The organism is Streptomyces sp. NBC_01217 (genome assembly GCF_035994185.1).
GTDB lineage: Bacteria > Actinomycetota > Actinomycetes > Streptomycetales > Streptomycetaceae > Streptomyces.
Genome location: NZ_CP108538.1, coordinates 4,525,158 through 4,752,088, shown reverse-complemented (window position 1 = coordinate 4,752,088; position 226,931 = coordinate 4,525,158). Strand labels below are relative to the sequence as shown.

Annotated in this window: 223 protein-coding genes, 5 tRNA genes and 7 pseudogenes (2 of these 235 cut by a window edge); 153 read left to right on the top strand and 82 right to left on the bottom strand. The window is 68.4% G+C overall.

Annotated elements, in window-relative coordinates; translation table 11 throughout:
- From OG507_RS21105 to OG507_RS20850, 52 genes are all read left to right on the top strand, one after another.
- On the top strand, positions 1-204 hold the end of the coding sequence (locus OG507_RS21105; RefSeq protein ID WP_327368761.1) for an ERF family protein. 876 nt of this gene lie to the left of the window's left edge; 204 of the gene's 1,080 nt are visible here — the last part of the coding sequence; its start codon lies off the left edge, out of view; the stop codon is at positions 202-204.
- Positions 201-827: a hypothetical protein gene (locus tag OG507_RS21100; RefSeq protein WP_327368760.1), complete on the top strand. Its 627-nt coding sequence runs from the start codon at positions 201-203 to the stop codon at positions 825-827. Before OG507_RS21105 ends, OG507_RS21100 begins: the two co-directional genes overlap by 4 nt.
- A 47-nt stretch (positions 828-874) precedes the next feature.
- Complete coding sequence (locus OG507_RS21095; RefSeq protein ID WP_327368759.1) at positions 875-1,252, top strand: hypothetical protein; 378 nt, start codon at positions 875-877, stop codon at positions 1,250-1,252.
- Positions 1,249-1,704, top strand: coding sequence for a hypothetical protein (locus tag OG507_RS21090; protein WP_327368758.1), 456 nt, complete (start codon positions 1,249-1,251; stop codon positions 1,702-1,704). The genes OG507_RS21095 and OG507_RS21090 overlap by 4 nt, the downstream gene beginning before the upstream one ends.
- The gene (locus tag OG507_RS21085; protein ID WP_327368757.1) at positions 1,701-1,922 is read left to right on the top strand and encodes an aromatic ring-opening dioxygenase LigA; all 222 of its coding nucleotides are present in this window, start codon (positions 1,701-1,703) and stop codon (positions 1,920-1,922) included. The genes OG507_RS21090 and OG507_RS21085 overlap by 4 nt, the downstream gene beginning before the upstream one ends.
- Complete coding sequence (locus OG507_RS21080) at positions 1,919-2,197, top strand: hypothetical protein (RefSeq protein ID WP_327368756.1); 279 nt, start codon at positions 1,919-1,921, stop codon at positions 2,195-2,197. The genes OG507_RS21085 and OG507_RS21080 overlap by 4 nt, the downstream gene beginning before the upstream one ends.
- 81 nt (positions 2,198-2,278) lie before the next feature.
- Positions 2,279-3,208: a mucin-2 gene (locus OG507_RS21075; RefSeq protein WP_327368755.1), complete on the top strand. Its 930-nt coding sequence runs from the start codon at positions 2,279-2,281 to the stop codon at positions 3,206-3,208.
- Positions 3,205-3,888 carry a zinc finger domain-containing protein gene (locus OG507_RS21070; protein WP_327368754.1) on the top strand — a complete coding sequence of 228 codons (684 nt, stop codon included), beginning with the start codon at positions 3,205-3,207 and terminating at the stop codon, positions 3,886-3,888. Before OG507_RS21075 ends, OG507_RS21070 begins: the two co-directional genes overlap by 4 nt.
- Positions 3,885-4,361, top strand: a complete 477-nt coding sequence (locus tag OG507_RS21065) for a hypothetical protein (RefSeq protein WP_327368753.1) — start codon at positions 3,885-3,887, stop codon at positions 4,359-4,361. Before OG507_RS21070 ends, OG507_RS21065 begins: the two co-directional genes overlap by 4 nt.
- A 286-nt stretch (positions 4,362-4,647) precedes the next feature.
- The gene (locus OG507_RS21060) at positions 4,648-5,112 is read left to right on the top strand and encodes an HNH endonuclease signature motif containing protein (RefSeq protein ID WP_327368752.1); all 465 of its coding nucleotides are present in this window, start codon (positions 4,648-4,650) and stop codon (positions 5,110-5,112) included.
- The gene (locus OG507_RS21055) at positions 5,112-5,624 is read left to right on the top strand and encodes a single-stranded DNA-binding protein (RefSeq protein ID WP_327368751.1); all 513 of its coding nucleotides are present in this window, start codon (positions 5,112-5,114) and stop codon (positions 5,622-5,624) included. Before OG507_RS21060 ends, OG507_RS21055 begins: the two co-directional genes overlap by 1 nt.
- 98 nt (positions 5,625-5,722) lie before the next feature.
- Positions 5,723-6,817 (top strand): hypothetical protein, encoded by a 1,095-nt coding sequence (locus OG507_RS21050; protein ID WP_327368750.1) that lies wholly within the window; start codon positions 5,723-5,725, stop codon positions 6,815-6,817.
- Between the two features lie 265 nt (positions 6,818-7,082).
- The gene (locus OG507_RS21045; protein ID WP_327368749.1) at positions 7,083-7,235 is read left to right on the top strand and encodes a hypothetical protein; all 153 of its coding nucleotides are present in this window, start codon (positions 7,083-7,085) and stop codon (positions 7,233-7,235) included.
- Complete coding sequence (locus OG507_RS21040; protein ID WP_327368748.1) at positions 7,232-7,381, top strand: hypothetical protein; 150 nt, start codon at positions 7,232-7,234, stop codon at positions 7,379-7,381. The genes OG507_RS21045 and OG507_RS21040 overlap by 4 nt, the downstream gene beginning before the upstream one ends.
- A gap of 66 nt (positions 7,382-7,447) precedes the next feature.
- Positions 7,448-7,696 (top strand): hypothetical protein, encoded by a 249-nt coding sequence (locus tag OG507_RS21035; RefSeq protein ID WP_327368747.1) that lies wholly within the window; start codon positions 7,448-7,450, stop codon positions 7,694-7,696.
- Complete coding sequence (locus OG507_RS21030; RefSeq protein WP_327368746.1) at positions 7,693-8,262, top strand: hypothetical protein; 570 nt, start codon at positions 7,693-7,695, stop codon at positions 8,260-8,262. Before OG507_RS21035 ends, OG507_RS21030 begins: the two co-directional genes overlap by 4 nt.
- Positions 8,259-9,356: a hypothetical protein gene (locus OG507_RS21025; protein WP_327368745.1), complete on the top strand. Its 1,098-nt coding sequence runs from the start codon at positions 8,259-8,261 to the stop codon at positions 9,354-9,356. The genes OG507_RS21030 and OG507_RS21025 overlap by 4 nt, the downstream gene beginning before the upstream one ends.
- 182 nt (positions 9,357-9,538) lie before the next feature.
- The gene (locus tag OG507_RS21020; protein ID WP_327368744.1) at positions 9,539-10,375 is read left to right on the top strand and encodes a hypothetical protein; all 837 of its coding nucleotides are present in this window, start codon (positions 9,539-9,541) and stop codon (positions 10,373-10,375) included.
- Positions 10,372-10,794, top strand: coding sequence for a DUF6221 family protein (locus OG507_RS21015; RefSeq protein WP_327368743.1), 423 nt, complete (start codon positions 10,372-10,374; stop codon positions 10,792-10,794). The genes OG507_RS21020 and OG507_RS21015 overlap by 4 nt, the downstream gene beginning before the upstream one ends.
- A gap of 143 nt (positions 10,795-10,937) precedes the next feature.
- Positions 10,938-11,411: a hypothetical protein gene (locus tag OG507_RS21010; RefSeq protein WP_327368742.1), complete on the top strand. Its 474-nt coding sequence runs from the start codon at positions 10,938-10,940 to the stop codon at positions 11,409-11,411.
- A 64-nt stretch (positions 11,412-11,475) separates the two neighbouring features.
- A complete protein-coding gene (locus tag OG507_RS21005; protein WP_327368741.1) occupies positions 11,476-11,997 on the top strand; it encodes a hypothetical protein in 522 nt (173 codons plus the stop codon).
- A 76-nt stretch (positions 11,998-12,073) separates the two neighbouring features.
- Complete coding sequence (locus OG507_RS21000; protein ID WP_327368740.1) at positions 12,074-12,334, top strand: hypothetical protein; 261 nt, start codon at positions 12,074-12,076, stop codon at positions 12,332-12,334.
- 162 nt (positions 12,335-12,496) lie between these two features.
- On the top strand, positions 12,497-12,760 hold the full coding sequence (locus OG507_RS20995) for a hypothetical protein (RefSeq protein WP_327368739.1): 264 nt from the start codon (positions 12,497-12,499) through the stop codon (positions 12,758-12,760).
- A gap of 144 nt (positions 12,761-12,904) precedes the next feature.
- Positions 12,905-13,096, top strand: a complete 192-nt coding sequence (locus OG507_RS20990) for a hypothetical protein (RefSeq protein ID WP_327368738.1) — start codon at positions 12,905-12,907, stop codon at positions 13,094-13,096.
- Between the two features lie 40 nt (positions 13,097-13,136).
- Positions 13,137-13,679 (top strand): helix-turn-helix domain-containing protein, encoded by a 543-nt coding sequence (locus OG507_RS20985; protein WP_327368737.1) that lies wholly within the window; start codon positions 13,137-13,139, stop codon positions 13,677-13,679.
- The gene (locus OG507_RS20980) at positions 13,669-14,919 is read left to right on the top strand and encodes a PBSX family phage terminase large subunit (RefSeq protein ID WP_327368736.1); all 1,251 of its coding nucleotides are present in this window, start codon (positions 13,669-13,671) and stop codon (positions 14,917-14,919) included. The genes OG507_RS20985 and OG507_RS20980 overlap by 11 nt, the downstream gene beginning before the upstream one ends.
- Entirely contained in the window at positions 14,916-15,113 is a 198-nt protein-coding gene (locus OG507_RS20975) for a hypothetical protein (RefSeq protein WP_327368735.1), read from the top strand. Before OG507_RS20980 ends, OG507_RS20975 begins: the two co-directional genes overlap by 4 nt.
- Positions 15,097-16,593, top strand: coding sequence for a phage capsid protein (locus tag OG507_RS20970; protein WP_327368734.1), 1,497 nt, complete (start codon positions 15,097-15,099; stop codon positions 16,591-16,593). The genes OG507_RS20975 and OG507_RS20970 overlap by 17 nt, the downstream gene beginning before the upstream one ends.
- Positions 16,594-16,610: 17 nt before the next feature.
- On the top strand, positions 16,611-18,824 hold the full coding sequence (locus OG507_RS20965) for a phage minor capsid protein (RefSeq protein ID WP_327368733.1): 2,214 nt from the start codon (positions 16,611-16,613) through the stop codon (positions 18,822-18,824).
- 5 nt (positions 18,825-18,829) lie between these two features.
- A complete protein-coding gene (locus OG507_RS20960) occupies positions 18,830-19,000 on the top strand; it encodes an Rmf/CrpP fold protein (protein WP_327368732.1) in 171 nt (56 codons plus the stop codon).
- A gap of 102 nt (positions 19,001-19,102) precedes the next feature.
- Complete coding sequence (locus OG507_RS20955) at positions 19,103-19,822, top strand: hypothetical protein (protein WP_327368731.1); 720 nt, start codon at positions 19,103-19,105, stop codon at positions 19,820-19,822.
- Between the two features lie 13 nt (positions 19,823-19,835).
- Positions 19,836-20,021, top strand: coding sequence for a hypothetical protein (locus OG507_RS20950; RefSeq protein WP_327368730.1), 186 nt, complete (start codon positions 19,836-19,838; stop codon positions 20,019-20,021).
- A gap of 3 nt (positions 20,022-20,024) precedes the next feature.
- On the top strand, positions 20,025-21,035 hold the full coding sequence (locus tag OG507_RS20945) for a major capsid protein (RefSeq protein ID WP_327368729.1): 1,011 nt from the start codon (positions 20,025-20,027) through the stop codon (positions 21,033-21,035).
- The gene (locus OG507_RS20940; RefSeq protein ID WP_327368728.1) at positions 21,035-21,316 is read left to right on the top strand and encodes a hypothetical protein; all 282 of its coding nucleotides are present in this window, start codon (positions 21,035-21,037) and stop codon (positions 21,314-21,316) included. The genes OG507_RS20945 and OG507_RS20940 overlap by 1 nt, the downstream gene beginning before the upstream one ends.
- Positions 21,317-21,320: 4 nt before the next feature.
- Positions 21,321-21,710: a hypothetical protein gene (locus tag OG507_RS20935; protein WP_327368727.1), complete on the top strand. Its 390-nt coding sequence runs from the start codon at positions 21,321-21,323 to the stop codon at positions 21,708-21,710.
- The gene (locus OG507_RS20930) at positions 21,707-22,021 is read left to right on the top strand and encodes a hypothetical protein (RefSeq protein WP_327368726.1); all 315 of its coding nucleotides are present in this window, start codon (positions 21,707-21,709) and stop codon (positions 22,019-22,021) included. The genes OG507_RS20935 and OG507_RS20930 overlap by 4 nt, the downstream gene beginning before the upstream one ends.
- Entirely contained in the window at positions 22,018-22,368 is a 351-nt protein-coding gene (locus OG507_RS20925) for a minor capsid protein (RefSeq protein ID WP_327368725.1), read from the top strand. The genes OG507_RS20930 and OG507_RS20925 overlap by 4 nt, the downstream gene beginning before the upstream one ends.
- Positions 22,361-22,786 (top strand): minor capsid protein, encoded by a 426-nt coding sequence (locus OG507_RS20920; protein ID WP_327368724.1) that lies wholly within the window; start codon positions 22,361-22,363, stop codon positions 22,784-22,786. Before OG507_RS20925 ends, OG507_RS20920 begins: the two co-directional genes overlap by 8 nt.
- An 11-nt stretch (positions 22,787-22,797) precedes the next feature.
- A complete protein-coding gene (locus OG507_RS20915; protein ID WP_327368723.1) occupies positions 22,798-23,253 on the top strand; it encodes a phage tail tube protein in 456 nt (151 codons plus the stop codon).
- A complete protein-coding gene (locus OG507_RS20910) occupies positions 23,250-23,744 on the top strand; it encodes a hypothetical protein (RefSeq protein WP_327368722.1) in 495 nt (164 codons plus the stop codon). Before OG507_RS20915 ends, OG507_RS20910 begins: the two co-directional genes overlap by 4 nt.
- 238 nt (positions 23,745-23,982) lie before the next feature.
- Positions 23,983-26,205 carry a phage tail protein gene (locus OG507_RS20905; protein ID WP_327368721.1) on the top strand — a complete coding sequence of 741 codons (2,223 nt, stop codon included), beginning with the start codon at positions 23,983-23,985 and terminating at the stop codon, positions 26,203-26,205.
- Between the two features lie 2 nt (positions 26,206-26,207).
- Positions 26,208-27,110, top strand: a complete 903-nt coding sequence (locus tag OG507_RS20900) for a phage distal tail protein (RefSeq protein ID WP_327368720.1) — start codon at positions 26,208-26,210, stop codon at positions 27,108-27,110.
- 11 nt (positions 27,111-27,121) lie between these two features.
- Positions 27,122-28,174, top strand: coding sequence for a hypothetical protein (locus tag OG507_RS20895; RefSeq protein WP_327368719.1), 1,053 nt, complete (start codon positions 27,122-27,124; stop codon positions 28,172-28,174).
- Positions 28,174-29,268: a hypothetical protein gene (locus OG507_RS20890; RefSeq protein ID WP_327372042.1), complete on the top strand. Its 1,095-nt coding sequence runs from the start codon at positions 28,174-28,176 to the stop codon at positions 29,266-29,268. Before OG507_RS20895 ends, OG507_RS20890 begins: the two co-directional genes overlap by 1 nt.
- Positions 29,268-29,996: a hypothetical protein gene (locus OG507_RS20885; RefSeq protein ID WP_327368718.1), complete on the top strand. Its 729-nt coding sequence runs from the start codon at positions 29,268-29,270 to the stop codon at positions 29,994-29,996. The genes OG507_RS20890 and OG507_RS20885 overlap by 1 nt, the downstream gene beginning before the upstream one ends.
- The gene (locus OG507_RS20880) at positions 29,996-31,222 is read left to right on the top strand and encodes a hypothetical protein (protein ID WP_327368717.1); all 1,227 of its coding nucleotides are present in this window, start codon (positions 29,996-29,998) and stop codon (positions 31,220-31,222) included. Before OG507_RS20885 ends, OG507_RS20880 begins: the two co-directional genes overlap by 1 nt.
- Positions 31,223-31,297: 75 nt before the next feature.
- Positions 31,298-32,362, top strand: a complete 1,065-nt coding sequence (locus OG507_RS20875) for a peptidoglycan-binding protein (protein ID WP_327368716.1) — start codon at positions 31,298-31,300, stop codon at positions 32,360-32,362.
- 75 nt (positions 32,363-32,437) lie between these two features.
- The gene (locus OG507_RS20870) at positions 32,438-32,692 is read left to right on the top strand and encodes a hypothetical protein (RefSeq protein WP_327368715.1); all 255 of its coding nucleotides are present in this window, start codon (positions 32,438-32,440) and stop codon (positions 32,690-32,692) included.
- A complete protein-coding gene (locus OG507_RS20865; RefSeq protein WP_442811001.1) occupies positions 32,689-33,000 on the top strand; it encodes a hypothetical protein in 312 nt (103 codons plus the stop codon). Before OG507_RS20870 ends, OG507_RS20865 begins: the two co-directional genes overlap by 4 nt.
- 159 nt (positions 33,001-33,159) lie before the next feature.
- Positions 33,160-34,344, top strand: coding sequence for a helix-turn-helix domain-containing protein (locus tag OG507_RS20860; RefSeq protein WP_327368714.1), 1,185 nt, complete (start codon positions 33,160-33,162; stop codon positions 34,342-34,344).
- Positions 34,345-34,444: 100 nt separating this feature from the next.
- On the top strand, positions 34,445-34,594 hold the full coding sequence (locus tag OG507_RS20855) for a hypothetical protein (protein ID WP_327368713.1): 150 nt from the start codon (positions 34,445-34,447) through the stop codon (positions 34,592-34,594).
- Between the two features lie 530 nt (positions 34,595-35,124).
- A complete protein-coding gene (locus OG507_RS20850) occupies positions 35,125-35,322 on the top strand; it encodes a hypothetical protein (RefSeq protein ID WP_327368712.1) in 198 nt (65 codons plus the stop codon).
- Positions 35,323-35,375: 53 nt separating this feature from the next.
- Here OG507_RS20850 and OG507_RS20845 read toward each other — a convergent pair whose 3' ends face one another.
- The 9 genes and pseudogenes from OG507_RS20845 to OG507_RS20805 form a co-directional block, all read right to left on the bottom strand.
- Positions 35,376-35,528: a helix-turn-helix transcriptional regulator gene (locus OG507_RS20845; RefSeq protein WP_327368711.1), complete on the bottom strand. Its 153-nt coding sequence runs from the start codon at positions 35,526-35,528 to the stop codon at positions 35,376-35,378.
- Between the two features lie 171 nt (positions 35,529-35,699).
- Positions 35,700-35,927 (bottom strand): annotated as a pseudogene (locus tag OG507_RS20840) (fatty acid--CoA ligase); the annotation flags it as partial.
- A 171-nt stretch (positions 35,928-36,098) separates the two neighbouring features.
- The gene (locus OG507_RS20835) at positions 36,099-36,722 is read right to left on the bottom strand and encodes a SigE family RNA polymerase sigma factor (RefSeq protein WP_327368710.1); all 624 of its coding nucleotides are present in this window, start codon (positions 36,720-36,722) and stop codon (positions 36,099-36,101) included.
- A 182-nt stretch (positions 36,723-36,904) separates the two neighbouring features.
- Complete coding sequence (locus tag OG507_RS20830) at positions 36,905-38,071, bottom strand: lipid-transfer protein (RefSeq protein ID WP_327368709.1); 1,167 nt, start codon at positions 38,069-38,071, stop codon at positions 36,905-36,907.
- On the bottom strand, positions 38,068-38,463 hold the full coding sequence (locus tag OG507_RS20825; protein ID WP_327368708.1) for a MaoC family dehydratase: 396 nt from the start codon (positions 38,461-38,463) through the stop codon (positions 38,068-38,070). The genes OG507_RS20830 and OG507_RS20825 overlap by 4 nt, the downstream gene beginning before the upstream one ends.
- Positions 38,460-39,605: an acyl-CoA dehydrogenase family protein gene (locus OG507_RS20820; protein WP_327368707.1), complete on the bottom strand. Its 1,146-nt coding sequence runs from the start codon at positions 39,603-39,605 to the stop codon at positions 38,460-38,462. Before OG507_RS20820 ends, OG507_RS20825 begins: the two co-directional genes overlap by 4 nt.
- 1 nt (position 39,606) lies before the next feature.
- Positions 39,607-40,548 carry a bifunctional MaoC family dehydratase N-terminal/OB-fold nucleic acid binding domain-containing protein gene (locus OG507_RS20815; RefSeq protein ID WP_327368706.1) on the bottom strand — a complete coding sequence of 314 codons (942 nt, stop codon included), beginning with the start codon at positions 40,546-40,548 and terminating at the stop codon, positions 39,607-39,609.
- The gene (locus OG507_RS20810; protein ID WP_327368705.1) at positions 40,545-41,720 is read right to left on the bottom strand and encodes an acyl-CoA dehydrogenase family protein; all 1,176 of its coding nucleotides are present in this window, start codon (positions 41,718-41,720) and stop codon (positions 40,545-40,547) included. The genes OG507_RS20815 and OG507_RS20810 overlap by 4 nt, the downstream gene beginning before the upstream one ends.
- 211 nt (positions 41,721-41,931) lie before the next feature.
- Entirely contained in the window at positions 41,932-42,243 is a 312-nt protein-coding gene (locus OG507_RS20805; RefSeq protein ID WP_327368704.1) for a hypothetical protein, read from the bottom strand.
- Positions 42,244-42,572: 329 nt separating this feature from the next.
- On the opposite strand from OG507_RS20805, the gene OG507_RS20800 reads away from it, so the two are divergent.
- Positions 42,573-43,460, top strand: a complete 888-nt coding sequence (locus tag OG507_RS20800; RefSeq protein WP_327368703.1) for a bifunctional DNA primase/polymerase — start codon at positions 42,573-42,575, stop codon at positions 43,458-43,460.
- Positions 43,461-43,626: 166 nt separating this feature from the next.
- On the opposite strand, the gene OG507_RS20795 is transcribed toward OG507_RS20800, so the two are convergent.
- Positions 43,627-44,070 carry a hypothetical protein gene (locus OG507_RS20795; RefSeq protein WP_327368702.1) on the bottom strand — a complete coding sequence of 148 codons (444 nt, stop codon included), beginning with the start codon at positions 44,068-44,070 and terminating at the stop codon, positions 43,627-43,629.
- A 74-nt stretch (positions 44,071-44,144) separates the two neighbouring features.
- On the opposite strand from OG507_RS20795, the pseudogene OG507_RS20790 reads away from it, so the two are divergent.
- A pseudogene (locus OG507_RS20790) lies at positions 44,145-44,540 on the top strand (NUDIX hydrolase); the annotation flags it as partial.
- On the opposite strand, the pseudogene OG507_RS20785 reads toward OG507_RS20790, so the two are convergent.
- Positions 44,518-44,935: pseudogene (locus tag OG507_RS20785) on the bottom strand (hypothetical protein); the annotation flags it as partial. The pseudogenes OG507_RS20790 and OG507_RS20785 overlap by 23 nt on opposite strands.
- Positions 44,936-45,106: 171 nt before the next feature.
- Between OG507_RS20785 and OG507_RS40405 the strand changes: the two are divergent.
- Positions 45,107-45,205 (top strand): annotated as a pseudogene (locus OG507_RS40405) (Imm32 family immunity protein); the annotation flags it as partial.
- A 103-nt stretch (positions 45,206-45,308) separates the two neighbouring features.
- On the opposite strand, the gene OG507_RS20780 reads toward OG507_RS40405, so the two are convergent.
- The 3 genes from OG507_RS20780 to OG507_RS20770 all read right to left on the bottom strand — a co-directional run bounded on the left by OG507_RS20780 (position 45,309) and on the right by OG507_RS20770 (position 46,363).
- Positions 45,309-45,383: transfer RNA gene (locus tag OG507_RS20780), tRNA-Trp, on the bottom strand.
- A gap of 159 nt (positions 45,384-45,542) precedes the next feature.
- Positions 45,543-45,629, bottom strand: a tRNA-Ser gene (locus tag OG507_RS20775).
- A 185-nt stretch (positions 45,630-45,814) separates the two neighbouring features.
- Positions 45,815-46,363: a hypothetical protein gene (locus OG507_RS20770; RefSeq protein WP_327368701.1), complete on the bottom strand. Its 549-nt coding sequence runs from the start codon at positions 46,361-46,363 to the stop codon at positions 45,815-45,817.
- 983 nt (positions 46,364-47,346) lie between these two features.
- On the opposite strand from OG507_RS20770, the gene OG507_RS20765 reads away from it, so the two are divergent.
- Positions 47,347-47,667: a hypothetical protein gene (locus OG507_RS20765; RefSeq protein WP_327368700.1), complete on the top strand. Its 321-nt coding sequence runs from the start codon at positions 47,347-47,349 to the stop codon at positions 47,665-47,667.
- 108 nt (positions 47,668-47,775) lie between these two features.
- Here OG507_RS20765 and OG507_RS20760 read toward each other — a convergent pair whose 3' ends face one another.
- A complete protein-coding gene (locus OG507_RS20760; protein ID WP_327368699.1) occupies positions 47,776-48,228 on the bottom strand; it encodes a DoxX family protein in 453 nt (150 codons plus the stop codon).
- A 173-nt stretch (positions 48,229-48,401) separates the two neighbouring features.
- Between OG507_RS20760 and OG507_RS20755 the strand changes: the two genes are divergently transcribed.
- Together OG507_RS20755 and OG507_RS20750 are read left to right on the top strand one after the other, a co-directional pair.
- Complete coding sequence (locus OG507_RS20755; protein WP_327368698.1) at positions 48,402-49,640, top strand: amidohydrolase family protein; 1,239 nt, start codon at positions 48,402-48,404, stop codon at positions 49,638-49,640.
- An 84-nt stretch (positions 49,641-49,724) separates the two neighbouring features.
- Entirely contained in the window at positions 49,725-50,648 is a 924-nt protein-coding gene (locus tag OG507_RS20750; RefSeq protein ID WP_327368697.1) for an FkbM family methyltransferase, read from the top strand.
- A 401-nt stretch (positions 50,649-51,049) separates the two neighbouring features.
- On the opposite strand, the gene OG507_RS20745 is transcribed toward OG507_RS20750, so the two are convergent.
- From OG507_RS20745 to OG507_RS20730, 4 genes are all read right to left on the bottom strand, one after another.
- Positions 51,050-51,424, bottom strand: a complete 375-nt coding sequence (locus OG507_RS20745) for a hypothetical protein (protein ID WP_327368696.1) — start codon at positions 51,422-51,424, stop codon at positions 51,050-51,052.
- Entirely contained in the window at positions 51,421-52,161 is a 741-nt protein-coding gene (locus OG507_RS20740; RefSeq protein WP_327368695.1) for a GntR family transcriptional regulator, read from the bottom strand. Before OG507_RS20740 ends, OG507_RS20745 begins: the two co-directional genes overlap by 4 nt.
- A 196-nt stretch (positions 52,162-52,357) precedes the next feature.
- Entirely contained in the window at positions 52,358-52,648 is a 291-nt protein-coding gene (locus OG507_RS20735; RefSeq protein ID WP_327368694.1) for a hypothetical protein, read from the bottom strand.
- Between the two features lie 13 nt (positions 52,649-52,661).
- Entirely contained in the window at positions 52,662-52,958 is a 297-nt protein-coding gene (locus tag OG507_RS20730; protein WP_327368693.1) for a hypothetical protein, read from the bottom strand.
- 77 nt (positions 52,959-53,035) lie between these two features.
- Between OG507_RS20730 and OG507_RS20725 the strand changes: the two genes are divergently transcribed.
- Positions 53,036-53,791 carry a GntR family transcriptional regulator gene (locus OG507_RS20725; RefSeq protein ID WP_327368692.1) on the top strand — a complete coding sequence of 252 codons (756 nt, stop codon included), beginning with the start codon at positions 53,036-53,038 and terminating at the stop codon, positions 53,789-53,791.
- Here the strand turns inward: OG507_RS20725 and OG507_RS20720 are convergent.
- A complete protein-coding gene (locus OG507_RS20720) occupies positions 53,767-54,531 on the bottom strand; it encodes a glycosyltransferase family 2 protein (protein ID WP_327368691.1) in 765 nt (254 codons plus the stop codon). The two genes, OG507_RS20725 and OG507_RS20720, sit on opposite strands and share 25 nt — an antisense overlap.
- Before the next feature lie 5 nt (positions 54,532-54,536).
- Entirely contained in the window at positions 54,537-55,325 is a 789-nt protein-coding gene (locus OG507_RS20715) for a GntR family transcriptional regulator (protein WP_327368690.1), read from the bottom strand.
- Positions 55,326-55,498: 173 nt separating this feature from the next.
- On the opposite strand from OG507_RS20715, the gene OG507_RS20710 reads away from it, so the two are divergent.
- The 13 genes from OG507_RS20710 to OG507_RS20650 all read left to right on the top strand — a co-directional run bounded on the left by OG507_RS20710 (position 55,499) and on the right by OG507_RS20650 (position 66,585).
- Positions 55,499-55,873 (top strand): hypothetical protein, encoded by a 375-nt coding sequence (locus OG507_RS20710; protein ID WP_327368689.1) that lies wholly within the window; start codon positions 55,499-55,501, stop codon positions 55,871-55,873.
- An 89-nt stretch (positions 55,874-55,962) separates the two neighbouring features.
- Positions 55,963-56,277 carry a hypothetical protein gene (locus OG507_RS20705; protein WP_327368688.1) on the top strand — a complete coding sequence of 105 codons (315 nt, stop codon included), beginning with the start codon at positions 55,963-55,965 and terminating at the stop codon, positions 56,275-56,277.
- Positions 56,274-57,233: a DUF2637 domain-containing protein gene (locus OG507_RS20700; protein WP_327368687.1), complete on the top strand. Its 960-nt coding sequence runs from the start codon at positions 56,274-56,276 to the stop codon at positions 57,231-57,233. Before OG507_RS20705 ends, OG507_RS20700 begins: the two co-directional genes overlap by 4 nt.
- 112 nt (positions 57,234-57,345) lie before the next feature.
- Positions 57,346-59,529: a cell division protein FtsK gene (locus OG507_RS20695; protein WP_327368686.1), complete on the top strand. Its 2,184-nt coding sequence runs from the start codon at positions 57,346-57,348 to the stop codon at positions 59,527-59,529.
- 161 nt (positions 59,530-59,690) lie between these two features.
- Positions 59,691-59,924 (top strand): hypothetical protein, encoded by a 234-nt coding sequence (locus OG507_RS20690; protein WP_327368685.1) that lies wholly within the window; start codon positions 59,691-59,693, stop codon positions 59,922-59,924.
- A 20-nt stretch (positions 59,925-59,944) separates the two neighbouring features.
- Entirely contained in the window at positions 59,945-60,139 is a 195-nt protein-coding gene (locus OG507_RS20685) for a hypothetical protein (protein ID WP_327368684.1), read from the top strand.
- Positions 60,140-60,155: 16 nt separating this feature from the next.
- Positions 60,156-60,401: a hypothetical protein gene (locus OG507_RS20680; RefSeq protein ID WP_327368683.1), complete on the top strand. Its 246-nt coding sequence runs from the start codon at positions 60,156-60,158 to the stop codon at positions 60,399-60,401.
- Between the two features lie 103 nt (positions 60,402-60,504).
- The gene (locus tag OG507_RS20675; RefSeq protein WP_327368682.1) at positions 60,505-60,891 is read left to right on the top strand and encodes a hypothetical protein; all 387 of its coding nucleotides are present in this window, start codon (positions 60,505-60,507) and stop codon (positions 60,889-60,891) included.
- 190 nt (positions 60,892-61,081) lie between these two features.
- Positions 61,082-63,043 (top strand): DUF3987 domain-containing protein, encoded by a 1,962-nt coding sequence (locus OG507_RS20670; RefSeq protein ID WP_327368681.1) that lies wholly within the window; start codon positions 61,082-61,084, stop codon positions 63,041-63,043.
- 94 nt (positions 63,044-63,137) lie between these two features.
- Positions 63,138-63,287, top strand: coding sequence for a hypothetical protein (locus tag OG507_RS20665; RefSeq protein WP_327368680.1), 150 nt, complete (start codon positions 63,138-63,140; stop codon positions 63,285-63,287).
- 5 nt (positions 63,288-63,292) lie between these two features.
- The gene (locus OG507_RS20660) at positions 63,293-63,484 is read left to right on the top strand and encodes a helix-turn-helix transcriptional regulator (protein WP_327368679.1); all 192 of its coding nucleotides are present in this window, start codon (positions 63,293-63,295) and stop codon (positions 63,482-63,484) included.
- Entirely contained in the window at positions 63,478-64,884 is a 1,407-nt protein-coding gene (locus OG507_RS20655; RefSeq protein ID WP_327368678.1) for a tyrosine-type recombinase/integrase, read from the top strand. Before OG507_RS20660 ends, OG507_RS20655 begins: the two co-directional genes overlap by 7 nt.
- Positions 64,885-65,193: 309 nt before the next feature.
- The gene (locus OG507_RS20650) at positions 65,194-66,585 is read left to right on the top strand and encodes an IS1380 family transposase (protein WP_327366649.1); all 1,392 of its coding nucleotides are present in this window, start codon (positions 65,194-65,196) and stop codon (positions 66,583-66,585) included.
- Between the two features lie 197 nt (positions 66,586-66,782).
- On the opposite strand, the gene OG507_RS20645 is transcribed toward OG507_RS20650, so the two are convergent.
- The 4 genes and pseudogenes from OG507_RS20645 to OG507_RS20630 all read right to left on the bottom strand — a co-directional run bounded on the left by OG507_RS20645 (position 66,783) and on the right by OG507_RS20630 (position 70,442).
- Positions 66,783-67,367, bottom strand: coding sequence for a hypothetical protein (locus tag OG507_RS20645; RefSeq protein WP_327368677.1), 585 nt, complete (start codon positions 67,365-67,367; stop codon positions 66,783-66,785).
- Between the two features lie 1,083 nt (positions 67,368-68,450).
- Complete coding sequence (locus OG507_RS20640; RefSeq protein ID WP_327368676.1) at positions 68,451-69,167, bottom strand: hypothetical protein; 717 nt, start codon at positions 69,165-69,167, stop codon at positions 68,451-68,453.
- A gap of 760 nt (positions 69,168-69,927) precedes the next feature.
- A pseudogene (locus tag OG507_RS20635) lies at positions 69,928-70,065 on the bottom strand (ATP-binding protein); the annotation flags it as partial.
- Positions 70,017-70,442 (bottom strand): VOC family protein, encoded by a 426-nt coding sequence (locus OG507_RS20630; RefSeq protein ID WP_327368675.1) that lies wholly within the window; start codon positions 70,440-70,442, stop codon positions 70,017-70,019. The pseudogene OG507_RS20635 and the gene OG507_RS20630, both read right to left, overlap by 49 nt.
- A gap of 293 nt (positions 70,443-70,735) precedes the next feature.
- Between OG507_RS20630 and OG507_RS20625 the strand changes: the two are divergent.
- Positions 70,736-71,151: pseudogene (locus OG507_RS20625) on the top strand (protein kinase); the annotation flags it as partial.
- 114 nt (positions 71,152-71,265) lie between these two features.
- Here OG507_RS20625 and OG507_RS20620 read toward each other — a convergent pair.
- Complete coding sequence (locus OG507_RS20620; protein ID WP_442811107.1) at positions 71,266-72,396, bottom strand: winged helix DNA-binding domain-containing protein; 1,131 nt, start codon at positions 72,394-72,396, stop codon at positions 71,266-71,268.
- 403 nt (positions 72,397-72,799) lie between these two features.
- Between OG507_RS20620 and OG507_RS20615 the strand changes: the two genes are divergently transcribed.
- Positions 72,800-73,471 carry a DUF6313 family protein gene (locus OG507_RS20615; RefSeq protein WP_327368673.1) on the top strand — a complete coding sequence of 224 codons (672 nt, stop codon included), beginning with the start codon at positions 72,800-72,802 and terminating at the stop codon, positions 73,469-73,471.
- Positions 73,472-73,960: 489 nt separating this feature from the next.
- Here OG507_RS20615 and OG507_RS20610 read toward each other — a convergent pair whose 3' ends face one another.
- Positions 73,961-75,433, bottom strand: a complete 1,473-nt coding sequence (locus OG507_RS20610) for a S1C family serine protease (protein ID WP_327368672.1) — start codon at positions 75,431-75,433, stop codon at positions 73,961-73,963.
- Between the two features lie 274 nt (positions 75,434-75,707).
- Here OG507_RS20610 and OG507_RS20605 point away from each other — a divergent pair, with 274 nt between their 5' ends.
- From OG507_RS20605 to OG507_RS20595, 3 genes are all read left to right on the top strand, one after another.
- Positions 75,708-76,541 carry a glycerophosphodiester phosphodiesterase gene (locus tag OG507_RS20605; RefSeq protein ID WP_327368671.1) on the top strand — a complete coding sequence of 278 codons (834 nt, stop codon included), beginning with the start codon at positions 75,708-75,710 and terminating at the stop codon, positions 76,539-76,541.
- Between the two features lie 53 nt (positions 76,542-76,594).
- Positions 76,595-77,227, top strand: a complete 633-nt coding sequence (locus OG507_RS20600) for an ATP-binding protein (protein WP_327368670.1) — start codon at positions 76,595-76,597, stop codon at positions 77,225-77,227.
- Between the two features lie 181 nt (positions 77,228-77,408).
- A complete protein-coding gene (locus OG507_RS20595; protein ID WP_327368669.1) occupies positions 77,409-78,374 on the top strand; it encodes a DUF5926 family protein in 966 nt (321 codons plus the stop codon).
- 651 nt (positions 78,375-79,025) lie between these two features.
- On the opposite strand, the gene OG507_RS20590 is transcribed toward OG507_RS20595, so the two are convergent.
- A complete protein-coding gene (locus OG507_RS20590; RefSeq protein WP_327368668.1) occupies positions 79,026-79,748 on the bottom strand; it encodes a bifunctional DNA primase/polymerase in 723 nt (240 codons plus the stop codon).
- A gap of 664 nt (positions 79,749-80,412) precedes the next feature.
- Between OG507_RS20590 and OG507_RS20585 the strand changes: the two genes are divergently transcribed.
- On the top strand, positions 80,413-81,741 hold the full coding sequence (locus OG507_RS20585; protein ID WP_442811000.1) for a PP2C family protein-serine/threonine phosphatase: 1,329 nt from the start codon (positions 80,413-80,415) through the stop codon (positions 81,739-81,741).
- Positions 81,742-81,889: 148 nt separating this feature from the next.
- Positions 81,890-83,359, top strand: a complete 1,470-nt coding sequence (locus OG507_RS20580; RefSeq protein ID WP_327368666.1) for an aminopeptidase P family protein — start codon at positions 81,890-81,892, stop codon at positions 83,357-83,359.
- 46 nt (positions 83,360-83,405) lie between these two features.
- On the opposite strand, the gene OG507_RS20575 is transcribed toward OG507_RS20580, so the two are convergent.
- Positions 83,406-83,933: an ATP-binding protein gene (locus OG507_RS20575; protein ID WP_327368665.1), complete on the bottom strand. Its 528-nt coding sequence runs from the start codon at positions 83,931-83,933 to the stop codon at positions 83,406-83,408.
- A 259-nt stretch (positions 83,934-84,192) separates the two neighbouring features.
- Here OG507_RS20575 and OG507_RS20570 point away from each other — a divergent pair, with 259 nt between their 5' ends.
- The 9 genes from OG507_RS20570 to OG507_RS20530 all read left to right on the top strand — a co-directional run bounded on the left by OG507_RS20570 (position 84,193) and on the right by OG507_RS20530 (position 94,174).
- Positions 84,193-84,996, top strand: a complete 804-nt coding sequence (locus tag OG507_RS20570; RefSeq protein ID WP_327368664.1) for a hypothetical protein — start codon at positions 84,193-84,195, stop codon at positions 84,994-84,996.
- A gap of 152 nt (positions 84,997-85,148) precedes the next feature.
- Complete coding sequence (locus tag OG507_RS20565; protein WP_327368663.1) at positions 85,149-85,886, top strand: YcnI family copper-binding membrane protein; 738 nt, start codon at positions 85,149-85,151, stop codon at positions 85,884-85,886.
- Between the two features lie 62 nt (positions 85,887-85,948).
- Positions 85,949-86,602 (top strand): SCO family protein, encoded by a 654-nt coding sequence (locus OG507_RS20560; RefSeq protein ID WP_327368662.1) that lies wholly within the window; start codon positions 85,949-85,951, stop codon positions 86,600-86,602.
- The gene (locus tag OG507_RS20555) at positions 86,599-87,048 is read left to right on the top strand and encodes a copper chaperone PCu(A)C (RefSeq protein WP_327368661.1); all 450 of its coding nucleotides are present in this window, start codon (positions 86,599-86,601) and stop codon (positions 87,046-87,048) included. Before OG507_RS20560 ends, OG507_RS20555 begins: the two co-directional genes overlap by 4 nt.
- Positions 87,049-87,062: 14 nt before the next feature.
- The gene (locus OG507_RS20550; protein WP_327368660.1) at positions 87,063-89,036 is read left to right on the top strand and encodes a copper resistance CopC/CopD family protein; all 1,974 of its coding nucleotides are present in this window, start codon (positions 87,063-87,065) and stop codon (positions 89,034-89,036) included.
- A gap of 62 nt (positions 89,037-89,098) precedes the next feature.
- Positions 89,099-90,430, top strand: a complete 1,332-nt coding sequence (gene efeB, locus OG507_RS20545; RefSeq protein ID WP_327368659.1) for an iron uptake transporter deferrochelatase/peroxidase subunit — start codon at positions 89,099-89,101, stop codon at positions 90,428-90,430.
- Between the two features lie 27 nt (positions 90,431-90,457).
- Positions 90,458-91,393, top strand: coding sequence for a prephenate dehydratase (pheA, locus tag OG507_RS20540; protein WP_327368658.1), 936 nt, complete (start codon positions 90,458-90,460; stop codon positions 91,391-91,393).
- Positions 91,394-92,084: 691 nt separating this feature from the next.
- Entirely contained in the window at positions 92,085-93,374 is a 1,290-nt protein-coding gene (serS, locus tag OG507_RS20535) for a serine--tRNA ligase (protein WP_327368657.1), read from the top strand.
- Positions 93,371-94,174, top strand: a complete 804-nt coding sequence (locus tag OG507_RS20530; RefSeq protein ID WP_327368656.1) for an HAD family hydrolase — start codon at positions 93,371-93,373, stop codon at positions 94,172-94,174. The genes serS and OG507_RS20530 overlap by 4 nt, the downstream gene beginning before the upstream one ends.
- An 85-nt stretch (positions 94,175-94,259) precedes the next feature.
- Here the strand turns inward: OG507_RS20530 and OG507_RS20525 are convergent.
- The 6 genes from OG507_RS20525 to OG507_RS20500 form a co-directional block, all read right to left on the bottom strand.
- Positions 94,260-94,347, bottom strand: a tRNA-Ser gene (locus OG507_RS20525).
- Positions 94,348-94,656: 309 nt separating this feature from the next.
- Positions 94,657-95,352, bottom strand: coding sequence for a hypothetical protein (locus OG507_RS20520; protein WP_327372040.1), 696 nt, complete (start codon positions 95,350-95,352; stop codon positions 94,657-94,659).
- A 341-nt stretch (positions 95,353-95,693) separates the two neighbouring features.
- A complete protein-coding gene (locus OG507_RS20515) occupies positions 95,694-96,413 on the bottom strand; it encodes an ABC transporter permease (protein ID WP_327368655.1) in 720 nt (239 codons plus the stop codon).
- A gap of 30 nt (positions 96,414-96,443) precedes the next feature.
- Positions 96,444-97,355 carry an ABC transporter ATP-binding protein gene (locus tag OG507_RS20510; protein ID WP_327368654.1) on the bottom strand — a complete coding sequence of 304 codons (912 nt, stop codon included), beginning with the start codon at positions 97,353-97,355 and terminating at the stop codon, positions 96,444-96,446.
- Entirely contained in the window at positions 97,352-98,260 is a 909-nt protein-coding gene (locus OG507_RS20505) for an ABC transporter permease (protein WP_327368653.1), read from the bottom strand. Before OG507_RS20505 ends, OG507_RS20510 begins: the two co-directional genes overlap by 4 nt.
- Positions 98,260-99,324 (bottom strand): ABC transporter ATP-binding protein, encoded by a 1,065-nt coding sequence (locus OG507_RS20500; RefSeq protein ID WP_327372039.1) that lies wholly within the window; start codon positions 99,322-99,324, stop codon positions 98,260-98,262. Before OG507_RS20500 ends, OG507_RS20505 begins: the two co-directional genes overlap by 1 nt.
- Positions 99,325-99,534: 210 nt before the next feature.
- On the opposite strand from OG507_RS20500, the gene OG507_RS20495 reads away from it, so the two are divergent.
- From OG507_RS20495 to OG507_RS20470, 6 genes are all read left to right on the top strand, one after another.
- Positions 99,535-100,386, top strand: a complete 852-nt coding sequence (locus OG507_RS20495) for a M24 family metallopeptidase (protein ID WP_327368652.1) — start codon at positions 99,535-99,537, stop codon at positions 100,384-100,386.
- Positions 100,387-100,391: 5 nt separating this feature from the next.
- Positions 100,392-102,164, top strand: a complete 1,773-nt coding sequence (locus OG507_RS20490) for an SDR family oxidoreductase (protein ID WP_327372038.1) — start codon at positions 100,392-100,394, stop codon at positions 102,162-102,164.
- Positions 102,165-102,187: 23 nt separating this feature from the next.
- Positions 102,188-103,138 carry a MerR family transcriptional regulator gene (locus OG507_RS20485; RefSeq protein WP_327372037.1) on the top strand — a complete coding sequence of 317 codons (951 nt, stop codon included), beginning with the start codon at positions 102,188-102,190 and terminating at the stop codon, positions 103,136-103,138.
- A gap of 165 nt (positions 103,139-103,303) precedes the next feature.
- Positions 103,304-103,846 (top strand): RNA 2'-phosphotransferase, encoded by a 543-nt coding sequence (locus OG507_RS20480; protein ID WP_327368651.1) that lies wholly within the window; start codon positions 103,304-103,306, stop codon positions 103,844-103,846.
- Positions 103,847-103,892: 46 nt separating this feature from the next.
- Positions 103,893-104,792, top strand: coding sequence for an LLM class flavin-dependent oxidoreductase (locus OG507_RS20475; RefSeq protein ID WP_327368650.1), 900 nt, complete (start codon positions 103,893-103,895; stop codon positions 104,790-104,792).
- Between the two features lie 205 nt (positions 104,793-104,997).
- Entirely contained in the window at positions 104,998-105,864 is an 867-nt protein-coding gene (locus OG507_RS20470; RefSeq protein ID WP_327368649.1) for an HAD hydrolase family protein, read from the top strand.
- Positions 105,865-105,958: 94 nt separating this feature from the next.
- On the opposite strand, the gene OG507_RS20465 is transcribed toward OG507_RS20470, so the two are convergent.
- The 5 genes from OG507_RS20465 to hisC all read right to left on the bottom strand — a co-directional run bounded on the left by OG507_RS20465 (position 105,959) and on the right by hisC (position 115,332).
- A complete protein-coding gene (locus tag OG507_RS20465) occupies positions 105,959-107,665 on the bottom strand; it encodes a GAF domain-containing sensor histidine kinase (RefSeq protein ID WP_327368648.1) in 1,707 nt (568 codons plus the stop codon).
- An 87-nt stretch (positions 107,666-107,752) separates the two neighbouring features.
- On the bottom strand, positions 107,753-111,271 hold the full coding sequence (cydD, locus tag OG507_RS20460; RefSeq protein WP_327368647.1) for a thiol reductant ABC exporter subunit CydD: 3,519 nt from the start codon (positions 111,269-111,271) through the stop codon (positions 107,753-107,755).
- 79 nt (positions 111,272-111,350) lie between these two features.
- Entirely contained in the window at positions 111,351-112,352 is a 1,002-nt protein-coding gene (cydB, locus tag OG507_RS20455; RefSeq protein ID WP_327368646.1) for a cytochrome d ubiquinol oxidase subunit II, read from the bottom strand.
- Positions 112,353-112,370: 18 nt separating this feature from the next.
- Entirely contained in the window at positions 112,371-113,882 is a 1,512-nt protein-coding gene (locus OG507_RS20450) for a cytochrome ubiquinol oxidase subunit I (protein WP_327368645.1), read from the bottom strand.
- 370 nt (positions 113,883-114,252) lie between these two features.
- Entirely contained in the window at positions 114,253-115,332 is a 1,080-nt protein-coding gene (gene hisC / locus OG507_RS20445) for a histidinol-phosphate transaminase (RefSeq protein ID WP_327368644.1), read from the bottom strand.
- 370 nt (positions 115,333-115,702) lie between these two features.
- On the opposite strand from hisC, the gene OG507_RS20440 reads away from it, so the two are divergent.
- From OG507_RS20440 to OG507_RS20430, 3 genes are all read left to right on the top strand, one after another.
- Positions 115,703-116,815, top strand: coding sequence for a LacI family DNA-binding transcriptional regulator (locus tag OG507_RS20440; protein ID WP_327368643.1), 1,113 nt, complete (start codon positions 115,703-115,705; stop codon positions 116,813-116,815).
- 173 nt (positions 116,816-116,988) lie between these two features.
- Positions 116,989-118,047 carry a metallophosphoesterase gene (locus OG507_RS20435; protein ID WP_327368642.1) on the top strand — a complete coding sequence of 353 codons (1,059 nt, stop codon included), beginning with the start codon at positions 116,989-116,991 and terminating at the stop codon, positions 118,045-118,047.
- Positions 118,048-118,229: 182 nt separating this feature from the next.
- Positions 118,230-119,054 (top strand): hypothetical protein, encoded by an 825-nt coding sequence (locus OG507_RS20430; protein ID WP_327368641.1) that lies wholly within the window; start codon positions 118,230-118,232, stop codon positions 119,052-119,054.
- Between the two features lie 233 nt (positions 119,055-119,287).
- On the opposite strand, the gene thiC is transcribed toward OG507_RS20430, so the two are convergent.
- Positions 119,288-121,063, bottom strand: coding sequence for a phosphomethylpyrimidine synthase ThiC (thiC, locus tag OG507_RS20425; RefSeq protein WP_327368640.1), 1,776 nt, complete (start codon positions 121,061-121,063; stop codon positions 119,288-119,290).
- 196 nt (positions 121,064-121,259) lie between these two features.
- On the opposite strand from thiC, the gene OG507_RS20420 reads away from it, so the two are divergent.
- Positions 121,260-122,582: a YibE/F family protein gene (locus OG507_RS20420; RefSeq protein WP_327368639.1), complete on the top strand. Its 1,323-nt coding sequence runs from the start codon at positions 121,260-121,262 to the stop codon at positions 122,580-122,582.
- Positions 122,583-122,662: 80 nt separating this feature from the next.
- Here the strand turns inward: OG507_RS20420 and OG507_RS20415 are convergent, their stop codons facing one another.
- The 4 genes from OG507_RS20415 to OG507_RS20400 form a co-directional block, all read right to left on the bottom strand.
- The gene (locus OG507_RS20415; protein ID WP_093895105.1) at positions 122,663-123,100 is read right to left on the bottom strand and encodes an SsgA family sporulation/cell division regulator; all 438 of its coding nucleotides are present in this window, start codon (positions 123,098-123,100) and stop codon (positions 122,663-122,665) included.
- Between the two features lie 101 nt (positions 123,101-123,201).
- Complete coding sequence (locus OG507_RS20410; protein ID WP_327368638.1) at positions 123,202-123,972, bottom strand: IclR family transcriptional regulator; 771 nt, start codon at positions 123,970-123,972, stop codon at positions 123,202-123,204.
- A 243-nt stretch (positions 123,973-124,215) separates the two neighbouring features.
- On the bottom strand, positions 124,216-124,425 hold the full coding sequence (locus OG507_RS20405; protein WP_327368637.1) for a DUF5326 family protein: 210 nt from the start codon (positions 124,423-124,425) through the stop codon (positions 124,216-124,218).
- A 178-nt stretch (positions 124,426-124,603) separates the two neighbouring features.
- A complete protein-coding gene (locus OG507_RS20400; protein WP_327368636.1) occupies positions 124,604-124,921 on the bottom strand; it encodes a cupin domain-containing protein in 318 nt (105 codons plus the stop codon).
- A gap of 68 nt (positions 124,922-124,989) precedes the next feature.
- Here OG507_RS20400 and OG507_RS20395 point away from each other — a divergent pair, with 68 nt between their 5' ends.
- The 4 genes from OG507_RS20395 to OG507_RS20380 all read left to right on the top strand — a co-directional run bounded on the left by OG507_RS20395 (position 124,990) and on the right by OG507_RS20380 (position 128,202).
- Positions 124,990-125,367, top strand: coding sequence for a phage holin family protein (locus OG507_RS20395; protein ID WP_327368635.1), 378 nt, complete (start codon positions 124,990-124,992; stop codon positions 125,365-125,367).
- A 67-nt stretch (positions 125,368-125,434) separates the two neighbouring features.
- Positions 125,435-126,565, top strand: coding sequence for a cystathionine gamma-lyase (locus OG507_RS20390; RefSeq protein WP_327368634.1), 1,131 nt, complete (start codon positions 125,435-125,437; stop codon positions 126,563-126,565).
- A gap of 197 nt (positions 126,566-126,762) precedes the next feature.
- Positions 126,763-127,659, top strand: coding sequence for a LysR family transcriptional regulator (locus OG507_RS20385; RefSeq protein WP_327368633.1), 897 nt, complete (start codon positions 126,763-126,765; stop codon positions 127,657-127,659).
- 63 nt (positions 127,660-127,722) lie between these two features.
- Positions 127,723-128,202, top strand: a complete 480-nt coding sequence (locus OG507_RS20380; RefSeq protein ID WP_327368632.1) for an NUDIX hydrolase — start codon at positions 127,723-127,725, stop codon at positions 128,200-128,202.
- A gap of 83 nt (positions 128,203-128,285) precedes the next feature.
- Here the strand turns inward: OG507_RS20380 and OG507_RS20375 are convergent.
- Positions 128,286-129,425 (bottom strand): annotated as a pseudogene (locus tag OG507_RS20375) (globin domain-containing protein); the annotation flags it as partial.
- Positions 129,426-129,808: 383 nt separating this feature from the next.
- Between OG507_RS20375 and OG507_RS20370 the strand changes: the two are divergent.
- Positions 129,809-130,336 (top strand): DUF2269 domain-containing protein, encoded by a 528-nt coding sequence (locus tag OG507_RS20370; protein WP_327368631.1) that lies wholly within the window; start codon positions 129,809-129,811, stop codon positions 130,334-130,336.
- Between the two features lie 5 nt (positions 130,337-130,341).
- On the top strand, positions 130,342-131,229 hold the full coding sequence (locus OG507_RS20365; protein ID WP_327368630.1) for a GNAT family N-acetyltransferase: 888 nt from the start codon (positions 130,342-130,344) through the stop codon (positions 131,227-131,229).
- Between the two features lie 46 nt (positions 131,230-131,275).
- Here the strand turns inward: OG507_RS20365 and OG507_RS20360 are convergent, their stop codons facing one another.
- On the bottom strand, positions 131,276-131,707 hold the full coding sequence (locus tag OG507_RS20360) for a GlcG/HbpS family heme-binding protein (RefSeq protein ID WP_327368629.1): 432 nt from the start codon (positions 131,705-131,707) through the stop codon (positions 131,276-131,278).
- 96 nt (positions 131,708-131,803) lie between these two features.
- The gene (locus OG507_RS20355) at positions 131,804-133,015 is read right to left on the bottom strand and encodes an MFS transporter (protein ID WP_327368628.1); all 1,212 of its coding nucleotides are present in this window, start codon (positions 133,013-133,015) and stop codon (positions 131,804-131,806) included.
- Positions 133,016-133,156: 141 nt separating this feature from the next.
- Here OG507_RS20355 and OG507_RS20350 point away from each other — a divergent pair, with 141 nt between their 5' ends.
- The 3 genes from OG507_RS20350 to OG507_RS20340 all read left to right on the top strand — a co-directional run bounded on the left by OG507_RS20350 (position 133,157) and on the right by OG507_RS20340 (position 135,352).
- Entirely contained in the window at positions 133,157-133,624 is a 468-nt protein-coding gene (locus tag OG507_RS20350) for a MarR family winged helix-turn-helix transcriptional regulator (RefSeq protein ID WP_327368627.1), read from the top strand.
- Between the two features lie 83 nt (positions 133,625-133,707).
- Positions 133,708-134,160: a GNAT family N-acetyltransferase gene (locus OG507_RS20345; protein ID WP_327368626.1), complete on the top strand. Its 453-nt coding sequence runs from the start codon at positions 133,708-133,710 to the stop codon at positions 134,158-134,160.
- A gap of 28 nt (positions 134,161-134,188) precedes the next feature.
- Positions 134,189-135,352 (top strand): winged helix DNA-binding domain-containing protein, encoded by a 1,164-nt coding sequence (locus OG507_RS20340; RefSeq protein ID WP_327368625.1) that lies wholly within the window; start codon positions 134,189-134,191, stop codon positions 135,350-135,352.
- A gap of 38 nt (positions 135,353-135,390) precedes the next feature.
- Here OG507_RS20340 and OG507_RS20335 read toward each other — a convergent pair whose 3' ends face one another.
- Positions 135,391-136,773, bottom strand: coding sequence for a serine hydrolase domain-containing protein (locus OG507_RS20335; protein ID WP_327368624.1), 1,383 nt, complete (start codon positions 136,771-136,773; stop codon positions 135,391-135,393).
- Positions 136,774-136,946: 173 nt separating this feature from the next.
- Positions 136,947-137,705 (bottom strand): SDR family NAD(P)-dependent oxidoreductase, encoded by a 759-nt coding sequence (locus OG507_RS20330; RefSeq protein WP_327368623.1) that lies wholly within the window; start codon positions 137,703-137,705, stop codon positions 136,947-136,949.
- Positions 137,706-137,902: 197 nt separating this feature from the next.
- Between OG507_RS20330 and OG507_RS20325 the strand changes: the two genes are divergently transcribed.
- Positions 137,903-138,802: an AraC family transcriptional regulator gene (locus OG507_RS20325; RefSeq protein WP_327368622.1), complete on the top strand. Its 900-nt coding sequence runs from the start codon at positions 137,903-137,905 to the stop codon at positions 138,800-138,802.
- A gap of 149 nt (positions 138,803-138,951) precedes the next feature.
- Here the strand turns inward: OG507_RS20325 and OG507_RS20320 are convergent, their stop codons facing one another.
- Entirely contained in the window at positions 138,952-139,548 is a 597-nt protein-coding gene (locus tag OG507_RS20320) for an MBL fold metallo-hydrolase (protein ID WP_327368621.1), read from the bottom strand.
- A 261-nt stretch (positions 139,549-139,809) separates the two neighbouring features.
- On the opposite strand from OG507_RS20320, the gene OG507_RS20315 reads away from it, so the two are divergent.
- On the top strand, positions 139,810-140,601 hold the full coding sequence (locus OG507_RS20315; RefSeq protein ID WP_327368620.1) for a DUF6193 family natural product biosynthesis protein: 792 nt from the start codon (positions 139,810-139,812) through the stop codon (positions 140,599-140,601).
- Between the two features lie 8 nt (positions 140,602-140,609).
- Here the strand turns inward: OG507_RS20315 and OG507_RS20310 are convergent, their stop codons facing one another.
- From OG507_RS20310 to dnaB, 5 genes are all read right to left on the bottom strand, one after another.
- Positions 140,610-142,985 (bottom strand): TniQ family protein, encoded by a 2,376-nt coding sequence (locus OG507_RS20310; RefSeq protein ID WP_327368619.1) that lies wholly within the window; start codon positions 142,983-142,985, stop codon positions 140,610-140,612.
- The gene (locus tag OG507_RS20305) at positions 142,982-144,100 is read right to left on the bottom strand and encodes an AAA family ATPase (protein ID WP_327368618.1); all 1,119 of its coding nucleotides are present in this window, start codon (positions 144,098-144,100) and stop codon (positions 142,982-142,984) included. The genes OG507_RS20310 and OG507_RS20305 overlap by 4 nt, the downstream gene beginning before the upstream one ends.
- Complete coding sequence (locus tag OG507_RS20300; protein ID WP_327368617.1) at positions 144,097-146,226, bottom strand: helix-turn-helix domain-containing protein; 2,130 nt, start codon at positions 146,224-146,226, stop codon at positions 144,097-144,099. The genes OG507_RS20305 and OG507_RS20300 overlap by 4 nt, the downstream gene beginning before the upstream one ends.
- On the bottom strand, positions 146,223-146,945 hold the full coding sequence (locus OG507_RS20295; RefSeq protein ID WP_327368616.1) for a TnsA-like heteromeric transposase endonuclease subunit: 723 nt from the start codon (positions 146,943-146,945) through the stop codon (positions 146,223-146,225). The genes OG507_RS20300 and OG507_RS20295 overlap by 4 nt, the downstream gene beginning before the upstream one ends.
- A gap of 197 nt (positions 146,946-147,142) precedes the next feature.
- Entirely contained in the window at positions 147,143-148,621 is a 1,479-nt protein-coding gene (gene dnaB / locus OG507_RS20290) for a replicative DNA helicase (RefSeq protein WP_327368615.1), read from the bottom strand.
- Between the two features lie 458 nt (positions 148,622-149,079).
- Between dnaB and OG507_RS20285 the strand changes: the two genes are divergently transcribed.
- Positions 149,080-150,417 (top strand): MATE family efflux transporter, encoded by a 1,338-nt coding sequence (locus OG507_RS20285; RefSeq protein WP_327368614.1) that lies wholly within the window; start codon positions 149,080-149,082, stop codon positions 150,415-150,417.
- Positions 150,418-150,527: 110 nt separating this feature from the next.
- Here OG507_RS20285 and rplI read toward each other — a convergent pair whose 3' ends face one another.
- The 4 genes from rplI to rpsF form a co-directional block, all read right to left on the bottom strand.
- Entirely contained in the window at positions 150,528-150,974 is a 447-nt protein-coding gene (gene rplI, locus OG507_RS20280) for a 50S ribosomal protein L9 (RefSeq protein WP_327368613.1), read from the bottom strand.
- An 18-nt stretch (positions 150,975-150,992) separates the two neighbouring features.
- A complete protein-coding gene (rpsR, locus tag OG507_RS20275; RefSeq protein WP_003967857.1) occupies positions 150,993-151,229 on the bottom strand; it encodes a 30S ribosomal protein S18 in 237 nt (78 codons plus the stop codon).
- A 43-nt stretch (positions 151,230-151,272) separates the two neighbouring features.
- Entirely contained in the window at positions 151,273-151,884 is a 612-nt protein-coding gene (locus OG507_RS20270; protein ID WP_327368612.1) for a single-stranded DNA-binding protein, read from the bottom strand.
- 74 nt (positions 151,885-151,958) lie between these two features.
- On the bottom strand, positions 151,959-152,249 hold the full coding sequence (rpsF, locus tag OG507_RS20265; protein ID WP_327368611.1) for a 30S ribosomal protein S6: 291 nt from the start codon (positions 152,247-152,249) through the stop codon (positions 151,959-151,961).
- 278 nt (positions 152,250-152,527) lie between these two features.
- On the opposite strand from rpsF, the gene OG507_RS20260 reads away from it, so the two are divergent.
- From OG507_RS20260 to OG507_RS20250, 3 genes are all read left to right on the top strand, one after another.
- Complete coding sequence (locus OG507_RS20260; RefSeq protein WP_327368610.1) at positions 152,528-152,842, top strand: hypothetical protein; 315 nt, start codon at positions 152,528-152,530, stop codon at positions 152,840-152,842.
- 229 nt (positions 152,843-153,071) lie between these two features.
- Positions 153,072-154,190 (top strand): lipid II:glycine glycyltransferase FemX, encoded by a 1,119-nt coding sequence (locus tag OG507_RS20255; RefSeq protein ID WP_327368609.1) that lies wholly within the window; start codon positions 153,072-153,074, stop codon positions 154,188-154,190.
- A 105-nt stretch (positions 154,191-154,295) separates the two neighbouring features.
- On the top strand, positions 154,296-155,327 hold the full coding sequence (locus OG507_RS20250) for an alanine racemase (RefSeq protein WP_327368608.1): 1,032 nt from the start codon (positions 154,296-154,298) through the stop codon (positions 155,325-155,327).
- Positions 155,328-155,369: 42 nt separating this feature from the next.
- On the opposite strand, the gene OG507_RS20245 is transcribed toward OG507_RS20250, so the two are convergent.
- Both OG507_RS20245 and OG507_RS20240 read right to left on the bottom strand, forming a co-directional pair.
- Positions 155,370-156,863 (bottom strand): glycosyltransferase family 87 protein, encoded by a 1,494-nt coding sequence (locus OG507_RS20245; protein WP_327368607.1) that lies wholly within the window; start codon positions 156,861-156,863, stop codon positions 155,370-155,372.
- 152 nt (positions 156,864-157,015) lie between these two features.
- Positions 157,016-159,724, bottom strand: a complete 2,709-nt coding sequence (locus OG507_RS20240) for a transglycosylase domain-containing protein (protein ID WP_327368606.1) — start codon at positions 159,722-159,724, stop codon at positions 157,016-157,018.
- 389 nt (positions 159,725-160,113) lie between these two features.
- Between OG507_RS20240 and OG507_RS20235 the strand changes: the two genes are divergently transcribed.
- From OG507_RS20235 to OG507_RS20225, 3 genes are all read left to right on the top strand, one after another.
- The gene (locus OG507_RS20235; protein WP_327368605.1) at positions 160,114-160,821 is read left to right on the top strand and encodes a PadR family transcriptional regulator; all 708 of its coding nucleotides are present in this window, start codon (positions 160,114-160,116) and stop codon (positions 160,819-160,821) included.
- A 62-nt stretch (positions 160,822-160,883) separates the two neighbouring features.
- Positions 160,884-161,966 (top strand): inositol-3-phosphate synthase, encoded by a 1,083-nt coding sequence (locus OG507_RS20230; RefSeq protein ID WP_327368604.1) that lies wholly within the window; start codon positions 160,884-160,886, stop codon positions 161,964-161,966.
- Between the two features lie 124 nt (positions 161,967-162,090).
- Positions 162,091-163,359 (top strand): MFS transporter, encoded by a 1,269-nt coding sequence (locus OG507_RS20225; RefSeq protein WP_327368603.1) that lies wholly within the window; start codon positions 162,091-162,093, stop codon positions 163,357-163,359.
- A gap of 148 nt (positions 163,360-163,507) precedes the next feature.
- Here OG507_RS20225 and OG507_RS20220 read toward each other — a convergent pair whose 3' ends face one another.
- Complete coding sequence (locus tag OG507_RS20220; protein WP_327368602.1) at positions 163,508-164,950, bottom strand: CCA tRNA nucleotidyltransferase; 1,443 nt, start codon at positions 164,948-164,950, stop codon at positions 163,508-163,510.
- 183 nt (positions 164,951-165,133) lie between these two features.
- Between OG507_RS20220 and OG507_RS20215 the strand changes: the two genes are divergently transcribed.
- The 7 genes from OG507_RS20215 to trxA all read left to right on the top strand — a co-directional run bounded on the left by OG507_RS20215 (position 165,134) and on the right by trxA (position 174,731).
- Positions 165,134-167,422, top strand: a complete 2,289-nt coding sequence (locus tag OG507_RS20215; protein ID WP_327368601.1) for a DUF6049 family protein — start codon at positions 165,134-165,136, stop codon at positions 167,420-167,422.
- Between the two features lie 49 nt (positions 167,423-167,471).
- A complete protein-coding gene (murJ, locus tag OG507_RS20210; RefSeq protein WP_327368600.1) occupies positions 167,472-169,631 on the top strand; it encodes a murein biosynthesis integral membrane protein MurJ in 2,160 nt (719 codons plus the stop codon).
- Positions 169,632-169,771: 140 nt separating this feature from the next.
- Entirely contained in the window at positions 169,772-171,487 is a 1,716-nt protein-coding gene (locus OG507_RS20205; protein WP_327368599.1) for a serine/threonine protein kinase, read from the top strand.
- A 107-nt stretch (positions 171,488-171,594) separates the two neighbouring features.
- Positions 171,595-172,299, top strand: a complete 705-nt coding sequence (gene sigM, locus OG507_RS20200) for an RNA polymerase sigma factor SigM (RefSeq protein ID WP_327368598.1) — start codon at positions 171,595-171,597, stop codon at positions 172,297-172,299.
- The gene (locus tag OG507_RS20195; protein WP_327368597.1) at positions 172,296-173,258 is read left to right on the top strand and encodes a hypothetical protein; all 963 of its coding nucleotides are present in this window, start codon (positions 172,296-172,298) and stop codon (positions 173,256-173,258) included. The genes sigM and OG507_RS20195 overlap by 4 nt, the downstream gene beginning before the upstream one ends.
- A 133-nt stretch (positions 173,259-173,391) precedes the next feature.
- Entirely contained in the window at positions 173,392-174,354 is a 963-nt protein-coding gene (gene trxB / locus OG507_RS20190; protein WP_327368596.1) for a thioredoxin-disulfide reductase, read from the top strand.
- A 44-nt stretch (positions 174,355-174,398) separates the two neighbouring features.
- Entirely contained in the window at positions 174,399-174,731 is a 333-nt protein-coding gene (trxA, locus tag OG507_RS20185) for a thioredoxin (protein WP_327368595.1), read from the top strand.
- Positions 174,732-174,811: 80 nt separating this feature from the next.
- Here the strand turns inward: trxA and OG507_RS20180 are convergent, their stop codons facing one another.
- The 9 genes from OG507_RS20180 to rpmH form a co-directional block, all read right to left on the bottom strand.
- Complete coding sequence (locus tag OG507_RS20180) at positions 174,812-175,429, bottom strand: GNAT family N-acetyltransferase (RefSeq protein ID WP_327368594.1); 618 nt, start codon at positions 175,427-175,429, stop codon at positions 174,812-174,814.
- Between the two features lie 301 nt (positions 175,430-175,730).
- Positions 175,731-176,831 (bottom strand): ParB/RepB/Spo0J family partition protein, encoded by a 1,101-nt coding sequence (locus tag OG507_RS20175; protein WP_327368593.1) that lies wholly within the window; start codon positions 176,829-176,831, stop codon positions 175,731-175,733.
- Entirely contained in the window at positions 176,828-177,904 is a 1,077-nt protein-coding gene (locus OG507_RS20170) for a ParA family protein (protein ID WP_327372036.1), read from the bottom strand. The genes OG507_RS20175 and OG507_RS20170 overlap by 4 nt, the downstream gene beginning before the upstream one ends.
- A gap of 291 nt (positions 177,905-178,195) precedes the next feature.
- Positions 178,196-178,912 carry a 16S rRNA (guanine(527)-N(7))-methyltransferase RsmG gene (gene rsmG / locus OG507_RS20165; protein ID WP_327368592.1) on the bottom strand — a complete coding sequence of 239 codons (717 nt, stop codon included), beginning with the start codon at positions 178,910-178,912 and terminating at the stop codon, positions 178,196-178,198.
- A 109-nt stretch (positions 178,913-179,021) separates the two neighbouring features.
- On the bottom strand, positions 179,022-179,531 hold the full coding sequence (locus OG507_RS20160; RefSeq protein ID WP_327368591.1) for a Jag family protein: 510 nt from the start codon (positions 179,529-179,531) through the stop codon (positions 179,022-179,024).
- Positions 179,532-179,545: 14 nt separating this feature from the next.
- Positions 179,546-180,814, bottom strand: coding sequence for a membrane protein insertase YidC (gene yidC, locus OG507_RS20155; RefSeq protein WP_327368590.1), 1,269 nt, complete (start codon positions 180,812-180,814; stop codon positions 179,546-179,548).
- 3 nt (positions 180,815-180,817) lie between these two features.
- Complete coding sequence (gene yidD, locus OG507_RS20150; RefSeq protein ID WP_327368589.1) at positions 180,818-181,177, bottom strand: membrane protein insertion efficiency factor YidD; 360 nt, start codon at positions 181,175-181,177, stop codon at positions 180,818-180,820.
- Positions 181,174-181,545 (bottom strand): ribonuclease P protein component, encoded by a 372-nt coding sequence (gene rnpA, locus OG507_RS20145; RefSeq protein WP_327368588.1) that lies wholly within the window; start codon positions 181,543-181,545, stop codon positions 181,174-181,176. The genes yidD and rnpA overlap by 4 nt, the downstream gene beginning before the upstream one ends.
- Before the next feature lie 18 nt (positions 181,546-181,563).
- Complete coding sequence (rpmH, locus tag OG507_RS20140; RefSeq protein ID WP_030930485.1) at positions 181,564-181,701, bottom strand: 50S ribosomal protein L34; 138 nt, start codon at positions 181,699-181,701, stop codon at positions 181,564-181,566.
- Positions 181,702-182,082: 381 nt separating this feature from the next.
- Here rpmH and dnaA point away from each other — a divergent pair, with 381 nt between their 5' ends.
- From dnaA to OG507_RS20095, 9 genes are all read left to right on the top strand, one after another.
- Complete coding sequence (gene dnaA / locus OG507_RS20135; RefSeq protein ID WP_327368587.1) at positions 182,083-183,888, top strand: chromosomal replication initiator protein DnaA; 1,806 nt, start codon at positions 182,083-182,085, stop codon at positions 183,886-183,888.
- Positions 183,889-184,894: 1,006 nt separating this feature from the next.
- Complete coding sequence (gene dnaN / locus OG507_RS20130) at positions 184,895-186,025, top strand: DNA polymerase III subunit beta (RefSeq protein WP_114245512.1); 1,131 nt, start codon at positions 184,895-184,897, stop codon at positions 186,023-186,025.
- A gap of 146 nt (positions 186,026-186,171) precedes the next feature.
- Entirely contained in the window at positions 186,172-187,050 is an 879-nt protein-coding gene (gene gnd / locus OG507_RS20125) for a phosphogluconate dehydrogenase (NAD(+)-dependent, decarboxylating) (protein WP_327368586.1), read from the top strand.
- 85 nt (positions 187,051-187,135) lie between these two features.
- On the top strand, positions 187,136-188,266 hold the full coding sequence (recF, locus tag OG507_RS20120) for a DNA replication/repair protein RecF (RefSeq protein ID WP_327368585.1): 1,131 nt from the start codon (positions 187,136-187,138) through the stop codon (positions 188,264-188,266).
- 56 nt (positions 188,267-188,322) lie between these two features.
- Positions 188,323-188,862: a DUF721 domain-containing protein gene (locus OG507_RS20115; protein ID WP_327372035.1), complete on the top strand. Its 540-nt coding sequence runs from the start codon at positions 188,323-188,325 to the stop codon at positions 188,860-188,862.
- A 401-nt stretch (positions 188,863-189,263) separates the two neighbouring features.
- On the top strand, positions 189,264-191,369 hold the full coding sequence (gene gyrB, locus OG507_RS20110) for a DNA topoisomerase (ATP-hydrolyzing) subunit B (RefSeq protein WP_327368584.1): 2,106 nt from the start codon (positions 189,264-189,266) through the stop codon (positions 191,367-191,369).
- 46 nt (positions 191,370-191,415) lie between these two features.
- A complete protein-coding gene (gene gyrA, locus OG507_RS20105) occupies positions 191,416-194,040 on the top strand; it encodes a DNA gyrase subunit A (protein ID WP_327368583.1) in 2,625 nt (874 codons plus the stop codon).
- Between the two features lie 93 nt (positions 194,041-194,133).
- A complete protein-coding gene (locus OG507_RS20100) occupies positions 194,134-194,718 on the top strand; it encodes a DUF3566 domain-containing protein (protein WP_327368582.1) in 585 nt (194 codons plus the stop codon).
- A gap of 70 nt (positions 194,719-194,788) precedes the next feature.
- A tRNA-Ile gene (locus OG507_RS20095) sits at positions 194,789-194,862 on the top strand.
- Positions 194,863-195,116: 254 nt separating this feature from the next.
- On the opposite strand, the gene OG507_RS20090 is transcribed toward OG507_RS20095, so the two are convergent.
- Positions 195,117-195,488 carry a DUF6344 domain-containing protein gene (locus OG507_RS20090; RefSeq protein ID WP_327368581.1) on the bottom strand — a complete coding sequence of 124 codons (372 nt, stop codon included), beginning with the start codon at positions 195,486-195,488 and terminating at the stop codon, positions 195,117-195,119.
- A 296-nt stretch (positions 195,489-195,784) separates the two neighbouring features.
- On the opposite strand from OG507_RS20090, the gene OG507_RS20085 reads away from it, so the two are divergent.
- The 3 genes from OG507_RS20085 to OG507_RS20075 all read left to right on the top strand — a co-directional run bounded on the left by OG507_RS20085 (position 195,785) and on the right by OG507_RS20075 (position 199,383).
- Positions 195,785-195,919 (top strand): DLW-39 family protein, encoded by a 135-nt coding sequence (locus tag OG507_RS20085; protein ID WP_003958712.1) that lies wholly within the window; start codon positions 195,785-195,787, stop codon positions 195,917-195,919.
- Positions 195,920-196,150: 231 nt separating this feature from the next.
- Positions 196,151-198,010 (top strand): vWA domain-containing protein, encoded by a 1,860-nt coding sequence (locus tag OG507_RS20080; protein WP_327372034.1) that lies wholly within the window; start codon positions 196,151-196,153, stop codon positions 198,008-198,010.
- Positions 198,010-199,383, top strand: a complete 1,374-nt coding sequence (locus tag OG507_RS20075) for a hypothetical protein (RefSeq protein WP_327368580.1) — start codon at positions 198,010-198,012, stop codon at positions 199,381-199,383. Before OG507_RS20080 ends, OG507_RS20075 begins: the two co-directional genes overlap by 1 nt.
- Before the next feature lie 45 nt (positions 199,384-199,428).
- Here OG507_RS20075 and OG507_RS20070 read toward each other — a convergent pair whose 3' ends face one another.
- Together OG507_RS20070 and OG507_RS20065 are read right to left on the bottom strand one after the other, a co-directional pair.
- Positions 199,429-200,763, bottom strand: coding sequence for a serine/threonine protein kinase (locus OG507_RS20070; protein WP_327368579.1), 1,335 nt, complete (start codon positions 200,761-200,763; stop codon positions 199,429-199,431).
- A gap of 82 nt (positions 200,764-200,845) precedes the next feature.
- Positions 200,846-201,394: a helix-turn-helix domain-containing protein gene (locus OG507_RS20065; protein ID WP_327368578.1), complete on the bottom strand. Its 549-nt coding sequence runs from the start codon at positions 201,392-201,394 to the stop codon at positions 200,846-200,848.
- 169 nt (positions 201,395-201,563) lie between these two features.
- On the opposite strand from OG507_RS20065, the gene OG507_RS20060 reads away from it, so the two are divergent.
- Positions 201,564-201,636: transfer RNA gene (locus tag OG507_RS20060), tRNA-Ala, on the top strand.
- A gap of 105 nt (positions 201,637-201,741) precedes the next feature.
- Positions 201,742-203,607 (top strand): tyrosine-type recombinase/integrase, encoded by a 1,866-nt coding sequence (locus OG507_RS20055; protein WP_327368577.1) that lies wholly within the window; start codon positions 201,742-201,744, stop codon positions 203,605-203,607.
- Positions 203,608-203,727: 120 nt separating this feature from the next.
- Here OG507_RS20055 and OG507_RS20050 read toward each other — a convergent pair whose 3' ends face one another.
- The 3 genes from OG507_RS20050 to OG507_RS20040 all read right to left on the bottom strand — a co-directional run bounded on the left by OG507_RS20050 (position 203,728) and on the right by OG507_RS20040 (position 205,093).
- A complete protein-coding gene (locus tag OG507_RS20050) occupies positions 203,728-204,048 on the bottom strand; it encodes a hypothetical protein (RefSeq protein ID WP_327368576.1) in 321 nt (106 codons plus the stop codon).
- 39 nt (positions 204,049-204,087) lie between these two features.
- Positions 204,088-204,588, bottom strand: coding sequence for a hypothetical protein (locus tag OG507_RS20045; protein ID WP_327368575.1), 501 nt, complete (start codon positions 204,586-204,588; stop codon positions 204,088-204,090).
- Positions 204,589-204,712: 124 nt separating this feature from the next.
- On the bottom strand, positions 204,713-205,093 hold the full coding sequence (locus tag OG507_RS20040; protein ID WP_327368574.1) for a hypothetical protein: 381 nt from the start codon (positions 205,091-205,093) through the stop codon (positions 204,713-204,715).
- Positions 205,094-205,703: 610 nt separating this feature from the next.
- Here OG507_RS20040 and OG507_RS20035 point away from each other — a divergent pair.
- The 5 genes from OG507_RS20035 (at position 205,704) to OG507_RS20015 (ending at position 210,690) form a co-directional block, all read left to right on the top strand.
- The gene (locus tag OG507_RS20035) at positions 205,704-206,444 is read left to right on the top strand and encodes a DUF2786 domain-containing protein (protein WP_327368573.1); all 741 of its coding nucleotides are present in this window, start codon (positions 205,704-205,706) and stop codon (positions 206,442-206,444) included.
- Between the two features lie 68 nt (positions 206,445-206,512).
- On the top strand, positions 206,513-206,983 hold the full coding sequence (locus OG507_RS20030; RefSeq protein WP_327368572.1) for a DUF6197 family protein: 471 nt from the start codon (positions 206,513-206,515) through the stop codon (positions 206,981-206,983).
- Positions 206,984-207,076: 93 nt separating this feature from the next.
- Entirely contained in the window at positions 207,077-208,852 is a 1,776-nt protein-coding gene (locus OG507_RS20025) for a ParB N-terminal domain-containing protein (protein ID WP_327368571.1), read from the top strand.
- Positions 208,853-208,917: 65 nt separating this feature from the next.
- A complete protein-coding gene (locus tag OG507_RS20020; RefSeq protein WP_327368570.1) occupies positions 208,918-209,340 on the top strand; it encodes a hypothetical protein in 423 nt (140 codons plus the stop codon).
- A 132-nt stretch (positions 209,341-209,472) separates the two neighbouring features.
- Positions 209,473-210,690 carry a hypothetical protein gene (locus tag OG507_RS20015; RefSeq protein WP_327368569.1) on the top strand — a complete coding sequence of 406 codons (1,218 nt, stop codon included), beginning with the start codon at positions 209,473-209,475 and terminating at the stop codon, positions 210,688-210,690.
- 354 nt (positions 210,691-211,044) lie between these two features.
- Here OG507_RS20015 and OG507_RS20010 read toward each other — a convergent pair whose 3' ends face one another.
- Positions 211,045-211,602 (bottom strand): hypothetical protein, encoded by a 558-nt coding sequence (locus OG507_RS20010; protein ID WP_327368568.1) that lies wholly within the window; start codon positions 211,600-211,602, stop codon positions 211,045-211,047.
- 980 nt (positions 211,603-212,582) lie between these two features.
- Here OG507_RS20010 and OG507_RS20005 point away from each other — a divergent pair.
- The 5 genes from OG507_RS20005 (at position 212,583) to OG507_RS19985 (ending at position 218,687) form a co-directional block, all read left to right on the top strand.
- Positions 212,583-213,473 (top strand): hypothetical protein, encoded by an 891-nt coding sequence (locus tag OG507_RS20005; protein WP_327368567.1) that lies wholly within the window; start codon positions 212,583-212,585, stop codon positions 213,471-213,473.
- A 119-nt stretch (positions 213,474-213,592) separates the two neighbouring features.
- The gene (locus OG507_RS20000) at positions 213,593-214,015 is read left to right on the top strand and encodes a DUF6409 family protein (protein WP_327368566.1); all 423 of its coding nucleotides are present in this window, start codon (positions 213,593-213,595) and stop codon (positions 214,013-214,015) included.
- A 471-nt stretch (positions 214,016-214,486) separates the two neighbouring features.
- Entirely contained in the window at positions 214,487-215,677 is a 1,191-nt protein-coding gene (locus OG507_RS19995) for a tyrosine-type recombinase/integrase (protein WP_327368565.1), read from the top strand.
- A 2-nt stretch (positions 215,678-215,679) separates the two neighbouring features.
- Positions 215,680-218,151, top strand: a complete 2,472-nt coding sequence (locus tag OG507_RS19990) for a tyrosine-type recombinase/integrase (protein ID WP_327368564.1) — start codon at positions 215,680-215,682, stop codon at positions 218,149-218,151.
- On the top strand, positions 218,148-218,687 hold the full coding sequence (locus OG507_RS19985) for a DUF6262 family protein (RefSeq protein WP_327368563.1): 540 nt from the start codon (positions 218,148-218,150) through the stop codon (positions 218,685-218,687). Before OG507_RS19990 ends, OG507_RS19985 begins: the two co-directional genes overlap by 4 nt.
- Positions 218,688-218,725: 38 nt before the next feature.
- On the opposite strand, the gene OG507_RS19980 is transcribed toward OG507_RS19985, so the two are convergent.
- Complete coding sequence (locus OG507_RS19980) at positions 218,726-219,688, bottom strand: CehA/McbA family metallohydrolase (RefSeq protein ID WP_327372033.1); 963 nt, start codon at positions 219,686-219,688, stop codon at positions 218,726-218,728.
- Positions 219,689-220,218: 530 nt separating this feature from the next.
- Between OG507_RS19980 and OG507_RS19975 the strand changes: the two genes are divergently transcribed.
- From OG507_RS19975 to OG507_RS19960, 4 genes are all read left to right on the top strand, one after another.
- Positions 220,219-221,526 (top strand): DUF3560 domain-containing protein, encoded by a 1,308-nt coding sequence (locus tag OG507_RS19975; protein WP_327368562.1) that lies wholly within the window; start codon positions 220,219-220,221, stop codon positions 221,524-221,526.
- Positions 221,523-222,152: a hypothetical protein gene (locus OG507_RS19970; protein ID WP_327368561.1), complete on the top strand. Its 630-nt coding sequence runs from the start codon at positions 221,523-221,525 to the stop codon at positions 222,150-222,152. The genes OG507_RS19975 and OG507_RS19970 overlap by 4 nt, the downstream gene beginning before the upstream one ends.
- Before the next feature lie 80 nt (positions 222,153-222,232).
- Positions 222,233-222,658 carry a DUF6197 family protein gene (locus OG507_RS19965; RefSeq protein WP_327368560.1) on the top strand — a complete coding sequence of 142 codons (426 nt, stop codon included), beginning with the start codon at positions 222,233-222,235 and terminating at the stop codon, positions 222,656-222,658.
- A 44-nt stretch (positions 222,659-222,702) separates the two neighbouring features.
- Complete coding sequence (locus OG507_RS19960) at positions 222,703-223,104, top strand: DUF6181 family protein (RefSeq protein ID WP_327368559.1); 402 nt, start codon at positions 222,703-222,705, stop codon at positions 223,102-223,104.
- A gap of 412 nt (positions 223,105-223,516) precedes the next feature.
- Here the strand turns inward: OG507_RS19960 and OG507_RS19955 are convergent, their stop codons facing one another.
- Both OG507_RS19955 and OG507_RS19950 read right to left on the bottom strand, forming a co-directional pair.
- On the bottom strand, positions 223,517-224,011 hold the full coding sequence (locus OG507_RS19955; protein WP_327368558.1) for a cupin domain-containing protein: 495 nt from the start codon (positions 224,009-224,011) through the stop codon (positions 223,517-223,519).
- 77 nt (positions 224,012-224,088) lie between these two features.
- Positions 224,089-224,493: a RidA family protein gene (locus OG507_RS19950; RefSeq protein WP_327368557.1), complete on the bottom strand. Its 405-nt coding sequence runs from the start codon at positions 224,491-224,493 to the stop codon at positions 224,089-224,091.
- Between the two features lie 605 nt (positions 224,494-225,098).
- Between OG507_RS19950 and OG507_RS19945 the strand changes: the two genes are divergently transcribed.
- Positions 225,099-226,430 carry an IS110 family transposase gene (locus OG507_RS19945; protein WP_327368556.1) on the top strand — a complete coding sequence of 444 codons (1,332 nt, stop codon included), beginning with the start codon at positions 225,099-225,101 and terminating at the stop codon, positions 226,428-226,430.
- A gap of 94 nt (positions 226,431-226,524) precedes the next feature.
- Positions 226,525-226,931 carry the 5' portion of a DUF6349 family protein gene (locus OG507_RS19940; RefSeq protein ID WP_327368555.1) on the top strand. It continues 109 nt past the right edge of the window, so 407 of the gene's 516 nt are visible here — the first part of the coding sequence; it begins with the start codon at positions 226,525-226,527; the stop codon falls past the right edge of the window.

Sequence of the window (226,931 nt, the reverse complement as noted above, 5' to 3'; positions counted from 1 at the left end):
GTCGTCGTCGAGGACCAGGAGCACGCCGCCGCCCTCGGCGAGATGTACGACGCCGCCAAGTCGGCCGGCCTCACCCGCGAGGAGGCCGACGCCGTCATGGTCACCCACCACAAGACGGCACCGCAGGCCGCGACCATCGCCGCCCTGCGCGCCCTACGTGACGACCTGCTCGACGCCGCCCGCCAGAACGGGGCGACCGCATGAGCGAGCCGACCGTCGCCGAGCAGATTGAGCAGGCCGCCAACCGGGCCGACGCCGACCTGACCGCCGCCAACCGGGCCGCCGTCCGTGAGGCAGTGACCCGCGAGGCCGTCCTCGCCGCGCTGTCCAAGGAGATCGGCGAGGCCCTCGCCGCCGCGAAGACGGACGTTCAGTACCTGCTCGACCAGCAGTACGAGGCGACCGGCACGACGAAGGTCGACGCGACGTTGCCGGACGGCACCAAGGTCGGATCCATCAGCCGGACCAGTGGCGAGACGGCCGCGCAGATCATCGACGCCGCAGCGTTTCGGGCATGGGTCGCCGAGGCGTACCCGGCCGAGACCACGGTCGAAATAGTCAAGTCCGTGCGACCGGCGTTCAGTTCGCTGATGCTCGCCGCGATGACCGCGGCCGGTGTGACGCAGTGGGCCGACCCGGAGACGGGCGAGGTGCACGACGTGCCCGGAGTCGAGATCCGGCCCAGCCGCGCCCGCTCGCACCGCATGACGTTCTCTCGCACGTCGAAGTCGTCGCCCGTCGACGGCCGCGAGTTGGTCGCCCAGGCGTGGCGCCGCGGGGACCTCGCCCCGATCGTGCTGCCCGCCCTCGCCCCCGCCGAGCAGTAACACCCCCGGCCCGCCCCACCACTGGGGCGGGCCCCGGAAGGACCACCATGCTTACTCTGCTGACCGCCGACCAGCGGGCCGCCCTCGTCGCCCAGCTCGGCGCCACCGCCCCCGCCCCCGCACTGGCTGTCTCCGACACGGTCGCCGCCGCGGCCGGTGTGAACCGCAGCGGATACAGCGGCGCCGCCATTGGCCGCCTGCTCGCCGCCGACATCCTCGCCTTGGCCGCGCGCCTGGTCGAGGTTGAGCAGCTGCTCGACACCACCCGCCGCACCCTCGCCCACGTCGCCAGCAGCGACTACCACCTCACCATTCCGGATCTGCTGTGGGAGCTGAAGAAGGCCGGAGCTGGCATCACCGCCGCCGAGCTGGACGCAGCCGAGGACCTGATCGAGGCCGAGGCCCGAACGGGGGCCTTGCGATGAAGCGCGTCATCCCGCCCGCCACCCTCGCTCTGGCCCGGGGCCTGATCACCGGCCGTCAGCACACCGACCGCGCCATAGCCCGCATCACCGGCGTGCACTTCACCACCGTCGCCCGGTACCGTCGCCTGCTCAACCTTCCCCGCATTCCCCAGCCGGACAAGACCGCGGGGACTGTCGAGGAGCAGTGGCGCCGCCGTGTGCGCCCTGCCGCCGACGGCCACATGGAGTGGACCGGCGCCTACAACTCCGCGGACGTCCCGACGTTCAGCTATCACGGCACTCCGACCAGCGCGCGCGTTATCGCGTTCCGCATCCGTACCGGCCGCACCCCAGTCGGCTACGTCAAGGCCGTCTGCGACCACCCCGGATGCGTTGCTCCCCGGTGCGTCGAGGACAAGCCCGGCCGCGACCGCCTCGCTCAGTTGCTCGCCGCCGTCGGTGGCCCCCGATGACCGCCGCCGCCCGCCTCGACCGGGCCCGCCGCCACCTCAACACCCCTCCGGCCGAACCGATCGCCGGACAGCTCGCGGTCGACACCCCGCCGGTCGTCTGCAAGCACGGAAACCCGCAGTGCAGTGCCGTCCCGACCCGCCCGTACCCGTGCGGGCCCCGGTGCGACGAGCACCAGCCGAGCCGTACCCGCCCCTACTACACCCGGGAGCAACCGTGAGGGCGTTCTACCGCAGCTACAGCAGCCGATCCGGCCGCCGCGCCGCCCAGGTCCGCCGCCTCCACATCATGCGCGAGGACGGCAAGTTCCCCGGCCGGTCTGGCGAGTGCAACGCCGCCGGATGGGCCCACCGCGATAGCGATCCCGTGATCCTCGACCCGATGCCCGTCGTGCCGCCGCCCGGTCTGGAGTGGTGCCCCGCATGCATCGGCCGCGCAGCCGAACGCGTCGGGCTGCTCAGCCAGTTCGCCGCCGCCATCACCGCCCCGCAGTAGCCCCGAACGGCCCCGGGGCGAGGAAGAGCTGCCGCGCCCCTCGCCCCGGGCGTGCCACACCCCCGACAGGAGCAACACCCCGTGCCATGGTTCAAGGTCGACGACACCGCCCACGCCCACCCCAAGTTGCTGAAAGCCGGAAACCCTGCCGTCGGGCTGTGGATGCGGGCAGGCGCCTACGCCGCCCAGCACCTCACAGAGGGCACCATTCCCGGTGTCGTCGCCCAGCTGTACGGCACCGCCCCGCAGGCACGAAAGCTGATCGCGGCCGGACTGTGGCACGAACACGGCCACACGTGCCCGCGTCCCAAGTGCAAGCAGCCCGCCCCGGGCGACTACTACATGCACGACTTCCTGATCTACAACCCGACAAAAGCAGCTGTCACCGCAGACCGCGAGAAGGCCGCCGGACGCCAGAAGAAGGCCCGCGAGAAGGCCGCCGAGACCCGAAACCAGACGCGTAATGCCGACGATTCGTCGCGCGAAACGAACTCTTTCGCGAGTGAACGATCGGCTGAAAATCCTGAAAGCGCCGCGAACGGGATCGCGTTTCCGAATCTCTTTGCAGGTCAGGAGGGGTTGTCACACCGTGACGGTATGGACCCGTCACGGTCCCCCCGACCCGACCCGTCCCCTACTACTTCCTTCGGAAGTAGTAACCCCCCTGCCCCCCAAGGGGGGAAGGGGGCAGCGGCCGCGTTGGTCGAGGCGTGGTGGGGAACGTACGGCCGTGGTACGGCCCAGAACCGGACCACGATTCGCCGTGCCGTCGAGGACGCCCTCGCCAACGGCCTGGACGCGCAGTTGCTCGCAGCCGCGATGGACCGCCTCGGTCAGACATCGAAACCGGTCACGGGCGGGACGTTGCAGTTCGCCTTGTCGGACATCCGCCGTACGACGGCCGGTGCGGACGTGATCCCGCTCGACCCGAACGCCCCTCGCCGCCTCGGCCGCGCCGCCCAGGCCGCCGCGCTCATGGCCGACATCCTCACTCAGGAGAACGCCCAGTGATCCGTCACGAAGTCGCCGCGCTGCTCGCCTACGTCGACAGCCTCGACCCCACCCGGGCCCCCCTCGACCGGCCCGCCGCCGAGGAGCGGCTGAACCAGTGGTGCGCCGTTCTCGCCCAGGTTGCCGCCACCGCACCGCACCCCGAAGGACGTCACTGGGACGCCTCGCAGGCTGCATTCCGTCACATCACTACGTCGCCCTACCCGATCAAGCCGTCGGACGTGTCCCGGCCGTGGGCCGACTTCCGCCGCGACGTCCTCAGCCGCCATTCCGACCCCGTACCGAACGTCGACCCCGACGACGAGACCGCCTACCGCACCGCCATCGCCGCCCAACGCCGCGCCATCGAGACCGGGCAAGCCATGGCCACCCCCCGCGCCCTGATGCCCGCAGGCAGCCGCGAAGAGCGCGACCAGGCCGCCGCCAAGCGGCTCAAGCAGTTCGGCAGCTACGTCCCCCGCAGCGTGGTTGACGCGCTTGCCTCGCAGCGCCCCGGCATGACCGAACGCCGCCGCCTTGCCGTAGCCGGACAAGCCGACCCGTTCAACGTCGCCTGCCCGTGGGGAGCCTGCCGCGCCTCGATCGGCCAAAAGTGCCAGACGGCCGGCCGCCCCCGCCACGACTTCCACGACGCCCGACTCACCGCAGCCGCAACCGCCCGACAGGAGCAGCCCGCATGAACCGCAACCTGAAGCACCCCGGGAAGACGTACCGGCGCAAGGCCAACACCGGCGACCGCACCCGCAACAGCCGCGCATGGCGCATCACCGCATCGTGGGACGCCCGCCCCGACCGGCCCGCCGTCCGCACCACCACCGACCGCAAAGCCCGCGACCGCATGGCCGTTGAGTTCGCTGCCCAAGGCGGTTACGTCATCGTCGAGGAGGCCCGCGGATTCGAATGGCGCACCATCCGCGAAGTGGACGGCTCCGCACTGGTGGCCGCCGCCGACCACGCCGCCGCCGAACGCGACCGTGCCGAAGCCACCGCACGCGCCAAACGCCACAACGCCGACTACGCCGTACAAGCCGCCCGCAACGCACTCGCCGCCCACCTTGACGGCACCGCCGACCGCGACCGCCTTGCCGCGCTCATGCGCCAGACGCCCACCCCGCGCGATCAGCGCGCCCGGCACACGGCCGGCGGACGATGATCCCCGACGCCGTTGCCGCAGTCATCGCAGCCAGCATCCGCGACCACCCCACCAGCACCCCAGAGGCAGTCGCCAGAGCCGCCGTAGCAGCCCTACACCGGGAGGGATGGCACATCGTCGCCCCCGACGTCGCCCTACGCGCCGCATAGCGCCTCGGCAGGGGGGGGCACCACAACTGACCACCGCACCCCCCTTCGTGGTATGTTCCGACCGCGATCGATCACAACCGACCTCGAACGCACCACAACGAACCGTGAGCCTCGCTCAGACCAGAAAGGACCCGCCCATGGCCCGGCCACGCCCCACAGCCGCATGGCGCTACTGGTCCCGAGTCGCGTTCGACGGACCGCTGTCTCTCGTCCGGGGCGTTTATGGCCACTGCCATGAATGGGACGCCGCCCTGAACGAAAAGGGCTACGGCACCTTTCACCTCGGCCGGACAGTCAAGGCCCACCGCTACGCCTACACACTCGCGTTCGGCCCGATCCCGACCGGACTCGACATTGACCACCGGTGCCGCAACCGCGCCTGCGTCCGGCCGAGCCACCTGCGGGCCGTCACCCACCGCGTGAACCTCCTCGCCTCGACCAACCACGTTGCACTGCGCGCTGCGCAGACCGCGTGCCACCGCGGCCACCCGTTCGACGCTGCGAACACCTACGTAGCCCCCAACGGCACCCGTAAATGCCGGACTTGCCGCCGCAACCGCGCCACCCCGCAGACCGCTACCACTGAAAGGCAGGCCGCCTGATGGCAGGCGAAACCCTGATCACCGTTATCGGCAACCTGGTCGACGACCCGGAACTCAAGTTCACCCCGTCCGGCCACGCCGTCGCCAAGTTCCGCGTCGCCTCCACCCCCCGCACATTCGACAAGCAGACCAACGAATGGCGCGACGGAGACGGCCTGTTCCTCACCGTCACCGCATGGCGCAGCCTCGCGCAGAACGTCGCCGAGAGCCTCGCCCGCGGCAACCGCGTCATCGTCCGTGGCTCCCTCAAACAGCGCTCATACGAGGACCGCGAAGGCGTCAAGCGCACCGTCTACGAGATCGAGGCCGAGGAGATCGGCCCGTCGCTGAAGACCGCGACTGCCGCCGTCACCAAGACCAACGGCAACCAGGGCCCGGCCCGCCAGCAGCAGCCCAGCAGCGGCGGATACGGCGCACAGCAGCCCAACAACGACCCGTGGGCCAACGGCCAGCAGCAGCCCGGCGGATGGGGCCAGCAGAACCAGCAGCGCAGCGACGAACCCCCGTTCTGACCCGCACACGTCCGACGTCCGGTCGCCGCCCGCACCGCGCGCGCGAGCACACCGCGCCACACCACCTCGCTCGACTCCACACGAGACAGGAACACCCCATGAACCACCGCGCCACCCTCGCCGACCTCGACGCCATGGCGTACGTCATCATCCGACCCACCCCGGCCGCCGACGACACCGACGATTTCGGCACGTACGCCGTTCAGGCCGCCGCGCACGGGATGGGCAAGCGTGCCGCCGCGTACGCGCTCAGGCAGGTTGCCGACCGGTTCGACGCCGACGCCGCGCGCGATGGAGACCAGCCGCTCGGCGCCGCCGCCATCGCCGAGGCCGACGCCCGCAACGCGCAGCTGTCCGCCGTCGACCGCCCGGCCGGCCTTGACGCGCTGCTCGGCCACGTCGCCGCCAACCTCCCCGCCGAGAAGAAGCCCGCGCCGCTTACCCCGGCCGAGCTCGCCCAGGGCCAGGCCGACGCCGACGCGCTCGCCGCCGAGTTCCCCGACACCACCGAGCAGCTGCTTGCCGAACTTGCCGACGACATCCCCCACCGTCGCGCCCACGCCATCGCCGCCGACTACCTCGCCCGACACCGCACCGTCGTGCTCGCCGAGCAGCGCCAGGGCGACGCCGCGATCTGCGCCGAGGCGATGCTCACCGCCGCAGGCATCGTCGAGCTGGTCGCCACACAGATGCGCGAGTGCGACGGCACGTGGCCCGAGGAGTGGAGCAGCCGCGACGTACGCGACGCCGTACAGTCGGCCGCCGCAGCCGTCCGCGACCACGCCGCCACACTCATGGCCGCCGCGCCCACAGCACCCGCCGAAGAGCAGCCCGCCGCACCCGCCGTCGGCGCCCGCTACACCAAGCGGCTCAACCCCAGCCAGATCGTCACCGTCACCCGCGTATGGGAAGCCGAGGACGGACACACCGCCGTTGCGTACGAGTGGCGCGACGACAGGCCCGGCCAGTGCGGCAGCGCATGCCCCCTCGACGTGTTCCACCGCGAGTACCGGCCCGCCGCCGAGGAGCCGCCCGCGCCCGCGCTGCGCCTCCCGCAGATCGCCGCACCGTGCCCGCTCTGCCTCGCCCCCGCCAGGCAGCTCTGTACCAGCCACAGCGGCACCCGCCAACGCCTCGACAACACCCACCAGGCTCGTACCAAGGCGTACCGCGAGAGCGAGGCCGGCCGATGATCCACGGCCACTGGTTCCGCGCCAACGACGCCAACAGCCCGTGCCTGTACTCCGCGTGCTGCCGACCCCAGGCCGAGCACGTTGAGTCGTGTGGCGAATGGATGGACCCCCGCCACTGGCACCGGCCCACGCTGCGCCACCTCGCACGCTGCGCCCGATGCGGCCGGCCGTTTGCCCACTCGACCCACCACGGCAGCCGCGAGAACCGCCGTCTCTGGCACTCCGACAACCTCGCCGCCCGCCTCGCCCAGAAGGTTCGCCGCCGATGAATACCGCCTCGCCACGCCGCTACGGCCGCACCAACGCCGCCCGCCAGGAGGCCGACCGCCTCGCACACCAGGGCCACCACGTCCACTACGCCGCCGACGGAGAAGTCCGATGCCACACCGGCCACTGCACCCCGGAGGCGCAGCGATGACGTACCGCGCCCGCCTCGCCGCCCGCAGAGACCGCCGGATCCTCGCCAGCCTCCCGCCCGTCCCCATCCGGGCCACAGAGGACGAGATGCGCGACCCCGAGTGGTGCCACTCGCACGGCTGCCACAGCTCCCAGTGCCAGCACTGACCACCTGACCCACCCCGGGGCGCCGCGCCACCATGCGGCCGGCGCCCCACCCCATCGGGAGCCCACATGGCCCGCAACATCGGCGCCGACCGCAACGGCGACGTCTACCGCGCCGTCATCGTCATCACCCGCGGCGGCGACACGTGGACCAAGCACGAAGGCCCATACGACAAGCCCGGAGCAGCACGCGCCCGCGTCACGTTCTGGGTCAACTACTACGCCGAGCGCGACCCGGACACGTTCGAGCCGACCGGCCGCAGCCTCGCCGCTGGCCACATTGAGAAGGCCACGACCACGTGGGAGCGCGTCTCATGACCCGCCGCAACCGGCCGAACGCCGACCGACGCGCGAAGGCCGCAGGCGCCCGCCGCGCCACCGTCCTGAACCTCCTTGCCCGCCTCGACCGCGGCGAACTCACCCGCGACGAACGCACACTCCTCCGCGACGCGATCACCGCCGATCACGCCGCCCTCGACACCGCCCGCCAGGCACAGCGCGAGCACGGCACCGCCATGCGCCGCCAGGCCCGCCAACTCGACGCTGCCCACGACGCGATCCGCGAGGCCGAGCAGCTGGCCGCGGACTACGCCGAGCAGCTCCGCGCGTACCGGGCCGTCGAGGAGCAGCGCCAGGCCGAGCACCGGCAGACCCTTGCTCGGCTGCTCAGCATCCGGTCATACAGCAACGTTCGGGCGCTCGCCGACTCCACGCCGCAGCACACCGGCAGGAACGCCGAAGACTGCCGAGCCTGCCGCGGCACGAACCCGCCCTACCCGTTCATCTGCCCCGGAGAGTCCGGCACCCGTACCGCCCGCATCCGGGCGTTCCTCGACGAGCAGACCGCCCACCTGACCACCACGCCCCCGGAGCCGCAGCCATGACCACCCCGACCGACACCGCCCGCCTCGCCCTCGACGACATGGCCGCAGGCCTCGACCGGCTGCGTACCGCGCTCGCCGACGCCTACGGCCGCGCCGGGCATTCCCTCATCGCCGCCGGGCAGAGTGTCGCCACCGCCGAGCGCCGCGCCGACACCGCAGAGACGGAACTCCGTATCCTCCGTGCCGGTATCCGCTCACTCGGAGGCGACCCCACCACGATTCAGAACCTGTGGGCGCAGCTCCGCATGCACAATCGGCAGTGGCGAGACGCCAAGCAGGATGCCGAGCGTTTCAAGGCCGACTACCTTGCCGCGTGCAAGACCATCGCCGACATGCATGAAGCAGCAACCGGCCGCACCGGCATGGGCCCGGTCCGGGGTGTCGTCGAGGACGTCGCCGACATGCGCCACCGCGCCGATGAGGCCGAGAAGCGCGCCCACGACACCGAACAGGCACTGCACGCACTTCGGGGGGTCACCGACACCGCGCGCGCCGAGAAGGCCGAAGCCGAACGGGACGAGTTGCACGCAGCCCTAGGACTGGCCCGCGGACAGCTCAACAGCGCCGCACTGAGCGCCATTCACGGCAGGGGCGCCAACATCCGTGAACTCACGACCCGCGCCGAGCAGGCCGAGGCCGCCCGCGACCACGAGGCCGCCGCCCGCGAGCAGGCGCAGCAGGACGCCAAGGACGCCAAGGAGCGCGCCCGCGTGGTCATGGTCGCCGCGCACAGCTTGCGCCTACAGACCCCCGACCGGGCACAGCACACTCTCGGCCGCATCCGTGCCGCGCACGACATGTGCGCCGTGTGGATTGAGCTTGGCCTGTACTACGGCATGAAGCCCGAGGAAGCCAGCATGGAGGCCCGTGCACGGCGAACCGCGACCGAGCGAATTGCCGAGCGCCACGCCCAGCGCGCCGAGGCCGACGTGAAGGAGGTCGCCGAGCGCCTGGCCGCCGCCGAGGAGCGCGCCGAAACCGCGTCCGTGCTCGGCGCCCGGTACATGGGCGACGCCGAGCGCTACCAGGCCGCGTGGCAGAGCGCTCGCCGCCGCGCCGCCCTCGCCACCATCCACACCACCGCAGAGCAGTAATGAGCGGCGGCTTAGCCCCTGTTCGCCAGCGCACGTGAAGCCGCCCATTCGGGCACCAGACGTGCCCCAAGAGTTGGCCGCCTGGCTGCTCACGCAACTGCCCTTGCGTACTACCCAATTCGATCAAGGTAGGGCGACGCTCGATGAGTAACAGCACCGCACCAAATTGGAGAACCTGCACCGTGCAAGACCCCAATGCCGCCCAGGCCGCCGCCGACCTCCGCGCCATCCGCGAGCAGTGGGGCGACCTACTCGCCGCGATCGAGCAGCGCCCCGCCGCCGTGTGGCCGCCGCTCGACTCCCGGGCGCTCGGAGCCGAGCCCGAACCGGCCGACGACGGCCCGAGCATCGGCCGCCTGCCGCTCGTACTCCGCGAGCACCCCGCCCCCGCCAACCTCGACGCCCTCGACGCCGCCATGGCCATCGAAGAAGCCCTGTTCGAGGCGTGCGACGCCATCGCCGAACGCGTTCAACGCCCCGTCCGCCGCCACCTCGTTGGCCGCCGCACCGCAGACGCCACGCACGTACGGTGGGCCGAAGACCAGGCCGACCGCGACGACTCCGCCCGCTGGACCCTCCCCACCCACCGCGACGCCGGACCGGCCGACGCGAGCAGCCCCGGCAGCCGCGCCCACGGGCTGCATTGGGCCGCCATGTGGCTGGAAGGCCGCGCCCTCGACGAGGCGCACGGCGACCTGTTCACCTCCACGCCCGCGCGCGTCGTCGAGAGCCTGGCGGAAGTTGCCCGCCGTGCCCGACGCATCCTCGAACGCGCGCTCGGCAGGGATGGGCGCCCCACCGCCCTTGACCGGCCGTGCCCGTACTGCCGGGGGCCGCTCACCGCGCACACCCGAAGCGGGAATCCGGCCGCGGCTACGGTGGTCTGCTCGACCGGTTCGGCGTGCACCGCGCCCGTGCTGCTCGACCGTGGCCGGCGCGTGTGGCAGGGGGCCGAGTTGGTGACCCTGTACGTGGCGATGGAGGCCGCGCAGCAGCGTGCGGAAGACTCGACCGCATGACCGACACCATGGCGTCATTCGCCCGCGCCCGCCTCGACGAAGAGGAAGCCGACGCCCGCGCAGCGATGTGGGACGAGCAGTCAGGCGTGTGGACAGCCCGCCCGCCTCAGGCCAGCTACGAGCGGTACATCATCGCGGACTACCTCGACGATGGCGTGGTGGTCGTGACTCCCGAGAACGCCGACCCCGACGGCGTCGCCGCGCACATCGCACGCCAGGATCCCGCCCGCACTCTCCGCCGGATTGCCAGGCAGCGCCGAGCCGTCGAAGGGCACACCGAGTGTGGCAGCGGGGGCGGCTACTGCGACGAGGGCGGGCACGGGTGGGAAGGCGTCCCTGGGGGCGGCTGTGCCGACCTGTACGACATCGTGGCGGTGTGGGACGACCACCCCGACTACCGCCAGGCGTGGACGCTGTAGCGGCCCGCAGCGTGAACGGGCCGAGGGGCGTTGGGAGTTGACCGGCGCCCCTTTCCGCGAACCGCTTGCGCAACCCAGTACCGCCCCGTACGGTACTGAGTACCGCAGGGCTCCACACCCTGCCAACCACGGGAGTACACCCCATGCACACCTACTCGATACGCGCCGCCATCACCAAGACCACAGGCCACTACCGCCGCCCCGGCACCATGACGACGTACTGCACCGGCGCCCCGACCGATCTGCACGCAAACACCAGCAAGATGCGGCGCATGTGCACCCGGTGCGTCAAGGCCGAGGCCCGCGACCGCGCCCACGCCGAGGCAGTCGCCGCCCAGCACGCCACCCCGCTCACTGAGTGGGAACGCGACCTCCTCGCATCGGACACCGTCCGGGACGCCATCGCGGCCGAGACCATCGCCACCCTGTCCACCCCAACCCGGCCCACCGCCGCCGACCGCGCCGCCGCCGCCGAGGAGTCCCGCTACGCCGCCGAGCTGATCACAGAGGCCGAGGCCACCGAGGGCACATGGCGCGGCCAGTGGATCGGCGCCCGCGACACCGGCCCCACCTTGTTCGCGCTCCCCACCGCCGACCAGGGCGCCCTGTTCGCCTGACCACCACCGGCCCGGCCGCACCCCCCGCGGCCGGGCCCTCGACCACCACCAGGAGCAGCCCGACATGAGCACCAACGACGAGCAGACCGCCGCCGACCAGACCGGCAGGTCATACAGCTCGGTAGAGATCAGCCGGAAGGTGAAGGAGCACGCCAAGGGCCGTCACCTTCGGGAGCTCCGCGAGTTCGGCGCCCAAACACTTCGCGAGGCCGCGTTGAAGGTCCTCGACGACTTGGAGAGCGCGCAGGCCGCCACCCGGAGCGCCGTCACGTCGTCCGTGCTCGCCGCCCTTGCCCTCGACTACGACAGCACCCCCGAACAGAACCGAGCCGAGCTCGGCGCCCACGTCGCCGACGCCATCCCCCTTGCGGAGGCCGGCACAATCCGCCGCGCCGCCGAGGCGATCAAGCTTGCTACCCCTGGCATCATCTGCCGCGCCACCGCCGACGGCATGGAGCCCAACGCCATTGCCCGCGAGCTCGGCGCCACCAGCTCATACGTTCGCCGCATCCTGCGCGAGAACCCCGCCATGCTCGCCGAGGCAGTCAAGGCCCGCGCCGAGCAGACCAACGACCGCACTGTCTGACCCACCACACACCACGGGCCCGCCCACGACTCCACATCGCGAACGGGCCCTCACCACCACGGGAGTACACCCCGCCATGGCTACCAAGAAGCCTACCCGCCGCCGCCGCAGCCCCGTTTCCGTCCCGCGCACCGACAGCTTCGACGCCGCCCTTGCCACGGTCATGCGTACCGGCATGACCAAGGCCGACGCCGTACGCCTCGCCGTCGAGTTCCTCGCCCACGGGTGGCAGTCCGCATGGGACGCCGGAGCGGTACCGGACGGGAAGATCCCCGATCGCATGCTGATGCGCGTACAGGAGCAGGACACCCCGCAGGCTGCCAACCAGCGGGAATGACACCCGCATGACCCACAGCGCCCCGCCGCATGACCCGGCGGGGCGCACGTATGACCGGACGTCATGCCCGCCGTGCGCGGGAGCAGCGCCGGCCGCCGTGCAACCATTCCGCACACCGGATCGTCACAGGATGCACACCCCAACAACACGAGGAGCGGCACCATGGCGCAGATCAAGACCCGGCGGAAGATGGGGTTCATCCTGCTGGGATTCCACTGGACCATGCTCATCTGCACGGTGGGGTTGTGGACGCCGGTCTACCTGTCTGCGCGTCGGCGTCGGGTGACTGTAACGACCGTGCCGGACGGATACGCGGGGCCGGTGCCCGGACAGCAGGTGTATGCGTCGCAGCCGCAGGCGCCGCAGCAGTGGCAGCAGCCCACGCCCGGACAGCAGCCCACGACGTGGGGACAGCCCCGCCAGTAGACCCGTTGCCCACCGTGACCATTCCGTGATCTAATCAGGGCGACCCCGGCGTGCCCGAAAACGGCCGCCCACTGAAACGCCCCGGCTGCTCACCGCGCCGGGGCGTTTCGCATGCCCGGACCCGATCGCCGAGGAGCGCCGCCAGTGTTCAAGTACCGCCCGACCACCCCCGCCATCGGCCAGGCCGCCTACGAGGCGTACGCCGAGGCCGTCGGCAACACGAGCGTCAACGGTGACGACCTCCCCGCGTGGGACGCGCTCACCGTGCCCGTCCGCAACGCATGGCAGCTCGCCGCCGAAGCCGTCCGGCACAAGGTGGAGCTGTCCACCACCTGACCCACCACGAACCACCGCGGCGAGGAGGTGACGCGTCCCCATGGGCCGACCCATCACTGACACAGACCGGCGAGCGGTACGCCGCCACCACGCCGCGGGCATGTCCCGCAACGACATCGCCAGGAAGATCAAGCGCTCACCAAGCACCGTCTCAAAGCTCGCCGCCGACATGGGGCTCACCTTCGACCGCGCCGCCGAGGTAGCCACCGCCACCGCCGTACGCAAGGCCGACCTTGACTCACGGCGTACCGAGATGGCACACCGGTTGCAAGACGTCGCCGAACGCGAGCTCGGCAAGATGACCGAGCCGCAGCTCTACTTCGAGTGGGGCGGCAAGGACCACACCTACGCCGAGCGCGTCCAGCCCGAGCCGACACCGGCCGACCGCCGCACCATGATGGCGACAGCCGGGGCCGCGCTCGACCGCTCGCTCAAGCTGCTCCCCCAGAAGACCGACCCGGGCGAGCAGGGGCGCAGCGTCGTTGGCGAACTCATGGCCGGACTGGCACGGGACTACGTGGCACGCCACGGCGGACTACCGGCCGCCGAGGAGGACCCGGAGCCCACCGACAATGGGCAGTAGTCTCGCGCTCTCCCCGAAGCAGATCGACAGCATCATTGAGGCCCGCGCTTTCCAGAACATTTGGGAAGGCAGTGTCCGAAGCGGCAAGACGATCGCGTCCCTGCTCCGGTGGCTGGACTTCGTGGCCGATCGGCCCGAGGGCGGCGAGCTGGTCATGGTCGGCCGCACCCGCGATTCGCTCGCCCGCAACGTGTTCGGCCCCCTCACCGACCCGAGCATCTTCGGGCCGCTCGCCCGCGACATCACGTACACCAACGGCGCCCCCACCGCGCACGTGCTCGGCCGCGTGGTGCACACCCTCGGAGCCAACGACGCCCAGGCCGAACCCAAGGTGCGCGGCCTCACCTGCGCGGGCGCGTACGTCGATGAGCTGACCACCCTCCCCCGAACCTTCTACGACCAGCTCAACGCGCGCTGCTCCATCGAGGGCAGCAAGATTTTCGGGACGACCAACCCCGACAATCCGAACCACTGGGCCCGCAAGGAATACCTGCTCCGCCCCCGCGAAACCCGGCTGAAGTCCTGGCACTTCGTCATGGACGACAATCCGGGGCTGTCCGACGCGTACAAGGCCCGCACGAAGGCGTCGTACCGGGGCCTGTTCTACAAACGCAACGTGCTCGGCCTGTGGGTCATGGCCGAAGGAGCCATCTACGAGGCGTACGACGAAGCACAGCACGTCGTCGACGAGCTGCCCGAGATGCGCCGCTACTGGATCGGCATGGACTACGGCACCGTCAACGCAACGTCCGTGATCCTGCTCGGTCTCGGTGTCGATGACGTCCTGTACGCCGTTGCCGAGTGGCGCCACGATTCCCGCAAGGCCATGCGGCAGATGACCGACGCGCAGTACTCCGCCGCCATCCGCGAATGGGTGGCCGAGCAGGGGGTGACGCCCGAGTGGACGTTCATAGACCCCAGCGCGGCCAGCTTCATTACGCAGCTGTGGACCGATGGCTACCCGGGGATCGCCCGCGCCACCAACGACGTGTCCGACGGCATCCGCTCCGTGGCGTCCGCACTTGCCGCCGGCCGACTCCGTATCCACCGCTCATGCACCGGGCTGCTCGACGAAATGCCCGGCTACGTGTGGGACGACAAGGCCGCCGAGAAGGGCGAGGACCGGCCCGTGAAGCTGAACGACCACAGCGTGGACGCTTTGCGCTACGCCGTGCACTCGTCCGCCCATGAGTGGCGCCACCTACTCACCACACCCACCGCCGAGGAGGCCGCAGCATGACCGGACGCGTCCCGCTTCCCGGATTCCCCGCATGGACCGGCGCTCACGCCATCCTCGGAACACCGACCAGCCACCCGGACACGAACACGCTGCACGTCGTCGTATCCGTCCGCATCACGCGCCGCGCCCGATGGTGGGCACGGTGGCGTTACCTGACCGGCCGGGAGGTGTTCACCGATGGCACTCCCGAGTAACGGAAGTCCGTGGCCGCCGCCGCGCATGGCCGCCCCGTACCGCGAGATCCACCGCGACGACATGTGGTACGCCGGAGACCCCGACCGCCTCGCCCGCGCGCATGACCGGTTGGAGAACACACCGCGCCGCGCCGACCGCGACGGCCGCCGCACCCGTTGGGGACGCCAGGCCGCCGACTACCCCCGCAAGCGGGAGCAGCGGCTACACGTTCCGCTCCCAGGCGACATCGCCACCACGGCCGCGGATCTGCTGTTCGCGGACATGCCGACGATCACCGTCGACGACACGCCCACACAGGACCGTCTCGCCGAGCTGCTCGACGCCGCGCACATGCATCAGATGCTGTTGGGCGCGGCAGAGCAGGCGTCGGCTCTGTCCGGGATCTATCTCCGGCTGACATGGGACCGAGACGTCGTCGAGGACCGGCCGATCCCGACCACGGTGCAGCCCGACGCCGCCATTCCCGAGTACCGGTTCGGCATGCTGCGGGCCGTTACCTTCTGGCGTGACCTCGACGGCAGCGACGCACAAACCACCTACCGGCACCTTGAACGCCACGAGCCGGGCCGTATCGTGCACGCCCTGTACGAGGGCACCCCCGACAACATCGGCCGCGCCGTGCCGCTCACCGAGCACCCGGAAACCGCCGACCTGGCCGGATCACTCGGCCCCGACGGAGTGAGCATCGAGACCGACATTCCGATGCTCACCGCCGCGTACGTGCCGAACATGACGCCGAACCGGCTGCACCGCGGCTCACCCATGGGCCGTAGTGACTACGCCGCGCCGATTCACCAGCTGTTCGCCGCCCTCGACGACACGTGGACGTCATGGATGCGAGACATTCGCCTCGCACGGGCGCGCCTGATCGTCCCGTCTGGCTATCTGACCAGTCTTGGACCCGGGCAGGGCGCAGCGTTCGATGACGACCGCGAGGTGTACAGCGGCCTGAACATGCCGCCGACCGAGGGCCAGGGCATCACGCTCTCTCAGTTCGCCATCAGGGTCGAGGATCACCAGCGGACCACCGAGGCAATCACCCGCAAGGCTGTTGAGAGCGCGGGCTACTCCGCGCAGAGCTTCGGCCTTGAGGGCGGGGGCGAGGCGATCACCGCAACAGAGGTCGAGGACCGCGCCGGCCGCTCGACCGTGACCACGAAGAAGAAGGCCGGTTACTGGCGGTCCGACCTGGCCGACTTCCTGCATGCCCTTCTGCTGCTCGACGTCGCCCAGTTCGGCACCCGGATCACACCGGATCGGCCGACTGTTGAATTCAACCTCGACGCGTCCGAGTCGGAGCAGTCCAAGGCCACCACGCTGGAACTGCTCGCCCGCGCAGGTGCGGTGAGCACGGGCACGAAGGTCAAGGCGCTGCACCCGGATTGGGACGACACCGCGGTTGCGGCGGAGGTCGCCGCGATCCTCGCCGAGACCGGCGAACCGGCCGCACCGGACCCCGTAGGCAGCTTCCCGATGTGAGTAGGAGGTAAGCGGCTGTGGCCATCCACCCGGGCATGGTCGAGCCGCTCGCCGAGGGCACCCGCGACCTGTACACCGCCGCTGAGACTCACCTGTTGGGCATCATCGCCCGGCAGCTGGCCGACGGCCTCGACGCCCCGCAGTGGGCCGAGCGCAAGTTGGCCGCCGTGCAGCAGCTGCGCCGCGCATCACAGGCGGTTGTCGACGAGCTCGGCAAGGCCGTCACACTCGAAGTGCACGACGTCATCGCGGAGGCGTACAACGTCGGCCATGCTGCGGCCGTTGCCGAGCTCGGAGCGCTGTCTCCGGAGCAGGCCCGCGCCGTTGCCGAGGCAGCCCCGAACGCCACCGACATCGACCGCCTCGCCGAGGACACCGTGTCCACGGTCGTCGGCCGTCACCGCTCGATTGTCCGTACGATCACCGACCGCTTCCGATCCGTCGTCAGCAGCGTGACCGCCCTGGTCACGTTCGGCCGGACCCGCCGCCAGGCCACGCAAGAGGCCATGCAGCAGTGGGCCGACGAGGGCATCACCCGGTTCGTCGACAAGTCCGGCCGCCGTTGGAAACTTGCCAGCTACGCCGAGATGGCGGTCCGTACCTCGACCGGGCGCGCCGCCGTCGAAGGCCACATGCGCTCGCTCGCAGCCGGAGGCCGGGACCTGGTCGTCGTGTCCGACGCGCCCCGGGAATGCCCGCTGTGCCGCCCGTGGGAGCGTCAGGTGTTGTCCATCGCAGGCCCGTCCGGCCGTCGCGTGATCGAGGTCGATCACGCGATACGTGACGGCGAAATGGTCCGGGTGGACGTCGCCGGATCCCTCGACGAAGCCCGCCTCGCCGGATTGCAGCACCCCAACTGCCGCCACAGCGTGTCCGCGTACACCCCGGGCGTCACCGTCTACAACGACGCGAAGCCCGACCCGGACGGGTACGAGGCAGGGCAGCGACAGCGCGCCATCGAACGGCACATCCGCCACTACAAGAACCGGTCGGCCGCCGCGATCGACCCGGCAAAGAAGCGCGCCGCGAACGTCAAGGTCCGCCAGTGGCAGAAAGCCATGCGGGACCACCTCGCGGCGCACCCGGACCTACAGCGCATCCCGAAGCGTGAGCAGCCCGGAGCCTCGAACCTTCCCACCGGCGGCCCCGCAGCCCCGGACGAGGCGGTACAGGCCGCCCGCGTACGGTCCGGCGACGCAACCACCGTCCGCGAGATGACCGACCCGGAGTTGATCGCGGTCGTTCGGTTCGGAGAGCTCACTCCGCAGGACCGGGCCCGGATCATGGGCGAGGTCGACCGCCGCGAGCTGCTCGCGCTGCTCGACCGCGTACGCCCCGGTGGGCGCCTCGCCGACGATCTGCACCAGTTCTCAGACGACGAGCTCGGCCGCGCATTTGCTGCGCTCGACGATGACACAGATCGGCTACGGATCATGGCGGAGATGGACCGGCGCGACGTCGCCACCACCCTCCCCGGCGTAGCCGCGGACTTGATCGGGTTGTCGGATGCGCAGCTGGCGCACCGCGCCAAGGGTGCGAACGCCGCCGAGCTGGCCCGGTTGCAGGCCGAGGCGAACCGCCGCGACATGCTCACGAGGAACTTCCCCGGCGGCGAGCTCCGGCTCGACCTCGACCAGCTCGGAGACAACGAGTTGGCGTGGTGCATGCAGTACGCCCGCACGGACGAGGTGCTGCGCATCGCCGCCGAGCTCGACCGCCGCGAGCCCGTCACGCTGCCGCCGCCGGCCGACACCGGCGACGCGGTTGCCGATCTGCTCGCCAACCGGGACGCGCTCGCAGAGGCGATGGACCCGGCACCGGATTCCGAGCAGTGGGGGCAGTACGCGGACGACGACCAGGCCCAGCCGGACACCGCGCCGGCCGACACGGGACCGGCCGAGGAGGCCGAGGAGGAAGCGCCGCGCCTCACCCGCAGGCAGGCCCGCGACCTCTACGACGAGTACGTCTACACGCAGTACCTGAAAGCGGAGGAGGATTGCCGCGGGTATCTGCTCAACAAGGCGTATGAGACACAGGCCGTATCCCCCGAAAGCCTGTTCCGAGGGCCCGCACGGATTGCGTATGCGCGCGCGTCCGACGAGCTGAAAGAGTGGTGGGCGACTCACGGCAGGCTCACGCAGGCCGAGTTCATCACGCAGGCGACCGGCCAGACCCAGCGTTGGGCCACCGGCGCCGTGATCAACAACGCTGAGCAGCAGAACAAGAGGTGACACTCGTGGGCACACGCGAGGACATTGCGCGAGCAGTCCAGGACGGGGCCGAGGCCGGCAGGACCGGCCAGCCCCCGACCGCATGCCCGCACCCGCGCACCTTGCTGCTCCGTACCGCGTGGATCCGCGGCTACGCGCCCGCCCGCCGGGAGCGTGAGCAGGACCGCGCCGAGTAGCCACACCGCAGATCAGCACCCCCAGGGCCCGCCAGGAGCGGGCCCTTTTGCATGCCCACGGCCCGCCAGGCGCGGGCCCGACCAGCCCCAGGAGGGCGCCCCATGGACACCCGCTACCGTCACCCGCTCGCCACTCACGCCGCCGGAACGGTCCTCGGACACCGGCGCGACGGCCGCCCCATCTACGCCATCGCAGGTGGCGACGGAACCGGCGAGGGTGGGGCCCCGGCGGCGCCTGCCGCACCGACAGCACCCGCACCGGCCGTTCCCGCAGCGCCCCCGGCACCGGCCGCGCCCGCCCCGGGGGCGCCCCCGCAGGGCGAACCGCAGGACGTCGCCGGACTCCCCCAGTGGGCACAGGACCACATCAAGTCACTGCGCACCGAGGCCGCCGACTACCGCACCCGCGCCCAGGCGCAGCCGCATGCACCGGCCGCACCGCAGCAGCCCCCGACCGCGCCCGCCGCCGACGGCGACGTGTCCCTGCTCCCGCAGTGGGCACAGCGCATCGTCACCGACTCCCAGGCCACGGCTCGGCAGGCCGCCGTACAGGCCGCCGTCTACACCACCGCCGCAACCGCAGGCGCTGACCCGGCCGCACTGCTCGACAGCACGTCGGCCATGGCCGCGCTCGCCGCCGTTGACCCCGCCGACCCAGCCGCCGTCACGGCCGCGATCACGGCCGCCGTCCAGGCGAACCCGCGGCTCGCCGCCAAGACGACCGGACCCGCCCGGGGCGGCACCGACTTCGGCGGCACCCCGCCGCCCGAACAGCGCCCCGCCAACCTCCAGGACGCCATTGCCGCGCGACTCGGCGGCTGACCCAAGGAGCCCCATGGAAGTAAGCGCCCGCTACGAGGTGCGCGCGAACGACGGTCAGAAATACGGCCCGTCGTTCACCGACCTTCAGGCAGCACTCGACTACTGCCGCCAGACCAATTCCACGGCCAACGAGATCAACCACAACACGGTCATTCCGTGCTTCACCCCCGTGCCCATCGGCGCAGGACAGGAGAACTAAGTCATGCCCCAGATAACTCTCGCCGAGGCGAAGAACAACGCACAGGACGATCTCGACCTCATGGTCATCGACGAGTTCCGCAAGGGCTCGGCCATCCTCGACAGCCTGACGTTCGACCAGGCCGTCAACCCCTCCGGCGGGGGCGCGACCCTCACGTACGGATACCGGCGGCTGATCACCCAGCCGACCGCCGCGTTTCGTGCGATCAACAGCGAGTACGCGCCGAGCAGCGTCACCACGCAGCGGTACACCGTGGACCTCGCCGTCCTCGGTGGCAGCTTCGAGGTCGACCGCGTCGTATCGAGGATCGGCGCCGCAGCGTCCGGGGCCGTCGCCCTGAACATGTCGCAGAAGATCAAGGCCACCAACACTCAGTTCCAGGACACCGTCATCAACGGCGACGTCGCGACCGACGCGAACAGCTTCGACGGCCTCGACAAGGCGCTTGCCGGGTCCGACACGGAGTTCCGTGTCGACGAGGTCACCGAATGGTCGGATTTCGACACCGACCCGGCCGCCGCACACAAGGCGCTCGATGCGATCGACGAGTTCCTGTCCCTGCTCGACGGCACTCCGTCGATCATCCTCGGCAACGCGAAGGCGCTTGCCCGGGTGCGCGCCGCCGCCCGACGCGCGGGCATGTACACCCGCAACCCGGTCGATGGGCTGCTCGGCCCCAACGGCCGGCCGATCGAGCGCGAGCAGTACGGCGACATCGTTTTCGCCGACCCGGGCGCCAAGTCCGGCTCGAACAACCCGATCATCCCGATCGAGACCCGCACCGTGGCCACCGTGTCCACGACCGGCCTGACGGACCTCTACGCCTACCGCGCCGCCCTGGACGGCTTCCACGGTGTCGCCACCGCCGGTGGGCAGATCGTCAGCAGCTACCTGCCCGACTTCACGTCGGCCGGCGCCGTCAAGAAGGGCGAGGTCGAAATGGGACCGGTCGGCGTCGCGCTCAAGGCCACCAAGGCTGCGGCCGTCTTCCGCAATATCAAGGTGACCGCCTGATGGCCGTCATCACCGCGCCGGTAGGCGACTTCACCGGGCCCGGGGTGGGTGGCCTGGTCTTCCAGGGTGGCCGCGCCGAGACGGACAATCCGTCTGTCATCGCGTACGCGCACCGCCACGGCTACGAGGTCAAGAACGACGAGCCCGAGGCTCCGCACAGTCCGCCGTCTGCCCCTGACAGACCGGAGCAGACACCCACATCGGAACCCGCCCCCGAGCCCGCCCCGCAGCCCACGGCTACGGGGCGTTCCGCTGCCCGGGGCAAGACCAGCAAGGGATGAGCCAATGGCCCGCGTCTACGCCAACCCCGAGCAATACACGGCGTGGACCGGGCAACCGGCCCCCGCCGGTGTGGAACGGCTGCTCGCCCGCGCGTCGCAGGACATCGACACTGCTCTGTTGACCGCCGTCTACGACACCGACAGCACCGGCACGCCCACGGACCCCGACATCGTGGCCACGCTCGCAGACGCGACGTGCGCGCAGGTCGAGTACCAGCAGGCGACCGGCGATGACGGGACCGGGGCGGCCGGTCAGTGGGACTCCGTCAGCATCGGCCCGGTGTCCATGTCCGGGCGCCGGGCGCGCCCGCAGGCTGCGGGTGATCTCGACCTCGCCCCGCGTGCGGGCCGGGTGCTCGCCGCGGCCGGACTGCTTCCGGGGGTGATCTGGTGAACGTCCCCGGATGGCTGCTCCGCCACCGCGTAATCATCGAGCCGTACGCGGGTGACAGCGCGTACGGGCCGACGTACGGGCCGCCCGTCGAGGTGGCCGCCATGGTCGCCGAGAAGATCCGCTCTCTCCGGAGCAGCGGAGACACGACCGTCAGCAGCACGGCACAGATCATCGCAGCGCCGGACATCAACTGCCCGCCCGAGTCCCGCATCACCCTGCCAGGCGGACGAATCACACGCGCACTCATCGTGTCCCGCCACACCGCGCCGGGACTGCCCGTGCCGCAGTCCACGGAGGTGATCTGCGAATGACGCAGCGCACCCGCCTGAACTACCAGGGCCGCCGCCTGTGGACGAGCCGGGGCCGCCGCCTCGCATCGGACGGCCTACGCAACGCCCTCGAACACATCCTCGCCGAGTCCCGCCGCATCGTGCCCCTGGAGGAATCCACCCTCGAAAGATCGGGCCGCGTGCATGTGGACGGCCTCGAAGGGGCGATCACGTACGACACCGTGTACGCGGTCGTGCAACACGAGAACCTCGACTACAAGCACGCCCCCGGGCGCGAGGCGAAATACCTTGAAAAGCCCATGACGACCGAGCGGCAAACAGCGCTCGCGCTCATGGCCGTGCCGCTGCGGCGGTGGCTGCGTGGCTGACCTCCTCGACGGCATCGCCCGCCTGCTCGCCGACAACGGGCACGGCACCTACGACCCCACCGGCGCGACCGGCGACATGTTCACCGAGAAGATGCCGCCCACCCCTGACGCCGCGGTCGCCCTGGCCCTGTACGACACCGGCGAGGCACCCGACGCCCTGAACGCGTACGACACGGTGCGCCTCCAGGTCCGCGTACGAGGCGGCCCAGATCCGCGCGTCTCCCGCAGGCACGCCCAGGACATCTACAGCGAACTGCACGGCCTGGCCGGGGTGGAACTCCCCGACGGAACGTGGCTCATCCTCGCCGCCGCACGCGGCACCGTCGCGCCTATGGGCCGCGACGCCAACGGCCGACACGAACACGTCGTGAACTTCGGCCTTGACGTGTCGGCCCCCACCAAACACCGCACAGAGTAGGAGGCCCGCCCATGGGACGGCCCATTGACGCACGTGGCTGGATGTTCGAGGTCGAGACCGCGACCGCCGACACGTTCGTACGGATCGGGAATTTGAAGAGCTGGTCCGAGAATCCGGGCGAGAACGAGGAGACCGCGGACACCACGGACAACGACTCCGAGGGGTACTACGAGCAGGACATCATGCAGCGTGGCGCCACGATCGAGGTATCGGGGCAGTACACCGCGACGTCGGGCACCCGCGACCCCGGACAGGACTACATCGACACGGTGTGGGCGTACCGGTTCGGCGAGGAGTCGCGCGGCCGGATGCGCTACCGCCACAAGTCGCAGGACGAGTGGACCGTTTGGGAATGCACAGTGACGCCGGGGGAGCGCGGCGGCGAGACCAACGCCAAGACCTCGTGGGCCGCCACGTTCACCCGGTGCGGTGCCCCGTCTGTCGCTGAGGTGGTGGCCGCCCCGTGATCGACTACGACGACGACGCGGCCGAGGCCGAGCAGCTCGACGACGTCGCAGATTTCGACGCGTTCTTTGCCGAGCAGGCCGAGCCGGAACGCAAGGGGCTGCCGCTTCGCATGTACGGGCGCACCTACCACCTGCCCCCGTCCCTCCCGCTCCTGTTCACGCTCCAGTTGGACCGGCTCAAGTCGTCGGCGCGGCCGGAGGACATCCGCAACCTGCTCGCCTCCCTGTTCGGCCCGGATGCCGTGGAGCACTGGACGGATGCCCGCATGTCGGATCGGCGTCTCGGCATCGTGCTGAAGTGGGCGACCGCGAACGTAGCCAAGCCTGGCTCTCTGACGATGGAGCGTGCGGCCGAGCTGTACGACGAGCAGGAAGCTGCGAAGGAAGCCGCGAAGGCCACGGCGGGAAAAGCGCGACCGGCGAAGGTCCGCACGAAGGCCACGCCGAAGAAGAAGTCCGCACCGAGGCCGAGCAGTTCTGGCACGCGGTAGTCACTCACTGGCGGTCGGTCGAATCCGACCTCGCCTCTACGTATCAACTGACGGCCGAGCAGGTTTCGGCGCTGACGACGCGCCGTTTCCTGACGCTCCTTTCCGGCCTTCCTGCTGAGGCCCGCTTTCCGTCCGTGTGGCGAAACACGCCCCGCATCGTAGATGACCCTGACGAAATTGCACGCCTCACGGGGCGGTAATTCGCGCGCGTAAAACAACTGAATAGGGGGGCTGTTCCGTGGCGCTCAATATCGGCGAATTGGTCGGCTTTATCGACCTGAACGATGACGGGGCGCAGCGCGGAATTAACCGGACAGGGGCGGCGCTCGCCGGTCTCCAGCGGGACGCGGACGGCCGCCTACGGGATATGCAAGGCCGGTTCGCCGTAGCCGGTGCGGCTATGGGCGGGGCGCTCGGCGACGGTATCGGCGGGGGTGCTGAGCGCGCAGAGCGCAGCCTGGGCGGTGTCGGTTCGCTGCTCGGTGCGGCGAAAATCTCGACGATCGCTCTGGCGGGGGCGTCGGTTGTGGCCGGTGGCGCGCTGGCTGCGGTACCGCTTGCGGTGGCCGGTCTCGGCGCGAAGGTGCTCGCCGAGAACGAGCAGGTAAAGAGCGCTTTCTCGGACATGGCCGAGCATGTCAAGGGCCAGGTGCAGGAGCTTGCCGAGCCCCTGGTCAAACCGTTCGTGGCCGCCGCCGGACAGATCTCGGGCATTTTCGACGATGTGGCCCCGCAGCTGGGCAAGCTGTTCGAGGGCGTGGCGCCCATGATCGAGCCGCTGGTGGGCGGCCTGGGCGACCTGGTCAAGAACCTGCTTCCGGGCCTGGTCAACGCCGTGCAGGCGGCCCAGCCGGTTGTCGAATCGCTCGGCGGGTTCCTGGGTGCGGTCGGCGACGGCTTGGCCGGATTTTTTGATGGGGTCAGCGCCGGGGCCGGGGGCGCAGCCGCTGCCTTCGGCGGGCTCGGTGACGCCGTAGCGACGATCCTGCCCGCGGTCGGTGGCCTGATCGGCACCCTCGCGGAGGCGGGCGGTCCCGTGCTTGCCGCGCTCGCGAAGGCGATCGCTCCGGTGGTGGCGCAGCTGGCCGATGCGCTCGGGCCGGCCCTTGCGTCGCTGGGGCCGCCGCTCGCGCGGCTGGCTACCGCGCTGGGTGATGGGCTGTCGCCGATCGTCGATGCGCTCGGCCCCGTGCTCGCTGCCGTAGCGGACGCGTTCGGGGTCCTGATTGACGCCGTTTCACCGATTTTGCCTGTTCTCGGCAAGCTGATCGCGTCCGTGCTGCCTGCGATTACGCCACTGCTGACCACGCTGGGCGACATCATCGCGCAGGCGTCGCCCGTCGTGATGCTGCTGGTCGACGCGCTGGCCGGTGCGCTGCGGCCGATCCTCGACCAACTACCTGGGCTTATTGCCCCGTTTGCGGCAGTTCTTGGCGATCTCGCCGCAACTGTCCTGCCGATTCTCGCCGATCTGATCGTCGCCCTGTCACCCGCACTCGCCACCATCGGCGAGTCGTTCGGACAGATCATGGTGGCGCTTGCGCCGCTGCTGCCCGCGATCGGCGAGCTGCTGATTGACGCCCTGAACGCGCTCATGCCGATCATTGAGCCGCTCATTGCTGGGATCGCATTTCTCGCTGACCTGTTCGCTACAGGTCTTGCAGCGGTCATTTCTGGTGTGGTCGTGCCCGTTCTGGAAATCATCATTGCGCTGCTTCAGGGCGATTTCAGTGGTGCGTGGGATATCGCGAAGGCTGCGGTGTCCAAGGCCGGAGAGATGATCGGCGACATCTCCGAGCAGGTCGGCAAGTGGGTCGGCGAGGGCATATCTGCCGCCGTCGACTGGATCAAGGGACTTCCTGGACGCGCATACGACGCGCTTGCGCCGCTTGCCGGGCGTCTCCGTGACCGTGCCGTACAGGCGATGCGCGATTTCCGCGACAGCATAGCCACCAAGGCGGCAGACGCTATCGCGTGGGTCCGTGGGCTGCCCGGCCGTATCGGTTCCGCGATCGGTGATCTCGGCTCGCTGCTGTACGACAAGGGGCAGGACGTCGTACGCGGCCTGTGGAACGGCATCAAGGGCATGGGGTCCTGGCTGGCCAGTCAGCTGGCCGGTTTCGCGAAAAGCATCGTGCCCGGCCCGATTGCAAAAGCCCTGGGAATCGCTTCCCCATCCAAGCTCATGGCCGACAAGATCGGCCGGTGGATTCCGGCGGGCATCGTCGAGGGCATCAAGAGCGGGGCGGGCGCCCTGGACCGCACGATGCGGGGTCTGGTCACACCGCCCGCGGTGCCGTCGCTGATGCCCGGAATGGCTGGTGCGGGTGCAGCCGGCGGGTTCGGCACGGTGAGCGGTGGAGGACCACTGGTCTCAGTCGAGCACTGGCATGCCGCAGAAAACGGCAGCCCTGACGACAACGCGCGGGCCCTCGAATGGCTCTCCAAGGGGCGGGGGTAACCATGGCTGCTGGTGACCTGCTGACAGCCGTAGGGCAGATCCAGTACGGCAACCTGCTGATCGGCCGTGGGACGCCGTACTCGTACAAGAGGCTGTCCGGGTGGGCCGAGCTGCCCGCCCTCGACTCGGGCACGGTTCTCCGGTCCGGTGCGCACGGGGCCTACCCCGGGCTGCTCCTCGCGCAGTCGCGCACCATCGGCCTGGACGGGCTGATGGTGCGCGCTCCGCGGGCGAGTATCGGCGCGGCGGTCGACGTCCTCGAAGCGGGCTTGGTGCCGGTGGTGGATGAACTGCCGCTCGCTTTCTGGGCTGATGAGCGGGGGCCGCGTCTGGTGTGGGCCCGGTGCCTTCGGTACATGCTGCCGATGGAAAAGGGGTACCGGGTCGGCACTATTCTCGGCGGCGCGGTGCAGTGGGAGGCCACGGATGCGCGCCGGTACGGGCTCACGGAGCGCACCGTAACGGCGTCCCTGCCGATGCCGGAACCTGGTCTGAACTGGGGAACGGACCCCGGTCCGGAGTCCCTTGACTGGCCGCTCAGCTTCGGTGCGGTCGGCTCGGCCGGCGGCATGTCCGCCACGAACGCGGGCAACGCCGAAACACACCCTGTCGTCGAGTTCCGGGGCCCGGTGCTGCGGCCGTCGCTCACCAACCTGCAAACCGGTGACGTCCTCGAATACGACCTGCCGTTGGCGGCTGGTGACGTGCTGGTCGTCGATACGCGGGCGGGCACGGTGACGCTCAACGGCACCGCGTCACGCCTCTACACGGTCACGGCGCGGTCTGTGCCGGAGCAGACATTCACGCTCGCCCCCGGCACCACCGATCTTTTGTTCCGGGCTGCTCCGGAATCATCCGACCCGGCCGCGTCCGCTCTGGTGCGGTACCGGCCCGCCTACTGGTAAGGACCCCGATCATGACTGTGCGCTCTGCGTGGCTGCTGCCCGGTGGTGCCGAGCCGGGGCAGACCCGCGAAGACACGCGGCTCGCCCCGCTGGGGACGATGGTGCCGTCCGGTGAACTCACCTCCCGGCCCGGGGTGATCCCGGGCGGTGCCCCGTTCGCCGCGTCCGGTGCAGGCGCCATGTCGCTACAGGTAGGTATCGGGCGCGCGCTGGTGCAGGGCACCACAGCACAGGGCGCCTACCCGGTGGCCGTGGACGCTCCGGAAACCGTTGCGTTTGATGACGGGGATGCGCTGCTCGACCGCATCGACACCGTGGTGATCCGCGTCCTTGATCAGCTTTTCGACGTGAGCGGCGAGAACGTCGCCCTGGTCGAGGTGGTGAAGGGCGAGCCGCTCGCCACTCCGGCGGCCCCCACCCTGGACCCGGCGTGCGAGCCTCTGTGGGACGTGACCGTGCCTGCCGGCACGTCTGCGGGCGTGGGCGGTATCGACTGGGGCACGGCGCTCAGTGACCGGCGCCGGTACACCGTCGCGGCGGGCGGCATCATCCCGCGCGCCTCCTCGTCTCTCGCGGGCGCCTATGACGGGCAGTACGCCGACTTCAACGGCACGCTGTACCGGTGGTCGGCAGCGGCCGACGATTGGCAGCAGTACCCGGCCACTCCGCTGCGGCCCCTGATGACACGCCAGGCCGCGGCCCCGCCGTACACGCCGGTACAGACGTACGTCGACTTCACGGCCGCGGCCTGGCCGCGGATCACGTTCACGGTTCCGCCGTCCGGCGCGGTGTTCATCACCGTCGGCGGTCTGGTGTCGAACCGGGCCACGGATGTGTCTACGGCCTGGCTGACGTGGCGTGCGACTGGCGGCCTGACTGAGGCACACGGTGCAGGAAACGGCCTGTCGGCGCAGTCGTCGCGTGTGATCGCGTCCCGCCGGGTGTACCGGCCCGGACTGACGCCCGGCGCTTCCGTGACCCTGATCCCGGGGTGGAACGTGTCATCGGTCGGACAGGATACGAACCTCGCCAACGGTGAGTTGTCGGTGGAGTTCGTCCAGTGATCGCACCCCCGTACCGCATCCTGCTGTGCGACCTGCGGTCGGACACGCTGCTTGACGCACTGCCCATACAGGGTGTGTCCATCGACGACTACATCGGCAAAACCGGGCGTCTCACCGGAACGGTGCCGATCCCGAATGCGGAACTCGCCGCCCGTGCACGGCGCGCGCTCATCCCCGGACGTACCGGGGTGTGGGTCGAGCGCGGGCGCGAGATCTGGTGGGGCGGCATCCTGTGGACGCTCAACCTCGCCAGTGACGACCGGGGGTTCCTCGGAGCGCAGGTTCAGTGCGGCGGCTGGGAGTCCTACCTCTACCGGAGGCTGCTCTTCGACACCCTGACCGCCACCCAGGTCGACCAGCTCGACATTGTGCGCGAGCTGATCGACTACGCGCAGGAAACCCCGGGCGGAAACCTGGGCATCACCTACGACAGCACGGTGTCGGGTGTGCTCCGCGACCGTACGTTCCTGCGGTACGACCAGCCAAGCGTTGGCGAACTCCTCGATCAACTGTCCTCGCTGGAGCGCGGTTTCGAGTGGCGCATCGGCTCGTACCGTGACGGGGACGGCCGGCGGGTCAAACGGCTGCACCTGGGGCATCCGGTCATCCGGGGCGGGGCAACAGATATTGTCCTGGACCATCCGGGGCCGATCCTGTCCTACGCGCTACCGACCGACGCCACGCTGAAGGCGAATGCCTGGCAGTCGCGCGGTGCGAGCATCAACACCAACCAGGCCGCCGACAGCTTCCCGCTGATGTCGCCCGTGCTGGTCGACGACGACGACATTGCCGCCGGATGGCCACGCCTCGACGGAACATCGGACTACACCACCGTCGAGCAACAGGCCACGCTTGACGCACATGCCCGCGCGGACTGGAACGCGGCCCGTACTCCCGTGACCATCCCCGAAATCACGGTCCTGCTTGCCGACACGATCACTCCCGCTCTGCTCGGGTCCACGGTGCGGCTCCGTATCCGCGACCTGTGGCACCCCAACGGCCTGGATGTCCGGTACCGCGTCGTCGGCATGACGATCACCCCGCCGGAGCGTGGCCGCCCCGAAACCGCCCGCCTGTACCTGGAGGTCCCGTAGTGCCGTACGTTCCGCAAGACCTGCTCGACCGTGTAGCCAGCCTGGAACGCGAGGTGCGGCAGCTGCGAGGCCGCGCGCAGATGCGCCCCGCCCTCAACCAGGTGCTGGCCGGCGACGTGGTGATCGGCGAGGGCGGGCAGCTGATCGCCAAGACCCCCGGCGGACAGCGCACGTTCGTCGTCGGGCAGACCCCGCAGGGCGACTGGGGGGTTGGTCTCGCCCGCGAGAGCGGAGCCGCAGCGCTCACGGTCGGCGACGACGTGAACTCCGCAGACGCACAGATGATCCGCATGTGGTCGCGCGGTGGCGAGATCATCGTCATGGATGACGCGTACGCCGACGGATACCTCGGCCGCCCCTACGTGCCCATCCCCATGGCTCCGGGCGTGAACATCGCCTCGGATACGGATACCCCGCTCTACTCCGGCCACATGGTCGTGCAGCACAAGGTCCTGTCGGTGAACGGACAGATCGTCGGCCCGGCAGGCACCGCCATACGGGTGTGGCTCACTCTCGACGGCACCGAGCTGGCCGCATGGACGCTGAGCAGCTCGGCGACCGTTACCGAGATCAATCAGCGTATTCCGCTGTCCGCGACCGACCACCCGCACTCATCCACCGCTGTGGCCGTCATATGGGCCCAGCGCACCGCGGGCACGGGCACGGGCACGGTGCGGGTCCGCGGCCTGTGGGGGATGAACACCATCACAGAATCGGAGGCAACCTGATGCTGCCTGACGGCATCCCGACGGTGACTGTGACGGGGCGCTTCCTGACGCCGGAGGGCGAGGCGCTGTCCGGGAGAATCGTCTTCCGGGCACCGGCGCTGATCACGCTCGCGGATCATGATGTGATCTTGGGCGGCCCGGTGACCGCGGACCTTGACGCGACCGGCGCTTTCTCCGTGACGCTGCTGGCGACCGACGCCCCGGGCATGAATCCGGCCGACTGGTCGTATTCCGTGGCTGAGCAGTTGGTCGGCGTCGCGGTGAACCGCGTGTATCAGATCCTGTTGCCGTCGGACGTGCCCGCGGTCGATCTCGCGGACCTGGCCCCGACGGACCCGACGACCCCCACCTACGTCGCGGTGCGCGGCGACTCCGCGTACGAAGTGGCCGTGGAGAACGGGTTCGTGGGCACGAAGGCTGAGTGGCTGGCGTCACTGGTCGGCGAGCAGGGTGCAACCGGCGCCGTAGGCGCTACGGGCGCTACCGGTGCGACCGGGGCGCCGGGCGCCAAGGGGGACACCGGGGCAACCGGGGCGGCCGGGGCACCGGGTACCCCGGGGGTGGTGCAGTCCGTCAACGGCCAGTCTGCTGCCGCCGTCATCCTCGACGCCGCCGACGTGGGGGCCGTCGCCACCGTCAGTGACAAGGCCCCGGACGTAAACGGCAACGTCGCCCTGGTCGCCGCCGATGTCGGCGCTGCCACCGCCGACCACACGCACACCGCCGCCCAGGTCGGGGCCGTCGCCACTGGTACGGCCGTCCTGCTCACCGGCACCCAAACCGTTGCTGGCAACAAGACATTCAGCGGCAACGTCACGGTTTCCGGAGTCGGACAGGTCCGCGCCGCCGTCAAGAGCTCGGGCACCGCGCGCACCGACACTGCGACCGCCGCCGCCGACCCGGATCTTGCACTGTCCGTCGCCGCAAATGCGACGTACATCGTCGAGTGCGTCGCCGTCTGGACGCAGGGCGGGGGCGGCTTCCGCGCCGACTGGTCGGCCCCGTCCGGGGCCACGATGGTGTGGACCGACAACGACGGAGCCGGAGCGGCGGCGCTCGGCACCGACCTGACGTTCAGTGTCACGACCGGCACGACGTTCCAGGGTGCGTTGGTCGTCGGCGCGACGGCTGGAACCCTCACATTCCGATGGGCGCAGAACACTGCCAACGCCGCTGCAACGAGTCTGCTCGGCGGTTGCTATTTGCGCCTCGAACGCGTCGCCTGACCCCACCCCACCCCACCCCTTCCCGTACGCCCGCGCACTCCGCGCCGGGCGTTTTTTCATGTCTGGAGACAGCCCGTGTCCGTTTCGATCATCAGTCGCGCCGCATGGGGCGCGAAGCCGTGGGACAACGACCCCCAGAGCAGCGGCCCCGCCACGGTCGCGCTCAGCTCCCGTACGGAGTTCTTCGTTCACTACGACGGCGCGTCCCACATCACGCGCACCGGCTATGCCATCCCGCGCGCCATCGAGGCCGAGCACCTCGCGCAGGGGTGGGCGGGCATCGGGTACAACTTCGTCGTCTCGCAGGCGGGCGAGATCTTCGAGGGCCGTGGCTGGACCCGCCAGGGCGCGCACTGCCCCGGGCACAACGTGTCTGGCATCGGCGTACAGATCGCCATCGGCGGCGACCAGGAGCCGACTACGGCCGCGCTCGCCGCGTGCCGCGCCCTGTACGACGAGGCGTGCGCCAAGACCGGCCGGCCCCTCGCCAAGAAGGGTCACCGCGACGGCATCGCGACGCAGTGCCCCGGTACCAAGCTCTACGCGTGGGTACAGGCCGGCATGCCCGCCAAGGGGTACACGCCCCCGACCGGCGACACCGCTCCGTCCGGCGGAACGTCCGGCGTGGCCCGCTACCAGGTGACCATCAACGGACTCACCTACGGCTACGGCGCCCAGGGAGCGCACGTCACGGCCGTTGGCGAGGCCCTGGTCGCGAAGGGGTTCGGCAGCTACTACCAGGTTGGCCCCGGGCCGACCTGGTCGGACGCTGACACCGAGGCGTACGCGGCCTATCAGCGCTCCCTCGGATACTCCGGCGCCGACGCCGACGGCGTGCCCGGAGAAAGCTCCCTGCGGTCCCTGCTCGGCACTCTGCCCGGCAAGACGACCACCACGGCGAAGACGCCGTTCCCCGGAGCCGACAAGTTCGGCGCCGGCAAGTCCAACGCGTACGTGACCAAGCTCGGCGAGCGCCTGGTCGCCCGCGGCTACGGCCGGTTCTACAAGGTAGGCCCCGGCCCGAAGTGGTCCGACGCCGACCGCAACGCGACCCGCGCGTTCCAGCAGGCGCAGGGGTGGAGCGGCAGCGACGCCGACGGATACCCCGGCCCGCAGACGTGGGCCCGTCTGTTCGCCTGATCACCCATCGCCCCGGCCCGCCCGCGCGCACCGCGCCGGGCGGGCCCTCGCACCCCCGGAAGGAACAACCGGCCCATGAGCCCGAAGAACGTCCGCGCCATCCGTACCGCGCTCCAGACCCTTGCCGCGGTCGTCGCGGTCCTGCCCGCCCTCGCCGCGATCGTCGCCGACTCCGAAGCCCTCGCCGTCGCCGCCCCGTGGCTGGTCGCCGCTGCCGCCTCAGCCGCCGCCGTGGCCGGTATCGCCGCCCGCGTCATGGCACACCCCGCCGTCGAGCAGCTGCTCGACCGGTTCGGCCTCGGCCTGGTCGAAACCGAGGACCGCGAGTGACCGAGCCGACCGATACGGCCGCCGTAGCAATCGCGCTCGCCGAGCTGCGCGGCACCATGGCCGAAGGATTCGCCACCGTCAACGGATCCCTGGCTCTGCTCGCGCAGCGCGGAGACCAGACCGACCGGCGGCTTGTCGACGTGGAAACGCGCCTCGACACCCTCGAACGTGGCGAGACGGAGCGGCAGAAGCACGCCACCGCTGCGCTCGCCGAGCTTCAGCGGGCCAGGTGGCCGCTGCCGTCCCTCGCCGCACTGGTCGGCGTGGTCGGCCTCGCCCTGACCCTCTGGCAGCTCTCCCAGAAGTAACCACGCCCCCTGTCCCGGCTACGGCCGGGCAGGGGGCGGCTTTCGTGCGTCAGGGATGCGCGAAGACCCCATCAGCACGGGGGCGATGGGGTCTTCGGAGGTACCAGCGGCGTCGGCGGCGGGTACCGTTCTGGTGTCGAGTCAGAACTGGGAGCAAGTATGCACTCTCTTCCGCATGACCACACCGGCGCGCGCATCAAGCGGCTGCGCCTCGAACGCCACCTCACCCAAAGGGCCCTGTCCGACCTGTCGCAGGTGCCGTACAGCACCCTCACGAAGACCGAGCAGGGCGTCATCCCGGCGTCCCCACACGTCATCGCAAGTCTCGCCCGCGCCATGCGTGTTGAGGTCGCCACCGTCACCGGCCAGCCGTACGTCACTGAACTGCGCGCCGATGAGCTGGACGTGCTGATCCAGCCCATCAGGGAATCGCTGGACGTCTACGACCTCGGCGCCGATCCGGACATTACTCCCCGCCCGCACCGGATGTTGCACGACGACTCCGAAGCGCTACTCGCTGCGGTCCGGAAAGGTGAGATCAAGCGGACCGCCGGGCAGCTGCCCGGGCTGATCATCGAAGCCACCACCGCGGCACACGTCGCCGCCACGTCCGAGGGGTGGCTGCTCCTCGCCGACTACTACCGGACTGCCTACGACGTGGCATCGAAGCTGGGCTTTCCGGACCTGGCGACGATCGCCCTGTCCCGCATGGAGTGGGCCGCCGAACGCGGCTCGGGTGCGGTGGTAGGCGCCATCTATCGATACATGCGGTCACTTACCTACCTCCGGGCCGGTCAGTACCGGACGGGCCAGCGGCTCATTCGTACGGGGCTCGATGCCCTCGGCCAGGCCGAGTCAGGGCGCACCCGGGACGTAGTCACTGGGCAGCTGCATTTGGGAGCCGCAGTGATGGCGGCCCGGGCGCAGTCCGGTGACACAGCCGTTGGTCATTTGGCCGAGGCTGAGCGAATCGCGGTCGCCACAGGCGAGGCCGCCAAGGTCTACTGGCTGGCCTTCGGCCCGACCAATGTCGGCGTACACCGGGTGTCGGTGCATGCTGAGTTGGCCGAGTACGACACCGCTGCCCGGCTGGGCCGGGAACTTGCCGTGCCGCAGCAGTGGCCGGCCTCGCGACGGTCGCACCACTATGCCGAGGTGGCCCGAGCGCAGATGTGGTCCGGGGACCTCGACGACGCGTTCGCGAATCTCCTGCGGGCACGGAAGGCGGCGCCGCAGCAGGCGCGGTATCACCAGACTGTTCGCGAGACGTACGACGGACTTGAGGCAGCGAAGCGCCAGCTGCCGGACACTTTCTTGTCCTACGGCTCCTGGCTGGGAGTCTGACCGACAGTAACCCTTTGGCCCCGGCTATCACCATGTCGTGATAGTCGGGGCCTTGCTGTGCCCACACCATGTCTTCACCAGCCACTGACCTGGAGCCGACATGGCAATGACGATCAAGGTGTACGAGGTGGACCGCTACGGCCGGACGCGGGTCATTCGCCCAGAGGCCGAGGTCACCCCTCTCAAGACCGTGGAGCCCCGCACCTCGTTCCCGGCCTGCGAGTGCGACCAGTGCAAGGCCAAGCAGTGACCGCCCAGACGAAACCGGCCGCCGCGCCGGATGCCGCGTACCGCACCTTGATCGGCCACACCTACAGCTGCGCCACCTGCCGCGCCGGGGCATCATGCCCGACCGCCGTACGTCTCGGCCGTGCGTGGCGGGCAGTCCGCCGATGACCCGCTGTCCGAAAGGCCCGCACGACTTCCCGGTCGAGGACGACAGCGGGGCGTACTGCGAGGAGCACGGGGTCACCCTGATCTGGCGGTCGGACTCCAATCAAGGAGAGGTGCCACCCGTGACGGCGCCGAATGAGAAGGGCCAGAAGTGAACTGCCCGAACTGCGGCGCCTTTGCGTATGAAGACAATCTCGGTCGCTGGTTCTGCTCGCAGTCCTGCGGGTGGAACAGCGGCTACACGTACACGATGGGAGAACACGATGGGTTGTCCACGATGTGGAGCGGGTACTCAGCAGACCCCTACCGGCGGGTGGCTGTGCGGGAACTGCGGCTGGCAGTCCGGACACGCGCCTGACCCGGCGCCGTCGGGGGTAGCCTCCGAGCATGACTCGGCATCCCGAACCAGTGCCTAGGGCCGCCACAGCAGCGGGCGGCGAGATCACCCGCACGAACTGCCGACGCTGCGGCACCGAGGTACACGGCATTGATGGGCGCTACGCGTGCGCAGGCTGCGGCTGGGTGAACCACTGGTCCGAAGGCCACACGGTGCTGCCCACGGACCACGACGACAACCGCGAGTAGCCCCGCCCTGAAGACCGCCCCGGTCCGCCGTCCCCCCGTCGGCTGGCCGGGGCTTACTCGCGTACAAGGTCGGCGAGCGGCACACCGATCGCGTCGGCGATGCGGAGCAGGTTGTCGAGGAGCGGACTCACGGCGCCGTACTCAATCTCCTGGTACACCGGTCGGGCGGGATGACGCGTGGCACGAGTCCCACGCTGAACGTTCATGATCCTTTTGTATGCAGGTTCTATCCTGCATTGCTCGATCTTGGCCGCCGTGATTCGCTGACGGAGTGATGACGTCCGGTTGCGAGCCGTAAGCGTCGACGCATGAAGCCCCACAGCTTTCACCTGTGGGGCTTTGCGCGTTTCGGCAGGTCAGGGCGTGGATGTTTTGAAAGCACTGTTCCACATGAGGGTGCTCACCCGCTGGTCACCGTCGACACCGAGCTCGTCGCGCAGTGCGTTCGCGAGCTGCGTGGCCCGTCGGCCTATCTCGGCGAAGCTGCGACGCTGCGGCTCCAGCTCGCCTGTCCAGGTCGTGACCTGGGACTTCCCGTGGATCGTCATCCCGTGTTCGAGGATGCGGGTGACAGTCAGCGGTACGTCCTGCATGGTGCTGAGCACGGCGTCCTCCCGGTGGGCGCTACGCGGCAGTAAGGTTCCGCTGATTCTGCGCACATACCAGGTGGTATGTCACTAGTCCCGGGAGTACGAATCGGTGTCGTCCGGCAAAATCAGACCGGCCGGCGCACTGCCGCCCCCCTCTCCCTCTCCCTCTCCCTCTCCCCCGGAGGGTCACCGCACCGGAGCCAGCTCCGGGTCCTCCCTGAGCTTGCCGAGCGCACGCGACACCGCGCTCTTCACCGTGCCGACGGAGACCCCGAGCACCTCGGCCGTCTGGGCCTCGCTCAGGTCCTCGTAGTACCGCAGGACCACCATCGCCCGCTGCCGGTCGGGAAGCTTCAGCACGGCACGCCACATCGCGTCGCGCAGCGTCTGATGCTCGGCCGGGTCACAGACCGGCGCTGTCTCCTGCTCGGGCAGCTCGTCGCAAGCGAACTCGTCGACCTTGCGCTTGCGCCACTGCGAGGTACGTGTGTTCAGCAGTGCCCGGCGGACATAGCCGTCGAGCGCCCGGTGGTCCTCGATCCGTTCCCAGGCGACGTATGTCTTGGTGAGCGCGGTCTGCAGCAGGTCCTCGGCATCGCTGGGGTTCGCGGTGAGCGAGCGCGCGGCGCGCAGCAGTACGGGCCCCCGCGCCCGTACGAACGAGGAGAACGACGGATACGGAGCGTGCGGAGCCCGCGGGGCGTACGGCGTGCGCGCGGCGTGCGAGGCGCGCGCGGCGTACGAGCCGTGCGGGACGTGTCCGGTAATGGCAGCTCCCCCGGAGGTGCCCGTGCAGACTGGCGTGGTCATGGCTCCACGCTAGGAGCGGGCGCCGTTGCGGGGATCGGCCCCAGGTCCCGAAACCGCGTCCGCCTCAGGGTGTAGGGGTGGGGCCGGCTCCACCTCCTGTAGGTGGAGCCGTCGTCATCATGGCTCAGGGTCGCCCCCGGCGCCCCCAGCTCGGCCGTTCCTGTACTCGGCCGCCCGCGCACTCAGTCGTCCGTGCCCAGGATCAGTCCCGACGTGGGTACGCCTGCGCCCGCCGTGACCAGGGCTCTGGCCGCGCCCGGCAGTTGGTTGACCGACGAGCCCCGGATCTGCCGGACGGCCTCCGCGATGCCATTCATCCCGTGCAGATACGCCTCCCCCAGCTGGCCGCCGTGCGTGTTCAGCGGCAGCGCGTCGGCCGCGACGAAGTCGGCGGCCTCGCCCGGTGCGCAGAAGCCGAACTCCTCCAGCTGCATCAGGACGAACGGGGTGAAGTGGTCATAGAGGATGCCCACATCGATGTCGCAGGGGGAGAGGCCGGAGCTGCGCCAGAGCTGCCGGGCGACCACTCCCGTCTCCGGCAGCCCGGTCAGACCGTCGCGGTAGAAGCTGGTCATCTGCTCCTGCGCCCGCCCGGCTCCCTGAGCGGCGGCGACGATCACCGCAGGCGGCCGCGGCAGGACCCGGGCCCGCTCCACGCCGGTGACGACGATCGCCTGCCCGCCGTCGGTCTCCTGACAGCAGTCGAGCAGCCGCAGGGGTTCGACGATCCACCGCGATGCGGCATGGTCGGCCAGGGTGATCGGCTTCCCGTAGAAGTACGCCGCGGGGTTACGGGCGGCATGGCGCCGGTCGGTGACCGCGACATGGCCGAAGGCGTCCGGCGTCAGCCCGTAGGTGTGCAGATAGCGCTGGGCGGCCATGGCGACCCAGGAGGCCGGTGTGAGCAGTCCGAAGGGAAGGTTCCAGCCGAGCGCCGTGCCCTCCGCGGTGGGCTCGCGCTGCTGCACGCCGGAGCCGAATCTGCGCCCGGAGCGCTCGTTGAACGCGCGGTAGCAGACCACGACGTCGGCCACCCCGCTCGCCACTGCCAGGGCCGCCTGCTGGACGGTGGCGCAGGCCGCCCCGCCCCCGTAATGGATGCGGGAGAAGAAGGACAGCTCCCCGATGCCGGCCGCCTGGGCGACGGTGATCTCGGGGCTGGTGTCCATGGTGAAGGTGACCAGGCCGTCGACATCGGCGGGGGTCAGCCCGGCGTCGTCGAGAGCGGCCCGCACCGCCTCGACGGCCAGCCTGAGTTCGCTGCGCCCGGAGTCCTTGGAGAACTCGGTCGCCCCGATGCCCACGACCGCTGCCCTGCCGCCGAGCGAGTCGGCCCTGCGCACGCTCATGCCGACCCCTCCGCAAGGCTGACGGTCACCGTGCCGGTGACATGCCTGCCGAGACCGTTGGCGCCGACGACCGACACCTCGGCCGTCCCGTCGTCCCCGAGGGCGGTGACCGTGCCGGTCAGGATCATCGTGTCCCCCGGGTAGTTGGGAGCGCCCAGCCTGATCGCGATCTTGCGGAGCACGGCCGACGGGCCGAGGCGGTCGGTGATGTACCTGCCGACCAGGCCGTTGGTCGTCAGGATGTTCATGAAGATGTCCGGGGAGCCCTTCTCCCGGGCCAGCTCCGCGTCATGGTGCACGTCCTGGTAGTCGCGGGAGGCGATGGCGCCCGCCACGATCAGGGTGCGGGTCACCGCGATCTCCAGCGGCGCCAGCTCCTCACCGACCTTCACTCCGCTACCTCCCCTTTAACCAGCAACCGGCCGAGCTCCTGCAGTACTTCGCTGCCACAACCCAGATGGGCGTCGAGCTGACGGCCCCAGAGGAAGTGGCGGTGTACAGGGTGGTCGAGGTCCGCGCCCGTTCCGCCGTGCAGATGCTGTCCGGTGTGCACCACCCGCTTTCCGGCCTCCGACGCCCACCAGGCGGCGGTCAGCGCCTGGGGCCCGTACGGCAGCCCCGTGTCGTACCGCCAGGCCGCCTCGTACGCGGTGACGCGTATCGCCTCGGTGTCCATATGGGCATCGGCGGCGCGCAGCAGCACCGCCTGCTTGGTGGAGAGCGGGCGCCCGAACTGCTCCCGGGCGTTCGTGTGGGCGACAGCGCGGGCCAGCGAACCGGCGCACACCCCGGCCTGCAACCCGGCGAACGCGGTCCGGCTCACGGCCAGCAGCGCCTCGTACGCCCCGGCGCCCCCGAGCCGCTCCGCGGGCGCCCGGTCCAGGACGAGCCGCGCCGCCGACCACGGCGCCGTGGTCTCCACCGGCTCCGTCGCCACACCCGTATCGGCGGTCCGTACGATCCACAGCCCCGGGCCCGAGTCCGGGCCCGCCTCCGAGGCCGAGCCCGCGTCCCTGTCCGAGCCCGCGTCCCCGTCCGAGCCCGCGTCCCTGTCCGAGCCCACGTCCCCGTCCGAAGCCGCCACGACGACAAGATCCGCGTCCCGCAGCCACGGTACGTACGGCACGCTTCCGCTCAGCCGCGCCTCCAGCCGCCCCCCGCCGTCCGCCCGTACTCCACCGCGCGCCGGGAACGCCCCGGTGGCTACGGCCGTACCGTCCCGCAACGGGGGCAGCAGCCGTTCCCGCTGTTCGTCCGTGCCGTGCCCGGCGACGGCGAGGAGCCCGTACACACAGCTCGCCGCGAACGGCACCTGCGCCGTCGTCCGGCCCTGCTCCTCCAGCAGGAGCACCAGGCCCAGCAGCCCGATCTCCTCGACGGCCGCGGGCAGTCCGGCTGTGCACAGCTCCTTCCACAGCTCGGCGTCCGTCCCCGTGCCGGCCTCGACCAGGCGCTCGTGCGTCGACAGGTCCCCGAAGATCCGCGCCGCGAGACCACGCGCCGCCGTCTGCTCCTCGGTGGGTGCGAAGTCCATGTCAGTCCTCGCCTCCCCGGAAGACCGGAAGCTCCAACTCCGCGTCCGTGCGGAGGAATTCCAGCCGCACCGGCATTCCCGTACGCACCTTGTCGTACGGCACGCCGACCACATTGCTGACCATCCGCACCCCTTCGGCCAGCTCTATCAGCGCCACCGCGTACGGTCCGCCCGCCTCGGAGGTGCCGAAGGCGGGGAAGGGCGGGTGATGCATCACGACGTGGCTGAATACAGTGCCCTCGCCGCTCGCCTCGACCGTGTCCCACTCCTGGCAGCCGCACGCGTTGCACCCCGGCAGCCAGGGGAAGCGCTGAGTGCCGCATCCGCCGCACCGCTGGATGAGCAGCCTGTGCCCGGCCACGCCCTGCCAGAACCCGGCGTTGTCACGGTTGATCACGGGCCTGGGGCGCAGGCCCCGGCCGGTGCGGGGCAATGCGCGCCTCACCGCCGCCGGTGTGTACTTGAGGATGCGGAACCGGTGCGTCCCAGCGGGCTCGCCCTGGGCGCGGACATCCGTCCGCGTCGTCACGAAGTAGCCCGTCCCCAGCTTGGTCGTCTTCCGCTCCGAGACCGACTCGATCACCGCGTCGAACGTGATCCGGTCGCCGGGCCGCAGCGGCCGCAGATACTCCTGCTCGCAGTCGGTCGCGACCACCGAGGTGTACCCCGCGCCGTCGAGCAGGCCGAACAGCCCCTCGTACGCCGGGGAGCGGTCGGCGTGACCCGAGAGGCCGCCCATCGTCCAGGCCTGCAGCATGGCCGGCGGGGCGATCACCTCCGGTCCCGTGTAGGCGGGACCGGTGTCCCCCATCGCCTCGCACCAGTGCCTGATCATCGGCTCGTTGACCGGGTCCTTGCCGACGCCCGCGGTCGCGGCGGCGCGCCCCTCGAACTCCTTGAGCCGCACGTACAACTCGTCGCGCTCCTCCTGCGCGCCCGTCATCGCTCGCCCTTCTTCATGCCGAGCCGCATCGTCGCGACGATCTCCCGCTGCACCTCGCTCACTCCGCCCCCGAAGGTGTTGATCTGCGCCGCCCTGTTCATCCGCTCCAGCTCCCCGCCCCCGAAGGAGCCGGGCGAACCGCCCCGCACCGTGCCCGCGTCCCCCACGACTTCCTGGCAGATCCGGTACACCTCGACGGCGCTCTCGGTCCCGACGAACTTCACGCCGCTCGCCTCGCCCGGGGACAGCGAACCCGCGCCGACGTCCCCCACCAGCCGCCAGTTGAGCAGGCGCGTCGCCGCGAGCCGGACGTACGCCTCGGCCAGCCGGGTCCGCACCCATGGCTCGTCGACCGGCCGCCTGCCCGTCACCGGGTCGGGGGTGCGGGCGAAGGCGAGCGCCGACTCGTAGAAGTCCTCGGCCTGCATGCCGATCGCGGCGAGGGCCACCCGTTCATGGTTCAGCTGGTTGGTGATCAGCCCCCAGCCACCGTTCTCGGCACCGACCAGATGGGTGACCGGCACCCGTATCGCGTCGTAGTACGTGGACGTCGTGGTCAGTCCGCCCACGGTCTCGATCGGCGTCCAGGCGAAGCCCGGGGCGTCCGTCGGGACCAGGATGATCGAGATGCCCCGGTGCTTGGGCGCGTCCGGGTCCGTGCGGCAGGCGAGCCAGATCCAGTCGGCGCTCTGCGCGTTGCTGGTGAAGATCTTCTGCCCGTCGATCACCCAGGAGTCGCCGTCCCGCACGGCCCTGGTGCGCAGCGCGGCGAGGTCCGTACCGGCCTCCGGCTCGCTGTAGCCGATGGCGAAGACGAGGTCGCCGCTGAGGATTCCGGGCAGGAAGTACGCCTTCTGCTCCTCGGTCCCGTATTTCATCAGCGTCGGTCCGACGGTGTTGAGGGTGACCATCGAGACGGGCGCCCCGGCCCGGTAGGCCTCGTCGAAGAAGACGAACTGCTCGTCGGGGCCGCGGCCCCGACCGCCGTACTCGACGGGCCAGCCGAGTCCGAGCATCCCGTCCGCGCCGATGCGGCGCAGCAGTCGGCGCTGTTCGGCCGGGTCCTCGGCACCGGGCCGGGTCCTGGCGTCCCTCGCGGGCATCACCTGGCGGAAGTACGTGCGGAGTTCGGCGCGCAGCTGTCGCTGGCGCTCGGTCTGGGCGAGGTGCACGGCGGCTGCCTCCCGGACACGGGGTGCGGATCAGGATGGATTTCTGACTGTCCGTCAGATTCATGGTCGCTGTCAAGGTCGACGACACCCCCGTGATCCACCGCCGGGCAACGCGGAGCGGCCTGTGCAAGGAAACCGAAGTGCCCTTGCACAGGCCGCTGTTCACCCAGCCGTGACCCGACCCCCCGACCGGCCCATGACCGGCCACGGCTCACCAGAGATTGGTGAAGTTCACCGCGACGTTCTCGTTGTGCTGGTAGATCGGGGTGAACGCCGATCCGTTCACCTGCGCGGAGTTGCTCTGGTTCGACGCTCCGGCGCCGACGGCCTGCTGCAGAGACGTGGACGAATTACCGGAGTTGTTGCCACCGACGCCGCTGCCGACGATCGTCGCGACGGCCGCGTTCGATCCGTCGTTCGCGAACGAGCCGTTGTCGGCCTGCGCCACACCACCGAAGAGCGCGGCGGCAAGGGGCAGGGACGCAACAGCGGCGAGGGCACGAGCGGTACGGATGCTTGCCATGTCAATTCCTCCAGGAACCGAAAGTACGGCTTGTTCCAGGGCAGTTGGCCGACCGCCCCGGTGTTGGTCACGACGTCGCGAGACCAAAGCTGCCCACCGAATCCCCGGCGAACCACCCATGTGATCCGATTCCCCCGCAAGCATGAGGAACGCCCGATAAACCCTCCCGCGCCCTCAAAGCCCCAGCCCACACCCCCACCGCACCCTCTCCGGGCCGACCCGATCCCGTACCCCCCAAGAGAAGAAGCGTTCCGGCACCGCCGCGCCGGCGCACCACCCCCTCCCCCTCCCCTCTTCCCTTCTTCGAACACGTGTACGAAAATAGACTCATGGCCATCATCGACCGGCAGACCGCCACCCTGGCCCTGGCCCACGCGCTCTCCGCCGCCGAGCGCGGGCTCCCCGTCATCCCGCTCTCCGCCCGCAAGCTCCCCGCCCTGCCCTCCCCGCACCGGAACGAGGACCGGCCGGTCACCTGCCGGGGCGCCTGCGGACTTCCCGGACACGGCGTCCACGACGCCACCACCGATCCCGCCGCCGTACGCGCCCTCTTCGCCGCAGCCCCCTGGGCCACCGGCTACGGCATCGCCTGCGGCCGGCCCCCGCACCACCTCATCGGAATCGACCTGGACATCGACACCACCGGTCGCAACGACTCCGCCGTCTCCCTCCAGCAGCTGGCCCTGCACCACCTGTTCACCATCCCGCCGACCGTCACGGTCCTCACGCCCAGCGGCGGCCGCCACATCTGGCTCACCGGCCCGCCCGGCATACCCGTACCGAACTCCGCGAGCCGCCTCGCCCCCGGAATCGACGTCCGCGGCACCGGCGGCTACCTGGTGGGCCCCGGCTCGGTCACCGCCCACGGCACCTACCGGCTCGCCCCCGGCACCGCCGACCTCCCACCGGCCCCCTGCCCCCGCGCACTCCTTGGCCTGCTCACGCCCCCCGCACGCCCTCACCACCCCGCGGCCCGGCTCGACCAGGGCCGCGGACTGGTCAAATTCGTCCTCGCGGCACGCGAGGGCCAGCGCAACACACGACTCTTCTGGGCAGCCTGCCGCGCCTACGAACACGGCTTCGGCGACGCCCTGGCAGACGCCCTCACCCAGGCCGCCATCCACACCGGCCTCACCGAACACGAGGCCCGCGCCACCATCGCCTCGGCCGCCCGCCTCAGCAGGGGCTGCGCGGACGGGCCTGGGACGACCCGATAGCCCGGGACGGCCCCGCGCACCGCACGAACCCACGGTCGCGTCGCCGCCACGACGGTTTTCAAGAGGGTGCTGCGGGAAGCCTGCCGTACGTGCCTGACCTGCTCGTTCCCCGTCCTCCGGGCCCCTCGCCGCCTCCGGCGGTCCACACCTGGTCCACCGGGGCGGCTCAGTCGCCGGAGAAACCCCAGAAGTAGATCTCCTGCGGCTCCCCCTGGTCGCCATGGAGCACGGCGCACCGCCCATACCAACGCCAATGGTCGAACTCCTCGAACCTGGGCACGTGATCCCGGGTGGGCTTCCGCGTGCCCAGGACACGCAGCGCCTCCTCCTCGGTCACCTGCTTCACCGTGCCATAATCCGGCTCCTCATCGGGCCCGATGATCTTGAAGATGTCGAGGATCGAGTGCGTCCCGTCGTGCTGGACGAGCTCGTGCTCCCACAACTCCTCCTCGGTCCCGGGCCACGGCAGCCGTTCTTCCTCCGGCCTCCAATCGCCGCCCGGGCCCCAGTAGTAGTCCCGCTCCGCGAAGACCTTCCGTCGCAGCGCGTCGAACGCTCCGACGAGATCCTCCTGATACGGCACCGAGTAGTCCCACCCCGACGCGCCCATATGTCGGCCCCTCCCCACACAGCTCTTCCAGAACGGCCGGACGCTAACAGCGGCCACTGACAACCGCCTGGACCGTGATCAACGAGCGGCGCGAGGTTCTGATGATGTGGCGGCACCGCTTCATCACGGACACGTGGGCGTGGGAGCTGCCCATGGGCCTGGTCGAAGAGGACGAGACCCCGGCCGACGCTGCTGCGCGTGAGGTTCTGGAGGAGACCGGCTGGCACCCCGGCCCCGTCAAGCTGCTGATCTACGCCGAGCCCGCCAACGGCATCACCGACTCCCAACACCACGTCTTCCGGGCCGACGGCGCGACGTACGAAGGACCGCCGACCGAGAAGAACGAGTCGGACCGGATCGAGTGGATCCCGCTGGCCGACGTGCGGGGCATGATCGACCGCCGCGAAATCGTCAGCAGCGGCTCCCTCGTCGGACTGCTCTACGTGCTCATGGACGAGGCGATCCGCTGATCTGGCGGGGCAGCACTTCCCGGAGCCGGGACACCAACGCCACCGCGGCCGACTCCCGGCGGAAGCGCTCCAGCTGCTCGTAGAACTCCCGGAGGTGGCCGGCGACTCGTCGCGAGCTGACGGCCGCCGCCGGGGCAAGCGCGTCCATGGCCGTGTGGCACGCCCCGTCGAGACTGATCCGGCCCGAAGTAGGTGTGGCCTTCCGTGATCGCGCCGTGGGTGGCGCTGTGGTTCCCGAGGGCGACATGGGCGAAGGCTTCTCACATGGCGAGCATGGCCAGTACGAGAGTCGTTGTCCCCACAGCAGTTGGGGCCTGGTCCTGGGCTGCTGTGACGAGTGCGAGGGCATCCCCGGGCTTGTCCTGGTAAGTGGCCTGGAGGCTCATGTAAGCGACGGATGTGAGCTGAGGTGAGTGGTGGGTTGAGATGGGTGGTGAAGGCTCGCCGCAGCGTGACCGCATGGATGAACCCCGGATCAAGGTGTGCGGCTCAGCAACGGAGATCACCGTCGCGGCCAATGCCGCAGGGTTGCGGAACCTGGCTGAGCGACTCATGGGCTCGCAGATCCCGATCTCGGGGACGGGTACCACGAGCATCTTGAGGGCGGCATCAATCTCGAAGAGGGCTCGGTCAGCCTGATCCTGGCCCGAGACGAAGCGCTATAAGGCCCACGCCGCCCCAGTGCCACAGGCGTACCCAACACAACCAAGCCGTGCCGGAGCGCCCGGTACCGCACGGCAGACACGCCAAATACGACGGACGGGAAGGCAGATCCGGCCGGATTCGAACCGGCGTCCTCGCGATTTTGGAGACCGCGCGCGACGACCACTGCGCTACGGCTCCGCCCCGTCCGCCATCCTACGGACTCCCACTGCTGCCAACGTGCCCGTGCCCCTGCCGTGCCCGATCTGACAGGAACTGACGGGGAACCACGGTGGTTGACGAACAGCCCGCAAGGGAACGGCCCCCGACCGATTCGCCTGGTCAGGGGCCGTTCACCTGCGGTGGGTGTGGGATTTGAACCCACGGTGACATCGCTGCCACGACGGTTTTCAAGACCGTTCCCTTAGGCCGCTCGGGCAACCCACCCTCGCCCCGCCCACCTGCGGCGGAGCGCCTACAGCGTACCGGCTCATCGTTTCGGCCGTGGAACCTTGGCCAGAGGATGGCCACGGTCCCCTCTGTCGGCCACAGCTGACCCGCGAAGGCCGATCCCGTCGAAACAGATCCGCACCTCGGTGCAGTCTCTCACTCCGGCCACTCAGGCCGGCTTCTCATGCGCCTGCGCTGTCGTTATCGCGGCTCTGAGGCGGAAGCAGGAGATCACGCTCGGGATGCTTCTCGCCCTTCACGCTGCCCTGCACCCCCAGATCCACACGAGCCTGCTCATGGAACTCGTTGATCTCACGGAAGACGACTCGGTTCCGCTCCCGCCAGTCGTCCAACGTTCCTTCGGCCGTCCCCTTGGCCTGCCAGTCGACCTGCGCACCGGCCGAGGCCAGCTGGTGAGCGGCCTCCACGACATCGTCACCGCCAAGCAGCATCACGCGCTCGAAGGCCCGGCCTCGCTCACGTCCGGCCTGCCCCAGTTCGAGAAGAAGCTCAGCCTCGGTCTTCGTACTGGTCCGGAGGTCGTTCTTGACCTCGTAGAGCTCCACTGCGAGGAAGATGCAGGCCCGCACGGTGTCAACGTAGTTCTCGTACGCGCTGAGCTTGGAGCCGTCCCACCTGGTCAGAAGCGCCTGCCGATTCCGGTTCCGTTCCATCGCGTAGTTCGTCAGGTGCGTCGTGAGCGCACCCAACAGCACAGCCGCGATGGTCACGAGCTGCTCGCCGGTCCCCAACTTGTCCCCCAGACACCGATGCACTCCTAAAGATGACTGGGTGATCTTACGAGTGCCGACGGCCGTGAGGTACAGGAATCGTTGAAGAGAAGTCACCGCTGCTGGTGTGACCAAGCAAGACGACGGCCCACTGGTTGGCCTTACCGAGCCACGGTCGAGGCCGCGAGGGAGGCGGCATCCAGCCAGCTCGGAATCGTGCGCCGACTCACCCCAGACAGAGCTGCAAGTCTGGTCGGCCCGGATCCAGTGGCATGGGCGCCCTTCATCAAGCACCGAACATCTTCGTCAGCATGGCTAAGTCTGTTTTGCAGCAGGTGGCGTCGTACTCCAGCCAGGGCCAGTGCCTCTTCCGGGGCAAATTCCGGAGCGGGGTGAGCTTCCTCCCAGAAGTAAACCCTCTCGGCTAGCTCAACCCATTTGTAGGGTTCCGGCATCGGAATCTTGGCATCTTGTTTTGCCAAGGCGCTCGCTCTCAACAGGTCCTCGGGCGGGGTCGGTTCCGCTCGAAGCGTCTGCGCCACAGTCAGATCCCACCAAGCCAGGTGAACGCATCCGGGGTTGAGGACAGCTTGATCTCCTCCCCTGATGCTCTTCTGACAGTGCGCACATACCCTTCCCATCTGAGTAATCTCCTGCGGCAGTAGACCATCGAGCCGCTGCTGAAACTGGCAAAGCATCGGGATGGCCCACGTCAGGGAGTACGCCGCGTGGGTGCCTTGATATCCACAGGCGTCGTCATTGTCGTGAGGCGTAACGCGCAATACAGGTCCCCCCGACTCGACCGTCTGTAGAACGCCAGAGTCTCGGGTGGTTTGTACCTCGTACTCGCAGCGCCGTAGTGCACGGATAAGACCCTGAACCGGCGCGGCATTCGGAGACTCTTCGACCAATACGCCCGCAGACCACGTCACCACAGAGGTGCGCCCTTTCTCCTTGGCGACGAGAAGGACTTCCCGCCTCATGTGGAATCGGTTTACCAGGGCAACGCAAGCCAGAACAACGACGGGCAAATCACCGCCACCCCACTGGGTGAACAAGTGATCCAGCCGGACCAGGAACAACCAGAGACATTGACCCGGTTAATCGGCAACGCCGAGATCGACCCACTCGGATCTTCAGTCTCAGATCTCCCCCAAGCCGAACCCGCGCCTACAGCCACAGTCGGACATGACCAGCAACTGGGGCCGCGACGGAACGATCACCAGGCCACCAACCACGCTGCGATCGAAGCATCCAAGGCGGACGCAGCCGGGGCGGTGACCAAGGACGCGGGGTGGATGTAGAAACGCACCGCGTCCCGCTCGGCGCTGTCTCGACGCACGCCAGCTCCGGGCGAATCGGTATCCACGGAGACTGGCGCCCACTCACCCACTGCCTATTCCGAATCGCCCCTACTGCAGGAATAGCCCAAAGGTGTCGTCAAGCGCCCAGCTTCGCCATGACGCGCCGAACAGGCCGACGGCCGAGATCAGGGCCATCATCAGGTTCTGCCCCTGCTCTGCCCAGTCGTGGATCATCAACACGAGGTAGATCAGGCTGAGAACCAGGCTGGCGGTCAAGGCAATCGGCGTGAGGAAGCCAACGACGAGTCCGAGTCCGAGCGCCAGTTCCGCGTAGGCGACGATGTACGCCATCAGGCGCGGGCGAGGCTTCACGACCAGATCGAAGCCCCTCCGCACGAACGGCCACCGATGCTTGTCGGCTATTCCTGACGCCCACCTGATACCGCCGCCCGCGAACCAGTCCTTCTTGTCCTTGTGGCGCCAGCTCTCCAGCCACCACAGGCCGAGGCCGATGCGGAGTATCGCGAACCACTCCGCCTCAGTGAGCCAGATCGTTTGCATGCTGCGCCCCTCAGGCTTAACTGACGACTCGTCAGTTCATCGCACCTTGCCTGATCCTGCAAGAGGGCAAGACGTCACTTCCTCCTTGTCGTCGACGAGGCGAGCCCATAGTCTCAATCTGATGGGGCGTCAGATTCAAGCCGGTCGAACCGGCGAACAGCTGGGGGTACAACATGATCAGCAACGAGAGCAGTACCAGCGATCTCCCCAAGGTCATCAGCGTGGACGATCACGTGATCGAGCCCGCGCATCTCTTCGAGACCTGGCTTCCGAGGAGGCACCGCGACAAGGGCCCGAAGCCGTTCACAGCAGGGATCGGCGAGCTTGAGTACGTGGGTGGGAAGTACCGGTTCACGACGGATCCAGCTGGTCAGCTGACCGACTGGTGGGAGTACGAGGGCCTGATCTTCCCGTACAAGCGCATCATCGCCGCCGTTGGCTTCTCGCGGGACGAGATGACCCTCGACGGCATCACGCGGGAGCAGATGCGGCGTGGCTGCTGGGACCCGAAGGCGCGCCTGGCTGACATGGACCTCAACCACGTTGAGGCATCGCTCTGCTTCCCCACCTTCCCGCGCTTCTGCGGGCAGACCTTCTCCGAGGCGAAGGACAAGGAGGTCGGACTCGCATGCGTCCGGGCTTACAACGACTGGATGGTTGAGGAGTGGTGCGGGGACAGCGGTGGCCGGCTGATTCCGTTGTGCTTGATTCCGCTTTGGGATGTTGAGCTCGCGGTCACCGAGATCCGGCGCAATGCCGCCCGTGGCGTGCGTGCCGTGACCTTCAGCGAGATCCCTACATACCTCGGGCTGCCCTCGATCCACACCGGCTACTGGGATCCCTTCTTCGCCGCGTGCGAGGAGACCGGCACGGTCGTGAACATGCATATCGGCTCGTCGTCACAGATGCCGGCAGCCTCCCCCGATGCGCCGCCCGCGGTACAGGCCTCCCTGAGCTTCAACAACGCCATGGCGTCCATGATGGATTTCCTGTTCAGCGGCGTGCTGGTGAAGTTTCCGCGGCTCAAGCTCGCATACAGCGAGGGGCAGATGGGGTGGATTCCGTACGCCCTGGAGCGCGCCGACGACGTCTGGGAGGAACACCGGGCCTGGGGCGGCGTGAAGGATCTGATTCCTGAGCCGCCGTCCACGTACTACTACCGGCAGATGTTCTGCTGCTTCTTCCGTGACAAGCACGGCATCGATTCGATCGAGACCGTGGGGGTGAACAACGCCACCTTCGAGACCGACTACCCACATGTCGACTCCACGTGGCCGCACACGAAGGAGGTCGCGGCTGATCACGTTGGGGGCCTTCCTGAAGACGTCGCCTACAAGCTGCTGCGCGGAAATGCCATCCGCATGCTGGACCTGCCGTTCGACCAGGACCGCCGGACTCCAGCCGCGTCCTGACGCCTTGCGCTGGCCGTAGTGGACCATGGGAGTATCCGGCCCCCGACGCTACGGTTCCCGGGCGCACTGCGGAGAGACGAGTGGATGACGAATCCCCTGGTAGAGGCACTGATCACCTTGGGGCGCGGGTACGTGCGCCGCGCCCCTGGTTCGGTCGGTAAGGCCCCGATCGCTGCCCGCTGCCTGAATCCGCTTCTCCGGGACAACCCCCGCCGACGCGTGGTCGACACCGTCTACGGACCGAAATTCGCCGTCGATACACAGGACCTCATCCAGCGCTACATCTACATGTTCGGTGTCTGGGAGCCGAACATGTCTCGCTGGCTCCGACGGAGGCTCCGCCACGGCGACACGTTCGTGGATGTCGGAGCCAACGTCGGCTACTACAGCGTGCTCGCCTCTCAGCTGGTTGGGGACAGGGGCCGCGTGGTGGCAATCGAGGCGTCCCCAGAGTTCCACCGTCGGCTCCTACAGCAAGCTCGGCTGAACGACTGCCGGAACATCCGCGCAGTGAATCTGGCGGTCGACGACCGGCGAACCATGCTGACCTTCATTCTTGCCAGCTCGGCCAATATGGGCGCGAACAGCATCGTTCCGTACGAGGGTCCGGCAGAGTCGACGTTCGAGATCGAGGCCGTTCCGCTGCCCGAGGCGCTCGATCCGGTGGAGATCGCTCGGGCCCGCGTGATCAAGATCGATGTGGAGGGCTCAGAGGGCGGTGTCGTCCGTGGACTGGAACCGATGCTCGACAGTCTCCGGCCGGATGCCGAGATCACCGTTGAGGTAACTCCTGCTCGCATGGCCCAGCTGGGCGATTCCGCTGACGACTTGCTGGCGACCATGCGCAAACACGGTTTTCATGTGTATCGGCTTGCCAATGACTACTCGCCAGGGAGCTACCCAACGGCGTTGGGTGAAGAGGCCGCAGTACCGGTTCGCTGGCGGGGGCCGGTTGTCGAAGAGAGCGACCTGATCTTCTCGCGGGTGGATGCCGAGACTCTTCCCTGACATGGCGCGGCCCGGCTCTCAGCTGAGAGCCGGGCCGCGAGCAGCGTCGGGGGAGGCGCTGCTGTCCCAGAGCGGTTGCCGTCGTGAGGCAGTGCATCGGCGTACGTCGCCTCACTCCTTCCGCGTGCGGGACCCTTTTCCGCTCCGGCCTCGACCTGTCCAAGGGTGCGTGGAACCGGAGCGGAGCCTATGGGGCTGTCACCAGCGGATGGGTTGCCATCTGCCGCCCGCGCATACAGGGCACGGGACTCGAAAATTGAAGTGACAGGTTGGGCATCCCGAGAAGCCGCAGCAGTCCGGACACCAGATCTCGCGGTGCCCCGTACAGCAACCGCAGTAGGTCGCGGGCCGCTCGGACCGCCGTCGACCGCGTTTCCTCACTATGCGCTCAACCGCCGTGGTCATCCGAATGCCCCGGCGGGAAGTCGCGGACCTTCGTCCCGTCCGTTCTCGTCGGCCGGAAGCTGCTTGTCCGAACCGGGCAAGCGGGCGCCTCGGCTTTCTGCGACGCGCAGCACGTCGGACAACGCCACCGCCGCTCGCGCCAGAGCGATCCGGAGCTCACGATTGTCCGCGTGCCGGTTGGTCAGGGTGTCCTGTGCCGCTTCGAGAACATCCGTAGCCGTGGTCAGCTGTGCCGCTTCCATCTCGTCGGCGATCCTCGACATCACACCGCCCCGGCCGTCAGGGCTCAAGTAGCACGGGTCACCTCCGGCCGTGGTCCACGGAAGCAGGCGCATCTGCGACGGGTTGGCTTCGTTCAGGTTGTCGGTCATCCCGCTGACTCCAGTTCCTCGATCGGTGCGTGGGTGGTGAAGACGGCTTCTGTCCGGTGGCCAGGGAGGACCAGGAGGGCTGCCTCCACCACCCGGCCCGAGGCGTCCATAGACACTCGCTCGACGGCCAGCACGGGCGTCCCAGCGCCGAGCCGAAGGGTTTTCGCTTCGCTGGGGGTCGGCAGACGAGCCGTAAGACGGTCGACAGTCGACGTCGCTTCGATGCCGGTCTCGGCGAGCCGGCCCCGGATGTCATCGCCCAAGGGCGACCGGCTCGCGTCCGGTGTGCTGGCGCGCGCGACGCTGCGTGGTACGTAGATGTGCACCAGGCTGTGCGGGGACGCTCCCTGGCTGCTGAGGTACACGTACTCGATGAGGACGGTGTTCTTCGGAACCTGCAGGAGGGCCGACAGTTCGTCCCCGGCCTGCACCTCACTGACGCTGACACTTACGTGCAGAGCAGTGTTGAACGCCGCTCGCCGGTCCCGCGCGAAGCAATCGTTGGAGTACGTGATCCGCTCGAACGGACGGCGGACGAAGTTGCCCCGGCCGTGCTGTTTCTCAATCAGTCCTTCGTCCTGGAGAACCCCGAGGGCGACCCTGACGGTGGGCACGCTGGCTGTGTACCGGCGGGCGAGAACTGTCTCCGCGGGCAGCTGGTCCCCAGCTCGGAGCAAGCCAGTCTCGATGCCCTGCCGGAGATCGTCCGCGATGTCCTGATAGCGATTGGCTGTCACTGCTGCGAATCACCGCCACTCTGGATGCTGGATCGGTGGCACTGGCAGGCGCACGCCTCGTAGATCACCGGGAGTGCGCTCGGCCCGGTTGCGGTCTCCATCTCGTCGCACTGGCTGTGCGTACCGATGCGGCAAGGAATGGAGTGGTACGGCGTCAGTTTTCTGGGGTGTATCGGCTGCTGCCGTCCCGTAGGCATCAGGCGGCCTTTGTGATGTCGATGTGCGGGCACACCAGCAGCGTGCGGGGCTGCGGTTCACTCCACCGACGGGCACGTTCCTCGACGGTCAGCATGTACGGCCGGACGAGTGTGGAGTGTTCCTCGCGGGTGGAATCTGAGCGCTGTGCAGGCTGCTGGGGCTTGGGAACGGGCAATGCCTTCGGCTTCATCGGCGGCGGGCTTGCCGACAAACTGCGGCCCTGCCGTCCAGAAGCAGGCACGAGTCGCCCTCTCGCCCATGCGGCAGTGCGGCGGATATGGTCGAACACGCTGATCAGCTCCCTATAGCTGATGGCCGTGCCCCCGGACGACGTCGGTCGTCGCGGGGGTGTTCTTACGTACAGCGACCCGTAATGTGCGGCCGCTCTCGCTGCTGTCGAGCCCGAAGGAATCGGCCTTCTGCAGCAGCAACAGGAGCTCGTGCCAGGACTCGGCGGAGACCGAGTTCGGCAGCTCTGTCTCTATGGCGATGTGGTCCTCGCGGTCCTGCAGGCGCGGAGCGAACCCAGCTGCGGCGAGACATGTTGCGATGTCATCGGCACGAGCTTCGGGTGAGAGAGCAAGGCGCCTTGCCGCCATTGATCACTCCGAGTCATGTTAGATAGCTAGGAACGAGCTAGCTATCTAGATTAGACGTAGTGGGCTAGATTTTCTATATGCCTGAGCAGCCGCCCTATCTCCAGATCGCTGACGTGCTGAGACAGCGCATCGCGGATCAGGAATGGACACCGGGCGACCGGCTACCCTCCCGCGCTCAGCTAGGGGAGGAATGCGGTGTGGGTGAGGCCGTAATCCGGCGCGCCCAGGAGGTGCTCATCTCGCAGGGCGTCTTGGAAGGCCGCGCCGGATCGGGGACCTACGTCGCTGAGCCGCGGGAACGGCTGCGTATGGTCCGCTCGCTGTACAGCGGTGAGCCTGAAGGCTCACCGCTGCGCGTCGACGTGGCCGCACTCGGCAAGGGGGGCACCTGGGAGAGTCGGAGTGACGCAATGGTGCCGGCTCCACCGGACATCGCGGCACGTCTCGGCGTCCCAGAGGGGGACTACTGCGTGCGCACTGCCTACGAGTACTTGTCCGACGGCAAGCCGACGCATGTGTCGACAAGTTGGGAGCCGTACAGCATCACAACCGGCACGCTCGTGGTGCTGCCGGAGGGTGGGCCGTATGCAGGGACGGGCGTCGTGCGTCGCATGGCCGAGATCGGAATTACGGTCAGCCGTGCGGTAGAGAGGCCGGAGCCGGGACAAGCAAACGCCGAGGAGGCGGTCCTCCTCGGCGTTCAGCGGGGCGCGCTCGTCACGCGTATTGAGCGGACTTATTACAGCAGCGATGGGAAGCCGGTCGAGACGGCGGACATCGTCGTACCTGCCGCATACTGCGAGATCGTCTACGAAGTGCCCGTGGTCGGGTAACCCCACCCCAAGTAGCCCAGCTCCCGAGCCCTGGCTTCGATAATCGCCATGCGCGCATCGCGTTCGCCGGCATCGGTGTGCGCAGCCTGGCTGGTGGCCTGTCCAGGCCACTTCCGGTACAACAGCCCGACCTCCGGCGAGAACCATCCGCGGCTGGTGGCATTCAGCGCGAGCAACAGGCCGGTGTCTTCCGAGGCGGGAAGAGCCATCCAGCCGCCCAGCGCCAGGAGCAGGCCACGGCGGACGAACAGGGTCGCCGGGTGGACCTGGGCGCGGAACCCGTTCGCCTTCCAAAATTCGAGTACAGCTCCTCGCTCGATGGCGCCGGCCTCGGGATCCCCGTCGAACCCGACCGTCGTGCCGTCGGGCAGCAGGTCGAGGACGCGCGAGGTGGCCCAGCCGATGCTGGAGTCACCTTCGAGCGCGGCCAGGTCGCGGGCAAGCGCACCAGCAGGCAGCTGATCGTCGGCATCAAGGATCTTGATGTACTCGCCGTCCGCGCGCGCGAGAGCCATGGTGCGGGCAACACCAGGACCGCCAGGACGCCCTTGCCGGAAGGTGATGCGCTCGTCGTCGGGGACATGGGGGGCGACCTCGTCGGTCCGGCCGTCTTCCTGAATGAGCCAGTGCCATTCCCACCCGTCCGGCAGCCCCTGGTTGCACAAAGACTTGTAGGCGTCTGCCAAGAACGGGGCGGACGGGGGGTGGACAGCCGTGACGATGATGATGCGCCGACGCACGGCACTCACCACCTTTCCAGGGGAGTAGTGAAGAGCATTTCCGTGCGGTCACCAGGCAGCGTGACGTCAGACATCTCCACGGCGCGGTCGTCGGTGTCGAACGACGTTTTCCGGAGAACCAGGACCGATGTCCCCGGCGGCAGCTCCAGCTCTTCCGCTTCCTCCGGCGTGGGTGGCCGAGCGGTTACGTGTTCCTCTATGCGGCTGAGCTCGATTCCCACGGTGAAGAGCTGGTTCTGCGTGCCGCCCGGCCATGGCTCGTTGGTCTCGTCCAGGAGATCGGGGTTCCCCTCGATCAGGCCTCGGACGATGTAGGAGGTCACCAGACTGAATGGGGCGCTCTCAACGGCGTATCGCGTTCGGTACGTGCGTTCCAGAAGAGGTGTCCCCTCCTGGACATCGAAGATCCCGGACAGGCGCTCGTCCGACTCGATGTAGCGGTAGGACGCATGAAAGACGAGGTCGTCTATCTCCAGACCGGTGTCATGCTCTGTCGCGCCTGTCCTCAGCCGCACAGGCTCCGGCTCGCGCGCGCGGTCCTTCTCCCACTGGTGACGGAGGTTGGTCCGCAGCACGGTCGTTCGAGACTGACGGACGAAGTTGCCGCGGCCGTGCTGCTTCTCGATCAGGCCCTCGTCCCGCAGAAGACGAAGCGCGTCGCGAATGGTCGGGACGCTCCGCTTGTACTTCTCAGCGAGCTTCGACTCGGCGGGCAGGCGGTCACCAGGCCTCAGTTCACCTGCGCGGATGGATTGCCTGAGCTCGTCCGCGATCCGCTCGTATGCGACTGCCATGTGGTGCTCACCGTCCTGTCGTTCTGACGCGCTCAGCCTACGACTCATAAAGAGGTCTTGACGAGTCAGGGAGAGGCACGTCATAGTCATGGCAACTCATAAAGAGGAGTTGAAGAGAAGACCTCTTTATGAGTTGATCGAGATGGGCCTGCCTAGTCCCGAAGGGGGATCCGATGAAGCTTGCGCTTGGTGACGTCGTCCGAGATCGCGGCGATATGGCACTCGGTACGGTCGTCGGTGTCACGAGTCAGACCGGCGTCAGCCTGGTCGCGTTCTACGTCTCCAGCGGCTCGGTGCGCCTTGGCGAGCCGGACGAGCTGGATGTCGTGGCCCGGTACGTCAAGCCACCGACAAAGGCACGTCGCGTACTGACTCGCATCTCCGCCGGACTTGCGCTGGCCGCCGCCTTTCTCGGCGGATGCTCCGCCCAGGAGGCGGGCGCCGACTGGTCTCTCACGCTACTGACCAGCCTCGGCAGCTACATGGCCGTCGCGATCGCTTACCACTGGGGCAGCCGCCTTGCCGACCCCCGACGCTTCCGCGTCTGAGTACTTCCTCAGTCAGTGGCGGTGACCGACGGGTCAAAGATGCTCACCGCCCTGACTCTCCCATCCCATCCAGGACGCAGGAGAGATCGTTGCGTACATATATCGGCGGCCAAGAGGCCGTAAACGTCATCGAGTTCGAAGAGCTGGCCTACGGGTTCGACGCGGCGCTTCCCGACGACTTCCGTGAGCTGTTCCTCCTCGGCACCCCCAGCGAATCCGCCGACGAACGCGCGGCTCGCCTGGCGGTCGCCGGCGAAGTGCTCGCGGAACTGCAGGAAGCGGCCAAGACCGATGCGATCGCCGGTGAGAACGCACGCTACGCCGAGGCGTTGACCAGCGTCGTTCCGCTCAGAAACAAGCTCCGCACCATGCGAGCGGTGGCCCGGATGAGGACGGCCGCATGACTCTCGCATCCTCCGCAGTTGCGGTACCACCGCCGTTGAGCAAGACGGAGAAGGTGCTGTTGGGCGTCGTGATTCCTGCCGGTGGCGGGGTGGGCGGACTGGGGTTCGCGGCCTCGTTCAACTCGGTTTCCGAGGCGGCCAGTCGGTGGGGATTCACCTACCCGTGGATGCTGCCGACCGGAATCGACCTTGCCATCCCCGTCTTCACTGCGGCCAACCTGCTCTTGATCCGTCTCGACATGCCGCTCGCGTGGGTGCGGTTCGTGCCATGGGGGCTGACGCTGGTCACCTGCGGGCTGAACGTCGCAGCCGGGCACTCGGTCTCATCGAGGGTCGCCCATGGGGCCATGCCCCTGCTGTGGGTGGTGTTGAGCGAGATCGCGGCACACATTTACGCCGTCCGCATCGGTGCCGTTACCGGCGCGAGGATGGAACGGATCCGTCGCTCCCGTTGGCTGATCGCTCCTCGCACGACGCTGTTGCTCTGGCGCCGAATGGTTCTGTGGGAGACCACCGACTATCGCGAAGCGCTGGCGCTGGAGAAACAACGGCTGCTGGTCCGCGCCGAGCTGTTCGAGACCTACGGTCGCGCATGGCGAAGGAACGCTCCGCGGCGAGACCTCGTACTCCTCAAGTTGGGTGAGCTCACCCCCGACGGTGCCGTCCCGACCGACGACGAAAAGGAGCCTCCCGCCGATGGTGGGTCGGGCTCCGGATCGGCACCCTCGTCACGCCGCAAGAACAGGTCGGCGAAGAACGGTCGGCGCATGACGTGGGACGAGGCGATCGTCAAGGCCCGCGAACAGACGGCGGGCTGGTCGTACGAACAGCTGGACGCGGAGCCCATTCGCAAAGCCGTCGGCTGCAGCCAGGACCGTTCGCGGCAGCTACGGGACGTGCTCAGGTCCGAGCGGGTGAAGGCGGCAGAGAAGGAACGCACCGAAGCCGCCGTGTGACGAGCACCCGACGTCACCTCTCTGATCCACCACTTTCGAGCTGAGGCCCGGCCGCTGCTTTGGCGGGTAGGGCCGGGTCTCAGCTCCCCTCCCGTTCCGGAAGGAAGATTCAGTGAAACACGAGGAAGACGACGATCACGAGCGCGATCTCTTTGCGCACCTGGAAAAGGAGATGGGCGCCGACTCCGAAAACCCTGGAGGGTCGGTCCTCGACTTCGACAAGCATCGGTCGGGCGGCAGCCGACCGTCCGAGTCGGCCGACCCTGACGAGGTAACCGAGGTCGACCGTCCCGGCGGACCGTCGGGCCCCGGCCTGATGGATCGGGTACGGGGCGCCAAGCGTCGTCCGATCGTCCCGGCGTGGGCGAAGTCAGGGCGCGAGTTCAAGGCTGCGGGCAAGGGAGTTGCGGCGTACGCATGGCACGTCGCGGCCTACCACGCGGTGCGCACGCCCTGGTACACGCTGCGGCTCACTCTGCAGGTACCGCGCGGCGCCGTGCGGTTCGTAGGCGACTCGCTGCGGTGGGTTGTAGACGCGGAGGGCGAGCCGCTCCGCCAGGACGCCGCGAGCCGTGAGGACGTCGACGACTATCTGAAGCTGAGCCGTCAGCGAGACCGGCGGGTGCGCTGGCGCACGGTGGTTGCCGTCGCCGCCTCGATCGTGGGTTCCACCACTGCCTTCGCGATGTACGTTCTCGCCCCGACGTGGCTGCTGGCGATCTCGGCCTCGGCAGTGTCGATGGCCCTCGGCCGGCTCGGCCAGCCCGCCGACGACCCGGTCATCCACAGGGCTGTGGAGATCCCGAAGGCTACGAAACTCACCAGCGACATCGTGCTTCGCGCTCTCGGATCCCTGGGGATTCCCGCGATCAACCAAGCCCAGTCCAAGGGCGGGGACGGGTTCAACTTCACCGCGCCGATCACCCGCGACGGACCCGGATGGCTCGCCGAGGGCGACCTTCCGTACGGCGTGACCGTGACGGATGTAGTCGACCGTCGGGACAAGCTCGCGTCGGGTCTCCGCCGTCCGCTGGGCTGTGTGTGGCCCGAGGCCGTGGCCGACCAGCACACGGGTCGACTCCGGCTGTGGGTCGGCGACCAGGACATGTCCCAGACCCAACAGGAACTCTGGCCCCTGGCGAAGTCGGGGAACGTCGACCTCTTCAAGCCAGTCCACTGGGGCACCGACCAGCGCGGGCGGTGGGTCGGCGTAACCCTGATGTTCATCGCGGGCATCATTGGCGCCATCCCGAGGATGGGCAAGACCTTCTTGCTTCGGCTGCTCCTGCTGATTGCCGCGCTGGACGTGCGGGCCGAGCTTCACACGTACGACTTGAAGGGCACCGGCGACCTCGACACCGTCGGTGACCGCGTCGCCTACCGGCACCGCGCCGGCGAGGAGGACGCGGACATCGAGTACGCCATCGCAGACATGCGCGAGCTGCAGGGTGAGCTGCGCAGGCGTGCGAAGGTGATCCGCTCGTTGCCCCGGGACGTCTGCCCGGAATCGAAGGTCACGACCGAACTGGCTTCGAAGCGCTCGCTCGGGCTGCACCCGATCGTGGTCGGTGTGGATGAGTGCCAGGTCTGGTTCGAACACCCGAAGTACGGTGCCGAGTTCAAGGAGATCTGCACCGACCTCGTCAAGCGCGGACCGGCCACGGGGATTGTGCTGCTGATGGCCACGCAGCGGCCGGACAAGGACAGCATCCCGACGTCGATCAGCGCCAATGCTTCCGCACGCTGGTGCTTGAAGGTCATGGGCCAGGTCGAGAACGACATGGTGCTCGGGACCGGCGCCTACAAGCGCGGCGTCCGGGCCAGCATGTTCGCCTGGGGGGACAAGGGCATCTGCTACTTCCTCGGCGAAGGCGCGGATGCACGCATCGTCCGCTCCGCCTTCATCGACGCCGTGGCATCCGACCGGATCGCACTCCGGGCCCGTGCTCTGCGCGAGCGAGCAGGCACCCTCGGCGGACACGCTCTCGGCGAGCAGCCAGAGACGGACGTGGCAGCTACGTACGACCTCCTCGCCGATCTCATGGCCTGCGTCTCGGCCGAGAAACCGAAGGTCTGGAACGAGGCGGTGATTGCCCGCCTCGCCGAGCTTCGGCCGGAGGTCTACGGCGCCTGGACGGCGGAACAACTCACCGTGGCCGTAAAGCCGTTCGGCATCCGCACCCTGCAGGTGTGGGGCAGCACCGAGGACGGCAAGGGCGCCAACCGGCGTGGAATCAAGCGCGCCGATGTCCTCAAGGCGATCGCGGAACGTGACGGAAGGGCTGAGGTCGCGTAGCCGACCTGTCGCTAGACCTAGCGGCCACGCCCGCTAGGTCTAGCACCCCCTCTAGCGACAAAGACCGCCTCTGAGCTGGGAACTAGCTCCTAGCCCACCTTCCCGTAAGTCCGCTGATCGCCGCCCTGAGAGGGATTCTCATGCCTGCCTGGATCAACGCTATGCCAGGTCTAATCTTCGTCGCTCTCTGTTATGCCGCTCTGTGCGCCGCGAGCCCCTTCGGAACCTGCCGCAAGTGCAAGGGATGGGGCGCGAAGGTGCGGGTGAGCCGCTTCACCCGGCAGCTCAAGCGCGGACGGGAATGCCGCCGCTGCCGTGGCTACGGACGGCGCATACGCCGCGGCCGCCACCTCTACAACCTCGTCGCACGACTCCACCACGACGGCACCCGCTGACCACTCGGAAAGGCACTGCCATGGACTTCGCGATCTCTGCCCTCGGACTCTTCGGCGTCCTGCTCGCGCTGTATCTGCGCTTCAAGGCTGTCGGCATCGGCGCCGCCGTGATTGCCCTCCTCTTCGGCTTCTACCTCGCCAGGAGCGGTGCGGCCGGCTCCGTCGACCAGATCATGTCCGCCTTCAAGAACGCCGTTCAGAACATCCTCAACTGACCGGGAGGAATCCGGAATGACCAAGCCGAGCGCATCCACCCCACCACACATCTCGCTGATGGCCGCAGGCGAGCTCCGGGACGCCCTCACCGCCATCGAAGAGGGCAAAGGCCCCGCGGCCGTCGCCGCTCTGATGGCGATTGACCCGGTCTCCTGGCAGGCGATCGAGCACCGTCTCGCGGCCGTCATCGGCACCGACCTTCGCGCACTGCTCCTTGGTGCTGCCACCCGGACCAGGCCCGCGCCGCATCCCCTCGGCTGACGGCCCTCTGTGCAGCCCCAGCTCATCGAAGAGGTGGGGCCGCGCAGAGGGCCGGACAGCCAGTCCGGCCCGCACGACCAACAACACTTGAGGAGAACGAGTGATGTCCGAAACGAACGGCCACAGCACTGAACCGCAGGCAACCGATCCGACCGTCGCGTACGCGACAGCCCCCGGCATCATCGCCGAAATCGGTTGGATCGCCCGGCGGGCATCCACACGCGAGTTCGGCTCGGCCATGGACCGCGAGTTCTGGATCAGGAAGGCCGCGCTCCTGGACCGCATTGCCCTGCAGGAAGTGGACACGTACGCCCCGGAGGTCGCCACCTCCGCCGTGCAGACCGCTGAGCAGGCCGCGCTCCGTCTGGTCGAGCGCGACTCCGCAAACGGCCTGCTGAGTCTTCGAGGCGCCGATTTGGCCTCGGGTCCGGATCACCGCGAGTACGTCCGCGAGGCGTACCACGCATGGAGCCTCACGCAGGCCATCTGATTTCGCCCGGGGCAGCGGTCGACGGGTCAAAGACGCCCGCTGCCCCGGTTCCTCCCATCCCATCCACGGACACAGGAGGTGCCATCAGGATGCACCACTTCCCCTCGCTTCGCGCAGTCGCCCGTACGGCCGTGCGAGGTTGCCACAGTCTCCCGGCGCTCGTCGTCGCGTTTCGCCGAAAGGCCGCGCTGTGACCGACTCCGCCGAGACCGCACCACCGAACGACCTGGAAGCAGAACAGGCTGCACTTGGGGCCATGTTCTTGTCGCGCGACGCGATCGCTGAAGTGGCCGCGATTCTGGCCCCGGACGACTACTACCGTCCCGCGCACGCCACGATCCACGCCACCGTCACCGCCATGCACGCGGCCGATCTGCCCGTAGACCCGATCACCGTCGCTGCCCGGCTGCGGGATGTTGGACAGCTTCAGCGGGTCGGCGGGGCCACCTATCTGCACGCGCTCGTTCAGGCGACGCCCAGCGCAGCCAACAGCTCGTACTACGCGGAGATCGTGGCCGACGTCGCCAATCAGCGGCGCCTCATCGAGACCGGCACCCGCCTGATCGCGCACAGTCGGCAGGGCACAACGGATGTAGAACAGCTCGCAGCCCAGGCATCTGCAGAGCTCGCCACAATCCGTAGCGCCGACCAATGGCCGGCCCCGATCCCTCTCGGCACGCATGCATCGCTTCCGCTTTTCCCCGTCTCGGCGTTGACGCCGTGGATCGCTGAACACGTGGCCGCGGTCGCCGAGTTCACTCAGACACCTCCGGACCTGGCCGCCACCATGGCGCTCGCGGCGGTTTCGACTGCGGCCGGCGGACGCGTCAACGTGGAAATCCGCCCCGGGTGGCGTGAACAGTCCAACCTCTACCTGGTCTGCGCCATGCCTCCCGCGTCTCGAAAGTCCGATGTCTTCGCAGCGATGACCGAGCCGATCTACGAGGTCGAGCGTCAGCTGCAGGACGAATCGCGGGCCTGCATCGTCGAGGCGGAAACCGCCAGAGAGGCGGCTCTCGCGGAGGCCGAAGGCCTCATGGCGAAGGCCCGGAAGCCGGGCAGCGACATCGACCGCAGTTCGCTGGTCGCTGAGGCGTCCGCCGCCAAATTGCTCGCCGAAGAGATCTTCGTGCCGCCTAGGCCGCGGTTGACGGTCTCCGGTGACATCACCCCCGAGCCGCTCGCCCAGCAGCTCGCAATCCACAGGTGCCTCGCCGCACTTTCCCCTGAGGGCGACCTCTTCGACATCATCGCCGGGCGCTACAGCGCACGGCCCGCGCTGGGTGTCTTCCTGCAGGCTCACAAGGGCGAGCGCCTGCAGACCGACCGGATCACCCGGGAACAGCCGAGCGTGGACAAGCCCGCCCTCACTATCGGCATCACTCCGCAACCCGCGGTTCTGCAGGACCTGGCCAGCGCTCCCGGCGCCCGCGACCGCGGGCTCCTCGCGCGCTTCCTCTACGCCCTGCCCGCCTCGAATCTCGGCTACCGCAAGATCCGCACCACCCCCGTGCCCGAGCCGATCACCCAGCGCTACCAAGACGGTCTCGCCCGGCTCCTGCGCACTCTCTACGCCCTGCCCGATCCCGTCACTGTCCGGCTCACCGCGCAGGCGGACCGCGCGGTCGAGGGTCTGCAGGACAAGCTCGAAACGTCGCTCCGTCCCGAGCAGCCGCTCTCCCACCTCTTGGACTGGGCAGGCAAGTTGGTCGGTCACACCGCCCGGGTCGCCCTGCTTCTCCACCTTGCAGACCGCGTCAGCAGCGACGACTGGGGCCAGCCCGTGGACGAGGCGACCATCGCCCGCGCGACGGAGATCACCGACTACTACACGGCTCACGCCCTGGCGGTCTTCGACCTGATCGCCTCCGACCCGGCCACCGACGCCGCGCAGACGATCCTCGGCTGGCTCCGTCGCCCAAAGGCGGATGGCACGTGGCGCACCGCAGTCAAACGACGCGATGCCGTCGCAGCCTCCCGCCGCTTCCGTACGGTCGCGCAGGTCGAACCCGCCCTCGCTCTGCTGGAAGCCCACGGCTACCTCCGAGCCGAGGAACGCATCAGGAGCGGCCGCGTTGGTCAACCCGCAACGACGACGTACCGCGTCCACCCCTCCCTCCAGACTCCGGAGGACAGCGCCGATGCCCGCTAGCCGTCAGCAGCGTCAGCAGAATGCGCTGGCCTGCGGAAACACTCCCGGACACGACGTCAGCAGGCGTCAGCGCTGTCAGCGGAATCGCCGACCGGTGCTGACACTGCTGACCTCCGCTGACGCCCGTCAGCACAGCAAAGCCGCAGGTAGAGAGGATCTGCTGACGCTGCTGACGATCTCCGCACCGGCCGTCGCCATCACGCCCAGCAACACGCGACGCATCCGCAACGCCGAGGGGGACTGATCTCAATGCGCCGAGAACCGCATATGAAGCTCGCCGAGATCCTCAACGAACTCGGCATGTCCCGCGCCGCCTTCTACCGAATGCGCACCCGCGGCCTGGCCCCGAAGTGCATCAAGCTCCCCAACGGCCAACTCCGTTTCCGTCGGGCCGACTTCGACAAGTGGCTGAACGAACACGAGGAGGCGACTGCATGCTGACCTTCGATGTACGTATCTGGGGCGTCCGGCAGCGCCCGAGCAAGAGTGCTCCGTTCCAACTCCGTTGGAAGGTCGGGGGCGAGGTACACCAACAGCCGTTCGTGACCTCTAAGCTCGCAGACGGCCGACGGTCCGAACTCATCACCGCCCAGCGCAACGGCGAGCAGTTCGACACCGAAACAGGGGTCCCGGCATCGGAGCTTCGCGAGCTCAACTCCCCCACCTGGTTCGACCACTCATGCGCCTACGCGCTCATGAAGTGGCCGAAGGCATCCGCCAAACACAGGTCCGGAATCGCGGAGGCGCTGGCGAACATGATGCCCGTGCTAGTGACCACCCGGAAGGGAATGCCTAACCAGGACGTCCTACGCCTGGCCCTCCGTACCTGGGCCTTCCAGATGACCAAGAACGAAGCCGGTCAGTGGGCGCTGCGCAAAGACGTACTGGATCCGCCCGAGGAGTCGGCCCAGGCGCTGGACTGGGTGGCGAAGCACTCGCTCAAGGTCAAAGACCTGGCCCAGTCCGACAACCTCCGTCCCGCCCTCGAAGCGCTGTCACTCAAGCTCAACGGCAAGCCAGCTGCCAACAACACGGTGAGCCGTAAGCGAACCGTCCTAAGCAACGCACTGCGCTTCGCAGTGGAACGCGACCTGCTCACCAACAACCCGCTCACAAAGATCGACTGGGACCCGCCCCAGACGGATGACGAAGTCGACTTCCGGTACGTCCCCGGACCGAAGCTCGCCCGTGAGCTCTTGGACGCCATAGCCGCACAGGGGCCACGAGGCAGTCACCTGCACGCTTTCTTCGGGTGCCTGTACTACGCCGCCATGCGACCGTCGGAAGGCGCGGATCTGCGGCAGCAAGACTGCCGCCTTCCCGCCACGGGATGGGGCGAGCTCATCCTCGCAGGAAGCCGCCCGGAGGTCGGCTCGGGGTGGACGGACGACGGGAAGTCGTACGAGCAACGCGGCTTGAAGCGTCGGGCTCGGCGAGCAACCCGGTCTCTACCGATTCCGCCGGCTCTCGTACGCCTGCTGAGCGAGCACATCCGAACGCACGGATCGGCCCCCGACGGACGGCTCTTCACCGCCGTTCGAGGAGGGCGGATTCGATCCACGGAATACACGGAGATGTGGCAGGAGGCGAGACGAAGGGCACTCGACGAAGCAGACTTGCGAACCCAGATCGCCGAAGTGCCGTACTCCCTCCGACATGCCGGTGTCTCGCTCTGGATCAAGGTGGGCGTTGACCCTGTGGAGGTCGCTAGGCGAGCCGGCCACAGCCCTGCGGTCCTATGGCGCTTCTACGCGAAGGTCCTGCGCGGGCATCAGCAACAAGCCAACGAGCTGATCAGCGCTGCTCTAGAGGCGCACATCGAAGACCCGTCTACCTCCTGATCAGAACCCATCGCGGTTTCAAAACGACTTCTTGCTCGCCTCATCTCTAAAAGACAGGAACACAGCGCCCCTGGGCAACTCCGACAGCCGTAGTCGAGTCCCAGGGGCGCTGCGGTTTCGACCAACGCGAAGACAAGCAGTAGGCCACGCAGAGTCCATATCTTTCCCCACACTCCAGCCCTCCCTCAGCCCGGATCCACCGGCTGACCTCTGTGGACAACTTCTCCGGGAACGAGGAAGAGCCTTGTGACCTGCGATGATGGGAGTTCTTGAGGCTTCCAGCACGCACGATGACAAGGCTCTTCCGAGATGCAATCTTCCCATGCCGCCGTCCATGTCTCCGCACTCTTCGACGAGCCGAATCTGATCGCGGATGCGGGGCTGCTTCCGCTGATCGCGCTCGCCGAACGGGTCGGCCTGCCCGGTCTGGCCGCCCAGGTCCGCATCGAGGCGGCCGACAACAGCGGCGGCGCCCATCCGGCGGCCAAGGTGATGTCGCTGCTGGGCGCGATGTGCTCGGGGGCCGACTCCATCGATGATGCCGACCGGCTGCGGCACGGCGCAATGGACCGGGCCTTCGCCGGGATACGCGCCCCGTCCACGCTGGGCACCTTCCTGCGCTCCTTCACCCACGGCCACAACCGGCAACTCCACCGTGTGCACCGGGAATTCCTGGCCCGCCTCGCGACCCGTACCCCGCTGCTGCCCGGCGCCGGGCAGCTGATGTTCATCGACATCGACCCCACCCACCGCCGGGTCTACGGACGGGCCAAGCAAGGCGCCGAGCACGGGCGCCTGAAGGGGCAGCGCACCCTGCACCCGATCATGGCCACCCTGTCCACCCCGCTCGCCCGGCCGGTGATCGGTGCGGTCCGCCTGCGCCGCGGCAAGGCCGCCGACGTCCGCGGCGCGAAAAGCTTCGTCGCCCAGGCCCTGGCCATCGCGAAGGACGCGGGCGGAACCGGAATCCGGATGGTGCGGGCGGACAGCAAGTTCTACACCGCCGATGTGGCCGCCGCCTGCCACAGGTCCGGTGCCCACTTCTCCCTCACCACGGGCATGAACCCCTCCATCGCCGCCGCGATCGGCCGCATCACCGAGGACGCCTGGATCCCGATCCGCTACCCCGAGGCGTTCGTGGATCCCGACACCGGCGAGATGGTCTCCGACGCCGAGGTCGCCGAGACCGAGTACACCGCGTTCACCGGACGCAAGAAGGCCGAGCAGGTCACCGCCCGTCTGATCGTGCGACGGGTGCGACGCCTGAACCCGCAAGCAGCCACCGGGCAGGGCGAGTTGTTCGACTCCTGGCGCTACCATCCCATCTTCACCAACAGCCCCTTCGGCATGCTTCAGGCCGAACTGCACCACCGGCAACACGCTGTCGTGGAACAGGCGATCGCGGACGGGAAGTCCTCCGCGCTCGCCCACCTGCCCTCGGGAAACTTCCAGGCGAACGCCGCCTGGCTGATCCTGTGGGCCATGTCGCACAACCTGCTGCGGGCCGCCGGCGCCCTGGCCTCGGCCTTCCACGCCAAGGCCACCACCGCCACACTCCGCGCCCACCTGATCCACGTCCCCGCCCGACTCGCCCGCACCGCGAGGACCAAGCTGACCGCCCACCTGCCCGCCAACTGGCCCTGGCAGGCCGCCTACCAGGACTTGTTCGAGGCCGTCCATCACCCACCGTCGACACCCTGACGGCCTCCATCGACACCGCACCCTGACGGCCGCACCGGCCACCGGCACCACCGCCCCAGCCCCGACTCGCAAAACACCTCGGACAGGCCGCGACCCGAGCGCGGCGGGCGCCGCCCGCCCTCGAACCCAAGCCCCACACCACCATCAGCCCTCGGCGAGAAATCGGACCTCGGAAACATCAGCCGGTGGATCCGGGCTCAGTGCGAGCGTGTCACCGAGCCAGAGGCGAACCATTGCACGAGCGTCGCAGCAAGGTGTACACCAGCTCGCGCCGCCTCCAGACTCTCCGGAACAGTAGGAGTCTGCTTGCCGTGTCTGGAGGTCTGTCCGTCCCATAGCGCGCACATCATCGATTCCACTGGTTTGATCGGATCTGCAGTAGAAGGAGTCGAAAGCACGGTGTGAAACTTCGGCCGCGAGGGGCCCTTGAGCTCCCCGATCATGGTGCCGAGAGTTGCTCGGGCGTGGTTCGGCTGGATGACGGCATGAGCAGCGCACTCAACCGCCTTGATCGCCTCGCTATAGGCCCGTACCGGATCAGGGTGAAGCCCGTACGCCGCGTGCCATCCAGTTGCCAAATGCTCCGCTGCCGATCCGGCTGCTGCGTCGGCGACGGTTTGCTTGACGGCCTCGCGTGCGGCGGGCGTAATCCTTAGTTCGAGGCCGTTGGTCTCCGCGTTGACGCAGTATGACGAGCCCGCTTCGCTGAGGAGCCGGTCCAGCTGGCTATCAGGATCCCCGTCTCCAGTGAAATCAGCCCCCAACCACAGCAGACCATCCACGATGTCGAGCAGATCTGTGCCCGAAGATTGACGGAAGAATTGACCCGCCGAGTGCCGAGCGGGGAGAGCGAGACGAAGTCGTAGGCACAGCGTCGAGCCGACGGCGCCGCCATTCCGCTCCGCTCGCTGCGACGCCCACCGCTGCAAGGGATCCAGCAGGTGGTTGGGCACTCCTGAGTACGGAGCGGCATCCAGCTCCGGGCCACCGAGCCGGACAGAGAGGCGCTGCCAAGGAGCGGTTGTCATAGCCCAGAAGGCTACCGCCACATACTCAAGTGCGTTCGAAATAACGGCTGTTCTCCGTACACGCAGATGGCCCCGGAGCGTGGCGAGGCGTGGCGAGGCGTGGCGAGGGGCAGTCATCTGGCCATGCCTTCGGCGGCTGCCCCTGCTGGGGCAGCGGCACCTTCGGACGGCGAGCGCGAGCGCTGACGGCACACCTGATCAGTGAGTAGAGTTTGGCCATTCAGCGAAGAGCATGTGAAGGGTGGGGATGTGCGAGCAGACGTGCGAGCGTTCATCGAGCAGGGGTTGCGGCACGAGGAGACCTTGCTGGATTTCATCGAAACACGCGAGAAGCAACCTGCGCCGATGAGTACGGGACGGGTGTGGCACGCCCTTACGACTCATCGGTGGATCCACATAGTTGAACCAATGATGAAGAACATCACATCCCTTATGCTTAGCAATGTCCGTACTCATACTGGCCTGACGAGTTCGCGCATAGGTGAGGTCGGTTGCTCCAAGCGCCACATGTTCACAGTGCCGAAGCTGTTCGCCCATGGTGTGGCGGACGTTGCTGCCGAGGTATCGCCGGGCTTTCAGTTTGAACCGGAGACGGCTATCTGCCACGCCGTCGATATCGTGCCGGATCACTCAACATTGCAGGGGCGCTTGGCATTCCTCGCAGCTAGGACCGGTGCCCGTGGCGAGTACATCTGTGGTGGATGTGGGTGTTGGATCGGGTACGTCAACCCGACTACACCTCAGCTGCCGTCACGGACTTGCCCTGGATGCCTTCGCATTTTCACAACCTGACGCTTCATCGGAGAACAGTCCGCCGCCCCTTGCGACCAGGAGCGGTCAGGCAGGAGAGGGTACCGTCCTCAGCAGGCAAAGACATTCCTGCCCGAACTCGGTGAGGATCCACCTCGGCTCGCCGCCACCAAACCCTCCGATGGAGGCATCTCTCGCCATGCCCTCACGTGTCAAACGTGCGACCGATGCGTCCACAGCCGCCGCGAACCCAGAACGCACGCTAAGAATGTCTGATCTGGTCCAGCCGGGAAGCCGTTGGTCTTCAATCCTGCTGCTCTGAGGGACCGGCGGCCCCGCGCTTAGGACCTCCATGAGCTGCACTTCCCACGTCTCAATTCCCGCGAGTCCCCGAATCCGCAGCATTTCGGCGTCAACCAACGTCTCGTCTCTTACTCCACGCCCCAGGCTGCGCCCGAGGGCGATGATCTTCTGCTCCAACGGCGTTTGGGTCGCTGCCTGAATAGTTTGAGCCGTAAGAGTCATCTTCCGGTGGTCGCTATCGATACTCAACATGAATCCGCTGGCCGTCAGGCCCGCCTCGTTCGCAGCGAACGCGAGAGCAGTCCGAGCCCGCTCTTCATATTGGATCTTGAGCTTCTCGACGAAGCCCTCAAGAACGGGGTCAGTGAAGTCCTTGGCCATCGCCAGCAAGAGGCCCGCTTCAGGATGGCCTATCCCAACAGCCCCAGCTACGAGGGTGGTTGTGGCATGGACGGCCATCTCAGCAGAGAACTTTGGTGTCTTACCCTCGTCGCTACTCATGTGCGTGAGCATAGATCCGGGCAGCTTGGCGCGAGGCTCGGATAGCGAAGCGGGATTCAAAACTTGGCCGCAGGTTGGCCACACAAGCTGGCTCGCACTGAGATCCAGTGGGACACGCTGAGACAGCCAGGCGTGTGAGAGGGGCTGCCGAATACTTCGGCAGCCCCTCTCACATGCAGCTTTCTCAGCTGCCAAGACTGTGTGATCTTGCCCGGAAAATCGAGCCGGAAGCGATCGAGGTTTTCAAGACCGTTCCCTTAGGCCGCTCGGGCAACCCACCTACGCCCCGGCCCACCTGGGACGGAGCGGGTACAGCGTACCGGCTCCAGGCGTTTCGCAGCGGCCGTGGTCCACACAGGGTCCACTGGCCCTGTTCCGCGCCCCATGCCCGCTGCGCCGATCATCAGCACCCGGACCGCGGCCCCAGGGCTGTGCCGGCATTGTCGGCATCCCCAGAGAGAAAGGCCCGCTGGGCCCTGTGCCCGCGCCCTCCCGTGACCCGTGGAGTAAGAGCGCAGAGAGGACCCTGCGACTTTCTCATCCGTAGGATCGGGCAGGACGCCGAGTGAGATGCTGACGCCCTCTAACTTCGGTCGTCCAGGTTAGCCATCATGCACGTCTGTGTGCCGTCGTTGCCGTCAGGGCTGTCAAACCCGGTTGAAAAGTGGACCACCCTGGCGTGATGGACGGCTGCGAGCGGAGCGAAGGCGCGTAGCGTCGAACGGAGCTCGTGGCCGTAGGTGATTAGGGTGGCGGTCGCGAACAGCGTGCGCTGCCCGGCGAGGCAGGCGCGGATCCCGAGCGCGACAGCGAGGTGGGTCTTGCCGGTGCCCGGTGGTCCGGGCAGGATCACGTTCTCGCCGGCGTGCGGGAAGTCGAGCTGTCCGAGGTGCTCGACGGATCCATCCACATGACCTGCCAGCCGTGGCCGTCGAGGTCGAAGAAGCTGCGTGAGTACATGAAGCCGTGGTCCTCGGGACCGTCCGCCTCGGAGCCGCCCGCGGCGAGCGCAGCCTCAGCAACCGTGTCAACCTCATCGCGGGCTGACACGCTGAAGCAGTAGAGCGCCAGCGTGTGCGTGGCGGGATCGGCCATCGGCAGCTTCGCGAACTGCGCGAACGTGTCGTGGCTGAGCAGCATGACGGAGGCTTGCTCGCCGACCAGCATGCAGGCGGCGGTCTCGTCGGTGAACATCGGGTTGTAGCTGAACCCGAGCCGCGCGAAGAACGCCTTGCTGCGCTCGATGTCCGCCACGGGGATGTTCACGAACAGCATGCGACCGGCGTGTGCGGAAGTGGTCATGGTGAGTCTCCAGTCCGAGGTTCGATGGTGTACGCCGGGGTAGACCAGCCCAGCCTGCGGAACTCATCGGTTGATTTCGGAACTCGCATCGAGCGACAGGCCGAAGCCGGGGGGAACAACTGTCAATGCCTGCCGCCTCGGCTGCTCCGGTCTCAGACAGCGAACCCCGTGGGGCCCTCGTGCGAGTTACGACTTTCTCCCATTGATTCGAGGCGGCTCGCTCCGGCACAACCCCTGAACTGCCGATCGTGGTGCTCGACGCGCTCATGCCCACGGCCCTGCACCTGGTCATCAACCGTCGGAGCTCCACGGTCTGGGAGGTGGAGAGCCATCGGGTCACTACGCCGTGAAGCCCGGCTATCCGATCGAGGCCACGGCCGACTGGCCTGCCCAGCCCTGAACTGCGCCCGCGCCCGCGCCCGCGCGCGCGGCTGCCGTTCTGCTTCGCCTCGGCGCCGAGGAGATCACCTACGGCGAGTGGGGGCACGGAACCTGGAACCTCCAGCCGCGGCATGAAGGGCCGGACCTGTACAGGCTGTGGCAGCCCTGCTGTGCGCGAGACTCGTCCATCGCACCGCACACCACCGTGGCGTCGAGCTGCGTCGAGGCGCCGGCCGAACTCCAGGCGAAGGGCTGGGCACATGGTGATGCGCAGCCCGCCCACTTCATCATCGCCACAGAATGGCCACGGCCTTGGCTGCCGACCGTGGCTGAGCCGTGAAGCTCGACCCCCGTTGTCCTGTAAACAGCGACCCTTGAGCGTGTGTCGTCGAAGTCCGAGCGATTCAGTCTCTGGTTACAGCATCCGTACCTCGGCCTCGGGAAGTTTTGCCCACCAGTGGTGGTAACGGCTGTAGACCGCCGCCTCGCGGTCGCCGAGTAGGGCCGTCAGGGATCGGGCTTCTGCGGCGAGGCCGTCCCAAGTGGCGGGTGGCAGGGGGTGGAAGGCCGTGGCCTCGATGCCGCCGTCCGCCGGGCGCCACACACCGGCTACATGACCGTCCACCAGCAGGGTGGGCAGTACGTCGCCGTTGCGCCGGATCACCAGGGGGCGGTAGGCCGGGGGTATCACCCGGCTGCGGTCCGCGTAGGCCAGCAGAATGCTGTCCCACATGGCCATGAGCCGGGGAGGGGCCGGGGTTTCGGCAGGCGGCCGGGAGGCGCCCGGGAGGTCGAACAGCGTGCCGCCGTCCGGCCCCCGGAGCTGCTCGACGGCGCCGTCCAGGGCGCGGAGCGCCGCGCGGACGGGTGCCCGCTGCACCATGGCGAACTGCGCGACGTCCGCGACCGATGCGGGCCCGAACCCCGCCAGATAGCGCAGGATCAGGGCCCGAAGCGCCTGGGGCTCCACCGCCCGGTCCGCGGGAACGGGCCCGTACCCGGCCGCGACGAAGGACGGCCGGAGGCCGAATGACCACGGCGCATCCGTAGGGGCATGGTGCAACGGCGCGTACGCCTTCAGCCCCCACCACGCCGCGTCCTTCTTCTCGGCGCTGAGCCGCTCCTCGGCCCACGCCTGCATCTCTGCCGAGGTCCTCGGCCGACGGGCAAAGGCCAGCAGCTCCGGCACCAGCTCGTCCGCATCCGCGGGGGTCAGCCCGGCGGACGCGAAGCGGGAGCCGAGCCGGGAGGCGTACAGCGTGGGCTGCATCGCCGCGCGGAAGACCGGGTAGTCCTCGGCGTGCACGGCGTGCAGGGTGATCCGCATCAGGGTCGCCTTGACCACCGATCGACCGGTGAAGGCGGCATCGAGCTCGGCCGGAGCGAAACCGGTGAGCCGGTTCCACAGGGCGAGGTACGGCGAGGCCGGGTGCTGCGCCTGGAGCGCGACCACGCGCCGCACCCCGTCGAGGACGGTCAGTGGCTCACGTTCCAGCAGCAGTTGGCGGCTGAGGGTCGCCCGGTTGAGTTCGCGCGCGCTGATCATCACAGCCCGGGATTCTGCCCTGCCCCACACCGTTCAGCGCTTCTTTCTCCGGGTTCGGTGACACGGATCCGCGTCCGTCGACGGACGCCGAGCAGGGCCTGGCCTGGCCTGGCCTGGCCTGGCCTGGCAGGAGCTTGTCCACATTGCCCGCACCCCCGACCCGACGGTCCCCGGCGTCCATGCTCCGCACGCGCGTCTGCCTCTCCTTCTGCCCGCCCTCGGCGACGGGTCACCGGCCGGCCAGCCAGCCGCAGCCCGGCGGGCCGTGGCGCCTCTGCACAGAGTTGCCGCAGGAACCACATCGACCGGCCCGAGATCATTTCCGTATTGCGCTGTGTGCCCGCCGCCCGGCATGAATAGATTCGTGGCGAGAGTAGCGTCGAAGTGGGAGGGACTCTCCTAGTTGAGCATCAGCCATCTGCCCATACCGTATGACCTGACCCCACCGCCGCCACAGCCACTCGGCGTCCGGCTGCGGCGCCTGTTCCGCTCGCGCAAGGCACTCTCCGGCGTTACGCAGTGGTTCATCGACTGGGGGATTCCCCTGGCGATCCTCTTGGGTGTTCTCTATTTCTACGCCGCACGCAGTAAGAGCTACAGCGACGTCTACAAGACGTTCACGCTTATCGACCCCCCGAACCACGTCCTCCTGTGGATCGCCTCGCTCATTGGCTGGCTGCTCGTCCCCGCGATCATCGGTGGTATCGCCGGACATGTCATCGCCACCCGTATTCAGAGCGTGAAACAACTCTCGACGAGTGGCCTCTTCCGAAGGCGCAGGCTGGGGGAGATACTTCGGCCACCATCCCAAATCGCCTACCTGGGTGCGTACTTCAACAAGGCACCCGAAGCCCACACCTTCCTTGACAACTTCGTCCGCCGCGCCCACAGAAATCACTGGCTACTCGCTCAGGATCACTGGGAAGTCCTGGTTCGCGACACCATGTGCACTGCCGAGTACGCCGAGTTGGGGAGAAACGAGTGCCTACGTCAGGCGCAGGACATGAACAACATCCATCTGCGCGTAGCCGCGACAGCGGGACAGTGCGTCGTCTGCGCAGCACGTCGGAGCTGAAACCACCCCGACCTCACCGATACGACGCTGGAGGGTCAGCCCATGCGCACACGCAGCGCAGTTGAAATCGCTCGGGCCTCGCTGGCCCTGGCCTTCCCACAAGCGACGGAAGAGGGACTGGACCGAGCCGCGCAACTCGTCGTCCGGTGGGGATCCGAGGGCGTGGGCGAGAAGCTCGACGAGTCGCTGACTGAACTCCTTATCCAGGACCTCCAGGCAATCACTCAGAGCCCCGAACCGATTCGACGCGTTGATGAAGGACGTGCGAGACCTGCCTCGCCGGAACTTCGCGTGTGGAGGACGACAGCCGAGACCCAAGGGCGTCGTCCGGGCCCGCCGACTCCCCCGCCCGGTCCATCCGGCGCCGCGTGACATTCCGGCACGGCGTGTGACGCACGAGTGGGGCTGCGGAAGCAATCCGCAGCCCCACTCATCCGCCCCGCGTCCTCGGCCCTCGGACCGGGGGTGGCGCGAGGATGGCCTGGCCGGTCAGCTGTCGCCCTTGCGCTCGCCCAGGGTCAGTTCGGCCGTCGCCGTCTTGCCGTCGCGCTTGTACGTCAGGGTCACCCGGTCGCCGGGCTTGTGGGTCCAGATCTCGCCGATCAGGGTCGGGCCGCTGTCGACCACGGTGTCGTTGAACTTCGTGATGACATCGCCCGCCTTGAGGCCGGCCCGGTCCGCGGGGCCGTCCTTCGCCACGGCTGTCGTGCCGCCCGCGCCCTGGTCGGAGATGGCCGCGCCGCCGGTGCGCTCGTCCATCGTGACCGTGGCGCCGATCACCGGGTACACCGGCTGACCGGTCTTGATCAGCTGCTGGGCGACGTTCGTCGCCTGGTTGATCGGGATGGCGAAGCCGAGGCCGATGGAGCCCGCCTGGGTCTGGCCGATGCTGCTGCCGGTCGACTGGATGGCCGAGTTGATGCCGATGACCGCGCCGCGCGCATCGAGCAGCGGGCCGCCGGAGTTGCCCGGGTTGATCGAGGCGTCGGTCTGCAGGGCGCTCATGTACGAGTTGCTGCCGCCGGAACCGTCGCCGGAGGCGACCGGGCGGTTCTTGGCGCTGATGATGCCCGTCGTCACCGTGTTGGACAGGCCGAACGGCGCGCCGATCGCGATCGTCGAATCGCCGACCGCGACCTGGTCGGAGTTGCCGAGGGCCAGCGGGGCGAGCCCCGCCGGCGGGTTCTTCAGCTTCAGCACGGCGACGTCGTAGCCCTGCGCCCGGCCGACCACCTCGGCGTCGTACTTCTTGCCGTTGGAGAACGTCGCCGTGAGCTGGCCGCTGTCCGCCGCGGAGGCCACCACGTGGTTGTTCGTGAGGATGTGGCCTTCCTTGTCGTACACGAAGCCGGTGCCCGTACCGCCCTCGCCGTCACCACCCTGCGCGTCGATGGTGACCACGCTCGGCAGCGCCTTCGCCGCCACGCCCGCGACCGTGCCGGGATCGCGCTTGAGGTCCTGCGGGCTGACCGACGCCGAGACCGTGGTCGAGCCGTCGCTGCGGTCGGCCGCCCAGTAGCCGAGCGCACCGCCGATGCCGCCCGCGATCAGCGCAGCCGCCGCCACCGCGGCCACCAGACCGCCCATGCCCCGCTTGCGCGGGCCTTCGGGGGGGTGGAGCTGCGCCGGGGCGCCCCAGACCGGACCGGCGCCGCCGCCGTCCGCGCCGTGGTGCGCGTACGCGGGGACGGCGGGAGGGGGCGGGGGCCAGTTGACGTCGGCGGCCGACTGAAGGCCCGGGGGAGGAGTGCCCGGGACGGAAGCCATGGGGGTGGTCGCGGTGACCGGTTCGCCCGTCGGGGGGAACGGCTGCTGTGCTGTGGCCGGTTCCGGCGCCTGCGCGGGGGCCGGCGTGCTCCCCGGTGACCCCTGAGGAGCGTCGGCCGGCACGGGAGGTGCGGACGGAACGGACGGAACGGCCTCGGCCGCAGTGCCCTCGTTGCCCTCGTTCTCTGTGCTCACAGCTCTTTACTCCTCGGTTCCACATCAATTTCGGCAAGAGATCCGCTGTGTACGTGTCCCTGGACAGCTTTTCCCAAGACACGTCAGGCCACTGTAAGCAGGACCTGTGCATCTGCACACCAATCTTTACATCCGGCAAAACGGGCCCCCGGCGCAAGGCGCGCACAACCACGGCACAAGTAGGGCGCAAGTACCGCGCAAGCGCGGCGCAAGGTGCGGTCACCCGCGGCTCAAGCGGTACGCGGCGGCGGCCTCTCGGTGACACCATGACGCAGTGACCCATGCACGACAGCAATCCACGCACCATTCCATCCAGGTCATCGCCCACCGGGGCTCGTCCGACGACGCCCCCGAGCACACCCTGGCCGCCTACCGGAAGGCGATCGAGGACGGCGCCGACGCCCTGGAGTGCGATGTACGGCTCACCGCCGACGGCCACCTCGTCTGCGTACACGACCGCCGGGTGAACCGCACCTCCAACGGCCGCGGCGCCGTCTCCGCGCTGGAGCTCGCCGAGCTCGCCGCCCTCGACTTCGGCTCATGGAAGGACCGCGAGGAGTCGGAGTCCCCGGACTGGGATCCGGCGCCGGGAGAACTCACCTCCGTACTCACTCTTGAACGGCTGCTCGAACTGGTCGCCGAGACACGGGCCGCCGGGCGCCCGCTCCAGCTGGCCATCGAGACCAAGCACCCCACCCGCTGGGCGGGCCAGGTGGAGGAGCGGCTGCTGCATCTGCTGAAGCGCTTCGAGCTCGACATCCCGCCGGCCGTCGGCCCCTCACCGGTACGGATCATGAGCTTCTCGGCGCGCTCCCTACACCGCATCCAGGCCGCGTCCCCCACGCTGCCCACCGTCTATCTGATGCAGTTCGTCTCACCGCGCCTGCGTGACGGGCGGCTGCCGGCCGGGGCGCGGATCGCCGGTCCGGGGATGCGGATCGTACGCAGTCACCCCGGTTACATCGAGCGACTGCACCGCGCCGGCCACCGCGCACACGTCTGGACGGTCAACGAGCCCGAGGACGTCGAGCTCTGCATCGAACTGGGCGTCGAGGCAATCATCACGAACCGCCCGAAGCAGGTTCTGTCACAACTGGGACGCTCTTAACATCAGTTACACGGAGTACACCGGCGCATTCGAACCGTATTCAATCGTTACGAGTGCGTCACTGGCAGGCGATTGGCCGGTTTCCGGTCCAGTCCGGGAGGGCATCCACTCCGTGGCGTGGGGCAAAGGAGGTCTCGGGGGTGGCGTTGGTGGTGGCACAGGAAGTGCCCACGTCGTCGAGCATGGCCGTACCCCATGGCCCTGCGGGCGTGGGTCAGGCGCGGCACCGGATGCGCGAGCAACTGCGCAGCTACGGGGTGCCGGATTCGGTCGTCGACGATGCTGTATTGATCCTTTCCGAACTGCTCAGCAATGCCTGTCGGCACGGCAGGCCGCTGGGGCGGCACACAGATGTGGGTGATGGCGACATCCGCGCCGCATGGCGCGTGGACAGAACGGGCGGACTGACCGTCGAAGTGACGGACGGAGGCGGTCCGACCCGACCGATTCCGGCCACACCGTCGGTGACTGCGCGCGGCGGCCGCGGGCTCAACATCATCAGCGCGCTCGCCGAGGAGTGGGGCGTACGCGACAGCTCGTCCGGCGAGGTCACCGTCTGGGTCCTCGTCAGCGAGGGGCACAGGCGGGTACCCGGAGCTCCGGGCGCATCAGGCATGCCGGGCGCATCAAGCGTGCCGGGACTCGACGGGCTGGACTTCGCGGATGCCTTCGACGACGTGGGCTGACCTTCCCGCACGGATACGCCCGGCCACGGTGGCGGCTGCGGTGCGAGCGCCCGTACCGGTACGCGTACAGGCACACATACCGGCGGACAGGCGAGCGCGCGGGCGGATGTGTCCCGGACGCGACACGGGCGGCTAGGCTCGCGGCCCAGACCGCACTGTCACAATCGGGAGAAAGCCCACCATGGCCAAGAAGCGCCCTCAGACCAAGGCCGGGAAGCAGCAGCTCAAGGACGGCGAGATCCCGGTGGTCGGGGCTCGCGAGCCCTGCCCGTGCGGTTCGGGCCGCCGCTACAAGGCGTGTCACGGCCGCGCCGCCGTCCAGGCGGTGACCGAGCTCGTCCAGCGCCCCTTCGAGGGCCTGGCCGGCGAGTGCGACTGGGTCGCCCTGCGCGAGCTGGTGCCCGCGGCCACGGTCGAGCTGACGCTGAAGGGCGGGCTGCCCGAGGGCGTGCCCTCCGTGACGCTCGCGACCGTCCTGCCGATGGCCTGGCCGGCGCTCCGCCGCGACGACGGTTCGGTGCTGCTCGCCCTGCAGAACGACACCCCGTCCGGTGACCTCAGCCGTGACCTCGCGGACACCCTGGAGCGGGCGCTGGCCGCCGAGCCCGGTTCGCCCGTGGCGGCCCGGCGCGCACCGGCCGACGGTCCGCGGCTGCAGGATGTGCTCGACCCCGACGCGACGTTCGAGCCCGTGGTCCACTCCGGCTTCGAGTTCTGGGTGCCGGACGCGGAGAACGCCACGCCCGAGGTGTCGGCTTCTCTGGAGCGCGCGAACGAGGCGGCGATCTCGACGACGCTGCTCTCCGGTGTGGACGCCGCGTACTGGTGCGAGACCCCGGAGAAGAACCATCTGCGCTGGGTCATGCCGTACCCCGAGGAGCAGCTTCTCGACGCGCTCGCCCGGCTGCACGCCGCCGGCACCTCCTCGCTGGGCGAGGGGACGCGGCTGGTCGGCTCCTTCCGGGCGCACGGGCTGGTGGTCCCGGTCTGGGATCTGCCGAGCGCGATGGGGGCAGCGGAGTGCGAGAAGCCCGCGGCCGAGCTCGCGGAGCGGCTGACGGCGGCGCTCGCCTCGGACGCGCCCCTCACCGCCGAGGAGCGGCGGGCCCGTGGCGGGCTCACCAACCGCCAGGTGACCCTCAGCTGACAGTGACGACTGCCGGGTCCGTTCGGTGATGCGCATCACAACTCGCCGTACTCACAGGTAAATCACTGTCCGAATAAGCGAGATCGAATTTGCGAACGGCAGATCTCTTGTTACCGTTCTAGAAGCCCGGTCGCTGGTGCATCCCCCGTCGCCAGCGATCGGGCATCCTCATTTCCGGGTACAGCGCACAGCGCGCAACGCGGCGCACGAGCCCGCGCACGCCCCCTCGCCGGTACGGACGCGGCCCACGGACACGCCCGCCGACCCGGCCCACGGAGCCCCGCCTCTTGACGACGGCTCGTCAATCCACGGCGGCGCCACTCCACCTGACGCACCGCAGACCCTGCCGGAGCGGTCGGTCCCGCGCAGCAGTTGGATGCCGGAAAGAATCCTTCAGAAAGCCCTCGGCCGACTCTCCGCCGACTCGCTTTGCTGCAGCGGACTTTGCAAGGCCCGGCATGGGGCCAGGACCGGCAGCTGAACCGGAGGTGTGGTGGGAAACAGCTGTCGGCTTCGCCCGAATTCCTGACGGTCCGCCGGGGATATCAACGGAATTTGAACACCCCGGCGCCGCCCCGCCCTTTTACTCCGGGAACTCGGGTCGGCTCACGCCCGAATGAGTGAGCCGAGCCGACCATGGATTCGCAGCTGTCAGTAGGCGAGCCGACTGCCGCCGTCCGGTGCGCCGTTGCTCGCCTCGACCAGGGCGTCGAGCACCGTCCCCACATCCGGCAGCCACGGCGCGGCGGCTGCGGGAACGACAGCTCTGCCGTTCGAGCCCAGCAGGGTGCCGGGTGCGGGAGCCCGTTCCCAGCGCACCTGCCCCGCCCCCACCTCGGACGGCGGAAGGACGAGATAGCCGCCCTCGCCGTGGAAGCGCAGCGAACTGGGCACCCAGTCCTTGGCGTGCAACAGCTCACCGAGCCGTTCGAGGGTGTACGGGGCGACGAGCAGCGACCACCGGGTCGGCGTCGCCACCACGGGGCCGAGTCGCGTGCCCATCCGGTCCAGCTCGGCCAGCGCCCGGGCACCGGCCATGACCGGCAGGCTCAGCGCGCACGGGGCGCGGCCGCCGGTGGCGAGCACGATCGGGGCGGTGGGCCGGTTGGTCCACCACCAGCGCACCATGCGCTCGTCGGTGGTCGCCGCGAGGAGACCGGGGTCGAAGGGGTGTGCACCGGGTACGGCGCACTCGGGATCGGGACAGGCACAGCCACGGCCACCGTCACCGCGACCACCGGCCGCCTCCAGTCCCACTCCGGGGAGCACGGGCCACTGCCATGCGGCGGCACAGGTCAGGGCCCCGTCCAGCTGGACGGGCCTCACCCTGCGCCGGAGCCGGAGCCTGCGTCGCCTTCCGAGGATCTCGCGCATGAGCGCTCGTTCCTTTCCGTTGAACGCCGAGGGTCCACATCACACCACGCGCGCATCACGCCGCGCGTTCATCACTTCACTGTGCGTACATGCTCTTCAAACCTGCGGTACGGGTGGGTCGTCGGTACCGAGCATGCGCTGAGCCGGGTCGAGCAGGAGCGAGACGGGTCCGGACACAAGCATGGCGAGGAGCAGCGCACGTATCGCGCCTGCCGCCCCAAGGTGCAAACCCCGCCACTCGGGGGTGGGGGCGTGGCCGTCACAGGAAAGGACGTCCGGGCCCGCTGCCGGGTTCCGGGGCGGTCAGAACTGCCCCTGGTCATCATCGATTACGTACCCAGCATGCCCGAAATGACGCTCCCTCTGGGACTTCACCCCGAGAACACCCCCTGTCGAGCACACCCAGTCGACCGCAAATAGCTGCCACAGGGTGCATTTTTTGGCCAACTTGACAGTCGCTCGGACACCACAAATCCCGTGGGGACAATGCTGGACATGGCCTTACTTGTGCGTGTACATGTGGATGCTACGTGTACATGTGGATGCACTGATAGCGGCGCAGAATGACATGGGGGTTTGCGATGCTATTCGTCGAAACGCACCGGCGGGAAAGCCGACTGCCATGAGCGCCCCGCACCTGCCGAAAGTGGCTGGAATCGATCCCATGGTTCCTGTTTCAACGCACACTGCCGGTTCTCTGTCCGAGGCACCGGCCGCCCCCGGGTCGTTCATCCAGGACCGGCTGGCCGCCTGGGTCTCCGACCTCACCACGCTGCACGAACTCACCGAGCGACTGGCCAGAACCAGCACGCTCGACGACGCGCTGCACGAACTGCTGGACGCCGGAGCCGCCCTGGTCGGCGCCCGCCGCGGCATGATCGTCTTCGAACCGTCCGACCGCCGCGGCCCCGAAAGCACCATCGGCCTCGGCCTCGCCCACGCCGAACTCGGACACCTTGAGACGGTGCCGCGCAGCGCCACCTCCTACGGCCGGATCCTGGAAGGACTACCGGGCGCCGAAGGCGCGCAGACCACCCCCGACCTGCTCGGCGACACCAGCCTGGACCCCCGCCGCCGCGAGGTCGCCGCCCGCCTCGGATACGCCGCCAGCTACGCCCTGCCGCTCACCGCCGAGGCGACCGGCAGGCTCGGTGCGGCCGTCTGGCTGTACGACGAACCCGCCGAACCGGTGGAACGCCGACGCCATCTCGTCGGCCTCTACGCGGCACACGCCGGCGAGCATCTGGCCAGGCTGCTGGAGCTGGAACGGGCCAGGGCCGACGTCGCCACCGTCACGGAGGAACTGCTGCCCACCCGGCTGCCCCGGGCCAACGGCGTACAGCTGGCCGCACGCCATCGCACGGCACCGCAGGGCGGCGGCGACTGGTACGACGCGCTCGCTCTTCCGGAAGGCGCGCTCGGTCTCGCCGTGGGCTCGGTGAACGGCTCAGGACCGACCGCCCTGGCCGCCATGGGCCGGCTGCGTGCCGGACTGCGCGCGTACGCGGTGATGGAGGGCGAGGATCCGGTCGCCGTCCTCTCCGACCTGGAACTGCTGCTGCGACTGACCGAGCCCGCCCGTTCCGCGACCGCCCTGTTCGCCTACTGCGAGCCCGCCCCCCGCAAGATCCTGCTGGCCGGAGCCGGACACACCCCGCCGCTCGTGATCGGCGACCGGCGCACCGAGTTCGTCGAGACCTCGCTCTCCGCACCCCTGGGCATGCTCGCCTGCTGGGAGGCGCCCAGCGTGGAGATCACCCCCGCGCCCGGCGAAACCGTGCTCCTCTACACCGACGGGCTGCTGCGCCGCACCGGCGACTCGATGGACCGGGCTTTCGCACGGCTCCACTCGGCCGCGGCATGCGTACCGAAGGCGCTGCGCGGCGACGCCGGGTCCGTGGCCGACCATGTGCTGCGCACCGTCCTGCCGGACGGCCTCGACCAGGGCAACGGCACGGAGGACGTGGTCATTCTGGCCGCGCGCTTCGACTGAGCCTTCCGGTGAGCTGCCCGGCCCCGCCCCGGCCACGCGGTGCGTCCCGCCACGGCCAGGCCGTGTAACAGGCCTTCCGGCCCTGTGCCCCCTTCCGTACGCCCGTACGATGGACGGGGTCCAGTGTCGTATCAAGGAGAGACAAATCGTGGCTGAGGAGCTCACCCCGGAGAACCCGGAGACCGAAGAAGCAGAGGCAGAGCCGGTCAAGCAGCGGAAGAACAGCCTGTACCCGGGCGTCTCCGATGAACTCGCCGCGAACATGAAGTCCGGCTGGGCCGATACGGAACTGCACGGCCTCGAACCGATCGCCCAGGCCGAACACACCGCCGCCCGCCGCGCCGCGCTCTCCGCGCGTTTCCCCGGTGAGCGCCTCGTCATCCCCGCGGGCAACCTGAAGACCCGCTCCAATGACACCGAGTACGCCTTCCGCGCCTCGACCGAGTACGCGTACCTCACCGGCGACCAGACCCAGGACGGCGTCCTCGTACTGGAGCCGACCGAGGACGGGCACGAGGCGACCATTCACCTGCTGCCGCGCTCCGACCGCGAGAACGGCGAGTTCTGGCTCGACGGCCAGGGCGAGCTGTGGGTCGGCCGCCGCCACTCCCTCGCCGAGGCCGAGCAGCTGCTGGGCATCCCGGCGAAGGACGTGCGCAAGCTCCCGGCCGCGCTGGCCGAGGCCACCGGCCCGGTCCGCAACGTCCGCGGCCACGACGGCGGCATCGAGGTCGCGCTGACCGACAAGGTCACCGGGGAGCGCGACGAGGAACTGCGCGTCTACCTCTCCGAGGCCCGCCTGGTCAAGGACGCCTTCGAGATCGCCGAACTGCAGAAGGCCTGCGACGCCACCGCACGCGGCTTCGAGGACGTCGTCAAGGTCCTCGACAAGGCCGAGGCGACGAGCGAGCGCTACATCGAGGGCACCTTCTTCCTGCGCGCCCGCATCGAGGGCAACGACATCGGCTACGGCTCCATCTGCGCGGCCGGCCCGCACGCCACCACCCTGCACTGGGTGCGCAACGACGGCCCGGTGCGTTCCGGCGAGCTGCTCCTGCTCGACGCCGGTGTCGAGACCAATGACCTCTACACCGCTGACGTGACGCGCACCCTGCCGATCAACGGCACGTTCACGCCGCTGCAGCGGAAGATCTACGACGCCGTGTACGAGGCGCAGGAGGCGGGCATCGCGGCCGTCAAGCCCGGTGCCGACTACCGTGCCTTCCACGACGCCGCGCAGCGCGTGCTCGCCGAGAAGCTCGTCGAGTGGGGTCTGCTGGGCGACCTGGCCGTGGACAAGGTCCTGGAGCTGGGCCTCCAGCGCCGCTGGACGCTGCACGGCACCGGCCACATGTTCGGCATGGACGTCCACGACTGCGCCGCCGCGCGCACCGAGACGTACGTCGACGGGACGCTGGAGCCCGGCGTCTGCCTCACGGTCGAGCCCGGTCTGTACTTCCAGACCGACGACCTGACCGTCCCCGAGGAGTACCGGGGCATCGGCGTCCGGATCGAGGACGACATCCTCGTCACCGAGGACGGCAACCGGAACCTCTCCGACAAGCTGCCGCGCCGGGCCGACGAGGTCGAGGCGTGGATGGCACAGCTCAAGGGCTGATCCACGAAAGACCGTAAGGACCGGAAGGTCCGCAAGGGCGCCCCGCTCAGGACACCATGAGCAGGGCGCCCTTGCGCCATTTCAGGACCTTGTCGAAGCTCACCACCGCACCACGGCCGGGACGGTTGCCGAAGTGGACATGATCGGCGAGCTGCTCGATCAGACAGAGACCCCGGCCGTCCTCCGCGCCGAGCGGCGGGTGCTGCTGGGGGTCGTGCTGCTGTGCGGACGCGTGCGGCGCGCGCCGGGCGGGGAATCCGGGCCCCGAATCGGCCACTTCGATACGGCACTTCTCGCCGTCCAGATAAGCGGTCACCCGGTACCGCCCGCAGGCCGTCCCGGGCCGCTCGTCCCACGCGTCCCACGGATCTCGGCCGGCGCTCTGTTCTCCCTCGGCACGGTGGTCACCGCCGTGCTCAACTGCGTTGGCACAGGCCTCGGTGAGCGCGACCGAGAGGTCGAAGGAGATCTCCGGATCCACGCCCGCGGTCTCCATCGCGCCCAGCAGGAAACGACGGGCGAGCGGAACGCTCGCAGCCTCGCGCCGCAAATGGAGTGACCACCACATGCTCATGCTCCAGCCTCCTGGCTGCGGCTCGACATACCGATACGTATTGCCGCGCGGGACCCCTCGTAAGCACAGTCCGGATGTGAGACCGCTCATTCGGCGGATACCAGCACTCCGTACACCCGTGTATGCCAGACCGGCCGATGTCCCCGACCCGTGTCCAAAACCGGCCACAGCGGCCCCGGCCCGCATCCAATCGGACGGAAGGTGACCTTCCGGACCTGCCGTACGGAGGCCCGGGAGGCGGTGCGATGATGGCCCCGCCATGTCTATGCCTGTCGCACGCGCCGGAGCCGGTCTACGGCTCCTGAGGGCCGCGGTGTTCACCGCGGTCTGTGTCGCGTTGTCCGCGGCAGGTCACTCCCTGGCCTCCTGCGCGGCCGTCCCCTGGTGGACCCTGCTCGCCGGATTCCTGGGGGTCTTCGCGGTGGCGGCACCGCTCGCCGGACGCGAGCGTTCACTGCCGTCCATCACCGCCGCACTGGCCGGCGGACAGGTCGCCCTGCACACCCTCTTCGGCGTGGGCACGCACACCTCCTCACCGGAGACGGTGACGGGCGACGACCCACTGATCCGGTTCGCGGCGAGCCTCGTGTGCGGCATGGGGCCCGCGCAGTTGAACGCCGCCGAAGCACACCGCATCGTGACCGCCGCGGGCATCGACCCGGCATCCGTGGCGGCGGGCGGCCACCAGCACATGGCCACCGCATCCGGCCCGGACCCGGCCTCTCTCGCCTCTCTGCTGCCCAGCCTGCCCATGCTGCTCGGCCACCTGCTGGCCGCCGTGGCCACCGGCTGGCTGCTGCGGCGCGGCGAGATCGCCCTGTTCCGCCTCGCCCGGCTGTCCGCGCACGGCGCCCAGCAGATCGCGGCCGGGGCCCGGCTGCGCGCGCTGCGCGCCGCGCTCGCGCTCGTCGACGCCCTGCGCGCGGGGCTTCCCGGGGGGCCGACGACCGGGCCGCGTGTCCCCCGTACCGCAGTCGACGCACCGGCACCCGCCACCGGGGACCCGTTGCAGCACATGGTGATCAGGCGCGGGCCGCCACCCGTATACGCACTCGCAGCCTGACGCGACACCCTCCGCTCGACGCACGCACCACTCGGTGCCGGGCGATCCGGCGTACGTACGCACGCCGCGCGTGGGGAAGAGGTGTCGCGATGCCGCCGCGCACCCGCGCGCCGGGCCACCTTTCCTCGTGCTTCTGTGGAGTGATCCCTGTCATGAACGTTTCCCGCATCGCCCTTGCCGGCGGCATCGCCGCGTCCACCGTGCTGATCCTCGCCGGTACCGCCTCCGCGCACGTCAGCGTGCAGCCGCAGGGCGAGGCCGCCAAGGGCGGTTACGCCACCGTCAACTTCAAGGTCCCCAACGAGCGCGACGACGCCTCGACGACCAAGGTCGAGGTCAACTTCCCCACCGACCACCCGCTGGCCTCCGTCATGCCGCAGGCCGTGCCCGGCTGGGACATCGTGGTCACCAAGAGCAAGCTGGCCAAGCCGCTGGAGATGCACGGCAAGACGATCAACGAGGCCGTCTCCAAGGTCACCTGGACCGCGGACGGCAGCAAGATCGAGCCCGGTCGCTTCCAGCAGTTCCCGCTCTCCATCGGCCAGCTCCCCGAGGACGCCGACCAGTTGGTGTTCAAGGCCATCCAGACGTACGACAACAAGGAGGTCGTCCGCTGGATCGAGGAACAGAAGGAAGGTGCCGCCGAGCCCGAGAGCCCGGCACCGGTCCTCAAGCTGACCGCGGCGACCACCGGTGAGCACGGCGCGGCCGCCGACGACAAGAGCGGCCACGACACCACCGCCAAGGAGGCCGACGAGCAGACGACGGCCGCCGCGGCGGACGAGTCCTCCAGCGACACCACGGCCCGCGTCCTCGGCATCGTCGGCATCGTCATCGGCATTGCGGGCGTGGCCTTCGGCGTCCTCGCGGGCCGCCGTCGCACCGCCTGACCGACAGCCCCATCGGTCACATCGACCCACCAGTAAACCGACCCACCAGGAATCAGTGCTCCATGGTTAAGAAGACTGTGCTGGCCGCGGCGTTCGTCGCCGCGGCCGCACTCACCCTGTCCGCCTGCGGCAGCAGCGACGACGGCGCCAAGAAGCCCGTCGCCGATGTGTCGGTCCAGACCAAGACCAAGGCCGCGACCGTACTGGACCAGCCGTTCACCAAGCCCGACCTCGTCCTCACCGACACCCACGGCAAGAAGTACGACCTCCGTGAGCAGACCAAGGGCAAGCCGACGCTGATCTACTTCGGCTACACCAACTGCCCCGACGTCTGCCCGCTCATCATGAGCAACATCGCCATCGCCAAGAAGTCGCTCCCCGAGGCCGACCGGGAAAAGCTCCAGGTCGTCTTCGTCACCACCGACCCCGAGCGGGACACTCCGGCCTCACTGGGCAGCTGGCTCAAGGCCCAGGACGCCTCCTTCATCGGCCTCACCGGCGACTTCCCGACCATCCAGGCGGGCGCACGCCAGATCGGCATCGGCATAGACGCCCCGAAGAAGGAGAAGGACGGCACCGTCGTCTCGATGCACGGCTCCCAGGTCATCGCGTTCTCCCCGAAGACCGACAAGGGCTACCTCGTCTACAGCGAGGACACCTCGCCCGACGACTACGAGAAGGACCTCCCCAAGATCCTCCAGGGGGAGACTCCGTGAACCGCCGCACCGTCCTCGCCGGCGTCGTCGCCCTCACCACCGGGCTGACGCTGGCGGGGTGCTCGTCCTCGGACAGCGGGCCCGAGCTGAAGGTGACCGGCGCGTTCATGCCGCAGCCCGTCAGCGACATGGCCGCCGGATTCCTCGTCGTCAAGAACAGCGGCGGCACATCCGACCGGCTCACCTCGGTCACCAGCCCCCTCTCGGACGACGTCACGATCCACGAGACGAAGAACCAGACGATGCGCATGGTGACGTCCTTCGAAGTACCCGCGGGCGGCGAGCTGGATCTGGAACGCGGGGGCAACCACATCATGTTCATGAAGCTCAAGCAGCAGCCCAAGCAGGGCGAGAACGTGTCCGTGGAACTGCACTTCGAGAAGGCCGACCCGATAAAGGTCGACCTTCCCGTGAAGGAGACCACCCACAACCCGAAGAAGCAGTGAGGGACTGACTCACCATGACAGCCACCGCCCCGCACTTCGGACCGTCCCCGTCCACTCCCGCACCACGCCGGCCACTCGCCGCGGCCGCACTCCTCGCCGCCCTCATCGGCATGGTGTTCGGCCTGCTGCTGGGCGGCGCGGGAACCGCGTCCGCGCATGCCGCACTCACCGGGAGCGATCCGCAGGACGGGGCGGTGGTCAACACCGCACCCAAGGAGATCACGCTCACCTTCTCCGAACAGGTCGCCATGGGCGACGGCTCCATCAGGGTCCTGGACCCCAGCGGCAAACGCGCCGACACCGCCGCCGCACCACGCGATCTGCAGAGCGGCTCCACCGTGAAGTACGGCGTCTCCCTACACACCGGACTGCCCGACGGTACGTACACCGTCGCCTGGCAGGCCGTCTCCGCGGACAGCCACCCCGTCTCGGGCGCCTTCACCTTCTCCATCGGAGCCCCCTCCAAGACCACCGTCGCCCTCCCGGCGGACGAGGCCGGCGGCGGCCTCGTCGGCACCCTCTACGGCATCGCGCGCTACGCCGCGTACGCCGGCTTCGTCCTGCTCGCCGGCGGCGCCGCCTTCGTACTGGCCTGCTGGCAGCGCGGGGCGGGCGCACAACCACTGCAACGCCTGGTCGTACGCAGCTGGATGACCCTCACCGCGGCCACCCTGGCCATGCTGCTCCTGCGCAACCCGTACACCGGCTCCGGAAAGCTCGCGGACGCCTTCGACCTCGACGGCCTGAAAGCCGTGCTCGACACCAAGCCTGGGGCGGCGCTCGTGTCCCGGCTGCTGCTGCTCGGCGCATCCGCGCTCTTCATCGCGGTCCTGTTCGGGGCGTACGCGAAGCGCGAGGACGAACGCGAGAAGAAGGACCTCACCTTCGGACTGGCCATCGGCGGCACGGTGATCGCCGCCGGGATCGCCGGGACCTGGGCACTCGCCGAACACGCCTCGACCGGAATCCAGCCGGGCATCGCCATGCCGGTCGACGTGCTCCACCTGCTGGCCGTCGCCGCCTGGCTGGGCGGGCTGACAGCACTGCTGGTCGCGCTGTACCGAACGCCGGACATCGGAGCCACCGCCGTACGACGCTTCTCCCGTATCGCGTTCGGCAGCGTGCTCGTCCTCACCGCCACCGGGATCTACCAGTCCTGGCGCCAGGTCGGCACCTGGTCCGCGCTCACCGGCACCGGGTACGGGCAACTGCTGCTCGTGAAGGTGGGACTCGTCGCCGTGCTCGTCGGCATCGCCTCCATCTCACGCCGCTGGACCGCACAGCTGGCCACGGGCGGAGTCGGCACGACGGGGGCGGGAGCAGGGGCCGAAGCCGAAGAGGCCGAAGAGGCCGAGGTCAGGACTGCGGTTGAGACCGAGGCCGACGGCGCCACACAGGCATCCGTGTCCGAGGACCCCGCGCGGGCCGCCCAGCTCGCCCGGCAGAGGGCCGCCGTCGCCACCGCCGAGAAGAAGCGCATCCGCGACGCCGACCCCGACCGGTCCGGACTCCGCCGTTCGGTACTGGCGGAAGTCGGGGTCGCCGTGGCACTGCTGGCCGTGACGACCGTCCTCACCTCGACCGAGCCCGGCCGGACCGAAGAAGCCGCGCGCACCTCGACGGCGACAGCAGCCCCCGCACCCGCGGGCCCGGTCAATCTGACGCTGCCCTTCGACACGGGCGGCAAGAACGGCGAGGGAACCGTGCGGATGGACATCGACCCCGCCCGTACCGGCGCCAACGAACTCCACATCTGGATCGACGACATCGACGGCAAGGCCATGGACGTCCCCGAGCTGAAGCTCGCCTTCACCCTCGAATCCAAGGACATCGGCCCGCTCCCCGTCGTCCCTGTCCGGCTCACCGAGGGCCACTGGACCGCGAGCGGCGTCCAGATCCCGATGGCGGGCAACTGGAAGGTCGCGGTGACCGTACGCACGTCGGACATCGATCAGACGACCATCGACAAGAACGTGAAGATCGGCTGAGCAGGATCGTGAGCGGAAACAGCAACGTGACCGGAAACAGCAGCGCGAAGCGAAGCAGCGACATGAGCCGCAGCATCAGCGCCAATCGAAGCGGCGGCAGGAAGACCTCCGAAGGCAGCGGGGACGACAGAGCCCCCGTCAACGGCGCCCTCTCCCGGCGGCGGCTGCTCGGCACCGCGGGCGCGGCCGGTGCGACCGGGCTGGTGCTCGGCGCGGCGGGCGGCGCGACCGGCTATGCCACGACCCGGCCCGACGAGCCGACCGCGCTGACCGCGGTCGGCTCCACCCAGGTGATGTTTCACGGGAAACATCAACCGGGGATCACCACTCCGCTTCAGGCCCGCGGCCACCTCGTCGCCTTCGATCTGGCACCCGGCGCGGGACGCAGGGAAGCGGCCGCACTGCTGCGCCGATGGTCGGCCGTGGCCCGGCGCCTGATGGCCGGCGAGCCCGCCGACAGCGGCGCGGCGGACGGCACGTCCCATGACACCGGGATCGCGCTGGATGCCGGACCGTCCTCGCTGACCCTCACCTTCGGCTTCGGCCGCACCTTCTTCGAACGCACCGGCCTGGTCGATCACCGGCCACCGGGACTCGACCCGCTGCCGCCGTTCTCCTCCGACCACATCGACGCCAAGCGCTCCAACGGTGACCTCTGGGTACAGATCGGCGCCGACGACGCACTCGTCGCCTTCCACGCGCTGCGCGCCGTACAGAAGGAGGCCGCCACGGCGGCCAGGGTCCGCTGGCAGATGAACGGCTTCAACCGCAGCCCCGGCGCCACCGCGCAGCCGATGACCGCCCGCAATCTGATGGGCCAGGTCGACGGCACCAACAACCCGAAGCCCGCCGAGAGCGACTTCGACCGGCGCATCTTCGTACCCGCCGCAACGGATGCGCGGTACGACTGGCTGGCCGGCGGTTCGTACGCGGTCGTACGGCGGATCCGAATGCTGCTCGACGACTGGGAGAAGCTCTCCGTGGAACGGCAAGAGCAGGTCATAGGGCGCCGCAAGAAGGACGGCGCCCCGCTGAGCGGCGGCACCGAGACCACCGAGATGGACCTCGACAAGGCTGGCCCCGACGGCAAACTCCTGATCCCGGACAACGCCCACTCCAGGATCTCCTCCCCGGACAAGAACGGCGGCGCTGCCATGCTGCGGCGCCCCTTCTCGTACCACGACGGCATCTCGGCGGACGGCGCCCCGGACGCCGGGCTGCTGTTCATCTGCTGGCAGGCGGATCCGCTGCGGGGCTTCGTGCCGGTGCAGCGCAAGCTGGACCGGGGCGATGCCCTCTCGTCGTTCATCCGGCACGAGGCCAGCGGCCTGTTCGCGGTGCCGGGCGGTGCGGCGGACGGTGAGTACGTGGGTCAGCGGCTACTGGAGTCCTGAGAGACCGGAGCGCATTAGGGTGACGGTATGTCCGCCACGCGCTACGCCTATCTCGGCCCCGAAGGCACCTTCACCGAGGTCGCCCTCCGTACGCTCCCGGAAGCCGCCACCCGCGAACTCGTCCCGATGGTCTCCGTACCGGTGGCCCTGGACGCGGTGCGCAGCGGGGAGGCCGCGGCAGCGCTCGTACCGATCGAGAACTCCGTCGAGGGTGGCATCACCGCGACGCTCGATGAGCTGACCACCGGCGAACCGCTGATGATCTACCGCGAGGTGCTGCTCTCCATCACCTTCGCGCTGCTGGTGCGGCCCGGCACCAAGCTGTCCGACGTCAAGTCGGTCACCGCTCACCCCGCCGCACAGCCGCAGGTGCGCAACTGGCTGGCCGCGAATCTCCCGCACGCCGTGTGGGAGTCGGCGGCCTCCAACGCCGACGGTGCCCGGCTGGTGCAGGAGGGACGGTACGACGCCGCCTTCGCCGGTGAGTTCGCGGCGGCGACGTACGGCCTCGAACCGCTGGTGACCGAGATCCATGACGCGGTGAACGCACAGACCCGTTTCGTGCTGGTGGGCCGCCCGGCCCGGCCGGCGGCGCCGACGGGCGCGGACAAGACGTCGGTGGTCATCTGGCTGGGCGAGGACCACCCCGGTGCGCTGCTCGAACTGCTCCAGGAATTCGCGGTGCGCGGGGTGAACCTGATGCTGATCCAGTCGCGGCCGACCGGTGCGGGCATCGGGAACTACTGCTTCGCGGTGGACGCCGAGGGGCACATCTCGGACCGGCGGGTCGGCGAGGCGCTGATGGGACTGAAGCGGATCTCCCCGAAGGTGCGGTTCCTCGGGTCGTACCCGCGGGCCGGAGTGGCACCGCAGGATGTACGACCGCTGCGGGTGGGCACGTCGGACGCGGAGTTCACGGAGGCATCCGACTGGCTGGCCCGGAATCTGGACGGCCGGGGCTGACGGTCCCCGGGGCGGGACCGACAACGGTACGAGGCCGGCAACGGTACGGGGCTGACAGTCCCCGGGCGGGGCAGCTGGCATCGAAACCCGGTGCCTCCTTGGGCGATATGCCGGGTTTCAGTACGCCTGAACCGTTGGTACTATCTACCACTTTTCATCATCCACAGAGTTATCCACAGAGGCCGCTCTCGACCTGGGGACAAGTCGACACCTCAACACGACATGGTCGACATATCGCTCCAGTCGGCCCAGATACATCCACAGGTCGGCAGGTCACCCTGGTTGCCCCGTGTCACCCCAATTCTATTGATCAACTCTTTAGGGGGGCTAATTCCCACCCGAACGAGCGTCTGAAGCGGGTTTGAACGGAGAATCCATGAGCCCTTACGCGAGTTTCGGAATGATCTCTTCCGGCATCCACAGATCTTCCTCACAGCCTGTGGATAACTCCACGAGGTACCCGCGCCTGTGGACAAGTGATCGCCAACTCCCCTTCCAGGCAAGGCCGATGCGTCAAGATCATAGATACCTTCTGCCCCATTTAGGGGAGTAGGGACTTTTTATTGACAGCAGAGATCAGCTTCAGCTCCATAACGCTCCCCAGCATTACCAATTCAGGCAATTCGGACAAAGTGACACGCTTGGCGATATCGGTTCGAGCTGGAGAAGCGCACACCGGTAGCCTGGAGAGGTGATTGACCTTCGCCTGCTCCGTGAGGACCCCGACCGTGTTCGCGCCTCCCAGCGCGCCCGTGGAGAGGACGTCGCGCTCGTCGACGCCCTTCTCTCCGCCGACGAGCGGCGCAGGTCGTCCGGCGTCCGCTTCGACGAACTCCGCTCCGAGCAGAAATCGCTCGGCAAACTCATCCCCAAGGCCTCGCCGGAGGAGCGCGCCGAGCTCCTCAAGAGGGCCGAGCAGCTGAAGGCCGACGTCAGGGCGGCCGACGCGGCACAGGACGAGGCCGACGCCGAGGCCAAGAGCCTGCTGCTCCAGCTCGGCAACATCGTCCACGCGGACGTACCGGTCGGGGGCGAGGAGGACTTCGTCGTCCTGGAGACGCACGGCACGATCCGTGACTTCGGGGCCGAGGGCTTCGAGCCCAAGGATCACCTGGAGCTCGGCGAGAAGCTCGGCGCCATCGACATGGAGCGCGGCGCCAAGGTCTCCGGTTCGCGCTTCTACTACCTGACGGGCATCGGCGCGCTGCTGGAGCTCGCCCTCGTCAACGCGGCGATCGCGCAGGCCACCGAGGCCGGTTTCGTACCGATGCTGACGCCGGCGCTGGTCCGCCCGCGCGCCATGGAGGGCACCGGCTTCCTCGGCCAGGCCGCGGAGAACGTGTATCACCTGGAGAAGGACGACTACTACCTGGTCGGCACCTCCGAGGTCCCGCTCGCCGCGTACCACATGGACGAGATCATCGAGGCCGACAAGCTGCCGCTGCGGTACGCGGGCTTCTCACCGTGCTTCCGCCGCGAGGCCGGTACGTACGGCAAGGACACCCGGGGCATCTTCCGCGTCCACCAGTTCGACAAGGTCGAGATGTTCTCGTACGTCGACCCGGCGGACGCCGAGGCCGAGCACCGCAGGCTTCTGGACTGGGAGAAGCAGTGGCTCACCGCTCTTGAGCTGCCCTTCCAGGTGATCGATGTCGCCACCGGCGATCTGGGGGCCTCGGCCTCCCGGAAGTTCGACTGCGAGGCGTGGATCCCGACGCAGGGCAAGTACCGCGAGCTGACCTCCGCGTCGAACTGCGACGGTTTCCAGGCGCGCCGTCTGTCCGTGCGGATGCGCGACACCCGCGACGGCAAGAAGGTCCTCCAGCCGCTGGCCACACTGAACGGCACGCTGTGCGCCGTACCGCGCACGATCGTGGCGATCCTGGAGAACCACCAGCTGGCCGACGGCTCCGTACGGGTGCCCGAGGTGCTCCGGCCGTACCTGGGCGGGCGCGAGGTTCTGGAGCCGGTCGCCAAGTGACCTTCCCGTACAAGCTCGTCGCGACCGATCTGGACGGCACGCTGCTGCGTGACGACGACACGGTCTCCGAGCGCACCCGTGAGGCGCTGGCCGCGGTCACCGCGGCCGGTGCCGCGCACATCATCGTCACCGGCCGTGCGGTCCCGTGGACCCGGCACATCCTGGACGACCTGGGTTACGAGGGGCTCGCGGTCTGCGGCCAGGGTGCGCAGGTCTACCACGCGGGCGAGCGCAAGCTGTTGACCTCGCTGACGCTGGACCGGCAGCTCGCCGGTCTCGCGCTGTCCAAGGTCGAGGCCGAGGTCGGCCCGCTGGCGCTGGCCGCGAGCCGTGACGGGCTCGACGGCGAAGTGCTGGTCGGCCCCGGCTACCGCGTGCAGGAAGGGCCGCTTCCGGCTGTCTTCGCCCAGGACCCGGCGGAGTTGTGGTCGGCTCCCCTGAACAAGGTGTACATCCAGCATCCCGAGCTCGACGACGACGCGCTCGCGAAGGCCGCGCGTGCGGCCGTGGGCAATCTGGTGGACGTGGTCATGGCCGGTCCCGGTGTGGTGGAGATCCTGCCGTTGGGGCTGAGCAAGGCGACCGGGCTCTCGCTGGCCGCGCGCCGGCTGGGTGTGAGGGCCGCGGACACGCTGGCCTTCGGCGACATGCCGAACGACATCCCGATGTTCGCCTGGGCGCAGCGGGGTGTGGCGATGGCCAATGCGCACGCGGATCTGAGGGCCGTGGCCCAGGAGATCACCGCGTCCAACGAGGACGACGGCATCGCTGTGGTGCTGGAGCGGCTGCTCCAGTCGTAGGAGCGCTGCTACGGGAACGGGTACCGGTACCCGTACGTACGGGTGCTGGTACCCGTATAGGTTTCGGTACGCGGTGCTGCCTCTGCGGAGGATGCGCGGATCGAACGCGCGCGGGGTCTACGGCCCCGACGACGGCTTAGCAAGCCGCTGCCTTACCACTCGGCCAATCCTCCGGGAGGGCGGCCGCGCGATGCGCAGACAGGGCCGCCCCGGGCGTTGCGCTCCGATCGGCGCGGCGGAGTCGTCGAAGACTACTCCGGTGCCGGCTCGGGCCCGCCCTGCTGGGAACTCGACGGACTCGGACTCTCGGTCATCGTCGCGCTCCTCTCCCGGCCAGTGGTGTGCGTGTCGGCGTGCGGCTGTTGTTGTCCCGTGGTGCTGCACCGGCTTCGCCGTGTGCAGCACCAACTACTGTGCCCGGAAGGGCCTTTCGGTGCCACCCATTTTCGGGCAACACCGAAAGGCCGTGTACAGCCTTCGGATCAGCGCTGCTTGTTGCGGCGGCTCAGATCCTTCAGGTGGCGGGCGAGGTCATCCATCCTGCCGTCGATACGGACGACGTCCTCCGACAGATGGCCCAGGCGCACGCTCATGGCGCCGACGACCTGATGTGTGACCTCCAGCCTCCGGTCGAGGCTGTCGAGCCGGTGCGACATCCGGTTGAGGACGGGCCCGAGCTCCTGAAGCGCACTGCCCACTCCTGCGAGGCAGCTCTCGACCCGGGTGACGCGGTGTTCGAGCGAGGTGTACCCCGCGCGCAGGTCCTGCTCGGCGTCGAGCAGATGCGTACGGACGCATCGGGCGATGTCGCTGTCGCGAAGAAGCATCGCGACGTTGAGCACGGTCCTGCGGGTGAAGAGCCTGAGCTGGGTAGCTGCCTGTGGATAACTTTCCGGCACCTCGCCCACCCATAGCGACATCATGTCGCTATGGAAGGATCGCAGCTCAGCGCCGCGCAGCACGCGCATTCCGTTCTCGACGAGCTCGTTCTGATGGCGGTCGGTAAGCCTCCTGACTGCGGTTGTGGATACTTCGAAGTAGCGAGCCACATCCTCTGTGCGAAGGTGAATTCCGTCCGGGAGCATGACAAGGCTCTTGACCTTGTCGAGGACGTCGACGCGCCCCATCTGCTCGACGCGCAGCGCGCGCGATTCGAGCAGGGCGACTTCCGTGGGCATGGGCATGCCTCCGATCGTGAAACGCAAGACGCGAAACCGACGATGGACAGCCCTGTCCCGGGCTTGAGGGGCGGAGGACGCTCACGGTTGCCACTCACTCAATGACCGATCCGATGGGTACTGCTCCACCGGCATCGGCAATCCCTGTTTCACGAAAGCTACGACGCCACGGATTCCAGTTGCCTCCACGCACCCTGCACAACGAACCGATAACCGTACAGTTACGCGTACTACTGTCCGAAATGCGTCAACCCTCGCCCAGGAGGCGAGGGTTGACGAGAATCGGAGTGATCAGGAACGGGGAACGGCAGAGGTGTCCAGCGGAAGACCGCCGGTCACTATCACTCCTCGCCGGCCAGCTTCAGCGTGCGCAGCTTCTGCCCCGCGTACCAGGTCGCTGCCACGGTGACCGCCGCCAGCAGGACCGTCGCGGCGGGCAGGCCTACATCGGACGTGATCGTGCCCGCTCCGCCGACCTTCTCGGCGACTGCGAGGGACCACTGCTGCACGCTGAGCGTGCGCGCACCCGGCACCAGGTTGCCGAACAGCGCCTCCCACACCAGCGCGTAGACGAGGCCGAAGACGACCGCGTGCCGGCTGACCGTACCCAGCAGCAGGAACAGCGCGCTGTACGCGATCGAGGCGACCAGTGCCGCGATGGTGTACGCCACCGCGATCTGCTGGCCGTTGCCGTTGAGGATCAGCCCCGCGACCAGCGTCGGCAGCGCGGAGAAGACCATCGTGACGGCAATGGCCACGATCAGCTTGGTGAAAATGATCGTCGATCGCTTCACCGGCTTGGCCAGCAGATAGACGATCGATCCGTCATCGATCTCGGGACCGATGGCTCCGGTTCCGGCGATCACGCCGATCAGCGGCACCATCGTGGCGATGGCGAAGCCGCCCAGCACGTCCGAGGCGACCTGGTCGTCCGCTCCGGCGAACGCCCGTACCGCCACGGCGATGGCCACCAGCAGCGCCGGCAGGACGAAGAGGATGGCGGCCCGGCGCCGACCGAGCAGGGCCCGGTAGGTGAGCCGGGCGACTGTGGGGTCGTACATGACGCTTCACAGCTCCTTTCAGGCCACTACTCAGGCCGCTACGAGATAGGAAAAGACCGATTCGAGGGACTCGTCGGACGGCGAAACGGTCAGAAGACGAATTCCGTGTTCACGTGCGACCTTCGGCAGCAGCTCGGTGAAGCGTCCGAAGTCGACCGCCTGGATACGCAGGGCCTGTTCGCCCAGGTCCACCTCGATGCCGGCGGTCGACGGATCGGCGATGAGCGCTGCGGCGAGGGCCCGGTCGTCGCTGGAGCGTACGAGATAGCGGTGCGGCCGGTCCGTCATCAGCCGGCGGATCTTACGGAAGTCACCGGACGCCGCATGCCGTCCTGCAACGATCACCTCGATGTGCGAGGCGAGCTGTTCCACCTCTTCGAGGATGTGGGACGAGAAGAGCACGGTACGGCCCTGCGCCCCCATCTGCCGCAGCAGCGCCATCAGCTGCATCCGCTGGCGCGGGTCCATCCCGTTGAACGGCTCGTCGAGCAGCAGCACCGACGGTTCGTGGACCAGGGCGGACGCCATCTTCACGCGCTGGCGCATGCCCTTGCTGTACGTCGAGATCTTGCGGTCCTGCGCGTACTCCATCTCGACCGTGGCCAGCGCCTTCTGCGCCGCCGCATCGCCGAGTCCCTGCAGTTCCGCGTTGGCGACAACGAATTCCCGGCCGGTCAGGAAGTCGTACATCCCTTCCCGTTCCGGCACGATCCCGATCTTCTTGTACACCGCTTCATTGCGCCAGATCGCCTGGCCGTCGAGCGTGACCGTGCCCGTCGACGGGGCGAGGAATCCGGCCATCATGTTGATCAGCGTGGACTTTCCCGCGCCGTTGGGGCCGAGCAGCCCGGTGACGCCCGGGCCCACCGTCATGCTCACGTCGTTGACGGCGACCACATTGCCGAACCAGCGCGAGGTGTGGTCGATCTCGATGGTGGTCACAGCCCGACCCTCCGGTAGCGGCGCATCAGTACGGCGTACGAGCCGGCGACGAGCGCGAGAACAACGATCAGATAGACCACGCCGACCCCCGCCCCGGGGCCTTCCCCTCCGGGGAAGGCCGAGTCGGCCCCGAGGAACGCGGTCTGTACTCCGCCGATCAGCGTGATGGGGGAGAAGAGCCCCAGCCACTCGACGGCCCCTGTCGAACCCGTCTGCCAGGCAATGGCCTGCACCGTGGAGACCGCTCCGAAGGAGATGGTCAGCACGGCGATCACCGCGGCGACGCCGAAACCGCGGCGCGGCGTCAGCGCGGCCATCACCAGGCCCAGTCCGGCGAAGAGCACGGAGAGCAGCGCCACCGACACCATCCCCTGTCCGAACCACTTGGTCTGGTCGGCGAAGTCGAACTTCGCCAGCAGCGCGCCCGCGTAGAGGATGACGAGCGGCGCCCCGGTGAGGATGAAGAGCGCGGACGCCATGGCCGCGAACTTCGCGACGACATAGTCGACCCGCTCGATCGGCCGCGAGAAGTACAGCGGCACGCTCTTGAAGCGCAGATCGCGGGAGACCGACTGCGGTGCCTGCGCTGCGAGGAAGAGGCCGATGACGGCCTGCAGATAGATCGCGAAGGCCGTGTACTTGATCGGTAGGGCCGTTGCCGTCGGGTTGGCGACGGCGACCGCGACGATGATCGCCGAGACCATGCACATCACGCCGAACAGCAGCATCGGCAGCACCTTGGACTTCGCGGAACGCCCCAGTCCGAAGGAGCCGCGCAGGGACTGCGAGTAGAGCGAGCGCCGCGCGTAACTGCGGCCCAGCCGCGCACCGTCGTAGGAGCGGTACCCGATGTTGTGGATCCGGGAGGTCTCGCTCCCGCTCACGGCCCCGGTTTCGGTGCTCATCACGACCGCTCCTGACTCTGCTGCTGTACGGCCCCGGCGGCCGCGGGCACGGTCTGCGCCACGGCTGCGGACTGCGGTGCGTCTTCCGTACGGAAGACCTCGGAGATGTGGTGGCGCCGCTGTTCCATCCGTACGAGGCCGAGCCCGAGCCCGGCGACGCTGTCGCGCACGACGTCGTACGTCTCCTCGCCGGTCGCCTCGACCAGCAGGATGTGGCCCGCCCCGGGCAGCCCCTGCCCGTCGAGACCGTCGTGGCCCAGGAGCTTGACGCCGGCCCGGCCGAGGACCTGGCGCAGCGCGTCGGTGCCGTCCGGGTGGGTGTCGCTGTCGGTGACCTCGACCGCGAGGGTCGTGGTGGTCTGTGTGAAGTCGCTGGTGGAGCTGGAGCGCAGGAGTGTGCCGCCGTCGACGACGACGACGTGGTCGCAGGTGCGCTCCAGTTCGCCCAGGAGGTGCGAGGTGACCAGGACCGAAATGCCGAAGTCCGTGTACACCCGGCGGATCAGTCCGAGCATCTCGTCGCGCCCGACCGGGTCGAGGCCGTTGGTCGGCTCGTCGAGCAGGACCAGTTGCGGGTCGTGGACGAGTGCCTGGGCCAGTTTCACGCGCTGCTTCATGCCGGTCGAGTAGCCGCCGATGGGGCGGTAACGCTCCTCGTACAGACCGACGTGGCGCAGCGTGTCGGCGGTGCGCTCACGCGCTGCCGTCGGCGGCAGTCCGGACATCCGCGCCATGTGGACGACGAACTCGGTGGCCGAGACGTCCGGCGGCAGGCAGTCGTGCTCTGGCATGTAGCCGACCCGTTCCCGGATGGCGGCGCCGTCGGTGGCGACGTCGAGCCCGAGCACCGCGGCCCGGCCTTCGGTGGCGGGGGACAGACCCAGCAGAATCTTGATCAATGTGGACTTGCCGGCTCCGTTGGAACCCACCAGCCCGGTCACACCGGGGCCGATGTCCAAGGAGAGCCGGTCAAGCGCGGTCACCCGGGGGAACCGCTTGCTCAGGCTTTCGGTCGCGATCACAGTCACGTCTTCGAAAGTAGTGGTGCGGACCACACCGGTCATCAGCCCAGGCGGCTGGATCCGCATCAGACTCCAGACGTACGGGCCCGTAGGGGGCCAGCACAAGGGAGGACCCCGGAGGCCGGGGGCATCGGCCTCGCCGAGTTGTCCACAGGTCTCCACGCACCTCTTGACGCAGTCGGCAGACATTGTCACATTCATCAGTGTCACGTTACGGGCACGTACCGCACACGGCAGGGAACGGACGGTGGCATGACCTCGGCAGTGAAGGACGAACACGCCCCGGAGCTGCGGGGGTTCAGAGAAGTGCAACGTCTCGCGTACGACTGCGCGGAGGCGGTCGCCGCCCGGCTGACGCCGGGGGTGACCGAGCGCGAGGCCGCCCGCATGCAGCGCGACTGGCTGCGCGAGCGCGGTGTGCGCGACTGGTTCCACCTTCCCTTCGCCTGGTTCGGGGACCGCACGGCGTTCGCCGGTTTCAAGGTGCCCGTGCAGTTCTTCCCGACCGACCGGAGGCTGGAGCCGGGGATGGCGTTCATCCTCGACATGGCCCCGGTCCACAAGGGCTTCACGGCGGACATCGGCTATTCCGGCTGTCTCGGGCTCAGCCCGCTGCACGACAGGCTCCTGGCCGATCTGGAGGTCCACCGCGAGCTGATCCTGCGCGAGGTGCGGGAGCGGCGTTCGCTGCGCGAGATCTACGAGGACGTCGAGCGCCTGATGATCAAGCAGGGGTACGCCAACAGGCATCGCGCGTACCCCTTCGGCGTCATAGCCCACAAGGTCGACCGCGTTGCAGAGCGCCGCCGGTCCCCGCATGTGTTCGGCTTCGGCACCCAGTCGCTCAAGGGGCTGCTGAGCGACGCGCTGCACGGACACCGGGACGGCTGGTCGCCGCTGTGGAGCCCCTACCGCTTCTCCGATCATCCGCCGCAGCCCGGACTGTGGGCGGTCGAACCCCACCTCGGATTCCGGGGTACGGGCGCCAAGTTCGAGGAGATCCTGGTGGTCACCGACTCCAATGACCCCGAACAGAGCGCCTTCTGGCTGGACGACGATCTGCCGCATGTGCGGCGCTGGGCCGAGGAGAAGGTGGCGGCATGAGTCTGCTGAATCTGCCGGGCGCGCGCGAGCGCCGGGTGCGTACGGGCGGAATCGAGCTGTGTGTCGTCGAGTTGGGCGACAAGGAGCAGCCGACGGTCGTCCTCGTGCACGGCTACCCGGACAGCAAGGAAGTCTGGACGGATGTGGCGAGGCAGCTGGCCGATCAGTGGCACGTCGTGCTGTACGACGTGCGCGGACACGGCCGGTCCACAGCACCGGCACCGCTGCGCGGCGGCTTCACCCTGGAGAAGCTCACCGATGACTTCCTGGCCGTCGCCGATGCGGTGAGTCCGGACCGGGCGGTGCATCTGGTGGGACACGACTGGGGGTCGGTCCAGTCCTGGGAGTTCGTCACAGTCAAGCGGACCGAGGGCCGGATCGCCTCGTTCACCTCGATGTCCGGGCCCTCTCTGGACCATTTCGGGCACTGGATCAAGCAGCGGATGACCCGGCCCACCCCGCGCCGGATCGGTCAGCTGCTCGGCCAGGGCGCCAAGTCCTGGTACATCTACATGCTGCATACGCCGGTCCTGCCCGAGCTGGCCTGGCGCGGTCCGCTCGGCAAGCAGTGGCCGCGGATTCTCCAGCGGATGGAAAAAGTGCCCGCGGGCGACTATCCGACGCCCTCCCTGCCCGAGGACGCGGCGCACGGCGCCTGGCTCTACCGGGACAACGTCCGGGCCCGGCTGAGCAGGCCGCGGACCGACGCCTTTGCACATGTACCGGTCCAGCTGATCACGCCGACCGGCGACATCTTCCTTTCGGAGCGGCTGTACGACCAACTGGAGCTGTGGGCTCCGCAGTTGGTGCGGCGTTCACTCCCGGGCAAGCACTGGGTGCCGCGTACCAGACCGGACCAGCTCGCCTCCTGGATCGGCGAGTTCGTCGCAGCCAACGAGGCGGCCCAGGAGGACGGCCGGCCGGTGCAGGACACGGCGCCGACCGGGGCGTACGCGGACCGGTTCGGCGGCCGGCTGGTCCTGGTGACGGGCGCGGCAGGCGGCATCGGGCGGGCCACCGCCTTCGCCTTCGCCGAGGCGGGCGCCCGCGTGGTGGCCGTGGACCGGGACGCGGAGGGGGCGGCCAGGACTGCGGAGATGGCCCGGCTGATCGGCTCCCCGGCGGCCTGGGGCGAAGCGGTCGACGTCAGCGACGAGCAGGCGATGGAGAAGCTCGCCGAGAAGGTCGCCACCGAGTACGGCATCGTCGACGTCCTGGTCAACAACGCCGGGATCGGTCTGTCCGGCTCCTTCCTGGAGACCACGAGCGAGGACTGGAAGAACGTCCTCGACGTCAATCTGTGGGGCGTCATCCACGGCTGCCGGATCTTCGGTAGGCAGATGGCCGAACGGGGCCAGGGCGGCCATATCGTCAACACGGCTTCCGCCGCCGCCTATCAGCCCTCCCGGGCGCTGCCCGCGTACAGCACCTCCAAGGCGGCCGTGCTGATGCTCAGCGAGTGCCTGCGGGCCGAGTTCGCCGACCGGTCGATCGGAGTCAGCGCGATCTGTCCCGGCATCGTCAACACGAACATCACCGCGACGACGCACTTCGCGGGTGCCGACGCCGCGGAGGAGAAACGCCTGCAGAAGCGGACCAGCCGGCTCTACGGGCTGCGCAACTATCCGCCGGAGAAGGTTGCCGACGCGATTCTCAAGGCGGTGGTGCGCAACCAGGCCGTCGTACCGGTGACACCGGAGGCCCGTGGTGCCCGGCTCCTGTCCCGGTTCAGTCCCGGTGCGCTGCGCGGGATCGCCCGGCTGAAGCCGCCGCTGTGAGCGGCCCCGGGCAGCCGTCGTCGGTGGCCGGCCGGTCCGCCGCCGAGTACCGGATCGAGGATCTGGCGCATGCGAGCGGCGCCACGGTCCGTACGATCCGCGCCTACCAGGACCGCGGCCTGCTGCCCACTCCGGAACGGCGCGGCCGGGCCAATGTGTACCGGGACACCCACCTCGCCCGGCTCGGGCAGATCGCCGATCTCCTGGATCGCGGCTACACCCTGGCCAGCATCAAGGAGCTCCTGGAGGCCTGGGACACGGGCCGTGGCCTGGGCGGGGTGCTCGGGCTCGTCGCCGAGGTCCACGGCCCCTGGACGGACGAGCAGGCGGACAGGATCACCCGGGCCGAGCTGAACGCCAGGTTCGGCGGCAGCCCCGACGACGAGGCGGTCACCGAGGCGGTGGACCTCGGCGTACTCGAACGCATCCCGGGCCGGGACGACGAGTTCCTGGTGCCGAGCCCCCAGGAGCTCGCCGTGGCGGTCGAGTTGTACGCGGCCGGCGTACCGCTCAGTGCGATCTCGGGCCACCTTCGGGAACTTCGGGGTCAGGTCGAGCAGATAGCCTCACGCTTCCTGGAGTTCACGACCGAGCACGTCTTCGCGCGCTATCTCGGCCATCGCCCGCCGGCGGACTCGGACGCGGCGGAAGCGGCCGCCATGGTGCGCAGGCTGCGCCCGCTCGCCCAGCAGACGGTGGACGCCGAACTGGCCCGTGCGATGCGGACGTTCGCCACACTGCATCTGCGGCACCACCTCGACGCGGACACCCCGTTCACCCCGGAGGCCGAGATGCCCGCGACGCGCCAGGTGGATCTGCCTCGGGAGACAATTCGCTCCGTACAGCGGCTGGTTGGCCCCGCGAACGTGTCCGCCTTCGTCACGGCAGCAGCTGAACGCGAGGTGCAGTCAAGGACATTGGATGCACTTGCCTCATCAGGCGATAATGTCACGCATATTGAACAAAACGGTTGATTCCCCGGTCACTTATCCACAGAATCGCCAACTAGCCTGTGGATAAGTCAACTTGGCTGTGGATCAAACCTGTGGACGAAGATTGCCGCAGCGAATAAAATTGCTGTAGTGAATCGAGGTGATATCCGGATGCGCGTGAACGACCCCCGCGGGCACTCTGGCGGGATGGACGAAAGACGCACCGTCAAGGTGTCCAAATATCTCTCGAAGCACCTGCGGCACCAGCCGGAGCGGATCGGCATCACGCTCGACGCCAACGGCTGGGTGACGATCGACGAACTGCTGCGTGCCACGGCCCGCAACAACTTCCCCATCACCCGGGCCGAGCTCGATCATGTCGTCGCCGTCAACGACAAGCGGCGCTTCGCGGTCCAGGACGGCCGCATACGTGCGAGCCAGGGCCACACCGTCCCGGTCGATCTCGCTCTCCCGCCGGCCGAGCCACCCTCGTACCTCTACCACGGCACGGTGGGCGGCTCCCTGGACGCGATCCGGAGCGAGGGCCTACGCCCCATGAACCGCACGCACGTCCACCTCTCGCCCGACCGCGAGACGGCGACCAGAGTCGGCGCCCGGCGCGGGCGCCCCGTCGTCCTGTCGGTGGACGCGGCCGCGATGCACCGCGCGGGCCACACCTTCCACGTGAGCGCCAACGGGGTCTGGCTCGCTGCCGCCGTACCGCCGGAATTCCTGCGCCTGCCTGACTGACCGCGCAACCGGGCCCGTCGGTTTTCGGACCCGTATGGTCGTAGTCATGCGTCTGAGCACTGTGATTCTGCCGATCCACCGCTGGAGCGAGGGCCGGAAGGTCTGGCAGCGCGCCGAGGAACTGGGGTTCCACGCCGCCTACACCTACGACCACCTGGCCTGGCGTACCTTCCGCGACGGACCGTGGTTCGGCGCGGTACCGACCCTCACCGCCGCTGCCGCCGTCACCCGGCGAGTGCGCCTTGGCACCCTCGTCACCTCCCCCAACTTCCGGCACCCCGTCACACTCGCCAAGGACCTCATCACGCTGGACGACGTCTCGGGCGGACGCGTCACCCTCGGCATCGGCGCGGGCGGCAACGGTTTCGATGCCACCACACTGCGCCGGAGCGACGAGGAGCCGTGGACGTCGCGCGAACGCGCCGACCACTTCGACGAGTTCGTACCGCTGCTCGACCAGCTGCTGCGCGAGCCCTCGGTGACGCACGAAGGCCGGTTCTACGCGGCGAACGAGGCCCGGAACATCCCCGGCTGTGTGCAACGGCCCCGGCTGCCGTTCGCAGTGGCCGCCACCGGGCCGCGCGGAATGAAGCTCGCCGCGCGGTACGGACAGGCCTGGGTCACCACGGGCGACCCGAAGCTGTACGAAGCGGGCACCCCGGAGCAGTCCGTGGAGGCCATCCGCGGGCAGCTCTCCAGGCTGGACGCGGCCTGCGGGTCCATCGGCCGGGATGCCGCCGAGCTGGACAAGATCCTTCTCACCGGCTTCACACCGGACCGCCCTCTGCAGTCCTTCGACGCCTTCGTGGATTTCGCGGGCACGCACTTCGCGCTGGGCATCACGGAGATCGTCATTCACACCCCGATCCCGGACTCCGACTTCGCGGCGGACGAGAAGGTTTTCGAACGAATCGCCACCGAGGGTCTGGCCCAGCTCGGCCACTGACGGCCCCGGGGCCATCACCGACCGGGCCGGCACGACGGGCGACCGCCCGGCATCGCCTCCGACCGGCCCGGCAGCCGATCAGTCCGCGCGGCCGTCCGGGATCCAATGGCATATGCCTCAGGCATGTTCCCCTAGTCAGGGGCGCGCGCTCTCAAACGTGCGCCCCTCTGCACGCCCGTGCACCTCCGTACGCGAGAATGGGCCTGTGACCTCAGCTATCGACCCGCCTCCGCCTGCCGCTCTCCGGCTGATCGCCACCGACCTCGACGGCACCCTGTTGCGCGATGACAAGACCGTCTCGGACCGTACGGTCGCCGCACTCGCCGCCGCCGAGAAGGCCGGTCTCGAGGTCTTCTTCGTCACCGGCCGCCCGGCCCGCTGGATGGATGTCGTCAGCGACCACGTCCACGGCCACGGACTGGCCATCTGCGCGAACGGCGCCGCGGTCGCGGATCTGCACGCGGACGGCAAGCTGGTCAAGGTCCACCCGCTGGAGCGCGACATCGCCCTTGATGTCGTGCGCACACTGCGCGCCGCCGCTCCCGGTACCTCCTTCGCCGTCGAGCTGGCCACCGGCATCCACTACGAACCGGTCTACCCGCCCTTTCATCTGGACCCGGGAGCCACCGTCGCCATCGCGGAGAAGCTGCTCCACGAGGAGACGCCGGGCACCGGCGCCCCCGTCCTGAAGCTCCTCGCCCACCACGCCGAGCTGACCCCGGACGACTTCCTCGACCTGGCCGGCACGGCAGCCGGCGACCTGGCCTCCTTCACCAGGTCCAGCCCCACCGCCCTGCTGGAGGTCAGCGGTCCCGGCGTCTCCAAGGCCAGCACCCTGGCGCTCTGCTGCGCCGAGCGCGGCATCTCGCCCGCCGAGGTCGTCGCCTTCGGCGACATGCCCAACGACGTGGAGATGTTGCGCTGGGCGGGCACCTCGTACGCGATGGGCAACGCTCACCCGGCCGCACTCGCGGCCGCCTCCGGCCGGACCGCCAGCAACGACGACGACGGAGTCGCGGTCGTCATCGAGCGGATCCTCGCCGAACGCCGAACTCCCGGATCGGCACTCTGAGACCCGAGCCCGGCGGCGCCCCCAGCGGCCGGGCGACCGGGATCAGGACCGGGACCGGACAACCAGGCCCCTGAGCCGCTCGACCGCCCAGCCCTCAGATCGGCGCCTCCCACACCACCGTCGTGCCGCCCCCGTCCTCCCGGATGCCGGGCCCGAACCAGCTCGCACCACCGAGGGATTCCGCCCGGCGCGCCAGGTTCCGCAGCCCGCTGCGCCGGCCGCCCTCCGGGATGCCCACCCCGTCGTCGGCGACCGACAGCCGCACCGCGTCCCTCCCGTCGGGCAGCGTGACGGTCGCGTCGACGACCACCTCGATCAGCGAGGCGTCGGCATGCCGGAAGGCGTTGGACAGCGCCTCCCGCAGCGCCGCGATCAGGTTCTTGCCGGTCAGCTCGCCGACCAGCGAGTCGACCGGGCCGAGGAAGCGGTGCGAGGGCTTGAAGCCCAGCGGGACCGCCGCCATGTTGATCTCGCGCACAACGCGGGTGCGCAGCCCCGACGGCGCCTCGGCCGGCTCCTGCTGCAGCGCGAAGATCGCGGTACGGATCTCCTGGATGGTCACGTCCAGCTCGTCGACCGCCCGGCCCACACCGGTCTGCACCTCGGGCACGACCGACCGGCGCTGGGCGCTCTCCAGCATCATTCCGGTGGCGAACAGCCGCTGGATGACCAGGTCGTGCAGATCGCGGGCGATCCGGTCACGGTCCTCGTACACCGCGAGCCGTTCCCGGTCCCGCTGTGCCTCGGCCATCATCAGCGCGAGTGCGGCCTGCGAGGCGAACTGGGTGGCGAGGGTCCGTTCCGTCTCCGTGAACGGTCTCCCGCCCCGGGAGCGCGGGGTGGCGAGCGCGCCCAGCACCCGTCCGCCGCTGTGCAGGGGCAGCAGCATGCTGGGGCCGAACCGGTGGGCCAACGTGGTGATCATGCGGGGATCGGTGGCCGCGTCGTCCACGAAGACCGGCTCGCCGCCCAGCAGCTTCGCCACCACCGGGCTCTCCGGCCCGATGAGCACCCCCAGCTGGGCGGAGGGCTCGTCCGTGGAGATGGCGACGATCTCCAGGCCGCCCTCCTCGGCCGGCAGCAGCACGATCCCGGCGGCGGACGCGGCGAGACGGCGGGCCTGTTCGGCGACGACGGCCAGCGCGTCATCGGCGTCCCCGCCGGACAGCAGAGCGGTGGTCACGGCCACCGAACCGTCGATCCACCGCTCGCGCTGGCGTGCCGCCTCGTACAGCCGGGCGTTGCCGATGGCGATCCCGGCCTCGGTGGCGAGCACCCGCACCATGTGCAGGTCGTAGTCGTTGAAGTCGCCCCCGCCGTCCTTCTCGGCCAGATAGAGATTTCCGAAGATCTCTCCCTGTACGCGGATCGGAACGCCGAGGAAGGTCCGCATCGGGGGGTGGCCGGGCGGGAATCCGGCGAACCTCGGATCGGCCGTCAGATCGGCGAGTTTCACCGGTACCGGGTCGTGGATCAGTGCACCGAGCAGCCCTCGGTGTCCGTCGGGGCGGCGGCCGATCTCGTGCGCCACCTCGTCCGGCACCCCGTATGTGACGAAGTCGGAGAGCCCCGCACCTTCCTCGTCGACGACGCCGATGGCGGCGTAGCGGGAGTGGGCGAGTTCGGCCGCCGTCTCGCAGATCCGGTCGAGAGTGGAGTGCAGTTCGAGGCCCGTGCCGACGGATCGCATGGCTTCCAGCAGCTGCGGTACTCGGGCGGTGAGTTCGCTGGACAGGCCCTGCAGGCTGCGGGTCGCCCGGGTCGCGGCTTCGAGTCGGTCCTTCGGATCCTGCTCTGACATACACCGAGCCTAGTTAGTCCCCATTGGTGAGGAAAGTCGGCTATTGTGCCGCCCGGCTCATGCCCGGCGTCTGTTGTGCCGCCCGGCTCATGCCCGTACGCCCACGGCTTCCTCGGGCAGCTGTACGGTCTCCCGCTCGCGCTCCAGCATTCGGCGCAGTGGCCCCTCCTCGGCGGCGAGATCGGCGTACGTTCCGCGCTGCACGATTCGGCCGCTGTCGAGCACCACCACCTCGTCGACGGCTTCGACCCCCTGGAGACGGTGGGTGATCAGCACCGTCGTACGCCCCCGGGTGGCGGCCAGCAGGTCTGCGGTCAGCGCGTCCGCGGTCGCCAGGTCGAGATGTTCCGCGGGCTCGTCCAGCACGAGCACGGGAAAGTCGGCGAGGAGCGCCCGGGCCAGGGCGAGGCGCTGGCGCTGGCCGCCGGAGAGGCGGGCGCCGTGTTCGCCGACAAGGGTGTCGAGCCCGTCGGGCAGCGCCTCGGCCCAGTCGAGCAGCCTTGCCCGGTCGAGAGCGGTCCGCAGTTCGCCGTCCGTGGCACCGGTACGGGCCAGTCGCAGGTTCTCGCGGATGGAGCTGTCGAAGACATGGGCGTCCTGGGCGCACAGCCCGACGAACTGCCGGACCGTGTCCCCCTCCAGTGCGCAGGCATCGACGCCGCCGATCCGGTACGACCCCGAGCGTGCGTCCAGGAAGCGGACCAGGACCTGGGCGAGGGTCGTCTTCCCTGAGCCGGACGGTCCGACGACGGCGATGCGCCGGCCGGCCGTCAGCGTCAGGTCGACGGAGTCCAGGGCGTCCCGTCCCGCTCCCGCGTACCGGGCCGACAGCTCCCGTACCTCCAGCGGGAACGGCGATCCAGGTGTCTCGGTCGGACTGCCGGGTTCACGCACGGGCAGCGGAGCGTCCAGCACCTCGTACACCCGCTCCGCGCTCCGCTTGACCCGCTGCCGGTACTGCACGGCGAGCGGCAGACCGGTCACGGCCTCGAACGCGGCCAGCGGCGTGAGCACCACCACCGCGAGCTCGACGCCCGCGAGCCGGCCGTCGTGCACCGCGGGGAGGGCGACGAGTGCGGTGGCGACGACGGTGAGGCCGCCTATCAGGGCGATGAGACCGCCGCCGAGTGCGGTGGCGGTCGCCGCGCGGGCGGCGATGCGGGTCAGGACGCCGTCGGCCTCCCGGGTCCGCTCCGAGTGCGCGGGCAGGGCGCCCGCGACGGTCAGTTCGGCGGTCCCGCCGAGCAGGTCCGTGATCCGGGTGGCCAGATCGGCGCGTGCGGGGGCCAGTTGGCGTTCCGCGTGACGGGAGCAGGCACCGCTGACCAGTGGCACTCCCACTCCGGCCAGCAGCAGTCCGGCAGCCAGCACGAGGCCTGCCGCAGGCAGCAGCCAGCCGATGAATCCGGCGGTCACCGCTCCCACGACGACCGCGGTCCCTGCGGGCAGCAGCCAGCGCAGCCAGTAGTCCTGCAGGGCGTCCACATCGGCGACGAGCCGGGAGAGCAGATCCCCGCGCCGGGTTCGGCGCAGACCGGCGGGCGCGATGCGTTCCAGTCCTCGGTAGACCGCGACGCGCAGCTCGGCGAGCATCTTGAGCACCGCGTCGTGCGACACCAGGCGCTCGGCGTAGCGGAAGACGGCCCGTCCGAGCCCGAAGGCGCGGGTCGCGGTCACGGCGACCATCAGATAGAGCACCGGGGGCTGTTCGGAGGCGCGGGAGATCAGCCAGCCGGATACGGCCATGAGCCCGACGGTCGAGCCCAGGGCGAGGCTTCCCAGCAGCAGTGCGAGTGCCAGCTGCCCGCGCTGTGCTCCTGCCGCCTCCCTGACCCGCGCGAGGATCCGGCCGGAGCGGGCCGCGGTGTCCCGCAGCACCCCGGACTCCGGCACCGCGTCGCTCTCGTCCTCGGGTGCGCTCGTCGCCCGCGGCGCCGCGGCGGGCGCCGCGGGCTTCTCCGGCCGAGGTGTCGCGCCCGGTTCCAGGGTCACCACGCGGTCGGCCACCGAGAGCAGCGCCGGGCGGTGCACGACCAGGAGCACGGTCCGCCCCGCTGCCAGCCTGCGTACCGCCTCGACGATTCCCGCTTCCGTTTCGCCGTCCAGGTTCGCGGTCGGCTCGTCGAGCAGCAGCAGCGGCCGGTCGGCGAGGAAGGCCCGTGCGAGTGCGAGGCGCTGGCGCTGACCGGCGGAGACGCCCGCACCGTCCTCGCCGAGGAGCGTCTGCGCGCCGTCCGGCAGTTCCGCCACGAAGTCGCATGCCCCCGCGTCCCGCAGCGCCGCCGTCACCGCCCCGTCGTCGGCGTCCGGCCGGGCCAGCCGTACGTTCTCCGCGATCGTGCCCGCGAAGAGGTGCGGGCGCTGCGGCACCCAGGCGATCCGCTCCCGCCAGCGCTCGGGCGCCAGCGTCGCCAGGTCCGCGCCGCCGACCCGCACGCGCCCGTCGTCGGGGGCCGTGAATCCCAGCACCACATCGAGCAGGGTGGACTTGCCGACACCGCTCGGACCGACGAGGGCGACGGTCTCCCCCTCGTCCACCACCAGCGAGGCACCGTCCAGCGAGGGTTCGCTGCGGCCCTCGTGCCGTACGGTCACCCCCTCCAGCTCCAGCCGCAGCGACTTGGGGATGTCCGCCGTGCCGCCCGTCCGTGGCTCGGTCTCCAGGACCGAGAAGATCTCCTCCGCTGCCGAGAGACCCTCGGCGGCGGCGTGGTACTGCGCTCCGACCTGGCGGATCGGCAGATAGGCCTCGGGCGCCAGGATCAGCACCACCAGGCCGGTGTAGAGGTCGAGTTCACCGTGCACGAGCCGCATGCCGATGGTGACGGCGACGAGGGCCACCGACAGGGTCGCCAGCAGCTCCAGGGCGAAGGACGACAGGAACGCGATCCGCAGGGTCCGCAGCGTTGCCCGCCGGTACTGCGAGGTGATGGTGCGGATGGACTCGGCCTGCGCCTTGGCCCGGCCGAAGACCTTCAGCGTCGGCAGTCCGGCGACCACGTCGAGGAAGTGCCCGGAGAGCCGGGACAGCAGCCGCCACTGGCGGTCCATCCGTGACTGGGTGGCCCAGCCGATCAGGATCATGAAGAGCGGGATGAGCGGCAGCGTGACCACGATGATCGCTGCCGAGACCCAGTCCTCGGTGACGATCCGCGCCAGGACCGCCACCGGGACGACCACCGCGAGTCCGAGCTGCGGCAGATAGCGCGCGAAGTAGTCGTCGAGCGCGTCGACACCGCGGGTGGCGAGCGCCACCAGCGAACCGGTGCGCTGGCCGCTCAGCCAGCCCGGCCCGAGCGCGGCGGCCCGTTCCAGCAGCCGGCCGCGCAGTTCGGACTTCACCGCCGCGCTGGCCCGGTAGGCGGCCAGTTCGGTCAGCCAGGACACCAGCGCCCGGCCGAGCGCGACCGCCGCGAGCAGGAGCAGTGGGGTCCGCAGTCCGGCGGCGGCCAGTCCGTCCTCGAACCCGCCCACCACCACTTCGGCGATGAGCATGGCCTGGGCGATGACCAGCGCCGCCCCGACAACTCCGAGTGCCACCACGGCCACCAGGAAGAGGCGGGTGGCGCGGGCGTGGCGGAGCAGGCGCGGGTCGATCGGTTTCACGTGAAACAGCCCCCAGTGAGCTCGGTCGGTGGGCCGGGGCCTGTCCTGCCTTGCTCCGCCGGGCAGGCCCCAGGCGTGTTCAGTGCGCTTCGGCGATGTGCTGCGTACCGATGCGCTTGCGGAACACCCAGTACGTCCAGCCCTGGTAGAGCAGGACAACGGGAGTGGCGATCCCCGCGCACCAGGTCATGATCTTCAGCGTGTACGGGGTGGACGAGGCGTTGGTGACCGTGAGGCTCCAGGCGTCGTTCAGCGAGGACGGCATGACGTTCGGGAAGAGCGTCAGGAAGAGCATCGCGACCGCGGCCACGATGGTCACTCCGGAGAACGCGAACGACCAGCCCTCCCGTCCCGCCGCTATCGCGACGATCGCAGCGACCAGCGCCACCACGGCGATGACCATCGCCAGCAGGCTCCAGCCGTCGCCCTTGTCGATCTGGGTCCAGAGCAGGAAGCCGAGGGCGAGCACCGCGGTGACCAGCCCCAGCTTCAGCGCCAGCTTGCGCGACCGCTCCCGGATGTCCCCGACGGTCTTGAGTCCCGCGAACACGGCGCCGTGGAAGGTGAAGAGGGTGAGCGTGACCAGTCCGCCGAGGATGGCGTACGGGTTGAGCAGATCCCAGAAGGTGCCCGCGTACTCCATGTCGGCGTTGATCTTCACGCCGCGCACGATGTTCCCGAAGGCCACGCCCCAGAGCAGGGCGGGGATCAGCGAGGTCCAGAAGATCGCGTGCTCCCAGTTGGTCTGCCACTTCTCCTCGGGCCGCTTCGACCGGTACTCGAAGGCGACGCCCCGCACGATCAGGCAGACCAGGATGATCAGCAGCGGCAGGTAGAAGCCGGAGAACAGGGTGGCGTACCACTCGGGGAAGGCGGCGAAGGTCGCACCGCCCGCAGTGAGCAGCCACACCTCGTTGCCGTCCCAGACGGGCCCGATCGTATTGATCAGAACCCGGCGCTCCTTGCGGTCGCGGGCCAGCAGCTTGGTGAGGACACCGATCCCGAAGTCGAATCCCTCCAGGAAGAAGTAGCCGGTCCAGAGGACGGCGATGAGTACGAACCAGACGTCGTGGAGTTCCATCTCTCAGCTCCTCTGCTCTCAGTAGGAGAAGGCCATCGGCCGGTCGGCGTCGTCGTGGTCGTCGCCGCCGATCTTGGTGGGCGGGTTGAGGTCGGCCTCCGTGAGCTCCGGCGGTCCGGCCTTGATGTACTTCACGAGCAGCTTGACCTCGATCACCGCGAGCGTGGCGTAGAGCAGGGTGAAGCCGATCATCGAGGTGAGCACCTCGCCCTGGGAGACGCCGGGGGAGACCGCGTTGCGGGTCTGGAGCACGCCGTAGACGACCCAGGGCTGACGGCCCATCTCGGTGAAGATCCAGCCCCAGGAGTTGGCGATCAGCGGGAAGAGCAGGGTCCAGAGCGCGACGATCCAGTAGCACTTGGCGAGCTTGGGACTGAGGGCCTTGTTCTTGAAGAGGACCAGATGAGGCACCTCGTCCTCACCGGTCCGCATACCCGGCGGCAGCATGAACTTCCGTCGTGTCAGCCACAGTCCGAGGATGCCGAGGCCGAAGGACGCCATCCCGAAGCCGATCATCCAGCGGAAGCTCCAGAAGGCGACCGGGATGTTGGGCCGGTAGTCGCCGGGGCCGAACTTCTCCTGCTCGGCCTTGTTGATGTCGTTGATGCCGGGGACGTACGAGGTGAAGTCGTCGTCCGCGAGGAAGGACAGTATCCCGGGGATGGAGATCTCCACGGTGTTGTGGCCCTTGGCCACATCACCGACCGCGAAGATCGAGAACGGTGCCGAGTCCTGCCCCTCCCAGAGCGCCTCGGCGGCGGCCATCTTCATCGGCTGCTGCTTGAACATGACCTTGCCGAGCTGGTCACCGCTGATGGCGGTGAGGAGTCCGGCGATGACCACGGTGACCAGTCCGAGCCGCAGCGAGGTCCGCATCACCGGGATGTGCTTCTTGCGCGCCAGATGGAAGGCAGCGATGCCGACCATGAACGCGCCTCCGACCAGGAAGGCAGCGGTGATGGTGTGGAAGAACTGCGCGAGCGCGGTGTTCTGGGTGAGCACGTGCCAGAAGTCGGTGAGTTCGGCCCGGCCGCGCTCCTTGTTGATCCGGTAGCCGACCGGGTGCTGCATCCAGGAGTTGGCCGCCAGGATGAAGTAGGCGGACAGGACCGTCCCGATGGAGACCATCCAGATGCAGGCGAGGTGGATCTTCTTCGGCAGCTTGTCCCAGCCGAAGATCCACAGCCCGATGAACGTGGACTCGAAGAAGAAGGCGATGAGCGCCTCGAACGCGAGCGGGGCACCGAAGATGTCGCCGACGAACCGCGAGTAGTCAGACCAGTTCATTCCGAACTGGAACTCCTGGACGATGCCGGTGACGACGCCCATGGCGATGTTGATGAGGAAGAGCTTGCCCCAGAACTTCGTCGCTCTGAGGTACTTCTCGTTGTTCGTCCGCACCCAGGCGGTCTGCAGGCCGGCGGTGAGCGCGGCGAGAGAGATCGTCAGTGGGACGAAGAGGAAGTGGTAGACGGTGGTGATACCGAACTGCCATCGCGCCAGGGTTTCCGGCGCCAGAGCCAGCTCCACGTCGTCATCTCCTTACGTCGCCGTAGTCACACCGGCAGTTTGCCCTTTAAATCCGACTAATCATGGGATGAAACAGGACACGCTTGTGAACGCGTTCACATTCACAAGCAATTATGGCGCACAGACTTTCGGGACGTTCAGGCGGGGTACCCCTCTTGGGATGTTCCGATCAATCCCCCCGAAGCAGACACCCCGGAGTGCTGCGCTCCGGGCGCCTGCCGGGCCTGGAACACGAAGGCCCCGTACCTCGGTCGAACGAGGTACGGGGCCCAGACACGTTTGGCGTCCGCGAGCGGCCGACGCGCTCCACAGCTCCTTGCGGTACTACTCCGTGCGCTCCACAGTTCCCTGCGGTGCTACTCCGCGCGCTCTACAGCGCCCTGCTGTACGACTCCGTCACCTTCAGGAACAGGTCGTTCGCCTCGTCCTCCCCGATCGAGACCCGTACCCCCTCGCCCACGAACGGCCTGACCACCACACCGGCCCGCTCGCACGCCGCGGCGAAGTCGGCGGTACGGTCCCCGAGCCGCAGCCAGACGAAGTTCGCCTGGGACTCCGGCACGGTCCACCCCTGGTCCGCCAGCGCCCGCTGCACCCGGTCGCGCTCGCACACCAAGGAACCGACCCGCCCCAGGAGTTCGTCCTCGGCACGCAGCGAGGCGACCGCCGCGTCCTGCGCGAGCTGGCTGACCCCGAAGGGCACCGCCGTCTTGCGCAGCGCGGCCGCCACCGGCTCGTGGGCCACGGCGAAACCGACCCGCAGCCCCGCCAGTCCGTACGCCTTGGAGAACGTCCGCAGCACCGCCACATTGGGCCGGTCCCGGTAGATCTCGATGCCGTCCGGCACCTCGGCGTCACGGATGAACTCGCGGTACGCCTCGTCCAGCACCACCAGGACATCACCCGGCACCCGGTCCAGGAACCGCTCAAGCTCGGCCCGGCGCACCACCGTGCCGGTCGGGTTGTTCGGGTTGCACACGAAGATCATCCGGGTGCGGTCCGTGATCGCGTCCGCCATCGCGTCGAGGTCGTGCACGTCACCGTCGGTCAGCGGAACCTTCACCGAGGTCGCACCGCTGACCTGCGTGATGATCGGATACGCCTCGAAGGAGCGCCAGGCGTAGATGACCTCGTCGCCCGGGCCGGAGGTGGCCTGGAGCAGCTGCTGGGCCACACCGACCGAGCCGGTTCCGGTGGCGAGGTGCGAAACGGGAACACCGAAACGGTCGGCCAGCTCGTTCATCAGACCGGTGCAGGCCATGTCCGGGTAGCGATTGAAGTTCGCGGCCGCGGCCAGAGCGGACTCCATCACCCCGGGCAGCGGCGGATACGGATTCTCGTTGGAGGACAGCTTGAACGCGACCGGTCCACCGGCGGCCGCCGGCCTGCCCGGTACATAGGCGGGGACGCCGTCCAGCTCGGCGCGCAGCTTGGGGCTCGTCTCGCTCACCGCAGGTCCTCCTCGACCGTCTGTACACATCAATACTGCTCACCTTATGAGGATTGCGCGCCGCTGCGAATGGCCGCGGCATCCAATCGTCCGGTGCGACCGCGAATGGGGGGAGCGCTTTCCCCGCCAGCGCGCGCCGGTAGCTCACTCCGTGGCGCGCGTCCCTCGAAGAGGTGAGATGAGACCTCTTCGAGACATCGACCATTTAGCAGGCCCATCGGGTTCGGCACATGACACACTGCGGCCGATTTCGCCAACGCCATTGATTTGCAAGGTATTTGACGCTTGATGATCATGCAGAAACGTGCCTGTCGACGAGTGAATGTGCGACCGGTCCGACCTCCCCTGCGAGCCCTACTATCGGCTCGCCATGACAGCAGCAGGGAAGCACCAGGTGAGCCGGACGGAGACACCCCGGCGCGGCGGCCGGCAAGGACGAGCGGGAATCCGGGATGTGGCCGCCGCCGCCGGGGTCTCCATCACGACCGTCTCCGACGCGCTCAACGGCAAGGGCAGGCTCCCGGACGCCACCCGCCGCCATGTCCGCGAGGTCGCAGAGCGCCTGGGCTACCGCCCTTCCGCCGCGGCCCGAACCCTCCGTACCGGCAAGTCCGGCCTCATCGGCCTGACCGTGACGACCTACGGGGACGAACCCTTCACCTTCACCGAATTCGCCTACTTCGCCGAGATGGCCAGAGCGGCCACCTCCGCCGCGCTCGCCCGCGGCTACGCCCTCGTCATCCTGCCCGCCACCTCACGCCATGACGTCTGGTCGAACGTCGCTCTCGACGGCACGGTCGTGATCGACCCCTCCGACCAGGACCCGGTCGTCACGGAGCTCGTACGCCAGGGGCTGCCCGTCGTCTCGGACGGCAGGCCGGCCGGAACGCTGCCCGTCACCGCCTGGGTCGACAACGACCACCGGGCCGCCGTACTCGATCTCCTCGACCACCTGGCCGCCGCCGGGGCCCGCCGCATCGGCCTGCTCACCGGCACCACCACCGACACGTACACCCGTCTGTCCACCTCCGCGTACCTCCACTGGTGCGAGCGCGTGGGTCAGGACCCGGTGTACGAGTCCTATCCCGCCCACGACCCGTGCGCGGGTGCGGTCGCCGCCGACCGGCTGCTGGCCCGCCCGGACCGGCCGGACGCCGTCTACGGACTCTTCGACCCCAATGGCACCGATCTGCTGGCGGCCGCCCGCCGGTACGGCCTGCGCGTCCCCGAGGACCTGCTGCTCGTCTGCTGCAGCGAGTCCACCGTGTACGCGACGACCGAGCCCCCCATCACCACGCTCTCGCTCAAGCCGCGCAGAATCGGCACGGCGGTCGTCCAGCTCCTGATCGACGCCATCGAAGGCGTCGACCACGACGGACCGGTGGAGCAGGTCATACCGACAGAGCTCATCGTCCGGACGTCCTCGCAACGCCGTCCGCCCCGCACCACGGTCAGCGCGCCGCGCTCCCCCGCCGGGGACTGATCAGGCCATTTCGGACCAAACGGCCGGTGAACCTGATGTGCGCCCGGATTCACCACCCCTGGTGCGTCACACAGCACGATCCGCATTCCTATGATGGGCGCACGACACCGCGGACCGCCCCGACCAGCAGGGCCCGTCAGGTGTACGGCGGCGCGACGGTGGTGGAGGGGTCGATGACACAGGGGGCCGGTCAGGAACCCGTGGTGCGGACTGCGACGTTGCGCGACTTCCGCGTACCTCCTTACGCGCAGACCCCGGTGCCGCCCTCACCGTCGCACCCGGGCAACGCCGTTCCGGGGGACGAGCTGCCGGAGGGGTACACACCCACCGCGCGCGACCTTCCCGTGATCAACCGCGGCGACACCGTCCAGGTGCGGGCCGTCCCCGACCCGCGGCCCGTCCCCGAGCCGGGACTCGGACCGCTGTACGTCGTCGGTGACGTCCACGGCTATCTGGACGAACTTCACGCCGCCCTCGCCGAACAGGGCCTCATCGACGCCGAGGGCAACTGGTCCGCGGGCAACGCCCGGCTCTGGTTCCTCGGCGACTTCACCGACCGGGGACCCGACGGCATCGGCGTCATCGACCTCGTGATGCGCCTCTCCGCCGAGGCCGCGGCCGCGGGCGGCTACTGCAAGGCACTGATGGGCAATCACGAACTGCTGCTCATCGGCGCCAAGCGGTTCGGCGACACCCCGGTCAACTCCGGCGCGGGCACCGCCACCTTCCAGGCCGCCTGGCTGCTCAACGGCGGTCAGAAGAACGACATGGAACGGCTCCAGGACGTCCACCTCCAGTGGATGTCCCGACTCGACGCGATCGTCGAGGAGGACGGGCATCTGCTGATGCACTCCGACACGACGGCGTACCTCGACTACGGCGCCACCATCGAGGACGTCAACGACACCGTGCACGCCATTCTCACGCGTAACGACGCCGATGAGTGCTGGGACGTCTTCCGCAAGCTGACCAAGCGGTTCGCCTTCCGTGACGAGGCGGGGCCGCAGGCCGTTCGGGAGCTGATGTCGGCCTACGGCGGGCAGCGCGTCGTCCATGGTCACAGCCCCATTCCGTACCTGCTCGGCGAGGTCGGCTCGGAGGACGGAGAGGACGGTTCCGGCCCCGTGGTCGAAGGCCCGCACGTGTACGCGGACGGGCTCGCCATCGCCATGGACGGCGGAGTGACCATGGCCGGAAAGCTACTGGTCGTCCAACTGCCCCTGCATGACTGACGTTCTTCTGGGCAGACGCATCCACGACCTGACCACGCCGAACGCTGGGCCTATTTCCGGAAACCCCCTGTCACCCCGTGCCGTGGGCGCTCTACCATCGGCGTATCAGTAGCAGGCTCTCCTCCGTTTCCGCCCAACTGCCCGGAACGAGCGGGTATTCAGGCCCTACGGAGCATCGGGGGATGCACATGAACAGCGCTCCGCACCTGCTGGCCGAGGACCGCCCCGAGTACGAGCGGATCCTCGACGACGCACTGCGTCACGCCCATGAACGGCCGGATCTGGCCGCGGTCGGCGAGCGGCTGAACGCCGTGCAGCTGCGCACGATGGCGCTGGACGCCACGGCGCTGATCACCGCGACGGCCTCCACCGAGTACGAGCACTATGTGAAGGCCCGCCAGGAGCTGCGCAGACCGGCCGAGGGTACGGACCAGGACGCGGGCCCCGGGTCCGCCACCGGGGACACCAACCAGTCGGGCGCCGGCATAGGAGCCGTCGTCACGGTCCTGGCGCCCGTGCTCGCCGGCACCGCCGCGATCATATTCCTGCTGACCGGCTATCTGCTGAGGCTGCTCGATCCGACGCCGTCCTTCGCCGCCACCATGGTCACCGCGGGCTGGTTCTTCGCGGCCGTCATGGCCGCCGCCATCCTGGCCGCCGCCGTCGGACTGCTCGTCACCGCACTGCGCAACGGGGCGACTGCGCAGCCCGCCGAGGACGCCGGGGAGGAGCTCCCGGAGGATGTGGCGCGCGCCAGAGAGGCATGGCGCCACGCACTGCTGGAGCGCGGCATCCTGCCGTTCCTGCGCGACGCCCTCGCCGACCCCGACGCCGGACCCGCCTCACGCACCCCGCACCGCTCGGCGAACCGCATCCCGAAGATCGGCTACAGCCGGCCGGACTTCACCAGCCCGGACGACGGCCCGGCAGCGGGCCCCCGCCCCACCTTCACCAGCCCCGACTTCACCAGCCCCGACTTCGGCGGCCCCGAACACGAACTGGACTGACCGCCTCGGTCTGGCCGCCTTCCTTGTCCGTAAGGCCCAGAGGGCACTTGCATGCGCAGTGACCCGGTGGCCATGCCCTCGCCTCCTACGTCGACGAGGGCATGGCCTTCATCGTGGTCCGCGCGGAACAGTTCGTGACCTTCACCATGCCCGACGTGGGCGGCACAGCGCTCCTGAACACGGACGACCGGCGACTCCCCCGGGCAGCCGCCGGTCGATCTCGTTCTTGCGGGTCAGTCCGCGATCGGCAGATAGACCCGGTTGCCGGCCGCCGCGAACTCCTTGGACTTCTCCGCCATGCCCGCCTCGATCTCCGACTGCGAACCGCCGTGCTCGCGGCGGATGTCCTGGGAGATCTTCATCGAGCAGAACTTCGGGCCGCACATCGAGCAGAAGTGCGCCGTCTTCGCCGGCTCGGCCGGGAGGGTCTCGTCGTGGAACTCCCGTGCCGTGACCGGGTCGAGGGCCAGGTTGAACTGGTCCTCCCAGCGGAATTCGAACCGGGCGTCGGAGAGCGCGTCGTCCCAGTCCTGCGCGCCCGGGTGTCCCTTGGCCAGATCCGCCGCGTGGGCGGCGATCTTGTACGTGATGACGCCGGTCTTCACATCGTCCCGGTTGGGCAGGCCGAGGTGCTCCTTGGGTGTGACGTAGCAGAGCATCGCCGTGCCCCACCAGGCGATCATCGCCGCGCCGATGCCCGAGGTGATGTGGTCGTACGCCGGGGCGACATCGGTGGTCAGCGGGCCGAGCGTGTAGAACGGCGCCTCCTCGCAGATCTCCTGCTGGAGGTCGATGTTCTCCTTGATCTTGTGCATCGGGACATGGCCCGGGCCCTCGATCATGGTCTGGACACCGAACCGCTTCGCGATCGTGTTCAGTTCACCGAGCGTGCGCAGTTCGGCGAACTGGGCCTCGTCGTTGGCATCGGCGATCGAGCCGGGGCGCAGCCCGTCGCCCAGCGAGTACGTCACGTCGTACGCGGCGAGGATCTCGCAGAGCTCCTCGAAGTGCTCGTACAGGAACGACTCCTTGTGGTGCGCGAGGCACCACGCCGCCATGATCGAGCCGCCGCGGGAGACGATGCCGGTCTTGCGGCGGGCGGTCAGCGGGACGTACGGCAGGCGCACGCCGGCGTGGACCGTCATGTAGTCGACGCCCTGCTCGGCCTGCTCGACGACGGTGTCCTTGTAGATCTCCCAGGTCAGCTCCTCGGCGCGGCCATCGACCTTTTCGAGGGCCTGGTAGAGGGGGACGGTGCCGATCGGCACGGGGGAGTTGCGCAGTACCCACTCACGGGTGGTGTGAATGTTGCGGCCGGTGGAAAGGTCCATGACCGTGTCGGCGCCCCAGCGCGTCGCCCATGTCATCTTCTCCACCTCCTCCTCGATGGAGGACGTCACCGCGGAGTTGCCGATGTTGGCATTGACCTTCACCAGGAACCGCTTGCCGATGATCATCGGCTCGATCTCCGGGTGGTTGACGTTGGCCGGCAGCACGGCGCGGCCCGCGGCGATCTCCTCGCGCACCACCTCGGGTTCGACGCTCTCCCGGATCGCCACGTACTCCATCTCCGGGGTGATCTCGCCCCGGCGGGCGTACGCGAGCTGGGTCACCGGCTGTCCGTCCCGGCTGCGGCGGGGCAGCCGCGGACGGCCGGGGAAGACGGCGTCGAGGTTGCGCAGTCCACCGCGCGGCGAGGTGTGCTTGAGCCCGTCGTCCTCGGGGCGGGCGGGGCGGCCCGGGTACTCCTCGGTGTCGCCGCGCGCGATGATCCAGTTCTCCCGCAGCGGTGCGAGTCCGCGACGGACGTCGGTCTCGGTGGTGGGATCGGTGTACGGCCCCGACGTGTCGTACAGCGTCACGTCCTTGCCGTTGGTGAGGTGCACCTGACGGACCGGCACCCGGAGGTCCGGGCGTGAGCCCTGGACGTATCCCTTGTGCCAGCCGATGGACTTCCCGGCCTCGTCGCTCTGGTTCGAGGCAGGCGTGCGTGCGTCCGATGTGGTCATGAGACCTACTCCCTACGCCGGCATTACCCGGTAACAGGTTCGGCGGTCGGCGCAGCCTGTCCCGTACGGCTGTACGGATATCAGCGCCCTCTCAGCCCGGTGCTCCGAGCTCCCGCGTGTGCAAAGGTTCCTCCACGCTAGCGCCCTGTCCCGCGTAATGAACAGAGGGCCCTTCTCTTCTTGCGATGATCGGCCGGTGACGTCCCCCCATATCGACCCCGAACCGCAGGGCCATCAGCACGGGCACTCGCACAGCCATGGCCCCGCCGCGCCCGTCTCCAAGCATCTGCGCAAGGTCATCGCGGCCGTTCTGATCCCGTTCACCACCGCGGTCGTTGTCGGCCTTTTGGTGCTCTGGCCGGGCGGCGCGCCCCCGCACGAGCGAACCGGTGTCGGTTTCGACCGGCAGACCCAGCAGGGCAAGGTGGTGAACATCGACAAGGTGGACTGCAAGGACGTGAACGCCGCACAGATGCCCACCAGCGGCGAGACCACTCCGCCCTCGGACAGCGGGCCCGGGCTGTGCGAGAAGGCCACGGTAGAGGTGACGACCGGTCACGACAAGGGCCGGACCTTCGTCGAGATCGTCCAGCCCGACGCACCCCGTCAGCTGCGCGAGGGGCAGGGCGTGGTCGTGGCGTACGCCCCCGACGCGCCCCACGATCTGCAGTACTCGGTGACGGATGTGAACCGGAAGTTCCCGATGGCGCTGCTGGCCGCGATCTTCGCCCTGGTGGTGGTCGCGGTGGGCAGGATGCGCGGGGTGATGGCGCTGGTCGCGCTCGCCGTGTCGTTCGCGGTGCTGACCCTGTTCATCCTCCCGGCCATCCTCCAGGGCTCGAATCCGCTGCTCGTCGCGGTGGTGGGGGCCAGTGCCATCATGCTGATCGCGCTCTACATGTGTCACGGCCTGACCGCCCGCACCTCGGTCGCGGTGATCGGCACGCTGATCTCACTGCTGCTGATCGGGCTGCTCGGTTCGCTCTTCATCGGCTGGGCGAGCCTGACCGGCAACACCGACGACAGCACCGGCCTCATCCACGGCCTGTACCCGCACATCGACATGAGCGGTCTGCTGCTGGCCGGTGTCATCATCGGTTCGCTCGGGGTACTCGACGATGTGACAGTGACCCAGACATCGGCGGTCTGGGAGCTGCACCAGGCGAACCCGACGATGGGTGCCCGGGGGCTCTACCGGGCAGGGATCAGGATCGGGCGCGACCACATCGCCTCGGTCGTCAATACGCTGGTGCTCGCCTATGCGGGCGCCGCACTGCCGCTGCTGCTGCTGTTCTCGATCGCCCAGAGCAGCGTGGGGACGGTGGCCAACAGCGAGCTGGTGGCGGAGGAGATCGTACGAACGCTGGTCGGCTCGATCGGACTGGTCGCCTCGGTGCCGGTGACGACGGTGCTCGCTGCGCTGGTCGTCTCCGCGGACCGCACGGGGGACGGCGCGGAAGCCGGAGCTTCGGCACCTGTACGGACCGGGAAGGGCCGTCGTCGTAGGACAAAACCCTGAACGCCTCCGTACGGAGAGCGATTCACCCATTCAGCAGGTGTGCTGTTCGAACCGCGGGCCGGTCGGCGGCGCCGTGCTCCTCAGCCAGCGTTCTGCTCCTCGGCAAGGATCCGGCCCAGGGCCTCTTCCAGATTGCCCTCGAAGTCACCCAGCGTGCACTCCTGCCCGAGCGGCACGAGCTTGTCCGTCCGGTCCAGAAAGGCCACGAGTGGCGCTGTGCCGGCCCGGAAGAGAGCGCGGTCCGTACCCACCTGAAGACGGATGTGTACGTCGGACAGCCCCTCGGGCTCCGTGGGCCCGATGTGCACATCGCCGTCGCCACTGGGGCTGTTGAGGCCGTCGAGCAGCAGCTCACGGCCGAATGCCCAGGTGACGGGGGCGTCGCCGGGCAGATGGAAGGTCATGCGGATCGCATACGGATCGCACACTTCGTACCGGAGCTCCACCGGGATCCGGAAAGAGAGCTCCTCGGAGACGAGGAAGCTCATCATGACCTCAGCTTGAACCGACTCGCGCATCGTTCAACCCCGCAGTAGATGAATCTGGCCAGGAATGATCCCCCATGGCCCTATTGACGCCATCGTGGTGCACGCGATAGCAGATCACAAGGAGTGATTTTTCAGATACTGATAGAGAACACGAACGAACGCAAGAGGTTGGCCACTTCGCCACGTAGCTGTTCGACTGCGGGGAGCAACCGTTCTTCTTGTTCCAGGGGTACCGAAATCGCCATCGCGGCGGCAGTGAATCCGGCGGTGATCGGGATGGCTGCGCAGACCGTCCCCAGGGCGTACTCCTGTCGTTCGATGACAGGTTCCATTCGCTCCAGCGATCGCAATCGTTCAAGGAACGTCGGACGGTCCCTCACCGAGTAGCGGGTCAGCGGCCGGACGGGGTGCCGGTCCAGATGGTCCTCGCGGGCCTTCTCGTCGAGCTGGCTCAGCAGACACTGCCCGATCGCATGGGCGTGCCCGGTCTCCCGGAAGGACGCCCACTCGTCCACCGCAGGTGTGGCGGGATTCTCGGCGACCGCGATGAGTTCGATCTCGCCCTCGCGGTAGACGGCGCAGTAGACCGGTGCTCCGATGGTGTCGCGCCAGCGCCCCAGCGACTCGGTCATTCTGCTGTGCCCAATCTGCGGCGATCCCTCGCCGACCAGGCGCTCGGCGGCGGCCCCGAAGAGGAACACGCCGTTCTCCCGCCGCAGATAACCCTCATGGGTCAGGGTGCGCAGCAGATGGTAGGCCGTGGGAAGGGGCAGTCCCGCCTCCCTGGCCAGCTGTTTCGCGGGCGCCCCGTCCCGATGGGCGCCCACGGCTTCCAGCAGCCTCAGCGCTCGCTGGACCGAACCGATCAGCGTCGGGACAGCAGTGCTCGATGCCGTGGTCAACGGTCACCCCCAGGCATGGTGACGGGCGATCAGCCCATCTGTGGGGGCCACCCCCACAGACCGCCGCATGACTGGGGTCCGGAGGCCGAGCGCCGTACAAACCACTGGTCAGGGTGGCGACGGACAGTTGATTCCCAGGTGGTGGCAGCGGACTGCCACCATATCGGCCGCATCCGCAAGGGGCGTGGTTTCGTCTTGCGCTTAGCTCAGCTGGGCTAACGCCCCGCCCGGCTTCCGATCGTCCTACCAGTCGCCGCGCGAGGAGGAGGACATGAACTTCCGTACGACGAAGACGAGTCCACCGACCAGGATCACGAAGACCAGAACCTTGAAGAGCAGACCGATCACGAACCCGATCACGCTGGCGATCAGACCGCCGAACACGACGATCGCGATGACCGGCACCGCGATCCACTTCACCCACCAGGGCATCCCCGCGAATATCTCCCGCACGGCCATCGTCCTTGCCTCGTCTCTGTGAGTTCCTGTTCCGGAGCTTCGATACTTCGATGCTAGAGGCGCGGAGGGGGCCGGCGGGGAGCCCGCAGCCCTTGAAGTCCCCTGATCGACCCCCTAGGGATCCCTGAGAGCGGATCGCCGTCCGTTGCTGGAGCCGCCCAGCTGGAGCCGCTCAGCTCTCCGGCGGGGAGAAGACCACCATGACCCGCAGGTCCTCGGTGATGTGGTGGAACTTATGGGCCACACCGGCGGGTACGTACACCACGCTTCCCCTGCCCACCTGCGTGGTTTCCATGCCGACGGTGATCGAGGCGCGGCCGCTGACGATGAAGTAGACCTCGTCCTGGTTGTGCGGCAGCTGCGGGTCGAGTTCGCCGGCGTCCAGTGCGTACAGGCCGACGGACATGTTCCGTTCCTTCAGGAACTGCAGATACGCGCCGTCGTTGGCGGCCCGTTCCGCCTCCAGTTCGTCCAGCCTGAATGCCTTCATGGCCTGTCCGCCCCTTGCCTCTGTCCTGCCGGTGTCCGCCACCGATCATGTCTGCCACGATCAGACACATGAAGAATTTCGTAGTCAAGACGATCGCCAACGCGGGTGCCCTGGCCGTGGCCATCTGGCTGCTCCAGGACATCACGCTGAGTGGTGGCAGCACCGGTCGCAAGGTACTCACGCTGATCGTGGTCGCCCTGCTCTTCGGCCTGATCAACTTTGTGGTCAAGCCGATAGTGCAGTTGCTCACCCTGCCGCTCTTCATCCTCACGCTGGGGCTGATCACCCTGGTGGTCAACGCGCTCATGCTGCTGCTGACCTCCTGGCTGGCCGGTCAGTTCGACCTGAGCTTCCACGTCGACGGCTTCTGGACCGCGGTGCTCGGCGGTCTGATCATCTCGATCGTGTCGTGGGCGCTGAATGTGGTGCTGCCCGACGAGGACTGACCCGACACCTACTGAAACAGTGCAGGCAGGACCGGTGGCACACCGGGGAGAGAAGTGAGGAAGCGGTATGAGCACCATGGGTGACGGAACCCGGGCGGTACGGGCCGGGCTGCCCGAACCGGAGCAGTTCGAGCCCACCCTGCCCGGGCCGGTCTTCGCAGCGCACTTCCATCTCTCCGGTGAACCGGCCGGTCCGTACACCTACGGCCGGGACACCAATCCGACATGGACGCATCTGGAACGCGCCATCGGCGAGCTGGAGGCGCCGGGGGAGCCGGTCGAGACCACCGTCTTCGCCTCCGGAATGGCGGCGATCTCGGCCGTGCTGCTGTCCCAGGCGCGTACCGGCGATGTGATCGTGCTGCCCGACGACGGCTATCAGGCGCTGCCGCTGGTGCGTGAGCAGCTGGAGGCGTACGGCGTCGAGGTGCGGACCGCGCCGACCGGCGGCGATGCCCAGTTGGCGGTCCTCGACGGCGCCAAGCTGCTGTGGATCGAGAGCCCGTCCAATCCTGGGCTCGATGTCTGCGACGTGCGCCGACTCGTCGGGGCCGCACACGCGGCAGGCACGCTGGTGGCCGTCGACAACACCCTCGCCACACCGCTCGGCCAGCGCCCGCTGGAACTGGGGGCCGACTTCTCGGTGGCCAGCGACACCAAGGGCCTGACCGGACACGGAGACATTCTGCTCGGCCATGTGACCTGCCGCGATCCCGAACTGGCCGCGGGGGTACGGCGCTGGCGCAAGGTCGTCGGTGCGATTCCGGGGCCGATGGAGGCCTGGCTCGCGCACCGTTCGCTGGCCACGCTGGAGCTGCGGATCGACCGCCAGTGCGCCACCGCCCTGACCCTGGCCGAGGCACTGGGCAAGCGCCAGGAGGTGACCGGGCTGCGATACCCCGGCCTGCCCACCGACCCTTCGTATCCGAACGCCGTGCGCCAGATGCGGCGCTTCGGCTCCGTGGTGTCGTTCGTACTGCCCGACCGCGAGCGGGCCGAGCGCTTCCTGACCGAACTGCGGCTGGTCGACGACGCGACGAGCTTCGGCGGCGTGCGCTCCACCGCCGAGCGGCGGGCACGCTGGGGCGGTGACGCCGTACCCGAGGGCTTCATTCGCTTCTCGGTCGGCGCCGAGAACCCGGACGACCTGGTGGCCGACGTGGAGCGGGCACTGGACGCGGCGATGAGCGAGAGCTGAGCCGCAGACCGCCGGTACGGACGGCCCGAGCCTCCCCCCTCATGGCTCGGACCGTCCCGGTTCCCCATATGAAGAACCGCCTGAACAAGGCTAATTGACTCTCAGTCAGTGTCCAATCACAGTAGCGACAGCGACCTATCGACATATTTATAGTTGTACGGGTCCCAAGCGTCGCGAGGGTGGGAGGGGGCGGGAACATGGACCTGGCCCTGCTGCGCACATTCGTCACGGTGCACCGGGCCGGTTCCTTCACCAGGGCCGCCGCCCTGCTCGGCCTCTCCCAGCCCGCGGTCACCTCGCAGATCCGCACCCTGGAGCGGCAACTGGGCCGCCCGCTCTTCCTGCGCAGGGCCCGCGGCGTGACCCCGACAACGATCGGCGACGAGCTCGCGCACCGGGCGGCGCCCCATCTGGACGCACTGATCGAGATCGCCGAGACCGAGCTCGACGAGGAGTCTGGCGTACGGACGCTGCACCTGGCCGGGCCGCCCGAGTTCACGTCGATACGCGCCCTGCCGGCGCTCACCCCTCTCATCGCCCAGGGCCTGGCTCTGCGCAGCTCGTTCTTCACCGGCGCCGATGAGACACTGGAGGGGCTGGCCGCCGGTCACCAAGATCTGGCCATTGCGACGGCCCGACCGCGCGGTGGACTGCTCACCGCGACTCCGCTCTGCGACGAGGAGCACGTACTGATCGCCGCGCCGCGCTGGGCCGGGCGCCTCGGGCCCGGGACCTTGCGGCACAAAGGACCCGCGGTGCTGGACCAGATGCCGGTCGTGGAGGTGCACGAGAGCCTGCCGCTCGTCTCCCGCTACTGGGCCGCCGTCTTCGACAGCCGGCCCGCCGCTGCGGGGGCCGTCATCGCGCCGGATCTCCGGGCGGTCCTGGAGTGCACGGCGGCGGGCGCCGGACTCACCGTACTGCCGCGTTATCTGTGCGAGGGAGCGCTGGAGCGGGGCGAGGTGGTGGCGCTCCTTGACCCTCCCGTGCCTCCGCTGCGCACCTACTTCCTGGCAGTACGGACCGGCACGCTCGCGCTGCCGCACATCGCGCGAGCGCACGAGTGGCTGCTGCGCGCCGCCGCCGACTGGTGAGCGCTGGGCGGTCCGGCGCGGGTCCGGTGTTTCAGAACCGGTTCCGTGGGCCACTCTCTTGCCATGACCGAACGTCCTGTGGTCAAGCGCACCGCACGCGCCATCCTCCTCGACGGCAACGACCTCGTCCTCATCAAGCGCACCAAGCCCGGGGTGGATCCGTACTGGCTCACCCCCGGTGGCGGGGTCGAGCCCGAGGACGCAACCGTCGTCGACGCCCTGCACCGCGAGGTGGACGAGGAACTCGGCGCCAAGATCACCGATGTGGTTCCCTGTTTCGTCGACACCGTGGAGCACATCGAGGGCGGTGGAGTGAAGGGCGTCAAAGTCCAGCACTTCTTCGTCTGCCGTCTTGAGTCGATGGACCTGTCCCGTCGCCACGGCCCCGAGATCGAGGACCCCTGCGGGGAGTACGACGTCGTACGGGTGCCGTTCAGCCGGATGGGGATCGCCGCCGTTCATCTCGTACCGCTGTCGCTGCGGCACTACCTGGACGGCAATATCGAGGGCGTACGGGCGATGCACGCGCCCGATCTGGGCTGACCGGCTGCCGCTGTTTCTTTCCTGCCCGCTCTTCCGGCCGGTGCGCGGCGGGGGCCGCCGCTGCCCGGTTCGGGCGCCGGCGGTCAGGCGGGGGCGATGCCCGCCAGTTCCTCGACGGAGTCGTGCCGGATGCGCTCGGCCGGCATGCCGATGCCCCTGAGCACGTCCACGCTGCTGCGGATCATGCCGGGCGGGCCCGAGAGATAGGCGTCGTACTCGTGCCATGGGCCGCACCGGCGCACGGCCTCGGGCAACGGTCCCTTCAGACCGCCCGACCCCGTCCCCGGGCCGGTGGAGACCACCGGCCGCACCGCGAGCCAGGGATAGGTCTTCTGGAGCCGCATCATCGTGTCGATGTCGTACAGATCTCGGTCGCTGTGTGCCCCGTAGAAGACCTCCACGGGACGCCGGTCGCCGTGCTCCGCCACGTCCTCGACGAGCGCCTTGATGGGCGCGATGCCCGTGCCGCCGCCCAGGCAGAGCAGACCGTTGTGGGTGGAGTGGTCGACCGTCATCGAGCCCGCGGGCGGGCCGAGGCGCAGGATGTCGCCGGGCCGGGCCCGGTGCACCAGGGCATTGGAGACCCAGCCGGCCGGTACCGCCTTGATGTGGAAGGTGAGCAGACCGTCGGGACGGGGCGCCGAGGCGAAGGAATAGTGCCGCCAGATGCGGGGCCACCACGGCGTCTCCATCGTCACGTACTGGCCTGCGAGGAAGGGATAGGCCTGGTCGGGGCGGACCGTGAGGACCGCTATGTCGCGGGTCCTGAGGTCGTGGGAGACCACCTCGGCATGCCACCAGGCCGGAGCCCGCTGCTCGTCCTCGGCGGCCGCATCGATCATGATCTGCGAGATCGCGGTGTAGGCACGGACCCACGCCGCTTCGGTCTCCGCGTCCCAGGTGGTGATCGCATATCGGCTCAGCGCCCCGAGGAGCGCCTCGCCGACCGCGGGATAGTGCGCGGAGAGCGTGCCGTACTTGCGGTGTCCCCGGCCCAGTTCTCCGAGGTGGTCGGACAGCGCCCCGGGGTCGTCCAGCCGGTCGGCCGCGGTGAGGATCGCGCGGAGAAGGCGGTCGCGCTGATGATCCATCGCGACCGGAAACAACGCGCGCAGATCAGGGTGCCGGATGAAGAGCAGGGCGTAGAAGTACGAGGTCGCCTGATCCGCGACGGGCGAGATCTCGGCCAGGGTGCGGTGGATCAGGGTCGCGTCGGGAGATCCGCCCGTTCCGTCTTCGGTCCACCCGGTGGCCGGAGCATCCATGCTGTGCCTCGCCTAGAACGTCTTCTGGTCGCCTTGCGCACTCACACGGCCCGCGGGCCGTGTCCCAGCATGCCTCGCCGCGAATGCAGACCGGATAAATAGCCGGAAGTCCGGGTATCCGAACAGGTTTTACCGATACGCTCCCTTGTCCCATGGCCGAGCCGTGAATCCATGGCAGCCGCCCATATCCGCATCGGTGGGGCGGTGTACGCGCCGGCTCTCCTTCAACTAGCGATACGAGAAGGCCGCAGAGGAACGGCGGCCGTACGCCCGGGCGAGTACGCGCGGTTACTCCCGCTGTCAGACGCCCGACCGCCTGCGTTCCGGGCACCGTGTTTCACGTGAAACCACTCAAACGCTCCGCTCGCCGCAGCCTCCTCGTCGCACATGTCTCGGTATCCGTGAGCTGGCTGGGGCTGACCATCGGACTGCTGACGCTCGGAGTCACGGCCTTCCTCACCGGTGACCCCGCCACCGCACACGCCGCCACCCGCGCCATGAAGATCTTCGGAGACTGGCTGATCGTCCCGGTCGCTCTGTTCTCCCTGCTCAGCGGGCTCGTTCTGGCTCTCGGTACACCTTGGGGACTGGCCCGGCACCGGTGGGTCTGGACGAAGTTCTGGCTCACCCTGATCACCGCGGCACTGTCGATCTTCTCGTTGCGCCCCGGCATCAACGAGGCGGCAATGCGCGGCTCCGTCGATATCGACCTGGTGGTCGCTCCGTCGGTGGCGACGGCAACGTATCTGTTCATCACCGCGATATCGGTGCTGAAGCCCTGGGGGCTGACCCGGCGCGGCCAACGGCTGCGCACCCTGGCCGGAGCCGGTAAAAGAGTGGACGAGCGATCACCGCGTCGGACAGCCTGACCCTCATGCCCACCCCATTGCCCCGTCCGCTCGCCGAATTGCCCATCCGGCGTCTCGTCCTGGGTGACCTGGTCGCCTGTGCCGATCTCTGCGAAGACCGCGGATGGCCACGCGATGAGCACAGGTGGGGTCTGCTCCTCGCCGCAGGAACCGGCTACGGCATCGACGATCCCGGGGGCAAGGGACTGATGGCCGCCTGTGTGGTGACCTCCTACGGCCCGCGACTGGCTGCCATCGGCATGCTGCTCGTCGCCGAGCGCTATGCGCGCCAGGGGGTCGCACGTCGCCTGATGCGCCATTCAATCGACGGGGCCGGAGACACGCCCCTCAGTCTGTATGCGACAGCTGCGGGGCAGCCGCTCTACGAACAGCTCGGTTTCGCGGCCGTGGGCCGTGCCCAGCGGGTCACCGGATTCTTCCGGCCGACCGGCGACGGGGCGTCCGCCGCGGTGGTCCGTCCGGCTACAACTGTCCGTCCGGCCACGGCGGAGGACCTGCAGGCCTTGGTCCGGCTGGACTCGGATGTCTTCGGCACCGACCGGACGCATGTGCTCGCCCGGCTGCCCGCGTACGCCGACCACATACGGGTCGCGGAGGACGGCGGAAAGCTCGTCGGATACGCGGCGACCTGGCCGAGCGCCCGCACACATGTGGTCGGCCCGCTGATCGCGCCCGACACCGCCACGGCGCAGGCGCTCGTCGCCTCGCTCGCGGAGGCGACGGATCTTCCCCTGCGCGCGGACATCGATGCGCGCCATGAGGAGCTGCTCAGTTGGCTCAAGGAGTGCGGTCTGCAGGCCGGCTCGGTGACCACTGTGATGACGTACGGGACCCCGGACCTGCCGGGCGACTGGACCCGTCGCTACGCTCCATTGACCGTAGCGACGGGCTGACTCGCGCGGCCTCGAACCGACATCGGCCCTGGCCCGGTCATGAGCGTCAGGCGAGAGCCTTCACAGCGGTCGTCGCGAAGCCGTGGTCCTGGTCGGGGGCGCCTCCGCCGACGCCGATGGCGCCGATGAGCCGGCCGTCGCGGTGGACCGGGACACCACCGGCGATGAAGAGCAGCGGTCGGTCGAGGGCGGTCGGCAGCGTGTGGAAGAGCCCGCCCGGCTGGACCGCGTCGACGAGGTCGGCGGTGGGGGCGTTGAGCTGAAGGGCTGTGTACGCCTTGCGGGTGCTGGTCTCGCCGGCGATGAGGACGGCCCGGTCGTCCCGCCGGAAGGCCAGCAGGTGCCCGCCCGCGTCGAGGATCGTGACGGCAACGGCGACACCGGCGGCTTCAGCGGCACTGCGGGCCGACTCGATGAGCGCCTCGGCGTCCTGGGTGGTCAGCGGGGCGACGGCAACGGTGCTGGTGCTGGTGCTCATGGAAATGACTCCTTGGTTCGATGTTGTGCTGTGTGAGAGGGAATGGGGATGGTGTGTGAGGCGACGGTGCGTCAGGGGGGGTGGTGTGTCAGAGGGTCAGCGCTGGGCCGCAGGGGTCGCGGCCGGTTCGGGGCTGTGCTGGGCGACAAGTCGGCCCCCGGTGACCGTGCGACGTTCCAGAACGCCGGAGACCACCGCGAGGACCAGGGCGGAGGCGGCCAGAACGGCGCCGACCCAGTTGGGCGCGGTGTAGCCAAGCCCGGCCGCGATGACGAGGCCACCGAGCCATGCCGACAGCGCGTTGCCGAGGTTGAAGGCACCGATGTTGACGGCGGAGGCGAGGGTCGGAGCACCGGATGCCTGGTCGAGCACCCGCTTCTGCAGCGGCGGCACGGTGGCGAAGCCCAGTGCCCCGATCAGCACGATGGTGACGGCTGCCGCGATCTTGTTGTGGGCGGTCAGCGTGAACAGGGACAGGACCACGGCGAGAGCGCCCAGCGACACGTACAGCATCGGCATCAGATGGCGGTCGGCGAACTTGCCGCCGAGCAGGTTGCCGCCCACCATGCCCAGTCCGAAGAGGACCAGTAGCCAGGTGACGGAGGACGCGGAGTATCCGGCGATCTCGGTCATCATCGGGGTGATGTAGGTGATCGCGGCGAAGACTCCGCCGAAGCCGAGCACGGTCATCGCCATGGCGAGCAGGACCTGCACATTGCGGAACGCCGCCAGCTCGTGGCGGAGCCGTACTCCCTCGGGCCGGGGCTGCTCGGGGACGAGCCTGGCCACGCCGAGAAGGCCGATGACACCGAGCGCGGCGACGACGAAGAACGTGGTCCGCCAGCCGACGCTCTGTCCGATGTAAGTGCCCAGCGGTACGCCGACGACATTGGCGACGGTGAGGCCCGTGAACATCATGGCGATCGCTCCGGCCTTCTTCTGCGGGGCGACCAGATCGGCCGCGACGACCGATCCGATGCCGAAGAAGGCACCGTGGGCGAGTGAGGCGATCACCCGTCCGGCGAGCATCACGCCGAAGACCGGGGCGACGGCGGAGACGACGTTGCCCACGACGAACAGCCCCATCAGCAGCATCAGCATGCGCTTGCGGGTGACCCGGGTGCCGAGGACCGTCATCAGCGGAGCGCCGAGGACGACGCCGAGGGCGTATCCCGTGACAAGGAATCCTGCGGTCGGGATCGACACCTGGAAGTCCGCGGCAACCTCGGGGAGCAGCCCCATGATCACGAACTCGGTGGTTCCGATACCGAAAGCCCCAATGGCGAGGGCGAGGAGCGCGAGCGGCATGGGTTTCACCTTCCCTGAAGATTGCGTCTGCGCCTTACGAGCGTCCACAATAATTGCAGACGCCGATTAATTGCAAGCGCGGGCTATTGCAATAGTCGCCTATCCTGGACGCAAGCAGCTCCGACACGGAGGAGAGACCCGATGACAGCGACAGACCCCGCACTGACCGCCCTCTCCCAGAGCTGGTGCGCGCTCTCCCTGCTCCACGGGAAGATCGAGGCCCGTATCGAGCGGGCGCTGCAGACCGGGCACGGGCTCAGCGTGCGGGAGTACTCCCTGCTCGATGTCCTGAGCCGGCAGCACAACGGCCCCGGCGGCCATCTCCAGATGAAGCAGGTCGCGGACGCCGTCGTGCTCAGCCAGAGCGCCACCACCCGCCTGGTCACCCGCCTTGAGGACCGCGGACTGCTGACCCGGTATCTCTGCGACACCGATCGCCGCGGCATCTACACCGATGTCACCGATGCCGGCCTCGCCCTGCTCTCCGAGGCCCGGCCGACCAATGACACCGCCCTGCGCGCCGCACTCGACGAAGCCGCCAGGAATCCCGAGCTGGCCCCGCTCGTCAGGGCGGTCGAAGCGCTGAAGGCCCCCGTACCGGTCGCATGAGCAGCCAGGCAGCCGCTGCGAGCGCCCCGGGGCGGGCCGGGGATTCCCCGCACCGTGCGCCCGATCTGCGTAGTCTGCCGGCCATGAGCGATCTGGAGATACGCCCCGCGGCCCTCACCGACATTCCCGCGATCGTGGCCATGCTCGCCGACGATCCGCTGGGTGCACAGCGTGAGTCGCCGGACGACCTCACCCCGTACGGCACCGCATTCCGGCGGCTGACAAAAGACCCGAACCAGCACCTGGTCGTCGCCGTGCGTGCGGGCCGCGTCGTCGGAACCCTGCAGCTGACGGTCGTCCCCGGGCTCTCCCGACGCGGCTCGACCCGCTCGGTCATCGAGGGCGTCCGCGTCCATGCCGAGGAGCGCGGAAGCGGTCTCGGCACGCGGCTGATCGAATGGGCCGTGGATGAATCCCGGCGCCATGACTGCCAGTTGATCCAGTTGACGTCCGATGCAACCCGGACCGATGCCCATCGCTTCTACGAGCGGCTCGGTTTCACCGCCAGCCATGTGGGCTTCAAGCTCACGCTCTGATCGCCGTCCGGAATCCGAGAGGTTGTCTGTGCACCGCATCAGTGACGAACAACGCAGGATCAGACTCGGTCGGCGACATCTGCTGGCCCCGTCCGCACGGACCGTGTCCCCCGTGACCGTGGCCGACGCGGTCGTCGCTCTGCACGCCTCCGACGCCGCCACCGTCTTCCTCTCCGCGTGCGCCCGGATGTCCGAGGCAAGCGTCGCCGCAGTGGAACGGGCGCTCTACGAAGATGTCTCGCTGGTCCGGCAGCTCTCCATGCGCAACACCCTCTTCGTCGTATCGCAGGAACTCGCCCCGTACGTTGACGCATCGAACGCCCGGGCCGTGGCCGCCAAGGAACGCCGCACCTTCCTCAAGCACCTGGCGAACGACGGCAGTGGACTGGACGAGCACTGGCTCGCCGACACCGAACAGCAGACCCTTGCCGCCCTGACGGCCCACGGTCCCGTCACCGGCAGCGAACTCTCCGCCGCCGTGGCTGCCCTGCGCGCCAAGATCACGGTCTTCCCCGGCAAGAAGTACGAGGGAGTGCAGGGCGTCGCCTCCCGTGTCATCCGGATCCTGGCAGCCGAGGGCCGCATCCGCAGGGACCGGCCACGCGGTTCCTGGACCTCCAGCCAGTTCCGCTGGACCTCGACCGCGCCCTGGCCGTCCGAGGAACCCGCGCAGGCGCAGGCGCAACTGGCACGACGCTGGCTCCGCTCCTACGGTCCGGCGACCGAGGCCGATCTCAAGTGGTGGACGGGCTGGGGGCTGGGTCAGGTCCGCAAGGCACTGGCAGCGGTCGGAGCCCAGGAGGTCCTGCTCGACAACGGCGCCACGGGCTGGGTCCTGCCGGAGGACCTGGGACCGGATGCGGCCCCGGAACCCTGGGCCGCGCTGCTTCCGTCACTCGACCCCAGCGCGATGGGCTGGGCCGATCGCGGATTCCACCTTCCCGACGGCCATCGGGAGGCGCTCTTCGACCGGTCCGGCAACATCGGCCCGACCGTGTGGTGGAACGGCGAGATCGTGGGCGGCTGGGCACAGCGCGCCGATGGTGAGCCGGTCTGGCGGCTGCTCTCCGACGTCGGCCGGGATGCCACCGCCGCGATCGAGACGGAAGTATCCCGGCTGTCGCAATGGGTGGGCCGGGCTCGCATCACTCCACGCTTCCGTACCCCGCTGGAACGGGAGTTGACGACCTGAGCCGGCCGCCCCCTCCCGTTTCACGTGAAACGTGGGGCTCAGGCTTCCAGGCCCCGCCAGCCGCCCTCGTCCACGCCGCCGGGAACAGCCGCCGCGGGGTCGTACGGCTCCCGTGTGAAGACGAACGACCCCAGGTCGAGATGGTTCACGCTGCCGTCGCCGTTCCGGACGATCCGCAGCGTCTCCCCCGCGTAATAGCCGTTGAGACCGATCCAGGTACCGTCGGGCTGTGCGGCGAACCGGGCGCCGCGTCCGTAGCCTCGTAGAGGCCCAAGCTGCAGCCCGCCGTCCGAGGTCAGCCGCAGGGCGTTGGCATGTGTGCCCCAGTACCAGGGCCCGGTCAGCGCGAGCAGCTCCGCGTCGGCCTCGGGCAGCGGGCGCCAGGGCTCCGGGATGCGGGGCTCGGCCTCGGCGACAATCTTCACGAGGTCGGCGGCAACGCTGCCGGCCAGCACCCCCGACGTGGTGTTGGTGAACACGACGGCCGCCACATCGTCCTCGACGCTGAGCCACAGGGCGGCCAGGAAGCCGGGCAGCGAGCCCGTGTGCCCGAAGAGCGTGCGGCCGTCCCTCCGTACGAGCTGAAGACCCAGGCCGTAATGGGATTCCCAGTCACCGGACTCGGCCGGCGCGGACGGTTCACGCATCTGCTCCACGGAGGCGGCGCCGAGCACCCGGTCGTCCCCCTCTGCGAGAAAGACCGCGAAGCGGAGGAGATCGCCGGTCGTGGACCAGAGCTGGCCGGCCGGGGCCATCAGCCCGAGATCCTCGACCGGTTCGGGCAGCATGACATCGGCCCAGGGGTGCACGGCCCAGCCACCCGCGTGCGGTGCCAGCGGCTGGGGGCTCGTACGGTGCATGCCCAGCGGTTCCAGGATCTCGCGCTGGAGCACCTCCGCCCAGCTCGCCCCGCGCACCTTCTCGATCAGGGCGCCCAGCAGTGTGTAGCCGGGGTTCGAGTAGTGGTGCCGACGGCCCGGGATGTGCATCCGCGTCTGCCCGCCGAGTACATCGGCCAGCTCGGGCCGCAGGGTGCCCGGGGTCCTCTCCCACCAGGGTGCGGGTGACTCGGCTCCCAGTCCCGCACTGTGGCCCAGGAGTTGGTGAACCGTGACTCCGCCGACGCCCGTGCCGGGCAGATGCTTCTCCAGCGGGTCCTCCAGGTCCAGGAGTCCCTCGTCGCGCAGCCGAAGGACCAGCACCGCCGTGAATGTCTTGGTGATCGAGCCGATCCTGAACTGGGTGTCGGCGTCGGGGGCATGGCCGTCCACGCAGCTGCGGGAGCCACTCCAGACGGTCTGCCCCTGCCGCTGTACCGCGGCGACGAGCGAGGGTGTCCGGCCCTCCGACTGCGCGACGGCGATGCGGTGCAGCAGAGCGCGCTGCGTACCGGGGAGCAACTGTTCAGATGGGGAGGTCATGCTCAACAACTACCCGCAAAGCCCGGGGTGTGGCGAACCCATTTCGGCGACTCCTGGAGTGTCCGGGAGGCCACGAGTTCGCACAACTGGGCATACGGGCCGGCTACCTCGCCGTGCTTGGACTCCGCCTGGAGGCCGCGCGACCGCCGCCGGAGATGCCACTGTTCCTGTAGCTACAGGTTGTAGCCACCGGCGGCCTCGATGTCCTGCGCGGTGATCCAGCCGCCCTCCTCCGAGAGCAGGAAGGCGATCACCTTGCCGATGTCCTCGGCCTCGCCGACCCGGCCCAGCGCGGTCTTCGCGGCGATCGGCGCGATGACCTCGGGGTACTTCGCGAAGGCGTCGTCGGCGAGGCGGGTGCGCGTGGGGCCCGGAGCGACGGAGTTCACGCGGATGCCTCGTACGCTGAGTTCCTTGGCGAGATAGCGGGTGAGCACGACGAGGCCGCCCTTCATCGAGGCGTAGGCCGAGTAGCCGGGTTCCAAGCCCGAGGACAGAGCCGAGTTGCTGGTGACGTTGACGATGGCGCCGCCGTCCTGCAGCAGCGGCAGCATGGTCTGGGTGAGGAAGTACGGCCCCTTCAGGATGACCCGCACGAACGTGTCGAACAGCTCCTCGGTGGTGTCCTCGAACATCGACATCCGGCCGAACCCGGCATTGTTCACGAGGTACGTGACGGAGTCCGCCTGCCAGGTGTCGGCAAGAGCGCGGCACACAGACTCCCTGAAGGCGGGAAAGGTCTCGCTGCGGCCGATGTCCAGAGGCAGCGCGACGGCGGCGCCGCCGAGTTTTTCGATCTCCGCGACGGTCTCGTGGGCTCCCTCGGGGTTCTTGTTGTAGGTCAGGATGACGCCGGAACCGCGCTTGGCGATCTGGACGGCTGCGCCCCGGCCGATGCCGGAGCTGGCGCCTGTGACGATGGCTGTGGTCATGGGTCTTGTTCCTTCCATGCGGTGCGGCCGCACCGTGTCCGGTCGGTCCGGACTGCCGAATGCTCTCGCCGCTTTCCTCAATCGAAGCAGCACCACCCCAGGAATCCATAGACAAATCCTGGCACTCTCTTGCCTCATCCTGCTTGTTATGCCAGGAACGGGTATCCGCCACGACGCGTGGATGATTCAATCGATACATGCTCCTGGACGAGTTGCGCACCCTCATCACCCGGCATGCTCACGACGGCGGGACCGCCGCTCTGGACGGAGTGCTCGTCTCCCTCGTGACGGAGCCGGCCCCTCCGGCAACGTCCACCACAGGCACTGTGCTGGCTCTCATCGCGCAGGGTGCCAAGAGTCTCGCGCTCGGCGACCGTATCTACGAGTACCGCGCTGGGCAGTACCTCGTGGCATCCGTCGACCTGCCCGTCACCGGCCAGTTCACCGAGGCCAGCCCGGCTGAGCCCGCGCTCGGCTTCGGACTCGTCCTCCGGCCGTCGGTCATCGCGGAACTGCTGCTGGATCCGGCGGCCGGCGACTTCCGGCGCGTCGGCCGCGGCGTCGCGGCGCCGTCGGGAATCGCCGTCAGCGACGCCTCCGACGAGCTCATCGACGCCGCGGTACGGATGCTGCGCCTGCTCGACCGACCGCGCGACCTGCCGGTGCTTGCCCCGATGGTCGAACGGGAGATCCTCTGGCTGCTCATGACGGGGGAACAGGACGCCACCGTCCGCCAGCTCGGCCTCGCCGACAGCAGCCTGAGCTGCGTGGGCCATGCCGTCCGCTGGATCCGCGACCATTACGCCGACACGATTCGGGTCGACGACCTCGCCCAGACCGCACGGATGAGCCCATCGGCCTTCCACCGCAGCTTCCGGGCGGTCACCGCGATGAGCCCGATCCAGTTCCAGAAGCAGATCCGCCTGCAGGAGGCACGCCTGCTGCTCATCGCCGATCCGGGCGACGTCGCGGGCACTGCCTACGCGGTCGGCTATGAGAGCCCCTCGCAGTTCAGCCGCGAATACCGCCGCCAATTCGGCACGCCACCCGGCAAGGACGCCGCACGTCTGCGCGAAACGGCACTCGCGACCGGATAGCGATCGGGGGCCGGGGGTCCGTCGAGTCCTCGCAGGACCACTGCTCGTGGTCCAGCAGGGTCCAGGGCCCATAGCTGCGGGCCGGCCGGGCACTCCCGCCGGATAGGACAGAGCCCTGGCTGTGTCAATTTGCGAGTCTGGACATCACTTCAGACGGATTCGCCGGGCATCAGATACCGGTAACCGCTGTCGGTCTCCTCGGCGAGCCAGCCGTTGACGCTGCTGAGGCCGCGACCGTTGATCTGCGCGTCGTGGATCGGGAACGCCCGCTGCGGTTTGATCGCCTTCACGAAGTCGATCGCCTCCGCCGTCTTCATCCACGATCCTTGGGCCGGAACCAGGAGCGTCTCGATCGGCTGCTCGGGGACGTGCAGCGAGTCACCAGGGTGGTAGATCGCCTCGTCGATGATGTAGCCGAGGTTCGCACAATCCGGTTCGCCGGCGTAGATGAACGCGTGACGCCCGCCGACCGGCTGTACGCGGAAGCCGGCAGCAGTGAACTCCACACCTGAGGAAACCGCCGTGACCTCCAGCCGTGGAATGTTCGCTTCGGCCGGGGCGTAAACCGGCACGCCGAGCCCCGCCAGGCGAAGGACATCAATGTGATCGGCGTGTTCGTGAGTCACCAGCACTGCGTCCGCGCCGATCAGGGCAGCCGGCTCGCTCCACGTCCCGGGATCGATGACCAGCACCCGGCCATCGCGCTCGAACCGCACACATGCGTGGGTGTACTTCGTGATCCGCATGGCGCCCAACCGTACGCCGACAACACCACTCCACGCCCGCTGCTCCCGGGCTGGACACATGGGCCGACTGAACCACCCGACGTTGCTGAGATACGGGCTCGATTACTGAACCGGATCGGCCCCCACAAGTGTAGGATCTCGCGTCTCATGGCATGACACAGCCCGCTGACCTGGTGCGGTGCGACCTGTCTCACCGTGCGGCATGGAAGATCCGTCTCACGAGGGTGGCCATTTCCTCAGCGCAGACGGCAGACTCCGGCGGTGACCTCGAACTCCCCGCGCCCCGCTCGACACGAACCAACTCCCGCCGACCCTGTTCTCTATCCGGATCTTGCGGCTGCCGGCAGTCTGGCTGCGGCCTTGGCACTGGCTGCTGCCGAGCAGGGGCTGGACCTAGATGCGGTGCTGAGCGACGACTCGGACCCGCTGCGGACAGCCAGCGTGGCCAGCACAGCTCCTGACCGGGAACCCTGCTGGATCTTCATCGGGTCAGAGAGCCGTTGGTTCAACATCAATGGCCTGCGTCAAGGCGTTCAACTGCTCTCGGGCTCGACCTCCGATCTGGAAAAGCTGGCCCGAGCCGCAGCAGGTTGGCGAAACGGGGCCCGGCTCCGCGAGATCGAGAAGGCTGCCCCCTTCATCAAGGTGAGCGAACTGGCCGAAGCGCATGAACGCGGTCCAGCCGAAGCGGTCACTGTGCAGTGGCGGCTCCTCTTGGAGGACTTGCGCCAGGAGGCCGATCGTCTCGACCTCGCCCGCCAGACACTGGCGCTCGCCGAGACTGCGTCGACCGACCCGAAGCTGCGGCAGTTGTATCCGTTCACCAGCCACTGGTCACTTCACTTCACGACCTGCACCGGGTTCCCGTACTCATGGGACGTGCCGTTCGTCGACCCACTGAGCGACGGACGATACCGAGTCTGCGGGCCTTCCCGCGGGACAGTCGTCGGTGAAGCTGACACGGCAGAGGAGGCCATCTCCATGGTGGTGGAGAGACTTCCGGCGAACTGCGGGCCAGCAATGGCTGGCTCCAGCAGTCAGCGTCGGGACTGACTCCCTCCCTACTCCTCGGCGTGATCGGTTGCGCGGAGGGCAGTGTGGTGGCTTCTTCCTCCAGGAGAGCGGAGGGGGATGTTGTGGGTGTGGGCCCATCGGGCCATGTTCGTGGGGCTCATGTCCTTCTCTCGGGCGAGGTCGGCCAGCGTCCGGCGATGGACGACGTACTGCTCCGTCAGCCAGTCCTTCTCGACTACTCCGCGACGTCTGTAGTCCCGGTTCCCGCTGCGCAGAGAGACGCCGTATTCCCGCGCGAGAGCGGTCAGCACCTTCCGGGAGAAGCCGGTGAGCTCGGCGATGTCGTCAAGAGAGCGGTGCTCGTCGAGGTAGAGGCGGGAGAAGGTGTCGGGCGGCACTTCCTGGCGTGCCCGCATGCGGATGCGGGGCATGGGTCTCACTGTGCTCTTCGGCGGAGGTTCGGGTGCTGGGCGTTCGTCCAGAATGTGCCGGACCGCCTCGATGCTCGTGCCGAGGACATCGGCTGCGTACTGAACCGGGTTTTTGTGCTGGCGAACGAGTCGGTGCAGACGGGAGACGTCGATGTGTGCTGGGTCGGGACCGGGAAGTTCGAGTCCGCTCAGCAAAGTGGCGGGAGGATGCCAGGTCACGGGCTCGTCGCGGATACGGTGCTCGGCGAGGAAGATTCTGGCTTCGTAGGCCAGCGCTTCGGCCAGCTTGGGGGTTTGCACGGCGGCAAAACGGGCGGCTTGGGCTCGGAACTCTGCTTCGTTGAGTCTTTGGTGGTCGGGGGCCGCTTCGAGGGGAAGCCCACTGATGCGCTGGAACAGGTGGCTGCGGGCAATGCGTTCACGGCGGCCGCTTCCCGGGCTTGTGTCTGTGCGGCGGCAGATCTCCAGCCAGCGTTCGGTCGGCAGCAGATTCGTGTAGTCCAGACCACGGCGTCGCCGGTAGTCGACGGGAACGTGAACAGCATCGAGGTGGTCGGCCAACCGAACCAGAGCTCTAACGGTGTCCGGCCAATGCGGCTGGTCGTCGAGCATCTGCAGGATGCGGGAGATGTCGATTCTGTCGGTGACTCCTCCGAGGTAGGCGGCGGCTTCCTCGAAGGTAGTCCGGCTGTCGACGGTCAGGAGCATGGCGGCCAGGACCGGGGCGAGCGTGCGGGGATAGACGCCATCGGATGGGACGAGCCGTGTTGTCCATAACTTCCAGAACGTGCTCGGGATCTTCCGGGCCCGTTGGGCGATGTCCTGGCTGGTCTTTCCCGGGCGTCTGGGCAGGTCGGTGGGTGTGCAATATCGGATGTGTTCGCTAGGGCGCAAGGACGGTGCCAGCGCCGCCAGTTGAACTCCCTTCAGCACGGGGCTCAGGCCACGTCCCCAGCTATCGATGCTGGTGGAGGTGATCTGCCAGAGCTCGTCCCGCATCGCCTCCAGTAAGCCGCGCATCGCGGCCCCTGCCTGGTGGATGTCGGGCTGATCAAGAACGTGCAGGGCGATGATCGCCCCGACGGCAATACTCGCCGCTCGTGGTGGCGCCATAAAACCGGGCCGTTCAGTCGCCCGCAGGGCGAGCCGGGAGCCCGGGTCGGGGGTGAAATGCTCCTCGGCGATGTCCGCCGGAACCAGGCTTCTGGCGACGTGCTCTGGAAGGTCGGCCAGCACCCGCCCACCGATAGCCCGGACATCTGCCAGTGCCGTCTGGGACTGCTGGGGGCTGATCGCGTAGGTGCCGAAGGCTGCGGTTCCGGACTCAATGACATCCCTCAGCTTCTCCTGCGCCGCGAGCGCGGGATGTGCTGCAGGCAGCCAGAGCGTATGAGTCCGTGAGAAATCGAAACCGCAGCCCCCAGGACCTCGACCATCCTGGTGGGCGGACGGATTGCCGCAGACTCCCGGGTGAGGGACGACCCTGCCCGAGCGGGGGCGCTGACGGGGGATACGTCCGCACTGCGGACAACAGTCCGCCAGCAGGCGGCCGTGACGGGGACAGGCGAACGCCCAACCCAGTCGCCAGAACAGCTGCCATCGGCCGTCGGTATCCCTCAGGCAGTCTGGACAGAACCGGGAGCCTCGACTGCGGCCCCAGAGAACGTGCCGGTTCACGTACCGACGCTGGAAGTCGATGCGCGCGGCCCTGGAGTCGTAGTGGGCGAGAGTAAGGGTCGTGACGGTCTGCTCGTCCAGCCCACTTGCGTGCGCGACGGCCGCGGTCTGCTGCCCGTTGAGCAGGACCGTCCAGTCCGGGGGAATGTCCCGAAGGTGGTTCCCGGACCGCTCCCTGACCGGGAACCCCAGATGTCGCAGCACTTCACCGAGCGAGGTGTCCAGCCGTCGTGCCAGCGCCTCCAACCAGGAATCCAGGGCTTCGCCGGGCAGCGGGGGCAGCCGGATCGGCAGGGTGCGGGCCGGCGGTCTCATGCGGCTCGTCGGCTCCGGGATCGCGGACGGCTGGTCAGCCGCTTCTTCTCCAACGCGGCCTGAAGCTCGAGGCGGGCCGCCTCGGATGCCTCATCGTTCTTCACCCGGTCCATCAACTCCTGGTCGAGACGTTCGGCGCCGGTGCGGACCGCCCGCTGGCAGCCGCGGTTGATCAGCGTCATCAGCGAGCCGATGTGTCCGGTACTGCGGGCGAAGAGGTAGTCGGACAGGTCGTCCGCGAGCATGCCGGGGTGCTTGTCGGTGAGCACGAGGCGCTGTTCGAGGGCCAGCAGCATCTGCCGCCATTCCCGTCGCCCGGCCTCCGCTTCGATGGTGAACGGACGCAGCCCCAGACGGGTGGTGCGACGGCCCGTCTGGGCCAGAGCGGTGTCGCGCCCGTTGGTTCCCTCGCCGAACAGGCCCTTCTCGGCAAGTTCGACCCCCACCATCAGCAGCGTCACCGGGAACTCGTTGGCGATCCACTTCAGGTGATTGCTCACCTCGATGCCGCTGTTCTGTCCCCATCTCAAGAAGTGCAGATCGTCCAGAACAACCAGTCGGACATCGCAGGACAACACGCAGTCCAGCACCCGCCGTCCGAACTGGGCGGTGGTGCCACGTCCCTGTCCGGGGTGGCCGAAGAACTCCAGCATGGCCCGGTTGAGGTCCTTCATCCCGGTGTTCCCGGTCAGCCCGACCCGGCAGACCGGGATCCGCTCGTGTCCCTGGCTTGTGAACGGGCCCGACTCATCGATCTCCCGCTGGTGGAAGTCGCGGGCGAAGGCAAGCACCGAGGTTGTCTTGCCCAGTCCCGGGAACGCGTCGACGGCAACCGCCCCCTTGGCCTTGTCGCCGTCGTGCTCGTTGCTGTCGACGATGTCCCACAGGTCCTCGTGCAGTTGCGCCAGTTGCGGTGTCTTGATGGGGCCGATGTTCGCGTGCCACTTCCGGCGCTGCCGGTCGTAGTCCGCCCGTGCCTGCGTGGCCAGGGACTTCAGCTGCTTGCGGGTCAGTAGATCGGGCCGGCTGCGGCGGGGGCTCTCGGCGAACGCCTTGAAGTCCTCCTTCCGCGACAGGGCGAGATTGTCCGGCTCCGGAACACTGCTGTCGTTCACACGTCCTCCAGAGCATCGGCGTAGAAGTCGTTCCCTTCGGCGAGGTCCTCCAGATCGGCCTCGTCGTCATCACCCGTTTCCGTCACCGCGCCGGGCTTCTGCGGTTTCGCGGTCTCCTCGTCCTGACCGAGGGCCTTGCGTACGGACGGAAGCGAGACGACCGTCCCCGCCTCACTCTCCGGAAGTTCGATGGCGGCCTGCTCGCGCGAGAGCCGCAGGGCCATGCGCCGCTCGGCGATCGTGGTGCCCAGTCCGAGGTTCCACCGCTCCAGCAAGTCAGCAACGGCGAGCCGGTCGTCGGGAAAGCGATACTTCGAGGCGGCCAACTGCCGGGCGAATGTCAACGCGTCCTCGCTCAGCGGCATCTCAACCGACGGCGCGTGCTCCCAGACCAGCGTGTGCCAGGCCCGGGTGGCCGAATCGCGGAAGTAGATCCGGGTGATGTCGTCGGGGTCTACCTGGAAAGGCCAGCCGTTCTTCACCGGCCCGGCATACGGGCTTCGCAGTCCCGGCTCGGGCAGGCCGGGGCCGTTGTAGCGGCGCCGACCGATCTCGACCCCGTAGTGCTGGACCGTGCGCCACTTCGTGGCGAGGAACTCAAAGGCCAGATCCTTGTCCCGCGGGACTTCAATCCAGCCGGCCCTGGCCATCCCGTGCTCGAACATCTTCGCTGGGGACATCCTCAGCCCCGGCACCCCTGGATCGACCAGACTCGCGTGCGGCCTGCAGTGATAGACCACCGCCGTCCACTCTTGGATCATCGCCTCCAACTCGTCCAGGAAGAAGAACGCATCGTCCTCCGCAGCCTCGCCCCGAGAGTGGATGTCCGGCCCCTTGTAACCGGGAAGCGCCTCAAGCAGCCCTTCCCTCAAGGTCCGGAAATACCGCTCCACCGGTCCCTTGTCCCGGCCCGTCCGCAGCCTCGCCGGCTGGATCGATATCCCCATCCGGCGGCAGACGCTCGTCAGATGCTCCGAGACGTAAACCTTGCCATGATCGACCACCAGCGTCTCGGGCACCAGCGGTGGCGAGGCCAGCCCGGGACCGACGGCACCCTCGACGTCGACCAGGACCGTGCGCGGGATGCCATGCTCGGGCCAGACCGCACCGCGCGGCCAGTCCCGCCCCGCCGGCCTCGGCCGAAACGACTGGAACAGCACCGCGCTGACATCTACCGCCTTAGTCGACACCGGCGTCAGCCGAATCCCTGTGATGCAGCGGGTGTACCAGTCCATCGCAACCGTCAGCTCGGCCTGCACCCACTTCAACGTCAGCGGATCGAACGCGAACACATCCAACCGCGTGGTGTCCATCAGCAGATACTCACCCGGCCGCGTCGGCCGCAGCTTCCCGTACGGACCCTCCGGACGATCCGCGATATCCCGGTTCCGCTTCGTACTCAGCCGGAACAGCGGATGCCTCCGCTCCAGGCCCTCCAGCACCCGAAACGCAGTCGCTCGACTCGGCTGCGGCACCACCTCCGGACCGAACCTGGCAACCACCCGGGCCCGCGTCCGCTCAATCACCAGCGTCCGCGACGGCTTCGACTGACCGGTGTGCTCGACCATCACCTCCAACGCGGTCTCCACCCAACGGTCATCGACCGACGGCTGCGTCGGCCCGGACAAACCGCGCTTCGAGACAAGCCCGGCCTCACCATGACGCCGGAAATCCGCGACCCATTGCTTGACCGAGCGGACCGACACCCCAAGTTCCCGAGCCTTCGCCGCGTACTTGGCCTCGGCCGACTCACCGGGCCCGTACTCGGTGCGAGGTTCTCCTGAGCGTGCGAGTTCCGCACTGCCCGAGCGGTAGCCCGTCAGGACCTCGCGGACATGTTCCGCTCGTTCGAGGACTTTCCGCCGTTCGTCATCACGCAGTTGACTCAGGACAACTGAAGCGATCTCCCCAGCGTCATCTGCCGACGGACCGGCCTGGTCAGGAACGATCTCGGCACGGTCGGAGAACAACAGCTCCTTCAGGGACAGCCGCCGGACGCAGCCATGCCCGTCCTTGAGGACCACCTCGTTTCCCATGGTCGTCGCCGCCAGCTCGACCACTTCGACGCTCTCTCCGTCGTAGCAGAATCGCGTACCGACTCCGACGCGAGCCCCGGCCCTGCTCATGCCGGCTGCCGCAGCGTGCGCGACGGGCCGAGCGGCTGGTCGAGATCGGTAACAAGACTCTGCGTCCAGAGCAAATGATGGATGACTGACCGGACTTGGGGTCCCGAATGGCCAGGCAGACAGGTCGCGGCCCGTCCCAAGGGCACTCCATCGAGATCAATTACACGAAGCTCTTCCAGCAGTGCGGCGCTAAACAGCCAGTCCCGGCGGTAACCCGCCAGGAATCGGACGTTCTCCAGCTCCACCGTCGGAGGCTCGCTCCAGACCTCGTACTTCCATCCGCGCGCCTCCACCGCCTGCCGCGTCCAATTGAAGGTGAACGCGACCTCGGGCTTGGACACACGGTGGAGCGGCTTGACGTCAACGATCACCGGCACCTGGTCGGTGAACAGGAGATAGTCCGGGATGTGCTTGCGGATCTTCCCTTCCAGCACGGTCTGAAGCAGGAAGGGCTGAGCCACGATGCCGTGGACGCTGCGATCGAAGTCTGCGAAGAGCAATCGGGCTAGCTCCAGGCGGGATTCGTAGATCACGTGGTTGCGCATGGTCGCTGACCAGTAGGTACCCGAGTAGTGCTTCTGCCCTCGGTGCCAGCGGAATACCCGCCACGGCGCCGCAGAGGCCAACAGATCCTTGGAAACGGCCGGCCAGGCATACTCCTCAACCTCGTCGCCATTGTGGCGGCGCACTCTGACCACGACTTCCGCAGCAATGCCCACGACGTACCCCCACCCAGACCGTGGTCCGTACGACCAGACTGCCCGCCGTCGAGAGCGGACGCCTGAGCTCGGAGCCAAGTAGCCCGAAAGAGTGAACGCGCCGACCTGCTTGTCTCACGGCCACTGCATAAGTGCAGCCGATATGAAGCAGAGCGTGAGACTGTGCAGCGAAATCTGAGACCCTACAACAAGCCCGGTCAGGTCTGTGCCATGTCCACGAAGCGGGAGTAGTGGCCCTGGAAGGCCACGGTGATCGTCGCCGTCGGACCGTTACGGTGCTTGGCCACGATCAGGTCGGCCTCGCCTGCCCGGGGGGACTCCTTCTCGTACGCGTCCTCGCGGTGCAGCAGGATCACCATGTCGGCGTCCTGCTCGATGGATCCGGATTCACGCAGGTCGGAGACCATCGGCTTCTTGTCCGTGCGCTGCTCGGGGCCACGGTTCAGCTGGGAGAGCGCGATGACCGGGAGCTGTAGTTCCTTCGCGAGCAGCTTGAGGTTTCGGGACATGTCCGAGACCTCCTGCTGGCGGCTCTCGGCACGCTTGGAGCCGCCGGACTGCATCAGCTGCAGATAGTCGATGACTACGAGCTTGAGGTCGTTGCGCTGCTTGAGGCGACGGCACTTCGCCCGGATCTCCATCATGGAGAGGTTCGGGGAGTCGTCGATGTAGAGGGGTGCAGCCGAGACATCCGGCATCCGGCGGGCCAGCCGCGTCCAGTCCTCGTCGGTCATGGTGCCGGAACGCATGTGGTGCAGCGCCACCCGCGCCTCGGCCGAGAGCAGTCGCATCGCGATCTCATTGCGCCCCATTTCCAGGGAGAAGATCACGCTGGGCAGATTGCTCTTGATCGAACAGGCCCGCGCGAAGTCCAGGGCCAGCGTGGACTTACCCATGGCCGGGCGGGCCGCGATGACCACCATCTGGCCCGGGTGCAGGCCGTTCGTCAGGGCGTCGAGGTCGGTGAAGCCCGTCGGCACCCCGGTCATCTCGCCGCTGCGCGAACCGATCGCCTCGATCTCGTCGAGCGCGCCTTCCATGATGTCGCCGAGCGGCAGATAGTCCTCGCTGGTGCGCTGCTCGGTGACGGCGTAGATCTCGGCCTGCGCGGAGTTCACGATGTCGTCGACATCGCCGTCGGCCGCGTATCCCATCTGCGTGATCTTCGTACCGGCCTCGACGAGCCGCCTCAGGACCGCCCGCTCGTGGACGATCTCCGCGTAGTACGAAGCATTGGCCGCGGTCGGTACCGACTGGACCAGGGTGTGCAGATACGGGGCTCCGCCCACCTTGGTGATCTCGCCGCGCTTGACCAGCTCGGCGGCCACCGTGATCGGGTCGGCCGGCTCGCCCTTGGCATAGAGGTCGAGGATCGCCTGGTAGACGGTCTCGTGGGCGGGGCGGTAGAAGTCGTGGCCCTTGATGATCTCCACGACATCGGCGATGGCGTCCTTGGACAGCAGCATGCCGCCGAGGACCGACTGCTCGGCGTCGAGGTCCTGGGGCGGCACCCGCTCGAAGCCGGGGGAACCGCCCTCCCATCCGCCGCTCTCCCTGCCGCGTTCGTGCTGTTCGCCGCGGTCCCGGCCTTCGCCGCGGCGCTGGCGGGTAACGGGCAGACGGTCGCTGGGACCGGTGTCGGCCCAGGGGTCGTCCAAAGGCTCGGGAATGCTCACCGGGCCACCTCCTCCCGTCCGCTCCGCGGACCTCGCCGTGCCACTCTTTCTTACGGCACAGCACCGACAAACAAGACGCCCGACTCCGGTTCCGGCGCATCGAGTTCTGCGGGTTCCAGGGCCGAAACGGGGTGCGGGCGCCGGACCACGGTAGGCCGCTCAGCACCGTCAGCCAATCTGGTTATCCACAGGGCATGTGGACGACGCACCAGATGCTGTGGAGAACTCCACAGAACCTGTGCACGGAGCGGGGGACAGCACTGTGGACAAACTCATAGCACCCTCATTACCAGCTTCCTGACCTGGCCTTTCTCCATCCACGGGCTGTGGGGGAGAAAAACTTTCCAAGTCAGCACAAGATCACGACAAACAGCGCACCGGAGAACACCGAGTCCCAGAAAATGTAAGGACCTCATTGGCATTGCATCCATTACCTGTGGAAGATTAGATTGACCCCCATGATCCAGGCCCCGGTACCCCCGCCGCCCAGTCGCCGACGGCACGACCGCGAGATCATCTCGCTCGCCGTCCCCGCCTTCGGAGCGCTCGTCGCCGAGCCGCTCTTCGTGATGGTCGACAGTGCCATCGTCGGCCATCTCGGCACACCGCAGCTGGCCGGCCTGGCCGTCGCCGCCGCACTGCTGACCACCGCCGTCAGCATCTTCGTCTTCCTCGCGTACGCCACCACCGCGGCGGTGGCGCGACGGGTCGGAGCGGGCGATCTGGCCTCCGCGATCCGACAGGGCATGGACGGCATCTGGCTGGCCCTCCTGCTCGGCATCCTCGTCATCGCCCTCACGCTCCCCACCGCACCCTGGCTCGTGGACGCTTTCGGCGCCTCCGACACCGCAGCCTCCTACGCCACCACCTATCTGAGGATCTCCAGCCTCGGCATCCCGGCCATGCTCGTGGTGATGGCCGCGACCGGTGTGCTCCGCGGTCTGCAGGACACCCGGACCCCGCTCTATGTCGCCGTCGGAGGCTTCGCGGCCAACGGAGCCCTCAACGCAGGGCTCGTCTACGGCGCCGGACTCGGCATCGCCGGATCGGCCTGGGGCACCGTGATCGCACAGGTCGCCATGGCCGCCGCCTATCTGGTCGTGGTGGTACGGGGAGCTCGCCGGTACGACGCCTCACTTCGGCCCGATGCCGCAGGCATCAGGGCCAGCGCCCAGGCGGGTGTTCCACTGCTGGTCCGCACGCTGTCGCTCCGTGCCGTGCTGCTGATCGCCACAGCCGTCGCCGCCCGACTCGGCGACACCGAGATCGCCGCGCACCAGATCATCCTCTCCCTCTGGAGTCTGATGGCCTTCGCGCTCGACGCCATCGCCATCGCGGGGCAGGCCATCATCGGCCGATATCTGGGAGCCGATGACGCCAAGGGCGCACAAGAGGCATGCCGCCGCATGGTGCAGTGGGGCATCGCGTCCGGGGTGGTGTTCGGTGCTTTGATCGTCCTTGCCCGGCCGTTGTTCGTCCCCCTCTTCACCGGCGACCAGTCCGTTCAGAACACTCTGATCCCGGCGCTGCTGGTGGTGGCGCTGTCCCAGCCGATCGCCGGCGTGGTCTTCGTCCTGGACGGAGTGCTGATGGGTGCCGGAGACGGGCGGTATCTGGCCTGGGCCATGCTCGTCACGCTGGCCGTCTTCGCACCGGTCGCCCTGCTGGTACCAGCATTCGGCGGCGGCCTGACCGCGCTGTGGTGGGCCATGACCCTGATGATGGCCGTCCGCCTCGTGACACTCTGGCTGCGCACCCGATCGGGCAAGTGGATCGTCACCGGAGCCACCCGCTGAACCACCGGCCGACGCCCTGTTTCACATGAAGACGCCCTGTTTCACGTGAAACAGCAAAGGGCCGTACCCCGTGGGGTACGGCCCTTCACCTGCTCTGGTGAGCTGTGCCCTTAGGCAGCGACAACCTCGATACCGAGCTGCGCAGCGACCTCGGGGTGCAGACGCACGGACACCCGGTGTCCGCCGAGCGTCTTGATCGGCGAGCCGAGCTCGACGCGACGCTTGTCGACGTCGGGGCCACCGGCGGCCTTGATCGCCGAGGCGATGTCGGCCGGGGTCACGGAGCCGAAGAGACGGCCGGCGTCGCCGGAGCGAACGGCCAGACGGACCTTCACAGCCTCGAGCTTGGTCTTGATCTCGTTGGCCTGCTCGATCGTGGCGATCTCGTGGATCTTGCGGGCGCGGCGGATCTGCGCCACGTCCTTCTCGCCACCCTTGGTCCAGCGGATGGCAAAGCCACGCGGAACCAGGTAGTTACGGGCGTACCCGTCCTTGACGTCGACGACGTCGCCCGCAGCACCGAGGCCGGAGACCTCGTGGGTGAGGATGATCTTCATGATTCGGTCACCCTTCCCTTATCGCGCGGTGGACGTGTAGGGCAGCAGCGCCATCTCACGGCTGTTCTTGACTGCCGTGGCGACGTCACGCTGGTGCTGCGTGCAGTTGCCGGTCACGCGGCGGGCACGGATCTTGCCGCGGTCGGAAATGAACTTCCGCAGCATGTTCGTGTCCTTGTAGTCCACGTACTGGGTCTTGTCCTTGCAGAAAGCGCAGACCTTCTTCTTAGGCTTGCGCACAGGCGGCTTCGCCATGGTGTTTCTCCTGTGTGATCAAGAAGTGGGGGTACGAGCTGCCCTAGAAGGGAGGCTCGTCCGAGTAGCCGCCGCCAGAACCGCCGGAGCCGCCGGAGCTTCCGCCCCAGCCTCCTCCGCCGCCCTGGCCCCCGCTCTGCTGGCCGCCGGCCGGCGCGCTCGTGGCCCACGGGTCGTCGGCGGGAGCGCCGCCGCCGCCCTGCTGGCCACCGCCACCGGGACCGCCGCCCCAGTTGCCGCCGCCCTGCTGGCCGCCGCCGTATCCACCCTGGCCGCCCTGACCACCACGACCGGTGGTCTTGGTGACCTTGGCCGTGGCGTTCTTGAGGCTGGGGCCGACTTCCTCGACGTCCAGCTCGTAGACCGTGCGCTTGACGCCCTCGCGGTCTTCGTACGACCGCTGCTTCAGCCGGCCCTGCACGACAACGCGCATGCCTCGCTGGAGCGACTCGGCGACGTTCTCCGCCGCCTGCCGCCAGACCGAGCAGGTGAGGAACAGGCCTTCGCCGTCCTTCCACTCATTGGTCTGCCGGTCGAAGATGCGGGGAGTGGACGCGACACGGAACTTCGCGACCGCCGCACCGGACGGGGTGAAGCGCAGCTCGGGGTCGTCGACGAGATTGCCGACGACCGTGATGACGGTCTCGCCTGCCATGGGTGAACCTCTCGGCGGGGATTGCTTCTGGCTGCTTGCTGCTACTCGAACCCGATGACCGCTGAGCTAGATGCTCAGTGGATCTCGGGACGGAGGACCTTGGTCCGGAGGACCGACTCGTTCAGGTTCATCTGGCGGTCGAGCTCCTTGACGACCCCAGGCTCAGCCTGCAGGTCGATGACCGAGTAGATGCCCTCGGGCTTCTTCTTGATCTCGTAAGCGAGACGACGACGGCCCCAGGTGTCGACCTTCTCAACCTTTCCGTTGCCCTCACGGACGACGGAGAGGAAGTTCTCGATCAGCGGGGAGACAGCGCGCTCCTCGAGATCGGGGTCGAGGATGACCATCACCTCGTAGTGACGCATGTGGAACCCACCTCCTTTGGACTCAGCGGCCACGGTCGTTCCGTGGCAGGAGGGTCGTGATGCGTAAAGCAACAGTGTCTCCGAGTAAAACAGCCGCCACTGACAACGCTCTCCATCAGGAGGGGGCTGACGTGCTGGCCTGGGCAGACACCGGTGCAGACGTTACAGAGTACCCGCACACCGGCTTCCGGTTGAAATCCGGTGCTCAAGAGACGCAATCTGGACACATCGGGTGTGACCGGCGCCACGATGCGCCCCTTTCGGCCAGGAGGTACTCCATGGCACAAGCAATACGACCCCGTCCTCCCGTCTCCCTTCTCGCCACGGACGGCAAGCCTCATCCGCTCCAGGAAACCCTGGTGGCGGTGACTCTCGTCCTCGGCGCACTCGCCTTCGTGACGGCGATGTTCCACAGCCTGCATCTGATCAGTTCGTGGGCCGGGCTCATCGGGATCCTCACGGCTGCGTACGGGCAGTACATCTCGGTGACCACGCGCGAGAGGTTCCCGCTGATCATCGGCATGGGCGCGGCCGCCATCGGGTTCTTCCTCGGCATGGCCCACGGCGGACTGTTCGGTGGCGTGGTGGGCTGATTCCGGACAGACACAGCCAGGCACAACCGGACACAGCCGCACGCATGGGCCGGCGTGAGGCCCCCTCACCGGGGCCTCGCGCCGCTTCCCGTACGAGCACGGCCTGATCCAGGCGAAAGGTCCTGGGGCCCATAGGGCCAGACGGCGCGCTCCCCGGTCGCAGTAGGCTTCGGCGCGAGAGCCGGAGCCCCTGACCGATGGGGACACACCTGCCGAGGAGCGCCCCGACATGAGTCTGACCCTGAGGACCATCAGCCGAGAGCAGCATCTGGCGTACATCCAGAACCTGCCTGCGGCGAGTCACATGCAGGTCCCGGCATGGGCAGATGTGAAGGCCGAGTGGCGCTCGGAGAGCCTGGGCTGGTTCGACAAGACCGGCCAGCTCGTCGGCGTGGGCCTGGTGCTGTACCGGCAGTTGCCCAAGATCAAGCGCTATCTCGCGTACCTGCCCGAGGGCCCGGTCATCAACTGGTACGCCCCCAACCTGGACGACTGGCTGCAGCCGATGCTGGCGCACCTCAAGCAACAGGGCGCCTTCTCCGTGAAGATGGGCCCGCCGGTCGTCATCCGCCGCTGGGACTCGACCGCCATCAAGTCGGGCATCCAGGACCCGGACGTGAAGCGCCTGCGCGACGTCGAGGCCACCCACATCGAGCCGCGTGCCTTCGAAGTCGCGGACCGGCTGCGGAAGATGGGCTGGCAGCAGGGCGAGGACGGCGGCGCCGGATTCGGTGACGTACAGCCCCGCTACGTCTTCCAGGTCCCGCTGGCCAACCGGTCGCTCGAAGACGTCCACAAGGGCTTCAACCAGCTGTGGCGACGCAACATCAAGAAGGCCGAGAAGGCCGGCGTCGAGGTCGTCCAGGGCAGCTACGCGGAACTCGCCGAGTGGCAGCGGCTGTACGAGATCACGGCGGAGCGCGACCACTTCCGGCCGCGTCCGCTGGGCTACTTCCAGCGCATGTGGACGGCCCTCAACAATGAGGACCCCAACCGGATGCGGCTGTACTTCGCCCGGCACGAGGGCGAGAACGTCGCGGCCGCGACCATGCTGATCGTCGGCGGGCACGTCTGGTACTCGTACGGCGCCTCCGCCAACCACAAGCGCGAGGTCCGGCCCTCGAACGCGATGCAGTGGCGGATGCTGCGCGACGCGTACGCCATGGGGGCCACCGTCTACGACCTGCGCGGAATCTCCGACTCGCTGGACGAGACCGACCACCTCTTCGGTCTGATCCAGTTCAAGGTGGGCACCGGCGGGCAGGCTGCCGAGTACCTCGGCGAGTGGGACTTCCCGCTCAACAAGCTCCTGCACAAGGCACTCGACATCTATATGTCGCGCCGCTGATACGCGTCGTCCCGCTGACGAAACCGGCTTCATTCGTTTCAATGGGGACTTCGACACCGCACACCTCCCACACACCGCAGCCACCAGAAGGGTTCCGGACCGGCCATGGCGCTCTCCCTCTACGTCGACACCGCGCGCTGGCGGGCGCACCAGAAATCCGTCCTCGACCAGTTCCCCGGCCTCGTACCGGTCTGCAAGGGCAACGGATACGGCTTCGGTCACGAGCGGCTCGCCGACGAGGCCATCCGCTTCGGCTCCGACATGCTCGCTGTCGGCACCACCTACGAGGCGGCCCGCATCAAGGACTGGTTCAGCGGCGATCTATTGGTCCTCACCCCGTTCCGCCGGGGCGAGGAGCCGGTGCCGCTGCCCGACCGCGTCATCCGGTCCGTCTCCTCCGTGGACGGCGTGCACGCCCTGGTGGGCGCACGGGTCGTCATCGAGTGCATGAGCTCCATGAAGCGCCACGGCGTCAAGGAGGAGGAACTCGGGCAGTTGCACGCCGCCATCGAGGACGTACGCCTCGAAGGCTTCGCCCTGCATCTGCCGCTGGACCGCACGGACGGCTCGGACGCCGTGGAGGAAGTCATCAGCTGGATGGACCGGCTGCGGGCGGCCAGGCTGCCGCTGCACACCATGTTCGTCAGCCATCTGCGCAGCGAGGAGCTGGCCCGGCTGCAGCAGCAGTTCCCGCAGACCCGCTTCCGTGCCCGTATCGGCACCCGGCTGTGGCTCGGCGACCACGAGGCGACGGAGTACCGGGGCGCCGTTCTCGACGTCACGCCCGTCGTCAAGGGTGACCGTTTCGGCTATCGCCAGCAGAAGGTCGCCGCCGACGGCTGGCTGGTGGTCGTCGCCGGCGGTACGTCGCACGGCGTGGGCCTGGAGGCCCCGAAGGCGCTGCACGGTGTGATGCCGCGTGCCAAGGGGGTCGCCCGCGCGGGCCTGGCCACGGTCAACCGCAACTTGTCGCCGTTCGTCTGGGCCGGCAAGCAGCGCTGGTTCGCCGAGCCGCCGCACATGCAGGTGTCGATCCTGTTCGTCCCCTCGGACGCGCAGGAGCCGAAGGTCGGTGACGAGCTGGTGGCCCATCTGCGCCACACGACCACCCAGTTCGACCGTCTCGTCGACCGCTAGGAAGCCGCCGGGTCTCTCCGGGGTTCCGGAGGGACCCGGCTCTCAGTCGGCGGCGGGTCCGTGTACCGCGCCCCAGTCCACCCAAGGTCCTTCGACGGCGGGGACGGCATGCCGCGCCGGATGCGCCGCGGGTCCCAGCGCGAATACGTCCCCGGCCCCGTCGAGCACCCCGCCGGACGGATCGTCCGACCCGTCGCGCCGTACGACGTCCCGCTCCGGCATGAGGATGTCCCGTACGACAACGGCGCAGAGGTACAGCGTGCCCAGCAGATGCAGGGCGATCGCCAGCTGATAGCCCTCCGTGGGCAGCCCCTGGTGCTTGTCGCCGCTCGTCGTGTACGCGAGGTACATCCAGATGCCCAGGAAGTACATGACCTCGCACGCCTGCCAGATCAGGAAGTCGCGCCAGCGCGGCCTGGCCAGGGCGGCCAGGGGGATCAGCCACAGCACGTACTGCGGTGAGTAGACCTTGTTGACGAGGATGAACGCGGCGACGACGAGAAAGGCGAGCTGCGCGAAGCGCGGCCTGCGCGGCGCCATCAGTGTCAGCACGGCGATGCCCACGCACAGCAGGACCATGAGCAGTTCGGAGACGAGGTTGACGGTCGATGTCTCGATGCGCATGCCGGTGCGCTGGGTGATGATCAGCCAGAAGGAACCGAAGTCGATGCCCCGTTCCTCGCTGAACGAGTAGAACTTGCTCCATCCCTCGGGCGCGTAGATCATCACCGGCAGGTTCACCACCAGCCAGGAGGCCGCCGCCCCGAGCGCCGCCAGGCCGAACTCCCGCCATCTGCCCGCCCGCCAGCACAGCACGAAGACCGGCCCCAGCAGGAGCAGGGGATAGAGCTTGGCGGCCGTGGCGAGCCCGATGAGGAGCCCGAACGCCAGCGCCCGGCCCCGGGACCACATGAGCATCGCCGCGGCCGTCAGCGCGACGGCCAGCAGGTCCCAGTTGATCGTCGCGGTGAGCGCGAAGGCGGGCGCGAGAGCGACCAGCAGCCCGTCCCAGGGACGGCGCCGGTGCGTACGGGCGACACACACGGCGATGATCACGGCGCAGATCATCAGCATGCCCGCGTTGACCATCCAGTACATCTGCTCGCGGTGCTGAATGGATCCGCCCGGTGTCAGCCAGGACGCGATCTGCATGAACACGCCCGTCAGAACGGGGTACTCCAGGTACTGCATGTCGCCGGGCAGCCGGTCGAAGTACGGCACGAGGCCGTCGGAGAAGCCCCGTCCCACATAGAGGTGCGGAATGTCCGAATAGCAGGCGTGCGTGTACTGCGAACCGGCACCCCTGAACCACGCCCAGTTGTAGCAGGGCAGCTTCTGCACCATGCCCAGCGCGAACATCCCGAGGGCCACCAGAGCGATGACGCCCACGGGCGTGAGTGCCGTGCTGCCGAGGCGTGTCCAGCGCCCCGACCGCCCGCCGATCAGCTCGCTGCCGGCCTCGGCGATCTCGTCCTGGTGCGTGGGCCGTACGACAGACCGTTCCTCGTGCACACTCGTGTCTTCTGCGCTTGGCATGCCGCTCATCCTGCCGTACGGGACTGTGGAAACGACGGGGGCCGCCGCACCGATGGGTGCGGCGGCCCCCGTGACCGGGTCCAGCTGGGACCGGGCTTCGTCATGACCGGGTCCGGTCGGCCGAATCAGCTGTCCGCCCGGCCGGACGGGCGTCAGCCGGCTGGGCCCCCGAAGAGTGCGCCGTTGCCGCCGTTGCCATTGCCGCCGCCGTTGCCGCTGCCGCCGGTCGGTGGCGAAACGGACGTCGACGGGGAGCTGGAGGCGCCGCCGTCGGTACCGCCGTCGGTACCGCCGGTGTTCGTCCCGCCGTTGTTGGTCCCGCCGTTGTTGTTCTGGCAGTTCCAGTCCCATGCGCCACAGGTGTTGCTGGGGTCGGGCACCGGCAGGGACGGGGTCGTCGAGGGCTCGGGCTCCGAAGCGGTCGGCGAAGGCGTCAATTCCACGCTGGGCGTCGGCTTGGGGCTCCGTGCGCCGCCGCCGTAGACCTTCTCACCGATCGGCTCCGGCTTCGGGAATGTCAGGGCAGGCTGCCCCTTCAACGCGTCCGCCATGTAGTCATGCCAGATCTGCGCCGGGAAAGAGGCACCGTGGATGGTCTGCTCACCACCCGTGCCGTACATCTTCTCGAACTCGCGGTCCTTGTTCTTCTCGTCGTCGTCCATCCGGTACATGCTGATGGCCGTGGACAGTTGCGGGGTGTAGCCGACGAACCAGGCCGACTTGTTGTCGTCCGTCGTACCCGTCTTGCCCGCCACGTCGCGGCCGGGGAGCTGCGCGGGGGTACCGGTTCCCTTCTCGACGACGTTCTTCAGGACATCGGTGACGTTGTCGGCGATATCGGTACCGAAGGCGCGCTTGGTGACGTCCTTGTGCTGGTAGACGACCTCGCCCTCGTCCTTCACCTCGATGACCGAGTAGGGCTCACGCTGCTGCCCACTGGCCGCGAAGGTCGCGTACGCACCGGCCATGCGGATGGCACTGGGCGAGGACGTACCGATGGAGAACGACGGCACATTCGAATTCGCCATGCTGTCGTCGTCCTTGAGACCGGCGGCTATGGCCATGTCCTTCACCTTGTCGGTGCCGACGTCCATGCCGAGCTGTACGTACGGGGAGTTGGCGGACCACTGCATCGCCTCGCGAAGGGTGATGTTGCCCCTGGACTCATTGCCGTCGTTGGTCTGCAGCCACTCCTTGCCCTCCTCGTTGACCCAGACCTGACCGTCGTATTTCTTGATCTTCAGCTTGTTGTCGGCGTTGTAGATGCTCAGCGGCGAGACCTTCTCGCGCTGCGACGCATCCTGGTCCGGGCCGAGCTCGGGGTCGCGCTTGCCGTACTCCATCGCCGCCGCCAACACGAACGGCTTGAAGGTCGAACCGACCTGCGCGCCTGTGGGGTTCGCGTTGTTGGTGTAGTGCTTGGTCGCATCCTGACCGCCGTAGATCGCCACGATGGCACCGGTCTTCGGATCCACCGACCCGCCGCCGAACTGGACATGGGTGTCCGTCTTGGGGCGCTGCTTCGGCTTGATCTTGCTGTCGTAGACCTTCTTGACCGCGGCGTTGAGCTCCTCGACCTTCTTCCTGTTGAAGGTGGTGTGGATCTGGTAGCCGCCCTGGGCCAGCTTCTCCGCCGTGACGCCATGGGTGTTGTTGTTGAGGAAGTACGACTTGGCGAGGTCGACCAGGTAGCCGACCTGACCGCCCAGCTGGGCGTCCTTCTTCGGCGACTTGGGCATCGGGAACTCGGTGTACTTGTCGCGCTCCGCCTGCGACAGCCGCTTGTCCTTCACCTCTTCATCGAGGATCCACTTCCACCGCTCCTTGGCACGCGCGGTGTTCTTCTCCGCGGTGGCCTCTTCGGGGTCGACCTCGGGGGCGCCCGCCGGGTCGAAGTAGCTCGCGCCCTTGAGCAGCGTGGCCAGGAAGGCACACTCGCTCGGATTCAGTTCCGTGGCGTCCTTGCCGTAGTACGTACGCGCCGCCGCCTGGAGCCCCGAGGCGCCTCGCCCGTAGTACGAGATGTTGAGGTAGTCACGAATGATGTCCTTCTTGTCCTTCTCGTTCGTGACCTTGAGCGTGATGAAGAGTTCCTGGACCTTCCGGCTCAGGGTCTGCTCCTGAGACAGATAGGAGTTCTTCACGTACTGCTGGGTGATCGTCGAACCACCCTGGGTCTCACCACCGGTGGCCATGTTGTAGAAGGCGCGGCCGATGCCCATGGGGTCGATGCCCCAGTCGTGCTCGAAGGACTTGTTCTCGGCCGAGATGACGGCGTTCCGCATGGCAGCGGGGATCTGCGCATAACCGATGATCTGACGGTTGACCTCACCGCCCGTGGCGACCATCTGCGAGCCGTCGTCCCAGAGGTAGACGTTGTTCTGCGCTGTCGCAGTGTCCTTCACCTCGGGCGTGCCGACCATCGCGTAGGCGATGCCGCCGAGGCCCATGAGCAGGCCGAGGAAGCCGACGCAGAGGCCGGAGACCAGCTTCCACGACGGCACCCAGCGCCGCACGCCGTACTTCCCGGCGCGCGGGTAGTCGATGAAGCGCTTCTTGACGGGACGCTGGCCACCGCGGCCACGCCCCCTGCCCGGACCCTCGTATCCGCCGTCGCCGCCGCGGCGGCGACCACCACCACCGCCGCCACCACCCCGGCTCCCGCCGCCACGCTGGGCGGCTCGTCTGGCCTCGGCTCGTCCGCTGTACGGGCGATCTCCGCCGTACGAATCGGAAGGTGACTCATCAGTTACTCCGCGTGACGGAGCGGCGCGGCGTCCTGAGGACTGCTGGGCGGCTCGTCTGGCCGCTGCGCGTCCGCCACCTTGCGGTTGCGGCGTTTTGCGACGGTGCTCGCTCATGGAACGACTACTCCTCGGGCAGGCAAGAGCGCCTGGAAGCGGCAGTTGAGATCCGGTCCCCCCGAATTACGGACCAGCCCTGCGACAGGCTCATCCGCAGTACATCCGGCTAGTCCGCGAAGACTGACGCGCACGGGCGTCTCACGGTTCCCGGTGGTCTGCATGCCGCACAGACTACGCACGGTCAAAACCCCCCTAGGGCCGAACTTCACCCCAAATAACGCAAGTCGGTTCCTACGAATTCACGATGTGACGCCGTTCACGATGTCCCCTCTTGTCGCAGAGCGGTGAGCGATCTATCGTCGTGATGTATCGAGTCGATACATCGGCTCGGCACATCAGCTCGGCACAGGGCTCCGCAGGAGCACCCGGAGAGGGAGGAGGCGAAATTGAGCAGGCGCTCAGGCATCCTCGAATTCGCCGTTCTCGGCCTGCTCCGCGAATCCCCGATGCACGGGTACGAGCTGCGCAAACGTCTCAACACCTCGCTGGGGATCTTCCGCGCCTTCAGCTACGGCACCCTTTACCCCTGCCTCAAGACGCTGGTCGCCAACGGCTGGTTGATCGAGGAGCCGGGAAACTCCCCGGCCGACCTTCCGCCCGCGACCGGCCGTGCGGTCGCCCCCGCCTCCTCACTGGCCGGGCGTCGCGCCAAGATCGTCTACCGGCTGACGGCAGAAGGTAAGGAGCACTTCGAGGAGCTCCTTTCGCACACCGGCCCCGACTCCTGGGAGGACGAGCACTTCGCAGCCCGTTTCGCCTTCTTCGGGCAGACGGAGCACGAAGTGCGGATGCGGGTGCTGGAAGGCCGGCGCAGCCGGCTGGAGGAACGCCTGGAGAAGATGCGGGCCTCGCTGGCCCGCACTCGCGAGCGCCTCGACGACTACACACTTGAGCTGCAGCGACACGGCATGGAGTCCGTGGAGCGCGAAGTGCGCTGGCTGAACGAGCTCATCGAGAGCGAGCGGTCGGGACGGGACCAGCGACGGTCCTCGCCCGGGAGCGAAGCTCAGCAGAACACAGCAGGAGAGACGGACGGCCTGCCCCGGCACCGGGCCAACACCCCGCCGGATCCGTCCGACGACACCTCAAAGTGAGGTCCCCGCAGATCCGCGGGGGCCTCATCGGGAACATCCATTACACACAGGGAGCAACCGGAATGGGTTCGGTTCGCGTAGCCATCGTCGGCGTGGGCAACTGCGCCGCCTCGCTGGTCCAGGGCGTCGAGTACTACAAGGACGCCGATCCGGCCGGCAAGGTGCCCGGTCTGATGCACGTCCAGTTCGGCGACTACCACGTGCGGGACGTCGAGTTCGTCGCCGCCTTCGACGTCGACGCGAAGAAGGTCGGCCTCGACCTCGCGGACGCCATCGGTGCCAGCGAGAACAACACCATCAAGATCGCCGACGTTCCGAGCACCGGCGTGACCGTCCAGCGCGGCCACACCCACGACGGCCTGGGCAAGTACTACCGCGAGACCATCGAGGAGTCCACCGAGGCTCCGGTCGACATCGTCCAGATCCTCAAGGACCGCCAGGTCGACGTTCTCGTCTGCTACCTGCCGGTCGGCTCCGAGGTCGCTGCGAAGTTCTACGCGCAGTGCGCCATCGACGCCAAGGTCGCGTTCGTCAACGCTCTCCCGGTCTTCATCGCCGGCACCAAGGAGTGGGCGGACAAGTTCACCGAGGCCGGTGTCCCGATCGTCGGCGACGACATCAAGTCGCAGGTCGGCGCCACCATCACGCACCGCGTGATGGCGAAGCTCTTCGAGGACCGGGGCGTCATCCTGGACCGCACGATGCAGCTGAACGTCGGCGGCAACATGGACTTCAAGAACATGCTCGAGCGTGAGCGCCTCGAGTCCAAGAAGATCTCCAAGACGCAGGCCGTCACCTCCCAGATCCGTGACCGCGAGCTCGGTGCGGACAACGTCCACATCGGTCCGTCGGACTACGTGGCCTGGCTGGACGACCGCAAGTGGGCGTACGTGCGCCTCGAGGGCCGCGCCTTCGGTGACGTTCCGCTGAACCTGGAGTACAAGCTCGAGGTCTGGGACTCCCCGAACTCCGCCGGTGTCATCATCGACGCCGTCCGCGCCGCGAAGATCGCCAAGGACCGCGGCATCGGTGGCCCGATCCTCTCCGCGTCGTCCTACTTCATGAAGTCTCCGCCGGTGCAGTACTTCGACGACGAGGCCCGCGAGAACGTCGAGAAGTTCATCCGCGGCGACGTCGCCAACTGACGCCGCCGCATACGGTGCGTCGGCGCGGCTCGGCGATGAGCGGCAACGCTCCTTGCTGTCCGCACCGTTGAGGGTCCCCGGGTAATACGCCCGGGGACCCTCAACGTATGTGACCCTTGATCGCATGCCCGTCGTAGGTGATCTGCGCGTCCTTCTGCGCCTTCGGAACTTCCGTCGCCTGCTCGCCGTACGACTCCTCTCCCAGTCGGCCGACGGCGTCTACCAGGTGGCTCTGGCGGCTCACGTCGTCTTCTCCCCGGAGAAACAGGCCTCGGCGGGGGCCATCGCCTCCGCGATGGCCGTGCTGCTGCTGCCGTACTCGCTCATCGGCCCCTTCGCCGGCGTCCTGCTGGACCGCTGGCCGCGCCGTCAGGTCTTTCTGTACGGCAATCTGCTGCGCTCCGCACTCGCCTGCTGCACCGCACTCCTCATCCTCGGCTCCGCGCCCACCTGGCTCTTCTACGCCTCGGCGCTATGCGTCACCGCGGTCAACCGCTTCGTGCTGGCCGGGCTCTCGGCCGCGCTGCCGCGTGTCGTCGACCGGGACCGGCTCGTGCTGGCGAACTCCCTCTCACCGACCGCAGGCACGCTCGCCGCCACGGCCGGCGGCGGGCTCGCGTTCATCGTGCGGCTCGTACTCGCCGACTCCGATGCGGCGGTGGTACTGCTGGGCGCGGCTCTCTACCTTGCTTCGGCGCTGGCATCCCTGAGCCTTGCCACCGGGCTCCTCGGGCCGGATCAGGACGGGCGACGCATCCGTCTGAGGGACGCGTTCGCCATCACCGCACGGGGGCTCTCCGGCGGACTGCGCCATCTGGCGGAACGGAAGCAGGCGACCCGGGCGCTGGTCTCCATGACCGTGATCCGCTTCTGCTACGGGGCGCTGACCGTGATGGTGCTGATGCTCTGCCGGTACGCCTGGTCCAACAGCGAATCCGAAGGCCTGGCCCTACTCGGGCTCGCTGTGGCGATCTCCGGTGCGGGCTTCTTCGCGGCGGCCGTGGTGACCCCTTGGGCGGTGGGGCAGTTCGGCCGGTTCCGCTGGATGGCACTGTGCGCAGCGGCGGCCGCCATCCTCGAACCCGCGCTGGGGCTGTGGTTCGTCCCCGTACCGATGCTGGTCGCGGCGTTCGTCCTCGGACTCGTCACCCAGGGCGCGAAGATCGCGACGGACACGGTGGTGCAGACCTCGGTGGACGACGCCTTCCGCGGCCGGGTCTTCTCCCTCTACGACGTGCTGTTCAATGTGGCGTTCGTGGGTGCTGCCGCGGTCTCCGCGCTGATGCTGCCCCCCGATGGGAAGTCGTTCGTGGTGGTGATCGGGGTAGCCGTGCTCTATACGGTCACCTCCCTGCTGCTGTTCCGGTGGAGCCGGGCCGACAGGGCGCTCTGATGTGCGGGATACGGCGAGGGGTGCTGTTTCACGTGAAACAGCACCCCTCGCCACAGCGGGGCGCGGTCATGTTTCACGTGAAACATGACCGCGCCCGCCCCTTGCCGGCGCCCGGACCGGGCTGGTGCCGGTCGCCCCTCCGGCAGTCTCAGCTCTGCGAGGCCCACCACTCCTTGAGCTTCTCGACCGCCACATCATGCTCCATCGGCCCGTGCTCCAGGCGCAGCTCCAGCAGGAACGCATAGGCCTTACCGATCACCGGACCGGGACCGACACCCAGGGTCTTCATGATCTCGTTGCCGTCCAGATCGGGCCGGATGGCATCCAGCTCCTCCTGCTCCTGAAGCTGCGCGATGCGCTCCTCAAGCCCGTCATACGTCCGTGAGAGGGCAGCGGCCTTGCGCTTGTTCCGCGTGGTGCAGTCCGAGCGGGTCAGCTTGTGCAGCCGCTCCAGAAGAGGCCCCGCATCGCGCACATACCGGCGCACCGCGGAGTCGGTCCACTCACCGTCGCCATAGCCGTGGAAGCGCAGATGAAGCTCCACCAGCTTCGAGACGTCCTTGACCATGTCGTTGGAGTACTTGAGTGCGGCCATTCGCATCTTGACCATCTTGGCGCCCACCACCTCGTGGTGATGGAACGAGACGCGCCCGTCCTTCTCGAAGCGCCGCGTTCTCGGCTTGCCGATGTCATGGAGGAGAGCGGCAAGGCGCAGCACCAGATCGGGACCGTCCTCCTCCAGGTCGATCGCCTGCTCCAGAACGGTCAGCGAGTGCTCATAGACATCCTTGTGACGGTGATGCTCGTCACTTTCCAGACGCAGAGCGGGAAGCTCCGGCAGCACCTGCTGCGCCAGTCCCGTGTCGACGAGCAGTGCCAGCCCCTTGCGGGGGTTGGTGGAGAGGAGCAGTTTGTTGAGCTCCTCCCTGACCCGCTCGGCGGAGACGATCTCGATGCGCCCGGCCATTTCCGTCATCGCTGCGACCACATCGGGGGCGATGTCGAAGTCCAGCTGTGCGGCGAAGCGAGCAGCACGCAGCATGCGCAGCGGATCGTCGGAGAACGACTCCTCCGGTGTCCCGGGAGTGCGCAGTACGCGCTCGGCCAGGTCCTCAAGGCCGCCGTGAGGATCGATGAAGTCCTTCTCCGGAAGCGCGACGGCCATTGCGTTGACCGTGAAGTCGCGGCGGACGAGGTCTTCCTCGATGGAGTCGCCGTAGGACACCTCGGGCTTGCGGGAGGTCCTGTCGTACGCCTCCGACCTGTATGTGGTGACTTCGATCTGGTATCCGTCCTTCTGGACACCCACGGTGCCGAAGGCGATCCCGACCTCCCATACCGAGTCGGCCCACGGTCGGACGATCTTCAGTACGGCCTCGGGACGGGCGTCGGTCGTGAAGTCCAGGTCGTTCCCGAGCCTGCCCAGAAGCGCGTCCCGGACCGAGCCGCCGACCAGGGCGAGACTGAATCCGGCATCCTGGAAACGGCGTGCGAGATCGTCGGCGACCGGTGACACCCGCAGCAGTTCGCTGACTGCGCGGTGCTGCACCTGGGTCAGGGCACGGGAGCTGTCTTCATTGGCATTCGACACAACAGAAAAGGGTACGTGCCCGGACCGGCCCGGTCGTCCGGGTTTCGTCCCGTCCTGCGAGACTCTTCCGATCATGTAGCGGACTCCGCAGCACTTGGCACCCGCGCGCATCGTTACCATGCGGGGACGCAGCAACCGACAACCATCGACACCAACTGACAACGACGAGGGACGGGTAGGCGCGTGGCCGAGGCGGCAGACATCCAGGGGATCGGTCCCTCTTCTGCTCGCCGGTGGCTGCGGCGCACAGCCTCCTTGATCATCGGGGCACCGCTCGTCGCTGCTCTGCTGGCCGCGCCCGCCGCACAGGCCGGCATGACCACCAAGGCCCCCACCGGCTCCGAAACGGTCAAGGTGACCCTGGCCGGCGTCGCTCCTAGCGCGCCGGTGAAGGGGGACACGCTGACCGTCTCCGGCACCGTGACCAACAGGGGCAAGGACACGATCACGGACGCGAGGGTCGATCTGCGCGTGGGCCCGAGGCTCTTCGGCAGGACGTCGATCGACACCGCAGCCAAGCGCACCGGGTACGTGCTCGGCAGTGACCCCGCACCGCTCGGCGGCAAGTACACGGTGAAGTTCGCGAAGCTCCCTTCCGGGGGCAGCCAGAACTTCTCGCTGTCCGTCCCCGTCGGCAAACTGGGGCTCGGCGACGACGGCGTCTACCAGCTCGGTGTCTCACTGTCGGGGCAGACTTCCCGGGCCCAGTACGAGCAGGTCCTGGGGATCCAGCGCACCTTCCTGCCCTGGCAGGAAGAGGAGCGCGATTCCAGGACGAAGGTCACCTACCTCTGGCCGCTCATCGCATCGGCCCACGTCACCGCCGAGACCGGCTCCGACGACCAGCAGACGCCTGTGTTCGCGGACGACGGCCTGGCCGCCGAAATCGCTCCGGGCGGGCGCCTCGAACAGCTGGTCTCGCTGGGCAGTCGGCTGCCCGTGACCTGGGTCATCGACCCGGACCTGCTGGCCAGCGTCGATGCGATGGCAAGGAACTACCGCGTCAAGTCCGGCGACACCACCGTCGCGGGCAAGAACCAGGACGTCGCCAAGAAGTGGCTCACCCAGCTACAGGCCGCTGTGGCGGACGGCGAAGTCGTCGCGCTGCCGTTCGCCGACCCCGACCTGGCGTCCATCGCACACCGCGGCAAGAACGTGTCGGGCACCCTCAGCCACCTGCAGACCGCCACCGATGTGGCCGGAACAACGGTGCAGACCATCCTGCATGTGAAGCCGTCGACCGATTTCGCGTGGCCCGTCGACGGGGCGATCGACCCGTCGATCGTCGATGTCGCCACCTCGGCAGGCGCCCACAAGGTGATCGCCCGCAGCGACAGCCTCCAGGAGACCGGCGGTCTGCCGTACACGCCGACCGCGGCCCGGCCGATCGGCGGCGGCACCACCGCGGTGGTCACCGACGCCCGGCTCTCCACGGCCTTCCAGGGCGACATGTCGAAGGCGGGGAGCTCCACCCTCGCCATACAGAAGTTCCTCGCTCTGACCCTCGCCCTGAGCGAGCAGGACACGGACAAGGAACGAAGCATCGTCGTCGCACCGCAGCGGATGCCCACGGTCGCCCAGGCCCAGTCGATGGCCAGTGCACTGCACACGCTCGACGACGAACGCTGGACAGAGCCGCTCGGGCTCGTGGACGCGGCCGAGGCGAAGCCCGACGCCGACGCGACGACCAGGGTCCCCAGGTCGTCGCAGTACCCGAAGAAGCTCCGGAGCCAGGAGCTGCCCACCCAGGCGTTCCAGGACATCAAGTCCACCCAGGTCTCGCTCGACAACTTCCAGGTCATCCTCACCCAGCCCGAGCGGGTGGTGACCCCCTTCGGCAACGCGGTCAACCGGTCCATGTCGACGTCGTGGCGTGGCAGTCCCCTGGAGGCCCAGCAGTACCGGGACTCGGTGCGCACCTATCTGCAGGGCCTCATCAACGAGGTTCAGCTCATCTCGAAGTCGGACGTCACCCTGTCCGGCCGCAGCGCCACGATCCCGGTGACTGTGCAGAACAGACTGCTGCAGGGCGTGGACCATCTGGTCCTCCGGCTGAAATCGGAGAATCCGACCCGGCTCAAGCTGAACGACGGCGAAGCCGTGGCGGAACAGCCGATCCGGATCGCCGGCGGCCACAGCCAGTCCGTGAAGTTCGACGCGGCGGCCAACATCAACGGCCAGGTGCAGATGACCGCGCAGCTCTACACCGAGGACAACACGCCGTACGGCGGAGAGATGACCTTCACCGTGAAGGTCTCCGAGCTCACTCCGACCGTGTTGCTGGTGATCGCCGGTGGACTGCTGCTTCTGGTCCTCGCAGGCATCAGGATGTACACCCAGCGCAAGCGGGCCAACGCGAGCGGCACCGCCGGGAACAACGGCGGTGAACCCGAGCAGCCGAGTGACCCGACGCCGGACACCGGTCCGGAAAACGGGGCGCCCTCGGGCCCGGGTGAGAAAGTGGAACGTTGAGCGATGTCTGTCGTGGCCTGTCGGCCGGGGACGATGAGGTGGGGTTTCGATGAACGCGCCGTACGACGGTGACCGCGGTCAGGGTGCGGGCGGAGCCGGGTCTTCCGGCGGGCCTCCGCTGCCGCCCGAGCCGGGCCAGGTCCCGCCGACGCCCGATCCGTACCTGCAGGCCGCATACGACCACGATCCCTACCGGGCCCAGGATCTGTCCGTCCAGGACCCGGTGAACGAGGCGCTCTACGACCGCGCCGCGCACCCGCCGCCGCCCCCCGGCACCTACCAGCAGCCCCAGGCGCTCTACCAGCAGCCGCCCGCGGCGCAGTACGCACCCGATCCGCGCATCTGGGCGCAGCCCCCGCCGCCCGAGCCCGACGGCCCGTTGCGGGGCCTACCGTACGGCGACGACCCGGCGACCACCCAGTTCGTCGGAGTGGACGATCTCGTCAGCCAGGCGTCCCAGGAGCACGAGCAGCCTGACGCCTTCGCGCACCTGTTCCGGGACCAGGAGGGCCCGACGGGTTCCTCTCCCGTTCCCGCCGAGCCCCAGCCGGCCCCGGCGCCCGCTCCGCCGAAGGCCGCCGGCCGGGCCTCAGGGCTGCTGAAGTCCAGTGCGGTGATGGCGGCCGGCACGCTCGTGTCCCGGCTCACCGGATTCGTCCGCAGTCTCGTGATCACCGCCGCGCTCGGTGCGGCACTGCTCGGCGACAGCTTCACCATCGCCTACACCCTGCCGACAATGATCTACATCCTCACCGTGGGCGGCGGGCTGAACTCGGTCTTCGTCCCCCAACTCGTGCGGTCCATGAAGGACGACGAGGACGGCGGCGAGGCCTACGCGAACCGGCTGCTGACCCTCGTGATGGTCGCACTCGGCGTGATCGTCGCGATCGCGGTCTTCGCCGCTCCGTGGCTGATCCACATGATGTCGCCGACAATCGCCAGGGACACGGCCGCCAACAGCGTCGCCGTGACCTTCGCCCGGTACTGCCTGCCGACCATCTTCTTCATGGGCGTCCATGTCGTGATGGGCCAGATCCTCAACGCCCGCGGCAGGTTCGGCGCGATGATGTGGACCCCGGTCCTCAACAACATCGTCATGATCTTCACGTTCGGCATGTTCATCTGGGTCTACGGCACCTCCGCCGAATCCCGGATGGGCGTCCAGACGATCCCGCCGGAGGGCATCCGGCTCCTCGGCATCGGCACGCTGCTCGGTCTGGTCGTCCAGGCCCTGGCCATGGTCCCGTATCTGCGTGAGGCCGGCTTCCGGTTCCGCCCGCGCTTCGACTGGAAGGGACACGGGCTCGGCAAGACGATCAAGCTGGCCAAGTGGACCGTCCTGTTCGTCCTGGCCAACCAGGCAGGCGTGATCGTCGTCACCCAGCTCGCGACCTCGGCGGGCAAGCTGTCCGGCAAGGACGGCACCGGCTTCCTCGCGTACTCCAACGCCCAGCTCATCTGGGGCATGCCGCAGGCCATCATCACCGTGTCGGTCATGGCGGCCCTGCTGCCCCGCATCTCCCGCGCCGCACACGACGGCGACCCGGGCGCCGTACGCGACGACATCTCCCAGGGGCTGCGGAACTCGGCCGTGGCGATCGTGCCGGTGGCCTTCACGTTCCTCGCCCTCGGCCTGCCGATGTGCACCCTCCTGTACGCCTCCGCAGGCACCGAAGCCGCCCGCTCCATGGGATTCATCCTCATGGCCTTCGGTCTCGGTCTCATCCCGTACTCCGTGCAGTACGTGGTGCTGCGAGGCTTCTACGCGTACGAGGACACCCGGACGCCCTTCTACAACACAGTCATCGTCGCCGCGGTCAACGCGGCAGCCTCGGCCCTCTGCTACGTGGTCCTGCCGGCCCAGTGGGCCGTGGTCGGTATGGCTGCCTCGTACGGACTCGCCTACGCCGTCGGCGTGGGCATCGCCTGGCGGCGGCTGCGCAACCGGCTGGGCGGCGATCTGGACGGCGCCCACGTCGTACGCACCTATGCCCGTCTGTGCCTGGCCGCCATCCCGGCAGCGGTGCTCGGCGGCGCCGTCGGCTTCGCTGTCCTCCTGGGCCTCGGCGAAGGCGCCTTCGGCTCCCTCGTCGCGCTGATCTGCGGTGGGGCCGTTCTGCTGGGCATCTTCTTCGTCGCCGCCAAGCGGATGCGGATCGAAGAGATCAACGGCATGGTCGGCATGGTCCGAGGGCGGCTCGGGCGCTGAGATTCACCGGCCGCACAACCATCACCGCCCTCTGCGTGTCGTGCATAGCGCCGGAGTGTGGGCACAATTGGCGTGACTGTTTGGCGTGACTGTGCAGAGCTGGCTGGCATCGCGCAACGGATGGGGAGGCAGGAACGACGGTGGCGGAACGTAGCACGGCTGCCGTCGACGTGGCCGACAACAGCGGTGATGAACCGCTGGCCGCCAAGGCGGACGAGGCCACGACCGACGGGACGGCAGAAGCTCAGGAAACAACGGGCACAAAGCCGCAGGACACGGACGGCGAGCGCATCAGCTCCGAGGCCACCCTGCCGACCCCTGATCTGCACAGCGGACACAAACTGGCCAGACGCTACCGGCTCGAAGAGTGCGTCACCCGTCTGGACGGATTCAGCAGCTGGCGCGCCGTGGACGAGAAACTGCGCCGCGCGGTGGGCGTCCATCTGCTCCCCGCCGACCACCCGCGGGCTCGCTCCGTGCTGGCCGCGGCCCGGTCCGCGGCGCTGCTCGGCGACCCGCGCTTCGTCCAGGTACTCGACGCGGTGGAGGAGGGCGACCTCGTCTACGTCGTCCACGAATGGCTCCCCGACGCCACCGAACTCACCTCCCTGCTGGCCTCAGGACCGATGGACGCGCACGACGCGTACCAGCTCGTCAGCCAGGTCTCCCAGGCCATGGCAGCAGCACACCGGGAAGGTCTCGCACATCTGCGGCTGACCCCGGGAGCGGTGCTGCGAAGCTCGACCGGGCAGTACCGGATCCGCGGCCTCGCGGTGAACGCCGCCCTGCGCGGTATCGCCTCCGACGGTCCGCAGCGCGCGGACACCGAGGCGATCGGAGCCCTGCTCTACGCCGCGCTGACCCAGCGCTGGCCGTACGAGACCGACGCCTACGGCCTGTCCGGGCTGCCCAAGGGAGTGGGGCTGATCGCCCCGGACCAGGTGCGGGCCGGTGTCCACCGCGGCCTCTCCGAGCTTGCCATGCGCGCACTGGTCAATGACGGCGCCACCGCCTCCCGGCAGGAGCAGCCGTGCACCACCCCGGACGAGCTGGCCAAGGCCGTTGCCGCGATGCCTCGCATCCGCCCTCCGGAGCCCACCTTCACGGCGCCCCCGGAATACCAGCGCACGACCTACCAGCAAGGCACCTACGGGCGCCCGCCGGCAGGCCCCGGCGTCGCCACGCAGCCCGTGATCGCGGTGCCTCCGGCCCCGCTCCAGAGCCGCACAGGCAAGGTGCTCAAGTGGGCGGTGTCCGCACTGCTCATCGCCGCGCTGGGCCTCGGCAGCTGGCAGCTGGCCGAGACGCTCCTCGACCGCAGCAACGGCTCCGGGACAGACGACAGCACACAGACCACCCCGAAGAACAACGACAACAAGCCTCCGGCCCCGCTCAAGCCGCTGCGGCTCAGCGATGCGACGGAGTTCATGCCCAGCGGGTCGGGAATCAAGCAACAGGACGCACCGAACGCCATCGACGGCAAGTCCGACACTGCCTGGATCACCCCCAGGTACGAGGGCTACCCGAATTTCGGCAACCTCGCGCCCCGCAGAGATGGCAGCGGCATAGTCGTTGACCTCGGCAGCGTCCAGGACGTCACCGGTCTCAAGATCGTGATGTACCGCAGCGGACAGAAGGCCGAGGTACTCGCAGCTGATGAGAACGGCTCCGCCCTGTCCTCGCTCTCGGACTTCCCCAAGCGGCTCACGAAGCTCGCTACGAGAGGAAGCAACCTCGACGAGGAGTTCACCGAGCCCGTACGGACCCGCTACATCCTGATCCATGTCACCGAACTGCCGTCGGACGGAACCGGCGGCTACCGCGGCGGAATCTCGGAGATCTCGGTACTCGGCTGACGGAACAGGCCGGTGGGAGTCCCTTCCCACCGGCCTTTCATGTATCCGGCCCGGCCTGCTCGTGATAGACAGACGCACCTTGACGCAGTGAGAGGGAGGGGAGGGGCGTGGCCGCCGAGCCGTCGGAACCACTCAGCGACTCAGACCTCCTCGCTCGCCATGTGGCCGGTGAACCCGACGCCTTCGGTGAGCTCGTACGCCGCCATCGCGACCGGCTGTGGGCCGTAGCACTCCGGACCCTGGGCGACCGCGAGGAAGCCGCCGACGCCGTCCAGGACGCCCTGGTCTCCGCCTTCCGGGCCGCCCACACCTTCCGCGGCCAGTCCGCCGTCACCACCTGGCTGCACCGCATCACCGTCAACGCCTGCCTTGACCGGGTCCGCAAGGCCGCCACCCGCAAGACCTCGCCGGTCGATGACACCGAACGGTTCGAGCAGCTCCTTGAGCCGCACGAGTCCGCGGAGGCACCGGCGGAGCGCCAGGATCTGCACCGCGAGCTCCTGGCGGCACTCGCCACTCTCCCCGCAGAACAACGCGCCGCACTCGTGCTCGTGGACATGCAGGGCTACCCCGTGGCCGAAGCTGCACGCATCCTCGAAGTACCGACAGGCACCGTGAAAAGTCGCTGCGCACGAGGCCGGGCCCGGCTGGCTCCTCTGCTCACTCATCTACGCAGTGAAGGCGCAGAAGCCGGTGGACCCACCGCGGAAAGGAACCGGACGCCACGTCCGTCCGTCCCACCTGCATCGAGGCCGAAGGATGCGGGGACAAGCGATCCAGCTGCAGTGAAGGGCGGAGGTGGGCGCACATGACATCAACGACCGACACGACCCGGCACCCGGACGTCTCGGAGATCTCCGACCTCACGGAAGGACTGCTCCCGCCCTCACGCGCGACAGAGGTGCGCGGCCATGTGGATGACTGCGCGCTCTGCGGTGATGTCCACACCTCCCTCATCGAGATCCGCGAGCTCCTCGGCACTGTGCCCGCGCCACAGCGCATGCCCGACGATGTCGCAAGGCGCATCGACGCGGCGCTCGCCGACGAAGCTCTCAGCGCCTCGGCACCCGAGCGCGCGGCGCATGTTTCACGTGAAACAGCGCATGTTTCACGTGAAACAGAACTCTCCACGGCACAGCAGCCGGACACGGAGCCCAGCCACCCGGACCGCCCTGCAGGGCATCCCAGGGCAACCACCGGTCCCGGCCGCCGCCCGGTCCGACGTCGACGCCGCGCAGCCGTACTCGGTGCTGCTCTCGGTGCGGCCGTGGTCGGTATGAGCGTCTTCGTGCTGCAGAACGTCTCGCCGTCCCAGGGGGACTCCTCCTTCAAGACAGCCGACCGCGGCTCCAGCTCGGCGGCAAAAGGCGCAGCACCCCTCTCGGAGTCCACGCTCGAAGACCGGGTGCACACGCTCCTTCTGAGTGCCGGCACGCAGCCGGACGGAGTCGATACAGGGAAGCAGGCGCCGTCTGTCGAGGCACAGTCGACGCCCAAGAGCGACGCTCCCGCCTCCGAGTCGACTCGAACGCCACTGCGCGCATCCACCGTGTCCATCCCGCCCTGCGTAGAACAGGGCATCGGGCGGAAGACCGCGGCCATCGCCGCGGAGGAGGGCACCTACGAAGGCTCGGACGCCTTCCTTGTCGTCCTGCCCCATCCTTCCGACGCAACCCGCGTCCAGGCCTATGTCGTCGACGCGGCCTGCGTCTGGGAAGAGCCCTCCGCCAAGGGAAAGCTCCTGCTGACGCACGCCTACACCCGCCGCTGAAAATCGCACCGGGCGCCGCCCCGGCACGTCGGGAATGCATCCCCCGTAGGATCCGTTGGGTGGGGTGAGAGTCGTTGAACCGACCCCAGTAGGCGTGGACAGTAGGCAGTCTGCAGAGACGAGGAAGAAACCCGTGAGCGACGTCCGTAATGTGATCATCATCGGCTCCGGCCCCGCGGGCTACACGGCCGCTCTTTACACCGCACGCGCCTCCCTGAAGCCGCTGGTGTTCGAAGGCGCCGTCACTGCGGGCGGTGCGCTGATGAACACCACCGACGTGGAGAACTTCCCGGGATTCCAGGACGGGATCATGGGCCCGGAGCTCATGGACAACATGCGCGCCCAGGCCGAACGCTTCGGCGCCGAGCTCGTCCCCGACGATGTCGTCTCCGTGGACCTCACCGGAGACATCAAGACGGTCACCGACACAGCGGGCACGGTGCACCGCGCCAAGGCCGTCATCGTGACCACCGGCTCCCAGCACCGCAAGCTCGGCCTGCCCAACGAGGACGCCCTCTCCGGGCGCGGCGTCTCCTGGTGTGCAACGTGTGACGGCTTCTTCTTCAAGGACCAGGACATCGCCGTGATCGGCGGTGGCGACACCGCGATGGAGGAGGCGACCTTCCTCTCCCGCTTCGCGAAGTCGGTCACCATCGTCCACCGCCGCGACTCACTGCGTGCCTCCAAGACCATGCAGGACCGTGCCTTCGCCGACCCGAAGATCAAGTTCGCCTGGGACAGCGAGGTTGCCGGAGTGCACGGCGAGCAGAAGCTGTCCGGCCTGACCCTTCGGAACACCAAGACCGGCGAGACGTCCGAACTCGCGGTGACCGGCCTGTTCATCGCGGTGGGCCACGATCCGCGCACCGAGCTCTTCAAGGGCCAGCTCGACCTCGATGAAGAGGGCTACCTCAAGGTCGAAGCTCCTTCGACGCGCACCAATCTGACCGGTGTCTTCGGCGCCGGTGACGTCGTCGACCACACCTACCGGCAGGCCATCACCGCTGCCGGCACGGGCTGCTCGGCCGCTCTCGACGCCGAACGCTTCCTCGCCGCTCTCGCCGACGAGGAGAAGGCCACTGCGGCCACCATCTGATCCACGCCCCTCACCCCACACCCCAAGAACTTAAGGAGGTCGCCGTGGCCGGCGCCCTGAAGAACGTTACCGACGACACCTTCGACGAGGTCGTCCTGAAGAGTGACAAGCCCGTACTGGTGGACTTCTGGGCCGAGTGGTGCGGCCCGTGCCGCCAGATCGCGCCGTCCCTCGAAGCCATTGCTGCTGAGCACGGCGACCAGATCGAGATCGTCAAGCTCAACATCGACCAGAACCCGGCCACGGCCGCCAAGTACGGCGTCATGTCCATCCCGACCCTGAACGTCTACCAGGGCGGCGAAGTCGCCAAGACCATCGTCGGCGCCAAGCCGAAGGCCGCGATCATCCGCGACCTCGAAGGCTTCATCGGCGAGTAGGATTGCGGTCCGCTGTTTCACGTGAAACGGGTCCATCCCCGAGGGGATGGACCCGTTTCACGTTGTCATGAGCTCCCGGATCATAGTGGCCGCAACGCCGGCTCCTTCTGCACCGCACCCAGCAAGCGATCCAGCGCCAGTTCGACGTCCTCCTTCCAGGAGAGCGTCGTGCGCAGTTCCAGTCTCAGCCGCGGATGAACGGGATGCGGCCGCACGGTCTTGAAGCCGACCGCCAGCAGATGATCCGCGGGAAGCACGCAGGCCGGCTCTTTCCACCGCGCATCGCCGAAGGCCTCGATCGCCTTGAATCCCCGACGCAGCAGATCCTTGGCAACGGTCTGCACCATGACCCGGCCCAGCCCCTGTCCCTGGTATCCCGGCACGATCCAGGCAGTCATCAACTGCACGGCGTCGGGGGAGAGGGGACTCGTCGGAAAGGCCGTCGAACGCGGTACATAGGCCGGCGGTGCGTAGAGAACAAAGCCCACCGGCACATCATCGACATAGACAACGCGGCCGCACGACCCCCACTCCAGGAGGACGGCCGAGATCCATGCCTCTTTCTCCAGCTCGGGCGTTCCCGCCTTTACTGCAGCTTCCCCGCTGACCGGATCAAGCTCCCAGAAAACACACGACCGGCAACGTCTGGGGAGATCGGAAAGGTTGTCCAATGTGAGCGGTACGAGCCGACGCCCCATGAAGGCTGTTCCTCGCTTCCTTCGCCCGCCGCATCTCGTGCGGCAGTCAGTGCACTCCGTTCAAGGAGCAGGCTGCAGATGAACCCTCCGACAGCCCCCAGGCCCAGCCCTACTGTCACCAGTCGGCTGCGGCTCACTGATTGCATGGCCCTCCCTCCGCTGAGGTGGCTCAAGCCGGATGTGCCATACCAGAACGCATCGTATCCACCCAGAGATGAAGCCGACACCGAGAGAAAGCAAAGGGCGGGCTGTGTTCCGGTATCCACCCGAACGCAGCCCGCCCCCACCCATCCGGCAGAGGTCAGCCCTCTTCGCCCTCGGCAGGATCCTCGGACGGTGTCTGGTCCAGCACGCGCCCCTCGCCGGGCGCCAAGCTGCCGAGAATGCGGTCCAGATCCTCCATCGATGCGAACTCGACGACGATCTTCCCCTTCTTCTGCCCGAGGTCGACCTTCACCCTGGTCTCGAAGCGATCCGAGAGCCGGGAGGCAAGGTCGGACAAGGCGGGCGACACCCGGCCGCCAGCCCGCGGCCCCTTGGCCTTGGCAGAGCTCGTGGGCCTGGAGCCCATGAGGGTCACGATCTCTTCGACCGCACGCACCGACAGCCCCTCGGCCACGATGCGATGCGCCAGCCTGTCCTGCTCCTCCGAGTCATCCACGGACAGCAACGCCCGAGCATGACCGGCCGACAGCACCCCGGCCGCGACCCTCCGCTGCACGGGAGGCGACAGCCTCAGCAGACGCAGCGTGTTGGACACCTGCGGGCGGGAACGCCCGATCCTGTCGGCCAGCTGGTCATGCGTGCACTTGAAGTCCTTGAGCAGCTGGTCATACGCTGCCGCCTCCTCCAACGGGTTCAGCTGAGCCCGGTGAAGATTCTCCAGAAGCGCGTCCAGGAGAAGCTTCTCGTCGTCCGTGGCCCGGACAATGGCCGGGATCCGCTCAAGACCCGCCTCACGGCAGGCCCTCCAGCGCCGCTCACCCATGATGAGCTCATAGCGCTCCGGGCCGATCTTCCGCACCACGACGGGCTGAAGAAGACCCACCTCCTTGATGGAGGTCACCAGCTCGGCAAGCGCGTCCTCGTCGAACACCTCACGGGGCTGCCGAGGATTCGGGGTGATGGAGCCGAGAGGAACCTCGGCAAAGTACGCCCCGGCAGCCCCCACGGATTCTGCGGCTGCCCCGGAACCCGAAACCGGGCCGCTCGGCTCCGGCACAAGAGGAGCGGCAGCCAGAGAGGCCACCTTCGCCGCGGCCACCCCCCGCTCCGCCGTCAGGACAGGGCCCGCTCCGGGAGAAGCCGGTCCCACCCCCGTGGGCGGCACCTGCTTCTCCTGCGGAGCGGCGGGGATCAGGGCACCTAGCCCACGCCCCAACCCTCTTCGACGCTCACTCACTGGATCCCCTCCGAAATACTCTGCTGGCTGTTCCCACTGTCCGCATGGGCATGCTTGGCCTCGTACTGCACCCCGACGCCCCGCAGGGCGATCTCACGCGCCGCCTCAAGGTACGACAGCGACCCGCTCGAACCCGGGTCGTAGGTCAGCACGGTCTGCCCGTAGCTCGGTGCCTCCGAGATGCGCACCGACCGCGGGATGCTCGTCCGCAGCACCTCCTTGCCGAAGTGGCTGCGCACCTCCTCCGCGACCTGCGAGGCGAGCCTGGTCCTGCCGTCGTACATGGTCAGCAGAATCGTCGACACATGAAGATTGGGGTTGAGATGCCCCCGCACCAGGTCCACATTGCGCAGCAGCTGCCCCAGCCCCTCCAGCGCGTAGTACTCGCACTGGATGGGGATCAGCACCTCGGCGCCAGCCACCAGGGCATTGACCGTCAGCAGACCGAGCGACGGCGGGCAGTCGATGAGGATGTAGTCCAATGGCTGCTCATACGCCTGGATCGCGCGCTGCAATCGACTCTCCCGCGCCACCAGTGACACCAGCTCGATCTCCGCACCGGCGAGATCGATCGTGGCGGGGGCACAGAACAGACCTTCGACGTCCGGAACAGGCTGCACCACCTCGGAGAGCGGCCTGCTCTCCACCAGAACGTCGTAGATGGAGGGGACTTCGGCATGGTGATCGATCCCCAGAGCCGTAGAGGCGTTCCCCTGCGGGTCAAGGTCGACCACCAGAACACGTGCGCCATGGAGCGCCAGCGAGGCAGCAAGATTGACCGTCGTGGTCGTCTTGCCCACCCCGCCCTTCTGATTGGCCACCACCATGACGCGCGTCCGGTCAGGACGGGGCAGGCCCTCGCCGGCGCGGCCTAGGGCCTCGACCGCCAGCTGGGCCGCGCGACCGATGGGTGTGTCGTCCATCGGCGGCGGTGTTTCACGTGAAACACCCTCCCCCGCCGATTCGGTTCGGGGACCGGGGACCGGATCGGTCATCGGTCCCGCGATGTTGGCGTCGGACCGCAAGGATTCACTCTCCTCGACTTCAGGCTCGCAATGAACAGAGCCTGCCATGCTTTCGGGGTCGTGAACCAGCGAGGCCCGCTCTTCTGTGGATGAATCCACTTCTGTGGACAACTCCGTAGCCCTAACGGGTCTGCGGTGCCGCGGTGCGGCAGCCGCGCGACCACGGCTGATGATCCCTTGCAGCAGAGAGCGATGTTTCACGTGAAACACGATGCCCCTGCAGCCTAGCTACAGGGGCACGACACTCCGCGCGGGGCACGTATGACCCCTTGCCGGGAGCATCACGAACAGACAGAAAAACCATACGTAATGGTTGATTCCACAGCGTGAGCTGAGGCGTCAGCGACGACGCCTTGTACGGCTTGTCCTAGCAGCCTTCGCTCTCTTTGCGGCGAACCTCACACCGCCCGGACTCTCCCCGACCACCACACGCACCACCGTGGACATCGGATCAACCACGCCCTCTCCAACGTGCAGCACCTCGGTCTCCACCACACCGAGCTTGCTCAAGGCGGCACGCGCGCCGACGATCTCCTCCTCGGCCGTATCCCCCTTGAGCGCCAGCATCTCTCCGTAAGGACGCAGCAGCGGAACACCCCAGCCGGCGAGCCGGTCGAGCGGCGCCACGGCCCGAGCCGTCACGACGTGAACCGGCTGAAGCGTCCCCAGCACCTCCTCGGCCCGGCCACGCACGACCGTCACATGGTCCAGGCCGAGCAGCTCGACAACCTCCTGGAGGAAATTCGTCCGCCTGAGCAGAGGCTCCAGCAAGGTGATCTTCAGATCCGGACGCACCAGCGCCAACGGAATACCCGGAAGGCCGGCACCGGAGCCCACATCGCAGACCGTGACGCCCTCGGGCACGACCTCGGAGAGCACCGCACAGTTCAACAGATGCCGCTCCCACAGCCGCGGCACCTCACGCGGACCGATCAGCCCCCGCTTCACCCCGGCATCCGCCAGCAACTCCGCGTACCGGACAGCCTCCGGGAAGAACTCACCGAAAACCGCCCGCGCCTCATCGGGCGCCTGGGGTAGCTCTACCTCCGCCGTCACGGGAACCGTCCTTCCATACCGCACTACCGCACTGTGGGTGGCTGACTATCAGGCTGACAAAGATCGGCCCCGCCTGCGAACAGACGGGGCCGACAGAACAAGGGTCCGATCAGGCCGGAAGAACGACGACGAAGCGCTGCGGCTCCTCGCCCTCGGACTCACTGCGCAGACCAGCGGCCGCTACCGCATCGTGCACGACCTTGCGCTCGAACGGCGTCATCGGGTCCAGCTTCACCGGCTCACCGGTGTTCTTGACCTCATCCGCGGCCTTGGCGCCCAGCTCGGCGAGCTCCGCCCGCTTCTTGGCCCGGAAGCCCGCGATGTCCAGCATCAGCCGACTGCGGTCACCGGTCTCCCGGTGGACAGCAAGCCGCGTCAGCTCCTGGAGCGCCTCCAGCACCTCACCGTCGCGGCCCACGAGCTTCTGCAGATCACGTGCCGACTCGCTGATGATCGAGACCGCGGCCCGGTCCGCCTCGACATCCATGTCGATGTCGCCGTCGAGGTCGGCGATGTCGAGCAGGCCCTCAAGGTAATCCGCTGCGATCTCGCCCTCCTGCTCAAGGCGGGTCAAGGTGTCGCTGCCCTCAGCGGCCGTGGAGGTGGTGCCTTCCGTCACGGATGGACTCCTTCTTACTTCTTGGACGGGTGCTTGGGCCGCTGCGGGCCCTTGCGCTGTCCGGACTTGGCTTGGCGTGAGGAGCCGGACGCGGGCTTGCCCGCCGGCTTGGGCTTGTCGTCCTGCGCTGCGGTCGGCTTCTGCAGGGAGGTCTTGGCATCCGACTCGGTGGAATCGGCGTCCTTCGCCCCCGCCTGCTGGGCCGTACCGGTCTGACGCTGGGCCTTGGTCTGGCGCTTGGGCTGCTGACGCCGCTGCGCGGCTCCGCCCTCGGACTCGGCAAGGGCAGCCGTATCGCTCTTGCTCACCGTGCCGTCCTCCTGGGCCGTGAGGCCCAGCTTGGCCAGTCCCGTGATGAACTTCCGCTCGATGTCATTGCGATCCGCGCCCTTGGACACGATCCGCTTGACCGTATTGCGCCTCGTCCTGCCGCGAACCTCGCCGTGAGCGGTGACGCTCTTCAGCAGACGTCCCAGGTACTGGTCCTGCGCCTTGCTGCCCGGGGTCGGGTTCTGGTTGATCACGTACATCTGCTGACCCATGGTCCAGACGTTGGTGGTCAGCCAGTAGACGAGGACACCGACGGGGAAGTTGATACCCATGACGGCGAAGATCACCGGGAAGATGTACATCAGCATCTTCTGCTGCTGCATGTACGGCGTCTTGACCGTCAGGTCGACGTTCTTCGTCATCAGCTGGCGCTGGGTGAAGAACTGCGACGCCGACATCATCACGATCATGATCGCGGTGACGACCCGGACATCGGTCAGAGAGGCACCGAGAGCGGCGACCTCCGAGGCGCTGTCGGTGAACTTCGCGGCCAGCGGAGCACCGAAGATGTGTGCCTGCCGCGCGCTGTCCAGCAGCGGCTGGTTGATGACACCGATCGTCTTGCCCGAGGCGATGGCCGAGAGCACGTGATACAGGGCGAAGAAGAACGGAGACTGCGCCAGGATGGGAAGACACGAGGAGAGCGGGTTGGTACCCGTCTCCTTGTACAGCTTCATCATCTCTTCGGACTGGCGCTGCTTGTCGCTCTTGTAGCGCTCCTGGATCGCCTTCATCTTCGGCTGGAGCACCTGCATGTTCCGGGTCGACTTGATCTGCTTCACGAAAAGCGGGATCAGGCAGATCCGGATCAGCACCACCAGGGACACGATGGACAGGCCCCAGGCCCAGCCCGTGTCATCGCCGAAGATCGCTCCGTACAACTTGTGGAACTGGACGATGACCCATGAAACAGGCCAGGTGATAAAGCTGAACAGACTGGCAATCGTGTCCACTAATCAGGCTCCTTGAGCATTGGGCGAAGTCTCTGCGGCCGGGCTCGCGGGGTCGAGAACCGACCCCCCGGGAGGCACATCAGCGGCGGAGTCCCCGCCCTTGCCACCGCGTATGGCATCACGCAGCAGTTCGTGCCAACGCGGACGTTTACGTGGTGGAACATGGTCCACGCCACCGGGTGACCACGGATTGCACCGAAGGATGCGCCAAGCCGTCAGCGCAGTTCCCTTGATCGCTCCGTGCCGGTCGATCGCCGTATATCCATAGTGGGAACACGACGGGTAGTAACGGCAGACAGGCCCGAGAAGCGGGCTGATCGTCCACTGATACAACTTGATGAGAGCCAGCAACGGGTACTTCATCGCGCGCCCCCTCCCAGCAGCCGCTGCAGAGCAGCATCCAGGTCTCGGGCCAGCTGTTCATGGTCGGCGTCGCCCGCACCGGGCAACGCTCGTACGACAACCAGGCTACCGGGGGGCAGCAGGGCCAGCCGTTCGCGGACCAGATGGCGAAGCCTGCGCTTCACCGCTGTGCGTACAACCGCGCCACCCACGGCTTTGCTGACAACGAAACCCGCACGCGGCGGGGGAGCAATCTCCCCAGTCACGTGCGGGTCCGTGGCACCGCTGCGTAGATGAACGACGAGTAGCGGGCGGCCGGCCCGGCGTCCTCGACGTACTGCGGTCGCGAAGTCCTCGCGCCGCCTCAGCCGATTCTCGGTAGGCAGCACGTCATGACCTGTAAGCGATCAGGCGGACAGGTTGGCGCGACCCTTGCCACGGCGGGACGCGAGAATCGCGCGGCCGGCACGGGTGCGCATACGCAGCCGGAAGCCGTGGGTCTTCGCGCGACGACGGTTGTTCGGCTGGAAGGTGCGCTTGCTCACTCGGGGGCTCCAGAAATGACTCGTGTGTTGGCGGGACATCGCCTGGCTGTCACCGTGCGCCCACGAGAGACTCGCGTAAACGCCCTAGTGCACCGCTTCACAATCACAGATCGTGATCTTTGCCCATCGGAGGCAGGCGGCAGCAGCCATCGACAACTCGACCTGGTCACGGTACGCGCGGCTACGCCATCCGGTCAAACCGGCTCCACGGCACCCCATGCTGTACACAGCCTGTGGACAACAACTTGAACCACGCGGGTCGCCCTGACTACCGTGGCTGAACTCCGGTTCTTTTTCTTCCTGCCTGCCGGTCCTCACCCATCCCGACCCATCCCGTCCCGAGAACCACACATTCGTGGGACCAGCGAGAGAGCGTGCCTTGTGGCTGATGTACCTGCCGATCTTGCCGCAGTGTGGCCACGAGTGCTGGAGCAACTCCTCGGGGAGGGCCAGCAGGGCATCGAGCCGAAGGACAAGCAGTGGATCGAGCGCTGCCAGCCGCTCGCACTGGTCGCCGACACGGCACTGCTCGCCGTCCCCAACGAATGGGGCAAGCGAGTCCTCGAAGGCCGGCTCGCGCCGCTCATCAGCGAGACGCTGAGCCGCGAATGCGGCCGCCCGATCCGCATCGCGATCACCGTCGACGACTCCGCGGGCGAACCTCCGAGCCCGCCCGGACCGCCGATGCACCAGTCCCAGCAGCCCCAGCAGCAGCACCGCTACCAAGGTCCGCAGCACGACGAGCGTCAGCACAACGACGCCTACGACGGATACGGACACCGGCCCTCCGACGACGGCATGCCGACCGCTCGGCCCGCCTACCCCGACTACCAGCAGCAGCGCCCCGAACCCGGTGCGTGGCCGCGCACCCAGGAGGATCTCTCCTGGCAGCAGCCCCGGCTCGGCGGATTCCAGGACCGCGACACGTCAGGGGAGCAGTGGCGCGAGCCGTACGCCGGCGGCCGCCCCCAGCAGTCGCAGCACGACTACCGTGCGCAGCCGCCCGAGCGCCAGGGTTACGAGCAGCAGCGCCCCGAACGCCACGGCATGCAGGACCCCCAGCACCACCAGGGCGGCGCCGGCACCGGGCGGCCCGGCGGTGCCACCGGGCCGATGGGCGCACAGCCCGCCCCCACGCCCGGCCCCGGCGAACCGGCGGCCCGGCTGAATCCGAAGTACCTCTTCGACACCTTCGTCATCGGTGCGTCCAACCGGTTCGCGCACGCCGCAGCGGTCGCCGTGGCCGAAGCACCCGCCAAGGCGTACAACCCGCTCTTCATCTATGGGGAGTCCGGGCTCGGCAAGACCCACCTGCTGCATGCCATCGGGCACTACGCCCGCAGCCTCTACCCGGGAACCCGGGTGCGGTACGTGAGCTCCGAGGAGTTCACCAACGAGTTCATCAACTCGATCCGCGACGGCAAGGGCGACACCTTCCGCAAGCGCTACCGCGATGTGGACATCCTGCTGGTCGACGACATCCAGTTCCTGGCGAGCAAGGAGTCGACGCAGGAGGAGTTCTTCCACACCTTCAATACGCTCCACAACGCCAACAAGCAGATCGTGCTGTCCTCGGACCGGCCGCCCAAGCAGCTGGTGACCCTGGAGGACCGGTTGCGGAACCGTTTCGAGTGGGGTCTGACCACCGATGTGCAGCCGCCGGAGCTGGAGACGCGGATCGCGATCCTCCGTAAGAAGGCGGTGCAGGAGCAGCTCAACGCCCCGCCGGAGGTACTGGAGTTCATCGCCTCCCGCATCTCCCGGAACATCAGGGAGCTGGAGGGGGCGCTGATCCGGGTCACGGCCTTCGCAAGTCTCAACCGCCAGCCGGTGGACCTCGGGCTGACCGAGCACGTCCTGAAGGACCTGATCCCGGGTGGCGAGGACTCGGCGCCGGAGATCACGGCGACGGCCATCATGGCGGCGACCGCGGACTACTTCGGTCTGACGGTGGACGATCTCTGCGGAACGTCGCGCAGCCGTGTGCTGGTGACGGCCCGCCAGATCGCCATGTATCTCTGCCGGGAGCTGACCGATCTGTCACTGCCCAAGATCGGTGCGCAGTTCGGCGGCCGCGACCATACAACGGTGATGCACGCGGACCGGAAGATCCGTGCGCTGATGGCGGAGCGACGCTCCATCTACAACCAGGTCACCGAGCTCACCAACCGCATCAAGAACGGCTGACGGGCCGCCGGCACACGCGTCTTACGCGCCGAAAGGGCGCCTGGGAAACCCCCGCGGGGGTTTCCCAGGCGCCCTTCTCCGTTGCCCGAAGCGTGCCTCAGGGCCTGGCCCGGAGCCCACCCCGAGCCCCTCCAAAGCCCCTCCAAAGCCCCTCCGGAGCCGCCGAAGCAGCTTCGAAGTCCGCCGCGAACCCTCTTCCGACCCCGGCCCCCGAAGCTTCGGCTCAGTCGCGGTGTTCGAATACGCGGCGCCCACGCTCCGTTCTCCACAGATCTGGGGAGAATTTCCCCTCCACAGCCTGGGGATCCAAAAGTTGTCCATACTGCTTCCACAGGGGCGGTTGCCGATACTCCATCAGGCCAGGTCAAGGACCTGGGGATTTGTGGTCAACGATGATCCACAGGCTGTGGACAGATTTTTCGCCCACAAGGGACGGATGATGTTGTCCACCGGCAGCCCACAGACCGAGCCATGTTGTCCCCAGCCTTGGCCAGCTTCTCCACACCTCTGTCCACTGTTCGGCAACGCAACACCGCCTTTCACCGCGCCGAGTGAAAGGCGTCACACCAAGAGGGTCGGTTGGGCTGTGGGGAACGTGGGTAAAGCTGGGGACAGCCCTGGGGAGAAGTCCCCCTGTCCTGTGCATCGGGTGTGCAGAACTTTCGTGTGTCCACAGAAGCACCGGGTTGTCCACCGGTGCCACCCACAGGGTCGGTGGACAAAAAACGGGGCCTGACCTGCGAAAACGACGTTATCCACGGTTTCCACAGGCCCTACTACTACTGCCACCTAGAGTTAGCCCGGAATCCGATTCGAAGTGGGGCCTGTGCACAACTCGGCGCCGGAGCTCCCCGAACCTCTTGTCGCGACTTGACCCCGAGCAGCACCGAGTGTCGGTGCCGTACGTCAGACTGGTCCCCGGCGTCCTCCCCCTGTCATCGGCGGGAGACCCGATCAGACGACGAAGGCCAGCAGGGCGAGCGAGCAACAGCAGGAGGCGGTTCCGGTGAAGATCCGGGTGGAGCGCGATGTACTCGCGGAGGCTGTGGCCTGGGTGGCCCGTAGCCTCCCGGCCCGTCCGCCGGCGCCCGTTCTTGCGGGCCTTCTGCTGAAGGCTGAGGACGGCGCCCTCAGCTTCTCCAGCTTCGACTACGAGGTCTCGGCCCGGGTCTCGGTGGACGCCGAGGTCGAGGAGGACGGCACGGTGCTGGTCTCCGGCCGGCTGCTCGCCGACATCTGCCGCGCTCTTCCCAACCGCCCGGTGGAGATTTCCACAGACGGTGTACGGGCGACCGTGGTCTGCGGCTCCTCGCGATTCACACTCCACACCCTTCCTGTGGAGGAGTACCCGGCGCTGCCGGAGATGCCGACTGCCACGGGCACGGTCCCGGGCGAGGTCTTCGCCTCGGCCGCCGCCCAGGTCGCCATCGCCGCGGGCCGTGACGACACGCTGCCGGTGCTGACCGGTGTGCGGATCGAGATCGAGGGCGAGACCGTCACCCTGGCCTCCACCGACCGCTACCGCTTCGCGGTCCGCGAGTTCCTCTGGAAGCCGGAGAACCCGGATGCCTCGGCTGTCGCCCTGGTCCCCGCCAAGACGCTGCTGGACACCGCCAAGGCGCTGACCAGCGGTGACACGGTGACTCTGGCGCTGTCCGGCTCGGGTGCCGGTGAGGGCCTGATCGGTTTCGAGGGCGCGGGCCGCCGTACGACCACGCGACTGCTCGAAGGCGATCTGCCGAAGTACCGGACGCTGTTCCCCACCGAGTTCAACTCGGTCGCGGTCATCGAGACCGCTCCGTTCGTCGAGGCCGTCAAGCGTGTGGCTCTGGTCGCCGAGCGGAACACCCCGGTGCGGCTCAGCTTCGAGCAGGGTGTGCTGATCCTGGAGGCCGGTTCCAGCGACGATGCACAGGCTGTGGAGCGGGTCGACGCGGTGCTGGAGGGCGATGACATCTCGATCGCCTTCAACCCGACCTTCCTGCTGGACGGGCTGAGCGCGATCGACTCCCCGGTCGCCCAGCTCTCCTTCACGACGTCCACCAAGCCCGCGCTGCTCAGCGGCCGTCCCGCGGTGGATGCCGAGGCGGATGACGCATACAAGTATCTGATCATGCCGGTCCGCCTCTCCGGCTGATCGCTGGTCCGATGATCCGGCCTTCGGTTCTGTGACGGCAGTTTCCGGCGGGCGCGCTCAGTGCCGAGCGTGCCCGCCGGTCTGTCCCCGGCCGGGCGTAGTCTCGTCCTTGGGTACGAATCGGCACAACGCTTAAGGAATCTCTGATGGAGCTCGGTCTCGTCGGCCTCGGCAAGATGGGCGGCAACATGCGCGAGCGCATCCGCCGCGCAGGCCACACCGTCATCGGTTACGACCGCAACCCGGATGTCTCCGATGTCCACAGCCTCGAAGAGCTGGTGGGCAAGCTGAAGGGCCCCCGGGTCATCTGGGTGATGGTGCCGGCCGGTGCCGCAACCCAGTCCACCATCGACGAACTGGCCGCACTGCTCTCGCCCGGTGACATCGTCGTGGACGGCGGCAACTCCCGCTGGACCGACGACGAGAAGCACGCGGTCGAGCTGGGCATCAAGGGCATCGGCTTCGTGGACTGCGGCGTCTCCGGCGGCGTCTGGGGCCTGGAGAACGGCTACGCGCTGATGTACGGCGGCGACGCCGAGCACGTGGCGAAGGTCCAGCCGGTCTTCGACGCGCTGAAGCCCGAGGGCGACTTCGGTTCCGTCCACGCGGGCAAGGTCGGCGCCGGCCACTTCGCGAAGATGGTTCACAACGGCATCGAGTACGCCATGATGCAGGCCTACGCCGAGGGCTGGGAGCTGCTGGAGAAGGTCGACTCCGTCACCGATGTGCGCGAGGTCTTCCGCTCCTGGCAGGAGGGCACGGTCATCCGCTCCTGGCTGCTCGACCTGGCGGTCAACGCGCTGGATGACGACGAGCACCTGGACAAGCTCCGTGGTTTCGCCGCCGACTCTGGTGAGGGCCGCTGGACGGTGGAGGCCGCGATCGACAACGCGGTGCCGCTGCCCGCGATCACGGCGTCGCTCTTCGCGCGTTTTGCCTCGCGGCAGGACGACTCCCCGCAGATGAAGATGATCGCCGCGCTGCGCAACCAGTTCGGTGGCCACGCGGTCGAGAACAAGAAGTAACCGCATCGGAAGGCGGGCCGGACCAGCATCACCGGCCCGCGCTACGGAGCACGGAGCAGGAAGCCGGGAAGGTCGGCGTACACCCATGCATGTCACGCATCTCTCGCTGGCCGACTTCCGCTCGTACGCCCGGGTCGAGGTACCTCTCGATCCGGGCGTCACCGCTTTCGTGGGGGCGAATGGCCAGGGCAAGACCAATCTGGTGGAGGCCGTCGGCTACCTCGCGACGCTGGGCAGCCACCGCGTCTCCTCCGATGCGCCGCTGGTGCGGATGGGTGCGGACCGGGCGGTCATCCGGGCTGCCGTCACTCAGGGCGAGCGTTCGCAGCTGATCGAGCTGGAGCTCAATCCGGGCAAGGCCAATCGGGCCAGGATCAATCGATCGTCGCAGGTCAGGCCGCGTGACGTGCTGGGGATCGTACGTACGGTGCTGTTCGCGCCGGAGGATCTGGCGCTGGTCAAGGGGGATCCCGGGGAGCGCCGGCGCTTTCTCGACGAGCTGATCACGGCGCGTTCGCCGCGGATGGCGGGTGTGCGTTCGGATTACGAGCGGGTGCTGAAGCAGCGGAACACCCTGCTGAAGTCGGCGGCGATGGCGCGCAGACACGGTGGCCGGTCGATGGATCTGTCCACGCTGGATGTGTGGGATCAGCATCTGGGCCGGGTGGGTGCGGAGCTGCTGGCGCAGCGGCTGGATCTGATCGCGACCCTGCAGCCGCTGACCGACAAGGCGTACGCGGATGTCGCGCCCGGCGGTGGCCCCGTGGCACTGGAGTACCGCAGTTCGGTCGGCGCGGACGTGGAGCCGGCCCGTACCCGTGACGAGCTGTACGAGCAGCTGATCGCCGCCCTCGCGGAGGTCCGTAAGCAGGAGATCGAGCGGGGTGTGACGCTGGTCGGCCCGCATCGTGATGATCTTTTGCTGGGGCTGCGGGGCATGCCTGCCAAGGGGTACGCGAGCCATGGCGAGTCCTGGTCGTTCGCGTTGGCGCTGCGGCTGGCTTCGTACGATCTGCTGCGCGGTGAGGGCAATGAGCCGGTGCTGGTGCTGGACGATGTCTTTGCCGAGCTGGATGCGCGTCGTCGTGAGCGGTTGGCGGAGCTGGTGGCTCAGGGTGAGCAGGTGCTGGTGACGGCTGCGGTGGACGACGATGTTCCGGGTGTGCTGGCGGGGACGCGGTATTCGGTGTCCTCGGGTGAGGTGGAGCGGCTGTGAGCGGGCGTGGTGAGGTTTCCGGGGCTTCTGGGGAGTCGCCGCAGGAGCGGACGGAGCTGCCGGGGTGGCCGGTGGACGGGAAGCAGCCGGAGCCGTCGGGTGTGGATCTGGCGCGGGTGGCGTTGCGTGCGGCGAAGGAGCAGGCGCGGGCGCGTGGTGCTGCGGCGCAGCAGAAGAAGCAGGCTCGGCGGGGTGGCGGTCTGCGTTCGGGGGCGCGGGCGGACGGTCGGGATCCGTTGCCGTTGGGTGCGGCGATCAATCGTCTGATCACTGAGCGTGGCTGGGAGACGCCTGCGGCGGTGGGTGGGGTGATGGGGCGGTGGCCGCAGATCGTCGGTGAGGATCTGGCCAATCACTGTGTGCCGTTGCGGTACGACGAGGATCCGGACGAGCGGGTGCTGACGGTGCAGTGCGATTCGACGGCGTGGGCGACGCAGCTGCGGTTGCTGGCGCCTCAGCTGGTTGCCCGGCTGAATGCGGATCTGGGGCATGGCACGGTGAGGTTGATCAAGGTGTTGGGGCCGGGTGGTCCGCAGCGCAGGTTCGGTCCTTTGCGGGCGCCGGGGAGCACGGGTCCTGGGGATACGTACGGCTGAGGTGTCTGAGCTGGGTCTTTGCTGGTTTCTGAGCTCTGTGGGGCTCTGTTCCGTATCTCTTCGTGGTTTTGTGCCGTCTGCTCGGCGGTGCTGTCCGTCGCATCCGTGTTGTGCCGTTATGTGGTGGTTGAAACCACGCGGTGGGAGTGGGGCGTCCCTCACGGTAGTGAGAGGTTGACAGGTCGAAGCGCTCAATGCCCGCGTGAGCCTCTTTAAGCCCCTTCCCGAATATGGGGAGTCGTCAGGCGCTCATTCAGGGCGGCACATGCGGACTCAGGTACCGGCAAACCCCCATTCATGTCGGCGCTACCGGTAGACTGGTGGACAATCCCGCATGCTCGCGGGAGTCGTCGATACAAGCCGAACGACGCAGCCGCTCCCGACTGTCCGGAGAACGGCCTGTGCTGTGCCAGAAAGGGCGCTTCGTGGCCGATTCCGGCAACCCCAACGAGAACATTCCGTCCACACCCGGTGAGAGCGTCGAGGTGACCGCCCCGGGCGGGACATCCACCACGGGCGAGGTCACCGCCTCGTACGACGCGAGCGCGATCACCGTCCTCGAGGGCTTGGACGCGGTCCGCAAGCGACCTGGCATGTACATCGGCTCGACCGGTGAGCGTGGCCTGCACCACCTGGTACAGGAAGTGGTCGACAACTCGGTCGACGAGGCCCTGGCCGGGCACGCGGACACGATCGACGTCACGATCCTCGCCGACGGCGGGGTCCGTGTGATCGACAACGGTCGTGGTATCCCGGTCGACATCGTGCCGTCGGAGAAGAAGCCGGCGGTCGAGGTCGTGCTGACCGTGCTGCACGCCGGCGGTAAGTTCGGCGGCGGCGGTTATGCCGTCTCCGGCGGTCTGCACGGTGTCGGTGTGTCCGTGGTGAACGCGCTGTCCTCGCGCGTCTCCGTCGAGGTCAAGCGGGACGGTTACCGCTGGACCCAGGACTACAAGCTCGGTGTGCCCACCGCTCCGCTGGCTCGTAACGAGGCCACCGAGGAGTCGGGTACGACGGTCACCTTCTGGGCCGACGGGGACATCTTCGAGACCACCGAGTACTCCTTCGAGACCCTGGCGCGCCGCTTCCAGGAGATGGCGTTCCTCAACAAGGGTCTGACGATCAAGCTCACCGACGAGCGTGAGTCGGCGAAGGCGACGGCGGGTGCGGATGTCGCCGAGGTGGCCGAGGTCGCCGAGGAGGAGCAGGCCCGTACGGTCACGTACCACTACGAAGGCGGCATCGTCGACTTCGTGACGTACCTCAACTCCCGCAAGGGCGATGTCATTCACCAGTCGGTGATCGACATCGATGCCGAGGACAAGGAGCGTCTCCTCTCGGCCGAGATCGCGATGCAGTGGAACACGCAGTACAGCGAGGGTGTGTACTCCTTCGCCAATACGATCCACACGCATGAGGGCGGTACGCACGAGGAGGGTTTCCGCGCGGCGCTGACGACGCTGGTCAACAAGTACGCGCGGGACAAGAAGCTGCTGCGCGAGAAGGACGACAACCTCACGGGTGATGACATCCGTGAGGGTCTGACGGCGATCATCTCGGTGAAGCTGGGCGAGCCGCAGTTCGAGGGCCAGACGAAGACCAAGCTGGGCAACACGGAGGCGAAGACCTTCGTCCAGAAGGTGGTCCACGAGCACCTGACGGACTGGTTCGACCGCAATCCGAACGAGGCCGCCGACATCATCCGCAAGGGCATCGCGGCGGCCACGGCCCGCGTGGCGGCCCGCAAGGCGCGTGATCTGACCCGTCGTAAGGGGCTTCTGGAGAGCGCCTCGCTGCCGGGCAAGCTGAGCGACTGCCAGTCCAACGACCCGACGAAGTGCGAGATCTTCATCGTCGAGGGTGACTCCGCCGGTGGTTCGGCGAAGTCCGGCCGTAACCCGATGTACCAGGCGATCCTGCCGATCCGCGGCAAGATCCTGAACGTCGAGAAGGCCCGGGTCGACAAGATCCTGCAGAACACCGAGGTCCAGGCGCTGATCTCGGCCTTCGGTACCGGGGTCCACGAGGACTTCGACATCGAGAAGCTCCGCTATCACAAGATCATTCTCATGGCGGACGCCGACGTCGACGGCCAGCACATCAACACCCTGCTGCTGACGTTCCTCTTCCGCTTCATGCGTCCGCTGGTCGAGGCCGGGCACGTGTATCTCTCCCGCCCGCCGCTCTACAAGATCAAGTGGGGCCGGGACGACTTCGAGTACGCGTACTCGGACCGGGAACGCGATGCGCTCGTCGAGCTGGGCAAGCAGAACGGCAAGCGGATCAAGGAGGACTCGATCCAGCGCTTCAAGGGTCTCGGTGAGATGAACGCCGAGGAGCTGCGCATCACCACGATGGACCAGGACCACCGGGTGCTCGGCCAGGTGACTCTGGACGACGCGGCGCAGGCTGACGACCTCTTCTCGGTGCTGATGGGTGAGGACGTGGAGGCGCGGCGCTCGTTCATCCAGCGCAATGCCAAGGACGTCCGCTTCCTCGACATCTGAGTCGGCCGTACAAGCAAGCCGCAGCTCGAAAGGACTTTGACCAGCAATGGCCGACGAAAACACCCCTGTGACCCCTGAAGAGGAGCCCGCCGTCGCGGGTGTGGGCATGCGTGTCGAGCCCGTGGGGCTCGAGACGGAGATGCAGCGCTCCTACCTCGACTACGCGATGTCCGTCATCGTCTCGCGTGCGCTGCCCGACGTACGGGACGGTCTCAAGCCCGTCCACCGCCGGGTGCTGTACGCGATGTACGACGGCGGTTACCGGCCCGAGAAGGGCTTCTACAAGTGCGCCCGTGTCGTCGGTGACGTCATGGGCACGTACCACCCGCACGGTGACTCCTCGATCTACGACGCGCTGGTGCGACTGGCGCAGCACTGGTCGATGCGCATGCCGCTGGTGGACTCCAACGGCAACTTCGGTTCTCCGGGCAACGACCCGGCCGCCGCCATGCGGTACACCGAGTGCAAGATGATGCCGCTGTCCATGGAGATGGTCCGGGACATCGACGAGGAGACCGTCGACTTCCAGGACAACTACGACGGCCGCAACCAGGAGCCGACGGTTCTGCCGGCGCGCTTCCCGAACCTGCTGGTCAACGGTTCCGCGGGCATCGCGGTCGGTATGGCGACCAACATTCCGCCGCACAACCTCCGTGAGGTCGCGGACGGTGCCCAGTGGTACCTGGAGCACCCGGAGGCCTCGCAGGAGGAGCTCCTGGAAGCGCTGATCGAGCGGATCAAGGGCCCCGACTTCCCGACGGGTGCGCTCGTCGTGGGCCGCAAGGGCATCGAGGAGGCGTACCGCACCGGCCGTGGCTCGATCACGATGCGCGCGGTCGTCGCGGTCGAGGAGATCCAGAACCGGCAGTGCCTGGTCGTGACGGAGCTTCCGTACCAGACCAACCCCGACAACCTCGCGCAGAAGATCGCCGACCTGGTGAAGGACGGCAAGATCGGCGGGATCGCGGACGTCCGTGACGAGACCTCGTCGCGTACGGGTCAGCGTCTGGTCGTGGTGCTGAAGCGGGACGCGGTCGCCAAGGTCGTGCTGAACAACCTGTACAAGCACACCGATCTGCAGACCAACTTCGGCGCGAACATGCTGGCGCTGGTCGATGGTGTGCCGCGCACCCTGTCGATCGACGCGTTCATCCGTCACTGGGTTACGCACCAGATCGAGGTCATCGTCCGGCGTACGAAGTTCCGTCTGCGCAAGGCGGAGGAGCGGGCGCACATCCTGCGCGGCCTGCTCAAGGCGCTGGACGCGATCGATGAGGTCATCGCCCTCATCCGGCGCAGCCAGACGGTCGAGGTGGCGCGTGAGGGCCTGATGGGCCTGCTGGAGATCGACGAGATCCAGGCGAACGCGATCCTGGAGATGCAGCTGCGCCGGCTGGCCGCGCTGGAGCACCAGAAGATCACGGCCGAGCACGACGAGCTCCAGGCGAAGATCAACGAGTACAACCAGATCCTGGCGTCGCCCGAGCGGCAGCGGCAGATCGTCAGCGAGGAGCTGGCGGCGATCGTCGACAAGTTCGGCGACGACCGGCGTTCCAAGCTGGTGCCCTTCGACGGTGACATGTCCATCGAGGACCTGATCGCCGAGGAGGACATCGTCGTCACGATCTCGCGCGGCGGCTATGTGAAGCGCACGAAGACGGACGACTACCGCTCGCAGAAGCGCGGCGGCAAGGGCGTGCGCGGTACGAAGCTCAGGGAAGACGACATCGTCGACCACTTCTTCGTGTCGACGACGCACCACTGGCTGCTGTTCTTCACGAACAAGGGCCGGGTGTACCGGGCGAAGGCGTACGAGCTGCCGGATGCCGGCCGAGACGCCCGTGGTCAGCATGTCGCCAACCTGCTTGCCTTCCAGCCGGACGAGCGGATCGCCCAGATCCTGGCGGTCCGTGACTACGAGGCCGCGCCCTATCTGATCCTGGCCACGAAGGGCGGTCTCGTGAAGAAGACCGCGCTGAAGGACTATGACTCGCCGCGTTCCGGTGGTGTCATCGCCATCAACCTCCGGGAGACGGCGGACGGCGACGACGACGAGCTGATCGGTGCGGAGCTGGTATCGGCCGAGGACGACCTGCTGCTCATCAGCAAGAAGGCCCAGTCGATCAGGTTCACTGCGACGGACGATGCGCTGCGCCCGATGGGCCGTGCCACTTCGGGCGTGAAGGGCATGAGTTTCCGCGAAGGAGACGAACTGCTCTCGATGAATGTTGTCCGGCCGGGTACGTTCGTGTTCACTGCCACCGATGGTGGGTACGCGAAGCGGACCCCCGTCGACGAGTACCGCGTTCAGGGTCGTGGCGGCCTGGGAATCAAGGCTGCCAAGATCGTGGAGGACAGGGGCTCGCTGGTCGGCGCGCTGGTGGTCGAGGAGACTGATGAGATCCTCGCCATCACGCTCGGCGGTGGTGTGATTCGTACGCGAGTCAATGAAGTCAGGGAGACGGGCCGTGACACCATGGGCGTCCAACTGATCAATCTGGGCAAGCGCGATGCCGTCGTCGGGATCGCCCGCAACGCCGAAGCCGGCCGTGAGGCCGAAGAGGTCGAGGGGTCCGAGGACACCGAGGCCGCGACGGCGCAGGCTGCCGAGAGCACGGTCGAGGGCAATGTCGAAGGCACGCAGCCTTCGACAGGGGAGCACGAGGAGTAGAGCGTGAGTGGAGCCACGGGCGCCGGTTCGGCCGCTTCCGGAGCTGGAGCGAACGGTGCCCGTGGCCCTGCCACGGACTCCCAAGGGGGCACTGTGACGGACACCCGGGGGCCTCAGCCCCAGTACGAGGGATACGCGACCGGGCCGTTGCCCGGTGAGCGCGAGCCCGCACCTGGGCAGGCGGGCGGGCCGTATCACCCGCCGCAGGCATACCCCTCGCCCGCGGGCGGGACCCAGGGCGGTGCGCAGGGCATCGGCGCCGCTCAGGCGGCCCGGCGGACGCGGACCGGGGCGCGGACCACTCCGCGTACCCGCAAGGCGCGTCTGCGGGTGGCCAAGGCCGACCCGTGGTCGGTGATGAAGGTCAGTTTCCTGCTCTCCATCGCGCTCGGTATCTGCACGGTGGTGGCGGCGGCGGTGCTGTGGATGGTGATGGACGCGATGGGCGTCTTCTCCACCGTGGGCGGCACGATCAGCGAGGCCACCGGCTCGAACGAGAACAACGGCTTCGATCTGCAGTCGTTCCTGTCGCTGCCGCGGGTCCTCATCTTCACCTCGGTCATCGCCGTGATCGATGTGGTTCTGGCGACCGCGCTGGCGACCCTGGGCTCGTTCATCTACAACCTGTCGGCGGGCTTCGTGGGCGGCGTCGAGCTCACGCTGGCCGAGGACGAGTAGGGCGCAGGTTATCGATTTTGGGACTGGCCCCGACGTGCGCTAATCTTCAGAAGTCAGCGCACAGCGCGGCGGGGCTATAGCTCAGTTGGTTAGAGCGCATCCCTGATAAGGATGAGGCCACAGGTTCAAATCCTGTTAGCCCCACAGTGACAGTCGAAGGCCCGATGTCTCCTCGGAGATGTCGGGCCTTCGGCGTGTGGTCGGTGCTGCGCCCCGGTATGGAGGCGATGAATGCTGAATGTCCTGCCCTTGCCGTGCCCTGCCCCTGTCCCGTCCCCGTCCCCGCGCCGACAGAGGCAGGACGTGACCGGGCAGGGAGCGGGGCGGCTTGAGTCGCGAAGAAGCCCCCGTCCGGTGTGAAACCGGCCCGGGGGCTCTGTGTGTCAGCCGCGCGGCTCTCATGGCGGGAGGAGAGAAACGTCCCCCGCCGGGGCCCCGTGGGCGGCGCGGGCGGTGTTCCTGGACTCCACGGCGTCCGTCGTGTCTACGGACAGATGCCGGGCAGCGGGTGAGGAGCCGTGGGCCTCGGCGCGGATGCGCTGCTTCATCGTGGGTGGCAGCGCCCTGTCACGCGGAAGGGTCCATCGCACCGACGGAGTGGTCGCGGTTGCCGCGGTCGCACCCGTGTGCTCGTGGTTCGTGGTGGTCGCCTCCGGGGCGCTCGACTCCGTGGCCGCCGCCGGGGTGCTCATGAGGCCCAGCGCGGCAAGGAGTGCGAAGAAGGCGGTGACGAAGGCGGTCCAGATGCTCTTGGGCTTGAAGGTGCTCATGGCCCCTCGCTTTCGGGTAGTCCGGTTTGCTGACCTTTCCGATGATGTGGATGTGGCCCGAGAATCCGTGGACCGACGCCGCTGATCCGCTGATCTTCCGATGAACACCACTCGTATGGTTCAACTGGCCTTGACGGAGTGCGGGACGAACCCGGAACGTCCGGCGGGGCGATCGTTGGATGATCGCTTTTCCCTGGGCGTCAGTTGGGCCGCAGGCAGGTCACCGATCGATATCGGCCGGTGTGTATAGTCGGGCGGCAGAAGTCCCCTACGTCAAGGAAAGACGAGGTCGCGCGGTGAAGAAGCTTCTCCTGGTCGCACTGGCCGCCATCGGCGGGCTCCTCGTGTACCGCCAGATCCAGGCGGATCGCGCCGAGCAGGATCTGTGGACGGAGGCGACTGACTCCGTGCCCGCAGGTTCGGGTGTGTGAGACAGAACAGCCTGATTGCGGGCCCCGGTCGCTGAGCGGCCGGGGCTTCGTGCTGTTGCGGGACCGTGACACCTGTGCTCTTGAGTTCACCTAAGCAAATCAATAGGTTGCGGGAGCAAAACAGCAGGTTTTCCGGTCGAGGGGGCACGGGTGAGGACACGGAACCACCGCAGCAGGGCGGCCACGGGGGCATGGATCGGCGGGGCGCTGTTCGCTCTGGTGGCGGGCGTGATGCCGGCCGCGGTGGCGGCACCGGGCGGTGTGCCCGCCGCCCCGGAGCCACCCGGACCCGGCTCGGGCAGCAGCCTGGTCATGGTCCTCGACTCCTCGGGGTCCATGGGGGACGACGACGGTACGGGGCGTACCCGGATGGAGAGCGCGCGCACGGCCGTCGGCACCGTCGTCGACGGTCTTCCCGACGGCCATCCGACCGGGCTGCGGGTGTACGGCGCCGACCGGCCCCGGGGCTGTACGGACACCAGACTCGTACAGCCGGTGCACAGGCTCGACAGGGCGGCCGTGAAGCGGGCCGTGGCGGCCGTGCGGCCCAGGGGAGACACTCCCATCGGGCTGTCGTTGCAGAAGGCCGCCGAAGACCTTCCGCAGCCCGCAGGCGGCGCCATCGGCACGCGCACGATCCTGCTGATCTCCGACGGCGAGGACAACTGCGGTACGCCGCAGCCCTGCGAGGTCGCCGAGCAGCTCGGCAGGGCGGGTGCCGGGCTGCGGATCGACACCGTCGGCTTCCAGGTGCGGGGCGCCGCCCGCGAGCAGCTGGAATGCATCGCGGCGGCGGGCAACGGCCGTTACTACGACGCGCCGGACGCCGAGGCGCTGGGCAGGCAGCTGCAACGGGCCTCTCAACTCTCCGCGGGCGGCTACCGGTTCCGGGGCGAGCAGGTCGAGGGAACGGCGACGGGTGCGGGGGCGCCCGTGCTCGTACCCGGGCAGTATCTGGACACCATCGGACCCGGTGAGAAGCGGTACTATGCCGTCGGTCTGGATGCCGTTTCGACAGTGGACTTCTCGGCGACGGCGGTGCCGCAGCCCGGGGCGGCCGTCGACACCTTCGACGCACTGCGCACCGGCATCGCGTACGGCGCAGGCGGTTCGTGTGCGACGGACACCGCGCACTTCCAGCAGAAGGAGGGTGCGACCCCGCTGACCTCGGCGGTCGCCCGCATCCCCGCGCAGGAGGGCACCCGCGCCTGCGACCGGGCCGGCCGGTACTGGCTGGTGGTGGAGCGGGAGAGCAAGAAGGGCTCCGATGCCGCGCGTTGGCCCCTTGAGCTCCTCTACGGGGTGGAGGCGCCGCTGGCCGGGGGCGTCACGCCCGCCCAGTCGCAGCCGGAGTACGGCGAGGGCGGCAGGGACGCCGTGCTGCCCGCCGGCGACCCCCGCGATGTGCGGGGCGGTACCGGCTTCAACGATGCCGAGGAACTCGGCCGGGGCGTGTGGCGCGACCGGATCCTTCCCTCGCAGACCCTCTGGTACAAGGTCCCGGCCGGCTGGGGACAGCAGGTGCGCTACGACGTGGAGTTCGCGAACGAGCCCACGGTGGAGCGCGGCACCTCCACATACTCGTACGGCGCGACCCGGCTGTTCACGCCGGCTCGCTTCCCGCTCACCGGAGGCGGCGAGTTCAACTCGACGACCATGTACAACGGCCGTCCGTCGGCGATCAGGATGGGCGGGGTGCCGGTCGCCTGGACCAACCGCTACGAGTACCGCTCCGACGTCCAGCCCGTCCACACCGGGGGCGACTTCTACATCTCGGTGACGCTGGGGGCGCGGGCCGCCGATATTGCGGAGAACCCGCAGATCGGTGTGGTGCTGCGGGTGTCGGTGCTCGGCGACGAGCTGGTCGGCCCCGAGCACCATGCCGCTGCCGTGGCCGAGAAGGCGGACAAGAAGGCGGACAAGCAGGGCAATTCGAGTGGTGCCGGAGACAGCGGCGGTACGGGCGGGGCAGGATGGACCGGCATTGCGGCCGCTGCCGGGGCGGGCGCCGTGGCGGTGGTGATCGCGGTGCTCGTGTTCGTGCGCGGGCGTCGCGGACGGGCCGCACAGACGACGAGGGGAAGCGCGTGATGAGGCAGCGCAACAGGGGCCGGGTGGCGCTGGCCGCGGCCGCGGCGATGTGCGCGGCGGCGGCGCTGCCGGGGCAGGCGTACGCGGCCGGGGAGGCCTCCGGGTACACCTTCGATCCCGGGGCGAAGACGGTAAGCGGTGCGGAGGTGAACACCGAGGCATCGGCGCTCACCCCCGGATCGGTCTACAAGAGCTCGATCAAGCCCGGAGAGAAGCTCTACTACCGCCTGAACCTCGACGAGAAGACGAACGCGTACGTCTCGGCGGTGGCCGTGCCCAAGGGCGGCGGCCAGGTCGCCTACGGGGACGGCATCAAGGTCAGCATCAGGGACAGCGCGGACCTGGAGTGCGGTTCGCAGGACGCACGGTTCCAGTCGGCGGAATTCCCGCATCCGATCGCGGCGTACGCCTACCGGATCACGCAGCAGGGCAGCAACACCTGCCAGGAAGCCGGAACGTACAACGTCCTGATCGAGCGGCAGGGCAAGGTGACCTCGGCACCCGACGCGTGGGACCTGGAGCTGCGCTACGAGTCGGAGCCGCAGCTGAGTCCGGGCGGTTCGACGCCGACCCGGGCGCCGGAGGACTGGCCGTCGGCCTCGCCCGTGCCACCCACCGCAGCCCCGCAGAAGCGGTCGGGCGGCACCAGCTACTACAACGCGACCGGCCTGGAAACCGGTGAGTGGCACGACAGCATCGCACCCGGGCAGACCCGCTTCTACCGGATCCCGGTGGACTGGGGGCAGCAGATCTTCGCCACCGCCGACCTGAGCAACAACAAGGCCTCGAACGAATACATCGGCAACGCGCTCGCGCTGTCCCTGGACAACCCGGCGCATGGCCATGTCGACGACGCGACGCCGCTGTCGTACTCGGGCAAGCCCGCGTCCGTATCGCTGGATCCGCTGCCTCCGGTGGCGTACGAGAACCGCTACGACTACACCGACAGCGTCAGTGCCATGCGTTTCGCCGGCTGGTACTACCTGTCGGTGTCCCTCAGCCCGAAGATCGCGAAGCCGTACGGCGACAAGGCGATTCCGCTGACCCTCAGGATCAAGGTCGAGGGGACGGCAGGGAAGACGCCGTACACAGGGGATGCCGGAATCTTCTCCGTCACGCAGGACGACAAGGACATGGCGAAAAGCGGCCAGAGCGGCCCCGAGGCGGCCAGGAGCGACACCATGCGGATGGTCGGCGCGGCCGGGATCGGCGCGGGGGCGGTGCTGGTGCTGGGGCTGGGCGTGTGGACGCTGCTGGCACGGCGCCGCGCGGTGGCCGCCCCGGTGGCCCCGATCGGCTCGAACGGTCCGCTCGTGGGAGGCCAGGCCGGGGACGGCCGGCCTCCGTACGGAGGGCCGCCACAGGCCTGGTAGCCGGGCCGGAGCCGTCGCGTACGGCCGCGGCTCCGGCAGCCGTGCTCAGCTCTGGGTCAGAGCCCAGATGCCCACGGCGAAACAGACCAGCGCCACCAGCAGGACCGGGACCGCCACTTTCAGAGGCGGTCCCGGACGGTTTTGCGGGGCACGCGCGGGAACGGCGGCCGGGAAGTGCGGGGCAGCCACCGCCCCGGGAGCGTGGACCTGCGGCTGACCTGCGGTGTACGCGCGGGTGAGAGCCGGTTCGTGCTGCACCGCGGCCGTGGGGGCCTGCGATGGATCCGGCGTGGGCAAGGGAGAAGCCGTGTGCGCCGGGAGCGGAGTGAGAGGCGTGTCCGGCTGCGCCGGACGGGGCAGCGGTGTGGGCTGCTGCGGAGGCGGCGGAAGATGGAAGCTGCCCGTCTCCGACATCGGGACCGGCGGCTGGGCGTAGGGCTGTTGGGCCCCCTGGTCCGTCTGTGCGGGCTGCGTGTCCTGTACGGCTGTGCGGGGGGCCGCGACCGGTCCCGCGGGGCCGAAACCGGCGGGCAGCGGCCCGAGCTGGTCGAAGACCTCCACCGGCTCGTCGTCGGCGGCGGGCTCGGGCAGCATGTCGACCGCGGCGTTGAGCGCCTTGCGCGCGCCCGTGGCCGTACGGAACCGGGCCTGGGGATCCGGCTGCAGCAGACCGGCGAGCACCTGCCACAGCGGCTCGGGAATCCCCTCCGGGGCGCCGGGCGTGCCGTACGAGACGAAGTGCTCGACGAGGGCCTGGGCGTCCGGCTTCTTCCCCTGCAGCAGATACAGCGCGACGAGTCCGACCGCGAACAGGTCCGCGGGGAAGTCGGGCTCCGAGCCCATCATCTGCTCGGGCGCGAGGTAACCGGGCGTTCCCACCACGTAGTTGGTCTCGGTGAGCCGCGGCTCACCCTTGCGCATGGAGATACCGAAGTCGGACAGCCGCAGATGCGGCCGTCCGGTGCCGGTGGCCTCCATCAGGATGTTGGCGGGCTTGATGTCGCGGTGCACGACGCCCTCCGCGTGCACCGTCGACAACCCGGACAGCAACTGGTCGAGCAGCGTGCAGACGAATCGGGGAGGCAGCGGGCCGTAGTCGCCGATGACATGCGCCAGCGAACCGCCGCTGACCAGGTCCATGGTGAACAGGACCTTGTCGTCGTCCGCGGCCCAGCTGGCCGGGGCGAGCACATGCGGATGCTCGATCCGCAGCGCCTGCTCGCGGACGAAGCGCAGCAGCGTGTGTGCGTCGCTCTGCTGGAGGACCTTGGCCGCCACATAACGGCGGCGCCGGTGGTCCCAGGCGCGCCAGACGGCACCGACTCCACCACGTCCGATCGGATCGATCAATTCGTACCGACCGGCGAAGACCTCACCCATTGCGCTGCGCCCGCTCCCAGTTCCTGTTTCGGCTCGTGCCCGGTTCTCAGGGGTAGTGCCCTAGGGCATGGAAGGACAGGCCCTAGCTCTGGTGTCCCTCGTAGTGCGCCACCGCGTCCGCGGTGCGCCCTGCGCCGTACACCTTGAGGAACTCTGCCAGTTCCGGGTGGGTCGGGGCGAGGGAGTCGGCGGCATCGATGATGTCTCCGGCGGCCGCGACCGACCGCAGCAGCGACTGGATCTCGCGGACCACGCGCCGGACGGTGGGGGCTCCGCCGGTGTGGGAGGTCTGGCTGGTGCCGGTGAGGACGGAGCCGCCCTGGGACTTCTTGACCTCTTCCATGCGGTCGGTGGCCTCTCCCGCGCTGACGCTGCCGTCGGCGACCTGGCCGGCGAGCTCCTGGAGTGCCTGGACGCGCTGGACGACCGCGGGGTTGCCGATCTTCGCCCGCTGGCCGCTCATGAGCTGGGAGAGCATGGGGGCGGACAGCCCGAGGACCGCGGCGAGCCGTGCCTGGTTCAGGCCGAGATCATCGATCAGCCGGCGGAAGAGAGCCCCGAGGGGCTCTCCGTACCAACTGCGCTGAAGCTCCCTGGCTCTTGCCGTTGCCTCTTGCTGAGCTGCGTCCATGGCGTCTCCCCTTCGCTGCGGCTTCGCTGCTGCGAACCTCGCCGAGCATCTTACGGAGAGTGGTCGCCGACCGGGAGTCCCAATCCTTTTGCAAGAATCCGGGGGATACCCGGTACTCTGGTCCACGGCGGTCGCCGGGACGCGGATGCTTCCGGTGCTGTCCACTTTCGGGGCCTTAGCTCAGTTGGTAGAGCGCTGCCTTTGCAAGGCAGATGTCAGGAGTTCGAATCTCCTAGGCTCCACATCCCTCAAAGCCCCTCTGACCTGCGGAAACGTGAGTCAGAGGGGCTTTTTCGTTTCCACTGGTGGGCACATGGTGGGCACATCCAGTCGTTTACGGTCGTTTCATGGCCTACATCGAAACCAAGGAGCGTAGGGGCGGAGACCCCACGTTCGTCGTCCGCTGGCGCACAGCCGGTGCCCGGACTGGCAAGCGGGAGTCGGAGTCGTTCGACGACATCACGTCCGCTGAGAAGTTCCGCGATCTCGTGAAGGCGCACGGGGAGCACTGGCCGCCCGGGTGGACCCGAGGTCACGGTTTCGTTGCAGACCGGCGTCGCAAGGAGACGATGTTCGAGGCCTTCGCGCTCGCCTACGTCGACCGGCTAACCGGCATTCAGGGCGACACGCGCAGTAAGTACAAGAAGGAGATCAGGGAGAACATGGCTCCCTGGTTCGGGTCCTACTCAGTGGAGGACGGCGAAGGCAGCATCGTCCGGACCATGGTCCAGGACTGGGTCAACGACCTCGAAGCCGGCCGCCTCGCTCCGCTCGACCCGCGCGACCGGAAGCCCCGCACCGCGTACGCGCCGAAGACCGTCCAGAACAAGCACGGCCTCCTCAGCGCGATCATGCAGTCCGCCGTCGATGCAGAACCGTCACTGCGGGCCTCCAACCCGTGCGCGAAGACCCGTCTGCCCCGGCTCGACGGAGCCGAGGACGAGGAGGAGATGGTCTTCCTCGAACGCGAGGAATGGGCCTGGATCTACGAGTGCCTTCGCGACGACGCCAAGGATCTTGGCGAGACCATCGCGGAGACCGGCTTCCGGTGGGGTGAGGCCACCGCACTTCAGCCGCGGGACCTTCGGCGTCGCAACGGGCGCCCGGCTGTCCGCGTACAGAGGGCCTGGAAGAAGGACGAGGACGGCAAGTCCATCCTCGGTCCCCCGAAGACTCGGAAGTCACGCCGCACCGTCGTCATCACACACAAGCTCGACCGGATGCTTCGTCGTCGGGCGAAGGGCCTGGCTCCCAACGATCTGATCTTCACCGGTCCCGAAGGTGGCAAGTGGGACCCCGGCACCTTCCGACGCCTGCGCTGGATACCCGCGATCGAGCTGGCCGCAGAGAAGTACGGCTTGATCAAGCGACCGCGCATCCACGACCTCCGTCACTCCCACGCTTCGTGGCTGATCGCAGCGAAGGTGCCCCTGCCGGCCATCCAGGGACGGCTTGGCCACGAGTCCATCACCACGACCGTGGACCGCTACGGCCACCTCCTGGACGCCTTGGACGACGAGGTCATGGCCGCCATCGAATGGGCCATGGACCCGAAGGCCCCGCTGCCCGGCTTCCTGGAGCGCTCCGGCTTGGCCGCCACTACGGACGGACTTCCCCACGTGCCTCGCCAGCTCTCCGGACTGGCCCAGGAAACCTGGAAGGACGCCAGCGACGTGCCGCAGGACGATGCAGAACACGAGAACGACCCGGTCTTCGTTGTTACGCTGGGCCGCCGGGAGGTGCCGTTCGCGGACCGCGAGCACGCACAGGCCGTCGCCGACCAGTGGAACGATGACCACGAGGAAAAGATCGCGGCCATGCGGGCAGACGGCTGGCCAGAGGAGAAGATCGCCCGCCGCGGAGCCCTAGGCCCAGAGGAGCGCGAGCGATGGACCGGCGGCGGCTCCGCCTGGTCCCGGATGCCGGAGCGGCAGTTCGTGCACTATGCCTTGGCTTCGTACGAGGCCGACGGCACCCTGACGTACGAGCCGCTTCCGGTGAGTAGCCGGTGGACGTGGGAGTTCGAGCACGACGGCTTCACCACGCGGGCCGCAGAGTTCCGGACCGAGTTCCGCCCCCACGGCAACACAGAGGCGCACGCTCGGGGAATCAACAAGTCGGCTGTCGTCCGAGCCTTCGAGCAGGCCCGGATGGAGGCTCTGGAGGTGTGCGCCAAGCATCCGGAGGCCGACCTCACGAGCACCGAGGCTTGACGCGCCAGGTCCAGCCCGCCACTCGAAGGAGCGTGTCCTTCTTCACGTGACTTCGGCCCGCCCCCATCGGGGAGCGGGCCGAAGTCGTACGTGCTTCGCAGCGGGGAACCGCTCGTGGGCTCAGCCCACGACCTCCGAGGTTGGGTAGCAAACCGTCTGCCACCGGTCGGGTACGTCGGTACGCGACCAGCCGTTGACGGTGTCAGGCTTTGCCCGCTCAGCGGGGCCGATGATGAACCCGTTCTCGATCAGACGATGTCCGAACGACGCGGGGGCGAAGCCCGAGTCCGCCGGCCCCAGATCACGGACGACGAGTTGCCGCACAGGGTTGGGGTCCTCGCTACGGACCTCCCGTTCCTCTGAGGCAAGCGGTGCCACGATCAGGCGCCAGCGCCCGTTCAGCACGTACACGAGGGCGCGGTGTGGTCGAGCGGGTGTCACGTTCTCTCCGAAGGTGGATCGGTTGGTGGTGGTCAGTCGTCACCAGAGGCTGAGGGGACGGCCCGCCGCAATCGCCGCACGAATGCGTGCTGCGATCTCCGCTTCGGACTCCCCGCCGTTCCGGCCGGCCCGGATGGCGGCACCTATGGCGCGGGAGCGTCCGGCCGGGCCGCGAAGGTCGGCGAGGGGGCTACCCGGGTCTCTGCGGCGGGCCAGCCATTCGGCCCGGTTCTCCGCCGCAGTCCCCAGGCGCAGGTGCGTCGGCTGCTGGCAGGAGTGGTTGTCGCAGGTGTGGCACACGGTCGGGCTGTCGGTACCCCAGCCGAGCCGAGGGATGACACCGTGCGCGAGCTGGTACCCGTAGAGGTGGCCCGGCACCGTGCCGCGTCGCGTCCTGCCCGGCCGCGACGCCGCCCTGAAGCTGGCGTGGCCGGTGCTGGAGATCCCGCCGAAGAAGAACCAGCAGTCCTCGGTTGACGAGGTTCGGTAGACCTTTGCCCAGTACCGGGCCTGAACGGACTCGTTGGCCAGCCAGGACATCCACTCAACAGCCGGTATACGAACGGGCGTTGGCTCACCAATGAGGGAAAGTTGCTCGTCAACGTGAACGGGCCCGGACCCGTTCACCGCCGCGAGCGGGAAGAGTCCGGGCCCGACGTCGTTCTCAGGCGGCATCAGCCCGGCTGTTGTCCGCAGTCGCGACCGGGGCCGGGGCGCCCGAGGTCGAGGAAGCCGCGTCTGCCGCATCCGCCCGAGGCTTACGGATTCGGGTGGTGCGGGGCCGCTCGGCGCGGGCACGCAGCGATTCGATGATCTCCTTCGCCCGAGCGGCGGTAACAGGCTTCGCTTCGCGTTCCAGCTCCTCCGCCGGGACGCCCAGCAGTTCCGAGACCAACTCGGCGTCGTTGTCGAACAGCCGCAGGACTACAGCAGCAGCCTCCCGTGCCGTGACGTCGGCTTCCTCCTTCGCCTTGGCCGCTTTCACCGCAGCCTCGCGTGCAGTCAGCGCGTGCTCGGCGGCCATCTCCCGCGTCTTCGCCTTCACTGCTTCAGCAGCGCGAACCCGCCGCCGCAGCTCCGACGCGCTCACCGGTCCTGCCGAATTCGTGCTCACCCGTGCCCCCAGTTCTGTTCGAAATCAGTGCTCGTCGTGCGCACCGTAGGCACAGGTCCGCGGACATCTCGAACCACGCCTTCGTTGGGTGCCGGCCAGAGCGAAAGGCTGCCTCCGGCGGGTCCTCCTCGGAGGGGGTGGGGGCTGGTTGGTCGGGTGCGGGAGCGTTGTGGTGCAGGTGGTGAAGGCGGGGTTCCCTCCTCGGCCGGACACCCCAAGGGGCGTACCAGGAACCCGGACACGGCGTCCAGGCCAAGCCGCTGCGCGGTCGCTACGCGAGCCAGGACACCGCGCCCGGGTTCCTGGTACGGCGGAGCTGTCCGACCGAGGAGGGAACCCCGCCCAGGCCCGTTGTGGCCGGGCCCGGCTGGGCGGGTGCGGGCCGTGGGGTGCGAGAAAAGGCCAGGTCAGAGCCGTTATCCGGGTTGACCCAACCCCTAGAACATGGTTTAATTAGCCATGTCGGAAGGGGAGGGCAACCCCCGACCGGCACCGGTAGGCCGATCGGCCGCCGACAACATCTCTCACCAGGAGAACGAACGTGAGCACCACGAAGGCACCCGCGAAGCTCGAAACCATCCGCGCCCTGCTTGCCAAGGCGGAGGACCCCCGCACGCCGGAGTCGGAGGCGGAGTTGGCCCGGAAGCGGGCGTTCGAGATGATGGCGAAGTACGGCGTCGAACAGGCGATGCTCAACGACGCCAACCCGGCCAGCGACGCCCCGACGGACCGCAAGATCGTTCTGGATAACCCGTGGGCGATGGAGCGGGTCCGCCTCATCAACCGCATTGCGCTCGCCCTCGGCTGCGAGCTGATCCACCTTGGCCGGGATGGCAGCGGCCCGGCGCGCCGGGTACACATCTTCGGGTATGCGAGCGACCTTCAGCGTGTCGAACTGCTCTACACCTCTCTTCTGCTCCAGATGAACGGCGGACTGGCCGCTCAGTCGGTCCCGCCGGGCCAGGGTGCGCGTGCCTGGCGTCGGTCCTGGCTCCTCGGCTTCATCAACCGGGTGGGCGACCGCATCGAGGAAGCCGAGCGCGGCGCACGCGAAGAGGTCAGGGGCGAGACCACTGCCACCGGCCGCAGCGCGGCCCTCGTGCTCGCGGACCGCAAGGCCGTCGTCTCGCGCAGCTATCAGCAGGCGTACCCCCGTGCGCGGAAGGGCGGCACCACCACCATGACCGGCAACGGATACGGAGCCGGATGGATGGCGGGCAGCCGTGCCGACATCGGCGGCAAGCGGATCGGCCGCACCACGGCCGGGTCCATAGCCGCGTAGCCCCATTGAGGCTGGGGGCGGCCGTCCGCCGCCCCCGGCCGCCGAGTCCGCGCCCTACCCCAGGAGGCATGACCGTGCCCGCTCGAAAGCCCCCGGCCACCCCCGCCCGCATCCTCACGGCCGCTGCCAACCACATCGAACGCGTCGGGCTCTACCAGGGTGACCACCTATGGCAGCCCGGCCGGATTGGCGACACCGCCCCGTGCACCGTGCTGCACGCATGGGAACGCGGCGTGCGCTCCGTCCGGCCCCGCTGGTCAGTACGCGGTGAACCGTGGGACATCTTCCAGCGCGCTCTGTTCGACTCCCTTGTGGTGCTCAGCAACCACGCCAACGGCCACCCCGTGTCCGGCGTCCGGTGGCGAAAGCTGCGGCTCACGGAAGACGCCTACCGGCGAACCCTGTTGTGGTGCTGGGGGGATGAGCCCGAGCGGACCACCGCCGAGGCCGCCGCGATGATCCGTACCGCCGCAGCTCAGTACCCGAGTGGCGGCGATCACAGCATCCCCGGTTGCCCCACCCTCAAGAACATGGTTTAATTAATGGTGTCGGAAGGGGGAGGGCAACCCCCCGACCCGCACCGTCACCGGGCCGAACGGCCCGACGAACTCTCACCAGAAAGAGAAGGACCGATGACGAACACCAAGACCCAGGCCGGCGTCCAGACCGCCCCTGCCCCGTGGCCGACCCTCACGGTCGCCGAACTCGCCGCGCACCCCGGCAATGTCCGTGAGATCGAGGCCCCGGCCGATCTGCTGGCCGACGTGAAGGACAACGGCGTCGTGGAGCCGCTGTACGTCGTGCGGACCCACGGCGACGTGCCGCAGATCATCGACGGGTTCCAGCGGCTGGCCGCCGCCATCGCCGCAGGGTTGGAGGCCGTTCCGGTCACCCCCCGCCCCGTGATCCGGATCGACGCGCTCACCCCGCACCCGAAGAACGCCCGCGAAGACCTGGACCTCAACGCGCCGTTCGTGGACTCGCTCCGCACCGAGGGGTGCCGCATCCCCGTCAAGATTCAGCGACTCGACGGCGGAGTCCTCCAGGTCAACGACGGAAACCGTCGCTACCACGCAGCGACTGACGCAGGTCTTACCCACCTGCCGTACGAGTGGGAGGACGACGACCGCGACGCGGCCGGGCAGTTCCTCGACATGATCACGACCGCTCAGCACCGTAAGAGCCTCACCACGTCCGAGATGAACCAGGCCATGTTCAGCGCCGCCGAGGCGGGCGCGCAGGTCGGCCGAATCGCCAAGGCCGCAGGCGTGCGGCAGAAGGACGTCAAGACGCTGGTCAAGGTCAGGTCTGACGAGAAGCTGAGCGCCGCCGTCAGCGGCGCGGGCAGCTACGAGTGGACTTTCGAGCACCTGGCCGCGCTCTCGGAGTTTGCCGACGACGCCGAAGCACTCGCCGCGATCACCGAGGCCGCCGCCGAGGACGACGCCGACGAGGGAGACGTTGACTGGGCCATCGCCATCGAGCGGACCAAGCGCGACAAGCGGAACAAGGCGGAGGCGCACCGTGCGGAGCTGGAGGCGGCCGGGCAGAAGATCAGGGACACCGAGGAACTGTCGGAGCGCGCCATGCCCGTGTGGCGACTGCGCGGCATCAGCGCCGAGGAACACGCCGAGTGCAAAGGGCTTGTCTGGGTGTTCGATGAGCGGCGGGGGGACCGGTACGAGCCTTACTGCTCCGCCCCCGGCCTGTACGGGCACACGGTGCCCGAGGGTGCCAGCGCCAGCGGCGGCACGATGACCACCGCCGACAAGGAGGCCGAGCGCGCCGCCCGCGCCGCCGTCAAGAAGGGGAACATCGACTGGGACGCGGCCGAGGCCCTGCGCCGGAAGTGGATCACGGACCTGATCAAGCGGCGCAACCTCCCGAAGAACGCCACCAACACCCTGATCGGGCACGTCAATAATGCTCTGCTGAACGGCAGTTGGGGTATCTCCGACGACCTGAACAAGGAGGGCACCACGGAGATCCTGGCCGGATTCCTGGGGCTGAACGCCGAGCAGGCCAAGGACCGAGGCAGTTTCGCCGGGCACGTCGCCAAGGACCCGCGCCGGGCCCCTCAGCTCCAGTTCGCCGCCATCGCCGCCGTCCGGGAGAAGTGCGCAAACCGGCCGGCATGGCGGACGGACAGCCAGCACGCCCCGTGGACGCGGAAGCCCACCGGCCGGTGGTTCCAGGTGCTCGCGTCCCTCGGGTACCCGCTCACACCCATTGAGCAGTCGGTCATGGACGAGGAGCCCTACGACCCGTCGAAGAAGAAGCCCCGCGCCGCGATCACGTCCGGCAGCGAGCCGGAGGCCAAGCAGGAGCCCGGCACCGACGAGGAGGCGGGCGAGCCGGAGGCCGAGGAAGCCGACGACCCGGCCAGCGACGACGAAGCCGCCGCCTAACCACCTCAGCCGCCCGACGCCGGGGGCGGGAAACGCCCGCCCCCGGCACCTCTAGGAGCCCCACAGTGAGCCGTACAGCTTTGTTCGAGACCCACGCCGACGACCACGGTTGCGGATGCGTCCCCGCCCCGGCCGAGCCCGACCCCAGCACCACCGCCGACATCATGCAGGCCCGCGCCATCGCGGGCGGACTCGCGGAGTTCGGCATCGGCCCCGCCCGCTGGTCTGCCGCCTACGACCACGAGGCCGCCGCCGTCGTCCTGCGCGTGGACACCCCGCGCGGGCTGTATGCGCTCGCTATCCCGGCCCCCGGCCAGCCGTTCCCCGTCCGTCACCGTGGCGAGCGCATCGGCGCGCTGGACTGCCGCCGCACGTACGGCACCGCCGACAGCTACACCGCCGCCCTGTTCGCCGCGTTCCTGCGCGATCGCGCCGCACTCGACATCCCCGGTCGGGATGCTTGCCCCACAGCCAAAAACATGGTTTAATTAATGGTGTCGGGGGGGGGTAACCCCCCTCCGGTCCCACGGGCCGCCAGCCGGCCCGACCCCGGCCGTACGCGGAGGGCAACCCGCCCGGCCGGGCGCTCGATTCCTCTCTCACCAGCAGGAGCACCCACGATGACCAGCGCAGCCATGCGGTTTTCCATCCCGGCCACGGCCCAGTCCCGCGTCCGTCAGCTTGTCGAGGCCACCAACGCCCGCGCCGCCGTCCACCACCTCAGCGCGTACATGCTCGACATCTCCGCGCCCTTTCTGGCCGACTATCACGACACTGACGGACGCCTGATCGGCAAGCGGCCCACCGTCACCGTGACGATCTCCGGTGACATCCCCCGTCACCACGGCTGGACCGTCATTGCCCGTCTGGACCACGACGCGGAGGGCGAGACGATCACCAGCCTGTTCCCCGGTCTGCCCGAGCAGGACGCCGAGGCTGCGCGCCAGTACCGCGCCATCGAGAACTTCTGCCACGGGTGCGCCGTCGCCCGTCACCGCACCGCCACCTATCTCGCCCGCCACGAGAACGGCGAGATGCGGCAGTTGGGCACCACGTGCGTCGAGCCGTACACCGGCCTGCCGATCAAGGGCCTTGAGGCCCTGTGGCGGTTCGGCACGCTGAAGGACTCCGATTGGGACGGCGAAGAGGGCGGCATCCCGGCCGATCTCCGCGTCCCGGTGGCCGAGGTCCTGCGGGTGACCGCCGCCATCGTGAACACGGAGGGCCGCTTCTACAGCCGGTCCGAGCAGTGGAAGAACACCCAGCCGACCGCCGACGGCGTCGAAGCGTACTTCTTCGACCGCAAGGCCCCGATGGAGTGGCGGGCCGCCATCGACGCCGACCCCGACGCGCCGACCACCGCCGCCGCCGTCCGGGCGTGGGCCGTCCAGGGATACGGCAGCCTCTCCGACTACCGACACAAGGTGGGTCAGTTGGCGAAGGGCGAGACCGTTGACCCGCGCCACCTGCCGACGCTCGTGTCCGCCATCGCGGGGTGGTACCGCGACCAGGAGAAGGAGGCCACCGAGCGGGCCGCCCAGAACAGCAAGCCGCAGGGCACCGTGGGCGAGCGCATCACCACCCCCGCCACCGTCACCACCGTGATCGAGCTGGAGGGCCGGACGTACGGCTACCACACCCAGCGCCGCCGACTGGTGAAGTTCCAGGACCCGCAGGGCAACGTGTTCGTCTGGTTCAGCAGCGCCGCCGACATCCCCGACCAGGGCGACGAGGTCGAGCTGACCGGCACGGTCAAGGACCACAGCATCTACGGCGAGACCGCACAGACGGTACTCACCCGGTGCCGCGCCGCCGCACGCGAACCGGTCGCCGCGTAACAGGCCCCGGCCGGGCGGGAGCCACGGCCCGGCCGGACCCCGGCCGCCGGGCCGTGGGGTGGACGGCATCGAGCCGCCCACCCCACGCTCCGCCCACCGCCGTCCGGGCCCGACCGCGTCGGCGGCCGGCCCCGCTCACCGGCCCCCGTACGAAGGGCCTCCCTCCGGGACGGCTCAGCCTGGCCCGGCTCGCAGCCGGCCGAAGCGTCCGGGCCGCGGGCGGCCCTCCCGCCCCGTCCGGACGCCGGGCCGAAGGGCGTGCCCTTCGGGCACGACGGCACTGTCCGTCGCGCTCCGCGCGACCAAGGGCCGCACCCGCGCGACGGAGGCATGGCACACCGCCGCCCGCACCAGCTAGGGCGAGTCGGCCTGGTCCTTCAGTGCGGCGGCGATCTCTTCAGCCCGCTGGCTCCGGTCGTCTCGACCCCAATCGCCGGAGATGTTATTCAGTGCATACTCTCCGTCGCTCCCCTTCTCGAAGGTGTTCTCACCGAAGGTCTCCTGAAACGCCTTCCGGATCGGTGCGCTCATCCAAACGGCGTCGGCAGTCTTAGCCTTGTCGACAACGAGCGCTCCAATGAATGTCGTCAACGCTCCGCTGAAAGCGCCAATAATGGCGTTGGCCTGCGCGCTCCAGTCAGTTCGTTCGGCCAGGAGAATGCCGAGGATAACCACGACGCAAGCGCCAGCTGACGCGATGGCACCGTAGCGGAGAGCGAGCCCTGCTTCCAACCAGCCGACCGACTCTTGGGGGGCGCTGCGGATAGTCGACTTTCCGTGCATGAACAGAGCCACTCCCAGAATTACGAAGATCACCAGGACTGCCGCTGCAACCACCCAATGCACGTAGAGCGCCACCCACGCGAGCACTGCTCCGATGAGGCCCACAGCTAGGGCGAGGGCGGCATTCATGACCGCAACACCTCCTCAGATTCGGAGACGCTGATGTAGCCGGAGCAATGCCGGGGCCTGTGTTCACAGCAAAACTTGAGCCCTTTGTCATCAAGGATTGGGCCCATCGGCTTCCATGGTTTTGCCTTCGTGCACTGCCCGCTGGAATCCAGAGCTACCGAGACCGCCGCAACCAAGTACCTCTCGTTCAACCGGCCGCTGGCACTACCTTCGCGAAGGGCGCCTGCGATCTTCGCCCGGCGCACCCCCTGCTTACCACGCGCCTTCTTCGCTAGACCAAGACCGGCGATTTCGTTCCGCGCCTTACTTGAGCGCTTTCTGGCCATCGCAACTCCTCGGACTTGACGACGCCGCCATCATCACAGCCGGCCAGCGGAAGCGCTCCGCTGCATACTCCATATGGCTCGTCTGAGGGCTGAGACAAGGAAGGGCCCCGACCCGGAAGGGGGTCCTTCCTGTCTCGGCCCGACGAGGTTGTGGGCGGGTGGGAAGTCCGCCGTGTAGTTCGCCTTGTGGTGATGCCGGGGTGCCGGCCTCAGAGATCTGTGCCTCCGGCGGGTCCTCTCTCGGAGGGGGTGGGGGCTTGTTGGTTGGGTGCGGCGTCGTTGTGGTGCGGGTGAAGGCGGGGTTCCCTCCTCGGCCGGACACCCAGGGGGCGTACCAGGAACCCGGGCACGGCGTCCAGGCCGAGCCGCTGCGCGGTCGCTGCGCGAGCCAGGACACCGCGCCCGGAACCCTGGTACGGCGGAGCTGTCCGACCGAGGAGGGAACCCCGCCCAGGCCCGTTGTGGCCGGGCCCGGCCGAGCGGGTGCGGGCCGGTGGCACAGGAAAAGAGCAGGTCAGAGCATATATCCGGGTTGACTCAATCCTAAGAACATGGTTTAATTAGTGATGTCGGAAGGGGGAGGGTGACCCCCCGACCGAACACCGCGAGGCCGGTCGGCCCCGGACGCCTATCTCTCACCAGGAGGACCCAGACATGCCCCGCAAGCCGAAGATGACCGACGAAGAGCGCCGCGCCTACAGCGCCAAGATGCGCGGTGAACTCGAAGCCGTCATGGATCGCGCGTACGGCGCGATGGTCGCCAGCGAAAAATTCTGGGCCACCGTCATGCGTACGGCCACGAACCTGACCCACCCGGACCGCGACGACCGCAGCCCCACCAACTGCATCGCCATCGCCGCCCAGCACCCCAATGCCACCCACGTACTCAGCTCCGGAGACTGGCGAAAGGCCGGACGCTTCCCGGTCAAGGGGTCCACCTCCCTCCGCATCTGGACGCCGATCAAGCAGCGGCCCGAGGGGGCCCAGGACGCCACGGCCACAGCCACCGACGGCGGGCAGCGAGAGGCTGCCAGCGAGGCCGCCGAGGGTGAGACGCGCAAGGTGTCCGGCTTCAAGGCTGGGCCGGTTTTCGACATCAGCCAGACCGACGGCGACGCCTACGAGCCGCCCGCCGCCGCCCTGCTCGCCGCCGAGGCCATCCGCGATGTCTTGGTGAACCAGTACCGCGACCAGTACCACGAGGACCCGGAGCAGGCCGGAGGGTTCGACTTCACCCAGGAAGCCCCCGACAACGCCGCCCGCATCCTGCTGTACGGCCACGCGTGGCGACGCATCACCGAGGCGGACGCCCCCCTTCCCGGCCAGCACGCCGCCGAAGTCGCCTCAGCCGCCCACGTCGCCGCGCTCATCCTCGGAATCACTCCGGGCCCCGCCGTCATGCCGCCGCTCGCGGGCATCATCACCCAGGACAAGAAGCCCCCGGTGCATGAGTCCGCCGTCCGGGTCATCGAGACCGGCCGCGCCATCGCCCGCGCCGTCAGGACGGCCGCCGAGCGCCGCCGCGAACTTGCCGTGACTGGTTGACCCAAACCCAAGAACATGGTTTAATTAATGGCGTCGGAAGGGGGAGGGCAACCCCCCGACCGACGCCCCCGCCGAGGCCGACCGGCCCCGGCGGAACCTCTCACCAGACAGGACACGACATGCTCACCACCGACCAGAAGCCCACCGTCCAGGACTTCCCCACCGCGACGCGCGTGATCGCCGGTCCCTGGTTCCGGGGCCACCAGCTCGACACCCGCCCCGCCGTCGTCGTCGGCCCGTTCAGCGGGCCCGAGTTCGCGGACGAGGCCACCATGTCCGTGGTCTGGTTCTTCACCCTCGGTGCCCCGCAGCCCGGCGACAGCGTCCAGGCGATGTTCCCGCACGAGCTGACCCCGCTTGACGACACGCTGACCACGATGCACCAGGACACGTTCCGCGACATCGTCCGCAGCCTGCGCCGGGGCCGGTTCGCCTACGACGACGGGGACAACTTCCGCGCCGCAGTTCGCCAGGCATGGCGCGAGCGGACCGGACTGGCCGACGCCGACCCGGCCACCCAGCACACGCTCCACCGCAGCTGACACCAGGGCCACGCAGGTCCGGGGGAGGGCAACACCTCCGGACCTGCGGGCCCCCAGCACCCCCAAGCGGACACCCCTTCGGGGCGGCAGGACAGGTCCGGTGCGTTCACCGCCGCTGGCCGACTCCGCCGGCCGACGACGGGCACCGGACCGCAGCGGACGCGCCCCGCGGGGGCGCGACAGCCCCTGTCGTCGCGCAGGGCGCGACGACCCGCGAGCCGATCGTCCCTCACGGCCCGCGCCTGTGGTGCAGCGCCGCTGCCAACGCAAGGTCCGCCCTGCGGACGGACCACAAACTCTCACCAGAAAAGACCAGTTCAGTGACTATCGAGATCACCCACACCCGCCGAGAAGGAACTTCTGTTGGGGTGCGAAGTGTGTCGTGCACTGTCGCAGTTCGCAGGTTTACTCAGCCGAGTGAGACAGCCGCTGTAGGGGTGTCGTGCACGTCGGGGATGTCGTTCCTATTGCATGAGCCCACAACTCCTCCCGGCTTTCCGGTCGTTCCGCGTACAGCTGCCGTCCGGAGTCGCGTACTGGACCGTCCTGGATGGCGAACTGCGGGTAGTCGAGACAGCGGACGGCTTCCTGCGGCATCTGCGATTCGGCCGAGACAGCGCGGAGTCCACCACGGAGTCATACGCAGGTGCCACCGTCCTGTATCTGCGCTGGTGCGCCGAGAGTGGTCGGGCCTGGACGATCGGAGCACGCCACCTGGGCATGTTCATGGTCTGGCTCCGGCACGCACCTCGGTGCCCGTCGCCGACGGGGACGCCGACGCCGGTGTTCAACGGGCCGGGCTCGAAGCCGGTTCGCGGGCCGCGCCGGGTCAACGCGGTACTGGCCGCGGTCCGTGAGTTCCTGAAGTACGCCGTCAGCAGCGGGGCAGCTCCAGCCTGGGTGATCGACCAGCTCTACGAGACCGGCGACAGCCGGGACCTGCCCGCCGACGTGCGGGGCGAGTACGGCATCCCCCGCGGTTACGCGAAGGTCCGCCACCGTCTGCACGAGCCGGACGACCCGGTCGACCGCGCCAGTGACGAGGAGATCGTCGCGCTCGTGCGGGCCTGCCGCTCGGCCCGCGACCGGCTGATCGTGCTGCTGATGGCCCGCGCCGGCATCCGCCGCGGGGAACTCGTTGGCCTGCGCCGCGCCGACCTGCACTTCGTACTCGACGCGCGTTCGCTGGGCTGCCCCGTACCCGGCAGCCACCTGCACATCGTCCGCCGTGACAACAGCAACCGGGCCTGGGCCAAGTCCCGCAGCTCCCGAGCGGTCCCGGTCGACGCCCTGCTCATCCAGGCTCACGACCAGTACGTCATCGAACGGGCGGGGATCGCCGCAGCCGCCGACAGCGACTTCCTGCTGGTCAACCTCTTCCGCGGCCGCATCGGAGCCCCCATGCGACTCGGAGCGATCAACGAACTGATGACCTCGCTCAGCCGCCGGGCCCGCCTGGACCGCCGCATCCGTCCGCACCAGGGACGCCACGGATTCGCGGACAACATCATGGCCGCCGGTGGCCAACTCGACGTACTGGCTGACTTGTTGGGTCACGCCTCACCGCTCTCGTCCCAGCCCTACCTTCACCCCTCACACCAGCGGCTACGCGAGGCCGTCGAGCGAGTCCCCAGCCCCCGCCTGCCCCGACAAGGAGAATGACCATGGCCCACACCGCCGAGGCTGCCCCGCTCGTCGCCGAGCCGGCCGAAGACGCCGACGAGTCGGTCACCAAGCGGCTGCGGGCCCAGCTGGACACCGACTTCCTGACGAAGATCGGCTGGATCGAAGACAAGCAGTGCTGGCGTCCTCCCAGCGAGGACCCGCTGGTCGGCTACCGGGTTTGCACCATCATGGGCTGCGGCACCGTGATCGCCCACCGCAGGACGTGGTGCTACGCCTGCATCAAAACCTGGAAGGCCAGCGGGCTGGCCAAGGAGGAGTTTCAGGCAGTGCACCGCCGCGAAGTCAAGGAATGGGACGAGACGATCTGCGCGGTCCACCACTGCGAAAGGCCCGCCAAGAACGCACGGACGAAGGTCTGCACCGCCCATCTGTGGCCCTACCAGCAAAGCGGCCAGAGCCTGGCGGAGTTCACCGCCCGCACGGACCTGACCGCCTACCCGCACCCCGGCCTCTGCCGGGTCGCCCTATGCGACTGGCGCCGCTACACCACCCAAACGGCAGAGGGGCTCTGTCTCCCACACACCAAGCGGCTCCAGGCCCAGCGCCGCAAGAACCCCGACACCCAAATCGATCTGGAGAACTGGCTGCGGAGCGTTCCCGCCCGACGGGATGCCCGCCGGGTCGACCTGCGCGGCCTGTCGCCCCGCGCCGTCGCGGAGATCCTGATCGGCCTCCAGGAACGCTACCGAGCCGGGAACATCACCGAGATGTTCCGTCTGCGACTGCTCTGCACCCACGCCCGCACTCAGCAGGCCAGCACCCTTGAGGACCTGGTCATCCCGATCCGCGGCATCGACACACTGCGGTCCACCATCGTCAAGGCCGCCCGCCTGGCCGCCTCCGATCCCGAGACCGAACGGCACAAGGACACCTGGAACGCCGCCGTCTTCGGACAGGGCAACCAGACCATCGACTTCAGCAAGATCACCCAGCCCTGGCTGCGCGAGGTGGTCAAGTACTGGGTCAGCGAGGAAATGCCGCGCCGCCGCGGCAAATCGGTCGGCTCCGTCATGCAGGGCTACGTGGCCAGCATGACCAGGCTCTCCGAGAGCCTGCGCCTGCACCGCACCGATGATCGCGGAGACATCCCCGCCCGGCTCGGCCGAGAGGATGCCATCTGCTTCCTCAACCGCCTCGCCTACCTCACGAGCATCGGCAAGATCACCCTCTACATGCGGATCAACGACTGCCGCAACGTCAAACGCGTCATCAACGACCTGCGCAACCGGGGCAAGCGGATGCCCGGCGACATCACCAGAACCCTGCCGCCGGAGTTCACCTTCCTCGCCGAGGACATCCCCCGCCCAGCGGACGACGACGAGCCCGGCCGGGCCCTGCCCGACCGCGTGCTTTCGCAGCTCTGCCAGGCCCTGCCGGAACTGGAGGCCCGCTCCGGCCCTTCATTCCGCGTCGCCACCGAGCTCCTGATCGACACCGGCCGCCGCCCAGAAGAGATCTGCCGTCTTCCCTGGGACTGCCTCGCCACCAGCGCCGACGGCAAGAGCATCCTCATCTACCACGACTACAAGAACAACCGGCCCGGCCGCCGCCTGCCGATCGCGGACGCCACCGCAGACGTCGTACGCACCCAACAACGCCTCGTCCAGGACCGTTTCCCCGACACCCCGCTCGGCGAACTCGCCCTGCTGCCCGCCCCGAAACGCAGCCCCACCGGCACCCGCTGCCTGACCGAAGCGTCCCTCACTTCCCTCCACCGGGTCTGGGTCGATTCCCTGCCCCCGCTGCTGGCCGACGGCGACATCGAATTCAACAAGGCGGCCATCTACGCCTACGCCTACCGGCACAGCTATGCCCAACGACATGCGGACGCTGGCGTCCCACCTGACGTGCTGCGCGATTTGATGGGCCATCGCTCCATGCGGACAACTCAGATTTACTACCGCATTACGGGCAAGCGCATGCGTCAGGCGGTCGAGCGAGTGGCGGCCCACCAGTTCGACCGCAACGGCCAGCGCACCTGGCAGCGCATCCAGGGCGCTCTCGACGGCGAACATGTCCGGCTGCGGATCGGGCAGGTCTCCGTGCCCTTCGGGATCTGCATGGAACCCAGCAACGTCAAGGCCGGCGGCCACGCCTGTCCTTTCCGGTTCCGCTGCCTGGGCTGCGGCCACTTCCGCACCGACGCCTCCTATCTGCCGGAACTGAAGGACTACCTCAACACGCTCCTGCGTGACCGCGAACGCGTCCTGGCCGCAGGGGAACTCGACCCGTGGGCCCGCACCGAAGCAGCCCCATCCGACACCGAGATCAGCAAGCTCCGCCAGCTCATCCATCGCGTCGAGGACTCCATGGACGACCTCACCGACGAGGACCGCGAACAGATCAGGGAAGCCGCCACCACGTTGCGCCGCACCCGCCAGGTCGTCGACCTCGGCATGCCCGTCATCGGCTCCTTCATCGACCAGACCAGGAACGAACACCGCCCATGAACAGCGCAAAGTGCCTCACCGACGCCCGGCGCCAGGACAGCGAACGCCGCCGCACCATGGTCATGTCCGCAATCGACCACCTCACCACCCACGGCGCGGAGATCACCGTCTCCGCTGTCTCACGGGCCGCCGGAGTGCACCGCAGTCTCATCTACCGGCACCCGGACCTGCACGCCGCCGTCACTGCACGCGCTGCCACCGCACCACTGCCGGGCACCGTCACCGGTCCCAGCGCGAGCAAGCAGTCCCTCCTCGCCGACATCGCGAACCTCACCGACCGCATCCGCCGCCAGGACACCCACATCCGCCACCTCGAACAGCGTCTCACCGAAGCCCTCGGCGAGCAGGTCTGGCAACAAGCCGGCCTCGGCGGACCTCCCGATCATGGCGCCTTGCAGAAACACGTCAACCAGCTCGAACAGCACATCGCCGAGCTACGGCAACAACTCGCCGACCGCGACGACGACCTCGACGCCGCCCGCGCCACGAACCGACAACTCATGGCCAGCTTCAACATCTCGAAGGGCCAACCTTGATGGACGTCAAGCAGCGTGAAGACGTCAGCGCCATGGGTTCAGGTCAAAACGATCGGGTTACTCAGAGCCGCCATCTGCCCTATGGGATGGCGTACCTCAACACGGACGAACGCCGACTCGTCCGCGCTGGTGCGCCACTCCACAACGCCGGATCCCGAGTCGGGCAAGGACGCGCGGTGCACCCTTCCTTGCTCTGTGTGGAAGGTGACAATGCCGGAGGGCACACCTCGTACTCCTACGCGCACCAAGGCCGGCTCGTCACCGGCCTTCAATCGCTCACCGATCCCGGCGCTGTGACCACCAGCAGAGACTGTGAACGACAGCTCAACTGCGGCGGATTCGGCGACCCAGCTCCGACCAGCACGGATGCCAGCCAGGACCGCATAAGTACTCAGCTCCTCGGCCAGTACGACGGTATGGGGGACACCTAGCTGGTCCTCCAAATGAGTGTCACTGTTACCCATCGCAGGCCGCCACTGCCCTTGGTGGATGTCCGCAGCTAGGCTGCGACCCCATTCGGCCAGGGCTACCTCGTTGTCGGCCTGCCAGGGCAAGTCAGAGCTCCACGGCCCGTTCCACACCTCAACAACGTCGAACCCCTGGTACGGATACATGAACGTGCCCGAGGCGTAGGGCGCGTGTGGATGAGCCGCCACACACAGCCCATCGGCCCGATGGACCTGATCCAGATACCGGCCCACCATCCCGTCCCGAACGCCATACCGCCAGTCGACCACCTGCCCTGGGGGGAGACCGAGCGCAAGCCAGTGCCCACTCCGGGTCGTGACCTCTTCACCCAGAATCACCAGCAGATCGTCGCCCACGTGCTGGCCCCAGGCGCCATGAGTATCTGCAGACTTGTGCTCTGTGGTCGCTAGGAAATCCAACCCCAGCACACGGGCACTGGCCGCAAGCTGCCCCGGCGTCAGCTCGCCACCGTCTGACGCAACCGAATGCACGTGACAGTCACCCCGGTACCAGCCATGCCCCCGACCAGCCATACGCGTTGGCGGAAAGTCCAACCCGGTCATGTGTTCCCCCTCCGTCGCTCCGGCAACGTCCCGTTTAGGAACGCCCCTAAGACATCGGATTCACCTTGTCCAACGAGCAGGCTCAACACACCACGCCGGTCCGTTTGCAGCCCCAAGACCGCCCTCTCCCGGCCCCTGTGGGCGTTCCTGCTCACGCCGTGGCATACAGGGCACTGATGGGACGTCGGGTACGTGCGCGACACGTGTCGCACCGCCCCGCCACCCCTGCCACCCGCATGACCAGGTACAAGTCAGCCCCATCCAGCGCCTACGAATGAGTAGCCATACAGAAGCGCACCCTGATCGAGGGCACGAGTCGGGGCGACGGATCGGCCGAAATCCTGCGACTCCGCGAGTACGGCCGCACCCAGCGCCAGCCTTTCCGCTGGAGCAGGAACCTTGACTGCTGGTACCTCCCGCACAGCCGTGACCACGCCACCTACACCCCCTCGCTCGAACTCCTCGCCAAGCGTCTCCGAGACGCGGGCTTCGAGGTCACGTTGACCATCGACAACGCCGACCGCCGCTCGTTCTCCGAAGCGGAGAGGGAGCGGGAAGAGAAGGCCGAAGGCCGGGCGGAGAGGTTCGGCGGATACGCCGACACCGCCGCCCGGAACTCCGAGGCCGCGTGGAAGTCGAGCCACGAGATATCCGAGCGGTTCGCCGGTGGCCAACCCATCCTCATCGGACACCACTCCGAGGGCCGCGCTCGCCGCGATCACGCGCGGATGGACAACGCGATGCGCAAGAGCATCGGTGAGCGCGACCGTGCCGACCACTGGACCGGCCGGGCGCAGGCCGCCGCCAACTACGAGCGGTTCAAGAAGGACCCCGGCCGCACACTTCGCCGTCTCGACAAGCTGCGGGCCGACCTCCGTGCCGTCGAGAAGTGGCAGCGCGGCGAGTCCGCCAAGGGCTACTCCCGCAACCCCAACGACCCCGAGCTGACGATCCGGCACGAGGAACTGACCGAAGAGATCGAGCACTGGCAGCAGATCATCAAGGACGCCGAGGCCGAAGGCGTCAAGGTCTGGTCGAAGGCCGACTTCACCCGCGGGGACTTCGTTCTCTACCGCAGCACCTGGTACGAGGTCCTGCGGGTCAACCCGAAGTCGGTGACCATCCCGCACATCCACAACGGCACCGGCAAGCGCATCGTCCGCGCCACGGGCAACCGGCACGACGACTGGACCTGGACCGCCCCCTACGACGACGTATCCGGGCGCAAGAGCGCCGTCGAGATGCAGCAGCCGCCCCAGGCCGAGGCCGCCGAAAACCAGGAGCAGGCCGAGCAGTCCCCGCCGATCAAGGAGCCGGTACCAGCGGCCAAGACGTGCCCCATGTGCCACTCCAGCCAGTGGCACGCGGAAGTACGCCGCTGCGCTCATTGCCACCACGCCCCCGAAGGGAGGCCGATCCCCGCGTCGGCCCCCGCCGCCGGGGCGGACCGGCGGGAGGGCATGGTGCTGGTGCTCATCGCCTCGAAGAACTCCCGCCGCTCCCGCAAGCGCGCTCTGTGGGCGATGACCCGCCGCGAGGCACAGGCCGTGTGCGGCGACCCCCGGACCTCCGGCCGCTCCTACATGCTCACCTGGACCGACCGGCCCGGCACCGAAGGCGCCGACTGGGAATGGGTGCCCGACAACGGGAGTCTCGACCTGGTCCTTTCGGACCTGGGCGTCACCCCGCGCCGTGATTGGACCGCCGCCCCGCAGGCCCCGCCGAGGCCGCGTAACCACGCCCCCGCCCGCCCCGGCGGCCGAGCGCGCCGGGCGGGCCCCTCTCACCAGAACAGGGCACCACCATGACCACGCAACTCCTCGAACGACCCGCGACCGCCACCGTCCCCCACACCGAAGCGGACAGGCTCATCCTCCCTGCGACCGAGGGCACCACCACCGTCCCGACCTACCGCGTCGGCGCCCCCGACATCCAGTGCCGATACCCCGTGATCGTTGGCGAAGACCGGGTCATCGGCCGCGCCTACCGCTGGCATCGAGACTGGCTCGTCATCACCAGCGCGGGCGAACGCAACCTCCGTCGCCCGCCGAAGGGCACACCCGGCACAGACATGGCCGCCGCCCATCTCGCAGAGGAGTACGCCGCCGGTCGGATCGCGGCCGTCCCCCTTGAACAGGTGCTCGCCGAGGCTCCCATGCCGCTGTGCGGGCCGGTGCCTCTCCTGCACCCACGGATGCCCGCTACCGATCGCAACATCAAGAGCGCGCAGACGGCCTTCGCGGGACTCGCGGCCCACCACTGGCGGGCAGTGCTCACGGGGTTCCCAGGCTCCGATACTGGTTTCTCTCCTGCGAGTTGTGCCCATGGGAAGGCCCGAAGTTCTGGTCGCACTTGCGCGGGCGCAATGGAGAGCCGCCCAGCCCGCACCGTCACGAGGGCGGATGCATCGGCAGGGACCGGGTCCGCGAACTGATCCCCGCCTACCAGCAGTAGACCGACCCCGGGGGGCGGCGCCTCGCCGCCGCCCCCCGGCTCCCCGAAACGGACACCACCATGCCGATCCGCTACAGCCCCGAAAGCGTCGTCATCGCGGACACCTCGGCCGGAATCCTGGAATGGGCCGCCCGCCACATCGAACACGTCGGGCTCCACCTGGGCCCGCGCCTGTTCGCCGGTCCCGGCCGTACGGCCACGCTGCCGTGCTGGCCGCGCGGCGCCCTCGAAGTCGCCGCCGGCCACGGGCGGGGAGCCGCCGGCCGGACGTACGACTGGGACCGCATCGACCGTGCCCGCGACCAGGCGTTCGCCATCCTCGCGGAAACCCTCACAGGTCACCCCGTCGACGCCGACGAGCCCGCCGCCAAGGCCCTGCACGGCAAGGTCATCGACCGATGGAGCGCCGAGCCCGGCCGCACCGCCGCCGACGTCGCCCGCGCGTTTCGCACGGCCGCTGCCCGCGCCGAACACGCCCTGTTCTGACACCCGCCACCCGCCAGCATCCCGAGTCATCGAAGGCCAGCACGATGGACGAGACGACAGAAGACCGCAGCACCACCAGGACGCCGAGCCGCCGAGGAGCCGCCACCCCCAGCCGGGACGGAGTCCACCGGCTCAGCGTGCCCCTCAACCCCCGGCTCAGTGCGACCGAGTTGATCCGCGCACTCCTCGCGGCGCCGGTGGAGACCGGCCTCTCCACTCTCCACCCCGTACAGATCCGGTCGCTCATCGCCGACGTGCTCACCCAGCACGGCTATGACGTGCTCGACCGATCGCCGTACTACCCGGAGCTCGACCGCCACCAGGACGCCCGCCGCGCGGTGCGCCGCGCGTACGGGTCGCGGTTCCTCGACGCTCCCGACGAACAGGCCGTGCTCGCTGACCCTCTCCGCGAAGTGCTCGCCGCCGCCGGAGGTGGGACGTCGTGACCGCGTCCGTCGCCGAGCCGACCGGAGCACGAGCACGGCATACGTACTACTGGAGGGTCCGCAACGCACGGACACGGCAGCTACCCGCGAGCGCTGATGGGGCTTTTTGAGAATCCCCACCCCCTGCTCAGGGGTCCCCCATGCCTGCTCACCTTGGCTCCCCACTCACAGGCCGCTGGCCTGCGAACGGGCGCCACATGGGAGGGGCCGCCCGCTACCCAGCCAGGATGAGGGGCGGGGCGGGGCGTCCAGGGTGGGCCCAGCTCATCGCACAGCGACGCCGCAGGCGCCCTTGACGAGCCGTCACCGGGTGCAAGTAGTTGAGGTGCCAGGGACTGACGGGCCGCACCGGCCCGGCCCCTTTCGGGCAGTCCCGAGTGTGTGACGCGGGGACCGCAGCACTCCGTGCAGCCTAGTCGTCGAGCATGTCGGTGGTGTTGTACTGGTCGTGCCTGATCCGGAAGGCTTTCAACTCTTCGCGGCTGCGCTGTGAGTACTCCTCCACCTTCTCGAAGTACTCCTCCCTGGAAGCTCCCGGTGTGAAGAGCAGCAGAAACGACACCGGGTCGTCGCTGTCGTTCTGGAAGGCGTGGAGCCCGCCGGGCGGTACGTAGAGGAAGTCTCCCTCGCCTCCTGTGACCCAGCGTTCGCCGTTGTAGAGCCGGACCTCGCCGGACAGGACGTAGAAGGATTCGGAGATCGTACGGTGGAAGTGTTCCCTTGCGCCCATGGTCTTCGGCGCCATGTCGATCTTGTACAGGCCGAACTCGCCGTTGGTGTTCTCCCGCTTGGCCACATAGCTGATGTCGGTGCCGCCCGAGCCGGTGTCGGGCTGCGGGGGTGCAGGTCGGAACAGTGCGCTGGCCTGGCCCTTTTCGTCGAGGTAGCGGGGCTCTGGGTAGGACATGGCGACTTCCCAATTCGTGAGTAGGTGGTTCCAGGCCAGCGCTTTGAAGGACTGGCGGGAGCCAGGCCGACTCCGGCCTATGGCTTCACGTCGAGACGCACGAGCGCGCCGATCTCCACCAACTGGTCCGGTAGCGCCAGGTCAGAGACACCCATGACCGTGCTGGTGGGCCGGTGCTCCCCGAAGTACTCGGCGTGCAGGCGTGCCGTCGTGTCGAAGTTCTCCCGCAGGTTCCTCACCAGCACCGTGCTCTCCACGATTTGGCTGCGCTCGGCCCCGAAGTGCTTCAGCACCAGGTCCAGATTGGCCAGCGTGGTCTTGACCTGGAGCTCGAAGTCGCCGGCACCCACGAAGTTGCCGTCACGGTCATGGGACACCTGCCCAGACACGTACACCACGTCACCGGCCTGGATTGCCTGGCTGTATCCGTAGAGCGACTCCCACGGCATACCAAAACCGAATCTCTTCGCCTGAACAGGCATGACTCACTCCCTGGTGAGACGACGCACGGCGCTGCCAGTTACGGACAGTCCTCTTGCCAGGAAGAAGTTATGCCGTTGCGCACTGAGGAAGGCCTGGGACATGCCGCACACCAGGGCCGGGGCTTTAAGCCAGGCGTCATGCAGCACCCCACTGAGCCGACCCCGATCGAATCGACCACGCACCGGACCGCGAAGCCGGTCCGCCGGAGGCTGCACGCTCCTTCAGCCAACCTTCTTTTCCTGAAGATCGCTCTGTGGACCGCTCAACCGAGTGGGGAGCGAAGAGCAGGGCTGGCCGTTTTTAAAGAGTCCTCCTGTAACTCCCGTGACGCCTGGCGGCGTGAAAATCGGTGCGCGGCGCGGCGCCCTCGGGCGGCATGCGCCTTTCCGCCGTATCGCTTGACAGGAACGGGCCTCGATCATGGCCATGGAGGCTGTTCGTCCACGTCGATGGCGTTTGGGCTTGCGAGCCCGAGAAAGAGTCTGACGCGGGGGCCAGCCAGGGGTCACCGACTGTTGCCACGTGCACGCCGATCAGCCTTTCCGTTCCCCTCCGGCTCCCCGGACAGCCTCCACCCAATGACCGTTCAGCACCGGGAGGGACTGTGGACGAGCCGCGCGAGGAACTGCAGGACGAGTCGGTGGCCCGAGTGGCCGCGATCGACATTGCCAAGAACAGCGGCGTGGTGTGCATGCGGCTGCCAAACGACGCCCGCGAGGGAAGGCGCACTCAACGGGTGTGGACCGTCGCAGCGACCACCAACGCGATCCTGGAGCTCGGCGACCACCTGGTCTGTCAGGGCGTCGAGTTGGTGGTGATGGAGGCGACCGGGGCCTACTGGCGCCCCTTCTACTATCTGCTTGAGGGCCGGGGACTGCGGTGCTGGCTGGTGAACGCGCGCCAGGTCAAGAACGTCCCGGGCCGGCCGAAGACCGACAAGCTGGACTCGGTTTGGCTGGCCAAGCTCGCCGAGCGCGGCATGATCCGCCCCTCCTTCGTGCCGTCCAAGCCGGTGCGGCACCTGCGGGACTTCACCCGCACCCGCACCGTCTTCGTTCACGAGCGCACCCGCCACAAGCAGCGCGTCGACAAGGTCCTGCAGGATGCGCAGATCAAACTCTCGTCGGTGGCCACCGACTCACTCGGCGTCTCGGGACGGGCCATGATGGAGGCGCTGATCGCGGGAGAACGCAGCCCCCGGGCCCTGGCCGGCCTCGCTCAAGGACGGCTGACCGCCAAACACGACGCCCTGGTGGAGGCCCTGACCGGGCAGTTCGAAGAGCATCACGCCCGGCTGCTGAGGATCCTGCTGGCCACGGTCGACCACCTCACCGCGCAGATCACCGCACTCGACCAGGAGATCGCCGCGACGCTGGCGGCCCTGCCCGACCCCCGCAGTAGCATGTCGGCCCCTTCGCCGCCCGGCGGCGCGTCGTTCGGCGCCGGGCTGCTGGCCCGCCTGGACGAGATCCCTGGGGTCGGCCCGACCTCGGCGCGAGTCATCCTGGCCGAGATCGGTCCCGACATGAGCGTCTTCCCCACACCCGCTCATCTCGCCTCGTGGGCCAAGCTGTGCCCCCGCACCATCCAGTCCGGCGCCAAGAGCACCACCGGGCCCGCCGGCAAGGGGAACGCATGGCTCAAGGGCGCCCTGGGCGAAGCGGCCAGCGCCGCCGCCCGGACCGATACCTTTCTCGGTGCCCGATACCGGCGGCTGGTCAAACGGCGAGGCCACGCCAAGGCCCTGGTCGCGGTCGCACGATCCATCCTCGTCATCGTCTGGCACCTGATCGACGACCCAGAGGCCCGGTATCAGGAACTCGGCCCGGACTGGCACCAGCGACATCTCAATCCTCAGCGCAAGACCCGCGACCTCGTCCGGCAGCTCGAACACCTCGGCCACCAAGTCACCCTCGCCCCCACCAGCACGGCCTGACCAGCCCCGCCGCTTCGTAGTGAGACCGTTCGGCTCCGCCGAACGGCGCTGCCGCCTGCCTACGTGAACATTGATTTACCGTTCAGCCTCATCAGTGGCGGGACAGGCATGGCATATCCAGCCCGGACACCCCGGCGGCGCGTACTGCGACCTCGGCCACGAGCTGGACCCGCCCGCACACCACGCCCCGACCCTGCTCTCCCGCAGCCGGCCGACCGGCCGCCGGGGGGACGAGCAGGAGTTCCGGGGCGGATGCCTCACCTGCGACTGGGAAGGTCCCGTCCACCGTGGCAGCGGATACGGCGACGGCGACAACGAGGCAGTGGAAGACGCCCACGACCACGCGTTCCCCGGCTGGCGGACACTGCCGCCGATCACCACAGTCGAGGACCGATGGGCCGTTCCGCAGAGCCGGAGCCGCTGGGCTCAGCTCACCGGCCAGTACCCGGCGGGCTGGATCGACCAGGGCGCCCCCGTCCTGGCCTGGAGCCGGTACCTCCG

What these genes read in the sequence shown, in the direction of transcription:
- OG507_RS21100 (WP_327368760.1), top strand. Translation starts at nt 201, where the DNA reads ATGAGCGAGCCGACCGTCGCCGAGCAGATTGAGCAGGCCGCCAACCGG.
- OG507_RS21095 (WP_327368759.1), top strand. Translation starts at nt 875, where the DNA reads ATGCTTACTCTGCTGACCGCCGACCAGCGGGCCGCCCTCGTCGCCCAG.
- OG507_RS21090 (WP_327368758.1), top strand. Translation starts at nt 1,249, where the DNA reads ATGAAGCGCGTCATCCCGCCCGCCACCCTCGCTCTGGCCCGGGGCCTG.
- OG507_RS21085 (WP_327368757.1), top strand. Translation starts at nt 1,701, where the DNA reads ATGACCGCCGCCGCCCGCCTCGACCGGGCCCGCCGCCACCTCAACACC.
- OG507_RS21065 (WP_327368753.1), top strand. Translation starts at nt 3,885, where the DNA reads ATGAACCGCAACCTGAAGCACCCCGGGAAGACGTACCGGCGCAAGGCC.
- OG507_RS21060 (WP_327368752.1), top strand. Translation starts at nt 4,648, where the DNA reads ATGGCCCGGCCACGCCCCACAGCCGCATGGCGCTACTGGTCCCGAGTC.
- OG507_RS21055 (WP_327368751.1), top strand. Translation starts at nt 5,112, where the DNA reads ATGGCAGGCGAAACCCTGATCACCGTTATCGGCAACCTGGTCGACGAC.
- OG507_RS21050 (WP_327368750.1), top strand. Translation starts at nt 5,723, where the DNA reads ATGAACCACCGCGCCACCCTCGCCGACCTCGACGCCATGGCGTACGTC.
- OG507_RS21045 (WP_327368749.1), top strand. Translation starts at nt 7,083, where the DNA reads ATGAATACCGCCTCGCCACGCCGCTACGGCCGCACCAACGCCGCCCGC.
- OG507_RS21040 (WP_327368748.1), top strand. Translation starts at nt 7,232, where the DNA reads ATGACGTACCGCGCCCGCCTCGCCGCCCGCAGAGACCGCCGGATCCTC.
- OG507_RS21035 (WP_327368747.1), top strand. Translation starts at nt 7,448, where the DNA reads ATGGCCCGCAACATCGGCGCCGACCGCAACGGCGACGTCTACCGCGCC.
- OG507_RS21030 (WP_327368746.1), top strand. Translation starts at nt 7,693, where the DNA reads ATGACCCGCCGCAACCGGCCGAACGCCGACCGACGCGCGAAGGCCGCA.
- OG507_RS21025 (WP_327368745.1), top strand. Translation starts at nt 8,259, where the DNA reads ATGACCACCCCGACCGACACCGCCCGCCTCGCCCTCGACGACATGGCC.
- OG507_RS21015 (WP_327368743.1), top strand. Translation starts at nt 10,372, where the DNA reads ATGACCGACACCATGGCGTCATTCGCCCGCGCCCGCCTCGACGAAGAG.
- OG507_RS21010 (WP_327368742.1), top strand. Translation starts at nt 10,938, where the DNA reads ATGCACACCTACTCGATACGCGCCGCCATCACCAAGACCACAGGCCAC.
- OG507_RS21005 (WP_327368741.1), top strand. Translation starts at nt 11,476, where the DNA reads ATGAGCACCAACGACGAGCAGACCGCCGCCGACCAGACCGGCAGGTCA.
- OG507_RS21000 (WP_327368740.1), top strand. Translation starts at nt 12,074, where the DNA reads ATGGCTACCAAGAAGCCTACCCGCCGCCGCCGCAGCCCCGTTTCCGTC.
- OG507_RS20995 (WP_327368739.1), top strand. Translation starts at nt 12,497, where the DNA reads ATGGCGCAGATCAAGACCCGGCGGAAGATGGGGTTCATCCTGCTGGGA.
- OG507_RS20985 (WP_327368737.1), top strand. Translation starts at nt 13,137, where the DNA reads ATGGGCCGACCCATCACTGACACAGACCGGCGAGCGGTACGCCGCCAC.
- OG507_RS20980 (WP_327368736.1), top strand. Translation starts at nt 13,669, where the DNA reads ATGGGCAGTAGTCTCGCGCTCTCCCCGAAGCAGATCGACAGCATCATT.
- OG507_RS20975 (WP_327368735.1), top strand. Translation starts at nt 14,916, where the DNA reads ATGACCGGACGCGTCCCGCTTCCCGGATTCCCCGCATGGACCGGCGCT.
- OG507_RS20970 (WP_327368734.1), top strand. Translation starts at nt 15,097, where the DNA reads ATGGCACTCCCGAGTAACGGAAGTCCGTGGCCGCCGCCGCGCATGGCC.
- OG507_RS20955 (WP_327368731.1), top strand. Translation starts at nt 19,103, where the DNA reads ATGGACACCCGCTACCGTCACCCGCTCGCCACTCACGCCGCCGGAACG.
- OG507_RS20950 (WP_327368730.1), top strand. Translation starts at nt 19,836, where the DNA reads ATGGAAGTAAGCGCCCGCTACGAGGTGCGCGCGAACGACGGTCAGAAA.
- OG507_RS20945 (WP_327368729.1), top strand. Translation starts at nt 20,025, where the DNA reads ATGCCCCAGATAACTCTCGCCGAGGCGAAGAACAACGCACAGGACGAT.
- OG507_RS20940 (WP_327368728.1), top strand. Translation starts at nt 21,035, where the DNA reads ATGGCCGTCATCACCGCGCCGGTAGGCGACTTCACCGGGCCCGGGGTG.
- OG507_RS20935 (WP_327368727.1), top strand. Translation starts at nt 21,321, where the DNA reads ATGGCCCGCGTCTACGCCAACCCCGAGCAATACACGGCGTGGACCGGG.
- OG507_RS20925 (WP_327368725.1), top strand. Translation starts at nt 22,018, where the DNA reads ATGACGCAGCGCACCCGCCTGAACTACCAGGGCCGCCGCCTGTGGACG.
- OG507_RS20915 (WP_327368723.1), top strand. Translation starts at nt 22,798, where the DNA reads ATGGGACGGCCCATTGACGCACGTGGCTGGATGTTCGAGGTCGAGACC.
- OG507_RS20900 (WP_327368720.1), top strand. Translation starts at nt 26,208, where the DNA reads ATGGCTGCTGGTGACCTGCTGACAGCCGTAGGGCAGATCCAGTACGGC.
- OG507_RS20895 (WP_327368719.1), top strand. Translation starts at nt 27,122, where the DNA reads ATGACTGTGCGCTCTGCGTGGCTGCTGCCCGGTGGTGCCGAGCCGGGG.
- OG507_RS20880 (WP_327368717.1), top strand. Translation starts at nt 29,996, where the DNA reads ATGCTGCCTGACGGCATCCCGACGGTGACTGTGACGGGGCGCTTCCTG.
- OG507_RS20870 (WP_327368715.1), top strand. Translation starts at nt 32,438, where the DNA reads ATGAGCCCGAAGAACGTCCGCGCCATCCGTACCGCGCTCCAGACCCTT.
- OG507_RS20860 (WP_327368714.1), top strand. Translation starts at nt 33,160, where the DNA reads ATGCACTCTCTTCCGCATGACCACACCGGCGCGCGCATCAAGCGGCTG.
- OG507_RS20855 (WP_327368713.1), top strand. Translation starts at nt 34,445, where the DNA reads ATGGCAATGACGATCAAGGTGTACGAGGTGGACCGCTACGGCCGGACG.
- OG507_RS20850 (WP_327368712.1), top strand. Translation starts at nt 35,125, where the DNA reads ATGACTCGGCATCCCGAACCAGTGCCTAGGGCCGCCACAGCAGCGGGC.
- OG507_RS20845 (WP_327368711.1), bottom strand. Translation starts at nt 35,528, where the DNA reads ATGAACGTTCAGCGTGGGACTCGTGCCACGCGTCATCCCGCCCGACCG.
- OG507_RS20835 (WP_327368710.1), bottom strand. Translation starts at nt 36,722, where the DNA reads ATGACCACGCCAGTCTGCACGGGCACCTCCGGGGGAGCTGCCATTACC.
- OG507_RS20830 (WP_327368709.1), bottom strand. Translation starts at nt 38,071, where the DNA reads ATGAGCGTGCGCAGGGCCGACTCGCTCGGCGGCAGGGCAGCGGTCGTG.
- OG507_RS20820 (WP_327368707.1), bottom strand. Translation starts at nt 39,605, where the DNA reads ATGGACTTCGCACCCACCGAGGAGCAGACGGCGGCGCGTGGTCTCGCG.
- OG507_RS20815 (WP_327368706.1), bottom strand. Translation starts at nt 40,548, where the DNA reads ATGACGGGCGCGCAGGAGGAGCGCGACGAGTTGTACGTGCGGCTCAAG.
- OG507_RS20805 (WP_327368704.1), bottom strand. Translation starts at nt 42,243, where the DNA reads ATGGCAAGCATCCGTACCGCTCGTGCCCTCGCCGCTGTTGCGTCCCTG.
- OG507_RS20800 (WP_327368703.1), top strand. Translation starts at nt 42,573, where the DNA reads ATGGCCATCATCGACCGGCAGACCGCCACCCTGGCCCTGGCCCACGCG.
- OG507_RS20795 (WP_327368702.1), bottom strand. Translation starts at nt 44,070, where the DNA reads ATGGGCGCGTCGGGGTGGGACTACTCGGTGCCGTATCAGGAGGATCTC.
- OG507_RS20760 (WP_327368699.1), bottom strand. Translation starts at nt 48,228, where the DNA reads ATGCAAACGATCTGGCTCACTGAGGCGGAGTGGTTCGCGATACTCCGC.
- OG507_RS20755 (WP_327368698.1), top strand. Translation starts at nt 48,402, where the DNA reads ATGATCAGCAACGAGAGCAGTACCAGCGATCTCCCCAAGGTCATCAGC.
- OG507_RS20750 (WP_327368697.1), top strand. Translation starts at nt 49,725, where the DNA reads ATGACGAATCCCCTGGTAGAGGCACTGATCACCTTGGGGCGCGGGTAC.
- OG507_RS20745 (WP_327368696.1), bottom strand. Translation starts at nt 51,424, where the DNA reads ATGACCGACAACCTGAACGAAGCCAACCCGTCGCAGATGCGCCTGCTT.
- OG507_RS20730 (WP_327368693.1), bottom strand. Translation starts at nt 52,958, where the DNA reads ATGGCGGCAAGGCGCCTTGCTCTCTCACCCGAAGCTCGTGCCGATGAC.
- OG507_RS20725 (WP_327368692.1), top strand. Translation starts at nt 53,036, where the DNA reads ATGCCTGAGCAGCCGCCCTATCTCCAGATCGCTGACGTGCTGAGACAG.
- OG507_RS20715 (WP_327368690.1), bottom strand. Translation starts at nt 55,325, where the DNA reads ATGGCAGTCGCATACGAGCGGATCGCGGACGAGCTCAGGCAATCCATC.
- OG507_RS20710 (WP_327368689.1), top strand. Translation starts at nt 55,499, where the DNA reads ATGAAGCTTGCGCTTGGTGACGTCGTCCGAGATCGCGGCGATATGGCA.
- OG507_RS20700 (WP_327368687.1), top strand. Translation starts at nt 56,274, where the DNA reads ATGACTCTCGCATCCTCCGCAGTTGCGGTACCACCGCCGTTGAGCAAG.
- OG507_RS20690 (WP_327368685.1), top strand. Translation starts at nt 59,691, where the DNA reads ATGCCAGGTCTAATCTTCGTCGCTCTCTGTTATGCCGCTCTGTGCGCC.
- OG507_RS20685 (WP_327368684.1), top strand. Translation starts at nt 59,945, where the DNA reads ATGGACTTCGCGATCTCTGCCCTCGGACTCTTCGGCGTCCTGCTCGCG.
- OG507_RS20680 (WP_327368683.1), top strand. Translation starts at nt 60,156, where the DNA reads ATGACCAAGCCGAGCGCATCCACCCCACCACACATCTCGCTGATGGCC.
- OG507_RS20675 (WP_327368682.1), top strand. Translation starts at nt 60,505, where the DNA reads ATGTCCGAAACGAACGGCCACAGCACTGAACCGCAGGCAACCGATCCG.
- OG507_RS20660 (WP_327368679.1), top strand. Translation starts at nt 63,293, where the DNA reads ATGCGCCGAGAACCGCATATGAAGCTCGCCGAGATCCTCAACGAACTC.
- OG507_RS20655 (WP_327368678.1), top strand. Translation starts at nt 63,478, where the DNA reads ATGCTGACCTTCGATGTACGTATCTGGGGCGTCCGGCAGCGCCCGAGC.
- OG507_RS20650 (WP_327366649.1), top strand. Translation starts at nt 65,194, where the DNA reads ATGCAATCTTCCCATGCCGCCGTCCATGTCTCCGCACTCTTCGACGAG.
- OG507_RS20640 (WP_327368676.1), bottom strand. Translation starts at nt 69,167, where the DNA reads ATGAGTAGCGACGAGGGTAAGACACCAAAGTTCTCTGCTGAGATGGCC.
- OG507_RS20630 (WP_327368675.1), bottom strand. Translation starts at nt 70,442, where the DNA reads ATGCTGTTCGTGAACATCCCCGTGGCGGACATCGAGCGCAGCAAGGCG.
- OG507_RS20620 (WP_442811107.1), bottom strand. Translation starts at nt 72,396, where the DNA reads ATGATCAGCGCGCGCGAACTCAACCGGGCGACCCTCAGCCGCCAACTG.
- OG507_RS20595 (WP_327368669.1), top strand. Translation starts at nt 77,409, where the DNA reads ATGGCCAAGAAGCGCCCTCAGACCAAGGCCGGGAAGCAGCAGCTCAAG.
- OG507_RS20590 (WP_327368668.1), bottom strand. Translation starts at nt 79,748, where the DNA reads ATGCGCGAGATCCTCGGAAGGCGACGCAGGCTCCGGCTCCGGCGCAGG.
- OG507_RS20585 (WP_442811000.1), top strand. Translation starts at nt 80,413, where the DNA reads ATGGTTCCTGTTTCAACGCACACTGCCGGTTCTCTGTCCGAGGCACCG.
- OG507_RS20575 (WP_327368665.1), bottom strand. Translation starts at nt 83,933, where the DNA reads ATGAGCATGTGGTGGTCACTCCATTTGCGGCGCGAGGCTGCGAGCGTT.
- OG507_RS20570 (WP_327368664.1), top strand. Translation starts at nt 84,193, where the DNA reads ATGTCTATGCCTGTCGCACGCGCCGGAGCCGGTCTACGGCTCCTGAGG.
- OG507_RS20565 (WP_327368663.1), top strand. Translation starts at nt 85,149, where the DNA reads ATGAACGTTTCCCGCATCGCCCTTGCCGGCGGCATCGCCGCGTCCACC.
- OG507_RS20560 (WP_327368662.1), top strand. Translation starts at nt 85,949, where the DNA reads ATGGTTAAGAAGACTGTGCTGGCCGCGGCGTTCGTCGCCGCGGCCGCA.
- OG507_RS20550 (WP_327368660.1), top strand. Translation starts at nt 87,063, where the DNA reads ATGACAGCCACCGCCCCGCACTTCGGACCGTCCCCGTCCACTCCCGCA.
- efeB (WP_327368659.1), top strand. Translation starts at nt 89,099, where the DNA reads ATGAGCCGCAGCATCAGCGCCAATCGAAGCGGCGGCAGGAAGACCTCC.
- pheA (WP_327368658.1), top strand. Translation starts at nt 90,458, where the DNA reads ATGTCCGCCACGCGCTACGCCTATCTCGGCCCCGAAGGCACCTTCACC.
- OG507_RS20520 (WP_327372040.1), bottom strand. Translation starts at nt 95,352, where the DNA reads ATGCCCACGGAAGTCGCCCTGCTCGAATCGCGCGCGCTGCGCGTCGAG.
- OG507_RS20515 (WP_327368655.1), bottom strand. Translation starts at nt 96,413, where the DNA reads ATGTACGACCCCACAGTCGCCCGGCTCACCTACCGGGCCCTGCTCGGT.
- OG507_RS20505 (WP_327368653.1), bottom strand. Translation starts at nt 98,260, where the DNA reads ATGAGCACCGAAACCGGGGCCGTGAGCGGGAGCGAGACCTCCCGGATC.
- OG507_RS20500 (WP_327372039.1), bottom strand. Translation starts at nt 99,324, where the DNA reads ATGACCGGTGTGGTCCGCACCACTACTTTCGAAGACGTGACTGTGATC.
- OG507_RS20495 (WP_327368652.1), top strand. Translation starts at nt 99,535, where the DNA reads ATGACCTCGGCAGTGAAGGACGAACACGCCCCGGAGCTGCGGGGGTTC.
- OG507_RS20480 (WP_327368651.1), top strand. Translation starts at nt 103,304, where the DNA reads ATGGACGAAAGACGCACCGTCAAGGTGTCCAAATATCTCTCGAAGCAC.
- OG507_RS20475 (WP_327368650.1), top strand. Translation starts at nt 103,893, where the DNA reads ATGCGTCTGAGCACTGTGATTCTGCCGATCCACCGCTGGAGCGAGGGC.
- OG507_RS20465 (WP_327368648.1), bottom strand. Translation starts at nt 107,665, where the DNA reads ATGTCAGAGCAGGATCCGAAGGACCGACTCGAAGCCGCGACCCGGGCG.
- cydB (WP_327368646.1), bottom strand. Translation starts at nt 112,352, where the DNA reads ATGGAACTCCACGACGTCTGGTTCGTACTCATCGCCGTCCTCTGGACC.
- OG507_RS20440 (WP_327368643.1), top strand. Translation starts at nt 115,703, where the DNA reads ATGACAGCAGCAGGGAAGCACCAGGTGAGCCGGACGGAGACACCCCGG.
- OG507_RS20435 (WP_327368642.1), top strand. Translation starts at nt 116,989, where the DNA reads ATGACACAGGGGGCCGGTCAGGAACCCGTGGTGCGGACTGCGACGTTG.
- OG507_RS20430 (WP_327368641.1), top strand. Translation starts at nt 118,230, where the DNA reads ATGCACATGAACAGCGCTCCGCACCTGCTGGCCGAGGACCGCCCCGAG.
- thiC (WP_327368640.1), bottom strand. Translation starts at nt 121,063, where the DNA reads ATGACCACATCGGACGCACGCACGCCTGCCTCGAACCAGAGCGACGAG.
- OG507_RS20415 (WP_093895105.1), bottom strand. Translation starts at nt 123,100, where the DNA reads ATGCGCGAGTCGGTTCAAGCTGAGGTCATGATGAGCTTCCTCGTCTCC.
- OG507_RS20400 (WP_327368636.1), bottom strand. Translation starts at nt 124,921, where the DNA reads ATGAAGGCATTCAGGCTGGACGAACTGGAGGCGGAACGGGCCGCCAAC.
- OG507_RS20395 (WP_327368635.1), top strand. Translation starts at nt 124,990, where the DNA reads ATGAAGAATTTCGTAGTCAAGACGATCGCCAACGCGGGTGCCCTGGCC.
- OG507_RS20390 (WP_327368634.1), top strand. Translation starts at nt 125,435, where the DNA reads ATGAGCACCATGGGTGACGGAACCCGGGCGGTACGGGCCGGGCTGCCC.
- OG507_RS20385 (WP_327368633.1), top strand. Translation starts at nt 126,763, where the DNA reads ATGGACCTGGCCCTGCTGCGCACATTCGTCACGGTGCACCGGGCCGGT.
- OG507_RS20380 (WP_327368632.1), top strand. Translation starts at nt 127,723, where the DNA reads ATGACCGAACGTCCTGTGGTCAAGCGCACCGCACGCGCCATCCTCCTC.
- OG507_RS20365 (WP_327368630.1), top strand. Translation starts at nt 130,342, where the DNA reads ATGCCCACCCCATTGCCCCGTCCGCTCGCCGAATTGCCCATCCGGCGT.
- OG507_RS20360 (WP_327368629.1), bottom strand. Translation starts at nt 131,707, where the DNA reads ATGAGCACCAGCACCAGCACCGTTGCCGTCGCCCCGCTGACCACCCAG.
- OG507_RS20355 (WP_327368628.1), bottom strand. Translation starts at nt 133,015, where the DNA reads ATGCCGCTCGCGCTCCTCGCCCTCGCCATTGGGGCTTTCGGTATCGGA.
- OG507_RS20350 (WP_327368627.1), top strand. Translation starts at nt 133,157, where the DNA reads ATGACAGCGACAGACCCCGCACTGACCGCCCTCTCCCAGAGCTGGTGC.
- OG507_RS20345 (WP_327368626.1), top strand. Translation starts at nt 133,708, where the DNA reads ATGAGCGATCTGGAGATACGCCCCGCGGCCCTCACCGACATTCCCGCG.
- OG507_RS20335 (WP_327368624.1), bottom strand. Translation starts at nt 136,773, where the DNA reads ATGACCTCCCCATCTGAACAGTTGCTCCCCGGTACGCAGCGCGCTCTG.
- OG507_RS20330 (WP_327368623.1), bottom strand. Translation starts at nt 137,705, where the DNA reads ATGACCACAGCCATCGTCACAGGCGCCAGCTCCGGCATCGGCCGGGGC.
- OG507_RS20325 (WP_327368622.1), top strand. Translation starts at nt 137,903, where the DNA reads ATGCTCCTGGACGAGTTGCGCACCCTCATCACCCGGCATGCTCACGAC.
- OG507_RS20320 (WP_327368621.1), bottom strand. Translation starts at nt 139,548, where the DNA reads ATGCGGATCACGAAGTACACCCACGCATGTGTGCGGTTCGAGCGCGAT.
- OG507_RS20310 (WP_327368619.1), bottom strand. Translation starts at nt 142,985, where the DNA reads ATGAGACCGCCGGCCCGCACCCTGCCGATCCGGCTGCCCCCGCTGCCC.
- OG507_RS20300 (WP_327368617.1), bottom strand. Translation starts at nt 146,226, where the DNA reads ATGAGCAGGGCCGGGGCTCGCGTCGGAGTCGGTACGCGATTCTGCTAC.
- OG507_RS20285 (WP_327368614.1), top strand. Translation starts at nt 149,080, where the DNA reads ATGATCCAGGCCCCGGTACCCCCGCCGCCCAGTCGCCGACGGCACGAC.
- rplI (WP_327368613.1), bottom strand. Translation starts at nt 150,974, where the DNA reads ATGAAGATCATCCTCACCCACGAGGTCTCCGGCCTCGGTGCTGCGGGC.
- rpsR (WP_003967857.1), bottom strand. Translation starts at nt 151,229, where the DNA reads ATGGCGAAGCCGCCTGTGCGCAAGCCTAAGAAGAAGGTCTGCGCTTTC.
- OG507_RS20270 (WP_327368612.1), bottom strand. Translation starts at nt 151,884, where the DNA reads ATGGCAGGCGAGACCGTCATCACGGTCGTCGGCAATCTCGTCGACGAC.
- rpsF (WP_327368611.1), bottom strand. Translation starts at nt 152,249, where the DNA reads ATGCGTCACTACGAGGTGATGGTCATCCTCGACCCCGATCTCGAGGAG.
- OG507_RS20260 (WP_327368610.1), top strand. Translation starts at nt 152,528, where the DNA reads ATGGCACAAGCAATACGACCCCGTCCTCCCGTCTCCCTTCTCGCCACG.
- OG507_RS20255 (WP_327368609.1), top strand. Translation starts at nt 153,072, where the DNA reads ATGAGTCTGACCCTGAGGACCATCAGCCGAGAGCAGCATCTGGCGTAC.
- OG507_RS20250 (WP_327368608.1), top strand. Translation starts at nt 154,296, where the DNA reads ATGGCGCTCTCCCTCTACGTCGACACCGCGCGCTGGCGGGCGCACCAG.
- OG507_RS20245 (WP_327368607.1), bottom strand. Translation starts at nt 156,863, where the DNA reads ATGCCAAGCGCAGAAGACACGAGTGTGCACGAGGAACGGTCTGTCGTA.
- OG507_RS20240 (WP_327368606.1), bottom strand. Translation starts at nt 159,724, where the DNA reads ATGAGCGAGCACCGTCGCAAAACGCCGCAACCGCAAGGTGGCGGACGC.
- OG507_RS20230 (WP_327368604.1), top strand. Translation starts at nt 160,884, where the DNA reads ATGGGTTCGGTTCGCGTAGCCATCGTCGGCGTGGGCAACTGCGCCGCC.
- OG507_RS20225 (WP_327368603.1), top strand. Translation starts at nt 162,091, where the DNA reads ATGCCCGTCGTAGGTGATCTGCGCGTCCTTCTGCGCCTTCGGAACTTC.
- murJ (WP_327368600.1), top strand. Translation starts at nt 167,472, where the DNA reads ATGAACGCGCCGTACGACGGTGACCGCGGTCAGGGTGCGGGCGGAGCC.
- OG507_RS20195 (WP_327368597.1), top strand. Translation starts at nt 172,296, where the DNA reads ATGACATCAACGACCGACACGACCCGGCACCCGGACGTCTCGGAGATC.
- OG507_RS20180 (WP_327368594.1), bottom strand. Translation starts at nt 175,429, where the DNA reads ATGGGGCGTCGGCTCGTACCGCTCACATTGGACAACCTTTCCGATCTC.
- OG507_RS20170 (WP_327372036.1), bottom strand. Translation starts at nt 177,904, where the DNA reads ATGGCAGGCTCTGTTCATTGCGAGCCTGAAGTCGAGGAGAGTGAATCC.
- yidD (WP_327368589.1), bottom strand. Translation starts at nt 181,177, where the DNA reads ATGAAGTACCCGTTGCTGGCTCTCATCAAGTTGTATCAGTGGACGATC.
- gnd (WP_327368586.1), top strand. Translation starts at nt 186,172, where the DNA reads ATGGAGCTCGGTCTCGTCGGCCTCGGCAAGATGGGCGGCAACATGCGC.
- recF (WP_327368585.1), top strand. Translation starts at nt 187,136, where the DNA reads ATGCATGTCACGCATCTCTCGCTGGCCGACTTCCGCTCGTACGCCCGG.
- gyrA (WP_327368583.1), top strand. Translation starts at nt 191,416, where the DNA reads ATGGCCGACGAAAACACCCCTGTGACCCCTGAAGAGGAGCCCGCCGTC.
- OG507_RS20090 (WP_327368581.1), bottom strand. Translation starts at nt 195,488, where the DNA reads ATGAGCACCTTCAAGCCCAAGAGCATCTGGACCGCCTTCGTCACCGCC.
- OG507_RS20080 (WP_327372034.1), top strand. Translation starts at nt 196,151, where the DNA reads ATGCCGGCCGCGGTGGCGGCACCGGGCGGTGTGCCCGCCGCCCCGGAG.
- OG507_RS20075 (WP_327368580.1), top strand. Translation starts at nt 198,010, where the DNA reads ATGAGGCAGCGCAACAGGGGCCGGGTGGCGCTGGCCGCGGCCGCGGCG.
- OG507_RS20070 (WP_327368579.1), bottom strand. Translation starts at nt 200,763, where the DNA reads ATGGGTGAGGTCTTCGCCGGTCGGTACGAATTGATCGATCCGATCGGA.
- OG507_RS20065 (WP_327368578.1), bottom strand. Translation starts at nt 201,394, where the DNA reads ATGGACGCAGCTCAGCAAGAGGCAACGGCAAGAGCCAGGGAGCTTCAG.
- OG507_RS20055 (WP_327368577.1), top strand. Translation starts at nt 201,742, where the DNA reads ATGGCCTACATCGAAACCAAGGAGCGTAGGGGCGGAGACCCCACGTTC.
- OG507_RS20045 (WP_327368575.1), bottom strand. Translation starts at nt 204,588, where the DNA reads ATGTCCTGGCTGGCCAACGAGTCCGTTCAGGCCCGGTACTGGGCAAAG.
- OG507_RS20030 (WP_327368572.1), top strand. Translation starts at nt 206,513, where the DNA reads ATGACCGTGCCCGCTCGAAAGCCCCCGGCCACCCCCGCCCGCATCCTC.
- OG507_RS20025 (WP_327368571.1), top strand. Translation starts at nt 207,077, where the DNA reads ATGACGAACACCAAGACCCAGGCCGGCGTCCAGACCGCCCCTGCCCCG.
- OG507_RS20015 (WP_327368569.1), top strand. Translation starts at nt 209,473, where the DNA reads ATGACCAGCGCAGCCATGCGGTTTTCCATCCCGGCCACGGCCCAGTCC.
- OG507_RS20010 (WP_327368568.1), bottom strand. Translation starts at nt 211,602, where the DNA reads ATGAATGCCGCCCTCGCCCTAGCTGTGGGCCTCATCGGAGCAGTGCTC.
- OG507_RS20005 (WP_327368567.1), top strand. Translation starts at nt 212,583, where the DNA reads ATGCCCCGCAAGCCGAAGATGACCGACGAAGAGCGCCGCGCCTACAGC.
- OG507_RS20000 (WP_327368566.1), top strand. Translation starts at nt 213,593, where the DNA reads ATGCTCACCACCGACCAGAAGCCCACCGTCCAGGACTTCCCCACCGCG.
- OG507_RS19995 (WP_327368565.1), top strand. Translation starts at nt 214,487, where the DNA reads ATGAGCCCACAACTCCTCCCGGCTTTCCGGTCGTTCCGCGTACAGCTG.
- OG507_RS19990 (WP_327368564.1), top strand. Translation starts at nt 215,680, where the DNA reads ATGGCCCACACCGCCGAGGCTGCCCCGCTCGTCGCCGAGCCGGCCGAA.
- OG507_RS19985 (WP_327368563.1), top strand. Translation starts at nt 218,148, where the DNA reads ATGAACAGCGCAAAGTGCCTCACCGACGCCCGGCGCCAGGACAGCGAA.
- OG507_RS19980 (WP_327372033.1), bottom strand. Translation starts at nt 219,688, where the DNA reads ATGGCTGGTCGGGGGCATGGCTGGTACCGGGGTGACTGTCACGTGCAT.
- OG507_RS19970 (WP_327368561.1), top strand. Translation starts at nt 221,523, where the DNA reads ATGACCACGCAACTCCTCGAACGACCCGCGACCGCCACCGTCCCCCAC.
- OG507_RS19965 (WP_327368560.1), top strand. Translation starts at nt 222,233, where the DNA reads ATGCCGATCCGCTACAGCCCCGAAAGCGTCGTCATCGCGGACACCTCG.
- OG507_RS19960 (WP_327368559.1), top strand. Translation starts at nt 222,703, where the DNA reads ATGGACGAGACGACAGAAGACCGCAGCACCACCAGGACGCCGAGCCGC.
- OG507_RS19955 (WP_327368558.1), bottom strand. Translation starts at nt 224,011, where the DNA reads ATGTCCTACCCAGAGCCCCGCTACCTCGACGAAAAGGGCCAGGCCAGC.
- OG507_RS19950 (WP_327368557.1), bottom strand. Translation starts at nt 224,493, where the DNA reads ATGCCTGTTCAGGCGAAGAGATTCGGTTTTGGTATGCCGTGGGAGTCG.